Source organism: Noviherbaspirillum soli (assembly GCF_015352955.1).
Lineage (GTDB): Bacteria > Pseudomonadota > Gammaproteobacteria > Burkholderiales > Burkholderiaceae_D > Noviherbaspirillum_A > Noviherbaspirillum_A soli.
This window is the reverse complement of record NZ_JACYOX010000002.1, coordinates 53836-280126: the sequence shown is the minus strand read 5'-3', so window position 1 is coordinate 280126 and position 226291 is coordinate 53836. Positions and strand designations below refer to the sequence as shown.

212 protein-coding genes, 4 tRNA genes, 1 other RNA gene and 1 riboswitch (2 of these 218 running past the window's edge) are annotated in these 226291 nt (G+C 64.4%); of the genes, 81 read left to right on the top strand and 136 right to left on the bottom strand.

Translation table 11 applies throughout. The annotated features are described in order from the left end of the window. Window positions 1-595, bottom strand: partial view of a tripartite tricarboxylate transporter substrate binding protein BugE gene (locus IGW04_RS03600; RefSeq protein ID WP_194711651.1) — the 5' portion only. The gene continues 377 nt to the left of window position 1, outside the view; 595 of the gene's 972 nt are visible here — the first part of the coding sequence; the start codon lies at window positions 593-595; the stop codon falls past the left edge of the window. A 530-nt stretch (window positions 596-1125) separates the two neighbouring features. Between IGW04_RS03600 and IGW04_RS03595 the strand changes: the two genes are divergently transcribed. Further along, entirely contained in the window at window positions 1126-2259 is a 1134-nt protein-coding gene (locus IGW04_RS03595; RefSeq protein ID WP_194711650.1) for a sigma-54 interaction domain-containing protein, read from the top strand. Between the two features lie 255 nt (window positions 2260-2514). Beyond that, window positions 2515-2784: a GlsB/YeaQ/YmgE family stress response membrane protein gene (locus tag IGW04_RS03590; protein ID WP_194711649.1), complete on the top strand. Its 270-nt coding sequence runs from the start codon at window positions 2515-2517 to the stop codon at window positions 2782-2784. 502 nt (window positions 2785-3286) lie between these two features. Here the strand turns inward: IGW04_RS03590 and IGW04_RS03585 are convergent. From IGW04_RS03585 to IGW04_RS03570, 4 genes are all read right to left on the bottom strand, one after another. Beyond that, on the bottom strand, window positions 3287-4990 hold the full coding sequence (locus IGW04_RS03585; protein ID WP_194711648.1) for a long-chain-fatty-acid--CoA ligase: 1704 nt from the start codon (window positions 4988-4990) through the stop codon (window positions 3287-3289). A gap of 182 nt (window positions 4991-5172) precedes the next feature. Beyond that, window positions 5173-6405 carry an acyl-CoA dehydrogenase family protein gene (locus IGW04_RS03580; protein WP_194711647.1) on the bottom strand — a complete coding sequence of 411 codons (1233 nt, stop codon included), beginning with the start codon at window positions 6403-6405 and terminating at the stop codon, window positions 5173-5175. A 63-nt stretch (window positions 6406-6468) separates the two neighbouring features. After that, window positions 6469-7239 carry an SDR family oxidoreductase gene (locus IGW04_RS03575; RefSeq protein WP_194711646.1) on the bottom strand — a complete coding sequence of 257 codons (771 nt, stop codon included), beginning with the start codon at window positions 7237-7239 and terminating at the stop codon, window positions 6469-6471. Between the two features lie 24 nt (window positions 7240-7263). After that, window positions 7264-7968: a histidine phosphatase family protein gene (locus IGW04_RS03570; RefSeq protein ID WP_194711645.1), complete on the bottom strand. Its 705-nt coding sequence runs from the start codon at window positions 7966-7968 to the stop codon at window positions 7264-7266. A 92-nt stretch (window positions 7969-8060) separates the two neighbouring features. On the opposite strand from IGW04_RS03570, the gene IGW04_RS03565 reads away from it, so the two are divergent. The 15 genes from IGW04_RS03565 (at window position 8061) to gloA (ending at window position 23308) form a co-directional block, all read left to right on the top strand. Continuing rightward, window positions 8061-8963: a LysR family transcriptional regulator gene (locus IGW04_RS03565; RefSeq protein WP_194711764.1), complete on the top strand. Its 903-nt coding sequence runs from the start codon at window positions 8061-8063 to the stop codon at window positions 8961-8963. Between the two features lie 233 nt (window positions 8964-9196). Continuing rightward, window positions 9197-10978 (top strand): methanol/ethanol family PQQ-dependent dehydrogenase, encoded by a 1782-nt coding sequence (locus IGW04_RS03560; RefSeq protein WP_194711644.1) that lies wholly within the window; start codon window positions 9197-9199, stop codon window positions 10976-10978. Beyond that, window positions 10959-11792, top strand: coding sequence for a quinoprotein dehydrogenase-associated putative ABC transporter substrate-binding protein (locus IGW04_RS03555; protein WP_194711643.1), 834 nt, complete (start codon window positions 10959-10961; stop codon window positions 11790-11792). The genes IGW04_RS03560 and IGW04_RS03555 overlap by 20 nt, the downstream gene beginning before the upstream one ends. Continuing rightward, window positions 11789-12346 carry a c-type cytochrome gene (locus IGW04_RS03550; RefSeq protein ID WP_194711642.1) on the top strand — a complete coding sequence of 186 codons (558 nt, stop codon included), beginning with the start codon at window positions 11789-11791 and terminating at the stop codon, window positions 12344-12346. Before IGW04_RS03555 ends, IGW04_RS03550 begins: the two co-directional genes overlap by 4 nt. Before the next feature lie 2 nt (window positions 12347-12348). Next, entirely contained in the window at window positions 12349-13365 is a 1017-nt protein-coding gene (gene coxB / locus IGW04_RS03545) for a cytochrome c oxidase subunit II (protein WP_194711641.1), read from the top strand. Further along, a complete protein-coding gene (gene ctaD, locus IGW04_RS03540; RefSeq protein WP_194711640.1) occupies window positions 13362-15284 on the top strand; it encodes a cytochrome c oxidase subunit I in 1923 nt (640 codons plus the stop codon). The genes coxB and ctaD overlap by 4 nt, the downstream gene beginning before the upstream one ends. Next, window positions 15281-15892, top strand: a complete 612-nt coding sequence (locus IGW04_RS03535) for a cytochrome c oxidase subunit 3 (protein WP_194711639.1) — start codon at window positions 15281-15283, stop codon at window positions 15890-15892. The genes ctaD and IGW04_RS03535 overlap by 4 nt, the downstream gene beginning before the upstream one ends. A 10-nt stretch (window positions 15893-15902) precedes the next feature. Continuing rightward, entirely contained in the window at window positions 15903-16232 is a 330-nt protein-coding gene (locus IGW04_RS03530; protein ID WP_194711638.1) for a hypothetical protein, read from the top strand. Continuing rightward, window positions 16220-17110 (top strand): cytochrome c oxidase assembly protein, encoded by an 891-nt coding sequence (locus IGW04_RS03525; protein WP_194711637.1) that lies wholly within the window; start codon window positions 16220-16222, stop codon window positions 17108-17110. The genes IGW04_RS03530 and IGW04_RS03525 overlap by 13 nt, the downstream gene beginning before the upstream one ends. Window positions 17111-17554: 444 nt before the next feature. Further along, a complete protein-coding gene (glyQ, locus tag IGW04_RS03520; protein WP_194711636.1) occupies window positions 17555-18466 on the top strand; it encodes a glycine--tRNA ligase subunit alpha in 912 nt (303 codons plus the stop codon). Between the two features lie 27 nt (window positions 18467-18493). Then, window positions 18494-20590, top strand: a complete 2097-nt coding sequence (gene glyS / locus IGW04_RS03515; RefSeq protein ID WP_194711635.1) for a glycine--tRNA ligase subunit beta — start codon at window positions 18494-18496, stop codon at window positions 20588-20590. A gap of 11 nt (window positions 20591-20601) precedes the next feature. Beyond that, on the top strand, window positions 20602-21198 hold the full coding sequence (gene gmhB / locus IGW04_RS03510; protein ID WP_194711634.1) for a D-glycero-beta-D-manno-heptose 1,7-bisphosphate 7-phosphatase: 597 nt from the start codon (window positions 20602-20604) through the stop codon (window positions 21196-21198). Between the two features lie 39 nt (window positions 21199-21237). Then, window positions 21238-22011 (top strand): lysophospholipid acyltransferase family protein, encoded by a 774-nt coding sequence (locus IGW04_RS03505; protein WP_194711633.1) that lies wholly within the window; start codon window positions 21238-21240, stop codon window positions 22009-22011. Further along, window positions 21965-22828 carry a M48 family metallopeptidase gene (locus tag IGW04_RS03500; RefSeq protein WP_323744804.1) on the top strand — a complete coding sequence of 288 codons (864 nt, stop codon included), beginning with the start codon at window positions 21965-21967 and terminating at the stop codon, window positions 22826-22828. Before IGW04_RS03505 ends, IGW04_RS03500 begins: the two co-directional genes overlap by 47 nt. A gap of 69 nt (window positions 22829-22897) precedes the next feature. Continuing rightward, window positions 22898-23308: a lactoylglutathione lyase gene (gene gloA / locus IGW04_RS03495; protein ID WP_194711632.1), complete on the top strand. Its 411-nt coding sequence runs from the start codon at window positions 22898-22900 to the stop codon at window positions 23306-23308. Between the two features lie 954 nt (window positions 23309-24262). On the opposite strand, the gene IGW04_RS03490 is transcribed toward gloA, so the two are convergent. The 6 genes from IGW04_RS03490 to IGW04_RS03465 form a co-directional block, all read right to left on the bottom strand. Next, on the bottom strand, window positions 24263-27103 hold the full coding sequence (locus IGW04_RS03490) for a ribonucleoside-diphosphate reductase subunit alpha (RefSeq protein WP_228526838.1): 2841 nt from the start codon (window positions 27101-27103) through the stop codon (window positions 24263-24265). Window positions 27104-27475: 372 nt separating this feature from the next. Next, entirely contained in the window at window positions 27476-28099 is a 624-nt protein-coding gene (gene ampD / locus IGW04_RS03485; RefSeq protein WP_228526805.1) for a 1,6-anhydro-N-acetylmuramyl-L-alanine amidase AmpD, read from the bottom strand. Continuing rightward, on the bottom strand, window positions 28092-29531 hold the full coding sequence (locus tag IGW04_RS03480; RefSeq protein ID WP_194711630.1) for a sigma-54-dependent transcriptional regulator: 1440 nt from the start codon (window positions 29529-29531) through the stop codon (window positions 28092-28094). Before IGW04_RS03480 ends, ampD begins: the two co-directional genes overlap by 8 nt. Window positions 29532-29536: 5 nt before the next feature. Next, window positions 29537-31162: a sensor histidine kinase gene (locus IGW04_RS03475; RefSeq protein WP_194711629.1), complete on the bottom strand. Its 1626-nt coding sequence runs from the start codon at window positions 31160-31162 to the stop codon at window positions 29537-29539. A 3-nt stretch (window positions 31163-31165) separates the two neighbouring features. Beyond that, complete coding sequence (locus tag IGW04_RS03470; protein WP_194711628.1) at window positions 31166-31396, bottom strand: PP0621 family protein; 231 nt, start codon at window positions 31394-31396, stop codon at window positions 31166-31168. Continuing rightward, window positions 31393-32199: a cytochrome C assembly family protein gene (locus IGW04_RS03465; RefSeq protein ID WP_194711627.1), complete on the bottom strand. Its 807-nt coding sequence runs from the start codon at window positions 32197-32199 to the stop codon at window positions 31393-31395. Before IGW04_RS03465 ends, IGW04_RS03470 begins: the two co-directional genes overlap by 4 nt. 139 nt (window positions 32200-32338) lie before the next feature. On the opposite strand from IGW04_RS03465, the gene ffh reads away from it, so the two are divergent. Further along, on the top strand, window positions 32339-33706 hold the full coding sequence (gene ffh / locus IGW04_RS03460; protein WP_194711626.1) for a signal recognition particle protein: 1368 nt from the start codon (window positions 32339-32341) through the stop codon (window positions 33704-33706). Window positions 33707-33910: 204 nt separating this feature from the next. Further along, window positions 33911-34345, top strand: a complete 435-nt coding sequence (locus IGW04_RS03455) for an SWIB/MDM2 domain-containing protein (protein WP_194711625.1) — start codon at window positions 33911-33913, stop codon at window positions 34343-34345. Window positions 34346-34425: 80 nt separating this feature from the next. Here the strand turns inward: IGW04_RS03455 and IGW04_RS03450 are convergent, their stop codons facing one another. Together IGW04_RS03450 and IGW04_RS03445 are read right to left on the bottom strand one after the other, a co-directional pair. Further along, window positions 34426-35046: a lytic transglycosylase domain-containing protein gene (locus tag IGW04_RS03450; protein WP_228526803.1), complete on the bottom strand. Its 621-nt coding sequence runs from the start codon at window positions 35044-35046 to the stop codon at window positions 34426-34428. Window positions 35047-35075: 29 nt separating this feature from the next. Continuing rightward, window positions 35076-36806 (bottom strand): proline--tRNA ligase, encoded by a 1731-nt coding sequence (locus IGW04_RS03445; RefSeq protein ID WP_194711624.1) that lies wholly within the window; start codon window positions 36804-36806, stop codon window positions 35076-35078. 187 nt (window positions 36807-36993) lie between these two features. On the opposite strand from IGW04_RS03445, the gene IGW04_RS03440 reads away from it, so the two are divergent. Then, window positions 36994-37614, top strand: coding sequence for an RNA pyrophosphohydrolase (locus IGW04_RS03440; RefSeq protein ID WP_194711623.1), 621 nt, complete (start codon window positions 36994-36996; stop codon window positions 37612-37614). 7 nt (window positions 37615-37621) lie between these two features. Beyond that, a complete protein-coding gene (locus tag IGW04_RS03435; RefSeq protein WP_194711622.1) occupies window positions 37622-38170 on the top strand; it encodes a CNP1-like family protein in 549 nt (182 codons plus the stop codon). A gap of 75 nt (window positions 38171-38245) precedes the next feature. Here the strand turns inward: IGW04_RS03435 and proB are convergent, their stop codons facing one another. The 4 genes from proB to rplU all read right to left on the bottom strand — a co-directional run bounded on the left by proB (window position 38246) and on the right by rplU (window position 41248). Next, entirely contained in the window at window positions 38246-39364 is a 1119-nt protein-coding gene (proB, locus tag IGW04_RS03430; RefSeq protein WP_194711621.1) for a glutamate 5-kinase, read from the bottom strand. A 76-nt stretch (window positions 39365-39440) separates the two neighbouring features. After that, window positions 39441-40550 carry an Obg family GTPase CgtA gene (gene cgtA / locus IGW04_RS03425; RefSeq protein WP_194711620.1) on the bottom strand — a complete coding sequence of 370 codons (1110 nt, stop codon included), beginning with the start codon at window positions 40548-40550 and terminating at the stop codon, window positions 39441-39443. Between the two features lie 91 nt (window positions 40551-40641). Continuing rightward, window positions 40642-40899, bottom strand: coding sequence for a 50S ribosomal protein L27 (rpmA, locus tag IGW04_RS03420; RefSeq protein ID WP_194711619.1), 258 nt, complete (start codon window positions 40897-40899; stop codon window positions 40642-40644). A 37-nt stretch (window positions 40900-40936) separates the two neighbouring features. Further along, window positions 40937-41248 carry a 50S ribosomal protein L21 gene (gene rplU / locus IGW04_RS03415; protein WP_194711618.1) on the bottom strand — a complete coding sequence of 104 codons (312 nt, stop codon included), beginning with the start codon at window positions 41246-41248 and terminating at the stop codon, window positions 40937-40939. A 228-nt stretch (window positions 41249-41476) separates the two neighbouring features. Here rplU and ispB point away from each other — a divergent pair, with 228 nt between their 5' ends. The 4 genes from ispB to IGW04_RS03395 all read left to right on the top strand — a co-directional run bounded on the left by ispB (window position 41477) and on the right by IGW04_RS03395 (window position 45172). Further along, window positions 41477-42466 carry an octaprenyl diphosphate synthase gene (ispB, locus tag IGW04_RS03410; protein WP_194711617.1) on the top strand — a complete coding sequence of 330 codons (990 nt, stop codon included), beginning with the start codon at window positions 41477-41479 and terminating at the stop codon, window positions 42464-42466. A 33-nt stretch (window positions 42467-42499) separates the two neighbouring features. Next, window positions 42500-42576 (top strand) — tRNA-Pro (locus IGW04_RS03405). 219 nt (window positions 42577-42795) lie between these two features. Next, window positions 42796-43857, top strand: a complete 1062-nt coding sequence (locus IGW04_RS03400) for a glycosyltransferase family 9 protein (protein ID WP_194711616.1) — start codon at window positions 42796-42798, stop codon at window positions 43855-43857. A 52-nt stretch (window positions 43858-43909) separates the two neighbouring features. After that, window positions 43910-45172, top strand: coding sequence for an O-antigen ligase family protein (locus IGW04_RS03395; RefSeq protein WP_228526837.1), 1263 nt, complete (start codon window positions 43910-43912; stop codon window positions 45170-45172). Window positions 45173-45187: 15 nt separating this feature from the next. On the opposite strand, the gene IGW04_RS03390 is transcribed toward IGW04_RS03395, so the two are convergent. The 3 genes from IGW04_RS03390 to IGW04_RS03380 form a co-directional block, all read right to left on the bottom strand. After that, the gene (locus IGW04_RS03390) at window positions 45188-46330 is read right to left on the bottom strand and encodes a glycosyltransferase family 9 protein (protein WP_194711614.1); all 1143 of its coding nucleotides are present in this window, start codon (window positions 46328-46330) and stop codon (window positions 45188-45190) included. A gap of 35 nt (window positions 46331-46365) precedes the next feature. After that, a complete protein-coding gene (locus IGW04_RS03385; protein ID WP_194711613.1) occupies window positions 46366-46578 on the bottom strand; it encodes a hypervirulence associated TUDOR domain-containing protein in 213 nt (70 codons plus the stop codon). A gap of 93 nt (window positions 46579-46671) precedes the next feature. Further along, window positions 46672-47220: a hypothetical protein gene (locus IGW04_RS03380; RefSeq protein WP_194711612.1), complete on the bottom strand. Its 549-nt coding sequence runs from the start codon at window positions 47218-47220 to the stop codon at window positions 46672-46674. 97 nt (window positions 47221-47317) lie between these two features. On the opposite strand from IGW04_RS03380, the gene IGW04_RS03375 reads away from it, so the two are divergent. The 4 genes from IGW04_RS03375 (at window position 47318) to IGW04_RS03360 (ending at window position 52214) form a co-directional block, all read left to right on the top strand. Next, a complete protein-coding gene (locus IGW04_RS03375; protein ID WP_194711611.1) occupies window positions 47318-47674 on the top strand; it encodes a winged helix-turn-helix domain-containing protein in 357 nt (118 codons plus the stop codon). A gap of 138 nt (window positions 47675-47812) precedes the next feature. Then, entirely contained in the window at window positions 47813-49093 is a 1281-nt protein-coding gene (locus IGW04_RS03370; RefSeq protein ID WP_194711610.1) for an HlyC/CorC family transporter, read from the top strand. A gap of 155 nt (window positions 49094-49248) precedes the next feature. Further along, entirely contained in the window at window positions 49249-50982 is a 1734-nt protein-coding gene (gene pilB, locus IGW04_RS03365; protein WP_194711609.1) for a type IV-A pilus assembly ATPase PilB, read from the top strand. Window positions 50983-50993: 11 nt separating this feature from the next. Next, complete coding sequence (locus tag IGW04_RS03360; protein ID WP_194711608.1) at window positions 50994-52214, top strand: type II secretion system F family protein; 1221 nt, start codon at window positions 50994-50996, stop codon at window positions 52212-52214. 306 nt (window positions 52215-52520) lie between these two features. On the opposite strand, the gene IGW04_RS03355 is transcribed toward IGW04_RS03360, so the two are convergent. The 11 genes from IGW04_RS03355 to mpl all read right to left on the bottom strand — a co-directional run bounded on the left by IGW04_RS03355 (window position 52521) and on the right by mpl (window position 64396). After that, window positions 52521-53606, bottom strand: coding sequence for an enolase C-terminal domain-like protein (locus IGW04_RS03355; RefSeq protein ID WP_194711607.1), 1086 nt, complete (start codon window positions 53604-53606; stop codon window positions 52521-52523). A gap of 180 nt (window positions 53607-53786) precedes the next feature. Further along, window positions 53787-54950: an extracellular catalytic domain type 1 short-chain-length polyhydroxyalkanoate depolymerase gene (locus IGW04_RS03350; protein ID WP_194711606.1), complete on the bottom strand. Its 1164-nt coding sequence runs from the start codon at window positions 54948-54950 to the stop codon at window positions 53787-53789. Between the two features lie 21 nt (window positions 54951-54971). Further along, the gene (locus tag IGW04_RS03345; RefSeq protein ID WP_194711605.1) at window positions 54972-55397 is read right to left on the bottom strand and encodes a CopG family transcriptional regulator; all 426 of its coding nucleotides are present in this window, start codon (window positions 55395-55397) and stop codon (window positions 54972-54974) included. A 583-nt stretch (window positions 55398-55980) separates the two neighbouring features. Beyond that, the gene (gene corA, locus IGW04_RS03340; protein WP_194711604.1) at window positions 55981-56946 is read right to left on the bottom strand and encodes a magnesium/cobalt transporter CorA; all 966 of its coding nucleotides are present in this window, start codon (window positions 56944-56946) and stop codon (window positions 55981-55983) included. 328 nt (window positions 56947-57274) lie between these two features. After that, entirely contained in the window at window positions 57275-57964 is a 690-nt protein-coding gene (mtgA, locus tag IGW04_RS03335; protein WP_194711603.1) for a monofunctional biosynthetic peptidoglycan transglycosylase, read from the bottom strand. Window positions 57965-57967: 3 nt separating this feature from the next. Next, window positions 57968-58783 carry a shikimate dehydrogenase gene (gene aroE, locus IGW04_RS03330; RefSeq protein ID WP_194711602.1) on the bottom strand — a complete coding sequence of 272 codons (816 nt, stop codon included), beginning with the start codon at window positions 58781-58783 and terminating at the stop codon, window positions 57968-57970. Then, the gene (locus IGW04_RS03325) at window positions 58783-59676 is read right to left on the bottom strand and encodes a TonB family protein (protein WP_194711601.1); all 894 of its coding nucleotides are present in this window, start codon (window positions 59674-59676) and stop codon (window positions 58783-58785) included. The genes aroE and IGW04_RS03325 overlap by 1 nt, the downstream gene beginning before the upstream one ends. Before the next feature lie 95 nt (window positions 59677-59771). Further along, on the bottom strand, window positions 59772-61838 hold the full coding sequence (locus IGW04_RS03320) for a ribonuclease catalytic domain-containing protein (protein WP_194711600.1): 2067 nt from the start codon (window positions 61836-61838) through the stop codon (window positions 59772-59774). Window positions 61839-61871: 33 nt separating this feature from the next. Further along, window positions 61872-62414, bottom strand: a complete 543-nt coding sequence (locus IGW04_RS03315; RefSeq protein ID WP_323744803.1) for a chorismate--pyruvate lyase family protein — start codon at window positions 62412-62414, stop codon at window positions 61872-61874. Further along, entirely contained in the window at window positions 62411-62992 is a 582-nt protein-coding gene (locus IGW04_RS03310; protein ID WP_194711599.1) for a YqiA/YcfP family alpha/beta fold hydrolase, read from the bottom strand. The genes IGW04_RS03315 and IGW04_RS03310 overlap by 4 nt, the downstream gene beginning before the upstream one ends. A 15-nt stretch (window positions 62993-63007) precedes the next feature. Then, a complete protein-coding gene (gene mpl / locus IGW04_RS03305) occupies window positions 63008-64396 on the bottom strand; it encodes a UDP-N-acetylmuramate:L-alanyl-gamma-D-glutamyl-meso-diaminopimelate ligase (RefSeq protein WP_194711598.1) in 1389 nt (462 codons plus the stop codon). A 78-nt stretch (window positions 64397-64474) separates the two neighbouring features. Between mpl and IGW04_RS03300 the strand changes: the two genes are divergently transcribed. The 9 genes from IGW04_RS03300 to IGW04_RS03260 all read left to right on the top strand — a co-directional run bounded on the left by IGW04_RS03300 (window position 64475) and on the right by IGW04_RS03260 (window position 71641). After that, a complete protein-coding gene (locus tag IGW04_RS03300) occupies window positions 64475-65086 on the top strand; it encodes a hypothetical protein (RefSeq protein WP_194711597.1) in 612 nt (203 codons plus the stop codon). Continuing rightward, the gene (locus tag IGW04_RS03295) at window positions 65083-65604 is read left to right on the top strand and encodes a TlpA family protein disulfide reductase (RefSeq protein ID WP_194711596.1); all 522 of its coding nucleotides are present in this window, start codon (window positions 65083-65085) and stop codon (window positions 65602-65604) included. Before IGW04_RS03300 ends, IGW04_RS03295 begins: the two co-directional genes overlap by 4 nt. Before the next feature lie 82 nt (window positions 65605-65686). Continuing rightward, complete coding sequence (aroQ, locus tag IGW04_RS03290; RefSeq protein WP_194711759.1) at window positions 65687-66124, top strand: type II 3-dehydroquinate dehydratase; 438 nt, start codon at window positions 65687-65689, stop codon at window positions 66122-66124. A gap of 69 nt (window positions 66125-66193) precedes the next feature. Next, window positions 66194-66649, top strand: coding sequence for an acetyl-CoA carboxylase biotin carboxyl carrier protein (accB, locus tag IGW04_RS03285; protein ID WP_194711595.1), 456 nt, complete (start codon window positions 66194-66196; stop codon window positions 66647-66649). Window positions 66650-66736: 87 nt separating this feature from the next. Further along, window positions 66737-68104: an acetyl-CoA carboxylase biotin carboxylase subunit gene (gene accC, locus IGW04_RS03280; protein ID WP_194711594.1), complete on the top strand. Its 1368-nt coding sequence runs from the start codon at window positions 66737-66739 to the stop codon at window positions 68102-68104. Window positions 68105-68309: 205 nt separating this feature from the next. Continuing rightward, window positions 68310-69233 carry a 50S ribosomal protein L11 methyltransferase gene (gene prmA / locus IGW04_RS03275; RefSeq protein WP_194711593.1) on the top strand — a complete coding sequence of 308 codons (924 nt, stop codon included), beginning with the start codon at window positions 68310-68312 and terminating at the stop codon, window positions 69231-69233. Next, entirely contained in the window at window positions 69233-70363 is a 1131-nt protein-coding gene (locus IGW04_RS26015; protein ID WP_194711592.1) for a DUF3426 domain-containing protein, read from the top strand. The genes prmA and IGW04_RS26015 overlap by 1 nt, the downstream gene beginning before the upstream one ends. 30 nt (window positions 70364-70393) lie before the next feature. Continuing rightward, entirely contained in the window at window positions 70394-71326 is a 933-nt protein-coding gene (locus IGW04_RS03265; RefSeq protein ID WP_194711591.1) for a carbohydrate kinase family protein, read from the top strand. A 24-nt stretch (window positions 71327-71350) separates the two neighbouring features. Further along, complete coding sequence (locus IGW04_RS03260; protein ID WP_194711590.1) at window positions 71351-71641, top strand: putative periplasmic lipoprotein; 291 nt, start codon at window positions 71351-71353, stop codon at window positions 71639-71641. Between the two features lie 12 nt (window positions 71642-71653). On the opposite strand, the gene IGW04_RS03255 is transcribed toward IGW04_RS03260, so the two are convergent. From IGW04_RS03255 to IGW04_RS03240, 4 genes are all read right to left on the bottom strand, one after another. Beyond that, window positions 71654-72199 carry a YggT family protein gene (locus tag IGW04_RS03255; protein WP_194711589.1) on the bottom strand — a complete coding sequence of 182 codons (546 nt, stop codon included), beginning with the start codon at window positions 72197-72199 and terminating at the stop codon, window positions 71654-71656. A gap of 97 nt (window positions 72200-72296) precedes the next feature. Further along, entirely contained in the window at window positions 72297-73052 is a 756-nt protein-coding gene (locus tag IGW04_RS03250; RefSeq protein ID WP_194711588.1) for a histone H1-like DNA-binding protein, read from the bottom strand. A gap of 167 nt (window positions 73053-73219) precedes the next feature. Beyond that, window positions 73220-73402, bottom strand: coding sequence for a hypothetical protein (locus IGW04_RS03245; protein ID WP_194711587.1), 183 nt, complete (start codon window positions 73400-73402; stop codon window positions 73220-73222). Window positions 73403-73570: 168 nt separating this feature from the next. Beyond that, a complete protein-coding gene (locus IGW04_RS03240) occupies window positions 73571-74746 on the bottom strand; it encodes a ribonucleotide-diphosphate reductase subunit beta (protein ID WP_194711586.1) in 1176 nt (391 codons plus the stop codon). 480 nt (window positions 74747-75226) lie between these two features. On the opposite strand from IGW04_RS03240, the gene IGW04_RS03235 reads away from it, so the two are divergent. Genes IGW04_RS03235 through IGW04_RS03225 form a run of 3 tightly spaced genes read left to right on the top strand, consistent with a single transcriptional unit; the run spans window position 75227 to window position 80001 of the window. Further along, window positions 75227-77008 carry an N-acetylglutaminylglutamine amidotransferase gene (locus IGW04_RS03235; protein ID WP_194711585.1) on the top strand — a complete coding sequence of 594 codons (1782 nt, stop codon included), beginning with the start codon at window positions 75227-75229 and terminating at the stop codon, window positions 77006-77008. Between the two features lie 35 nt (window positions 77009-77043). Continuing rightward, window positions 77044-78762, top strand: a complete 1719-nt coding sequence (gene ngg, locus IGW04_RS03230) for an N-acetylglutaminylglutamine synthetase (RefSeq protein WP_194711584.1) — start codon at window positions 77044-77046, stop codon at window positions 78760-78762. Window positions 78763-78768: 6 nt separating this feature from the next. Further along, on the top strand, window positions 78769-80001 hold the full coding sequence (locus IGW04_RS03225) for an osmoprotectant NAGGN system M42 family peptidase (RefSeq protein ID WP_194711583.1): 1233 nt from the start codon (window positions 78769-78771) through the stop codon (window positions 79999-80001). Between the two features lie 17 nt (window positions 80002-80018). Here the strand turns inward: IGW04_RS03225 and IGW04_RS03220 are convergent, their stop codons facing one another. After that, entirely contained in the window at window positions 80019-82718 is a 2700-nt protein-coding gene (locus IGW04_RS03220) for a bifunctional acetate--CoA ligase family protein/GNAT family N-acetyltransferase (protein ID WP_194711582.1), read from the bottom strand. Window positions 82719-82872: 154 nt separating this feature from the next. On the opposite strand from IGW04_RS03220, the gene IGW04_RS03215 reads away from it, so the two are divergent. Further along, window positions 82873-83712, top strand: coding sequence for a universal stress protein (locus IGW04_RS03215; RefSeq protein WP_194711581.1), 840 nt, complete (start codon window positions 82873-82875; stop codon window positions 83710-83712). 60 nt (window positions 83713-83772) lie between these two features. On the opposite strand, the gene IGW04_RS03210 is transcribed toward IGW04_RS03215, so the two are convergent. From IGW04_RS03210 to IGW04_RS03195, 4 genes are all read right to left on the bottom strand, one after another. Continuing rightward, window positions 83773-84426, bottom strand: coding sequence for a hemerythrin domain-containing protein (locus IGW04_RS03210; protein WP_194711580.1), 654 nt, complete (start codon window positions 84424-84426; stop codon window positions 83773-83775). 10 nt (window positions 84427-84436) lie between these two features. Further along, window positions 84437-84868: a universal stress protein gene (locus IGW04_RS03205; protein ID WP_194711758.1), complete on the bottom strand. Its 432-nt coding sequence runs from the start codon at window positions 84866-84868 to the stop codon at window positions 84437-84439. After that, complete coding sequence (locus IGW04_RS03200) at window positions 84810-85961, bottom strand: NAD(P)H-dependent flavin oxidoreductase (RefSeq protein ID WP_194711757.1); 1152 nt, start codon at window positions 85959-85961, stop codon at window positions 84810-84812. The genes IGW04_RS03205 and IGW04_RS03200 overlap by 59 nt, the downstream gene beginning before the upstream one ends. Window positions 85962-86176: 215 nt before the next feature. Continuing rightward, a complete protein-coding gene (locus tag IGW04_RS03195) occupies window positions 86177-87091 on the bottom strand; it encodes a LysR family transcriptional regulator (protein WP_194711756.1) in 915 nt (304 codons plus the stop codon). Window positions 87092-87252: 161 nt separating this feature from the next. Here IGW04_RS03195 and IGW04_RS03190 point away from each other — a divergent pair, with 161 nt between their 5' ends. The 3 genes from IGW04_RS03190 (at window position 87253) to IGW04_RS03180 (ending at window position 90523) form a co-directional block, all read left to right on the top strand. After that, entirely contained in the window at window positions 87253-88419 is a 1167-nt protein-coding gene (locus tag IGW04_RS03190) for a mandelate racemase/muconate lactonizing enzyme family protein (protein ID WP_194711579.1), read from the top strand. Between the two features lie 498 nt (window positions 88420-88917). Then, window positions 88918-89208, top strand: a complete 291-nt coding sequence (locus IGW04_RS03185; RefSeq protein ID WP_194711578.1) for a hypothetical protein — start codon at window positions 88918-88920, stop codon at window positions 89206-89208. Between the two features lie 112 nt (window positions 89209-89320). Then, the gene (locus IGW04_RS03180) at window positions 89321-90523 is read left to right on the top strand and encodes a dienelactone hydrolase family protein (RefSeq protein WP_228526801.1); all 1203 of its coding nucleotides are present in this window, start codon (window positions 89321-89323) and stop codon (window positions 90521-90523) included. A gap of 3 nt (window positions 90524-90526) precedes the next feature. Here IGW04_RS03180 and IGW04_RS03175 read toward each other — a convergent pair whose 3' ends face one another. Then, window positions 90527-91126: a DUF938 domain-containing protein gene (locus IGW04_RS03175; protein ID WP_194711577.1), complete on the bottom strand. Its 600-nt coding sequence runs from the start codon at window positions 91124-91126 to the stop codon at window positions 90527-90529. A 198-nt stretch (window positions 91127-91324) separates the two neighbouring features. Between IGW04_RS03175 and IGW04_RS03170 the strand changes: the two genes are divergently transcribed. Continuing rightward, on the top strand, window positions 91325-91537 hold the full coding sequence (locus IGW04_RS03170) for a hypothetical protein (RefSeq protein WP_194711576.1): 213 nt from the start codon (window positions 91325-91327) through the stop codon (window positions 91535-91537). Window positions 91538-91585: 48 nt separating this feature from the next. Here the strand turns inward: IGW04_RS03170 and IGW04_RS03165 are convergent, their stop codons facing one another. The 3 genes from IGW04_RS03165 to IGW04_RS03155 form a co-directional block, all read right to left on the bottom strand. Further along, window positions 91586-92830, bottom strand: coding sequence for a branched-chain amino acid ABC transporter substrate-binding protein (locus IGW04_RS03165; RefSeq protein ID WP_194711575.1), 1245 nt, complete (start codon window positions 92828-92830; stop codon window positions 91586-91588). A 106-nt stretch (window positions 92831-92936) separates the two neighbouring features. Then, window positions 92937-93857 (bottom strand): class I SAM-dependent methyltransferase, encoded by a 921-nt coding sequence (locus IGW04_RS03160; RefSeq protein ID WP_194711574.1) that lies wholly within the window; start codon window positions 93855-93857, stop codon window positions 92937-92939. Further along, window positions 93854-94189, bottom strand: coding sequence for a hypothetical protein (locus IGW04_RS03155; RefSeq protein ID WP_194711573.1), 336 nt, complete (start codon window positions 94187-94189; stop codon window positions 93854-93856). The genes IGW04_RS03160 and IGW04_RS03155 overlap by 4 nt, the downstream gene beginning before the upstream one ends. Before the next feature lie 354 nt (window positions 94190-94543). Between IGW04_RS03155 and IGW04_RS03150 the strand changes: the two genes are divergently transcribed. Then, window positions 94544-95344 carry a CsgG/HfaB family protein gene (locus IGW04_RS03150; protein ID WP_194711572.1) on the top strand — a complete coding sequence of 267 codons (801 nt, stop codon included), beginning with the start codon at window positions 94544-94546 and terminating at the stop codon, window positions 95342-95344. A 101-nt stretch (window positions 95345-95445) separates the two neighbouring features. Here IGW04_RS03150 and fumC read toward each other — a convergent pair whose 3' ends face one another. The 15 genes from fumC to rpsP all read right to left on the bottom strand — a co-directional run bounded on the left by fumC (window position 95446) and on the right by rpsP (window position 109293). After that, complete coding sequence (gene fumC / locus IGW04_RS03145) at window positions 95446-96837, bottom strand: class II fumarate hydratase (protein ID WP_194711571.1); 1392 nt, start codon at window positions 96835-96837, stop codon at window positions 95446-95448. A 68-nt stretch (window positions 96838-96905) separates the two neighbouring features. Then, complete coding sequence (locus IGW04_RS03140) at window positions 96906-100394, bottom strand: pilus assembly protein (protein WP_194711570.1); 3489 nt, start codon at window positions 100392-100394, stop codon at window positions 96906-96908. 73 nt (window positions 100395-100467) lie between these two features. After that, the gene (locus tag IGW04_RS03135) at window positions 100468-101043 is read right to left on the bottom strand and encodes a pilus assembly PilX family protein (RefSeq protein ID WP_194711569.1); all 576 of its coding nucleotides are present in this window, start codon (window positions 101041-101043) and stop codon (window positions 100468-100470) included. Window positions 101044-101096: 53 nt separating this feature from the next. Next, window positions 101097-102155: a PilW family protein gene (locus IGW04_RS03130; protein WP_194711568.1), complete on the bottom strand. Its 1059-nt coding sequence runs from the start codon at window positions 102153-102155 to the stop codon at window positions 101097-101099. Further along, on the bottom strand, window positions 102127-102543 hold the full coding sequence (locus tag IGW04_RS03125) for a type IV pilus modification PilV family protein (RefSeq protein ID WP_194711567.1): 417 nt from the start codon (window positions 102541-102543) through the stop codon (window positions 102127-102129). The genes IGW04_RS03130 and IGW04_RS03125 overlap by 29 nt, the downstream gene beginning before the upstream one ends. After that, on the bottom strand, window positions 102540-103109 hold the full coding sequence (locus IGW04_RS03120) for a GspH/FimT family pseudopilin (RefSeq protein ID WP_194711566.1): 570 nt from the start codon (window positions 103107-103109) through the stop codon (window positions 102540-102542). The genes IGW04_RS03125 and IGW04_RS03120 overlap by 4 nt, the downstream gene beginning before the upstream one ends. After that, on the bottom strand, window positions 103103-103543 hold the full coding sequence (locus IGW04_RS03115; protein ID WP_194711565.1) for a type IV pilin protein: 441 nt from the start codon (window positions 103541-103543) through the stop codon (window positions 103103-103105). The genes IGW04_RS03120 and IGW04_RS03115 overlap by 7 nt, the downstream gene beginning before the upstream one ends. A 219-nt stretch (window positions 103544-103762) precedes the next feature. Then, window positions 103763-104710 (bottom strand): cation diffusion facilitator family transporter, encoded by a 948-nt coding sequence (locus IGW04_RS03110; protein WP_194711564.1) that lies wholly within the window; start codon window positions 104708-104710, stop codon window positions 103763-103765. Window positions 104711-104733: 23 nt separating this feature from the next. Next, on the bottom strand, window positions 104734-105078 hold the full coding sequence (locus IGW04_RS03105) for a DUF3579 domain-containing protein (RefSeq protein WP_194711563.1): 345 nt from the start codon (window positions 105076-105078) through the stop codon (window positions 104734-104736). A 198-nt stretch (window positions 105079-105276) separates the two neighbouring features. Continuing rightward, a complete protein-coding gene (locus IGW04_RS03100) occupies window positions 105277-106266 on the bottom strand; it encodes a CobD/CbiB family protein (RefSeq protein ID WP_194711562.1) in 990 nt (329 codons plus the stop codon). An 89-nt stretch (window positions 106267-106355) separates the two neighbouring features. Continuing rightward, window positions 106356-107027 (bottom strand): CoA pyrophosphatase, encoded by a 672-nt coding sequence (locus tag IGW04_RS03095; protein ID WP_194711561.1) that lies wholly within the window; start codon window positions 107025-107027, stop codon window positions 106356-106358. A gap of 145 nt (window positions 107028-107172) precedes the next feature. Continuing rightward, window positions 107173-107562, bottom strand: coding sequence for a 50S ribosomal protein L19 (gene rplS / locus IGW04_RS03090; protein ID WP_194711560.1), 390 nt, complete (start codon window positions 107560-107562; stop codon window positions 107173-107175). A 103-nt stretch (window positions 107563-107665) separates the two neighbouring features. Further along, window positions 107666-108436 (bottom strand): tRNA (guanosine(37)-N1)-methyltransferase TrmD, encoded by a 771-nt coding sequence (gene trmD / locus IGW04_RS03085; protein ID WP_194711559.1) that lies wholly within the window; start codon window positions 108434-108436, stop codon window positions 107666-107668. 33 nt (window positions 108437-108469) lie between these two features. Next, a complete protein-coding gene (rimM, locus tag IGW04_RS03080; protein WP_194711558.1) occupies window positions 108470-109000 on the bottom strand; it encodes a ribosome maturation factor RimM in 531 nt (176 codons plus the stop codon). 38 nt (window positions 109001-109038) lie between these two features. Then, window positions 109039-109293, bottom strand: a complete 255-nt coding sequence (rpsP, locus tag IGW04_RS03075) for a 30S ribosomal protein S16 (RefSeq protein ID WP_194711557.1) — start codon at window positions 109291-109293, stop codon at window positions 109039-109041. A 215-nt stretch (window positions 109294-109508) separates the two neighbouring features. Here rpsP and IGW04_RS03070 point away from each other — a divergent pair, with 215 nt between their 5' ends. After that, the gene (locus IGW04_RS03070; protein ID WP_194711556.1) at window positions 109509-109922 is read left to right on the top strand and encodes an NINE protein; all 414 of its coding nucleotides are present in this window, start codon (window positions 109509-109511) and stop codon (window positions 109920-109922) included. Window positions 109923-109966: 44 nt separating this feature from the next. Here the strand turns inward: IGW04_RS03070 and IGW04_RS03065 are convergent, their stop codons facing one another. The 7 genes from IGW04_RS03065 to dnaX form a co-directional block, all read right to left on the bottom strand. After that, window positions 109967-111757, bottom strand: coding sequence for an acyl-CoA dehydrogenase (locus IGW04_RS03065; protein WP_194711555.1), 1791 nt, complete (start codon window positions 111755-111757; stop codon window positions 109967-109969). Between the two features lie 73 nt (window positions 111758-111830). Further along, a complete protein-coding gene (locus IGW04_RS03060; RefSeq protein WP_194711554.1) occupies window positions 111831-112760 on the bottom strand; it encodes an electron transfer flavoprotein subunit alpha/FixB family protein in 930 nt (309 codons plus the stop codon). Window positions 112761-112780: 20 nt separating this feature from the next. Next, the gene (locus IGW04_RS03055) at window positions 112781-113530 is read right to left on the bottom strand and encodes an electron transfer flavoprotein subunit beta/FixA family protein (protein WP_194711553.1); all 750 of its coding nucleotides are present in this window, start codon (window positions 113528-113530) and stop codon (window positions 112781-112783) included. 136 nt (window positions 113531-113666) lie between these two features. Continuing rightward, entirely contained in the window at window positions 113667-113894 is a 228-nt protein-coding gene (locus tag IGW04_RS03050) for a sulfurtransferase TusA family protein (protein WP_194711754.1), read from the bottom strand. Between the two features lie 169 nt (window positions 113895-114063). After that, the gene (gene recR, locus IGW04_RS03045) at window positions 114064-114660 is read right to left on the bottom strand and encodes a recombination mediator RecR (RefSeq protein WP_194711552.1); all 597 of its coding nucleotides are present in this window, start codon (window positions 114658-114660) and stop codon (window positions 114064-114066) included. Between the two features lie 16 nt (window positions 114661-114676). Beyond that, on the bottom strand, window positions 114677-115003 hold the full coding sequence (locus IGW04_RS03040) for a YbaB/EbfC family nucleoid-associated protein (RefSeq protein WP_194711551.1): 327 nt from the start codon (window positions 115001-115003) through the stop codon (window positions 114677-114679). Between the two features lie 18 nt (window positions 115004-115021). Then, complete coding sequence (gene dnaX, locus IGW04_RS03035; RefSeq protein ID WP_194711550.1) at window positions 115022-117013, bottom strand: DNA polymerase III subunit gamma/tau; 1992 nt, start codon at window positions 117011-117013, stop codon at window positions 115022-115024. A gap of 123 nt (window positions 117014-117136) precedes the next feature. Between dnaX and IGW04_RS03030 the strand changes: the two genes are divergently transcribed. Beyond that, complete coding sequence (locus tag IGW04_RS03030) at window positions 117137-118780, top strand: isovaleryl-CoA dehydrogenase (protein ID WP_194711549.1); 1644 nt, start codon at window positions 117137-117139, stop codon at window positions 118778-118780. Between the two features lie 20 nt (window positions 118781-118800). Here IGW04_RS03030 and IGW04_RS03025 read toward each other — a convergent pair whose 3' ends face one another. Together IGW04_RS03025 and IGW04_RS03020 are read right to left on the bottom strand one after the other, a co-directional pair. Beyond that, window positions 118801-121893, bottom strand: a complete 3093-nt coding sequence (locus IGW04_RS03025) for an efflux RND transporter permease subunit (protein ID WP_194711548.1) — start codon at window positions 121891-121893, stop codon at window positions 118801-118803. A 37-nt stretch (window positions 121894-121930) separates the two neighbouring features. Continuing rightward, window positions 121931-123070, bottom strand: coding sequence for an efflux RND transporter periplasmic adaptor subunit (locus IGW04_RS03020; protein ID WP_194711547.1), 1140 nt, complete (start codon window positions 123068-123070; stop codon window positions 121931-121933). Between the two features lie 128 nt (window positions 123071-123198). Here IGW04_RS03020 and IGW04_RS03015 point away from each other — a divergent pair, with 128 nt between their 5' ends. Further along, entirely contained in the window at window positions 123199-123687 is a 489-nt protein-coding gene (locus IGW04_RS03015; RefSeq protein ID WP_194711546.1) for a MarR family winged helix-turn-helix transcriptional regulator, read from the top strand. Window positions 123688-123714: 27 nt separating this feature from the next. Here the strand turns inward: IGW04_RS03015 and ffs are convergent. Further along, an RNA gene (gene ffs, locus IGW04_RS03010) (signal recognition particle sRNA small type) lies at window positions 123715-123813 on the bottom strand. A 364-nt stretch (window positions 123814-124177) separates the two neighbouring features. Then, window positions 124178-125662 carry a 4-hydroxy-3-polyprenylbenzoate decarboxylase gene (gene ubiD, locus IGW04_RS03005; protein WP_194711545.1) on the bottom strand — a complete coding sequence of 495 codons (1485 nt, stop codon included), beginning with the start codon at window positions 125660-125662 and terminating at the stop codon, window positions 124178-124180. 568 nt (window positions 125663-126230) lie between these two features. Between ubiD and IGW04_RS03000 the strand changes: the two genes are divergently transcribed. Next, window positions 126231-127217, top strand: a complete 987-nt coding sequence (locus IGW04_RS03000) for a transglycosylase SLT domain-containing protein (RefSeq protein WP_228526799.1) — start codon at window positions 126231-126233, stop codon at window positions 127215-127217. 67 nt (window positions 127218-127284) lie between these two features. On the opposite strand, the gene IGW04_RS02995 is transcribed toward IGW04_RS03000, so the two are convergent. The 15 genes from IGW04_RS02995 to glyA form a co-directional block, all read right to left on the bottom strand. Then, on the bottom strand, window positions 127285-128451 hold the full coding sequence (locus IGW04_RS02995) for a pyridoxal phosphate-dependent aminotransferase (RefSeq protein WP_194711543.1): 1167 nt from the start codon (window positions 128449-128451) through the stop codon (window positions 127285-127287). Window positions 128452-128552: 101 nt separating this feature from the next. Further along, window positions 128553-129023, bottom strand: a complete 471-nt coding sequence (gene nusB / locus IGW04_RS02990; RefSeq protein ID WP_194711542.1) for a transcription antitermination factor NusB — start codon at window positions 129021-129023, stop codon at window positions 128553-128555. Window positions 129024-129092: 69 nt separating this feature from the next. Further along, window positions 129093-129578: a 6,7-dimethyl-8-ribityllumazine synthase gene (gene ribH, locus IGW04_RS02985; protein WP_194711541.1), complete on the bottom strand. Its 486-nt coding sequence runs from the start codon at window positions 129576-129578 to the stop codon at window positions 129093-129095. Window positions 129579-129661: 83 nt separating this feature from the next. Further along, a complete protein-coding gene (ribBA, locus tag IGW04_RS02980) occupies window positions 129662-130777 on the bottom strand; it encodes a bifunctional 3,4-dihydroxy-2-butanone-4-phosphate synthase/GTP cyclohydrolase II (protein WP_194711540.1) in 1116 nt (371 codons plus the stop codon). A gap of 70 nt (window positions 130778-130847) precedes the next feature. Further along, entirely contained in the window at window positions 130848-131774 is a 927-nt protein-coding gene (gene epsC / locus IGW04_RS02975) for a serine O-acetyltransferase EpsC (protein WP_194711539.1), read from the bottom strand. Between the two features lie 158 nt (window positions 131775-131932). Beyond that, window positions 131933-132553, bottom strand: coding sequence for a riboflavin synthase (locus IGW04_RS02970; protein ID WP_194711538.1), 621 nt, complete (start codon window positions 132551-132553; stop codon window positions 131933-131935). 13 nt (window positions 132554-132566) lie between these two features. Further along, window positions 132567-133658, bottom strand: a complete 1092-nt coding sequence (ribD, locus tag IGW04_RS02965) for a bifunctional diaminohydroxyphosphoribosylaminopyrimidine deaminase/5-amino-6-(5-phosphoribosylamino)uracil reductase RibD (protein ID WP_323744802.1) — start codon at window positions 133656-133658, stop codon at window positions 132567-132569. 33 nt (window positions 133659-133691) lie between these two features. Further along, window positions 133692-134207 (bottom strand): GspH/FimT family pseudopilin, encoded by a 516-nt coding sequence (locus IGW04_RS02960; protein ID WP_194711537.1) that lies wholly within the window; start codon window positions 134205-134207, stop codon window positions 133692-133694. Continuing rightward, window positions 134204-134671 carry a type IV pilin protein gene (locus tag IGW04_RS02955; RefSeq protein ID WP_194711536.1) on the bottom strand — a complete coding sequence of 156 codons (468 nt, stop codon included), beginning with the start codon at window positions 134669-134671 and terminating at the stop codon, window positions 134204-134206. The genes IGW04_RS02960 and IGW04_RS02955 overlap by 4 nt, the downstream gene beginning before the upstream one ends. Continuing rightward, window positions 134649-136673: a pilus assembly protein gene (locus tag IGW04_RS02950; RefSeq protein ID WP_194711535.1), complete on the bottom strand. Its 2025-nt coding sequence runs from the start codon at window positions 136671-136673 to the stop codon at window positions 134649-134651. The genes IGW04_RS02955 and IGW04_RS02950 overlap by 23 nt, the downstream gene beginning before the upstream one ends. Before the next feature lies 1 nt (window position 136674). Beyond that, window positions 136675-137265, bottom strand: coding sequence for a pilus assembly PilX family protein (locus IGW04_RS02945; protein WP_194711534.1), 591 nt, complete (start codon window positions 137263-137265; stop codon window positions 136675-136677). After that, a complete protein-coding gene (locus tag IGW04_RS02940; RefSeq protein WP_194711533.1) occupies window positions 137262-138131 on the bottom strand; it encodes a PilW family protein in 870 nt (289 codons plus the stop codon). Before IGW04_RS02940 ends, IGW04_RS02945 begins: the two co-directional genes overlap by 4 nt. After that, window positions 138128-138553, bottom strand: a complete 426-nt coding sequence (pilV, locus tag IGW04_RS02935; RefSeq protein WP_194711532.1) for a type IV pilus modification protein PilV — start codon at window positions 138551-138553, stop codon at window positions 138128-138130. Before pilV ends, IGW04_RS02940 begins: the two co-directional genes overlap by 4 nt. 206 nt (window positions 138554-138759) lie before the next feature. Further along, window positions 138760-139230 (bottom strand): transcriptional regulator NrdR, encoded by a 471-nt coding sequence (gene nrdR, locus IGW04_RS02930; RefSeq protein ID WP_194711531.1) that lies wholly within the window; start codon window positions 139228-139230, stop codon window positions 138760-138762. 108 nt (window positions 139231-139338) lie between these two features. After that, window positions 139339-140586, bottom strand: coding sequence for a serine hydroxymethyltransferase (gene glyA, locus IGW04_RS02925; protein WP_194711530.1), 1248 nt, complete (start codon window positions 140584-140586; stop codon window positions 139339-139341). A gap of 99 nt (window positions 140587-140685) precedes the next feature. Then, window positions 140686-140790, bottom strand: a riboswitch (ZMP/ZTP riboswitch). A gap of 128 nt (window positions 140791-140918) precedes the next feature. Between glyA and IGW04_RS02920 the strand changes: the two genes are divergently transcribed. From IGW04_RS02920 to IGW04_RS02875, 10 genes are all read left to right on the top strand, one after another. Next, window positions 140919-141668, top strand: coding sequence for an SDR family NAD(P)-dependent oxidoreductase (locus IGW04_RS02920; RefSeq protein WP_194711529.1), 750 nt, complete (start codon window positions 140919-140921; stop codon window positions 141666-141668). 60 nt (window positions 141669-141728) lie between these two features. Continuing rightward, window positions 141729-142154, top strand: coding sequence for a tol-pal system-associated acyl-CoA thioesterase (gene ybgC / locus IGW04_RS02915; RefSeq protein WP_194711528.1), 426 nt, complete (start codon window positions 141729-141731; stop codon window positions 142152-142154). Window positions 142155-142248: 94 nt separating this feature from the next. Further along, window positions 142249-142947 carry a protein TolQ gene (gene tolQ, locus IGW04_RS02910; RefSeq protein WP_194711527.1) on the top strand — a complete coding sequence of 233 codons (699 nt, stop codon included), beginning with the start codon at window positions 142249-142251 and terminating at the stop codon, window positions 142945-142947. Continuing rightward, complete coding sequence (locus IGW04_RS02905) at window positions 142947-143378, top strand: ExbD/TolR family protein (RefSeq protein WP_194711526.1); 432 nt, start codon at window positions 142947-142949, stop codon at window positions 143376-143378. Before tolQ ends, IGW04_RS02905 begins: the two co-directional genes overlap by 1 nt. 16 nt (window positions 143379-143394) lie before the next feature. Beyond that, window positions 143395-144468 carry a cell envelope integrity protein TolA gene (tolA, locus tag IGW04_RS02900; RefSeq protein WP_194711525.1) on the top strand — a complete coding sequence of 358 codons (1074 nt, stop codon included), beginning with the start codon at window positions 143395-143397 and terminating at the stop codon, window positions 144466-144468. A gap of 3 nt (window positions 144469-144471) precedes the next feature. Beyond that, the gene (gene tolB / locus IGW04_RS02895; RefSeq protein ID WP_194711524.1) at window positions 144472-145749 is read left to right on the top strand and encodes a Tol-Pal system beta propeller repeat protein TolB; all 1278 of its coding nucleotides are present in this window, start codon (window positions 144472-144474) and stop codon (window positions 145747-145749) included. Window positions 145750-145777: 28 nt separating this feature from the next. Next, complete coding sequence (gene pal / locus IGW04_RS02890; protein WP_194711523.1) at window positions 145778-146308, top strand: peptidoglycan-associated lipoprotein Pal; 531 nt, start codon at window positions 145778-145780, stop codon at window positions 146306-146308. Between the two features lie 5 nt (window positions 146309-146313). Continuing rightward, on the top strand, window positions 146314-147063 hold the full coding sequence (gene ybgF / locus IGW04_RS02885) for a tol-pal system protein YbgF (protein ID WP_194711522.1): 750 nt from the start codon (window positions 146314-146316) through the stop codon (window positions 147061-147063). A gap of 86 nt (window positions 147064-147149) precedes the next feature. After that, a tRNA-Lys gene (locus IGW04_RS02880) sits at window positions 147150-147225 on the top strand. 119 nt (window positions 147226-147344) lie between these two features. Then, a tRNA-Lys gene (locus IGW04_RS02875) sits at window positions 147345-147420 on the top strand. Between the two features lie 292 nt (window positions 147421-147712). On the opposite strand, the gene cydB is transcribed toward IGW04_RS02875, so the two are convergent. The 3 genes from cydB to IGW04_RS02860 form a co-directional block, all read right to left on the bottom strand. Next, window positions 147713-148726 (bottom strand): cytochrome d ubiquinol oxidase subunit II, encoded by a 1014-nt coding sequence (gene cydB, locus IGW04_RS02870; RefSeq protein WP_194711521.1) that lies wholly within the window; start codon window positions 148724-148726, stop codon window positions 147713-147715. Then, entirely contained in the window at window positions 148723-150120 is a 1398-nt protein-coding gene (locus tag IGW04_RS02865) for a cytochrome ubiquinol oxidase subunit I (protein ID WP_194711520.1), read from the bottom strand. Before IGW04_RS02865 ends, cydB begins: the two co-directional genes overlap by 4 nt. A gap of 127 nt (window positions 150121-150247) precedes the next feature. Continuing rightward, the gene (locus tag IGW04_RS02860; protein ID WP_194711519.1) at window positions 150248-150400 is read right to left on the bottom strand and encodes a hypothetical protein; all 153 of its coding nucleotides are present in this window, start codon (window positions 150398-150400) and stop codon (window positions 150248-150250) included. A 50-nt stretch (window positions 150401-150450) separates the two neighbouring features. Between IGW04_RS02860 and IGW04_RS02855 the strand changes: the two genes are divergently transcribed. Further along, window positions 150451-151677 carry a PEP-CTERM sorting domain-containing protein gene (locus IGW04_RS02855; protein ID WP_194711518.1) on the top strand — a complete coding sequence of 409 codons (1227 nt, stop codon included), beginning with the start codon at window positions 150451-150453 and terminating at the stop codon, window positions 151675-151677. Between the two features lie 110 nt (window positions 151678-151787). Then, the gene (locus IGW04_RS02850) at window positions 151788-151988 is read left to right on the top strand and encodes a heavy-metal-associated domain-containing protein (RefSeq protein WP_194711517.1); all 201 of its coding nucleotides are present in this window, start codon (window positions 151788-151790) and stop codon (window positions 151986-151988) included. Between the two features lie 91 nt (window positions 151989-152079). On the opposite strand, the gene aspS is transcribed toward IGW04_RS02850, so the two are convergent. From aspS to IGW04_RS02785, 13 genes are all read right to left on the bottom strand, one after another. Beyond that, the gene (aspS, locus tag IGW04_RS02845) at window positions 152080-153879 is read right to left on the bottom strand and encodes an aspartate--tRNA ligase (RefSeq protein ID WP_194711752.1); all 1800 of its coding nucleotides are present in this window, start codon (window positions 153877-153879) and stop codon (window positions 152080-152082) included. Between the two features lie 11 nt (window positions 153880-153890). Further along, the gene (locus IGW04_RS02840) at window positions 153891-154562 is read right to left on the bottom strand and encodes a DUF502 domain-containing protein (RefSeq protein ID WP_194711516.1); all 672 of its coding nucleotides are present in this window, start codon (window positions 154560-154562) and stop codon (window positions 153891-153893) included. Window positions 154563-154601: 39 nt separating this feature from the next. Next, window positions 154602-154895, bottom strand: coding sequence for an FmdB family zinc ribbon protein (locus IGW04_RS02835; protein ID WP_194711515.1), 294 nt, complete (start codon window positions 154893-154895; stop codon window positions 154602-154604). Between the two features lie 66 nt (window positions 154896-154961). After that, on the bottom strand, window positions 154962-156398 hold the full coding sequence (locus IGW04_RS02830) for a sodium:solute symporter family protein (protein ID WP_194711514.1): 1437 nt from the start codon (window positions 156396-156398) through the stop codon (window positions 154962-154964). A 95-nt stretch (window positions 156399-156493) separates the two neighbouring features. Further along, window positions 156494-158065, bottom strand: coding sequence for a ubiquinone biosynthesis regulatory protein kinase UbiB (gene ubiB / locus IGW04_RS02825; protein ID WP_194711513.1), 1572 nt, complete (start codon window positions 158063-158065; stop codon window positions 156494-156496). Continuing rightward, on the bottom strand, window positions 158062-158637 hold the full coding sequence (locus IGW04_RS02820) for a ubiquinone biosynthesis accessory factor UbiJ (RefSeq protein ID WP_194711512.1): 576 nt from the start codon (window positions 158635-158637) through the stop codon (window positions 158062-158064). Before IGW04_RS02820 ends, ubiB begins: the two co-directional genes overlap by 4 nt. Before the next feature lie 78 nt (window positions 158638-158715). Next, window positions 158716-159624 (bottom strand): Tim44 domain-containing protein, encoded by a 909-nt coding sequence (locus tag IGW04_RS02815; protein ID WP_194711511.1) that lies wholly within the window; start codon window positions 159622-159624, stop codon window positions 158716-158718. A 9-nt stretch (window positions 159625-159633) separates the two neighbouring features. Further along, a complete protein-coding gene (gene ubiE, locus IGW04_RS02810) occupies window positions 159634-160365 on the bottom strand; it encodes a bifunctional demethylmenaquinone methyltransferase/2-methoxy-6-polyprenyl-1,4-benzoquinol methylase UbiE (protein WP_194711510.1) in 732 nt (243 codons plus the stop codon). Between the two features lie 136 nt (window positions 160366-160501). Further along, complete coding sequence (locus IGW04_RS02805; RefSeq protein WP_194711509.1) at window positions 160502-161023, bottom strand: GNAT family N-acetyltransferase; 522 nt, start codon at window positions 161021-161023, stop codon at window positions 160502-160504. Between the two features lie 399 nt (window positions 161024-161422). Further along, on the bottom strand, window positions 161423-162868 hold the full coding sequence (locus IGW04_RS02800) for an HDOD domain-containing protein (RefSeq protein ID WP_194711508.1): 1446 nt from the start codon (window positions 162866-162868) through the stop codon (window positions 161423-161425). Between the two features lie 22 nt (window positions 162869-162890). Then, on the bottom strand, window positions 162891-164591 hold the full coding sequence (locus IGW04_RS02795) for a putative bifunctional diguanylate cyclase/phosphodiesterase (RefSeq protein WP_194711507.1): 1701 nt from the start codon (window positions 164589-164591) through the stop codon (window positions 162891-162893). Window positions 164592-164809: 218 nt separating this feature from the next. Continuing rightward, complete coding sequence (locus IGW04_RS02790) at window positions 164810-165841, bottom strand: LLM class flavin-dependent oxidoreductase (RefSeq protein WP_194711506.1); 1032 nt, start codon at window positions 165839-165841, stop codon at window positions 164810-164812. A gap of 114 nt (window positions 165842-165955) precedes the next feature. After that, complete coding sequence (locus IGW04_RS02785) at window positions 165956-166555, bottom strand: hypothetical protein (RefSeq protein WP_194711505.1); 600 nt, start codon at window positions 166553-166555, stop codon at window positions 165956-165958. A 283-nt stretch (window positions 166556-166838) separates the two neighbouring features. Between IGW04_RS02785 and fnr the strand changes: the two genes are divergently transcribed. Continuing rightward, a complete protein-coding gene (gene fnr, locus IGW04_RS02780) occupies window positions 166839-167600 on the top strand; it encodes a fumarate/nitrate reduction transcriptional regulator Fnr (RefSeq protein ID WP_194711504.1) in 762 nt (253 codons plus the stop codon). 17 nt (window positions 167601-167617) lie between these two features. On the opposite strand, the gene IGW04_RS02775 is transcribed toward fnr, so the two are convergent. The 11 genes from IGW04_RS02775 to hemN form a co-directional block, all read right to left on the bottom strand. Beyond that, the gene (locus IGW04_RS02775) at window positions 167618-167857 is read right to left on the bottom strand and encodes a hypothetical protein (RefSeq protein WP_194711503.1); all 240 of its coding nucleotides are present in this window, start codon (window positions 167855-167857) and stop codon (window positions 167618-167620) included. 11 nt (window positions 167858-167868) lie between these two features. Beyond that, entirely contained in the window at window positions 167869-168390 is a 522-nt protein-coding gene (locus tag IGW04_RS02770; protein WP_194711502.1) for a FixH family protein, read from the bottom strand. Window positions 168391-168402: 12 nt separating this feature from the next. Further along, window positions 168403-169815, bottom strand: a complete 1413-nt coding sequence (ccoG, locus tag IGW04_RS02765; protein WP_228526796.1) for a cytochrome c oxidase accessory protein CcoG — start codon at window positions 169813-169815, stop codon at window positions 168403-168405. Window positions 169816-169844: 29 nt separating this feature from the next. After that, a complete protein-coding gene (gene ccoP / locus IGW04_RS02760) occupies window positions 169845-170780 on the bottom strand; it encodes a cytochrome-c oxidase, cbb3-type subunit III (protein WP_194711501.1) in 936 nt (311 codons plus the stop codon). Further along, a complete protein-coding gene (locus IGW04_RS02755; RefSeq protein WP_194711500.1) occupies window positions 170773-170961 on the bottom strand; it encodes a cbb3-type cytochrome oxidase subunit 3 in 189 nt (62 codons plus the stop codon). Before IGW04_RS02755 ends, ccoP begins: the two co-directional genes overlap by 8 nt. A gap of 28 nt (window positions 170962-170989) precedes the next feature. Next, the gene (gene ccoO / locus IGW04_RS02750; protein ID WP_194711499.1) at window positions 170990-171604 is read right to left on the bottom strand and encodes a cytochrome-c oxidase, cbb3-type subunit II; all 615 of its coding nucleotides are present in this window, start codon (window positions 171602-171604) and stop codon (window positions 170990-170992) included. 21 nt (window positions 171605-171625) lie between these two features. Further along, window positions 171626-173053 carry a cytochrome-c oxidase, cbb3-type subunit I gene (gene ccoN, locus IGW04_RS02745; protein ID WP_194711498.1) on the bottom strand — a complete coding sequence of 476 codons (1428 nt, stop codon included), beginning with the start codon at window positions 173051-173053 and terminating at the stop codon, window positions 171626-171628. A gap of 1124 nt (window positions 173054-174177) precedes the next feature. Beyond that, window positions 174178-174330, bottom strand: a complete 153-nt coding sequence (ccoS, locus tag IGW04_RS02740; RefSeq protein ID WP_194711497.1) for a cbb3-type cytochrome oxidase assembly protein CcoS — start codon at window positions 174328-174330, stop codon at window positions 174178-174180. A 3-nt stretch (window positions 174331-174333) separates the two neighbouring features. After that, a complete protein-coding gene (locus IGW04_RS02735) occupies window positions 174334-176781 on the bottom strand; it encodes a heavy metal translocating P-type ATPase (protein WP_194711496.1) in 2448 nt (815 codons plus the stop codon). Next, window positions 176778-177548 carry a sulfite exporter TauE/SafE family protein gene (locus IGW04_RS02730; protein WP_194711495.1) on the bottom strand — a complete coding sequence of 257 codons (771 nt, stop codon included), beginning with the start codon at window positions 177546-177548 and terminating at the stop codon, window positions 176778-176780. Before IGW04_RS02730 ends, IGW04_RS02735 begins: the two co-directional genes overlap by 4 nt. Before the next feature lie 6 nt (window positions 177549-177554). Next, a complete protein-coding gene (gene hemN / locus IGW04_RS02725; RefSeq protein ID WP_194711494.1) occupies window positions 177555-178976 on the bottom strand; it encodes an oxygen-independent coproporphyrinogen III oxidase in 1422 nt (473 codons plus the stop codon). 295 nt (window positions 178977-179271) lie between these two features. Between hemN and IGW04_RS02720 the strand changes: the two genes are divergently transcribed. The 3 genes from IGW04_RS02720 to IGW04_RS02710 all read left to right on the top strand — a co-directional run bounded on the left by IGW04_RS02720 (window position 179272) and on the right by IGW04_RS02710 (window position 181968). Continuing rightward, window positions 179272-180522, top strand: a complete 1251-nt coding sequence (locus IGW04_RS02720) for a multidrug effflux MFS transporter (protein WP_194711493.1) — start codon at window positions 179272-179274, stop codon at window positions 180520-180522. Between the two features lie 157 nt (window positions 180523-180679). After that, window positions 180680-181672, top strand: coding sequence for an SDR family oxidoreductase (locus IGW04_RS02715; protein WP_228526828.1), 993 nt, complete (start codon window positions 180680-180682; stop codon window positions 181670-181672). 41 nt (window positions 181673-181713) lie between these two features. Further along, complete coding sequence (locus IGW04_RS02710) at window positions 181714-181968, top strand: DUF6582 domain-containing protein (protein ID WP_194711491.1); 255 nt, start codon at window positions 181714-181716, stop codon at window positions 181966-181968. Between the two features lie 6 nt (window positions 181969-181974). Here the strand turns inward: IGW04_RS02710 and IGW04_RS02705 are convergent, their stop codons facing one another. Then, window positions 181975-182835, bottom strand: a complete 861-nt coding sequence (locus tag IGW04_RS02705) for a ThiF family adenylyltransferase (protein ID WP_194711490.1) — start codon at window positions 182833-182835, stop codon at window positions 181975-181977. Between the two features lie 241 nt (window positions 182836-183076). On the opposite strand from IGW04_RS02705, the gene IGW04_RS02700 reads away from it, so the two are divergent. Beyond that, a complete protein-coding gene (locus IGW04_RS02700) occupies window positions 183077-183751 on the top strand; it encodes a class I SAM-dependent methyltransferase (RefSeq protein ID WP_194711489.1) in 675 nt (224 codons plus the stop codon). 42 nt (window positions 183752-183793) lie between these two features. On the opposite strand, the gene IGW04_RS02695 is transcribed toward IGW04_RS02700, so the two are convergent. Together IGW04_RS02695 and IGW04_RS02690 are read right to left on the bottom strand one after the other, a co-directional pair. After that, window positions 183794-184558 carry an N-acyl amino acid synthase FeeM domain-containing protein gene (locus IGW04_RS02695; protein ID WP_228526794.1) on the bottom strand — a complete coding sequence of 255 codons (765 nt, stop codon included), beginning with the start codon at window positions 184556-184558 and terminating at the stop codon, window positions 183794-183796. Window positions 184559-184602: 44 nt separating this feature from the next. Next, entirely contained in the window at window positions 184603-185481 is an 879-nt protein-coding gene (locus IGW04_RS02690) for a GNAT family N-acetyltransferase (protein ID WP_323744801.1), read from the bottom strand. Window positions 185482-186545: 1064 nt separating this feature from the next. Here IGW04_RS02690 and pepA point away from each other — a divergent pair. The 3 genes from pepA to trmB all read left to right on the top strand — a co-directional run bounded on the left by pepA (window position 186546) and on the right by trmB (window position 188593). After that, complete coding sequence (gene pepA, locus IGW04_RS02685; RefSeq protein ID WP_194711488.1) at window positions 186546-187373, top strand: flocculation-associated PEP-CTERM protein PepA; 828 nt, start codon at window positions 186546-186548, stop codon at window positions 187371-187373. Window positions 187374-187524: 151 nt separating this feature from the next. Beyond that, window positions 187525-187598 (top strand) — tRNA-Gly (locus tag IGW04_RS02680). 272 nt (window positions 187599-187870) lie between these two features. Continuing rightward, a complete protein-coding gene (trmB, locus tag IGW04_RS02675; RefSeq protein ID WP_194711487.1) occupies window positions 187871-188593 on the top strand; it encodes a tRNA (guanosine(46)-N7)-methyltransferase TrmB in 723 nt (240 codons plus the stop codon). On the opposite strand, the gene pncB is transcribed toward trmB, so the two are convergent. After that, window positions 188580-189776 (bottom strand): nicotinate phosphoribosyltransferase, encoded by a 1197-nt coding sequence (pncB, locus tag IGW04_RS02670; RefSeq protein ID WP_194711486.1) that lies wholly within the window; start codon window positions 189774-189776, stop codon window positions 188580-188582. The two genes, trmB and pncB, sit on opposite strands and share 14 nt — an antisense overlap. Before the next feature lie 328 nt (window positions 189777-190104). Here pncB and IGW04_RS02665 point away from each other — a divergent pair, with 328 nt between their 5' ends. Further along, on the top strand, window positions 190105-190443 hold the full coding sequence (locus IGW04_RS02665) for a hypothetical protein (RefSeq protein WP_194711485.1): 339 nt from the start codon (window positions 190105-190107) through the stop codon (window positions 190441-190443). 195 nt (window positions 190444-190638) lie between these two features. After that, entirely contained in the window at window positions 190639-193092 is a 2454-nt protein-coding gene (rpoD, locus tag IGW04_RS02660) for an RNA polymerase sigma factor RpoD (protein ID WP_194711484.1), read from the top strand. 97 nt (window positions 193093-193189) lie between these two features. Here the strand turns inward: rpoD and IGW04_RS02655 are convergent, their stop codons facing one another. From IGW04_RS02655 to dnaE, 13 genes are all read right to left on the bottom strand, one after another. Then, complete coding sequence (locus IGW04_RS02655) at window positions 193190-194497, bottom strand: vWA domain-containing protein (protein WP_194711483.1); 1308 nt, start codon at window positions 194495-194497, stop codon at window positions 193190-193192. Window positions 194498-194501: 4 nt separating this feature from the next. Next, window positions 194502-195047, bottom strand: coding sequence for a TadE/TadG family type IV pilus assembly protein (locus IGW04_RS02650; protein WP_194711482.1), 546 nt, complete (start codon window positions 195045-195047; stop codon window positions 194502-194504). Continuing rightward, window positions 195044-195517: a TadE/TadG family type IV pilus assembly protein gene (locus IGW04_RS02645; RefSeq protein ID WP_194711481.1), complete on the bottom strand. Its 474-nt coding sequence runs from the start codon at window positions 195515-195517 to the stop codon at window positions 195044-195046. The genes IGW04_RS02650 and IGW04_RS02645 overlap by 4 nt, the downstream gene beginning before the upstream one ends. Further along, window positions 195514-196194 carry a type II secretion system F family protein gene (locus IGW04_RS02640; protein WP_194711480.1) on the bottom strand — a complete coding sequence of 227 codons (681 nt, stop codon included), beginning with the start codon at window positions 196192-196194 and terminating at the stop codon, window positions 195514-195516. Before IGW04_RS02640 ends, IGW04_RS02645 begins: the two co-directional genes overlap by 4 nt. After that, window positions 196191-197093, bottom strand: a complete 903-nt coding sequence (locus IGW04_RS02635) for a type II secretion system F family protein (protein ID WP_194711479.1) — start codon at window positions 197091-197093, stop codon at window positions 196191-196193. The genes IGW04_RS02640 and IGW04_RS02635 overlap by 4 nt, the downstream gene beginning before the upstream one ends. Then, on the bottom strand, window positions 197090-198169 hold the full coding sequence (locus IGW04_RS02630; protein ID WP_407672030.1) for a CpaF family protein: 1080 nt from the start codon (window positions 198167-198169) through the stop codon (window positions 197090-197092). Before IGW04_RS02630 ends, IGW04_RS02635 begins: the two co-directional genes overlap by 4 nt. 343 nt (window positions 198170-198512) lie before the next feature. Continuing rightward, window positions 198513-199661, bottom strand: a complete 1149-nt coding sequence (locus IGW04_RS02625; protein WP_194711478.1) for an AAA family ATPase — start codon at window positions 199659-199661, stop codon at window positions 198513-198515. 7 nt (window positions 199662-199668) lie between these two features. Then, window positions 199669-199944: a hypothetical protein gene (locus IGW04_RS02620; RefSeq protein ID WP_194711477.1), complete on the bottom strand. Its 276-nt coding sequence runs from the start codon at window positions 199942-199944 to the stop codon at window positions 199669-199671. 2 nt (window positions 199945-199946) lie between these two features. Continuing rightward, window positions 199947-201383 carry a type II and III secretion system protein family protein gene (locus tag IGW04_RS02615; RefSeq protein ID WP_194711476.1) on the bottom strand — a complete coding sequence of 479 codons (1437 nt, stop codon included), beginning with the start codon at window positions 201381-201383 and terminating at the stop codon, window positions 199947-199949. Window positions 201384-201988: 605 nt separating this feature from the next. Next, window positions 201989-202813: a Flp pilus assembly protein CpaB gene (gene cpaB, locus IGW04_RS02610; protein WP_194711475.1), complete on the bottom strand. Its 825-nt coding sequence runs from the start codon at window positions 202811-202813 to the stop codon at window positions 201989-201991. Window positions 202814-202865: 52 nt separating this feature from the next. After that, window positions 202866-203408 (bottom strand): A24 family peptidase, encoded by a 543-nt coding sequence (locus tag IGW04_RS02605; RefSeq protein ID WP_194711474.1) that lies wholly within the window; start codon window positions 203406-203408, stop codon window positions 202866-202868. A gap of 50 nt (window positions 203409-203458) precedes the next feature. Beyond that, window positions 203459-203641, bottom strand: a complete 183-nt coding sequence (locus IGW04_RS02600; RefSeq protein WP_194711473.1) for a Flp family type IVb pilin — start codon at window positions 203639-203641, stop codon at window positions 203459-203461. Between the two features lie 614 nt (window positions 203642-204255). Further along, complete coding sequence (gene dnaE / locus IGW04_RS02595; RefSeq protein ID WP_194711472.1) at window positions 204256-207714, bottom strand: DNA polymerase III subunit alpha; 3459 nt, start codon at window positions 207712-207714, stop codon at window positions 204256-204258. 105 nt (window positions 207715-207819) lie between these two features. Here dnaE and IGW04_RS02590 point away from each other — a divergent pair, with 105 nt between their 5' ends. After that, complete coding sequence (locus IGW04_RS02590) at window positions 207820-208704, top strand: sulfurtransferase (RefSeq protein WP_194711471.1); 885 nt, start codon at window positions 207820-207822, stop codon at window positions 208702-208704. Window positions 208705-208770: 66 nt separating this feature from the next. On the opposite strand, the gene IGW04_RS02585 is transcribed toward IGW04_RS02590, so the two are convergent. From IGW04_RS02585 to IGW04_RS02575, 3 genes are read right to left on the bottom strand one after another with little or no spacing between them, the layout of a single operon-like run. Continuing rightward, complete coding sequence (locus IGW04_RS02585; protein WP_194711470.1) at window positions 208771-211317, bottom strand: branched-chain amino acid ABC transporter ATP-binding protein/permease; 2547 nt, start codon at window positions 211315-211317, stop codon at window positions 208771-208773. Then, entirely contained in the window at window positions 211314-212189 is an 876-nt protein-coding gene (locus IGW04_RS02580; RefSeq protein ID WP_194711469.1) for a branched-chain amino acid ABC transporter permease, read from the bottom strand. Before IGW04_RS02580 ends, IGW04_RS02585 begins: the two co-directional genes overlap by 4 nt. A 50-nt stretch (window positions 212190-212239) precedes the next feature. After that, window positions 212240-213424: an ABC transporter substrate-binding protein gene (locus IGW04_RS02575; RefSeq protein WP_194711468.1), complete on the bottom strand. Its 1185-nt coding sequence runs from the start codon at window positions 213422-213424 to the stop codon at window positions 212240-212242. A gap of 194 nt (window positions 213425-213618) precedes the next feature. On the opposite strand from IGW04_RS02575, the gene IGW04_RS02570 reads away from it, so the two are divergent. Genes IGW04_RS02570 through IGW04_RS02555 form a run of 4 tightly spaced genes read left to right on the top strand, consistent with a single transcriptional unit; the run spans window position 213619 to window position 216958 of the window. Then, window positions 213619-214047, top strand: coding sequence for a nuclear transport factor 2 family protein (locus IGW04_RS02570; RefSeq protein ID WP_407672029.1), 429 nt, complete (start codon window positions 213619-213621; stop codon window positions 214045-214047). Window positions 214048-214065: 18 nt separating this feature from the next. Beyond that, complete coding sequence (locus tag IGW04_RS02565) at window positions 214066-215007, top strand: polysaccharide deacetylase family protein (RefSeq protein ID WP_407672020.1); 942 nt, start codon at window positions 214066-214068, stop codon at window positions 215005-215007. Next, window positions 215004-216230, top strand: a complete 1227-nt coding sequence (locus IGW04_RS02560; RefSeq protein WP_194711466.1) for an amidase — start codon at window positions 215004-215006, stop codon at window positions 216228-216230. Before IGW04_RS02565 ends, IGW04_RS02560 begins: the two co-directional genes overlap by 4 nt. Then, the gene (locus IGW04_RS02555) at window positions 216227-216958 is read left to right on the top strand and encodes a GntR family transcriptional regulator (RefSeq protein WP_194711465.1); all 732 of its coding nucleotides are present in this window, start codon (window positions 216227-216229) and stop codon (window positions 216956-216958) included. The genes IGW04_RS02560 and IGW04_RS02555 overlap by 4 nt, the downstream gene beginning before the upstream one ends. A gap of 568 nt (window positions 216959-217526) precedes the next feature. Here IGW04_RS02555 and IGW04_RS02550 read toward each other — a convergent pair. The 4 genes from IGW04_RS02550 to IGW04_RS02535 all read right to left on the bottom strand — a co-directional run bounded on the left by IGW04_RS02550 (window position 217527) and on the right by IGW04_RS02535 (window position 223025). Further along, complete coding sequence (locus tag IGW04_RS02550; RefSeq protein ID WP_194711464.1) at window positions 217527-217970, bottom strand: gamma-butyrobetaine hydroxylase-like domain-containing protein; 444 nt, start codon at window positions 217968-217970, stop codon at window positions 217527-217529. A 16-nt stretch (window positions 217971-217986) separates the two neighbouring features. Then, a complete protein-coding gene (locus IGW04_RS02545; RefSeq protein WP_194711463.1) occupies window positions 217987-218412 on the bottom strand; it encodes an HIT family protein in 426 nt (141 codons plus the stop codon). Further along, entirely contained in the window at window positions 218409-222401 is a 3993-nt protein-coding gene (locus IGW04_RS02540) for a DUF3683 domain-containing protein (RefSeq protein ID WP_194711462.1), read from the bottom strand. Before IGW04_RS02540 ends, IGW04_RS02545 begins: the two co-directional genes overlap by 4 nt. Window positions 222402-222536: 135 nt before the next feature. Further along, window positions 222537-223025 carry a YqaA family protein gene (locus tag IGW04_RS02535; protein WP_194711461.1) on the bottom strand — a complete coding sequence of 163 codons (489 nt, stop codon included), beginning with the start codon at window positions 223023-223025 and terminating at the stop codon, window positions 222537-222539. A 39-nt stretch (window positions 223026-223064) separates the two neighbouring features. Here IGW04_RS02535 and ilvA point away from each other — a divergent pair, with 39 nt between their 5' ends. The 3 genes from ilvA to IGW04_RS02520 all read left to right on the top strand — a co-directional run. Beyond that, window positions 223065-224804, top strand: a complete 1740-nt coding sequence (ilvA, locus tag IGW04_RS02530) for a threonine ammonia-lyase, biosynthetic (protein ID WP_323744800.1) — start codon at window positions 223065-223067, stop codon at window positions 224802-224804. Window positions 224805-224868: 64 nt separating this feature from the next. Further along, window positions 224869-225711 carry an NADPH-dependent 7-cyano-7-deazaguanine reductase QueF gene (gene queF / locus IGW04_RS02525; RefSeq protein WP_194711459.1) on the top strand — a complete coding sequence of 281 codons (843 nt, stop codon included), beginning with the start codon at window positions 224869-224871 and terminating at the stop codon, window positions 225709-225711. A 210-nt stretch (window positions 225712-225921) separates the two neighbouring features. Next, window positions 225922-226291, top strand: partial view of a PTS sugar transporter subunit IIA gene (locus IGW04_RS02520; protein WP_194711458.1) — the 5' portion only. Its footprint extends 104 nt past the window's final position; 370 of the gene's 474 nt are visible here — the first part of the coding sequence; it begins with the start codon at window positions 225922-225924; its stop codon lies off the right edge, out of view.

Genomic DNA, 226291 nt, shown 5'->3' with positions numbered 1-226291 from the left:
TTTCCACCTGGCCGCCGAGCAGGTCGATCAGCGCCGGGCCCGAGCCGCGATACGGCATGTGGGTGATGAAGGTGCCGGTCGAGATCTTGAACTGCTCGCCCATCATGTGCAGCACGCTGCACACGCCGGAAGAAGCGTAGTTGAATTTGCCCGGATTCTTTTTCACCAGGTCGATGAACTGCTTGTAGTCCTGCGCTGGAAACTTGTTGGTCACGGTCAGCACGTTGGGCGTGCGGGCCAGGTTGGACACCGGCGCGAAGCTGGTGACCGGGTCGTATTGCAGGTTCGGATTGCAGGCGGCATTGACCGCATGGGTGGAAATCGTGGAAATGCCCAGGGTGTAGCCATCCGGCGCGGCGCGGGCAACCGCCGTGGCGCCCAGCGCGCCGCCGGCGCCGGCGCGGTTTTCCACCACGACTGTCTGGCCCAGTTCCTTGGTCAGCTTGTCGGCAACGATGCGGGCCACGATATCGGTAGTGCCGCCCGGGGCGAACGGCACGATCAGCGTCACAGGCTTGTTCGGGTAGTTGCTATCGGCGTGGGCGCTGGCGGCGAAAGCCATGGCGCAAGCGAGTACAAGTTTCAAAGGTTTCATAACTGATCTTTCGGCAAGTTGCAATCATTTAACAAACGGACGCCATTCTAAGCCAAGCCCGAAAAAATCCCTATTCGAAAAATGCAATAGTTTCCCGATTCGCGAACTGGCGCATCGACGCGGAAGCTGGCCGCCGGCAGCGCCGGCATTTTCCTGCAACACCTCCCATGCGCCAATCATGAAGCTGGGGATGTCGGTGTCAGATGTTGAATTACCGGGTCGAGCGGATCGAGTCATGGGCATCAAGCCTCTCATATTCATTCTGCGCACCAAATTTCGTTGATAGCACGCTGCAGTCAGGACGCATCGGCCTGCCCTGCGCAGCATTAAGCTGGCGCAAGGCCATGGCTAACCATCGTGGGATAAACAGGAAGCAGTAGGCGCAGCGTCGACGATGCAATGGCGGCCATTCCAGAACTGTCGGTAAGCTCCTACACGAGAATCGGAGAAACACGGGTATTGAAAATTTTGCATTTCAGAGATGATGGGATACGCAAAATTTGCAAAACCGATTACGACGGGAGAATCCCATGAACAATGGACTGAACGTATGCGGTGCAGTACTGGGCGTGCCAGACAGAGAACATCAAAACGTCACCCCATTCCAGGCGCAGAACGATGAGCAGGACTGCATGCGCCATACCGCTGCGTCCGATGCCATGATGCGCTGCGGCGAACTGTACGGCAGTTCCGATTCCATGCAGCACTTGTACAAGCTGATTACCAAGGTCGCGCCCACGCGCGCCAATGTGCTGATTTCCGGGGAAAGCGGCACCGGCAAGGAACTGGTAGCCAGCGAGATACACCGGCTCAGCAGGGAAAGCGACAAGCCTTTCGTCGCCTTGAACTGCGGCGCCATCTCCCCGCAGCTGATCGAGGCAGAACTGTTTGGCCATGAGCGTGGCAGCTTCACCGGCGCGGTCCGCATGCACAAGGGCTGTTTCGAGCGTGCCGCCGGCGGCACCCTGTTTCTCGATGAGCTGACCGAGATGTCGATGGAAATGCAGGTCAAGCTGCTGCGCGTCCTGGAAACCGGCCGCTTCTCCCGTGTCGGCGCCGACGATGAAATCCAGGTGAAGGTCAGGGTGATCGCGGCCACCAACCGCGACCCGCAGCAGGCGGTCGACACCGGCATCCTGCGCAGCGACCTGTTCTACCGGCTCTCGGTATTTCCGATCTCGGTGCCGACCCTGCGCGAGCGCGAACAGGACATCGAATTGCTGGCCAAGGTGTTCCTGGCCAGGCTCAACGAGGAGGACGGCACCCGCAAGATGTTTTCCAAGTCGTCGCGCCGCTTCATGAATGAATACCACTGGCCGGGCAATGTGCGAGAACTGAAGAACATGGTGCATCGCGCCTTCATCCTGGCTGACCAGGACGTGGACCTCGCGGCGGCGATCGGCGCCGCCAAGCCGGTAGTGTCTGGCGTGGAGAGCGATTGCGTCACCTTCCCGCTGGGCAGCAGGCTGGCCGATGCCGAGCAGCGCCTGATCTTCGCCACGCTAGGGTATTGCGGCGGCAACAAGACGCAAACCGCGGAAGTGCTGGGCGTGAGCCTGAAAACCCTCTACAACCGGCTCAATGAATACCAGTCCAAGGTGTTTACGGGCGAGCCGGACGTGCAGGGCCGCGGCATGAGCGTGAACGTGAATTCGGGCGTCTGAAAACTTTTCAAGGCAAGCACTGTATTGTTTTCAAGCCAGCATGGAACATTTACAGAGATATAACAGAATTTATGTAACTCATTGATTTTTAAAGGAGGCAAGAGCTGGCCCACAGATTGCTATATCGTTCATGACCAAGGTCGAATGCGGGCTGGACAGTGTTTCAAGGAAAGACTTTCCATCCCGGATTTTTAAGTCGTCAAACGCCGCGTCTGGCCGGAGACGTTTTTCTTGATGTACTTTTTGGAGATCAAAATGAACTTTATTATCTGGATAGTGGTAGGCGGCCTTCTCGGCTGGGTAGCAAGCATGATCATGCGTACCGACGCACAACAAGGTATGTTCCTGAACGTTGTTGTTGGCATCATCGGCGCGTTGCTGGGCGGCTGGTTGCTCGCCCCTCTGTTTGGCACTGGCACCATTAACCAGAACGACTTCTCCATTAGCTCGCTGCTGGTTTCGCTGCTCGGCGCCGTGATCTTGCTGGCCATCGTCAACCTGTTCCGCCGCGGCAGCCCACGCTAAGTACGGAGGAATCGTTGATCTTCGGAAGAATACCCATCGGCTGGCTGGACCGCCGATGGGTTACCCCTTCCGAATGAGCAGCAAGCCAGCCTGCCGTTTCCTTTTACTTCCTCTCCGCTGTCTAGCGCGTACCGCGCCCCCTCGCCCTACAATGCCTTTCCGGCAACTTCCCATCAGTATTTCAGCAACCTGCCGTAGGGTGTAATACCCCGAAGGGGCATTACACCAGGCCGTCGAACGCAGCGAGAGTCCGCATATGCCCTCTGCTGTACCGCCGGCGCTTGGTTTTAATGACACACGCGACAGGACCGTCCTGCGTCGCCGGTTCCTGCAATGCTATTGCACTGTCGTGATGTCGATGTGGTGGAATGCCTCTTCGGGGTACTCCACCCTGCTGAAGGCTACGAAGGACACCGACAGAGAAAGTCGGCGGCTTCCCTTGATCGACGAAAGGTGTAATGCCCCTTTGGGGTATTACACCCTCCCAGCCGCCAAACATGCACTAGCCCGCGCTGCGCTTCTGCGCTTCCTCCGCATACAGCTCCTTCTTCGACAGCTTGCCCACCGGCGTCTTCGGCAGGGCCTGCCTGATCTCCAGCGCCTGCACCATTTCATGCTTGCCCAGGCGGGACTTCAGGAAAGCCTGCAATTCTTCCAGGGTGAAGCCGGCAGCCCCCTGTTTCAAGGTGACGAAAGCCTTGGGCGACTGGCCGCGGTAGGCGTCGGGCACGCCGATCACGCTGACCTCCGATACCGACGGATGCTCGTAGATGGCTTCCTCCACCACGCGCGGATAGACGTTGTAGCCGCTGCACAGAATCATGTCCTTGGTGCGGTCGACGATGTAGACATAGCCGTCCTGGTCCATGTAGCCGACGTCGCCGGTACGGAAGAAACCGTCTTCAGTCATCGACTCGGCGGTCGCTTCCGGCTTGTTCCAGTAGCCCTTCATCACGTTCGGCCCCTTGATGCACAATTCGCCGCGCTCGCCTTGCGGCACGGTGACCGCGGGATCGTCGACGCTGATGAACTTCATCGTCACGCCCACCGTCGGCAGGCCGCAGGAACCGGCCCGCTGCGGCACGTGGGACGGGGTGAAAGTGCCGGTGGGCGAGGTCTCGGTCATGCCCCAGCCTTCCAGCAGGCTGCAGCCGGTGGCCTGCTGGAAGCGCTGGTTGACTTCCACCGGCAGCGGCGCGCCGCCCGAGCCGCAGAACTTCAGCGCGCTCAGGTCGTACTTGCCGGCGTCGGGATGGTTGAGGATGGCGGTGTACATGGTGGGCACGCCCGGGAACACGGTGATCTTCTTGGCCGCCAGGTCCTTCAGCACCGCGTCGGCATCGAAGCGGGTATGCAGCACGATCTCGGCGCCCAGGCGCAGGCCGAACAGCATGTCCACCGTCAGCGCATAGATATGGAACAGCGGCAGCACCGCCAGCACCCTTTCCTTGCCCTCTTCCAGCACACGCGGCTCGCCGCTGACGATGGCCATGATCTGGGCGACCGCCGAGCTCAGGTTGGCATGGGTCAGCATCGCGCCCTTGGGCAGGCCGGTGGTGCCGCCGGTGTACTGCAGCACGGCGACCGCGTCATGCAGGCTGGCCGGCAGCGCATGGCGCTCATAGCGGCCGTCATTGTCGAGCAGGGCTGAAAACGGCATCTGCATGTCGTCGGCCTCTACCTCGGCCAGCATGCCGGCGCCCTGCAGGTGGGCGCGCACCGCCTGCGGATGGCCGCTCATTTCATCCAGGCTGCCGACCACCAGCTTCTTCAGGCGGCTCCTGCCCATCAGGCCGCGCATCTGCGGATACAGCGCGGCCAGGTCCAGCGTCACCATGATGTCGCTGCGGCTGTCCTCGACCTTGTGCTCCAGCACCTTGGCCGCATCCAGCGGCGAGTAGTTGACCACGGTGCCGCCGGCCTTGAGCACGCCGAAGAAGCCGATCACGTAATGCGGCGTGTTGGGCAGGAACAGGCCGACATGCACGCCGGGCGCAACGCCCAGCTTCTGGAAGCCGGCAGCGGCCCGGTTGGTCAGGTCCTGCAGTTCGCGGTAGCTGGTCTTCTTGCCCATGAATTCCAGCGCGGTCTGCTCCGGCCAGCGCGCGGCGGCGTCGTCGAGGATCTGCTGCACCGGCATTGCCGTCAGCGGCGCATCCCACTGCACGCCGGGGGGATAGGACTTGATCCAGGGGTGTTGATGCATTCTTGAGTCTCCGTATGTTTTCATGGATAGCGGCATTCTTTCCGATGCCGTTGCGCCAGTGGCAAGCTTATATCAAGCCGGCCGGATGCAGAAAGGCAGAATGCCCTGTGCGCCAGAACCTGCCGCGGCAGGCCTGGCGCACAGGGCATCGTTCATGCCTCATGCGTCATCGACAGCGTGTTTCAATGCGCCTTCATCGCCGCCTTGTGCCGGGCCAGTTCCAGCCGGCCGATCTGGTTGCGATGCACCTCGTCCGGGCCGTCGGCGATGCGCAGCGCGCGCGCGCCGGCATAGGCCGGGGCCAGGAAGGGATCGGTCATGCCGCCGCCGCCCTGCGCCTGGATCGCCCAGTCGATCACCCGGCATGCCATGTTCGGCGCGGCCACCTTGATCATCGCGATCTCCTTGGCGGCGGCCTTGTTGCCCACCGTGTCCATCATCTGCGCCGCGTTCAGCACCAGGAAGCGGGCCTGGTCGATGTCGATGCGGGCCTCGGCGATGCGCTCCAGCGTCACGCCCTGCTCCGCCACCGGACGGCCGAAGGCCACCCGCGACAGTGTGCGCTTGCACATCTGGTCCAGCGCGCGCTCGGCCAGGCCGATCAGGCGCATGCAGTGGTGGATGCGGCCCGGCCCGAGGCGGCCCTGGGCGATCTCGAAGCCCCGCCCCTCGCCCAGCAGTATGTTGGAGACCGGCACCCGGACATTCTCGAACACGGTCTCGGCATGGCCATGCGGCGCATCGTCGAAGCCGAACACCGGCAGATGGCGGGCAATGGTCACGCCCGGCGTGTCGCGCGGCACGATGATCATCGACTGCTGCTTGTGGCGGTCGGGATTGTCGGGGTCGGTCTTGCCCATGAAGATGAAGACCTTGCAGCGCGGGTCGTTGGCGCCGGACGACCACCACTTGCGGCCGTTGATCACATATTCGTCGCCGTCGCGCTCGATGCGGGCTTCGATGTTGGTCGCGTCCGACGATGCCACCGCCGGCTCGGTCATGGCGAAGCAGGAGCGGATCTCGCCAGCCAGCAGCGGCGCCAGCCATTGCTTCTGGTGTTCCTCGGTGCCGTAGCGGGCCAGCACTTCCATGTTGCCGGTATCGGGCGCGCTGCAGTTGAAGACTTCGGGCGACCAGATCGCGCGGCCCATGATCTCGCACAGCGGCGCATATTCCAGGTTGGTCAGGCCGGCGCCGTGGCGCGACTCCGGCAGGAACAGGTTCCACAGGCCGGCGTCGCGCGCCTTGTGCTTCAGTTCCTCGATCACGCGGGTCGGCTGCCAGGCATTGCCGTTGCGGCGGTTGGTTTCCACCTCGTCGAAATACCGCTGCTCATTCGGAAACACATGCTCGTCCATGAAGGCCAAAAGACGTGACTGCAGGTCCTTCACCTTGTCGCTGTACTGGAAATCCATCTGGTGCTCCCTTGCGTGATTGGGGGTTTGACTGGTCTGACTGGTTTGACTGGTCTGACTGGTTTAACTGCAGAGATAGCCGCCGTCGACGTTCAGCGCCGCGCCGGTGGTATAGCTGGCCGCGTCGGAGGCCAGGTACAGCACCGCGCCGGCCATTTCGGAAGGCTCGGCGACGCGCCGCATCGGGATGTGCGACAGCGCCTGTTCCAGGATCACCGGGTTGTGGAACAGGGCCGAGGCGAACTTGGTGTCGGTCGCGCCCGGCAGCAGCGCATTGACCCGCACCTTCTGCGGCGCGCATTCGCGGGCGAAGGCCTTGGTCATCGAGATCACGGCCGCCTTGGTGATGGAATAGATGCCCTGCTGCGCGCCGGGCGTGACGCCATTGACCGAGGCCACGTTGACGATGCTGCCGCCGCCATTCCTGGCCATCAGCTTCGCCGCCGCCGACGACATGAAGAAGTAGCCGCGGATGTTCACGTCCACGGTCTTCTGGAAGGCGCCGACATCGGTCTCGGTGATGTGGCCGAAATGCGGGTTGGTGGCGGCATTGTTGATCAGGATGTCGATGCGGCCATGTTTCGCCTCCAGGTCGGCGAACAGCTTGTCGATCTGGGCCATCTCGCCGATGTGGCAGGCATAGGCCTCGGCCTTGCCGCCGTCCTCGCGGATCGATGCCGCCACCGCCTCGCAGGCATCCTGCTTGCGGCTCGACACGATCACATGCGCGCCCTGCGCCGCCAGCAGGCGGGCGATGCCCTCGCCGATGCCGCGCGACGCGCCGGTGACCAGCGCGATCTTGCCGGTCAGGTCGAATGGATTGCCTGGGTTCATGCTTGTCTCCTCGTGGTGTCTGTCTTATCGGTAGGTGATGGACTTCTTCTCGCCCAGCAGCTCCAGGTGGGCATAGCTGTTCATCGTGCTCAGCGTCACATGGCCGGGGCGGTACAGCAGGCGGGTGACGGCGGCGTTGACCAGGGTCCAGTTCAGCTTGGCCATGCGCTCGTCGGACAGGCCCAGCAGATGCTGGCACAGCGTGGCAATGGTGCCGCCGGAGGTGAACACCACGATGCGCTGCGAGGCGCCGGCGCCTTCCAGCAGGCGCTGCAGCGCGGCCAGTACCCGCTGGCGGAACATCGGCCAGGTCTCGGCGTATTCATGGTCGTGGCTGCCGTCCATCCAGCGAGACATCGACTCCTCGAACAGGCGCTGGTAGACCTCCTTGGCATTGTCGGTTTCCAGGAAGAACTGCTTGACCGCGATCGGGTCGACGAAGTCGGGGCGGTGGCGCTGCAGCACCTCGCGGTGGTCATATTCATTGAAACCGGCGTCGGTCAGCCAGCCGGTGGCGGGATAAGGCTGCGGCAGTTGCGCCAGGCAAGCCTCCGCTGTCTGGCGGTGGCGCTCCATGTCGCCCGTGACCACCTGGTCGAACTGCACGCCGCAGTCGGCGAACCATTTGCCCAGCAGCCTGCCCTGTTCCATGCCGAGTTCGGACAGCTGGTCATAGTTTTCCTTGCCGAAGGAAGCCTGACCGTGCCGTACCAGATAAATCTGTCCCATCACTGCCTCTGCTCATGTTGCGATGCAAACCATGGTACAGAGTCGCTTACAATCGATCAAATGAATACGGGTAATCAACTTCCATCAATATGATGCATATATCCAGGGTCGACCTGAACCTCTTCATCGTCTTCGACGCGATCTACACCGAAGGCAGCGTGACCCGCGCCAGCGCCAAGCTGAACCTGACCCAGCCGGCGATCAGCCATGCGCTGGGCCGGCTGCGCACGATGTTCGGCGACCCCCTTTTCGTGCGCAAGGGGCACCTGATGGTGTCGACGCCTCTGGCGCGCAGCATCATCGAGCCGGTGCGGCAGTCCCTGCGCGGCTTCGAGGTGACGCTGAACAAGCTCAACCGCTTCGACGCGGCCACCACCGAGAAGCAGTTCACGCTGGCGCTGCGCGACGTGCTGGAAGCCACCGTGCTGCCGCCGCTGATGACGGCGATGGACCGCGACGCGCCCAGGGCCAGGGTGGCCGCGGTGCAGGTCGACCGGCGCGAACTGGAAAGCGAGCTGCAGGCCGGCACCCTGGACTGCGCGATCGACGTGCTGCTGCCGCTGGGCGACGACATCCGCCATACCCGCATCCTGGCCGACCGCACGCTGGTGGTGGCGCGGCGCGGCCATCCGCGGCTGCAGGGCGGGATCACGCTGGAGCAGTACCTGGCAGAAGACCATGTGCTGGCCAGTTCGCGCCGCAAGGGGCCGGGCATCGAGGACTTCGAACTGAGCCGGCTCGGCATGCAGCGCAATATCCGGCTGCGCTGCCAGCATTATTTCGCCGCCTGCCGCGTGGTCAGCCAGACCGACCTGATCCTGACCATGCCGGAGCGCTATGCCCGCGTGGCCAACCAGCAGTTCGACAACCAGCTGCTGCCGCTGCCGATCGGCATGCCGGCATGGGACGTGTATATGTACTGGCATGCGAATGTCGAGGACGATCCGGCCAACCGCTGGCTGCGCGACAAGCTGATCGCGGCGGTGGCGGGCTGAAACGGGATGGCGGCAGGCGCCGGCAATGCCACCCGCCATGCCGGCGCGAGACGTTTCAGCCGCTGCATGGGACTGCGGCAGCAAACTGTCGAGTAGCAAACAGGACTTTTACATGCAGCTTTTACAACGTGGAGGATTTATCGGGCTGATGCCGTCGGGCATCGGCGGGCACAGGTTTTGCAGATAGAGGTCTCACCAGGTTGTTGTTCATATAACAATAGGTTGACCACCACATGACTCTGCGCAGAACCACCGCCCTGCTTTCCGCCAGCATCCTGGCACTCGCGCTGATGCCCCTTGGCGCCGCTGCCGCCGACCCGGCCGCCGATGACGGCAACTGGCCCATGGCGGCAAGGGACCATGCCAACACCCGCTACAGCGGCCTGAACCAGATCACCGCCGCCAATGTGAAGGACCTGAAGCCGGCCTTCACCTTTTCCACCGGCGTGCTGCGCGGCCATGAAGGCGCGCCCCTGGTGGTGGGCGACACGATGTACATCGTCGCGCCCTACCCCAACTACCTGTATGCGCTGGACCTGAAGCAGCCGGGCGCGCCGATGAAATGGCGCTTCGAGCCCAAGCCCAATGCGAGTTCCCAGGGCGTGGCCTGCTGCGACGTGGTCAATCGCGGCGCCGCCTATGCCGACGGCCGCATCTTTTTCAACACGCTGGACAACCAGACCATCGCGGTCGACGCGAAGAGCGGCAAGGAAGTCTGGCGCGCCAGACTGGGCGACATCAATGCCGGCGAAACCATCACCATGGCGCCGCTGGTGGTGAAGGGCCGTGTCCTGGTCGGCAACAGCGGCGGCGAACTGGGCGTGCGCGGCTGGCTGACGGCGCTCGACGCAGCCACCGGCAAGCAGGTCTGGCGCGCCTACAGCACCGGCCCCGACCGCGACGTGCTGATCGGCGAGAGCTACAAGCCGTATTACGCGCAGGACCGCGGCAAGGACCTGGGCGTCTCCACTTGGCCTGGCGGCGCCTGGAAGATCGGCGGCGGCAATGCCTGGGGCTTCGTCTCCTACGATGCGGAGACCGACCTGATCTATTACGGCACCGGCAATCCCGGCCCGTGGAACCCGGAGCAGCGGCCCGGCGCCAACAAGTTCACCTCCGGCATCTTCGCCCGCAAGCCCGATAGCGGCGAGGCTGCCTGGTTCTACCAGCTGAGCCCGCATGACCTGCATGACTACGACGGCGTGAACGAGAACGTGCTGGTGGACCTGAGCATCGACGGCGCCCAGCGCAAGGTGCTGCTGCATCCGGACCGCAATGGCTACGTGTACGTGATGGACCGGCGCACTGGCCAGGTGCTGTCCGCCACGCCCTACGTGCACATCACCACCAGCGAAGGCGTGGACCTGCAGACCGGCGCCCTGAAGTACGACGCGAAAACCGAGCCGCGGGCCGGCGAGGTGGTGCGCAACATCTGCCCCGCCTCGCCCGGCGGCAAGGACTGGCAGCCATCGGCCTGGTCGCCGCGCACGCAATTGCTGTACCTGCCGCACCAGAACCTGTGCCAGGACGCGGCCACGTCCCAGGCCAGCTACATCGCCGGCACGCCCTACGTCGGCGCGGAGATCAAGATGCACCCCGGCCCGGGCGGCCACCGCGGCGAGTTCAGCGCCTGGGACCCGGTGCGCAACACCAAGGCCTGGAGCATCCAGGAAAATTTCCCGGTCTGGAGCGGCGCGCTGGCAACCGCGGGCGACGTGGTGTTCTACGGCACGCTGGAAGGCTGGTTCAAGGCGGTGGACGCGAAGGACGGCAAGCTGCTGTGGCAGTTCAAGACCGGCTCCGGCATCATCGGCCAGCCGATCAGCTACCGCGGCCCGGATGGCAAACAGTACATCGCCGTGCTGTCGGGCGTGGGCGGCTGGGCCGGCGCCATCGTCGCCGGCGGCCTGGATGCGCGTGACGGCACGGCCGCCAACGGCATGGTCAATGCGACGGCGGATCTTCCGCAGCAAACCGGCATGGGCGGCATGCTCTATGTCTTCGCGCTCCCCTGACCCGCGGGCGCTTGCCCGCTGGCTGGCACTGGCCCTGGCCCTGGCCGCCATGTCGACCGCCGATGCGGCCGATGCGGAACGCGTGCTGCGGGTATGCGCCGACCCGGACAACCTGCCCTATTCGCACCAGGATGAAAGCGGCTTCGAGAACCGCATCGCTGCCATCGTGGCCGACGAGCTCGGCGCATCGCTGCAGTATGAATGGCAGCCGCTGCGCCGCGGCTTCGTCAGGAAGACCATGGGCACGGGCCGCTGCGATGTCTTCATCGGCGTCCCGGCCGGCTTCGAGCGGGTGCTGACCACGCAGCCCTATTACCGTTCCTCCTATGTATTCGTCTGGCGCCGCGGCGACGATGCGCCGCACAGCTTTGCCGACCCAGGCATTGCAACGCGGCCCATCGGCGTGCAACTGGTGGGCAACGACATGGCAGCCACCCCGCCGGGCCATGCGCTGGCCCGCGCGGGCGCGCTGGCCAATGTGGTCGGCTACCCGGTCTATGGTGACGGGCCGGCCGCCCGGCGCATGGTCGATGCGCTGGCCAGCCATGCCATCGACAGCGCGCTGCTGTGGGGGCCGCAGGCAGGCTATTTCGCCAGGCGCGCCGCGGTCCCGATGGAGATTGCGGTAGCCGATGCGCCAGCCGGCCTGCAGGCGCCTTTCGAGTTCGCCATCGCGATGGGCGTGGCCCGTGGCAATGCCGCGATGCGTGACGAACTCGACGCCGTGCTGCGGCGCCGCCGCAACGACATCGACGCGGTGCTGGCGCAATATGCAGTCCCCCGCACCGACCCCGGCCAGGAGAATCCACGATGAATCCGCCCTTCGTCCGCCGCCTGTGCGCCTGCGTCGTGCTGCTGGCCCTGCTGCCGGGCTGCTACCGGGAACAGCGGCCGCTGCCGGGCGCGCCGGCAACCGCTTCACCGACCGATCCCTTGCGCCTGAGCGGACTGCAGCCGGGCCAGCCCAAGGCCAGCGCCACGGCAAGCAACCCGTTTGAAGAGAATGCCTACGCAACTTCGCAGGGCAAGCGCCTGTTCAAGCAGTACAACTGCGCCGGCTGTCACGGCAACGGCGGCGGTGGCGGCATGGGCCCGGCCCTGATGGACGACAAGTGGATCTATGGCGCCGATCCGGCCAACATCTACGCCACCATCGTCCAGGGCCGGCCAAACGGCATGCCGTCATTCGGCGGCCACATACCGGAAGAGCAACTATGGCAGCTGGTTGCCTATGTGCGCTCGCTCAGCGGGCAACTCGGTTCGGCCGTTGCCCCGGCGCGCAGTGACAGCCTCAGCCCCGGCAAGGCCGAGCAGCAGCGGCAGAAGGAAGAGCCCAGGGAGGGAGGGCAGCCGCAGCAGGCGCAATGACCATGAGAGCCCTCCTCTTCCTCCCCTTCCTGCTGCCTGCGGCCACGGTCGCGGCGGCGCCGTCGCAGAACGCGCTGCGGCCGGCCGGCATCCAGGCCGAGCGCATCCACGATTTGTGGCTGCTGACGGTGGCCATCTGCTCGCTGGTGTTCGTCGCCGTGCTGTTGGCGCTGCTGGCGGCGCTATGGCGTTCAGGCCGCAGCGACGCCGCGACCCCGGCCGATGTGGCCGTACTGGCCGCGCCCGAGCCGAAGCTGAAGCGCAATGTGCTGCTGGCGGTCGGCGCCTCGATTGCGCTGCTGTTCGTGCTGATCGTCGCCGACTTCCAGACCGACCGCCTGCTCGGCCGCATGCCGCTGGCCGACGCGGTGCACATCGAGGTCACCGCGCATCAGTGGTGGTGGGAAGCCCGCTACAACGATCCCGAGCCCGGCAGGATCTTCAGCACCGCCAACGAGCTGCATATCCCGGTCGGCCGGCCGGTGATCATGACGTTGAAGAGCAGCGACGTGATCCATACCTTCTGGCTGCCCAACCTGCATGGCAAGAAGGACATGATCCCCGGGCGCACCTCGCTGATCCGGCTGCGCGCCGACCAGGCCGGCACCTATCGCGGCCAGTGCGCCGAGTTCTGCGGCCTGGAGCACGCGATGATGGCCTTCCTCGTCACCGCCGAGCCCAACGACCGCTATGAAGCCTGGGCCGATGCCCAGCGCCGCGAAGCCCCCACTGTGCTGAGCGCGCGGGAAAGCCGCGGCCGCCAGGTGTTCATGGAGCGCAGCTGCGTGATGTGCCACGCGATACAGGGCAGCGGCGCCAATGCCGTGTTCGGCCCCGACCTGACCCATGTGGCCAGCCGCCAGACCCTGGCCTCGGGCGTGCTGCCGAACAACCGGCAGCAGATGGCCGCCTGGATCACCCAGCCGCAGAAGCTCAAGCCCGGCACCAACATGCCGGCCACAGCCCTGTCGGGCGAGGAACTGGATGCACTGCTGGACTACCTGGGCACACTGAAATGACGACCACCATCACCACACCGGCGCAGACCGGCCAGCGCGACAGCGCGCAGCGGCTGGAGGAGACATGGCGCGACCCGCCCGGCCTGTACGGCTGGTTCGCCGCCATCAACCACAAGACCATCGCGGTGCGCTTCATGCTCACCACCTTCGGCTTCTTCGTCGCCGGCGGCGTGCTGGCCCTGATCATGCGGCTGCAGCTGGCGCGCCCGGAAAACACCCTGGTCGGCCCCGACTTCTACAACCAGCTCTTCACGATGCACGGCACCACGATGATGTTCCTGTTCGCGGTGCCGGTGATGCAGGCGGTCGGCTCCTACCTGGTGCCGCTGATGCTGGGCGCGCGCAGCCTGGCCTTCCCGCGCATGAATGCCTTCGCCTACTGGATCTTCCTGTTCGGCGGCCTGATGCTGTATGCCGCCTTCCTGCTCGACATCGGCCCCGACGCCGGCTGGTTCGCCTATGTGCCGCTGGCCGGGCCGGACTACTCGCCCGGCAAGCGGGTCGACTTCTGGGCCCAGCTGGTGACTTTCACCGAGCTGTCAGCCCTGCTGGAAGCAGTGATCCTGATCACCACCATCTTCAAGATGCGCGCGCCCGGCATGACCCTGAACCGCATGCCGCTGTATGTCTGGACCATGCTGGTGACCTCCTTCATGGTGCTGTTCGCGATGCCCTCGGTGATGCTGGCCAGCACCGCGCTCATCACCGACCGCCTGGTCAGCACGCATTTCTACAATCCGGCCGAGGGCGGCGACGCGCTGCTGTGGCAGCACCTGTTCTGGTTCTTCGGCCATCCCGAGGTCTACCTGATCTTCATCCCGCCGCTGGGCTTCATGTCGTCCATCATCGCCACCTTCTCGCGCCGGCCCGTCTATGGCTATCCGGCGATGGTGCTGGCCGTGATCGCCACCGCCTTCCTCGCCTTCGGCCTGTGGGTGCATCACATGTATGCCACCAACATCCCGGAACTGGGCAAGAGCTTCTTCACCGCTTCCAGCGCAATGATCGCGATACCGACCGCGATCCAGATCTTCTGCTGGATCTCCACGCTGTGGACCGGCAAGCTCAACTTCAGGACACCGCTGCTGTTTGCCCTTGGCTTCTTCTTCATCCTGACCCTGGGCGGCCTGACCGGCATCATCCTGGCCTCGGTGGCGCTGGATCTGCAGGTGCATGACACCTATTTCGTGGTGGCGCACCTGCATTACGTACTCATCGGCGGCGCGGTATTTCCGCTGTTTGGCGCCTTCTATTACTGGTTTCCCAAATTCACCGGCAGGCTCTTGGGCGAGACGCTGGGCAAATGGAATTTCTGGCTATTCTTCATCGGCTTCAATGTCAGCTTCTTTCCGATGCACCTGCTGGGCCTGGCCGGCATGCCGCGCCGGGTCTGGACCTATCCGGCCGGCATGGGCTGGGACCGGATGAACCTGGCTGCCACCGTCGGCGGCGTGATGATTGCCGCAAGCGTGCTGCTGTTCATCATCAATGTGAGCAAGAGCCGCCGCCACGGTGTGCCGGCCGGCCCCAATCCATGGGGCGCCGGCACGCTGGAATGGGGCACCGACTCGCCGCCGCCGGCCGGCAACTTCGTCGCGCCGCCGGTGTGCGGCGGCCGCTATCCGCTGTGGGAGCCGGACGGCGTGCCCGCGCATGTCACCGGCCTGGCTGACGACAGGCGCGAGATCCTCGTCACCACGGTGCTGGACGCGGTGCCCGACCTGCGGCCCACCATGCCATCGCCCAGCATCTGGCCGTTCCTGAGCGCGATCGCGGTGACGATCCTGTTCGTCGGCAGCATCTTCACGCCATGGGCCGTGGTCTGGGGCGCGGTGCCGGTGGCCATCGGCTTGACGTTCTGGTTCTGGCCACGGAAGGGGGAAACCGGAAAGAATGTCGAAAGCGAGGTGCATCCATGAAGCCGGGCATGCATGAACCGGGCGAGCTGGACGTAAGCGCCCTGCCCACCTTCGGCTTTGGGCACCGCAGCCTGATGTGGTGGGGCACCTTCGGGCTGATGCTGATCGAGGGCATGATCTTCGCGCTGACCATCGCCGCTTATTTCTACCTGCGCAGCCACTCGGCCACCTGGCCGATGAACGCGGCGCCGCCTGAGCTGTTGTGGGGAACATTGAACACTGCGGTCCTGCTGGCCAGCATGCTGCCCAACCAGCTTGCCAAGAAGGCTGCCGAGAAGATGGACCTGAAAAAGGTGCGCCTCTGGATGGTGGTGTGCCTGCTGTTCTCGCTGGCATTCCTGGGCATACGCGTACTGGAATTCACCAGCCTGAACACCCGATGGGACAGCCAGGCCTATGGCTCGGTGGTCTGGATGCTGATGGCCTTGCACACCACCCACCTGGTCACCGACGCCTATGACAGCGCAGTGCTGACGGTGCTGATGTTCACCGGGCCGCTGGAGGGAAAGCGCTTTGTCGATGTCAGCGAGAACGCGATGTACTGGTACTTCGTGGTGCTGAGCTGGCTGCCGATCTACGCCGTGATCTACTGGGCGCCGCGCTACTGAGAGGTCGAAAATGATGCCGAACTGGCCCGCACTGATCGTTTCCCCCCTGCTGGCGCTGGGCAACCTGACGGCAGTGTATGCGCTGGTGACGCCCTCCTGCAGCCGCCAGAGCACCGGCGCGATGCAATGGCTGAGCGCGGCATCGCTGCTGCTGTCGCTGCTCTTCACGCTGATGGCATGGCGCAACCAGCGCCGGCTGGCTGTGTCCTTGCCGGGGGATGCGGCAGCGGTGCGTCCGCATTTCCTGGCGCAGGTGGCGGTCATGGTGGGGCTGCTGTCGTCGCTGGTGCTGTTTGCGATGTGGATACCGCAGTGGATCGTTTCGCCATGCGTTTCCTGACTCTTCTGATTGCCGCCCTGCTGCTGGCCGCGCCCGGCGCGCAGGCGCATGTGGCGCAGGCGCCCGACGCGTCGCCCGGCTGGGGTGCCGAACCCTGGGTGCTGGTACTGCTGGCCCTGTCTGCGGCGCTTTACCTCGTGGGCGGCGGCCGGGTGTGGCTGCGCGCCCGTGCCGGCCGCCCGCGGCTGCTGCGCCAGGCTGGCCTCTTCGCTGCTGGCTGGCTGACGCTGGTGGCAGCACTTGCATCGCCGCTGGACGGACTGGGCGTGCAGCTGTTCTCGGCCCACATGCTGCAGCATGAGTTGCTGATGATCGTCGCCGCACCGCTGCTGGTGATGGGCCGGCCGCTGGCGGTATGGATATGGGCCCTGCCCTGTCGCGATGCCGTTGGCGCGGCGCTGCATCATCCGGCGGTGCGCCTGCCATGGCAATGGCTGACGCTGCCGCTGGTGTCATGGCTGCTGCATGCGGTGGCGCTGTGGGCCTGGCATGCGCCATTGCTGTTCGAAGGCGCGCTGGCCGACAGCGCCATGCACGGCTGGCAGCACACCAGCTTCCTTGCCTCGGCCCTCCTGTTCTGGTGGGCCGTGCTGGGCGACGGCCGCGACCGTCCGCAGCGCGGCGGCGCGATGCTGTACCTGTTTACCACCATGCTGCACACCGGCGCGCTGGGCGCGCTGCTGACCTGGTCGGCGGTGGTCTGGTATCCGAGCTATATCGCCACTGCCGGGCAGTACGGCTTCGATGCGCTGGAAGACCAGCAGCTGGGCGGGTTGATCATGTGGATTCCGGGTGCGCTGGCCTACCTGATCGCAGGGCTGGCGCTGGCCGGGCATTGGCTGAAGGGACGCAAGCCTGCGCCGCTGAGGATACGGTAGGGCTGCGGCGCTACCTGAAGCGGACAAGGTGCCGCTTTTGTAGGGTGTAATACCCCGCAGGGGCATTACACCATTGTGTCGATCAAGGAAATCGGCTGACAATGCTATCCCGATTTGCGAACGGCGGTGCAATGCCCTTCGGGTATTGCACCCTACGGTTGCGGTTGCGGTTGCGGTTGCGGGTGCGGGTGCGGGTGCGGGTGCGGGTGCGGGTGCGGGTGCGGTGAAATCCCGGTGAGTGCCCGTGTCAGCGGGATTTCACCGCAACGGCAGAAGCAACGGCAACGGCAAAGGCCGCTGCAACAGCAACCGCCGCTGCACCCGCGGCAGCCCGTCAATTGCACCCGCTCACCCCTACCTCCCCCCAAAACCCGCTAGAATCCACGGTTTGTTCCGCGTCACCGCGCCTCTCACCATCGCCTGCTCCCCCAGCAGAAAAACAACATGCTTACATTTCAACAAGTCATCCTCACGCTGCAAGAGTACTGGGACGCGCAAGGCTGCGCGCTGCTGCAACCCTACGACATGGAAGTCGGCGCCGGCACCTCGCATACCGCGACCTTCCTGCGGGCGATAGGCCCCGAGCCGTGGCGGGCTGCCTATGTGCAGCCGTCGCGCCGCCCCAAGGATGGCCGCTATGGCGAGAACCCGAACCGCATGCAGCACTATTACCAGTACCAGGTAGTGTTGAAGCCGGCGCCGGAAAACATTCTCGACCTGTACCTCGGCTCGCTGCAGGCGCTGGGCCTGGACCTGAAGCAGAACGATGTGCGCTTCGTCGAGGATGACTGGGAAAACCCGACCTTGGGCGCCTGGGGACTGGGCTGGGAAGTCTGGTTGAACGGCATGGAAGTGACCCAGTTCACCTATTTCCAGCAGGTCGGCGGCCTCGACTGCAAGCCGGTGCTGGGCGAGATCACCTATGGCATCGAGCGCCTGGCGATGTACCTGCAGGGCGTGGAAAACGTCTATGACCTGGTGTGGACCACCTGGGAAGAAAACGGCGTGACCAAGAAGCTGACCTACGGCGACGTGTTCCACCAGAACGAGGTCGAACAGTCCACCTACAACTTCGAGCACTCCAACACGGAATTCCTGTTTTCCCTGTTCTCCAATTACGAGAGCGAAGCCAAGCGCCTGCTGGCGGTGCCGCTGACGCTGCCGGCCTATGAAATGATCCTGAAGGCAGCCCATACCTTCAACCTGCTCGACGCCCGCGGCGCCATTTCGGTCACGGAGCGCGCCGCCTATATCGGCCGCATCCGCAACCTGTCGCGCGCAGTGGCCCAGGCCTTTTACGAATCGCGCGAAAAGCTGGGCTTCCCGATGTGCGGCGACAGCCGCCAGGCCGCCTGATATCAGCACCGTCCAAGAAATCACAACATGAATCAGACCTTACTCGTCGAACTGCTTACCGAAGAACTGCCGCCGAAAGCGCTGGCCAAGCTGGGCGCGGCCTTTGCCGCCGGCCTCTTCAACGGATTGAAAGCGCGCGCCTTCCTCGAAGCCGACGCCGCCTGCACCGCCTATGCCACGCCGCGCCGCCTGGCCGTCACCATCAGCGGCGTGCGCGCCGGCTCGCCGGACAAGTCGATCCGCGAAAAGGTGCTGCCGGTAACGGTCGCGCTGGACGCCGAAGGCAAGCCCAGCGCGCCGCTGGCCAAGAAACTGGCCGCGCTGGCGCAGACCGCCGGCGTGCCGCAGATCAGCCTGGAGCAGCTCGAACGCGCGCAGGATGGCAAGGCCGAAAGCTTTTTCTTCACCTACACCGCGCCCGGCGCGCCGCTGCAGACCGGCCTGCAGGCCAGCCTGGAAGAAGCGGTCGCCAAGCTGCCGATCCCGAAAGTGATGAGCTACCAGCGTCCGGACGGCGCCACCGTGCAGTTCGTGCGTCCGGTGCACCGCCTGACCGCGCTGCTCGGCGCCGACATCGTGCCGGTGTCGCTGCTGGGCCTGCAGGCATCCAACGTCACCCTCGGCCATCGCTTCCTGGCGCCCGGCGAGATCGTCATCGCCAGCGCCGACAGCTATGCCGCCACGCTGGAAAACCAGGGCCGCGTGATTCCCGGCATCGAGGCGCGCAAGGAGCGCATCCGCGACGCCCTCCAGGCTGCCGCCGGCGGCGACCAGATCCTGATGCCCGAGTCGCTGCTCGACGAAGTCAATGCGCTGGTCGAATGGCCGGTGGTCTATGCCTGCAACTTCGAGAGCGAATTCCTGACGGTGCCGCAGGAATGCCTGATCCTCACCATGCAGACCAACCAGAAATACTTCGCGCTGACCGACGCCGCCGGCAAGCTGCGCTCGCGCTTCCTGATCGTCTCCAACCTGGAAACCGACGACCCGCGCCACATCATCGGCGGCAATGAGCGCGTGGTGCGGCCGCGCCTGTCGGACGCCAAGTTCTTCTTCGAGCAGGACAAGAAGAAAAAGCTGGCCGAGCGCGTGCCGGGCCTGGCCAACGTGGTCTATCACAACAAGCTGGGCAGCCAGGGCGAGCGCACCGGCCGCGTCACCGCGCTGGCGGTGGAAATCGCCGGCATGCTCAAAGCCGACGCCAACCTCGCCGCGCGCGCCGCGCAGCTGGCCAAGACCGATTTGCTGACCGACATGGTCGGCGAGTTTCCCGAACTGCAGGGCATCATGGGCACCTATTACGCCCGCCATGACGGCGAGCCGGAGGAAGTGGCGCAATCGATTTCCGAGCATTACCAGCCACGCTATGCCGGCGACGCCCTGCCCGCCACCGTCACCGGCACCGTGGTGGCCCTGGCCGACAAGCTCGAAACCCTGGTCGGCATCTGGGGCATCGGCCTGGCGCCGACCGGCGACAAGGACCCGTTCGCGCTGCGCCGCCATGCGCTGGGCATCCTGCGCATGCTGGTGGAAAAGCGGCTGCCGCTGGCGATCTCGGCCCTGCTGCAGGCGACTGCCGCGCTGTTTGCCGGCAACGCCAACTTCAAGGACCCCGTGGCCGAAGTCACCGCCTTCCTGTACGACCGCCTGCGCGGCCTGCTGCGCGAGCGCGGCTTCACCCAGAACGAAGTCGAGGCAGTGATCGCCCAGCAGCCGGACGTGCTGGACAACATCGTCGAGCGGCTGGAAGCGGTGCAGGCCTTTGCCGCGCTGCCTGAAGCCGAGGCGCTGGCCGCGGCCAACAAGCGCATCACCAACATCCTGAAGAAGGCCGATACGGCAGGCGCCGCGGTGCAGAGCGGCCTGCTGCAGGAAAGCGCGGAACAGGGCCTGTATGCGGCCATGACCAGCCTGAAGCCCACCGTCGAGCAGGCCTATGCGCAGGGCGACTTCGCCACGACGTTGAAGGGCCTGGCGCATCTGCGCACCGATGTCGACGCCTTCTTCAACGATGTGATGGTGATGGCCGAGGACATCGGCCTGCGCAACAACCGCGTCGCGCTGCTGTCGGAGCTGCACGGCATGATGAACCGCGTGGCCGACATCTCCAAGCTGGCCGCCTGACGGGAACTGGCATGAAGCTCATCATTCTCGACCGTGACGGCGTCATCAACTACGACTCGGACGAGTTCATCAAGTCGCCGGCCGAGTGGATACCGATTCCGGGCTCGCTGGAAGCGATCGCCCGGCTCAACCAGGCCGGCTACCGGGTGGTGGTTGCCACCAACCAGTCCGGCGTGGCGCGCGGCCTGTTCGACGTTTCCACGCTGAACGCGATCCATCAGAAGCTGCACGCCGCGGCGCAGCAGGTCGGCGCCGACGTCGACGCCATCTTCTACTGCCCGCATGCGGCCGACGAGAACTGCGACTGCCGCAAGCCCAAGCCCGGCATGCTGCACACCATCGCCACCCGCTTCAATACCAGCCTGAAGGGCGTGCCCAACGTCGGCGACTCGCTGCGCGATCTGCAGGCTGGCTATGGCGTGGGCTGCGTGCCGTATCTGGTCATGACCGGCAAGGGCGGACGCACGCTGGAAAAGGGCGGCCTGCCGCCCGGCACGCTGATCTTTCCCGACCTCGCCAGCGTGGTCGACAGCCTGCTCAAGGACAGCGCGCCGGCGCCGCTGGAAGAACTGACCCCGCAAAAGGACGGTAAGCGGCGGCTCGCCTGAGCCCCTGCAGCATCCTGCCGCCACCCGATTGGAGATTGAATGTCACGCACGATCCTGTTTCTGCGTTCGCTGCTGTTTGCGTTGCTGATTACCCTGGCCACCGTGGTCTGGGCGCCGATGTGCTTCCTGTTCGCGCCCATGTCCTACCCCAACCGCTACTACTGGACTTCGCGCTGGAATGTATTCGTGATCTGGGCCGCCAAGGTCGTATGCGGCATCCGCTACGAGATTCGCGGTTATGAAAACCTGCCGGACGGCCCGGCGGTGCTGCTGTCGAAGCACCAGTCGGCCTGGGAAACCATCTTCTACCTGTGCGCGATGCCGCATCCGCTGGTGTATGTGTTCAAGAAGGAGATCACCTACATTCCCTTCTTCGGCTGGGGCATCGCGCTGCTGCGCATGATCCCGATCGACCGCAGCAAGGGCAAGGATGCGATGGCCAGGGTGATCTCGATCGGCCGCCAGCGACTGGCCGATGGCCAGTGGATCATCATGTTCCCCGAAGGCACCCGCAGCGCGGTCGGCAGGCAGGGCAAGTACAAGGGCGGCGGCGCCAGGCTGGCGGTGGAAACCAATACGCCGGTGGTGCCGATCGCGATGAATTCCGGCGAATGCTGGCCGCGCAACGCCTTCATCAAGAAGCCGGGCCTGATCACCGTATCGATCGGCAAGCCGATTTCGCCGGAAGGCCTGACACCGGGCGAACTGCTGCAGCAGGTCGAAACCTGGATCGAATCGGAAATGCGGGTGATTTCGCCGGCGGTGTATGCAGGCGAAAAGCAGCCCGTCCCGCAGGCTGCGCCGGCAAAGTGAGATCCATGCAATGAAGGCGGCGCGCAAGCCGGCCACGGCGGAACAGCCGCCACTGGCATTGGCGTCCAGCCCGGCGGCGCTCCCGCCCGGCGCCAGCCTGCGCCGTCTGAAGCTGGCCGCCGGCATGCTGGACTATGTGCTGCTGCGCTCGAAGCGCCGCACCATCGGCTTCCTGATCAGCGACAGCGGCCTGCGGGTCACTGCGCCGCGCTGGGTCACGCTGCGCGACATCGAAGCGGCCATTCTCGGCAAGGAAAGCTGGATCGTGTCCAAGCTGCGGCTGCGCCAGGAACGCGCCAGCCAGCGCAGCGCATGCCGCATGGAATGGCGCGACGGCGCCGCCCTGCCCTACCTGGGCGGCGCGCTGACGCTGCGCCTGCATGCGGCCCCGGTGGCCGCCATCCACCACCATGCGGCCAGCAACGAGCTGGCGGTGCATCTGCCGGACGATGCGCCGGAACAAGCATTGAAGGACATCGTGAAGTACTGGCTCCAGCAGCAGGCGCACCGCCTGTTCGCCGAGCGCCTGCCGCTGTATGCCGAGCGCCTGGGCGTGCAATACCGTGCCTTCACCCTGACCTCGGCCCGTACCCAATGGGGCTCCTGCACCGCGGCCGGCATGATCCGGCTGAACTGGCGCCTGATGCATTTCGCCCACGAGCAGATCGACTACGTCGTGGCGCATGAACTGGCGCACCTGCGCGAGATGAACCATAGCCCGCGCTTCTGGGCCATCGTGGCCTCGGTGTTCCCGGACTATGCGGCGGCCAGGAAGGTGCTGCGGGAGCGCGGCCCGGAGCTGTTGCCGGTGTTTTGATCCACCGCCAGCGAAGCGGACGTCACCCGGTTACAATCCGGCTTTCCCTGTTTTATGCAAAGGACAACCATGCGCTTGCTGCATACCATGCTGCGGGTCGGCGACCTGCAACGCTCCATCGATTTCTATACCAACGTGCTGGGCATGAAACTGCTGCGCACCAGCGACAATCCGGAATACAAATACAAGCTGGCCTTCATGGGCTATGGCACCAATCCGGAACATGCCGAGCTGGAACTGACCTACAACTACGGCGTCGAGAGCTACGAGATGGGCACCGCTTACGGCCACATCGCCATCGGCGTGGACGATGCGAAGAAAGCCTGCGACGCGGCCCGCACTGCCGGCGGCAACGTGACCCGCGAGCCCGGCCCGGTCAAGGGCGGCTCGACCGTAATCGCCTTCCTGACGGATCCGGATGGCTACAAGGTGGAACTGATCGAACGGCCGGAGGCGTCGTCGGGATTGCACAAGAAGTAAGAGCCGGCTGCTGCAAGGCGCCTTGCGGATCGGAAGGATAGACTGACGATCAGGGTATCCGGGCGTTGTTGAACGGGTTGAAGCCGTTGCTTCTGCAGTAGTCGTAGCTATTGTCTTTGACGTCCGCGCAGCGACGGTTGCGGTTGCGGTTGCGGTTGCCGTTGCCGTTGCAGTGAAATCCCGTTGAGCGCGCCGTGTCAGCGGTGCCCGGAGCGGGAAAAGGTGCGGCGTCTGTCTGAGCCAAGCGCAGCTTGGCGAGTTTAGCCGCGCCCCGCTCCGGGCATCGCTGGCACGGGCACCCCGCGCAGCGGGGCGCGATCACCGGGTCGCCTTTTTTTGGTTACTTTTTTTGGCGACGCAAAAAAAGTGACCCGGCCGCCGGGACGGATTCCCGGCTTGTCTCCACGGCAGTGCAGCCGCCTTGCGTCATCCGGCAAGGCACGGGCAGCACTGTCGGTGTTGTCGTTGACGTGTTCGTTGAACATGGCTTAACGTCAACAGCAACTGCTGCTTCGCAGTGACGTCTTTACGCGGGTGAAACAAGCCGACTGCACTGTCGTCATGACCAGGCCGGGTGTTCGCCCCGGCGGGCGAGTCACTTTTTTTCTTCGCCAAAAAAGTAACCAAAAAAGGCGACCCCGACTGTGCCGCCCCGCTGCGCGGGGTTCCCGTGCCGTCGATACCCGGAGCGGGGCGCGGCTAAACTCGCTCCGCTGCGCGGGGCTCAGACAGACGCCGCACCTTTTCCCGCTCCGGACATCGCCGTCACGGCGGTACACAGACGGGGGTCCTAACTGCAACTGCAACTGCAACTGCAACTGCAACTGCGTTCATACCCCATGTCCACAAACCTACAAAAAGAAAACGCCCCCTATTTCATCCAGGCTATGCCTCGGTGAAACAGGGGGCGTGGCAGGCAGGACGAAGGCCCATGTCAGGCCTTCGCTGCAAGTCTTACTGGCAGGCTTCGCATTCCTCGAAACCATCGTCGCCGGGGCGCAGCATGCAGGCCGGGCCTTCCGGTTCCTGCGTTGCCATGGCCGCTGCTGCTGCCGCATGCGACATCAGGCCGCCGCTGGCGCCGCCGTCGCTGTTGACCGCATTCAGCGCGCCGGTGCGGGTGGTCGACTTCTCGGTGTGCGTCGCGCCGATGGTGCGCAGATAGTAGGTGGTTTTCAGGCCACGCAGCCATGCCAGCTTGTAGGTCTCATCCAGCTTCTTGCCCGAGGCGCCTGCCATGTAGATATTGAGCGACTGCGCCTGGTCGATCCACTTCTGGCGACGCGATGCCGCTTCCACCAGCCACTTCGGCTCGACCTCGAACGCGGTGGCATACAGCTCGCGCAGGTCCTGCGGAATGCGGTCGATGCGGGCCAGGCTGCCGTCGAAGTATTTCAGGTCGGAGACCATCACTTCATCCCACAGGCCGCGTGCCTTCAGGTCGCGCACCAGGTGCTCGTTGATCTCGGTGAACTCGCCCGACAGGTTGGACTTCACATACAGGTTCTGGTACGTCGGCTCGATGCATGCCGACACGCCGATGATGTTGGAAATCGTCGCCGTCGGCGCGATCGCCACGCAGTTGGAATTGCGCATGCCGTGCTGGGCGATGCGGCCGCGCAGCGCGCTCCAGTCCATGGTGGAGCTGCCGTCGACTTCCAGGTAGCCGCCGCGCTCTTCCGCCAGCAGCTTCAGCGAATCCTGCGGCAGGATGCCGCGGTCCCACAGCGAGCCCTGGTAAGAGCTGTAGCGGCCGCGCTCCTCGGCCAGTTCGGTCGATGCATAGTAGGCGTAGTAGCAGACCGCTTCCATCGAACGGTCGGCGAAATCCACCGCCGCGTTGGAGGCATACGGCACCCGCATCATGTGCAGGCAGTCCTGGAAGCCCATGATGCCCAGGCCCACCGGACGATGGCGCATGTTGGAGTCGCGCGCCTTGTTCACCGCGTAGTAGTTGATGTCGATCACGTTGTCCAGCATGCGCATCGCGGTGCGGATGGTCTGCTGCAGCTTGGCATGGTCGAGCTGGCCGTTCTTCATGTGCGCCGGCAGGTTGACCGAGCCCAGGTTGCAGACCGCGATCTCGGAATCGTTGGTGTTCAGGGTGATCTCGGTGCAGAGGTTCGAGCTGTGCACCACGCCCACGTGCTGCTGCGGCGAGCGGATGTTGCATGGATCCTTGAAGGTGATCCATGGATGGCCGGTTTCAAACAGCATCGACAGCATCTTGCGCCACAGGTCCAGCGCCTGCACTTTCTTGAACAGGCGCAGTTCGCCGCTGGCGGCCTTGGCTTCGTAGCCGAGGTAAGCCTGTTCGAAAGCGCGGCCGACCTTGTCGTGCAGGTCCGGCACGTCGCTCGGCGAGAACAGCGTCCATTCGCCCTTTTCCATCACGCGCTTCATGAACAGGTCGGGAATCCAGTTCGCGGTGTTCATGTCGTGGGTGCGGCGGCGGTCGTCGCCGGTGTTCTTGCGCAGGTCGAGGAATTCCTCGATGTCCATGTGCCAGGTTTCCAGATAGGCGCAGACCGCGCCCTTGCGCTTGCCGCCCTGGTTCACTGCCACGGCGGTGTCGTTGACCACCTTCAGGAACGGCACCACGCCCTGGCTCTTGCCATTGGTGCCCTTGATGTGGGCGCCCAGCGCGCGCACCGGGGTCCAGTCATTGCCCAGGCCGCCGGCGAACTTGGCCAAGAGCGCATTGTCCTTGATCGCGTCGTAAATGCCTTCGAGATCGTCCGACACCGTGGTCAGGTAGCAGGAAGACAGCTGCGAGCGCAGCGTGCCGGAGTTGAACAGGGTCGGGGTCGAGCTCATGAAGTCGAACGACGACAGCAGGTTGTAGAACTCGATGGCGCGCTCTTCGCGCCTGGCTTCGTTCAGCGACAGGCCCATGGCAACGCGCATGTAGAACGCCTGCGGCATTTCGATGCGCACGTCGCGGATGTGCAGGAAATAGCGGTCATACAGGGTTTGCAGGCCGATGTAGCCGAATTGCAGGTCGCGCTCGGGCTTGATGGCCTTGGCCAGACGGTCGAGGTCGAACTCGGCCAGCTTGGTGTCGAGCAGTTCGGCTTCGATGCCCTTCTGGATGAAGCGCGGGAAGTAATGCAGGTAGTGGGCCGCAGCGTCGGCCTGGGCAACTTCCTGGCCAAACACTTCCTTGCGGATGGTGTGCATCAGCAGGCGCGCGGTAACCAGGCTATAGGCCGGATCCGTTTCCATCAGCGCGCGGGCCGCCAGTATGGCCGACTTGTGCAGTTCTTCGACCGGCACGCCGTCGTACAGGTTCTTTACCGTCTCGGCCAGGATGGCTTCGGCATCGACATGCTTTTCCAGGCCGATGCAGGCGGCGGTGATCAGGGTGCGGACCTGTTCCATGTCCAGCAGGCGGCGCTGGCCGTTTTCGATCACATGCAATTGCGGCACGCCAGGCACGGCGGCCCGGGCGGCCTGCTGCTGCGCGCGCTCTTCCATGCGCTTGGCGCGGTACAGCACGTAGGCGCGGGCGACGTCATGCTCGCCGGAACGCATCAGCGCCAGTTCCACCTGGTCCTGCACATCTTCGATATGGAAGGTGCCGCCGGCCGGCTGGCGGCGCATCAGGGCAGCCACGACGCTGTCGGTCAGCTGCTCGACAAGTTCACGCACGCGGGCGGACGCGGCGCCATGGCCGCCATTGACCGCTAGAAACGCCTTGGTCATGGCGATAGAGATTTTGGAAGGCTCAAAGCCAACGACCGCACCGTTGCGGCGCAGGATCCGGTAATCCGCCGACGCATTGCTGGCAGGCATCACGCCTGCGACGGCGGACAGGGATGGATTGACGGGCGTTTCTGCGCCTGTCTTGCTGGAAATTTCCTGGGATGAGTACACGAGGCCTCCTGAATCGATATTGTTGACTGGGCGTTTTGGTGATCTGTCTGTCGTGCGCGGCATACCTCTGTCGCACGGTTTCCGGAAGATGACGTCGCTGCCGGAAGGGCCACCGCCGGCTTCAGACGCACGATCTCGCATTGGGATCGGCACCATGGCGGCGCACCATCTGCACCAAAGATGAAACACTATATATAGTGATGGTTGACGCAGTAGGCACTAATTCTAGTGCGTTGGGCGCACACATGCAATAGCGTTTTCCCAACGTTCCTGCGTAAAAAAATTTGACTTTCAGGCCAGCATCGCGAAGCGCAAAGCCGGCACATCGCTTGCCCCAGCACATGCCTGCCAGTAACGCGGCCAGTCGAAAAACGGCCCCGGGTCAGTCTTTCGACCCGGGGCGATATGCTCATGCCCCGCTACGGCCCGCAACCCATAGCGCTGCCGCAGCGCCAGGGTCAGCGCCGCCAGGCTGTCATACTGCGCCGCTTCGAACGGCACGAAGTCGCTGCCTTCGAGCTCGATGCCGATCGAAAAATCATTGCACTTCTCCCGCCCTTCGAAGCTGGATAAGCCGGCATGCCAGGCGCGCGCATTGGCCGCGACGAATTGCGTCACCAGTCCATGCCGGTCGATCAGGAAATGGGCAGAGACCCGCAAGGGCCGCAACTGGTCGAAATACGGATGGACCGCATGGTCCAGGGTGTTGGTAAACAGGCCGTCGATATACGGACCGCCAAACTGCTCAGGCGGCAGGCTGATGTTATGAATCACGAGCAACTCCGGCACCACGCCCGGCGAACGTGCATCGAAGTTCGGTGACGGCAGGCGCCGCGCCTGCGGGCACCAGCCGTCCGGGTCGATGGATAGCTTGGACAACTGCTTCATGCCCTCGGATGGCGCGGACTCATTCATCGCCGCCGATCTCCAGTCGCTGCATGCGATACCTTAACTGGCGCAGCGTCAGCCCGAGCAGGCTGGCGGCCTGCGCCGGATCATTCGCCGTGCGCATCAGCGTCTCCTGAATCAGCGCGCGCTCCACCTTGTCGAGGTGATCGGGCAGGGAGCCGGCCAGCGGCGCAGGCGGCGGCCAGCTTTCGGCGAGCACCACCTGCGCCGCCGCGGCTGCTTCTGCAGGCGATGCCTCTACCCGCGGCGCCACGGCAGCAAGCGGAGCGGCTGCAGGCGTCGCCGGCTTCAGGGCCAAATCCTGCGGCTCTATCGTATCGCCGCCGGCAAAGGCAAGCGCACGTTCCAGCACATTTTCCAGTTCGCGCACATTGCCGGGAAAACTGTGTGCCAGCAGCGCATCCAGCGCGGCCGCGGACAGCCTGGTCTGCGTGGAACCGGTCAGGCGCTGCAGCACTGCCCCGGCCAACAGGCCGATATCGTCCTTGCGCTCGCGCAGCGGCGGCAGGCTCAGTTCAATCACGTTGAGCCGGTAATACAGATCCTGCCGGAACTTGCCGGCCTCGACGCAGGCGGCCAGGTTCTGATGGGTTGCGCTGATCAGGCGCACATCAACCGGCTCCTCCACCGTCGAGCCGACCTTGCGCACCCGGCGCTCCTGGATGGCGCGCAGCAGCTTGACCTGCATCGGCAGCGGCAGGTCAGCCACCTCGTCGAGCATCAGCGTGCCGCCATTGGCTGCCTGGAAGAAGCCGTCGCGATCCTCGGCGGCGCCCGTGAACGCGCCCTTGCGGTAGCCGAAGAACTCGGCTTCCATCAGTGCTTCCGGAATGGCGCCGCAGTTGACCGCGACGAACGGCTTGTCGGCCCTCGCGCTCTGCGCATGGATGTCGCGGGCCGCCAGTTCCTTGCCCGACCCGGATTCGCCGGTAATGGCCACCGGCGCCATGCTGCGCGCCAGCCGCACGATCTGGGCGCGCACGTTGCGCAGCGCCTCCGACTCGCCCAGGAGCCGCAATGCCGTCCCCAAAGCGGCAGATGGCGCGGCAGCCGGGGTCAGGCTCGGTGCCGGCGTCAGTTTCAGGGCTGACTGCACCATGACCCGCAACTGGTCCAGCGCAACCGGCTTGGACAGGTAATCGAAGGCGCCCGCCTTCAGGGCCGCCACCGCATTGTCTGCGCTGCCGAAGGCAGTGATCACGGCGATCGGCGTATTGCGGTAGTTGGCCGCGACGTCGCGCACCAGCTCGATGCCCAGGCCATCGGGCAGGCGCATGTCGGTCAGCACCATTGAATAGGCATGGCGCGTCAGATAGGTTCTGGCTTCCGCCAATGTGGCGGCGCAGTCGCTGTCCAGCCCCATTTTCAGGAAAGTGATGTCCAGCAGTTCGCGCAGGTCTGCTTCATCGTCGACGATCAATATGCGGGGTGGTGGCATGGCGTTCAGGCGTCGGGAGTGGCTAGGGTGATCACAAAGCGGCCGCTGGCCTGGGCCAGCGCCTGGTTCCAGGCATCGCTGCGGTATTCATAGTCGAGCATGGCGCCATTGTTCATGCAGAGTTCGCGCGCCACGTACAGGCCCAGGCCGGTCCCCTTGCTCGAGGTAGTGTAGAAAGGCTCGAACAGATGCGCCCGCACCTGTGGCGTGATGGCGGCGCCGTCGTCCTGCACATGCAATTCGCGCCGCTGCGCCGAGCCGGTCACCATGAACAGCCGGATCGACGCATCCTGGCCGCTGGCGTAGCGCAGCGCATTGGAAAGCAGGTTGACAATCACTTCACGCAGATGCAGCGGATCGAACAGGACCTTGCAGTCATCCAGCATGCCGACATGGATCAGGCCGGGCCGCAGCGCCTGCGCATCACGGAATTCCTCCACCATCTGCGGCACCAGCGCCGCCAGCCGCACCGGCTCATTGCCTGGCTGGGCCTTGCGCGAGAGCCGCAAAATGTCCTCGATCATCCGGTTCAGGCGGCTGACATTGTCATTGATGATATTGACCAGGCGCAGCTGCACCGGGTCGACCGCGTCCTCGGCGATCAGGGAATTGGCATGGGAAATCGCCGACAGCGGGTTGCGCACTTCATGGGCAATGCTGGCGGTCAGGCGCCCCATCGACGCCAGCTTCAACTCCTGGGCCCGGTTTTCAATTTCGCCCACATCCTGCAGGAACACCACGATGCGCTCGTTGCCGGTGGCGCCGGTGCTGGCAAAGCGCAGCCGCAGATGCGTCATCCGCTCTTCCGCCGGCTTCAGCATCACGAATGCCAGCGCAGCGGCGCTGTTGCCGGCCCAGGCAAGGTAGGCGTCGGCCACGGGCGCGAGCCAGGCAATGTCAACCAGCCGGCCCCGCGCGGCAGCACTGGACAGGCCCAGCATGCGCTCGGCGGCCGGATTGACGATGAAGATGGTGGTATCCGTGCCCATCACCAGCACGCCATCGCCCATATCGGCAATGACCAGCTGGTTGATCGCCTGCTGCGTCTGCAAGCCCTGGTGGTGTTGCATCGCCAGCTGCTCCTGCCGTATCAGCCTTCCCGCCAGCCGGTTCAGCACATAGACGGCGGAGAAGAATGCGGCGCCATACAGCCCGGCCTGGGAGATGGTCGACTCGGCCGTGGAATTGAGCAGCTGATAGGCGCTTTCCAGCAGCATGGCCAGCGCCGCCAGCGCCGTGAAGAACAGCGCCAGCACCATCGGCGCCAGCACCGCGCTGCCGGCCAGCGGGAACAGGTAGAGGATGGCAAGGCCGCTCCGGGCACCGCCAGCGGCGACATACAGCGTGCTGATGAAAACGATATCGGCCAGTACGCCCGCGGTGAGCTGCAGCAGCAGGCGCTGACGGCGCCATACCGTGACAACGCCTAAACCCACGGCGAGCGCAAGATAGACGCCACAGATCTGCCGGTAGAGAAAGCCCTCCACCATCCAGAAACCCTGCCGGGCATTGATGCTGAGATAGGCCAGCAGCACCACCGCAATGGCGATCCGGGTGACATTGAAGGTTTGCAGCGTGCGCCAGATGGTTTCCCGATTGCCTGGCCGCAGGCTGCCGGCAACAGCACTCATCCTTCAGCGCGACGCATGATGACGCCGGTGCTCTTCGCAGCAGAACACTTCGCCGGTTGCCGCGGGCAGCGCTTCCGAAGAAGGGAAATGCATGCCGCATTCAGCGCACTGCAGCATCGCCTCGGGCGCATCCACGGCGGCCCGCGGCTTGCGCTGCGCCACCGGCTTCGCCTTTGGCCTGAGCAGCCAGAACATTACAAGCGCAAGGATCACGCCCCAGATCAGGAACTTCATGCCAGTCCCCGGTGCAGCACCACTTCCAGCACGAAGCGGCTGCCGACGTAGGCCAGCAGCAGCGTGGCGAAGCCGGAAAGGGTAAAGCTGAGCGCTGTCTTGCCGCGCCATCCGCGCCAGTGGCGCCCGGCGAGAAGCAGCCCGAACAGCAGCCAGGAAAGCAGGGTGAAGATGGTTTTATGATCCCAGCGCATCGCCTGGCCAAACAATTCCTCGGAAAAGACAATGCCCGACAGCACGGTCAGGGTCAGCAATGCAAAGCCGAAACCGATCATCCGGAACAGCAGCCGCTCCATCGTCAGCAGCGCCGGCAGGCGTTCCACCATGGCCGCGAACCAGCCGAGCCGGCCGCCGGGACGGGTATGCAGGCTGGCTTCCTGCACCGCCATCAGCACTGCATGAAACGCCGCCAGCGTCAGCGAGCTGTAGGCCATGATGGCGATGGCGATATGCCAGCCATACAGAACGGGCTTGTCCTGCAACGGCACCAGGCTGCCTGGAAACAGCGCCGGCAGCACCACGGCCACCGCTGCGCTCGGCAATACCAGCACGCGCAGGCTGTCGAGTGAAAAGTTGCGGTTTTCCAGCCAATAGGCCGCGACCGATATCCACAATGTGGCCGATAGTATTACCGCAAAACCCAACCGCAACGAGCCCGGCACCACCATATCGGTCCACAGCGCGCCGCCATGGACCAGCCAGGCCAGAAGCGTACCGGCGGCAATTGCAGTGCGCTGCTGCGCCGGCAATACGGCGCAAACCAGGTAGATCAGGGCAGCCAGGAAGAAAAGGGAATTTTGCATCGCGCAAGTTTACACCATGTGCCGCGGCGGCTGCCTGCCGCTTTACTGCCGTGCCGCCTGATTTTCCGGCCGCCGCATCGGGTAAAATGCGACTCTCTTTAGATGTTCGCCCTCCTCTTTCCTATACAGAATCGTTCCCATGCTTGACAACCTGACTCAACGTCTTGCCAAAGTGGTCAAGACAATGCGCGGCGAAGCCCGCCTGACCGAAGCCAATACCGCAGACATGCTGCGCGAAGTGCGGCTGGCGCTGCTGGAAGCCGACGTCGCGCTGCCGGCGGTACGCGAATTCATCGCTCGCGTGAAGGAAAAAGCGCTGGGCGAGGAAGTGATCGGCTCGCTCACGCCCGGCCAGGCCCTGGTAGGCGTGGTCCAGGACCAGCTGGCCAAATTGATGGGCGCCGATCTCGGCCCCGAAGCCAGCCAGCTCAATTTCGCCACCCAGCCGCCGGCCATCATCCTGATGGCCGGCCTGCAGGGCGCCGGCAAGACCACCACCGTCGGCAAGCTGGCCAAATACCTGCGCGAGCAGAAGAAGAAAAAGGTGCTGACCGTCTCGACCGACGTCTATCGTCCGGCCGCCATCGGGCAGCTGCAAACCGTCACTGCCCAGGTCGGCGCCGATTTCTTCCCTTCGCAGCCGACCGACAAGCCGGTCGACATCGCCCGCGCCGCGCTGGACCATGCAAGACGCCATTTCCATGACGTGCTGATCATCGATACCGCGGGCCGCCTTGGCATCGATGAAGCGATGATGCAGGAAATCAGCGGGTTGCACGCCGCCGTCAAGCCGATCGAAACCCTGTTCGTGGTCGACGCCATGCTGGGCCAGGACGCGATCAATACCGCGCGCGCCTTCAACGAAGCGTTGCCGCTGACCGGCATCGTCCTGACCAAGCTCGACGGCGATGCCCGCGGCGGCGCGGCATTGTCGGTGCGGCACATCACCGGCAAGCCGATCAAGTTCGCCGGCGTGGCCGAGAAGCTCGATGGCCTGGAAGCATTCGACGCGCAGCGCATGGCCAACCGGATTCTTGGCATGGGCGACATCCTGGCGCTGGTGGAAGAGGCCCGCAAGGGCGTCGACGTCGCCGCCGCGCAGGGGCTGGCAGAAAAGATCAAGGGCGGCGGCAAGTTCGACCTCAACGACTTCAAGGCGCAGCTGGGCCAGATGAAGAAAATGGGCGGCCTGTCCAACCTGATGGACAAGCTGCCGGCCCAGTTCCAGCAGGCCGCCAGCGGCGCCAACATGGACCAGGCAGAAAAGCAGGTGCGGCGCATGGAAGGCATCATCAATTCGATGACGGCCCAGGAGCGCAGCAAGCCCGAGCTCATCAAGGCATCGCGCAAGCGCCGCATCGCCGCCGGCGCCGGGGTGCCGGTTCAGGAAGTCAACCGCATGCTGTCGCAGTTCGACCAGATGCAATCGATGATGAAGAAGCTCAAGGGCGGCGGCATGATGAAGATGATGCGCAGCATGAAAGGCATGATGCCCGGCATGCGCTGAAAGGCCGCGCAGAAGCCGGTCGCAAGACCGGCCAAACAGCCGTTCGCAAGCCCCGTTTTCCCTATGAAGAACCGGCTGTGGCCGCAATGCGATTTTGCGGCCATATAGTTGTAAAAAACACTTGCGTACCTTGCAAAAGCCACCCACTATTAGCGATGCGTGACATGGCGCAATTTTTTAACGCTATAGTGAGGAGGTTTGAAGATGGCAACAGCCAAAAAATCAGCAGCCACTAAACCGGCCGCCAAGAAGTCAGCTGCAAAAACCGCAGCTTCCAGCAAGAGCCCGGCAGCAAAAGCAGCACCCGCAAAAAAATCTTCCAGCGCTCCGGTAGCGAAAAAAGCCGCTGGCAAGACCGCCGCCAAGGCAGCTAAATCCGCCAGCCCGCGCACGCCCAATGCAGCATTCATGAAGCCTCTGACGCCGTCCGATACGCTGGCCGCCGTTGTTGGCAATGCCCCGTTGCCGCGCACTGAAGTCACCAAGAAGGTCTGGGACTACATCAAGAAGAACAAGCTGCAGGATGAAGCCAACAAGCGCAACATCAATGCAGATGACAAATTGAAGGCAGTCTTTGGCGGCAAGAAGCAGGTATCGATGTTCGAGATGACGAAACTCATTTCCGGCCACCTGAAATGATCTTTCAGGAGCTAAACAAAAACGCCCGCTAGCGCGGGCGTTTTTGTTTATGCATCAGTGACTGACCATCCGAAGGCGCCCTAGCGTTTCGATTCCTTTAGCTCCTTCAGTTCCCATAGCTTCCACGCGCTTTGCACGGCGTTCGGGTACTCCGGCCTGCCCCGGCTGCCGTTGTACCTGCCCAGCGCAAGGAAAAGGTCGCCGCGCTCCATATCGATGTACAGCCGCAGTATCGAGCAGCCATAACGCAGATTGGTCTGCATGTGAAACAGCTTGGCGGGATCGCCGTCGCCAATGACCCGGGTCCAAAAGGGCATCACCTGCATATAGCCGCGTGCGCCGGCATGAGACACCGCATATTTGCGGAATGCCGATTCCACCTGCACCAGGCCCAGCACCAAGTCTGGCGCCAGCCCGGCACGGGTGGATTCATACCACAAGGTTTCCAGAAATTCGATGCGGACCTGGCGGTCCGGCAGCCGCCGCTTGAGTCGCTCGGACATCTCGGCCAGCCAGTTCAGGTACCTGATGCGCTGATCGATATCCTCGATACGGACCTTGGGCGGCGCTGAATCGGTGATGGCGCGCGACAGCGCCACACGGACCGCATCCGCAAGCGCTTCTTCCTTCTGATTGCCGGCATGACCGTCGGCCGCAAGGCCGAGTCCGGCGCTGAAACCCGACGTCAGAAGCAGCCGCAACAGCAGTCTTCGGCTTTGCGCCGCCTGGTTCACGCCCGCAGCTTGTCCTGGATGAAGGCGGTCATGTCGGCCAGCGCAACCGGCGTGGCGGCGCTATCGCGTCGCCCCTGGTATTCCAGGCTGCTTTCCTTGAGTCCGCGCTCGCCGATCACCACGCGATGCGGCACGCCGATCAGTTCCCAGTCGGCGAACATCACGCCCGGACGCTCGCCGCGGTCATCAACGATCACATCCACGCCGGCAGCCTGCAATGCCGCATACAGCCGGTCGGTCTCGGCCTTGACCGTCTCGCTGCGGTCGTAGCCCATAGGGCACAGAACGACTTCAAACGGCGCGATCGACACCGGCCAGATGATGCCCTTGTCGTCGAAATTCTGCTCGATGGCAGCGCCCAGGATGCGCGTGATACCGATGCCGTAGCATCCCATCTGCATTAGCGCCGGCTTGCCATTGACGTCAAGGAAGGTCGCCTTCATGTCTTCCGAATAGCGGGTGCCGAGCTGGAACACATGGCCGACTTCGATGCCGCGCTGTATCGCCAGCACGCCCTTGCCGTCCGGCGACGCGTCGCCCTCCACCACATTGCGCAGGTCGCAAACAACGGGCTCGGCAATATCGCGCCCCCAGTTGGCGCCGGTGTAGTGAAAACCTTCCTCGTTGGCGCCACAGACGAAGTCGCTCATCTTGGCAACCGTGCTATCCGCCACGACCTTGACCGGCTTGACGGTGCCGATCGGACCAAGGTAGCCGGGCTTGGTGCCAAACCACTCGATGATTTCCGATTCGGAGGCAAAGCGGTAAGCGCCCAGCCCCGGCACCTTGGATGCCTTCACTTCATTCAGTTCATGGTCGCCGCGCAGCAGGAGCAGCCAAATTTCCTTTTCGCCGCCCTCTTGCTCGGCATCGCGCGCCAGCACGATCGATTTCACGGTCTGCGCCAGAGGCAGGCCAAGCAGTTCGGCCACGTCTTCGCAGCGGGCCTTGCCCGGCGTCGCGGTCCTGGCCAGGGACTGGGCAGGCGCATTGCGCTCGTCCAGCAGCGCCGGCGCTTCCGCCGCCTCAATGTTGGCGGCGTAATCCGAACTCGGGCAGTAGACCAGTGCATCTTCTCCGGTATCGGCAATCACATGGAATTCATGCGAGCCGGAACCGCCAATCGCGCCATTGTCGGCCGCCACCGCACGGAACTGCAGCCCGAAACGGTTGAAGATGCTGACATACGCGTCATACATCTGCTGATAGGAGCGCTGCATGCCCTCAACGTCGCGGTCGAAGGAATAGGCGTCCTTCATCGTGAACTCACGTCCGCGCATCAGGCCGAAGCGTGGACGGCGCTCGTCACGGAACTTGGTCTGGATATGATAGAAATTGACAGGCAGTTGGCGATAGGAACGAATCTCGGTGCGCGCCACGTCGGTGATGACTTCTTCCGATGTCGGCTGGATCGCGTAGTCGCGGCCATGGCGGTCTTTCACCCGCATCAACTCCGGGCCCATCTTGTCCCAGCGCCCGGTTTCCTGCCAGAGTTCCGCAGGCTGCACCACCGGCATCAGCAGTTCCACCGCGCCCGCACGGTTCATTTCCTCCCGGACAATCGCTTCCACCTTGCGTATTACCCGCAGGCCCATGGGCATGTAGGTATAGATGCCTGACCCCAGGCGCTTGATCATACCGGCGCGCATCATCAGCTTGTGACTGACGATCTCGGCGTCCGACGGGGCTTCCTTGAGGGTTGATACAAAAAAACGTGAGGCGCGCATAACGGTGAATTCTTTTTAAAAAGAGAGGGTTATAATCAACTCAATTTTAAAGGATTAGCTGGTTGCCTGTGCCTACTCTTTGCCCGATTGCTCGTTGCAGTAACACCCTGTCGCAGCAGAAAGCGACAGTCATGACAATTGACATGCAAATGCAGCACAGGTAGCCGCAGAAAAACTGAGGTGCAACATGCTGGACCGTGAAGGCTTTCGCCCGAACGTCGGCATCATTCTTCTCAACACACATAACGAAGTGTGGTGGGGAAAGCGAGTGCGCGAACATTCGTGGCAATTTCCGCAAGGCGGAATCAAATTTGGAGAAACACCCGAGCAGGCAATGTATCGCGAGCTCGAAGAAGAAGTCGGCCTGAAGGCGTCGCACGTAAAGATCATCGGCCGCACCCGCGACTGGCTGCGCTATGAAGTGCCCGACCATTTCATCAAGCGTGAAATCCGCGGCCACTACCGTGGACAAAAGCAGATCTGGTTTCTGCTGCGCATGACCGGACGCGACTGTGACGTCAACCTGCGCATGACCGATCACCCAGAATTTGACGCATGGCGGTGGCACAACTATTGGGTGCCGCTCGACGTGGTGATTGAATTCAAGCGCGAGGTCTACCAGCGGGCATTGCAGGAATTGTCACGTTTTCTTCATCGCTCCGGTCACGGCGGCCACCGGCATCCGGCACGTTACCTGCGTCAGCCGGCTGACGCAGGCATGCAGGCGCGCGAGCAGCACAAGCTGCCCGAACTTTGCGAAACGCGGGAAAAGGTGACGCTGATCATCACCGAAACCAACAACAAGTGAGTTTTACATGTTCCTGAACCATCGTAGCCCGGCCATTCTGGCTGCGGCTGCGCTGGCGGCTTTCTTCTGCATTCCGCCAGCGTTTTCGCAATCCGAGTTTGAAGAAGACTTCGACGACTCGGGAAAGACATGGCAGGAAATTGCCGTGCAACTCCCGGCGCCGCCAACACCTGAAAATCTGATTCCCTTCTACGTCAGCGCAACGGCCACGCAAACCTTTGCTATCGATGAGAAATCACTCAGCCTTGGCAAGGATGGCGTCATCCGGTTCACGCTGGTGTCGACCAGCGTCAGTGGCGCAAAAAATATCAGTTATGAAGGTATCCGCTGCGCGAGCTTCGAAAAGAAGTCTTACGCCTATGGCCGCGACGACGGCACCTGGTCACGCTCCCGCCGCGACCAATGGGAACCGATCGTCCGGAATTCGGCTAATCGCCAGCACGGCGTTTTGGCAGTAGATTTTTTCTGCGAAAGCAAGGGGGTTGCGGGCAATCGTGAAACCCTGCTGAAAAGACTTCGCAACAATCAACCGATCAATCCGAAAACAGGCGGCTGACAAGGCTGCGCAACAGCGACGCAGCGCTACGGCAGGGAGCAAGCCTTCCGCCTCGCGATGCGCCGAGGCCAGGGGCTACAGCAAGACCATGTTGTCGCGATGAATCAGCTCAGGTTCTTCCACAAAACCCAGGATGGACTCGATTTCGGATGACGGACGGCGCAGGATCCGACGCGCTTCCGAACTGGAATAATTCGTGATGCCACGCGCCAGCGCCCGGCCCTGCCCGTCCAGACAGGTGATCACGTCGCCACGGCCGAAATCGCCGCTGACTTCCACTACGCCGATGGGCAGCAGCGATTTGCCATGCGCGGTCAGTACCTGTACCGCGCCCTCGTCGAGAATCACGCTGCCCGCGGTCTGAAGGTGATCCGCCATCCACTGCTTGCGCGCAGTAAGCTGTGCGGTCTGCGCAGTCAGTTGGGTCCCTATCATCTCGCCGCTGGCCAGGCGCGACAGCACCCGGTCTTCCCTGCCCCAGGCAATCACGGTGTGCGCACCCGATGTCGCGGCGCGCTTGGCTGCCAGGATCTTGGTCAGCATGCCGCCTCGTCCGATGCCGGTGCCGGCGCCGCCTGCCATTGCCTCGAGCGCCGGGTCGCCCGCCTTGGCCTCGTCAACAAAACGGGCCTGTGGATCGCGCCGTGGATCCGCAGTGTACAAGCCGCGCTGGTCGGTGAGGATGATCAAGGCATCGCCTTCGATCAGGTTGGCCACCAGCGCGCCAAGGGTATCGTTGTCGCCAAACTTGATCTCGTCGGTGACCACCGTATCGTTCTCGTTGATGATCGGAATCACTCCGAATTTCAGCAGCGTAAACAAGGTCGAACGCGCATTCAGGTAGCGCTCTCGATCGGCCAGATCGGCATGTGTCAGCAAAACCTGCGCCGTACCCAACCGGTGGGCGCGAAAACTGGTTTCGTAGATCTGCGCCAGCCCCATCTGGCCAACGGCAGCGCACGCCTGCAGCTCATGGATGCCGGTAGGCCGCTTCTCGAATCCCAGGCGCTGCATGCCTTCCGCAATCGCGCCGGAGCTTACCAGCACCACTTCCTTGCCCAGTGCGCGCAGTTGCGCAATCTGCTCCGCCCATTTCGCGATGGCGACATGGTCCAGGCCCTTGCCATCATTGGTGACCAGGGATGAACCTACCTTGATGATCAGGCGCTTTGCATTGTGGATGACGGAATTCATGGAAGCATGGAGGAGTGATAGCCCGGCAATTATAAAGGGCGCCCGAGGCGCCCTGCGAAACAACATGCCTTGCGGCTTAATCGAGAATCTTGAAGCGCGGATCGTCCGGATCGATGGAGTTGATGCCACGCGCCGCTTCTTCCATCTGCGGCGATGCCTCGACGCGCTGCTCCAGCTGCTTTTGCTCGGCCAGGTAGTGATAGATATCCTGGACCAGCTCTTCACAGCCGTCGCGGGTCAGTGCCGAAATTTCATACACCGGCCCCTTCCATCCGAAACGCTTGATGAAGTCCTTGACGCGCTTCTTGCGCTCATCTTCAGGCACCATGTCGAGCTTGTTCAACACCAGCCAGCGCGGTTTTTCATACAGCGACTCGTCGTACTTCTGCAGTTCCTTCACGATCGCCTTGGCTTCCTTGACCGGGTCGACATTATCGAATGGCGCCAGGTCGACGATATGCAGCAGCAGGCGCGTGCGCTGCAGATGACGCAGGAACTGGATGCCCAGGCCGGCGCCTTCGGCGGCGCCTTCGATCAGGCCGGGGATGTCGGCAATCACGAAGCTTTTTTCATGGCTTACCCGCACCATGCCCAGATTGGGATGCAGCGTCGTGAACGGATAGTCGGCAATCTTCGGACGTGCATTCGACACGGCGGTGATGAAGGTCGACTTGCCGGCATTCGGCATGCCCAGCAGGCCCACATCGGCCAGCACCTTCAGCTCCAGCCGCAGCTCGCGGCGCTCGCCTTCCTTGCCTTCAGTCTTCTGGCGCGGCGCACGATTGGTCGAAGTCTTGAAGTGGATATTGCCCCAGCCGCCCTCGCCGCCCTTGGCAAGCAGCACCTGCTGGCCATGCTCGGTCAGGTCCGCCACGATCTCGCCATCGTTCTGGTCGATGATCAGGGTGCCCACGGGCATGCGCAGCATGATGTCGTCAGCGCCCTTGCCGTAACAGTCCGAACCGCGGCCGTTTTCGCCGTTCCTGGCCTTGTGCAGCTTGGAGAAGCGGTAATCCACCAGCGTATTGATATTCCGGTCGGCCACGGCCCAGATACTGCCGCCCTTGCCGCCGTCGCCGCCATCGGGACCGCCGAAGGGACGGAATTTTTCACGGCAAAAGGAAGCCACGCCGTTGCCGCCGTCGCCCGCAATGACCTCGATTTTTGCTTCGTCTATGAACTTCATGATTTGTGCCGCCCAAAAACTAAAAAGGCCCTACCGGAGGCAGAGCCTTTTCGATGAAGGCTTGCGCCTCATTTGATGCGTATTCTGTCGATTACGCAGGTACCACGGTAACCGTATGACGCTGCAGGGCGCCTTTGGTTGCAAACTGCACCTTGCCGTCGATCAGCGCGAACAGGGTGTGGTCCTTGCCCATGCCGACGTTTTCACCAGCGTGCACCTTGGTGCCGCGCTGACGGATGATGATGCCGCCGGCGTTGATCGCCTGGCCGCCGTAGACTTTCACGCCCAGTCGTTTTGACTCGGAATCGCGACCGTTGCGCGTAGTGCCGCCGCCTTTTTTGTGTGCCATTTCAGACTCCTTGGTATCGGGTTGGTCAGGTCAACGATTAGCCGTTGATCGAGACGATTTGCAGTTCGGTGTAGTTTTGGCGATGGCCCTGATGCTTCTGGTAATGCTTACGACGACGCATCTTGAAAATCTTCACCTTATCGTGGCGACCGTGCGCCACAACCGTAGCCAGGACCGTAGCACCTTCGACCAACGGCGCACCAAACTTGATGGTGTCGCCTGCGCCCACTGCGAGGACTTGATCTAACGTGACTTCGGAACCAATGTCTGCCGGTATCTGTTCTACTTTGAATTTTTCGCCAGCGACAACCTTGTATTGCTTGCCACCGGTTTTTATGACCGCGTACATGTGAAACCTCATCAATTGATTAAAGGACTTTTCCCTTGGACTGCCCGCGGGGCTTGAACCCTGCGAAATCAGGAAAACCGCGGATTATACATAAATTTTCGCCGCGCGGCAAAGTCGCTGAGAATTGCGCGTCAATCCATAGCCCGGCCCTCGCATAGAGGGGGCTCATGGCGTGTCCGCCTGCTCATCGTATAATTCGCTCACTCGAAGATTACTAGCAGGTTTACCTTGTCCGCCACGCCAACTACCGTCTCGTCCCGCCTGTTAAGCGATGCCATCGCCGCTGATACCGACGCGGTCAATCGCGTCATACGCCGCGAGCTGCATTCTGAAGTTCCTCTGGTCAACCAGATTGCGGACTACATCATCAGCGCTGGCGGGAAACGGATCAGGCCCACACTGGTATTGCTGTTTGCGAATGCCTGGGGATACCGCGGCATGGAACATCATGCGCTAGCGGCGATTGTCGAGTTCATCCACACAGCCACCCTGCTGCATGACGATGTCGTCGATGAGTCTTCGATGCGGCGCGGGCGCAAGACTGCCAATGCGTTGTTTGGGAATGCCGCCTCTGTTCTGGTTGGCGACTTTCTTTATTCCCGCTCGTTCCAGATGATGGTGGCGCTCCGCAATATGCGGGTCATGCAGATCCTGGCGGACGCAACCAATGTGATTGCCGAAGGCGAGGTACTGCAACTGCTGAACATGCATGATCCCGATGTGTCCGAGGCGCGTTATTTGCAGGTAATCCGCTCCAAGACCGCAAAGCTGTTCGAAGCCGCTGCCCAGCTGGGCGCATTGATTGCCGGCGCTCCCGATGAGCAAATCGAAGCGGCAGCCGAATATGGCCGCTCCCTGGGGACCGCGTTCCAGCTGATCGACGATGTCCTGGACTATTCAGGCAATGCCGACGATATCGGCAAGAATGTCGGCGACGATCTGCGCGAAGGCAAACCCACGCTGCCACTGATCTATCTGATGCAACATGGCACGCCAGAACAAAAAGAACTGGTGCGCACTTGCATAGAAACCGGCGATGAGCAGCATTTCGATGCCGTGCTGGCAGCAGTGACAGAGTCCGGCGCGCTGCAATATACCCGTGAGAAGGCGACTTTGGCAGCCGATGCAGCAAGGGCAACGATTGTTGGCCTGCCTTCTAGCGATTTCAAAAATTCTTTGCTACACTTATGCGCCTTCGCAGTTGACCGCAATCACTAACAGCGGTTGAACAGCAAGCATTGCATTGGTCATCGGGGTGTAGCTTAGCCTGGTAGAGCGCTACGTTCGGGACGTAGAGGCCGGAGGTTCGAATCCTCTCACCCCGACCAGACATTGCAATACATGTCGACAGTCAATCCGGCATTGCAATGCGATCACCTGGCAGCCGGCATCTTCTGGCATCCTGTCTACTTTTCGGATTTTCCTCCCCTCAGCAAGCTCTTCCCTGACTGTTCTGCCGCTGCCCTCCATCATGGCCGTGCGCCGCATTGGCTCGTGCAACACGGCTTGAGCTACAATCCGGTTTCATTTCATCGAAAGCAGCAGCAATGGCAATAAAGAGCTCGCATATCCTGATATGCCGCAACGACAACATCGGGGATGTCGTACTCACACTGCCTATCACCGCCTGGCTGAAGGAGCATTTCCCGTCCGTGAAAATCAGCGTCATGTGCCGCGGCTATGCCGCTGCGGTAGTGCGGCGCTGCAGTACGGTCGACGATGTGGTGGAATGCGAGAGCGTGATAGACGATCCCGTACGCTATTTCAGGCAGTCCGATATCGATACCGTCATTTTTGCCCAGCCGGACCGGCGATTTGCCATTGCGGCCTTCAAGGCAGGCATCAAACACCGGATCGGCAATGCGCGGCAGAAGGTTTACCAGCTTCTTTTCTGCAATCGGCGCGTACGTTTTTCCAAGCGCACCACCGATCTTCATGAAGCCCAGATCAATTTCGAGTTCCTTCGTCCGTTCGGGCTCGGCAGCATCCCGGATCTGGAAACGATCGCCGGGCTTTACCAATTCAAACCGGAGACGGATGCGCAGATCAGCGCATTGCTGGCGCCGCACCGCTTCAATCTGATCATCCATACCAAGTCGAACGGACACGGACGCGAATGGCCGATCGGCCATTTCGCCAGGCTGGCTGACATCCTGAAGACGCAGCCGGACATCCATCTATGGGCGACCGGAAGCGCGGTTGAAGGCCGCTGGCTGGAGGAACATGCCACCGCCCTGCTGGAGTCGCAGAATGTGAGCAATGTATGCGGCAAGCTGACGCTGGCACAACTTGGCGTGATGATCAGTCTGGCCGACGGACTGATTGCGAGCGGCACCGGCCCGCTGCATCTCTCCGCGGCGCTAGGGCAGCGCACGCTGGGCCTGTTTCCGCCGACCAGGCCCATGCATCCGGGCAGATGGGCGCCAGTGGGACCGCGCGCGCAAAGCCTGTTCATGCCCACGTCATGCCCCAATTGCCGCAAAAAGACGGCACCGAGCTGTGAATGCATGGAGAACATCACACCGGAAGCTGTCAGCGAGATCGTGCTGCAATGGACAGAGGAAGCGGGGCGCGAGAAGCACGCCAGGAACGAGGCCTGCAGTACTTGATCAACTACGATGGCAATGCTTGCCCGCAGCACCGGAGAAGAATTTGAATTACATGAAGTGGGTCGTCCTGTCGCTGGTGATTACTTTCCCGGCACTGGCGATTGTGGTACACAGCGCGGCAAATGCTTGCCTGTTTCTCCTGCTTGCATGCGCCATGGTGGCGGCCGGCTTTGGCATGAAGCCGCTCGACATCAGCCTTTCGACGTTTCTACGGCGTTACTGGCCCTTGCATCTGGCCATGGCAGCATGGTTGATCAGCGTATTCCTGAACCAGGCGTCGCTCGGCAGTTTCGCAGTCAAGCATTACGATCGCGCACTGCGGATCGCGGTCTTCGCTCCAGTCATGTGGATCCTGCTGCTGCTGCCGTTTAGTTACCTGAAAAGCCTGCAATGGACCGCGATGGCCGGACTGATCAGCGCGACGGTCAAGGCTTACATCGCCACCAGCGGCGGCGCCGAACGCCCCACCGACATCGGCTTCCTTTCGACCATCGCCTATTCCGACATTGCCCTTCTGCTCGGGATACTGGTGTTTCTTTCACTGGGATGGGAGCAGCGGCGCCGGCCTTCGATGACCGTGTTGAAAAGCGCCGCCCTCCTTGCCGGCATATACACCACTGCACTGACCGCCACGCGCGGCAGTTGGCTTGCCATCCTGGCCGCAATTGCGATCATCTTCTTTAACAGCGACAGCGTTTCCCTCCGTCGCAAGCTTCTGATCGCCTTCAGCGGCCTGCTGCTGGTCGGCGCCATTTTCTCGACCAGCAGCGGGCCGCACCGGCTCAATGAAGCGGTTGCGGAAGTCAGCAATTACCAGAGGGGCATCGACATGGACACCTCGGTGGGCATGCGGCTGCAGATGTGGCACGGCGCCTGGCTGCTGTTTCAGGAGCGCCCCCTGTTTGGCATTGGGAAGGATAACTATAGCCTCGGCATGGAGCGCCTCGCAAAGGCAGGCATCGTTAGCGAGGCAGCGGCGCACTATGCGCATTCCCACAATGAGCTGCTGTTCAATTTGACCATCAACGGCATCGTTGGATTCCTGGCGACCCTGGCGATCTACTTCGCGCCAGCCTTTTACTTTTTCCATGACCGGAGGCATCCCGATCGCCAGATCCGGACCAGCGCCCTGATGGGCATCATGGTGTGTGTCTGCTATTTCCTCTTTGGCCTGACGGATCTGATGTTCTTCTGGACCGGTATAGGCAGTTTTTATACGCTGTGCACTGCGCTGCTGCTCGCCAGCATCATCAGGCGCAAACATGAAAACGCTTTAGCGGCACCGGGGGCGTGGACAAGCGCTGCCTCTCGCTAACCATGTCGCCTCCAGTCATTTAACGCATCTGTCAGCAACCACTGTCAGGCTAGACTGCAGTTGACCCATCACCCGGTTGACCGGGATGGCATCGACCCATTCCCTGCGAGTTGCTGTCGTAATCACCGCGCTGTTTTTCTCGTCGATCGGCGCCCACTCGGGATTTTTCTGGCGCATCAGGGCCAGCACGGGAACACCAACTGCATTTGCCAGATGCATCACTGCGGTTTCAACGGAAATGATGAGATCACATAGCCGCAGCATTGCAGGCAGTTGAAAGAAGTTCTCTTCCGCGCTGAACAATTCGGTCCGCGCCAAATTGTGTTTGCCTATCATGACCCTGGCGCGCTCCAGTTCCTGGGGCACGGCATTGACGATGAAGCAGGCATCGCGCCACGCTTCCTGTGCCTGCATCGCCTTGATCAGCTCGGCCACCTTGTCCAGCGGCCAGCAACGCTTCTTCGTCTTGGCAAACGGATTGATGAAAACAATCTTTCCATTACCTGGATAAAACCCCCAGAGTGCGAGCTGTCGCTGCGCCGCATCCAGCCACTGCTCCGGTATGTCGACAAAGGGATGGCGCGCCGACTCCGGCACATCAAGCCCGAACAACTGTTGAAACCAGCCGGCATAGGTATCCGTAATATGCATTTGCGCTGCGCCTGCCTCTTTCGGCGGGATTGCGACATCAAGCTTGCGATAGGCAGGCTGATGGTGCAGTTCAAAAAGCTTCAGTGGCGGCTTGATGCCGGCAACGAAACCATGGGGACTGATCTCCCGAGCAAGGCCCGCATAAAAATGCGGACGCAATGTGGCGAGCGACACCACGAGCGGGTAATGCTCGGACTGCGCTTCAACGATGGACTCGCGCAACAATTGCGGGCTATAGGTACGGTCGTAGATTTTTTCAAAAAACGGGCATTGTGCTACCCAATCGTAGAGCGAATACTTTTTCAGAAATTTCCACTCTGCGGACTTGCTGGTGCGCCTGACCTCGTCCACCCACAGGTGTACCCTTAGATGCGGGTAGGCCTGCGAAAAACGCTGGAAGAAGTTTTGCAAATAGGTAAAATCGCCGAGTGCGAGGTGCGCGATGAAAAGTATCTTGTCGCTCTTGCGTAAAAGATCGGCGGAAATCTTCGGGGAAGCTGAAGTCATGCTTGTGTTTGTCCTGGCCGCGCATCGCGGGACCGTCAATGCACCTTGGTCAGCGCGTCCGGCTTGTGCGCCGCTTCAGCGCCGGTCTTGTCGCTTTCAACCAGGTATTGCGGCTCCTCCGGAGAAGCTGTCACATGGTGACCCTTGATATCGATGGGCGCCGTCAGTTTTTTCTTGACAGTGCCGGTAATAATGCCCTGCGCCGAATGCCACTGCACCTTGTCGCCTTTCTTGAACGTGGTCGCCATGTCCGCTCCTGTCTGCAAGATGGTTTGCAAAAATGATCGCCATTATAGAGGGCGCAGGCGGTTGCGACGAATGCGAGCCGGGGTCGGCCTTGCTCAGCCCGTACGCTGTCGTGGAAGCAGGCCCAGCATCATCTTGGCGGCATAGACAACCAGCAGGGTGCCGTTCAGGTCGCCCGCCGCCATCACCAGAAAACTCTTCAGCAGCGGACGCGGCGGCTCATAGATTGCAAACCAGATGTGATGCAACAAGGGGCTTGCCAGCGAGCAGGCGATAATACAGATGAGTAAACGCGCTGAAGTCAGGTTGGCGAGGGAGGAGCGCAGGCCATAGGCCTGCTGCGCCACCAGGTAGACGCCATAGGGAGCGACGGTCGCCACGATGCCGCCGGCAAATGCCCGCATGAAGTCATTCGGGAAAAAATAAAAGAAAGACACCAGCCATGAAACGATCAGCAAGCCGAGCGCCCCCGCCCCCCCGAACAGCAGCGTCGACAGCAAACGCACGCCGGCCGGCAGATAGATCCAGTTGATGCCGGGAACGAGTTCGGCGTAACTGAACAGCCATTCATTAATGCAAAGCATTAAAATAAAGAGAAAAATGGTAGCAAGCACCATGGTAAATTGCAGTCGAAATTGTGACATTCGGGAAACGAATTATTAATAGGATAGAATCTGGCCCGGTTTCATGCGCATGATAAACCGCCTGATACCGTCCGCGAATCCACGCATACGAACGCCAATGAAAAGACAGACCCGCCCAGCCGACATCTATCTGCGTTTTCTGCAACTGGCCGATGCAATCCGAGGGCTTCCATCGTTGCCATCGCTGGATCCGCTCGAGGAGCGCATTCTGGCGATGGTTGCCCGTGCCGGCAAGGAACAGCAGCGGCTCTGCGTGCGCGACATGATGGCGAAGGAAGAGCTGGGTTCCCCCGCAACGGTTCACAACCGGCTTAAATCGATGCGCGAGAAAGGGTGGATCATGCTGAGCGACACGGAAGACAGCCGGCGCAAGCAGATCGAACTGACACAGGCCGCGTTGATGCATTTTGACAAGCTGTCAAAATGCCTGGTCGAAGCCGCCAAGGGCAGTTGAGCATGCGGCCATGCCCGAACGGCTTGTAGCGCCGAGCCGACCTGCATTACATTGTTGGCGCCGACTTTTCTTTCCATTACCGTCGCACTGTGCCCGAGACGGCATGCGCAGCAGCGGCCAGATTTCCAGGATCACTGATTGGACGCCGTCCCCCTGTGGGCGCAAATTCTTGCGCTGACTGTACTGATCTGCATTTCCGCATTCTTTGCAATGACCGAGACGGCCCTGATGGCGGCCAACCGGCATCGCCTGCGTCATCTCGCGCAAGGAGGCAACAAGGGGGCGGCATCGGCGATCTGGCTGCTGGAACGCACCGACCGCATGCTGACTGTTGTGCTGATTGCCAGCACGCTGATCAATGCCGTCGCCACCGCGCTGGTGACGCTAATCGCCGTGACCATGTTTGGCAACCAGGAAACCGTGCTTGTCGTTGCGATCGTGCTGGTATCGCTGCTGCTGATCATTTTTGCGCAGATCCTGCCGAAGATCCTCGGCGCAAGCCATCCGGAACGCATTGCCTTGCCTGCCAGCCGCGCGCTGCGTCCGCTGCTGGTCCTGGCCAGCCCCATGATCTGGCTGGTGCATCTGCTCATCAGCGGCCTGTTGCGGCTCATGCACATTCGGGTTGGCGCCGGGGCCAACGAGCAGCGGCTGTCGGCAGACGAGTTGCGGGCGATCGTCATGGAAGGCGGCAATGTGATGCCGAAGAAGCACCGGGCCATCCTGCTCAACCTGTTCGACCTGGAAAAGATTTCGGTGGAAGACGTGATGACGCCGCGCGCCCAGATCGAGTCCCTGGACCTGTCCGCGCCGGTGGAGGAGATCAGGCATCAGCTCACTACCTGCTACCACAACAAGCTGCCGGTTCACCAGGGCGGCATTAACCAGGTGCTTGGCATTCTGCATGTGCGCAAGGCGGTGGCTCTGCTGAACCAGGAGGAAGCACTGACAGCGGACGATTTTCGCCGCCTTCTGACGCCGCCCTATTTCATTCCGCAAGACACCGATGTGTTTGCCCAGATGCAGTATTTTCAGGAAAACCATGAGCGGCTGGGGCTGATCGTGGATGAATACGGCGAGGTGCAGGGCTTGGTGACACTGGATGACCTGATCGAGGAAATCGTCGGTGAATTCACCACTTCCGCGCCGGGCGGATCGCGTTCAGACAGCCACGGCTGGGACGCTCACGGCGAGTGCCTGATCGAAGGCTCGGCCACGCTGCGTGAAATTAACAAGCGGCTGGGGCTTCATTTTCCGCTCGACGGGCCGAAAACCATGAATGGCCTGCTGTTGGAATGGCTGCAGGATATTCCCGAACCCCATGTGGCATTGAAGCTGGCGGGCTGCGTGATTGAAATCGTCCAGGTACAAAATCAGGCGATCAAAGTGGTAAAACTGGTACAGCCGGGAAAGAAATAAGTTTCTTCTGGTAAACTAATGTGCGTTTATCGTCTTGCAGTTCAGCCATACGAACAGCATGACGAAATCAGACTAAATTTCTTTACAGATCAATACCTTATAGGCATCATCTGAGCATTTTTATCCTGCCGGCGTAACTTTCTACACATCCCAACATGGCGGCAAATCCTCCGAATACCGTGTCCAGCATGCCTCTGTCCGGTCTTGCCCGTTCACTGTCCCAGGCCGGGCGCCTGAGCATGACGCAGGCGGAGGCCTGCAGCAGGAAGGCAGCAAGCGAAAAGATATCGCTGATTGATGCGCTGCTCGAGGAAAAGGCAATCGACTCCAGGTCGCTGGCTATTTTCTGCGCCGAGACGTTCGGCTATCCCTTGCTGGAGTTATCCGCCTTCAACCTCGGCAACCTGCCGGAAAAGGCGATTGACCCCAAGCTGATGCAAAGCCAACGGGTAATGGCGCTGGCCAAGCGTGGCAACCGACTGTCAGTGGCGCTTTCCGACCCCACCAATACCCAGGCGCTGGAACAGATCAAGTTCCAGACCGAGATGACGGTCGAACCGGTCATCGTCGATCACCAGCAACTGGTGCGGGCCATCGAGAAGCTGAACCAGAGCGCGGAGCAGAATCTCAACGAACTGATTGGCGACGATCTCGACAACATCGACTTCGCCGACGACGATGCCGCCGCGAATACCGCCGCGGATGGGCTGTCGACCGATATCGACGATGCTCCGGTGGTGCGCTTTTTGCAGAAGATCCTGATCGACGCGATCAACATGGGCGCGTCCGACCTGCATTTCGAGCCTTTTGAAAAGTATTACCAGATCCGTTTCCGGGTGGATGGCGTATTGCGCGAGGTGGCGCAGCCGCCGCTGGCGATCAAGGAAAAGCTGGCTTCGCGCATCAAGGTCATTTCCAAGCTCGACATTTCCGAAAAACGGGTTCCGCAGGACGGGCGCATGAAGCTGGTGCTGTCAAAGACGCGCGCCATCGACTTTCGCGTCAGCACCCTGCCAACGCTGTTCGGCGAAAAGATCGTGATGCGCATCCTGGATGCGACGCAGGCACAGATGGGCATCGAGTCGCTGGGCTATGAACCGTACCAGAAGGACCTGCTGATGGATGCGATCCAGCGTCCCTACGGCATGGTACTGGTGACGGGGCCGACCGGATCCGGCAAGACCGTCTCGCTCTACACATGCCTCAACATCCTGAACCAGCCCGGCATCAACATCTCGACCGCAGAAGATCCGGCCGAAATCAACCTGCCTGGCGTCAACCAGGTCAATGTGAACGACCGCGCCGGCCTGACCTTTCCTGTGGCACTGAAGGCGTTTCTGCGGCAGGACCCTGACATCATCATGGTCGGCGAGATTCGCGACCTCGAAACAGCCGACATTGCGATCAAGGCGGCGCAAACCGGCCACATGGTGTTTTCGACGCTGCATACCAATGATGCGCCGTCGACCCTGACCCGATTGATGAACATGGGCGTGGCGCCGTTCAACATCGCCTCATCGGTGATCATGATCACCGCGCAGCGCCTGGCGCGCCGGCTCTGCTCCTGCAAGCAGCCAACCGTGATTCCCGATGAATCCCTGCTCGAGGCCGGTTACACCGAAGACGAACTGGACGGCACCTGGACGCCTTACAAGGCAGTCGGCTGCGAACGCTGCAACGGCAGCGGCTACAAGGGACGAGTCGGCATTTACCAGATCATGCCGATTTCGGAAGCCATTGAAAAAATCATCCTGGCGCATGGCACCGCGCTGGAAATCGAAGCGCAAGCCAGGCTCGACGGCGTCAAGACGCTGCGCGAGGCGGGACTGGCCAAAGTCAGAAGCGGCCTGACCAGCCTCGAAGAAGTGCTGGGCTGCACCAACATCTAAAGGAAAATCCCATGGCCAGTGGCGCAAGCGTTCACAACATCAAGGAATCGATCTACGCCTGGGAAGGCCGCGACCGCAGCGGCAAGCAGGTACGCGGCGAACTGCGCGCCAGCGGCGAGAACGTGGTCAGCGCCACGCTGCGGCGCCAGGGTATTCTGGTGCACAAGGTCAAGAAGCGCACGCTGCGCAGCGGCCGAAAGGTAACCGAAAAGGACATCACGCTCTTCACCCGGCAGCTGGCGACCATGATGAAGGCTGGCGTGCCGCTGCTGCAGTCCTTCGACATCGTCGCCAAGGGCCATTCCAATCCTTCAGTGTCCAAGCTGGTTCAGGACATTCGCGGCGATGTGGAAACCGGCACCAGCCTGAACCAGGCATTCCGCAAGTTTCCGCTCTATTTCGATCCGCTGTTCTGCAATCTGGTTGCCGCCGGCGAACAGGCCGGCATCCTGGAAGACCTGCTGACCAGGCTGGCGATCTACAAGGAAAAAACCCTGGCCATCAAGGGCAAGATCAAGTCGGCGATGTTCTACCCCGTCTCCATCCTGGCGGTGGCCTTCATCGTCACCGCCGTGATCATGATCTGGGTGGTGCCTGCCTTCAAGGAAGTATTCACCAGCTTTGGCGCCGACCTGCCGGCGCCGACGCTGATGGTCATGGCCATGTCCGACTTTTTCGTGGCCAACTGGTACTTCATCTTCGGCGGCCTGTTCGGCAGCCTCTACCTGTTCTTTCAGGCCTGGCGCCGATCGCCTGCCATGCAGCGCAGGATGGATGCGCTGCTGCTGAAGGCGCCCATCTTCGGTCCGGTGGTGCGCAAGGCCACCATCGCGCGCTGGACACGCACCCTGGCCACGATGTTCGCCGCCGGCGTGCCGCTGGTCGAATCGCTCGACTCGGTCGGCGGCGCGTCCGGCAATGCTGTCTACCAGGATGCCACCCGCAAGATACAGACCGAAGTCAGCACCGGCACCAGCCTGACGATTGCGATGCAGAATGCCGACGTGTTTCCGAATATGGTCACGCAGATGGTCGCCATCGGCGAGGAATCGGGCGCGCTGGACCAGATGCTGGGCAAGGTTGCCGATTTCTATGAGGATGAAGTCGACCAGGCAGTGGAATCCCTGTCCAGCCTGATGGAACCGCTGATCATGGTGATCCTGGGCGTGCTGATCGGCGGCCTTGTGGTGGCGATGTATCTGCCTATCTTCAAGCTGGGTTCGGTGGTTTGAAGACGGTTCGCGGGCAGCCATTCCAGGTTGCCCTGACTTTGCGCTGAAGGTAATCAGTCATACCAATCCCAATCCATAACGTCCCGGACGAAACCGATGGATTTTTTCGTCTGGCAAGACGAGTGGGGAGTCAACAGCCGAGCTATTGACGACGATCCCAGCGCAGCCAGGCGGAACAAGATGCGGTTTCATCGGACGTTATGGCTTGGGTTTGGTATTAGATGCAGCAAGAGCGGTTGATCCGGCTTTTCCCGCCGGGCTGTGCAGTTTGCAGCACCGGCAAGTCCAGTGGTTTTCCAGCGTGGCTCATTGCACTGCATAACGGGAAACCGCATCCTCATTCCAGGCGAGGCCAAGTCCGTCTCCCCTCGCGCAGACGGTGCCGTTCGTTACCTGATAAGGCCTTTCCAGGATCGCCCCGGCAAAATCAAGGTATTCCAGCCAGTCGCAGGTGGGCGTCACCGGCAGCGTATGGGAGCTGGCTTCGACGAAGATATGGCTTGAAAGCGGCAGGGATGCGGCATCCGCCTGCGCGGCGGCGGCCATCCAGCCGGTGATGCCACCGATCTTCATCATGTCCACCATCACGAAGTCGGAGGCGCCGGCGCTGATGGCGCGTTGCATGTCACGGGGGAACCACCAGTTTTCACCGGTCTGGATCGGCACGCTGGCCGATGCCTTTACCCTGGCATGTCCTTGCAGATCCTGCGCCGACACCGGCTCTTCAATCCAGTAGGGATCGAACTCGGCAAGTCTTGCGATGCGATGGCAGGCTTCCATCGGACCGAGGCTCTGGTTGAAGTCGAGCATCAGGGCAATGTCGGGTCCGATCATTTGCCGCACCGCGGCGACGGAGGCGATATCCTGCGCCAGCGTCTCGGCGCCCACCTTGATCTTGATGCCGCGGAAGCCCTGGTCCAGGGAGCGCTGTATCTGTGCGGCGTCGGCAACCGGGTCGACGAATCCATAGCTGTCATAGGCCCGTATCGGCCTTGGCTCGCCGCCCAGCAGCGAGACGACCGGCTTGCCCGCTGCCTTGCCCAGGATGTCCCAGAAAGCCATGTCCAGGCCGGACAGCACCATGCCAAGCAGGCCCTGTGTTCCCAGCAGCCGGAATTGCAGGTCGAGTTCCTTCATTCTTTCGAAAGGAACGACCTGTTTGCCTTTCAGCAGCTCGCCCAGGCTTTCAGCCAGCTTCACAAGAGGAACCAGCGTAAGCGGGGTGTAGCCAAACAGATAGGCGTTTCCTGTGACGCCCTGCTCGGTATGCACGTCCAGCAGCACCAGCGGCGCAGCGGGTATCGTGCCCATGGCGGTGCGCACCGGGCGGCCGATCGGCGCGACCACGGCACGCGCCACGACATTGCGGATGATGGGCGGTGCATCGTGCATTGTTGTGTCTCCTCTGGTTTTAAAGAGTGCTCATTAAGGCAGCGATCGGCATGTGATGCAACAGGCGCTCGCGTTGGAGGAAAATCAGCCGGCTGCCACACGTGGGCTTTGCTGCCCGGCTGATACGCACTCTGTGCCTTGAGTCACTCCTCTGCGAGCCACTGCCGCAATGGATTGCCCTCAGGCGTTCCTGCGGTGCTCCAGGAAAAAGCGCAGCATTTCGCGCGATGCATCCGGCCCCTGCGGATCGGTGTAGGAGCCGCGCCGGCTGCCGCCTGACCAGGCATGGCCGCTGCCATGGACTGTCCAGTGCTCGGCCAGCAGCTTGCCCGTGCTGTCGCGGTGTATTGCCCTGGTATAGCCGCGCCCGTTCGTCGCCTTGCCCTTCTCTACGGAAGCACCGCTGGCACGCCCTGCGGTGCGTTGCGCCAGCACGGCCTGGCCGTTGCGCGGATGGACGGTCTTGTCGGCGTCGCCATGGAACACGATCAGCGGAATGCCGGCGGCGCGTGCCGACTTCACGGTACCGTTCTTCATCGCAGCGAAGGCTGAAGGCACATCGTGCGCCGCGCCGGTCGGCAATCCGGAATGGATGCCGGCGGCTGCGAACAGGTCGGGATATTCGGTTGCCAGGATGGCCGCCATGGCGCCGCCAGCCGATAGCCCGGCGACATAGACCCGCGCCGGATCGGCCTGGTGGTTGCGCAGGATGTCGCGGGCAATGGCGGCGATGATGGCCGGCTCGCCGCGCTCGCGCCGCTGGTCGCCGGCCTGGAACCAGTTCCAGCAATTGGAGCCGTTTGCATTCTTCGACTGCGCCGGGTAGGCGACCAGGCAGCCATGCTCCTCCGCCAGCGCATTCATGCCGGTGCCGGCGGCGAAGTCGTCCGGATGCTGCTTGCAGCCGTGCAGCATGACCACCAGTGCGCCGCCCGGCGCATAGCTCGTCGGTATGTACAGCTTGTAGGTGCGGCTGCCTGCCGGCGTGCTGGCAGTCAGATTCAGGAACTTGCCCTTGAGCGGACCCTGCCCCTCGCCGCCCCCCGGCTGCACGTCCTGCACATCCTGCACTCCTGCATTGGCCATCCTTGCGCGCAGCCGCTGCGCCAGGCCCGAGAACCCGGCGCGCGGCGGCTGGGGCGGCTCTCCGGCGGCGCTGACCGGATTGATGTCGATCAGGACCTCGGGCTGTCCCTGCCCCGATGGCGTGGCAGACGGTGCGGCAGGCGTCGCGCCGCCGTTGAGCGCGCGCTGGATGGCGGCGGTGGCGGCCATCGGGCCTTCCGTTTGCAGCAGCTGCGCGGCTTCCTGCATTTGCGCCAGAAATTGCTGGTTGATGTTCATGTGGTGCTTTCCTGAGTTCGTTTAATGTATCCGCCCGGCCAATGCGGCCTTGACGGCTGGGCTGGCATGCAGCGCGCCCAGTACGGAAATGTCGGTGATGGTGGCCAGCGCCAGTTCCGGCGTCACGTCGTGCGCTATCGTGGCCAAACCCAGCACCTGGATGCGCAGCGTCTGACCGGCGGCCTGCAGGGCTTCCAGGTCGGCGCGGGAAAAATGCTGAAGACCCAGCACCAGGCTCTTGCGCGTGACGGTCTGGCGTATCACGTCGGCATGGGCGACCAGTTGGTTGCGTATGGCCGTGCGTATCAGGTCGGTGCGGTTGGAATAAAAGCCTTCCTGGACCAGCAGGTCGATCTGGCCGAGATCCACCAGGCCCAGGTTGATGGTCACCTTTTCGGTGTCGTTCGCCTTGACTGGCAGGGATGGCTGTACGGTCGGCTGTGTCATTTAAGTTGGCTCCTCCATTGCTTGGGATCTGCGCGGCATCTAAATGGAATCTAAATGGAATCCATATACCATCCAAATGGAGTATATAGACTGTGAAGCCCGTGTCAAACCTTTTTTAACATTGCAAAAATGCATCAACGTATGCCTGTGGACGCTGGGCTGGCCGTCTAACCGAAGCGATGCGGGACGTGGTACGGCATACCGTGGAGATGCGACGGCGTGGCTGCGGGGACGCGCTGGAAAACGGAAGCCGATGAATGGATGGACTTGGGATGGGAACGGGATTGGAACGGGATTGGAACAGGCGGAGCTTAGCTACCGCACAGGCGGAAAAGGAAATTGCGATCGATGCGGAAGTAGCCCCCGCAGTGCGGCGCCCGATAGTTGGCTCGCGCATGCGCGCCGGGCAATGCCGGACATGAATGTTCATGCCGGCGCATCATCAGTGAGCGTCCCGCATTGCGGAGACAGTCAACGACCTGGCCGTCTTATCTTCCACAAGGTTCGAGACTGCATGTCCGGCTGCTTCATGAACGAGGAAACGCCGCGGCCAACCGGTCGCGGCGGGAACGACCTTACCGCCTTACTTCAGCCATCCCCGCTTCCTGAAATACCAGAACGGCGTGATCGCGCTTGCCACCATCAGCACCAGCGCAAAGGGATAACCGAAATCCCAGTTCAGTTCCGGCAGCAGCCGGAAGTTCATGCCGTAAATGCTGGCGATCAGCGTCGGCGGCAGGAAGGCGACCGATGCCACCGAGAAGATCTTGATGATCTTGTTCTGGTTGATGTTGATGAAGCCGACGGTGGCATCCATCAGGAAGTTGATCTTGTCAAACAGGAAGGCGGTGTGGCCATCCAGCGATTCGATGTCGCGCAGGATCTGGCGCGCTTCCTCGAACTGGTCGGCATTGAGCAGGCGGCCGCGCATCAGGAAGCTGACCGCGCGCCGGGTGTCCATCATGTTGCGGCGGATGCGGCCGTTCAAGTCCTCTTCCTGGGCGATCGCGTTGAGCGACTCGGCCGCGTCCTGGTCGGTGAAGTCCTTCTGCAGCACGCTGCGGCTGACTTCCTCCAGGCTCTGGTAGATGCCTTCCAGCGCGTCGGCCGAGTACTCGGCATCGGTGGCGTACAGGTCCAGCAGCACATCCTTGTAGTCGTCGATCGAGCCGGGCCGGGAGCGGGCGCGCATGCGCACCAGGCGAAACACCGGCAGGTCGTCGGTATGCACCGAGAACAGCATGTTGCGCGCCAGGATGAACGCCACCGTCACCACCCGCGCCGGGCCGTCGTCGTCCTCCAGCAGGAAGTCGGTGCGCAGGTGCAGGTCGCCATTCTCGGCTTCGTAATAGCGGGCCGATGCCTCGATGTCCTTGACCTCATCCTCGCCCGGCAGCGTCACGCCATAGATGCTGCGGACCCAGTTGCGCTCTTCATCATTGGGGTCGGTCAGGTCCACCCAGACCGGCACGGCCTGCACCAGGTCGTCGCGGCTGTTGATATTGACCTGGTTCAGCCGGCCGTTTTGCAGCACAAATACATTGATCATCTGACCTCCCGCCCGCAGCGCTCGCGCAAGCGCAGCGCCCCCCGGCATGCGCCAGGGGTGTATAACAAATCAGGGAACGCGGCCGATACGGCCTTTTGGATGCGCCCGCCCACCAAAACTGGCGAGAGGCGACTGGGGAATGCAGCGCGCTATCTCGCCAACCGGCCATGCAAAGATGGCCGCATGTCTGAATAAGGACTACCCAAGTCGGGTCTCCAGGAACAAAAACAGCGCAAGTGTACTGACAAGGCCATGCCTAGGCAAGTCATAACCGGAAGCCTATGCAGACCCGCGCAAGGCCTGTTGCATGCAGCGTCAGATGCGGCTTTCAGGGCAGTTCGGCCGAACCCATGCGGCGCAGGATCAGGCCGGTACGGCGCGCCAGATAGCTCGAATCGCGGTGCAGGTCGTAGTAGCGCGGGTTGGGCAGCATCACCGCCAGTCGCGCGGCCTGGCTGGCCGACAGCCTGGCCGCCGATGTGCCGTAATAATGCCGCGAGGCGGCTTCGGCGCCGAACACGCCATTGCCCCACTCCACCACGTTCAGATAGATCTCGAAGATGCGTTCCTTGTCCATCCAGTATTCGATCATGTAGGCAATCACCACTTCCTGGCCCTTGCGCAGATAGCTGCGTTCGCCGGACAGGAACAGGTTCTTGGCGAGCTGCTGGGTGATGGTGGAACCGCCCAGGACGACCTTGCCGCGCTTGCTGTTCTTTTCATAAGCCTTCTGCAGCGCGTCCCAGTCTATGCCTTCATGGCCGGAGAAGTTGGCATCCTCGGAGGCGATGATGGCGCGCTTCAGGTTGCCCGAGATGCGCTCATAGTCCACCCACTGGAACTGCAGCCTGGCGTTCGGGTTCTTTTGCTGCAGCGCCGCCAGCTGCTGGCGCATGAAGCTGGTGGATGACGGATTGTGTTCCACCCACCACCAGATCTGCGCGAAAAAATACAGCTGCAGCGCCAGCACCAGGACCACTGGGAGCAGCACCAGCCAGAACAGCACCTTTCGCAGCATGAACTACAGCAGCGCGCGCAGCGCCTGGTGCACCGGCGCGGTGTCGGGCCGCACGCCGCGCCAGACAAAGAAGGATTCGGCGGCCTGCTCGACCAGCATGCCCAGGCCATCGCGCGCGGTGGCGCCATGGCTGGCGGCCAGGCGCATGAACGGCGTGGCGTCACGGCCATACATCATGTCGTAGGCCAGCGTGGCCCCGCCGAAGCAGGCAGCGGGCACCGGCGGCAGCGCCTGTTCCAGGCTGGCCGAGGTGGCATTGATGACCACGTCGAACATGCCGTCGAGCGCATCGAAGGCGCTGGCCCGCAGCACGCCATGCGGCGCCGAGAATTCCTGCACCAGCAGGTGCGCCTTCTCCGGCGTGCGGTTGGCTATCACGATTTCCGTCGGCTGCTGGTCCAGAAGCGGCAGCAGCACGCCGCGGGCGGCGCCGCCGGCACCCAGCAGCAGCAGGCGCCTGCCCTGCAACGCCACGCCGGCATTGCGGACGATGTCGGTCACCAGGCCGACGCCATCGGTGTTGTCGCCGTAGATCACGTCGCCGGAAAAGCGCAGCGTGTTGACCGCGCCGGCGGCCTGCGCCCGCACGCTCAGCTCGGTGGCCAGCGCATAGGCTTCCAGCTTGAAGGGCACGGTGACGTTGGCGCCCAGCCCGCCGGCCTGCATGAAGTCGGCCACGGTCTGCGCGAAGCCTTCCAGCGGCGCCAGCAGCCGCTCGTAGCGGATGTCCTCGCCGGTCTGCTGCGCAAAGCGCGCATGGATCTCGGGCGACTTGCTGTGGGCGATCGGGTTGCCGATCACGGCGTATCTGTCAGTCATCAGCTGCTTCCTCCACGCAGTTCGGTCTGCACCGCATCGTCGCGGGTGAACTTGAAGCGGGTGATGATTTCCCACACATCGTCCTTGCCGCTGGTGCGCATATTGTCGGGGAATCGGCCGAAGGGCGCGGCGCGGCGCACGATGCGCAAGGCCGCCTCGTCCAGCGCCGGATTGCCGGAGGAGCGCTCCACGCGCGGGCCGCCTTCCCTGTCATAGATGGTGCCGTCCTGGAACACCGGTATGTACACCACCAGTTCGCCGTACAGTTTCTTGCCGTTCTGCTGCGGAAAGTTCAGGGTGCCGATGTTCTCGATGCGTTTTTGCAGCTGGCTGTAATACATCGCATAGCCCACCTCGCGGGTGCTCGGCGTGATCTGGGTCTTGCGCGGCCGCTTGTTGTAGTCCTCGATCTGGCGGTTGATCTCGGCCTCGGCCCGTGCCAGCGCACGGGCATTTTCATTGTCGTCGGGCGCGGCCGGCGTCGGCGGCGCCGCGCTGGGCGTGTCCTGCGGCGTGGTCTTGGGCGCCTTGGTGCGGGTCTGTTTCGCGTTCTGCGCCAGGATCTTCTGCTGCTCTTCCAGCTCGGCCACGCGCCGCCGCGCCGCCTTGATGTTGTCGCCGTCCTCGCTCTTCTTCAGGTTGGGCAGCGGCGACTTGGCGCGGCCGGCATCGGCATTGCCGCCGCCGTCCAGATTGGCCTGGGCCAGCGCCTCGGCCTTCACGGGCTTCTTCTCGTGCCGGGCATTGACCAGGATGACTTCGAGGCCGGGGTCGACCGGCTTGAAGCGCACCGGCTCGGGCGCGGCGAAGCGCACGGCCAGCAGCAGGGCATGCACCAGCAGGGAAATGACGACCGCGATCACCAGGGTGCGGTCTTGTAGAAAATGCTTCACGCGCAGCTTAGTCAGATTTCATCGGGACGTCGATTTTACGCCAAAGGGCAAAACGGGCGGCCGGGATTTGCCGGCCGGCCACGTTGCCGCCGGTTTCACGCAACAGGCGGCGCCTCATCGGCGCCGGCGCTCGCGCCCGCTTCCACCGATTCCGCGGCCTCGGTCTGCTGCGCCGGATCGGCTTCCAGCGGCGGCATGCCGGCCGCCAGTTCCGCCTCGTCGGCCAGCGCATCCTCGACTTCAGCCAGGGTGTCGTCGCCCGGCCCGGCTTCGACCTCCAGCAGACGCGCCTCGACCGACAGGTCGACCTCGTCCCAGCGCAGCAGGTCCAGCTTGACCTGGGTGCCGCGCGCCAGCTGCGCCATGCCGGACAGCTTCAGCACCAGCGGAATGTCGATCAGGCGCACGATCTCGTCCTTCAGCACCACGGCTTCCACCTGGCGCGCCTGCTCCTGCGCCAGCCAGCGCAGGCACCAGTAGCGTTCCATCGAGGACTGGAACTCGGCATAGGCGGCATAGGCGGCGTCGAAGGCGGAGACGATGGCGAACAGGTCGGCATCCTTGGGCTTGAACGGCGCGGCCAGCGGCGCGGTCACGCCGTGCTGCACGCAGGCCATGATCTGCCACTGGTTGACCAGGTCGGTATAGCGGCGCAGCGGCGAGGTGCTCCATGCATACTGGTCCACGCCCAGGCCCTGGTGCGGCGCCGCGTGGGTGACCATGCGCACCTGCATGCGCGCGGCCCAGCCGCCGCTGCCGCCGCCCTGCGCCCGGTAGATGCCGGGAACGCCATGGTCGTGCATCAGCTTGCCCCAGGTGCTGTTGGCCAGGATCATCAGCTCGGCGACGATCTTGTCGAGCGGCGCGCCGCGCTTCCTGCGGCTGATGGTGACGATGTCGTCCTCGACATAGAAATTGAAGTCGACGCGGTTGTTCTGCTCGGGCTTGAGGCCGAACGACTCGCGCTTGACCTGCCGGCCCTGTTCCAGCACCTGCGCCCATTGCCACAGCAGGGCGATCTCTTCCTTGTAGGGATAGTCGCCGGCGCCCTGTGCCAGGTTGTCCTCGGTGACCAGTTCATCGAGGTCGTTGTGGCGCAGGTTGGCAGCGATCGGCACCGCCTCGCTGCGGGTCTCGCTGGCGACCACGCTCCAGTCAGCAGTGTCGAGCGTCAGGTAGAGCGACAGCGCCGGGCAGGTCTGGCCTTCGGCCAGCGTGAAGGATTCCACCAGCTCGTCCGGCAGCATCGTGATCTTGTCACCCGGCATATAGACGGTGGACATGCGCTGGCGGGCGATGGCATCGATGGCGTCGTTGCGGGAAATGCCCAGGCCCGGCGCCGCGATATGGATGCCGATGCGAACCTTGCCGCCGTCCAGGCGGGTGACGGAAATGGCATCGTCGATTTCGGTGGTCGTGACATCGTCGATCGAAAATGCCTGCACGTCCGCCACCGGCAGCGATGGCCGCGACGGAATCGACACTGGCGGAAAGCCGGTGCCCTTGGGGAAATTCTCCAGCAGGAAGCGGGTGAAATGCAGTTCCTTGGGCGAGGCGATCGCGCCGACCGACAGCATCAGCCGCTGCGGCGTGGTCTGCAGCTCGGCCGCGGCGGCGTCCAGCGCCTTGTATTCGATGCTGTTCTTGTCCGGCTTGAACAGGAGCTGGGTGGTGATCGGCCTCATCGCCTCCGGCAAGCGGCCGGCCTTCAGTTCCTCGACATAACCCGCCTGCACCAGCTGCTGCTGGCGCTTCTTTTCCAGGCCGGCCAACGCCGCCTTCAGGGTCGCCTCTGGCGCCGCCTTGTAACGGCCGCGGCCCTTGCGATGAAAGTAGATCGGCGCCGAATGCAGCTTCAGCACCAGGCCGGCCGCCTCATGCGCCTGCGGCGCGTGACCGAAATATTCCTCTCCCAGCTCGGCGAAACCGAATTCTTCCTGGCCCGCCACTTCCCACAGGAAGTCGAGGTCGACTTCATCGGCGATGCGCTGGGCGTCGGCCAGCATGGCGGCCGGTTCCGGCGCGGCGAACTGCAGCAGCACGTCGCGCGCCCTGACCTTGGTCCGCTTGCCCGTCGGCAGTTCGACCTGATAGGCCTCGCCCTGCTGGGATAACACCGCGCCGGCCTTGAAATCGCCGGACTCTTCAAAAAATAAGTTCATCAGTCACTGCCTGTTTTGTATCGGGTAAGGGAATCAGCGCCGCGGCGCCAGTCGTGCCAGTGTCGGCAGAAATAATTCAGTCACGAGCAGCAGCCCGCGGTGCCGTCGGTAGAGACAGCGGCGGGCATGGAGCACCCGCTGGTCCCTGCACGCGGGCGCCGCGGCGGCGGCACGGCGCGCCAGTGCGTGGCGCGCAGAGAGGCGCGCATGCTGCAGGCAGCCGCGCGCAATCAGGGGATCGGAAAACAGCGCCGTGCCGAGCGAACGATGGCCCAGTCGCTGGAAGAAGGGCCAGTCGGCAGCGCACGACAGCGGCGTCACGGTATGGGCATACACCACCGGTTCGCCATCGCAGCACAGCAGCACTTCACGCTCGCGCACCCGGGCCGTGCGCGCCAGCCCGATCATGCCGGCCTGGTCGGGCTGGCATACGCCATGCGACTGCCGCAGCAGCCTGACTTCAAACTGCATGCAATGCGCTTGCAGCCTGGCGGTCAGGGAGCCGGGTTCGAGCAGCCAGGGCCGCAGCGACGGCGGCGCGCTGCCCGGCGGCAGATGGGCGAGCCAGCGGTTCACGCCGACGGCTCCGCGCCATCGCAGAATGCCAGCACCGCGTCGATCTGGTCGGCAAAGCCCGACAGGCCGTGGTCGCTGCCCTGTATCACCAGCTGCCGCGCGCCGGCATAGTGACGGGTCATGTCGCGCCAGTCCAGCACTTCGTCGCCGGTGGCGGCGACCAGGAAGTAGCGCTCCGGCTGGCTGATTTGCGGCACCGCCAGCGCCTGCAGCTCGGCGATGTATTCCCGCTTGAACTCGAAAGGCTGGCCGTCATGCCAGCCGGTGGTGACGCCAACATACTTTTCCAGGTCGCCCGGCGCCGACACCGCCGGGTTCAGCAGCACCGCGCGGCAGCCGGTCTGCTCGGCCAGCCAGGTCGCGTAGTAGCCGCCCAGCGACGAGCCGATCAGGGTCAGATCATGCGGCGCCTGGCCGGCAATCAGCGACTGCACCAGCGCAATCGCCCCAGTCGGAGACGCGGGCAATTGCGGGCACATATATTCCGTGCCGCGGCCCAGCGCGTGCAGCTTCCGGTCCAGCAGGCGCGCCTTGAAGGACTGCGGCGAGGAGCGGAATCCGTGCAGGTAGACGATCATGGAATGATGTACTTCTCAGCGCCGCGCCAGCGCGTCGAGCAGCTTCTGGTGAACGCCGCCGAAGCCGCCATTGCTCATTGCGAGCACCTGGTCGCCCGGACGGGCGTCGCGCGCGACCGCGGTCACCAGCGCGTCGATGTCGTTGAACGCTTGCGCCCGCGCGCCCAGCGGCGCCAGCGCATCCGCCAGGCTCCAGCCCAGCGCATCCTTGCCGCTGGCAGCGCCATAGCCATACACCAGGTCGGCTTCGGCCAGGCTGTCGGGCAGCGCATCCTTCATCGCGCCCAGCTTCATGGTGTTGGAACGCGGCTCCAGCACCGCCAGGATGCGGGCATTGCCGCCGGCCTGCTTGCGAAGGCCGGCCACGGTGGTGGCGATCGCGGTCGGATGATGGGCGAAGTCGTCGTAGACGGTGACCTCGTTGGCCACGCCGCGCACTTCCATGCGCCGCCGCACGCTCTCGAAGTTGCCGAGCGCGGCGATCGCCTGCGCGGGCGGCACGCCGACATGGCGCGCCGCGGCAATCGCCGCCAGCGCGTTCAGGCGGTTGTGCTCGCCCGACAGCTTCCATTGCACCGTGCCCTGCGGCTCGCCGTCGAGGAAGACGTCAAAGCTGCCGTCATGATGCTCATGCAGGCTCCAGCCGGAAGCGTCGCGCGCGCCGAACAGCTCCCTGTCGCTCCAGCAGCCGCGCGCCAGCACCCGCTGCAGCGCCGGTTCGCGCGCATTGACCACCAGCCGGCCCACGCCCGGCACGATGCGCACCAGGTGATGGAACTGGGTCTCGATGGCGGCCAGGTCGGGGAAGATGTCGGCGTGATCGTATTCCAGGTTGTTCAATATCGCGGTGCGCGCATGGTAGTGCACGAACTTGCTGCGCTTGTCGAAGAAGGCGGTGTCGTATTCATCGGCTTCGATGACGAAGAAGGCGGACTCCCCGTCCCTGCCCTCGCCGCCCAGCCGCGCCGAGATGCCGAAGTTCATCGGCACGCCGCCGATCAGGAAACCCGGCGCATAGCCGGCGTCTTCCAGTATCCAGGCCAGCATCGAGGACGTGGTGGTCTTGCCGTGGGTGCCGGCCACAGCCAGTACCCAGCGATGGCGCAGGATATGCTCGCCTATCCACTGCGGGCCGGAGGTGTAGGGCAGGCCGCGGTTCAGGATCTCTTCCATCAGCGGATTGCCGCGCGACACCACGTTGCCGATCACGTACAGGTCGGGCTGCAGCGCGATCTGCTCGGCGCCGAAGCCTTCGATCAGCGCAATGCCCTGCTGTTCCAGCTGGGTGCTCATCGGCGGATAGACATTGGCGTCGCAGCCGGTGACCTTGTGGCCCGCCTGGCGTGCCAGCACGGCCAGGCCGCCCATGAACGTGCCGCAAATGCCAAGGATATGTATATGCATTGTACAATTTCGGATTGAATTAACCGGGATTCTACCCGACCCGCCGCACCAGGCCCGTCTCGCCACATACCGAAAACCATGAGTAGCCACCCCACGGAAACCGAATTATTGCGCGCCGAAATCGCGGCAGCGGCGGCCCGCATGATCGCGGAAGACGGCGCTGACTATGGCACCGCCAAGCGGCGCGCCGCCCGGCAGATCCTGGGCGACGTCAAGGTCAGGGGCGATATTCTGCCCGACAATGCACAAATAGAGGATGAAGTGCGGATTTATAACGACTTGTTTTTTTCCGCCACCCAGCCTGCTCGTCTGCTGCACCTGCGCAAGCTGGCCTTGCAATTGATGACCGAACTTGCCGAGTTTTCCCCTTACCTGACCGGCGCGGTGCTGAACGGAACTGCCGGCGACCAGTCGGATATCCACCTCCAGCTGTTCGTGGAAAACACCAAGGATGTCGCCGTGTTCCTGATGAACCGTAACATCCAGTTCGACGTGTCGGAATCGCCGCATTTCCACAAGCGCGGCGACCCGGTCGAAACATTGTCCTTCCTGCGCGGCAATGACGGCGTTCACCTGGCGCTGTATGACTACAACGACCTGCGCGCCGCGCGCAAGCCGGCAGACCCGGAACGCCCGGAACGGGCCAATATCGACGCCGTTCGCGCGTTGATCGAGAAAGAAGCCAAATGAGGCGGGGCGTCCTGCCGTTTCTGATCGTTGCACTCGTGTTTAGCCTGGCCGGCGCCTGGTTCGGCAGCAAGCGTTTCGCCGCCCAGCCGGCGCAGCCCGAAGCCAGCGCCAGCTTTTACAGCCGCACGCTGCCTGACGCCAGGGGCGACAACGTGGCGATGGCCAAGTGGAGAGGCCAGCCGCTGGTGCTGAATTTCTGGGCAACCTGGTGCGCGCCCTGTGTCGAGGAAATGCCGGAGCTGACCGCGCTGCAAAAGGAGATTGAGCCCAAAAACATCCAGATTCTCGGCATCGGCATCGATAATCCAGCCAGCATCAATGCATTTGCCGAGAAATACCAGATTGCCTACCCGCTTTATGTTGCCGGCATCGACGGCTCCGAACTGTCGCGACAGTTGGGCAATCAGGCCGGCGGCCTGCCGTTTACCGTACTGCTGGATGCATCGGGCAAGGTCAAAAAGACCTATCTCGGGCGGCTGAAAATGGATGAGCTGCGACGCGATCTGAACGCCTTGTAAGCAGGTTTGGCGCATTTTCCTTGCCAATCTTCAGGATTTACCGGCAAAATGCCGCCAACTTCGTCAATTGGAATCCACCTCGATGGCAAAAAATCTACTCTTGCTCAACGGTCCCAACCTGAATCTGCTGGGAACCCGTGAGCCGGAAGTGTATGGATCGACCACCTTGGCGGACGTTGAACAGGCAGCAAAGGCACAGGCAGGCGCCGCCGATGCCGTCATCGCGACATTCCAGAGCAATCACGAAGGTGCATTGATCGACCGGATCCAGGCGGCACGCCTGGAAAAGGTCGACGCCATCATCATCAATCCCGGTGGACTGACGCATACCAGCGTTGCCTTGCGCGATGCGCTGGCGGGCGTCGCCATTCCGTTCGTGGAAATTCATATCTCCAACATCCACAAGCGTGAACCATTCCGCCACAAATCGTTTCTCTCCGATATCGCCGTCGGCGTGATCTGCGGCCTGGGGGTCGAAGGTTACCGTGCTGCGATCGATTTCGCGCTCAAAAAGCTGTAAATCACAATAATTGCAATCGATCGGCAAGTTTCCTGCCGATTACTACTACGAATATTTTGAGGGGTTCCCATGGATTTACGTAAACTGAAGACCTTGATCGACCTGGTCGCAGAATCAGACATCGCCGAGCTTGAAGTGACTGAAGGCGAAAGCAAGGTCCGCATCGTCAAATCCTCGGCCACTCCGCACAACCAGCTGGTGATGATGCAGCCGCAGGCCATGGCGCAGCAGCCGGCCCAGAGCGCCGCGCCGGCGCCGGCTGCTTCCGCGGCCATCGATGCCGCCCCCACGGGCCATGTGGTGAAGTCGCCGATGGTTGGCACCTTCTATCGCGCCGCCTCGCCCGGATCGGCGCCGTTCGTCGATGTCGGCGCCACCGTCAAGGAAGGCGACACCCTGTGCATCATCGAGGCAATGAAGCTGTTGAACGAGATCGATGCCGATGCCTCCGGCGTGATCCAGCAAATCCTGGTCGAGAACGGCCAGCCAGTCGAGTTCGGCCAGCCGCTGTTCATCATCGGCTAACAGGAAGCGGCCTGCGGCGGCCCGGCCGCCGCGGTCATGCCTGTCCTGTTCCTCCCCTTAACGCCGACACCCTGACACTCCCCAACCATGTTTGAAAAAATCCTCATTGCCAACCGCGGTGAAATTGCGCTGCGCATACAGCGCGCCTGCCGCGAGATGGGCATCAAGACCGTGGTCGTCCACTCGGAAGCGGACCGCGAAGCCAAGTACGTGAAACTGGCCGATGAATCGGTCTGCATCGGCCCGGCCGCCTCTTCCCTGAGCTACCTGAGCATGCCGGCCATTATCAGCGCTGCTGAAGTGACCGATGCCGAGGCCATCCATCCCGGCTACGGCTTCCTGTCCGAGAATGCCGATTTCGCCGAGCGCGTGGAGCAATCCGGCTTCGTCTTCATCGGCCCCCGCTCGGACGCGATCCGCCTGATGGGCGACAAGGTGTCCGCCAAGCAGGCCATGATCAAGGCCGGCGTGCCCTGCGTGCCCGGCTCGGACGGCGCCTTGCCGGAGGACCCGAAGGAAATCGTCCGCATCGCCCGGAAGGTCGGTTATCCGGTCATCATCAAGGCGGCCGGCGGCGGCGGCGGACGCGGCATGCGCGTGGTGCATACCGAGGCGGCGCTGCTGTCGGCGGTGACGATGACCCGCACCGAGGCCGGCACCGCATTCGGCAACCCGGAAGTCTATATGGAGAAGTACCTGGAAAATCCGCGCCACGTGGAAATCCAGGTGCTGGCCGATGAATTCAAGAACGCGGTCTGGCTGGGCGAGCGCGACTGCTCGATGCAGCGCCGCCACCAGAAGGTGATCGAGGAAGCGCCGGCGGTCGGCATTCCCAGGAAGCTGATCGAGAAGATCGGCGACCGCTGCGCCGAAGCCTGCCGCCGCATCGGCTATCGCGGCGCCGGCACCTTCGAGTTCCTGTACGAGAACGGCGAGTTCTACTTCATCGAGATGAACACCCGCATCCAGGTCGAGCATCCGGTGACCGAGATGATCACCGGCATCGACCTGGTGCAGGAACAGATCCGCATCGCCGCCGGCGAGAAGCTGCGTTTCCGCCAGCGCGATGTCGAGCTCAAGGGCCATGCGATCGAGTGCCGCATCAATGCCGAGGACCCGTTCAAGTTCACGCCATCGCCAGGGCGCATCACATCCTGGCATCCGCCCGGCGGCCCCGGCATCCGGGTCGACTCCCATGCGTATGCCGGCTATTACGTGCCGCCGCATTACGACTCCATGGTGGGCAAGGTGATCGCCTACGGCGCCACCCGCGAGCAGGCGATCCGCCGCATGCAGATCGCGCTGTCGGAAATGGTGGTGGAAGGCATCCTGACCAATATCCCGCTGCACCGCGAACTGATGGTGGATGCGCGCTTCATCGAAGGTGGCACCAATATCCATTACCTGGAGCACAAGCTGGCGACCAAGCCGGACTTGCCCAAGGAAGCGGCCTGATCGGATGGTGCAGGGCCGGCAGGCGCCGGCTACCGGGCTTTTGCAAGCGGGCGGCATGCCGCCCGCTTGCATTCGTGATTGCCCATTGCGTATTGCCCATTGCCGATTGCCGATTGCGCGCTACGATTGCGCTTCCCATCCTGAACAAAGCTGTTATATATAGCGGCCAGGCCGGACACCATCCATCCAACCCGACGGAATACTCATGAGCTGGACTGAAATCGTGATCGAAGTACCCCTGCATCAGGCTGAACTGCTGTCGGACGCGCTGATGGAAGCCGGCGCACTGTCGGTGTCGGTGGAAGATGCCGATGCCGGCACCGATGCCGAGCAGCCGGTGTTTGGCGAACCTGGCATGGAGCCGACCCAGCCCGGCTGGGAACGCAGCCGCGTGGTGGCGCTGGCCGATGCCGACGCCGACCACGACGCCATCATCACCGATGCGCTGGCGGCGCTGGGCCTGTCGGCCGGCGAGGTACGGCATCAACTGCGCGCGGTGGCGGACCAGGACTGGGTGCGGCTGACGCAATCGCAGTTCGAGCCCATCCATATCGGCAGGAACATCTGGGTGGTGCCGAGCTGGCATGACGCGCCCGATCCAGGTGCGCTGGTGCTGGAGCTGGACCCTGGCCTGGCCTTCGGCACGGGCAGCCACCCCACCACCCGGCTGTGCATGGAGTGGCTGGAATCCCATCCGCCGCATGGCCTGTCGGTGCTCGACTATGGCTGCGGCTCCGGCATCCTGGCCATGGTGGCCGCGAAGCTGGGCGCAGCGCCGGTGGCCGGCGTCGACATCGACCCGCAGGCAATCGAATCGGCCGACTTCAATGCCCAGCGCAACCATTGCGACATTGCCTATTACCTGCCGGACCAGTTCGGCGCCACCGAAGCGCACACCCGCTACGACGTGGTGGTGGCCAACATCCTGTCGAGTCCCTTGAAGCTGATGGCGCCGATGCTGGCCGGCCGGGTCAAGCAGGGCGGCGCCCTGGTGCTGTCGGGCGTGCTGGCGCGCCAGGCGCAGGAAGTCATCGATGCCTATGCGCCCTACATCGCCCTCTGCGTCTGGGCCGAGCGTGAAGGCTGGGTGGCGCTGGCAGGGGCCGCCAAGACCGACGGCGGCCGGTAATGGCCACGGTGCTGGCGACCCGCTGCCCGCACTGCCGGACCACGTTCCGGGTCGTCCAGGACCAGCTCAAGCTGCGTGGCGGCCTGGTGCGCTGCGGCGCCTGCAAGGAAATCTTCAACGGCACCGACCACCTGCTGCGGCCACTGGAGCCGTCGGCCCCTGCTGCCGCGCCGCAGCCTGAAGTGGACGCGCCGGCTGCTCCGGCCACGCCATCGGCTGCGCCGGCACAGCCACCGGCAGATGCGCCCACGACGCCGGCCATTTCATTGACGCCACCGGCGGCTGCTACCCCGGCGGCCGACCAGCCGTCGCCCGATCCGCTGCTGCGCATGACCCTGATGGACTTCTCCCACTTCGATGAGGAGCCCGAGAAGCCCGACACGCCGCCGCCCGCAACAGCACAGCCACCTGCCCAACCCGCGTTCTCATTGCCGCGCATGGCCGCCGCGCCGGCCGCGGAGCAGACCGCCGCCAGCGCACGCGCCGCCGACAGCAGCGACGAACTCGGACGCGTGATCGACGACTTGAAGAGCAAGCCATGGCGCGGCATGAGCGGCAAGCGGGCCCGGCCCGACGAGGATGCGATCGACGCCCTCGACTCGGCGGAACCGGACTTCGTGATGCAGGCGCGCCGCCAGCAGCGCCTGGCGCGCGGCACCAGGCTGGGCCTGCTGGCCGGATCGGCAGTCCTGTCGCTGCTGCTGGCCTTTCAGGTCGTGTATCACTTCAGGGTGCAGCTGGCGGCCGCTTCGCCCGCCGCCTCCACCATGCTGGCCGGGGTGTGCCGCCTGGCCGGCTGCACGGTTGGCCTGCCGGCCCATATCGAGATGGTGACCATCGAGTCGAGCGAGCTGCAGGCCCTGCCCGGCAACACCGACACCTTCACGCTGCTGGCCCTGCTGCGCAACCGCAGCGCCACCCGCCAGCAATGGCCGCACATCGAGCTGACCCTGAACGACGCCAACGAAGCCGCGGTGGCGCGCCGGGTGATCGCGCCGCGCGACTACCTGCCCGCAGGCCAGGATCCGGCCGAAGGCTTTGCGCCCAATTCCGAGCAACCGGCACGGCTGGTGTTCAATCTCACGCAGGTCAAGGCCGCCGGTTTTCGCGTCTACCTGTTCTATCCCTGATCCTCATCCTCTTTCCTGAACGGACTTTCCATGACTGCCCTCATCTGCGGTTCGCTTGCTTTCGATACCATCATGTCCTTCGGCGGCCGCTTTTCCGAAGCCCTGCTGGCTGATCAGCTGCACAAGATCAATGTGGCCTTCCTGGTGCCCAGCATGCGCCGCGAGTTTGGCGGCTGCGCCGGGAACATTGCCTATAACCTGAAGCTTCTGGGCGGCGATCCGCTGATCATGGCCACCATAGGCCAGGACGGCGGCGCCTATCATGAACGGCTGGACCAGCTGGAAATCTCGCGGCGCTGCATACGCACGATAGACGACGCCTATACCGCGCAGGCCTTCATCACCACCGATGCCGGCAGCAACCAGATCACCGCATTCCATCCGGGCGCGATGTCGGTGTCGTTCGAGAACAAGGTGGCCGACGCCGGCGCCGTCAAGCTGGCCATCATTGCCCCCGATGGCCGCGACGGCATGCTGCAGCATGCGCAGCAATGCGCCGACCTGAAGGTACCCTTCATCTTCGACCCCGGCCAGGGCCTGCCGATGTTCGACGGCGCCGCGCTGACCCGCTTCATTGAACTTGCCACCTGGGTTGCAGTCAACGACTACGAGGCTGAACTGCTGATGGAACGCACCGGCTTGTCCCTCGCCGACATCGCCGGCAAGGTGGATGCGCTGGTAGTGACGCGCGGCGAGCACGGTTCGGAAATCCATACCGGCGGCAGGCGCATCGACATACCTTGTGTGCCGGTAGAGAAAGTGGTGGACCCCACTGGCTGCGGCGACGCTTTCCGCGCCGGCATGATGCATGGCCTGGCTCGTGGCTACGATTGGGAAACCACCGGCCGCATCGCCAGCCTGATGGGCGCGATCAAGATCACCCATCAGGGCGGCCAGAATCATGCGCCGTCGCTGGCCGAAATCGAAGAGCGCTTCGAGCAGGCTTTCGGTTACCGCTTCTGACCACGCACAGAAAGGGAGAACAGCATGCGCAAGATACTGGGCATCAGCCTGGCCCTGGCCGCAATGTCGGGCTGCGCCGGCGACCCCGGCCTGCCTTTCACGTCATCCACGCAGGGAACCACGGTGGTGCGCAACGCCATGGTGATCGGGGTGGAGATGCCGGCCTCGGCGGATGCGATCGCCCGCCTGCAGCTGCGCTACGACAACGGCAGCGTTGCCACCGAAGAAGTGATGACGACGGAAGTGTTCAAGGTGGGCGACAAGGTCAGGGTCACCCACAGCCGCGGCACCGCGCGCATCGAGCGGCTGGAGTAAGCCAGCAGCCCGTCAGAAGGCCAGCGGCAGCAGCAGCGCGCTGCTGACCGACAGCGCAATGCGCAGCAGCAGGAAGGCCACGATGGGGCTCAAGTCAATGCCGCCCATCAGCGGTATGATGCGCCGCAGCGGGCGCATCATGGGCTCGTTCATGGCCCTGACCAGCGGCGCCAGCGGCGCATGCGGATTGACCCAGCTGAAGATCACTTCAATGAGCAGCAGGCCCATCAGGCCGTACAGCATCCACTGCACCAGCCGCAACAGCGACAGCACGATCAGCGCTTGCGGCGTGACGCTGGCGGCGATCAGCAGGTCCAGCGCGACCGATACCATGATCATCAGAAAGGCGCCGATCAGTGAGGCCCAGTCATAGCCGCCCACGCCCGGTAGCAGCCGGCGCAGCGGCTTGACCAGCCAGTCGGTTGCCTGGAACATGAAATGCGCGAAGGCCATCGGTGGGCGCACCCGCACTGCCTGCATCCAGAAACGCAGCAGGAAAAGCGCACCCAGGATGCCGGTAACGGTATCGACGATCAGACCAAAAATACTGTACAGCACGGCGTTGTTCCCCCTGATAAAAAACCCGCTGCATGACGTTCGGTCATGCAGCGGGCATTGTGCCCGAACTTAAGCGGGCGACCAAGCAGCCAGCGTCTTAAGGACGGTTGGTGCCGGTCGGGAACGGCCAGGCTGCAGCCGGGTTGATGACGGTCTTCACAGCGGGCGTTGCCGGTGCGGCGGGCGCTGCTGCTGGCGTGGCTGGTGCCGCGGCCTTGGCGGCCGTGGTGGCCGCACTCTTCCTGGCTGCCGCTTTCTTGGGCGCTGCGGTCTTGGCCGGCGCTGCGGCCTTCTTCGCTGGCGCAGCCTGCGGTGCCTTCTTCGCTACCGCCGTCTTGGCTGGCGCTTTCTTGGCAGCGGCCTTTTTGGCGACCGCTTTCTTGGCTACCGCTTTCTTGGCTACCGCTGTCTTGGCTACGGCCTTCTTGGCGACTGCCTTCTTGGCGACTGCCTTCTTGGCTACGGCCTTCTTGGCGACCGCCTTCTTGGCGACCGCCTTCTTGGCTACGGCCTTCTTGGCGACCGCCTTCTTGGCGACCGCCTTCTTGGCTACGGCCTTCTTGGCGACCGCCTTCTTCGCGACCGCCTTCTTGGCTACGGCCTTCTTGGCGACCGCCTTCTTGGCGACCGCCTTCTTCGCGACTGCCTTCTTGGCTACGGCCTTCTTGGCAACCGCCTTCTTCGCTACGGCCTTCTTGGCGACCGCTTTCTTGGCGACTGCCTTCTTGGCTACGGCCTTTTTAGCGACCGCTTTCTTGGCCGGAGCGGCGGCCTTCTTTGCTACCGGCTTGCCGGTAGCAGCTTTTTTCGCGGCGGTTTTCTTCGCCGCGGTTTTCTTTGCTGCTGTTGCCATTTGTTTCTCCTTCACGTGATAGGAAATCAAGCTAAAGATCGAACCCGCCCGTGGCATCGCGCTGCCCCGGGCGGGTTATTCATCGGCACAAGCAGGCTGCGCTTGCGCTAATGAATTCGGCACCAGCTGAACTGCTGCATCTCCTCGTTCATGCAGCACTTCAGCCATCATTGGCTGTTGCGGCGCGCAAGCGCGCGGCGACCGCCAAAAAAAACGCCGGCCACAAAGCCGGCGTCGGAATACTGTTTCAAAAAGGACAAACCGTTTTTCGAAGAAAACGCCGCCTTGCCCGACAGGATCGGGCGCAGCGGCGTTTGCAGGTCAGAGCGTTCAGATTTTCTACTGTCCATTCAATTCGGTTTTACCCTTTCTTGGCCCACCGTCTTTCTGGTTCCAGTTCATCTTGGGCAGCGGCTCACGCTTTCATCCATGCCACCGATATCGATACTCGGGGACGGATCAACTGCGATGCCGTCCTGATGCTAATGAAGCCAACCGCTGTCATCTGTCGCTTTAACTTAATCCCAGTTAAGCGCTCCACCCGTCTGGTATTCGATGACCCTTGTTTCGAAAAAGTTTCGCTCTTTCTTCAGGTCGATCATCTCGCTCATCCAGGGGAACGGATTTTCTTCTTGCGCGAACATCGCGTCCAGACCAATTTGCTGCGCGCGACGATTTGCGATGAAGCGGAGGTAGCCCTTGAACATGGGTGCATTCAGCCCTAGCACACCACGCGGCATTGTATCCTCTGCGTAGCGATATTCCAACTCTACGGCCTGCAAAAACAACGCTTTGATTTCATCCTTGAACTCGGGTGTCCAGAGGTGCGGATTCTCCATCTTGATCGTGTTGATCAGGTCGATGCCGAAGTTGCAGTGCATGGACTCGTCGCGCAGGATGTACTGGTACTGCTCGGCCGCGCCCATCATCTTGTTCTGCCGGCCCAGCGCAAGGATCTGCGTGAAGCCGACATAGAAGAACAGGCCTTCCATCAGGCACGCAAACACGATCAGCGACTTGAGCAGTTTCTGGTCCGCTTCGGTGGTGCCGGTCGTGAAGGCGGGATCGGTCAGCACGTCGATGAAGGGGATCAGGAACTCATCCTTGTCGCGGATCGATGCGACTTCGTGATAAGCGTTGAAGATCTCGCCTTCATCCAGGCCAAGCGACTCGACGATGTACTGGTAGGCATGGGTGTGGATCGCTTCCTCGAATGCCTGGCGCAGCAGGTACTGGCGGCATTCGGGCGCCGTAATGTGGCGGTAGGTGCCCAGCACGATGTTGTTGGCGGCCAGCGAATCGGCGGTGACGAAGAAGCCGAGGTTGCGCTTGACCAGGCGACGCTCGTCGTCGGTCAGGCCGTTCGGGTTCTTCCACAGCTCGATATCGCGCTGCATGTTGATTTCCTGCGGCATCCAGTGATTGGCGCAGCCGGCGAGGTATTTGTCCCAGGCCCATTTGTACTTGAACGGCACCAGCTGGTTGACATCGGTCTGGCCGTTGATGATGCGCTTGTCGGCGGCATTGACGCGGCGCTCGGCGACCGGCGCGGCATCGGGCTGGGCCATCACCGCAGGGTTGTATGCCACGTCCTGATTCAACGGGCTGGCAGGCACCGCGGCCTGCAGGCGGGCTTGCGGCTCGGGTGCGCGCGGCGCGGGTGTGGAGGTAACTTCATCGTCCCAGGAAAGCATCGTCGTGTCCTTTACATGTCTTTGATTTGCAGCCGCCATGCTGCATCGGGCGGCATTCTTCGGGGCCTCGTGGAGCGCTGGCAACCGCCTCGGAGACCGTCATCCGGCGGCGCTTTCCCTGCATGCTGCACTGCTGGAAAGCACGCGATCGCGGCTCCGAAATGGTGGGCGTATTTTACACCAGTCCGCAAAAATGACCACTACAGATAGGGCCTGAAGAGTAAAAAACGCCATATCTAGTGTTTGCAAAAACGCACACCCGAGTCGGCCTGCTCAAAGCTCCGGCATGGCAGGCACCGCTTGCCGACGCCTGCCGGGCCTTGCTCGCCGGTCTTTGTCACCTCTGTTTGAGGCATTCGTTATACAGGCCAGAAATCCGGCCAGCCGGCGGAACCCACACGGCCGAGCGCCTTCTATCCAACAGGTGCCGGCGCGGCCACGCGCCGGCGTAGTCAATCATCACAGTTATTGGAAACAGTCATGTGCGGCATAGCAGGAGAACTGCGGTTCGATCAACAATTTGCGGACGTCGCTGCGGTCGTCCGGATGGCGGAGTCGCAGGCGCGGCGCGGTCCCGACGGCGAGGGCATCTTCAGCCTCGGCAGCCGCTGCTTCGGCCACCGGCGCCTGTCCATCATGGACCTGAGCCAGCGCGCCCACCAGCCCTTCATCGACAATCTGCTCGGCCTGGGCATCGTCTTCAACGGCGCCATCTACAACCATCACGAGCTGCGCGCCGAGCTGCAGGCGCAAGGCTATCAGTTCGCCTCCACCGGCGACACCGAAGTCATCATCAAGGCCTGGCATGCATGGGGACCGGCCGCCCTGGACCGGCTGTACGGCATGTTTGCGTTTGCCCTGTGGGAACGCGATAGCGGCATCACCTACCTGGCCCGCGACCGGCTCGGCATCAAGCCGCTGTACTACGCGCAGGACAAGGAGCGGCTGCGCTTCGCCTCCACGCTGCCGGCCCTGCTCAAGGGCGGCGGCATCGACACCACGCTGGATACGCAGGCACTGCATCATTACCTGAGCTGGCATGCGGTGGTGCCGGCGCCGCTGACGATGCTGCGCGGCGTGAGGAAGCTCGCGCCCGCGACCTGCATGACAGTGCATCCCGACGGCCGCAGCGAAACCACCACCTGGTGGCGGCTCGACTTCCCCGGCAAGGCCGAAGACCAGGAACGCAGCTTCGGGGAATGGCGCGACATGGTGCTGGAATCGCTGCGCCTGTCGGTCAAGCGGCGCCTGGTGGCCGACGTGCCGGTCGGGGTGCTGCTCTCGGGCGGGCTGGATTCCAGCCTGATCACCGGCCTGCTGGCCGAAGCCGGCACGAAGGACCTGCGCACCTACTCGATCGGCTTCGAGGCGGTGGACCAGGAGGCCGGCGACGAGTACTACTACTCGGACCTGATTGCGAAGCACTACGGCACGGTGCATGAGAAGCTGCACATTCCCGCCGACCATCTGCTGGCCTCGCTGCCGGATGCGATCGCCGCGATGTCCGAGCCCATGGTCAGCCACGACTGCGTGGCTTTCTACCTGCTGTCGCAGGCGGTGTCGAAGCATAGCCGCGTGGTGCAGAGCGGCCAGGGCGCCGACGAGGTGTTCGGCGGCTATCACTGGTATCCGCCGCTGGCCGACATCCATGACGACGAAGCCGGCGTGGCGGCCTATCGCAAGGTGTTCTTCGACCGCGGCCACCAGGACCTGCTGGGACTGCTTCAGGCCGGCAAGGACATGCCCGACTGGAGCGGCGACTTCCTGCGCGGCCATTTCGCGATGCCCGGCGCGAACAGCGCGATCGACCGCGCGCTGCGCCTCGACACCACGGTGATGCTGGTCGACGACCCGGTCAAGCGGGTCGACAACATGACCATGGCCTTCGGCCTGGAAGCGCGGGTGCCCTTCCTCGACCATGAACTGGTGGAGCTGGCGGCGCGCATCCCGGCGCGCCACAAGATCGCCGAGGGCGGCAAGCATGTGCTGAAGGAAGCGGCGCGCCGCGTGATACCGGCCGCGGTGATCGACCGGCCCAAGGGCTATTTCCCGGTGCCGGCGCTGAAGTACCTGCGCGGCGACTTCCTGGAGTATGTGCGCGGCCTGCTCGACTCGCCGCGCGCGCGCGAACGCGGCCTGTTCCGGCGCGACGCGGTGGAACGCATGCTGGCCGACCCCGACAGCGCCATCACGCCGCTGCGCGGTTCCACCCTGTGGCAGCTGGCGCTGCTGGAAGCCTGGCTGCAGACCAACGGCCTGTGACGCGGCCGCCCACCGATGAATATGGAAAGAAGCAAATGAACACTCCGCAACAACAAGGCGCCGCCGGCATCACCTTGCCGCCGTCGCTGGCCACCGACGCTGAAACAAGCATCGCGCCGCACGCCAATGTGATCCTCGATTGCGGCTGGGGCCGCCTGATGTACGCGCCCTCATTCGAATCCACCAGGCTGCTGGCCTCGGAACTGATGCAGGAAGAAGCCGGCAAGCGCGACATCGCGCTGTACGTGCAGGCGCCGCAGCTGTTGCTGGCCGAAGCGCCGGCCAGCCTGTTCCTCGATCCATCATTGATGTTCCGGCGGCCTTTGTCGGCCGATGCGCCGGCGGCCGGCACCGCGCCGGGCGTCGTGATACGTCGCCTCACCACGCGTGCCGACATTGCCGCGATGAACCGGCTCTACAGCATGCGCGGCATGGTGCCGCTGGAGCCGCGCACCGTGTGGCGGCAGCGCGAATCGGATGCCCTGATCTACCTGATCGCCGAGGACGAGCGCACGGGCGAAGTGATCGGCTCGGTGATGGGCGTGGACCATGTGCTGGCCTTCGGCGACCAGGAAGGCGGCAGCAGCTTCTGGTGCCTGGTGGTCGACCCGCAAACCACCATGGCCGGCGTCGGCACGTCGCTGGTGAACCAGCTGATCGATCTCTTCACCAGCCGCGGCCGCGCCTTCCTCGACCTGTCGGTGCTGCACACCAACCAGAATGCGATCGGCCTGTACCAGAAGCTGGGCTTCGAGCAGGCCAGCGGCTTTGCGGTCAAGCACAAGAACTCCATCAACGAGCGGCTGTTCATCGATACCGCCGAGGTGTCGGCGCTCAATCCCTATGCCCGCATCATCGTCGACGAAGCGCGGCGGCGCGGCATCGGCGTGGAAATCGTCGATGCCGAGGCCGGCATCTTCAAGCTGCGCCATGTCGGCCATGAAATGCTGTGCCGGGAATCCCTGACCGAACTGACCGGCGGCGTCGCCATGACCTGGTGCCAGGACAAGGTGCTGACGCTGCGGCGCCTGGCGTCGGTCGGCCTGCGCGTGCCGCAGCAGCGGGTGGCCGGCGACGCCGGGGCCGACGCCGCCTTTCTGCGCGAGCATGGCGAGATCGTGGTCAAGCCGGCGCTGGGCGAACAGGGCAAGGGCATCAGCATGGGCGTGCGCACCGAAGAGGACCTGGCCGATGCGATACAGCGGGCGCAGAAGGAAGGCGGCCACGTGGTGCTGGAGCAATTCTGCAGCGGACAGGACCTGCGCATCGTCGTGATCGGCTACAAGGTCGTGGCCGCGGCCGTACGCCGGCCGGCCGAAGTCACCGGCGATGGCCAGTCCGCGCTGGCGCAGCTGATCGAGCGCCACAGCGCGCGGCGCGCGGCCGCCACCGGCGGTGAAAGCCGCATTCCGATGGATGCCGAGACCGAGCGCTGCCTGGCCGAGCAGGGCCTGACGATGGCATCGGTGCCGCAAGACGGCCAGCGGGTGCAGGTGCGCAAGACCGCGAACCTGCACACCGGCGGCACCATCCACGACGTCACCGCCTCGCTGCATCCGACGCTGCGCGCCGCGGCCGAAAGCGCGGCGCGGGCGCTGCGCATCCCGGTGGTGGGCCTCGACTTCCTGGTGCCTGCGCCGGACCAGGAAGAGTATGTGATCATCGAGGCCAACGAGCGTCCCGGCCTTGCCAACCATGAACCGCAGCCGACCGCGCAGCGCTTCGTCGACCTCCTGTTTCCCTATACCGCCTGAGCCCCCATGCAGAAACTCCCGATTGATGCCGACTACCTCAAGACCACGCTGCTGGAACTGCTGGCCATCCCCAGCCCGACCGGGCTGACCGATGAAATCGTCCACTACACCGGCGCCAAGCTCGAAGCGCTCGGCGTGGCCTATGAACTGACCCGGCGCGGCACGATACGCGCCGTCCTGCGCCGCAACCTGCCGGAGCGGCGGCGCACCAACCCGGCCTGCGCCATCGTCGCCCATCTCGACACGCTGGGCGCGATGGTGCGCGAGATCAAGCCCAGCGGCCGGCTGTCGCTGATGCCGGTGGGCACCTGGTCCAGCCGCTGGGCCGAAGGCGGCCGCGTCACGCTGTTTACCGATACCGGCCGCGAGCGCGGCTCGGTGCTGCCGCTGATGGCCTCGGGCCATGTGTACAACGAGGCGATCGACAGCCAGCCGGTCAACTGGGACCAGCTCGAACTGCGCATCGACGCGCCGATCTCGTCGGCCGCGGACGCAAGGGCGCGCGGCATCCAGATCGGTGACTTCGTCGCCTTCGACGCCGCGCCGGAAGTGCTGGAAAACGGCTACATCGTCTCGCGCCACCTGGACGACAAGGCCGGCGTGGCCGCCGTGCTGGCCGCGTTGAAGGCCGTGGTCGACAGCAAGGCCACGGTGCCGATGAACTGCCACCTGGTGTTTACGCTGACCGAGGAAGTCGGCTCGGGCGCCCGCGCCGTGATCGAGAGCGACGTCAGCGAAGTCATCGGCGTGGACATCGGCCCGGTGGCCACCGGCCAGGGCGCGCATGAGCTGGGCGTCACCATCCCGCTGATGGATTCGGCCGGGCCGCACGACTACCACCTGACGCGGCGCCTGCTGCGGCTGTGCGAGGACCATGGCATCCCCAGCCACCGCGACGTGTTCCGCTTCTACCATTCCGACGCCAGCGCGGCGGTGAATGCGGGCCACGATGTGCGCACTGCCCTGCTGTGCTTCGGCGCCGACGCCTCGCACGGCTATGAGCGCACCCATCTGTCGGGCCTGGTCAACCTGGCGGAGCTGCTGGCGCTGTATATCCAGAGCGGCCCCACCATCGCCAGCGACCGCGAGCGCTGGGTCGATTCGGTGGAAGGCTTTTCCCACCAGCTCGACGCCGACCAGCTGGCGCGCGCCGACACGCCGCTGCCGGACGCGAACGAACTGGTGCGGCCGGGCGAGACGGCCGCGACGGACGAGGAAAAGGGCGGCGCCAAGGCCTGATCAGGCGGCAACGCCCCTCATGCCGGCTGCTGCGGCGCCTGCTGCAGCGGCAGCCGCAGCACCGCCACGCCCTCGCCCACCGCCGGATGCACATCGAAGCCCAGCTTCCTGACCATGTCCAGCAGCGGCCGGTTGTCCAGCAGCGCCTCGCCGATGATTTCCCGGGTGCCGCGGCTCCTGCAATAAGCGATCAGCTTGTGCATCAGCATCATGCCCAGCCCGCGCCCCTTCATGTCGGAACGCACGATGATGGCAAACTCGGCCTTGATGTTGTCGGGGTCGGCAATGGCGCGCGCCACACCCAGGGTTTCCTGGCTGCCATCGGCACGCCGGCGCACCGCAACAAAGGCCATCTCGCGGTCATAGTCGATCTGGGTCAGGCGCGCCAGTTGCGACGGCCGCAGCTCGCGCATGCGGGAGAAGATGCGAAAGCGCACATCCTCGGGGTCGAGCGCATTGAAGAAGTGCAGATGTTCCTCGCCATCCTCGGGCCGGATCGGCCGCAGCAGCAGCGTCCCGCCCTGCCATGGCACCGTTTCCTCCAGTTCGTTCGGATAGGGCCGGATCGCCAGCCTGGCCCGCCCGTCGCCGACCGGACGCGGCGCCAGCTTGACGCGTGCATCCAGCGCGATCACGCCGTTGGCATCGGCCAATAGCGGATTGATGTCGAGCTCGACGATCTCCGGGATATCGGTCACAAGATGCGACAGCTTGACCAGCGTCAGGCAGATGGCGTCGATGTCGGCCGGCGCCTGGTTGCGGTAGCCGCGCAGCAGTTTGGCAACCCGTGTGCGCGCCACCATCGCCTGCGCCAGCGGCATGTTCAGCGGCGGCAACTCCATCGCATGGTCGGCGGTGACTTCCACGGCGATGCCGCCCTGGCCAAACAGCAGCACCGGACCAAAGACGGGGTCGGTGGCAACGCCGACGATCAGCTCGTGCGCGCGCGGACGGCGCGCCATGGCCTGCACGGTGAAGCCCGACAGCGTGGCATCGGGCAGCAGGCCGCGCAGGCGCCGCTGCATCGCGGTGGCGGCGGCCAGCACCGCCGGCGCGTCCTCCAGGTCCAGCACCACGCCGCCGACATCGGACTTGTGGCTGATCTGCGGCGACAGGATCTTCAGCGCCACCGGGAAGCCGATCTCGCTGGCCGCTGCCGCCGCTTCCTCGGCGCCGGCAGCGGTGCGGGTGGCCACCACCGGTATGCCATAGGCGGCCAGCAGGCGATGGGATTCGGGTTCGCTCAGCATGCTGCGGCAGCTGGAGAGCACCTCGCGCACCAGTTCGCGGGCGGCGGCGCGGTCGGCGCCGAAGTCCTGCGGCAGCGACGGCGGCACCTGCATCAGCAGTTCCTGGTTGCGCCGGTACTGCACGATCTGCATGAAGCCGCGCACCGCTTCCTCGGGCGTGTCGTAGGTGGGTATGCCCTGGTCGGCAAACACCTGGCGCGCCGCCGCCAGCCCATCGCCGCCCAGCCAGCAGGCCAGCACATTGCGCGCGCTCCTGGCCAGGAGCGGCGCGACTGCCTCGGCCACGTCCATGCTGGGCACGATGGCGGTCGGCGCATGGATGAACAGCAGCGCATCCGAGCCCGGATCGGCCAGCAGGAGTTCGGCCGCCTGCCGGTAGCGTTCGGCCGGCGCATCGCCGATGATGTCGACCGGATTGCCATGCGACCAGGTCAGCGGCAGCACCGCGTCCAGCGCTTCCAGGGTTTGCGGCGCCAGCGTGGCGAGCTTGCCGCCGTCGGCGATCAGGGCGTCGGTCGCCATCACGCCCGGGCCGCCGCCATTGGTGAGAATGCAGAGCCGCTCGCCCACCAGCGGCCGCGCCCGTCCCAGCGTTTCCACCGCAGAAAACAGGTCTTCGGTGGAATCCACCCGCAGCATGCCGGCCCGGCGTATCGCGGCGTCGTACACATCGTCCGCGCCGGCCATGGCGCCGGTATGCGAGGCCGCCGCACGCGCGCCTTCGGCGGCGCGGCCGGCCTTGATCACCAGCACCGGCTTGCTGCGCGCTGCCGCCCGCGCCGCCGACATGAATTTGCGGGCATCGCGGATGTCCTCTATATAGAGCAGGATGGCGCGGGTGGCGCTGTCGCCGGCCAGATAGTCGAGCAGGTCGCCGAAGTCGATGTCGGCCGCTTCGCCCAGCGACACGAAGCGCGAGAAGCCGATGCCGCGACTGCCGGCCCAGTCCAGCACGCCCGTCACCAGCGCGCCCGACTGCGACACGAAGGCCAGCTTGCCGGGGCGTGCGCCGATATGCGCGAAGCTGGCGTTGAGGCCGATGCCGGGCACCAGCATGCCCACGCAATTGGGGCCGAGGATGCGCAAGAGCGAGGTGCGCGCCGCGTCCAGCATGCGCTGCTTCAGGCTCACGCCATGCCGGTCCACGGCGCTGCCGAGGCCGGCCGTCAGCACGATGGCGGCGCGGGTGCCGCGCGCGCCCAGCTGCGCGATCAGGTCGGGCACCGTGTGCGGCGGCGTGCAGATGACAGCCAGGTCGGGCGCCGCCGGCAGCGCGGCCACGTCGCGGTAGACCGGCCGGCCGGCGAGTTCATCGTACTTGGGATTGACCGCATACAGCTCGCCGCGGAAGCCGCCGGCCAGCAGATTGGCCAGCACGGTGGCGCCCACGCTGTGCGGCCGCGCCGACGCGCCGATCACCGCGACCGACTTCGGCTCGAACAGGTATTGCAGGTTGCGTGTGCTCATGAAGCGCTCCACAAGAGGGGTATCGGAACATTTTGACCTGGGTCAAACGCCGCAGAAACATGGCGCGGCACAGCATCGGAACAGTGGACTGCCGGGTAAGAGAATCTTAGGCTAGACATGCAAACCTTTCCAAAATTCCAATGAGGAGATTGTGATGAGCTACAAGACCATTGTGGTGCATGTCGACCGGTCCAGGCATGCGCCGCAGCGTATCCGCATCGCCGCCGAGCTCGCCCTGCGCGACAATGCCCACCTGACCGGCGTGGCCATGACCGGCATCTCGCGCTATCTGCTGGAAGGCGACGTGGTCAATCAGCATGAGCCGGTTCTGGTCACCCATCTCGACTATCTTCACAAGGAGGCCGAACAGGCGCTGGCACAGTATGAGGAGACCGTGCGCCGCATGGGCGTGCTTTCCTGGGAAAAACGCCTGATCGACGACGAGCCCGCCGGCGGCCTCAGCCTGGAAGCGCGCTATGCCGACCTGGTGGTGATGAGCCAGACCGACACCGGGGAATCGCTGCCGGGCATCATGAGCGACTTCCCGGAATATGTGGTGATGAACGCGGGCCGGCCGGTGCTGCTGGTGCCTTACGCCGGCGAGTTTCCGCATCTCGGCCGCAAGGTCCTGCTGGCCTGGGACGGCAGCATGGAAGCCAGCCGCGCCATCAACGGCGCCATGCCGATGCTGCGCCAGGCGCAGGAGGTGAAGGTGGTGGTATTCAATGCCGAGCGACAGGTCAATGTGCATGGCGAGCAGCCGGGCGCCGACCTGGCGCTTTACCTGGCGCGCCACGGCGTGAAGGTGGATGTGCTGCAGGAAACCACAGAGCAGGACAGCGGCAATGCGCTGCTGTCGCTGGCGGCCGATGTCGGTGCCGACCTGCTGGTGATGGGCTGTTATGCGCATTCGCGGTTCCGCGAAGTGCTGCTGGGCGGCGCCACCCGCACGGTGCTGGAATCGATGACGCTGCCGGTGCTGATGTCGCACTGACGCGGCACGCAGAGCGCCGCATCCGCAAGGGCGGCGCGGCGCTTCCGCTTCATTCATCCATCACAGCGCCGGCCCCAATCCCCATGGCGCCGGCGTGATATTGACAATGCTGGTGTAGAGCCGTTCGAAGTCCTGTTTCAGTTCCAGGCCAGCCAGCGGATCGCGGTTGCCGGCAAATGCCTCGCCAGCCTCCTGCCATTCCTGTTCGGTCAGATGCTCGCGCAGCGCCGGAAAGATCACCTCCTCTTCCAGCCGCATATGCCGGGTATAGAAATCGGCATAACGCTTCACCTGCTGCACGAAATACGCCAGTTCCACCGGCCCGCCGAATTCATGCCGGGCAAGCGCATGGGCCAGCCTGCGCACCATCGCCTCTCCCTGCGCATGCTGCACCTCCAGTTCCACCAGCATTGCATCATGCAGATGGGTATGGTTGCGCAGCGGCGCGAACAGGAAGCGGTCTTCCTTGGGATGATGCAGGCGCTCGGGGTATTCGCTGATATACAGCAGCATTGCGCGCAGCACCTTCAGGTCGGGCCGCAGGCCCTGTTCTTCCATGGCCCGCGCCAGGTGACGCATGCCATGCACCACGGCCGCGAGCCGCTCATGCTCTTCGTGAACGATGCGCAGCGCCAGCGGCTGCCTGCCTGCCGGCGCCGAAGAGGCGGCAGGGCCATGCTGGTCGATACGCTCGGCACTGTCAGTCGATGCCATGCCGCTCTCCTTATCGGTACACCATGACGGGGATGGTCGTGTGGGCCAGCACACGCTGCGTCTCGCTGCCCAGCAGCAGGCGGTCAAGGCCGCGCCGGCCATGCGACGCCATCCAGATGCAGTCGCAGCCGCGCTCCTCGGCCAGCGCAACGATTTCCCGCCACGGGTCGGGTGCATAGCGCACCACCAGTTCACAGCGCACATGCTCGCGCGCCGCGGCTGCCGCGACCGGCTCGATCAGTGCCTGCGCCTCCGCCCGCGCCGCTGCCTCGAAGGCATTGAGGTCGACCATGGCCCCGGCCTCGGGCAGCAGCGGATACATCACCGCGACCGACAGCACGACCAGTTCCGCCCCCGACTCGCGGGCAAAGGCAAGCGCCGCGTCAGCCGCCCTGGCCGACAGCGGCGAGCCGTCGCTGGCCACCAGTATCTTCGAAAACATCATCGTTCTCCCCACCCGGCTTCTCGCCGGTCAACAGATAGTGGACCAACTGGCGCACCGGCCTGATGGCCGCGCCGAATGGCAGGCTTTCCGATCCACGGAAGAACAGCCCGCGCTGCACATCGCCTTTCAACGCATAGGCCAGCCGCGTATCGATGCAGAACTGGCCCGCCCTGGGGTTGCCGTCGCGCAGCCCGCACTGGTGCAGGCAGTCGAAGGCGGCGATGCAGTCGCGCGCATGGGCGCGGCGCTGCAGCTTTTCCTCCTTCATCAGATAGCCTTCCAGCCAGGGCGTCTTGACCGCGCGCGCCGGCAGTCCGGCCGCGCTCATGAAGGTGACGATATCTTCCGGCTTCGCCTCGGCCAGCACGCGCTTGAATTCCGGATGGGCATCGCCCTCCTCGCTGACGGCGAAGGGGGTGCCGAGCTGCACGCCGCTGGCGCCCATCGCGATTAGCGCGCGTACCTGCTCATGGCTGTGGATGCCGCCGGCAACGATCAGCGGGATGCGCTCCGATTCCAGGCCCAGCTCGCGCAGCAGCGCCAGGGTGCCTTCCAGCACCGTGGGAAAGGCGAACTGCGGCGCATCGATGTCGGCGATGCGCGGTGCGCCGAGATGGCCGGCCGCAAAGCGCGGGTTCTCGATCACGATCGCATCCGGCAGGCGCTGGCGGCGCATCCATTTCTTCAGCAGGAGCGCAATGCCGCGCGCATCCGACAGGATGGGGATCAGCGCGGCATCGGGAAAGTCGGCGGTCAGTTCCGGCAGGTCAAGCGGCAGGCCGGCGCCCACCACGATGGCCTCGGCGCCGCTCTCGCAGGCCTGGCGCACATAGGAAGCGTACTCGGCCACGGCCCGCATCACGTTCACCGCGATCATGCCGCGTCCGCCGGCCAGCGCCAGCGCCGCGCGGATCTCGCGGTCCAGCGCCACCAGGTTGGCGGCATCGATGGCCGCCTTGTCGCGCGAGCGGCCGGTCTGCGCCATCAGGTCGGCATGATGGCGGCGCAGATCGACGCTGGAGATCGTGCCCAGCCCGCCCAGCCCGGCCACCGCGCCCGCCAGGCGATGCGCGGAAATCCCCACGCCCATGCCGCCCTGCACCACTGGCAGCAAGGTCTTGTTTCGAATGACGAGGGAAGGCAGATCGGTGGGCAGCACGGCGGGATTCCTGGAACAGTGAAGACCGGCCGACTGTAGCAAACGGTACCGTTTGAAAAATTGACATGGGTCAAAATTGCCCGGACGGTGCGGCGCGCCGGAACCGCGTCAATCGCACGTCGATACCCTTCCCCGACGCATGGCAATCAGGCCGCGCCTTCGCCCTCGCCTTCCTTGAAATGCGCGATCAGGAAGTCGATGAACACCCGCACCTTGGCCGGCAGCTGGCGCCGGCTCGGATAGAACACGTACAGGTCCGCCGGCGCCGGCGCATGGTCTGGCAGCACCACGCGCAGCCGTCCCGAAGCCAGGTATTTCGCCAGGTCCCATTCGGAGCGCAGCAGGATGCCATGCCCGTCGAGCGCCCAGCCCAGCACCACGTCGCCGTCGTTGCTCGACAGCGCGCCGCGCACCTTCACCAGCTGCTCGCGCCGACCGCGGCCGAGGCGCCAGAGGTTGCCCGGATCGTTGTTCTGGCGATGCAGGATGCAGCTGTGCCGCGCCAGTTCGTCGGGCGTCTCCGGCACGCCGGCGCGCTTCAGGTAGCCTGGCGATGCGCACAGGAAGCGCTTGTTGGCAAGGATGCGGCGGGCCGACAGCCGGGTGTCGGGCAGCGCGCCGAAACGGATGCCGAGGTCGAATGCCTCTTCCACCAGGTCGATCGGGCGGTCGGTCAGCTGCAGCTGCAGCTCTATGTCGGGATAGCTGCGGGCAAACGCCGATACCAGCGGCGCGATGGTGGTGCGGCCGAAACCCAGCGTGGCATTGACCCGCAGCAGGCCGCGCGGCTCGGCCCGGTGGCTGCTGACGGCATCCTCCATCTCGCGGATGTCGGCCAGGATGCGCTGCGCCTGCTCAAGATAGAGTTCGCCCTCGCTGGTCAGGCTGACGCGGCGGGTGGTGCGGTTGAGCAGCCGCACGCCGAGCCGCTGTTCCATCTGCGCCAGGCGCTTGGTCGCGGCCGGCGGCGTGATGCCGAGTTCGCGCGCGGCCGCCGACAGGCTGCCCTTTCTGGCCAGCGCGGCAAAGAAGGCCATTTCCGAGATGGCATCGGTTTTCATCATGGAGGCGAATCATAAACCCATCATTGCCCCTTGTGCGGCGAGTGGCGAAGCAGGCGCGCCTTTCACCCAGGGTAAATAATGGAATGAATCACAGCAAATAATCGTGCGTCCGCGGCAGGCTATGCTGTGGCCACTTTCCAACCCTGCCGGAACCCATCATGAGAATCGTAGAAATCCGCGAGAAAACCCTGCCGATCAGTTCGCCCATCCGCAACGCCTATATCGACTTTTCCAAGATGACGCTGTCGCTGGTGGCAGTGATCACCGATGTCATCCGCGATGGCAAGCCAGTGGTCGGCTATGGCTTCAACTCCAACGGCCGCTACGGCCAGGGCATGCTGATGCGGGAGCGCTTCATCCCGCGCATCATGGAAGCCGACCCGGCCTCGCTGGTCAACGACGAGGGCGACAACCTCGATCCGCACAGGATCTGGAACTGCATGTACACCAATGAAAAGCCGGGCGGCCATGGCGAGCGCTCGGTGGCGATCGGCACCATGGACATGGCGATCTGGGACGCGGTCGCCAAGATCGCCGGCAAGCCGCTGTTCCAGCTGCTGGCCGAGCGCTATGGCGACGGCAAGCCGAACCGCGAAGTGTTCGTCTACGCCGCCGGCGGCTACTACTATCCGGGCAAGGGCCTGGAAGCGCTGCAAAATGAAATGCGCAGCTATATCGACCGCGGCTACAGCGTGGTGAAGATGAAGATCGGCGGCGACAGCCTGGCCGAAGACCAGCGCCGCATCGAGGCGGTGCTGTCGGTGCTGAAGGACGGCCAGCGGCTCTGCGTCGACGCCAACGGCCGCTTCGACATGGACACCGCCATCGCCTACGCCAAGGCGCTTGGCCAGTACAACCTGTTCTGGTACGAGGAAGCCGGCGACCCGCTGGACTATGAGCTGCAGTCCATCCTGCGCAGCTATTACAAGAATCCGATGGCCACCGGCGAGAACCTGTTCTCGATGCAGGATGCGCGCAACCTGATCCGCTATGGCGGCATGCGCGCCGACCGCGACTGGCTGCAGTTCGACTGCGCGCTGTCCTACGGCCTGGTCGAGTACCTGCGCACGCTGGACATGCTGCGCGAGCACGGCTGGTCGCCCAGCCGCTGCATCCCGCACGGCGGCCACCAGATGTCGCTCAACATCGCTGCCGGCCTGGGCCTGGGCGGCAATGAATCCTATCCGGACCTGTTCCAGCCCTTCGGCGGCTTCCCGGACGGCGTCGAGGTGAGGGACAGCCGCATCGTGATGCCTGAGCTGCCTGGCATCGGCTTTGAAGGCAAGTCCAACCTGATCAGCGTGATGCAGGAACTGAGCGCCTGATTCACGCTGGCCCGGCAGCCAGACTCCTGGAAGCCTGGCCGTGACGTTCGTGGATGCGTGATGCCCGTAACGCCTCATGCAAGGCCGTGGCGGATGGAAGGGTGGAATACCCCGCACCGCATCCTCTGACTGCAATGCAATCGCCCTTCCGTCCGCAACCTCAACAGCATCTGCTGCTTCGCAGTGACGCCCTTCCCTGTCGCCACAACACGATCGCACTGTCGTCCTGAGCAGATCGGAAATCCGCCCCGGCAGGTGACATGGTGATCGGGTCCACTGCGTTTTCGGCCTTGATCGACCGCTGGCGGAATGCCCCTTCGGGGTATTCCGCCCTACGACGTCTGAGCGCCTGATACCACGGTGACGATCCGTCGAGATACATACGCCGCCAGGCTGCTTTTTGCCCGCAAAACAACAAGTAGCCGAAAGCCGAACACCAGAATTGATACCTGCAAGCAATTCGTGGCAAGATCATGCCAGTTGCTACCAGGAATTATCATGACCAATCTTCTTTTCCGCCTGGAACGACGCGCCCGTTTTGCAATGGGTGGCGTTGCCTGTCTCACCCTGCTCGCGCTGGCGCTGTTCAACAGCCGCCTGATCGAGTCCCAACCTTCCTACGATGCCTACGGCTGGTACACCGTCAACCCCATGCGCCAGGGCATGCTGATTGCGCGCCGCATGGACAGCGAATCCGCCTGCCGTGAATCGGCGGTAGCCCATGCCATCAGTTGCATGCAAGGCAAATCGCTGAATGCCGAACTGGTTGCCTCGTCGCAATCGCATTAACGAAATTGCATCACAGAATTTTTTTCCTGAAATTGTCATTGCGGTATTGAGTTGCAGAAACTTGATTTCTAGAATGGGTTCTTGCTTCCGGTAACCGTTCAGGAGTGCTGCAATGCTTGCCCGCCTCGTCCGTTTCGCATTTTCCGCATGCCTTGCCGCCGGCGCGCTCATGCATGCGCATGCGACCGCGCTCGATGCCCGGCTGAACGAACAGGTAGTCATGGTGCCGACGGCCAATGGCACCGCGCTGGAAACCACGATCTTCCGTCCGCCCGGCGACGGCCCCTTTCCCTTGCTGGTGATGAACCATGGCAAGCAGCCGGGCGACCCGCGCCTGCAGCCGCGCGACCGCTTCTATTACATGAGCAGGGAATTCGTGCGGCGCGGCTATGCGGTGATGGTGCCGATGCGCACCGGCTTTTCCCGCTCCGGCGGCGACTACGTGGATTACGGCTGCAACATGACCGGCAACGGCTATCTGCAGGCGATGGACCTGCGCGCCACGATTGCCTATGCGCGCAGCCAGGGCTGGGTGGATGGCGAGCGCATCCTGGTGGCGGGCCAGTCCTATGGCGGCCTGGCAACGCTGGCGGCGGGCGCCGGCGCCCTGCCCGGCGTGCGCGGCCTGCTCAACTTTGCCGGCGGCCTGCGCGCCGATGGCGGCGACTGCCAGTGGAAGACGGCGCTGGTCGAGGCCTTTGCCGCCTACGGCAGCCGCAGCACCCTGCCCAGCCTGTGGTTCTACGGCGCCAATGACAGCTACTTCAATCATGAACTGGCCGGCCGGCTGCATCAGGCCTATGTCGCCGCCGGCGGCCAGGCGCAGCTGGTCGCTTACGGCGCCTTCAAGCACGATGCCCACGGCATGGTCGGCAGCCGCGACGGTTTCGCAGTGTGGTGGCCGCAGGCGCGCGGCTTCCTGCAGCGCCTGGGCATGCCGACCGAGGAAGCCGTGGCGATCGCCGAAGATGCGCCGATTCCGCGCAGCGACTTCGCCGCCGTGGGCGATATCGATTCCGTGCCCTTCCTGCGCGAGCGCGGCCGCGAAGCCTATCGGGCCTTCCTGGCCAAGTCGACGCCGCGCGCCTTCGCGGTCTCGGCCAGCGGCGCATGGAGCTGGGCCGAGGAAGGCGAGGATCCAGCCGGCCGGGTGCTCAAGGCCTGCCAGGCCAATAGCCAGCAGCCGTGCCGGCTGTATGCGGTGGACGATTATGTGGTCTGGAACAACGATGCGGCCGTGCCGGCCAATGTGGCCGGCGGCGAGCGCCAGGAAACGGTGGATCCGGGACTGACCGCATCGCTGCGCGGCCGCTAACCGTCAGCCGGCGCGGCGCCAGGCCAGCAGATCATTGTTGGCCGGCAGCGCAAGGTCGGCCACCGGCGCGAGGCCTTGCGCATGCGCCAGCGCGTCGATGTCTTCCCGGTTGCGCAGCCCCATGTGCGGCGACTGCGCCCGCAGGCTGGCGTCGAACTGGGCATTGCTGGGCGTGGTGAACTGGCCGTCGCGCCTGAACGGGCCGTAGATGCACAGCATGCCGCCCGGCGCCAGCACCCGGCCTATGCCGCGGAACATGGATTGCACCTCCGGCCACGCCATGATGTGGCAGGTGTTGGCGGTATAGACCGCGTCGAACGGGCCGGCCGGCCAGTCGTCCGACCCGGCGTCGAGCAGCAGCGGCGGCAGCACGTTGGGCAAGGCCGCGCCGTCCAGCCAGGCCCGGATGGCGGCATGGTTGGCGGCAAGGTCGCTGGTCTGCCACAGCAAATGCGGCATGGCGGCGCCGAAATGCACCGCGTGCTGGCCGGTGCCGCTGCCGATTTCCAGCACGGTATGGCAGCCGCGCAGCAGATCACGCAATGCAGCAAGAATGGGTTCGCGGTTGCGGGCGCTGGCGGCGGAAAATGGCTTGCTGATCATCTGGATAGGAACGTTCGGGGGCTGTTGCTGAGGGGTTTGTCATCCAATGCGATGCAACATACGCGGGTGTTTCCTACATGAATTGCCGGCGTTTTCCTACGTGCGGCCAAAGCCGGAAATGCTTTAATTATTTCGCCTGTACATGCATCGCCCATATTGCCGCCAGGCGGCAGATCACCGACCAAGCCGAGGAAGCCCATGAACAGCACTGACGAAGCCATCCTGACCTTTGCCGAAGCCTTTTCCCGGCTCGGCGACCGCAAGTACCGCGACCTGTACGTGGAGGCGCTGGCCTCCATCGTGCGCATGGCCAAGGCGGAGGAACGCTATGCGGCCCAGACTGGCCAGGAAGCGGATGAGCCGCTGTGCTGGCCGGCGGCGCCGTCCGAGGGTGTTCCGCTGCTGCACTGAGGTGCCGCAGCGGGCGCCGAACTCGGACCGCGCCGCTTCAGACCCGGTTTACGCTCCCGGGCGCTTCATCTGGCAGGAGCTGGGCTGCGCCGCCACATAGGTGTCGATCTTCTGGTCGGTGCGCCAGCCGTAACCGGTGTTTTCCTGGTCGTACTTGACGTCCTTGCCATTGGTCTTCACCCAGGTCGCCACCACCAGCGGCTGCTGCACCTGGTGGTCGGTCTTGCGCATCTCCACCTCGCCGTTCAGGCTCTTGACCTTCATGCCCTCCATCGCAAAGGCCACCTTCACCGGGTCGGTCGACTTGCTATCCTTGATTGCCTTGGACAGCATGGACACCACGGTGTAGGTATCCATCACATAGAAGTCATCGTTGAACTTCTGCTTGAAGGCGTCGGCGATGTCGGCGCCCATGAAGGTGTCGTTGTTGACGTTCCAGTAGGAAACCTGCTTGACGCGGTCGGCGCCGGCGGCGCCCATCGCGGTCGGCACGCCGCTGGTGGCGGCGTAGTAGGTGTAGAAGTTGGCCTTCAGGTCGGCATCCTTGGCAGCCTTGATCAGCAGCGCCAGGTCCGCGCCCCAGTTGCCGGTCACGACCGTGTCGGCGCCGGACGCCTTGATCTTGGCGATGTACGGCGAGAAGTCCTTGACCTGCGCGATCGGATGCAGGTCGTCGCCGACGATCTGGATGTCCGGACGCTTGCGCTTCAGGTAATCCTTGGCGGCGCGGGTGACCTGGTGGCCGAAGGAGTAGTTCTGGCCGATGATGTAGACCTTCTTGATGCTCTGGTCCTTGGCCATGTAGCTGGTCAGGCCTTCCATCTTCATGTCGGAATTGGCGTCGAAGCGGAAATGCCAGAAGCTGCACTTGCTGTTGGTCAGGTCGGGGTCGATCGCCGAATAGTTCAGGAACACGACTTCCTTGCCCGGGTTGCGTTCATTGTGCTTGTTGACGGCATCCACCAGCGCCAGCGCCACCGCCGAGCCATTGCCCTGCGCGATATAGCGATAACCCTGGTCGATCGCGCTCTTCAGCTGCGACAGCGACTCCTGCGGGCTGAGCTTGTTGTCGAAGGCGGTGAACTGCAGCGTATGCTCGCCGGCCCATTTTTCCTTGTTGGCCTTGTCGGCGATGAGCTGGAAGCTGTTCAGGATATTGCTGGAAATCGGCGACATCGGGCCGGAGAAGGCATCGATGACGGCAACCTTGACGGTTTCGGCGCTGGCGGTCTGGACGGTGAAGGCAGCGGCGACGGAAAGCGCGCACGCAAGCGTGCGGGTGGGAAATGCCATTGTTCTTGTCTCCTGAGATGAAGCGTGATGCGGCTGCATACGCTCTTATAATCGCGCGCCGGGCAAGCCCGGCGCGCGTCCATCTTCTCCGTCCGGATAACGAAAGTCAAGAAGCCGCGGGCTCGGTATCTTTCGGTTCGGCTGCCCCGGTAAAGAAACGCTCGCCCAGTTCTTCCAGGCCCAGCGACTGCAGCACCGCCTGCAGCCGCTCGGACGGCCGCCGGCGCGGCAGGTTCTGATAGCTGGCCACGATCAGCTCATTCTTCATCGAATGCTCCCAGCCCACCAGTTCGGTCACGGTGACCTGGTAGCCATGCGCCTCCAGCTGCAGGCAGCGCAGCACATTGGTGAGCTGGCTGCCGAATTCCCGGGTATGCACCGGGTGGCGCCAGATCTCGGTCAGCGGGTCGCGCACCAGCGAGCGCGCCTTGTTCTTCTTCAGCACCGACGCCACCTCGGCCTGGCAGCATGGCACCAGCACGATGAAGCGGGCCTTCTTCTTCAGCGCGAAATGGATCGCGTCGTCGGTGGCGGTATTGCAGGCATGCAGCGCGGTCACCACGTCGATCTGTTCCGGCAGCCGGTCGGAAGTGATCGACTCGGCCACCGACAGGTTCAGGAAGGACATGCCGGCAAAGCCCAGGCGCGCCGCCAGTTCCTCGGACTTCTGCACCAGTTCGTCGCGGGTTTCGATGCCGTAGATATGCGAGCCCGGCGCCTGGTCCTTGAAGAACAGGTCGTACAGGATGAAGCCGAGGTAGGACTTGCCGGCGCCATGGTCCACCAGCCGGATCTCGGGCTGGTCCGCCAGCACCTGCCGCAGCAGCGGCTCGATGAACTGCACCAGGTGGTAGACCTGCTTGAGCTTGCGGCGGCTGTCCTGGTTGAGCTTGCCGTCGCGGGTGAGGATGTGCAGTTCCTTGAGCAGCTCCAGCGACTGGCCGGAACGGATCTCGGCGGCCAGCGGATGCGGCTGGTCCTGCCGTTCCGGCGCTTGCGGCGCGCCGGCTTTTCGATGTTTCTTCACGCGTGCAGATTCCAGTGGTCGGGCCCGCCTTCGCCGTGGTGCTCCTCGAACTGCAGCAGCAGGTCGAAGCGCACATGGTCCGGCAGGCTGGGGTATTTCTCGCCGCTGAAGATGGCCTGGTATTCGGCCGCGGCGGCGCGGATGTCGGCCGGCACCGGGTAGTCGTCGAGATAGTCTTCCAGCCAGGCATCGCCGAGCTCATTCTTCAACTGCTCGCGCTGCTCGTCCGACAGCGACGCCAGGTCGCCGTCGCCGATGTCGATATGGCGCATCAGGGCATCGAGCTGCCCGGCGGATGTTGGCGGATCGAAAGTGTGCTTGTGCTTGGTCATAGGGTATGGGCTCCGCGGTTTCCTGTGGTGATCCAGGTGCGCCGGCAGCGCGGCAAGGGCGCCGGCCCCGAGGTCGCCATTCTACACAAGGGCCCTGCTTCGCATGGTGATGCGGCGCACAGGCGGGTTCTTTCAACCCATCGATGGGCCATGGCCTGAACCAGACCAGGCCCGCTGCCACTTAAGGCCGCCCTTTCGCCTGACATGCACGCCGCAAGGCAGTCGGAAGCGCCGATGCGGCCATGTCGCATCGATCCCGGCGCCGAGCATGCCTGTCTGAAGGCAGGCGCCACGCCATCCCGCCCGCATCGGCGCCAGCCCGGTCGCAGGCACCATCCCATCCAAGGAAACTTCATGAAATGCACGATCCTCACCGCCATGCTGGGCATGGCCGTCCTTTCCGGCTGCGAATCGATGCCGGTCAGCATGGGCGCACCGGCCGCCAAGACCGCCGCCACCGGCTCGGCCGGCGGCGCCAATGCGCAGAGCGCCAACAGCCAGCTGGAACGCTGCGACAAGTCGCTGGGCACCATTGCCTTCGTCGAGGACGCCAGCCAGCCATGGATTGCGCAACTGACGCAGCAGTACAACATCCAGTCAACGGTCCCGCTGCTGCGCCTGATGGCGCAGCAGTCCAACTGCTTCGTGATCGTCGAGCGCGGCCGCGCCTTCCACAACATGAACATGGAGCGCGACCTTGCCGCCAGCGGCGAACTGCGTTCCACCAGCAAGATGCAGAAGGGACAGATGGTGGCCGCGGACTACACCGCCACGCCCAGCATCAGCTTCAGCGCGCGCGGCACCGGCGGCATCGGCGCGGCGGTCGGCGGCTGGCTGGGGCCGATCGGCGCGCTGGCCGGGTCGGTGCGTTCCAATGAAGCGTCCACCATGCTGCTGCTGACCGACAACCGGTCCGGCGTGCAGCTGGCCGCCTCCGAGGGCAGCGCCAAGAACTGGGATCTGGGCATTGCCGGCGGCCTGTTCGGCGGCGGCGCATGGGGCGGCGCCGGCGGCTTTACCAATACGCCGCAGGGCAAGGTGCTTGCCGCCGCGTTCATGGATTCCTATAACGGCCTGGTCCGGGCGGTGCGCAATTACAAGGCGCAGGAAGTCGAGGGCGGGCTGGGCAATGGCGGCACGCTGAAGGTCAACTGACAGGGCAGGCCGCGCCGTTCCCGACGCCTTCGGCGAGCGCTGCGGGAACGGCGCAGGGCTTGCAGGCCCAGCCGGCTTGCGAAAGTCCGCGGGCCCGGGCCTCAGCCTCCGGGCCGGATCATGTCTTCCGGCCTGACCCATTGCTCGAACTGCTCCGCCGTCACGTACCCCAGCGCCAGCGCCGTGTCCTTCAGCGTGCCGCCCTGCTTGTGCGCCTGCTTGGCGATCTGCGCCGCCTTGTCATAGCCGATGTGCGGCGCCAGCGCCGTCACCAGCATCAGGGACCGCTCCATCAGGTCGGCGATGCGCTCCTGGTTGGCTTCGATGCCGTGCGCGCAGTGCTCGTCGAAGCTGTGCATGCCGTCGGCCAGCAGCCGCACGCTCTGCAGGAAGTTATGCGCCAGCAGCGGCTTGAACACATTCAGTTCGAAATTGCCCGACGCGCCCCCGAAGTTGATCGCGACATCGTTGCCAAACACCTGGCAGCACAGCATGGTCATGGCTTCGCACTGGGTCGGGTTGACCTTGCCGGGCATGATGGAGCTGCCCGGCTCGTTCTCGGGAATCGTGATCTCGCCCAGGCCGGAGCGCGGGCCGGAGGCCAGCCATCGCACGTCATTGGCAATCTTCATCAGCGCCGCCGCCAGGGTCTTCAATGCGCCGTGCGCCGACACCAGCTCGTCATGCGCGGCCAGCGCGGCGAATTTGTTGGGCGCGCTGACGAAGTCCAGGCCGGTACGCTGGCGCAACTGCGCCGCCAGCCGGTCGCCGAACTCGACGTGGGTGTTCAGGCCGGTTCCCACCGCCGTGCCGCCGGCGGCCAGGCGCAGCAGCGGCGTCAGGGTGGCGCGCACCATCTGGCCCGCATGGTCGAGCTGGGCGACATAGCCGGAAAACTCCTGGCCCAGCGACAGCGGCGTGGCGTCCTGCAGGTGGGTGCGGCCGATCTTGATGATGCCGGCAAAGGCGTCCGCCTTCTGCTGCAGCGTGGCGCGCAGCTGGTCGAGCGCCGGCAGCAGGTGCGCCGACACCGCCCGCGCCGCGGCCACATGCATCGCCGTCGGGAAAATATCGTTGGACGACTGGCCCATGTTCACATCGTCATTCGGATGCACCAGCCGCGCCTGGCCGCGTTCGCCGCCGAGCAGTTCGGAGGCGCGGTTGGCCAGCACCTCGTTCATGTTCATGTTGCTCTGGGTGCCGGAACCGGTCTGCCAGACCGACAGCGGAAATTCCTGCGCATGCGTGCCGGCGATGACTTCATCGGCAGCGCGCACCAGCGCATCCGCGCGGTCGGCCGGCAATAGCGACAGGTCGCGGTTGACCACCGCCGCCGCCCGCTTGACCTCGGCCAGCGCATCGACCAGCTCCGCCGGCATGCGTTCGGAAGAAATGCGGAAGTGTTCCCGCGAACGCTGGGTCTGCGCGCCCCACAGCCGCTCGGCGGGGACGTCGATCGGGCCAAAGGTGTCGCGTTCGGTTCTGGTGCTCATGCGCCGCTCCTGTTGAAAGATAGACATTGGACTTCGAACGCGGCGCAAGTTCCCGGGCGCGGAGTCGCCTAGTCGCCAAGCTCGCGCCAGCCTTTCCGCCTGGCCTGGCGCGACGAGGCTGGTCCGCCGTCGTCAGGCCTGCCGCTGACGATACCTGCGCTGTCGGACGCCAGTGTGCCGCTGACGCCGCTGGTCAGGCGCAAGGTCCGGATGCCGGTCAGCAAGGCAGTCGCGGTGAAGAGGGAACTGACCGAGTCTGCACGCGGCAATGCCAGGCCGCTGCCAAGGTCCATCGCATACAGCCAGGCCGAACCGCCCTGCCCGCAGGCATCGTTCGACGGCACATTGCCCACCGCCTTCAGCATGCCCAGCTGAAGGTCCATGTCGACATTGACGCGTTCGCCGGCGGACGCGTTGCCGGGGTTGAGGTCGACATACCAGCCCTTGTCGCGGCCCCAGTCCAGCGTATCGCCGGCAATGCTCCGGGTGTTGCCGTTGACGGACGCAGTCAGGGTACGCGGCCTGAGCACGCCTTCCGTGCGCACCTTGCCCAGGCCGGTATTGCCCAGTTCATCCTTGACGACATAAATGCTTTGCTGCGACACATCGGCGATGTCGCTCAGGCCAAGATAGCGCCCGGTGCCAACCGCAACCACCGCGTAGCGCTGGCCGCGGCTGCGCACGACCGCCAGTTCGGGCCGGGTAGTCACGGGCTGCGTGCCGACATTGCCGACGTTGCCCAGCTCGGCCAGCTTCAGCACACTGCCGGCGCCGATATCGAACCGCCACAGGTTGCCCAGCAGGTCGCCGCCATAGACATGGCGGGCGGCATTGTCCAATGGGCTTTCGACCCAGGCATTGATGCGGGCCAGGCCGGAAGGGGCGCCGGCGCTGCCTTCGCCCGTGCCTATTTTCCTGATCAGGCTGCCGCTGGCCGCGTTCAGCACATAGAGGTAGCCTTTGCCATCGCCCGGAACGGCATTGTTGTAGCCCGAGGCGAAGATCACCACCCAGGCGCCATCGGGATTCTTGGCGATGACGGGATTGCCAAAACCGAGACCGAGGTCGCTGTCATCGGCGGCGGTGTATTGCCACAGCGCCCTGGGCGCATCCGGGTCGGTGATGTCGAGCGCATAGTAGCCGCGCCCGCCTGCGCCATAGCCGCCGACCAGGATGGTGCGCCAGTCACCGGCCGCGCAGGCCGCGGGCGCGTTCGGACAGATGTCGCCCGCCACCGGAGAAGCGTCGACATAGGGGCGATGCATGGCCGCATAGTTGCGGTCGGCCAGCAGGTAAAGCCGCGGCAGCATCGGGGCGGGCACGTAGGCCCAGGCTTCCTTGCCGGCATCGGCGCCGCTCACATGAAAGGCGTGCAGCATGCCGTCGTTGGCGCCGACATAGACCCTGGCCGCGCGGCTTGCCCCGGCGGCCCGGAATGCGGCATGGCCGGCGTCGGCATAGTTGAACGCAGGCGCGCCGACATACAGCGGCTGGGCATTGACGATGTCGCCCAGCACCCGGTCGCGCGGCCGGAACAGCGCGCCGCTGCCGCCGGCGGCGCTGCTGTCGCCGCGCAGGTAGTTCACCAGCCGTTCGCCTGTCGCCAAAGCCAGTTGCGCGGCATTGAAGTCGCCGCACTGAGTGAGCCTGGCAGCCGGCGCGCAGAGAGAATTGAAATGGGCTTTTTCCGTATCGCTCAGGTTCTGCCAGGTGAAAGGCTTGAGCCGCGTGCCCGGCGATGCCGGCGCGTCGGTATGGATCACCCGGCTGCCGTCCTGCGCCTGGCGCCTGAGTTGCGCCTGGGCCGACCAGAGGACCTGCTGCGACACCGCGCCGCTGGCCGGGTCCACCGTGCGGGCTTCCAGCTCGCCATCCCACTGCACATTGCGGTAACTGGCCGCGAACACCAGGTTGTCGCCCGGCACCGGCTCCAGGTTGCTGCTGGCGGCGGCGGCCGCGCTGCCCAGGCGGGCGCGCAGCGCGGCCAGCGTGCCGGACAATGTCGATGCCAGCATGGCCGGATCGGCGGCGCTGAAGTAAAGGCCGCGGCCGTTCACCGCCGCATGCCACAGGTCGTCGATGCGCGACGGGCCGAAATCATTGGGCGGCGGCCAGTTTTTCACCCCGCCGACGATGTCGGCGAAGTCGCCCGAGGCGGCCGTCGGATAGTCGCTGCGGTAGGCCAGCGTGCCGCTCACGCCCAGGCCGAGCGTGAAGGTGGTCATGTGCTGGTGCGTCGCCGGATCGGCGCTGGTGGCCGGCACCTGGTTGGCGCAGACATCCAGGCCCAGCGCCCCTCTGCAGTTGTTCAGCGCCGGGGTGCGCAGGTCGGTGTCGTAGTAGTAGGCGGCGACGTCGGCCAGGGTATCGGAAGCGCCGCCGGCCACGCCGGCTGCATTCGCCGCTGGCGTGCCGTCATGCAGCGGGCGCGGCAGCGTGCCGTCACGGTTGCCAACTGGCGCGCCGGACAGATCCAGCGGCCCATAGGTCGTGCCTTCATCCACGCCGAGGCCGACATTGCTGTTCCAGTAGCCGTCGGTGGAAAGAATGGCGAAGTTCTGCTGGCATGCGTACTGCACCGGATCGCCGGCGCCGGCAATTTTTGCGCCATACAGCCTGCCAGCCTTGGACAGGGCGCCACGCAAGGGCGTGCCCGACGCGGGCTGCACCAGGACGGCCAGCTTGGCATAGAGCGCGTTCTTCTGCGCGGCATTGAAGTCGCCGATCGGAAGAAACGCGTTATTGCCCGATTCGGTGCCGGCATAGCCTATGGTGCTGTAGCCGATGCGGTAATTGCTGTCCAGGTCGCGCACCGCGCGCGTCAGCGCCGTCTTCATCGCCAGTATCCGGGTCCGGTAATAGCTGTACCAGTTGGCGAAATTGCGGCGCTCGTCGCTGCCGCCCGGGCCGGAAGTCGCGCTCACGGTGACCTTCAGCCAGTTCGCACTGCCGCCGGACGCGGTGTCGAAGGCGGTGTTCCTGCAATCGTCCGATGCGGAGTTGTCGCCCAGGCTGGACAGCCGCGAGCCCCTGTAGACGAAGTAATAGGCCGCTTCGGGCGCGTTCGGAATGATGCCGGCGCCGGTCGCCTCGCACGACGACGTTGCGTCCCAGCAGTCCCATGGCCGCTGCTCGGGATCGGACAAGGAGGAGCGCCAGGCCCGGAAGGACGTGCCGAGATCGACCTTCAGGCTGGTGGCGTCGCGCTGGTAGCCGTCCAGCCAGGCGGCGTCGAATGGGGCGTCCGGCAATGCCGCGCCGTCTGCGCCCGCCGGCGGCGCATACACGGTGTCCGGGTTGTAATAAAGCCTGTTGCACAAGGCGCTGCGGTAGCCGACCGTGTTCTGATAACCCTTGGTCTTGACCCTGTCATCCAGGAAGCTCCATTGCATGGACCCGGAATCATCGAGGATCAGCATCACGTTGGGCTTGGCGCCGGCCGTCTTCAGCGGCGCATTGGCAATGTCAGTCAGCGCCGCCTGCGCCACCGCGCTGGCAAGGCTCCAGACGAACAGCAGCAACAGGCGCAGCAGTCTGCAAGGCGCGGCGTGGGACATGGAGAACTCCTGTAGGAAAGGGGAAATCAGGGAAGGCTCGCCAGGCATGCCAGCCGGCCGCGTTCGGGCGGACTCACCAGCGCACCAGCACCTGCACCAGACCGGCGGTGTCGCGCGGGCCGACCGCGCGGGCGGTGATCCGATAGAACGCCCATGGCTGGCCGGTCAGGCGCTTTTCGCTGCCATAGGCAATGGCGCCGCGGCTGCCGCTTTCGGCTTCGGATTCCAGATACAGCGCGCATTCGCCGGTGGTGACAAGGCTGCCGCTGCCGCTGCACAGCCGCTGTATCAGGTAGCGCACGCTGTGGCCGGCGCTGTCGACGCCCGGCAGCCCCATGGTTGTCAGGCAGGCCGACCGGGCCACGCCGTCGCATCCATTGTTTTTCCAGTCGATTGCCGCGGTGCCGCTGGCGGCGGCGTTGCCGCTGGCGTCGACGGCCTCGGTGGCCGAGGCATAGTAGCCGGAGGCGGCGGCATCGCTTGCCAGCGTGGCGGCGCTTTGCTGCTCGAGCCAGTCGATCGCCGCCTCGACGCCGTTTTCGGCCGCCAGTGTCGCGGCACGCTTGAAAGCCAGGTTGCCGGCCAGCTGGTTGCTGCTCTCGACCATGCGCATCAGCGAAGCTGCGCCCAGCATCAGGGCCACCAGCATGAACAATGCCGTGAGCAGGACCGCGCCTTCCTTCCGGAGCGGCGTCGACGCCTTCAAGGACGGCCCCAGATCACATTACGCAGCGGCACTACGGTTTCATAGCTGCGGTAACGGTAGCAGCGCCAGTCGGGAACATGGGCCAGGCTGATAGCGGCGCTCGCCAGCGTGCCGGCATTGTCCGGCGCCTGCCAGCCTGGCAGGTTCGACGCCGTCGCGGCACAGGCGCTGGTCTCACGGTTGGGGCTGCGCGCCACCACCGCGATGCGCATGCCGGCGATGCGTTGCCAGTCGCCGCTGTCGCCCGCCGTGCCGCTGCCATCGGCATCGATCATCGACGCGCTCCACCGGGTCACCAGCGGCACCGAGGCGATCATGGCTCGCGTATCAAAGCCGTATTGCGCCTTGAGGCTGACGATATTGCCCCCCAGCGTCTGCACCTGCGCACTGTTACCGGCATGGTCGCCGCTGCTGCGGCGCAATTCGCCGCTGACGATGGAATAGGACACCTGGCTCAGGCGGCCCAGGTTGAAGGCGGTTGCCATCGTGCTGTAGTCGACGGTGATGTCCGCTTGCGGCGCCAGCACGGCGTGGCTGACACGCACGGCACTGTCCACGCTGTCGATACGCACCAGAGCGCAAGGCTTGCCGGCCTCCTGCACGCCAAGAATGTCGCCACGGCGCATGCCCTGGGTGCTGGACAGGCCAATGCCGGTGCTGCTTGCCTTCAGTGCGGCGCCCAGGCGGGCCGGCGGCGCCAGCAGGTCGCTGGCGAACACCACCAGCGTGTCGGGCGCGCCATCCAGGCCCGCCTGTATGCGCACCGGCGCAGCGGTGATGGACTGGCTGGCATTGATCGCCACGCTGCAGCCGAGCAGCCTGGCGTCGCCCAGGCCCGGCCCGGCGTGCTGCAGGTCGCGCTCGATGGCGAACAGCGCCCCCATGGCAGCGGTCTGCGCGTCCGACGTGCCGGCCGTGGCGCGGCGGCTGCCGTGAAAGGCGATGTATGCCTGCGACAGCGCCAGCAGGGTCAGCAGGCCCAGCGCCAGGCCCACCATCAGTTCGGCCAGGCTGAACCCGGCACGACTATTCCGTGATGCGGGTAAGCGCGGCATATTGGTGTACTGACGTGTCGCCCGGCTGTTGCCAGCGCACGGTGATGACGAACCGGCCGGCGCCGTCCGCCGTGACCAGCGGCGGATAAGCCGTCGTTCCGGGCAAGGCCCTGGCTGCCGCTTCGCGGAAGACGTCATAGCCGCTGGCTGCGGTGATGGCGGCAAGCGTGGCGGAATCGCGCGAGCCGAGCCTGATCTGCGAAGCCATCTGCACCGCAAGCACGCTGGCGGCGGTACGGTAATGCGCTTCGGCAGCCTGGCGCATCGCGCTGACCGACAGCATCAGCACCGACAGCGCCCCGACCGAGAAGAGCGCCAGCGCCACCAGGCTTTGCAGCATCAGCATGCCGCGCTGGCATGCCCTGATGCGATGGCGCGGGCCGCTCATGCGCATCCCTGCAGCGATGCGTTGCGCGCCAGCGCCGGATTGCACAGGCGGATCAGGCCGCCGCCGCCGATCAGCAGCACCAGCCGGCGCGCGCTGCCCAGGGCCGCATGGCTGATCTCGATGCGGCCGGGGGCTGTGCCGATCACGGCGCCAAGCCCGTTGAAGTCGAGGCTGGCAGGCAGGCCGCTGCCGGGGGCCAGCGGGCTGGCAAGGCTGTCGGCGTTCGCCATTGCGCCAGCCGCCATGCGCGCATTGCGTCCGCCTTCGTTGCGGCTGCGCCGGGCGATGCCGGTCGGGCAGTCCGCGGCGACGGTCACGCAGCCGACTTCCCATTCAACCAGGCCGCCGGCATCGTTCAGCCGCAGCCTGACCGGCCGGTTGCGGCGTATCGCCTCGCTGCGCGCCAGCAGCAGCGCCGACTGCACCGACTCGGCCGCGCCACGGATCTGCAGATCCTGTATCCACTGGCTGAAGGATGGCATGCCAACCAGCAGCAGGCAGGAAATGATGGCCAGGCCGACCATCATTTCAACCAGCGTCATGCCCTGGGCCACCGGCCTCAGCATGTGCCGCCCCTGCTCGCTATCCAGCAATCCTGCGGCACCGCGCCCCAACCCGGAGGCAAGGCGGTGGTGCGGCGCAGGCCGGCATGGTCGACCTGGTAACGCAACCCAGCCACGCTGGTGCCGCTTGTGCCGCTGGCGACGATCGTGAAGGCTTGTGCCTTGCTACTGGTCGCGCAGCTATAGGAAAACTGGCCGGCGGCCGGCATCGCAGTGCCGCACGCGACGGAGCTGGCGTCGCCGTAGTTGCGGTGGTCCTGGTAATACTGTTCCATGGCGACGCGCAGCGTGGCCAGCTGCCCGGTCGCCTCGGCGATCCGGCTGCGCCTGACATGGTCGACATAGGAAGGCCAGGCGAAGCTGCCGAGTATGCCGACGATGGCAACAGTGACGAGCAATTCGATCAGCGTGAATCCGGCTGGAATGACACGATCCATGGTGGTTTTCCGCTAGCGTGGCAGGCATGCGGCACGGACTTGTTTAAATTTCGGCGCAAGAGTCCGTACAGCGAACGGGACTGGGAAACCCGGTGTGCAGCAGGCCTATTGCAGTACCGTTTTTCCCGAAGGCGGAGAGTGCAGAATTGCGCCGGATGACGCATGCATTGTTAGTGCGGATTTAATTGTTTTGGCTGAAGCGGCAATCAATGAAGCCAGTCAACTGACCAGCGCGCAGCGCGGCTGCTGGTCGCGGCCGACCTGCAGGGTGCTGTGCTTGATGCCGAAGCGCTGCGCCAGCTCGGCGGCGATCTCGTCAAAGAAGGCATCGTCCGGATGGCCGGACGGCATGCGCAGATGGGCGGTCAGTGCGGTTTCGGTAGTGCTCATCGCCCAGATATGCAGATCCTGCACCGACGCCACGCCGGGGCGCGACGCCAGGAAAGCCTCCACCTCTTCCAGCGCGATATGCGCCGGCACCGCATTGAGCGACAGCCGCAGCGCTTCGCGCAGCAGGCCGAAACTGCTCAACAGGATCACCGCGACGATGCCCAGCGACAGCAGCGGGTCGACCCAGAACCAGCCGGTGTAATACATCGCCACGCCACCGGCCACCACCGCCAGCGACACCACCGCATCGGCCGCCATGTGCAGATAGGCGCCGCGCAGGTTGATGTCGCCCTTGCTGCCGGCCATGAACAGCCAGGCGGAAAACGCATTGATGGCAATGCCGACGCCCGCCACCACCGACCCCGTCATGCCGCCCACCGGCGCCGGCGCCAGCAGGCGGTGCAGCGCTTCCCAGGCGATGCCGCCGCATGCCACCAGCAGCAGCATGGCATTGCCCAGCGCGGCCAGGATGGAGCTGCCGCGCAGGCCATAGGTATAGCGTCCGGCCGGGCGCTTCTTTGTCAGCACCGCCGCGCCCCATGCCAGCATCAGGCCCAGCACATCGGACAGGTTATGGCCGGCGTCGGCCATCAGCGCGGTGGAATGGGCGATGAAGCCGTAGGCGAATTCGACGACGACGAAACCGATATTGAGAACGATGGCGATCAGGAATGCGCGGCTGTGGTCGCCCGGCTCCGGATGATGATGGCCGTGGTGTCCGTGGTGTCCGTGGTGGGCGTGATGATCGTGATGGTGGTCGGTATGCGCATGCGCCATGGCTGTGGTTTCCGTGCCCAGGATCAGCCGCCCTTGCCCGCCGGCTCCGGCAGCAGGCAGGCCTCGATCACCTGCAGGTCGTTATCCTTGGCAAAATTGAGGACGAAATGATAGGCCAGCGGTTCGATGCTGCGCAATTCCTCGTTGACCACCACCGACTTGACGCCATTGAGCAGCGTCGGCCGTACATAGGGAGAATACTTCAGATGGGCATTGCGTCCGCCCGAGCCTTCCGGCCGGAAATGCGACATCACACCGCACAGCCGCTCGGCCCAGTCGCTGGGACGGAACACCCGTCCATTGCTGGTAATCCCCTGAATGAAAAATTCATTGGCGGGCGCGTTGCTTGTCGGATGGGGATCGGCCATGGCGGATGCGGTTTCTGTGGAAAGGCAATCTGGGAAAGGAGGCAAGGCGCCATTGTGTGGCGGAATGACTTGCGGCTCTCTTAGGTATTATATCTTATAGAAGACTTGCCCCGAAACAGCCCTCCACATTATGAAATTTCCAGGAAAGCCCTTTCCGGCAAAGGCTTTCCTGCGAGAACCTCCATTGCCAACCCTTCCTCAGCCCAGCCAGACGGCAAGCGAAATCAGCAGCAACAGCATCATCCACAGCAGCAGCGCCCGCCACACCAGGCCCACCGTGCTCTGCAGCGAGCGCACGCCCGGCTCCTCGCCCGGCAGGGTTTCGGTTTCGGCCGCGGCGGCTTCCACGCCGGCAGCGTCGATCGTGGCCGCATCTATCGTAGCCGCATCCACGGTCAGCAGCAGGCTGGTGGCATTTTCCTGGGGCGTGCCCAATCGCACGCCCATTGCGCCGCCGCCGGCGGAAAGGATGATGCCGGTGGTCTCGTTCTGCCAGCGCCGGGCAAAGTTGCGCCAGGCATAGACCGCATCCTCGAAATTGCCGACGATTGCGAAGGCCGAAGCGGTCAGGCGCGCCGGCACCCAGTCCATCAGGTAATACGCGCGGATCGCAAAACGGCCGAATGCCTCGCTGCGCATGTGCTCCGGTTCGCTCCAGGCACGCGCCAGGTATTCCGCCACCCTGTACATCACTGCGCCGGCCGGACCGAGCGGCATCAGGAACCAGAAAAACACGCCGAACACATGGCGATGGGTGGTCAGCAGCGCTCTTTCCACCGCCAGACGCGAAATCTCCGGCACTTCCATGCCCGTGGTGTCCTGGCGCAGCCATTGCGCCAGCAGCCGGCGCGCCGTTTCGGTGTCGCCGGCATTGAGGGCGTACTGGATGGCGGTGAAGTAATGGCTGTAATGGCGAAAGCCCAGGGTCAGATAAATGATGACGATGTTCCATCCCAGCGTCAGCAGCGGGCTGATCTGCGCGCACAGCCAGTGGATCAGCAAGGTGGGCAATACCAGCGTGAGCATGACCACGAACCAGCCCAGGCGACCGTGGTCGACATGGCCGGCATTGAACCAGCGCTCGACACGGACCGCATAGGCCTTGATGCCGCCATACACCGGATTGTCGGCGCGCAACGGCTTCAACTGCTCGATCAGAAGCGCGAAAAGAATGGAAAGAAAGGTCATCGGTCGCCCTGGATGTCAGTCAGGCGCTACGATAACGTAGTGCCCTGGAGTAATCAAACTGCGGCCGGCGCGGCCCTTCATGGCCCGGATCAGGCGCGCATGAAGTGAAACAGGTTGCGCAGCATCGCCGCGGTGGCGCCCCAGATGAAGAAACGGTCATAAGGCATCGTGTAGAAGCTGCGCCGCCCGCCCCCGCCCGGTACGTCTATGCTTCTGACCTGGTGGTTCATGCCATCCATCAGGAAAGCCAGCGGCACTTCGAAGATTTCTTCCACTTCGAACGGATCGGCCTGCAGATCGAACGGCGGATGCACCAGACCGACCACGGGCGTCACCCGGTAGCCGGTGCCCGTGAAATGGTCCGGCAAGGTGCCCAGCACCTCGATATGGCGGCGCGCCAGGCCGATTTCCTCTTCGGTCTCGCGCAATGCGGTGTCGATCGCCGATGCATCCTCGGGCTCGGCGCGGCCACCGGGCAGGCTGACCTGGCCGGCATGGTCGGTCAGGTGGGCGGTGCGCTCGGTCAGCAGCATGGTCAGCCCGTTTTCGCGCTGCACCAGCGGCATCAGCACCGAGGCCGGCGTCGGATTGCCGTCGCGCACGCGCAGCAGCCGCTCCTCGATGGTTTCCGCCGCCCATTCGGGCGGATTGGCGAACCGGGCGCGCAGACGTTCGGCGCTCAGTTCCTCGGCCAGCACCGCGGCCTCGCCGGCCAGGGATTCAATCGGAAGGATTTTGGGGTCGAAATGCAGTTTGCTCAAAGCGGAATTCCCGGCCTGTTACGCCATTGCAAGCCTGTGGCTGGCGCAAGGCTGGCTGTCAGTGGTTGAGATCCCATCCAGATGGGTGCGATCGGCCATGAAAAAAGGGCACCAACGGTGCCCTCGCATGATACGTCGCAGCCGATTACGCTGCTGGCGCTGCTTTTGCCGCGACACGGCGTTGCGGCAGCTTTTCCTTGATACGTGCCGACTTGCCCGAACGCTCGCGCAGGTAGTACAGCTTGGCGCGACGGACATCGCCGCGACGCTTGACTTCGATCGATGCGATCAGCGGGGAATACAGCTGAAAGGTACGCTCGACGCCTTCGCCCGACGACATCTTGCGAACGATGAAGTTGGAGTTCAGGCCACGGTTGCGGCGGGAAATCACGACGCCTTCGTAAGCCTGGGCGCGCTTGCGGGTGCCTTCGACCACGTTGACGCTGACGACCACGGTATCGCCCGGCGCGAAGTCGGGGATGTTCTTGCCGAGACGGGAAATCTCTTCTTGCTCGAGTTGCTGGATCAGATCCATTTATTGCTCCTGTAACCATCTTGCCGGCGCATCGATAGTGAATCAGCCCGGTAGAGGATGGGGTTCAACATTATCGCCTGGCCAACATGGCCAGGCGCTCCATTCAGCTGCCTGCAGGTTTTTCAGCCTGCAGGCTGCCTAAAAACTTTTCGTCGGCCGGACTCAGCAGACCGGCGGCGCGGGCGCTGGCGATCAGCGACGGCCGCTTGGCCATCGTTGCCCGCAGCGCCTGCTGGCGCCGCCACTTGACGATTTCGGCATGGTGGCCGCCCATCAGCACCGGCGGCACCGGCACGCCTTCGTACACTTCCGGCCGGGTGTAATGCGGATAGTCCAGCAGGCCGTTGACAAAGCTGTCTTCCACCGCCGAGGCATCGTCATGCAATACGCCCGGCAGCTGCCGGATCACAGCATCCATCAGCGCCATCGCCGGCAGTTCGCCGCCCGAGAGCACGAAGTCGCCGATGCTGATTTCCTCGTCGACGCAGCGGTCCAGCAGGCGCTGGTCCACCGCTTCATACCGCCCGCACAGCAGCACCAGGCCCGGCTCGGCCGCCAGCTGCATCACGCGCTGGTGGTCCAGCACCCGGCCTTGCGGCGACAGGTAGACCACGCGCGGCTTCGGCAAGCCCAGCTGCTGCTGGCGCCCTGCGGCCGCTGTCAGCGCCGAGTCCAGCGGCCTGGCCAGCATCACCATGCCCGGTCCGCCGCCATAAGGCCGGTCGTCCACGGTGCGGTAATTGTCGCTGGTGAAATCGCGTGGATTCCACAGGCCCAGGCCACAGCGGCCCTGCTCGAAAGCGCGCCGCGTGATGCCGGACTGGGTAATGGCGGTAAACATTTCCGGGAACAGGCTTACGACATCAAACTGCATACCGCCGCCCTTCCCGCAGCCAGGCTGCCTGCATCACGAATAATCCGCTTCCCAGTCCACCGTGATCAGGCGCGCCGCCTGGTCCACGGTCTTGACGAACTGGTCGACGAAGGGAATCAGCAGTTCCGGCGCAGGCTTTTCGCCTTCCGCCACCGGCTGTTCCACACGCAGGATCGGATGCGCGCCGTTGTCCATCAGGTCGCCGACCACGCCGAGATGCTCGCCGCGCTCGTTGACCACTGCCAGGCCGATCAGGTCGACCCAGTAGAATTCATCATTGTCCAGTGCAGGGAAGTGGCTGCGGCGTATCTGCACCGTCGCGCCTTTCAGCGCTTCGGCCGCGTCACGGCCGGACACGCCCATCAGGCGCGCCACCACTTCGTCGTTGTGCAGCTTGGACTGCAGCATTTCGACATCATGCAGTTCCGGCTTGTCCAGCCACCAGGTCTTGGCAGATAGCAATGCATCGCCGTCCGACGAATAAGGCCTGATGCGCACCCAGCCCTGAATGCCGTATGCGCCTGTCACATATCCGACCAGCACCAGGTCGTCAGGAATCGGCATTCCCGATGCGGTCATCTGTAAAACCTTGTATCGGACTATTAAGCAGCGGCCTTCTTGCCAGCCTGCTCAACCAGACGGGCAGCGGTCGGCGACAGTTGCGCGCCAACGCCTTGCCAGTAGGTCAGGCGGTCCTGGGCGATGCGAACCGACTCTTCAGCGCCGGAAGCCATCGGATTGTAGAAGCCGATGCGCTCGATGAAACGGCCGTCGCGACGATTGCGGGAATCGGTCACAACCAGGTTGAAGAACGGACGCTTCTTTGCGCCACCACGGGATAAACGAATCACGACCATAATATTTCCAAAAAGTGTACGGAGACGGAAAAAACCAGAGATTATAGCGGGTTTATTCCGGCTACGGCTAAGTTAATCGGTATTTTTGGGAAAGCGCGGCGCAGGAAATGCGGCGAGGCGACAGTATAAGGCGCTTTTCCCGGCCTGCGGAGATTGCCTTGCGTCCAGCGCTGATGCACACTACGCCCGCAATCCCGCCTGCTACCGCCCATTCCATGTCCCGCCACAAGAACAAGACCCTGGCCACCCTGCTCGCACTGCTGTTCGGCGCCGCCGGGCTGCATCGCTTCTACCTGTACGGCCGCAAGGATTTCTGGGGCTGGCTGCACTTCGCGACGCTGCCGCTATCGGCGCTGCTGGTGCTGGGCAACCCGGATGCGCCGGCGATCTTCACCGCGGGGCCGCTGGTGCTGTCGGTGCTGGCGGGCTTCCTGGAAACCCTGGTGATCGGCGTCACGCCGGACGAGAAATGGGATGCGCGCCACAATGCCGGCTCGGGACGGCAGTCCAACACCCGCTGGCCAGTGCCGCTGATGCTGGTGGTGGCGCTGGCATGCGGATCGACGGCGCTGATTGCCGCCATCGCCCGCACCTTCGACATTCTGCTGACCGGCGGCTCCTACGGCTGAGGCGACGACGCGCCAGCGCATCGCCGCCTTCCTGCCTCTCTACCTCAGAACTGGTCTTCCGCCAGCGCCAGCACGCCGGCGCTGCCGCCGACGATGGCCGCGCGGTAGGACGAGGCCTGCGACAGCAGGTGGTCGGCAAAGAAGCGCGCGGTGGCGATCTTGGCCTGATAGAAGCGCGCATCGCCCTCGCCCGCATCCAGCTTTTTCTGCGCGATCAATGCCGCGCGCGCCATCTGCCAGCCGCACAGCACGATGCCGGCCATCTTCAGGTAGGGCACGCTGCCCGCGAACACCGCCTTGATGTCGGACTTCATGTTGGCCACGATGTAGTCCACCACCTCTTCCAGCGCCTTCGATCCGGCGGCCAGCTGGTTGCGGATTGCCGCCAGGTCGCCGCTGGCGGCCGATTCCAGTTCGGCCTCGGTGCGCCGCACCTGGGCCAGGATCGCGCGGGCGGTGGCGCCGCCGTCGCGTACGGTCTTGCGGCCGACCAGGTCGTTGGCCTGGATCGCGGTGGTGCCTTCATAAATGGTCAGGATGCGGGCGTCGCGGTAGAACTGCGCCGCGCCGGTTTCCTCGATGAAGCCCATGCCGCCATGCACCTGCACGCCGGTCGAGGCGACGTCGATCGACATCTCGGTCGACCAGCCCTTGACGATGGGCACCATGAATTCATAGAAGGCCTGGTTGTCGCGCCGCACCGCGGCATCGGCATGGTGATGGGCGGCGTCGTAGGCGGCGGCCGTGACATAGGACAGCGCGCGGGCGCCCTCGGTCTGCGCCCGCATCGCCATCAGCATGCGCCGCACGTCGGGATGGTGGATGATCGCCACCGGGCCGGCCGAACCGGCCAGGTCGCGCGATTGCACGCGGTCGCGGGCATAGGCCACCGCCTTCTGGTAAGCCGTCTCGGCCACCGCCACGCCCTGCATGCCGACGGCGAATCGGGCCGCGTTCATCATGATGAACATGTATTCCAGGCCGCGATTCTCCTCGCCGACCAGGGTGCCGATCGCGCCGCCATGGTCGCCGAACTGCAGCACCGCTGTCGGGCTGGCCTTGATGCCCAGCTTGTGCTCGATCGACACGCAATGCACGTCGTTGCGCGCGCCCAGGCTGCCGTCGGCATTGACCAGGAACTTCGGCACCACGAACAGCGAGATGCCCTTCACCCCTTCCGGCGCATCCGGCGTACGCGCCAGCACCAGGTGGATGATGTTCTCGGCCATGTCATGCTCGCCGTAGGTGATGTAGATCTTGGTGCCGGAAATCCTGTAGGTGCCGTCGCCCTGCGGCACGGCGCGGGTGCGCACCAGTGCCAAGTCCGATCCCGCCTGCGGCTCGGTCAGGTTCATGGTGCCGGTCCACTTGCCCGAGATCAGGTTGGCCAGGTAGGTATTTTTCTGCTCGTCGCTGCCGGCCGTCAGCAGCGCCTCGATCGCGCCATCGGTCAGCAGCGGGCACAGCGCAAACGACAGGTTGGCCGAGTTCAGCATCTCGATGCAGGGCGTGGCCAGCAGCTTGGGCAGGCCCTGTCCGCCGAATTCGACCGGATGCTGCACGCCTTGCCAGCCGGCCTGGCCAAAGGCGTGAAAGGCTTCCTTGAAGCCGGGCGTGGTGGCGACTTCGCCATTCTTCCAGGCGCTGGGCTCGCGGTCGCCGGCCACGTTCAGCGGCGCCACGACCTCACCGCAGAACTTCGCATTTTCCTCCAGCACCGCTTCCACGGTTTCCGGTGTGGCATCCTCGCAGCCGGGCAGGGACTGGACGGCCGGCAGGTTGGCCAGTTCATTGACCACGAACAGCATGTCCTTCAGGGGGGCGACATAGCTCATCTGATTACTCCCAAAAAAATGGGCAGGTCACGCGGTTGGCGCGCCCTGCCCGGATGGATTCAAGCCGGTGTGATTAACCCAGTTCCTTGACCAGTTCCGGCACCAGTTCGAACAGGTCGCCGGTGATGCCGTAGTCAGCCACGCTGAAGATCGGCGCTTCCGGGTCCTTGTTGATGGCGACGATGGTCTTGGAGTCCTTCATGCCGGCCAGATGCTGGATCGCGCCCGAGATGCCGACGGCGATGTACAGCTGGGGCGCCACGATCTTGCCGGTCTGGCCAACCTGCCAGTCGTTGGGCACGTAGCCTGCATCCACTGCGGCGCGCGATGCGCCCATCGCCGCGCCGAGCTTGTCGGCCAGCGGCTCGAGGATCTTGAAGGCTTCGCCCGAACCCATGCCACGGCCGCCGGAAACGATGATCTTGGCGGCGGTCAGTTCAGGACGGTCCGACTTGGCCAGTTCGCGCGAGACGAAGGCGGACTTGCCGGCGTCGCCAGCGGCCTGCACGTTCTCCACCGCTGCCGAGCCATCCTGCGCCGGCGCATCGAAGCCGGTGGTACGCACGGTGATGACCTTGACCGAATCGGCCGACTGCACGGTGGCAATGGCGTTGCCGGCATAGATCGGACGCTCAAAGGTATCCGGCGACACGACCTTGGTGATCTCCGAGATCTGCGCCACGTCGAGAACGGCTGCCACGCGCGGCAGGATGTTCTTGCCGTAGGCGGTGGCCGGGGCCAGGATGTGGCCGTAGTTCGAGGCCAGCGCCAGCACCTGCTCGGCGACGTTCTCGGCCAGGCCGTCGGCGAACTGGGCGCCGTCGGCGACCAGCACCTTGGACACGCCGGCAATCTTCGCGGCGGCTTCGGCGGCGGCGCCGCAATTGGCGCCGGCGACCAGCACATGGACGTCGCCGTCGCACTGGGCGGCGGCGGCTACGGTGTTGAGGGTGCTGCCCTTGAGGCTAGCGTTATCGTGTTCTGCAATGACGAGTGCGGCCATGATGTCTCTTTATCGTGAAATTAGATGACTTTCGCTTCGTTGCGCAGCTTGGCAACCAGCGTCGGGATATCCGGCACCATGATGCCGGCGGAGCGCTTGGGCGGCTCGGACACTTTCAGGGTCTTCAGGCGCGGCGTGACATCGACACCCAGATCGGCCGGCTTGACGTTCTCCAGCGGCTTCTTCTTGGCCTTCATGATGTTGGGCAGCGTCACATAGCGCGGCTCGTTCAGGCGCAGGTCGGTGGTGACCACAGCCGGCAGCGGCAGCGCCACGGTTTCCAGGCCGCCGTCGACTTCGCGGGTCACGGTCGCCTTGCCGTCTTCCAGCACGACCTTGGAGGCGAAGGTTGCCTGGCCCCAGCCCAGCAATGCAGCCAGCATCTGGCCGGTCTGGTTGCTGTCGTCATCGATGGCCTGCTTGCCCAGGATGATCAGCTGCGGCTGTTCCTTGTCGGCCAGAGCCTTCAGCAGCTTGGCCACGGCCAGCGGCTGCAGTTCTTCGGCGGTCTCGACCAAAATGCCGCGGTCGGCGCCGATGGCCATCGCGGTGCGCAGGGTTTCCTGGCATTGGGTCACGCCGCAGGATACGGCAACAACTTCGGTGACCTTGCCGGCTTCCTTCAGGCGCATCGCTTCTTCCACAGCGATCTCGTCGAAGGGGTTCATGGACATCTTCACGTTGGCAATGTCGACGCCAGAGCCGTCGGATTTGACCCGCACCTTGACGTTGTAGTCCACCACGCGCTTGACTGGAACCAGTACTTTCATAGGTCTGCCTTTGAAAAATCGAATTGACGTTAACGTAAACCGAAACGGGATTATAAGAGAGAATCAGCTAACCTGCCGAAATTTAGCACGCTCGTGCTATTAGTGGGTAGAGTGCGGCCACTAAATAATGAAAAAACTATTTCCGGCGCATGTAAAAAGTGAACTCGGCGCCGTCCTGGGACTGCTCCAGCAGCTGGTTGCCGGTCTGGCGGGCAAATGCCTGAAAATCCCGCACCGAACCGGAGTCTGTCGCCACCACGCGCAACACCTCGCCGCTTGCCATCTCGGCCAGGGCCTTTTTCGCTTTCAGGATGGGCAACGGGCAGTTCAGGCCGCGCGCGTCGAGATCCTTGTGGAATTCCATTATTGCTTGCCTCAAAAAAATGTTGCCGAATTCTAGCCCAAATCGATGGCATTGATGCAATGCATCAATGCCAATTTCCGTGGAAGAATACATTTGACGCGCTTATTGCTGCAGATAAGGCAAAAATCTTGCTTATCAAGGGATATCGTCTGGCAACCGGCCTTGCCCGTCAGGTTGCGCGGCGGTCCAGCATGGCGCGGGCAATGGTGCCGGCATCGACATATTCCAGTTCGCCACCGACCGGAACGCCACGCGCCAGTCGGCTGACCTTCAGGCCGCGGGCCTTCAGGGTTTCGCTGATGTAATGGGCGGTCGCTTCGCCCTCGTTGGTGAAGTTGGTTGCCAGCACCACTTCCTGCACCACGCCATCGCTGGCGCGCTGCATCAGCCGCTCCAGGTGGATGTCGCGCGGACCAATGCCGTCCAGCGGCGACAGGCGGCCCATCAGCACGAAGTACAGGCCCTTGTAGGTCAGGGTCTGCTCGATCATCAACTGGTCGGCCGGCGTTTCCACGACGCACAGCAGGGCCGGGTCGCGCTCCGGGTCCAGGCAGGTTTCGCAGACGTCGTTCTCGGTGAAGGTATTGCACATCCTGCAGTGATGAATCCGCTCCACTGCCTGCGTCAACGCCCGGCCCAGCATGGCCGCGCCTTCACGGTCGTGCTGCATCAGGTGGTACGAAATGCGCTGCGCGGACTTGGGGCCGATGCCGGGCAGGCGGCGCAGCGCTTCGGTCAGGAAGTCGAGACTGGACGGGGTCTTCACAAGCTTTCAGCCCGGTTCAGAACGGCATCTTGAAGCCGGGAGGCAGCGGCAGTCCCGCCGAAATGCCGGCCATTTTTTCCTGGGTGGTGGCTTCCGCCTTGCGCACTGCGTCGTTGAAGGCGGCGGCGACCAGGTCTTCCAGCATGTCGCGGTCATCGCCCAGCAGCGACGGGTCGATAGACACCCGCTTGACGTCGTTCTTGCAGGTCATCACCACCTTGACCATGCCGGCGCCGGACTGGCCTTCCACCTCGATGGTGGCGAGCTGGTCCTGCATCTTCTTCATGTTGTCCTGCATTGCCTGGGCTTGTTTCATCAGGCCTGCCAACTGGTTCTTCATCATGTTCCGCTCCTGGTATGGTCAAACTGGTTTGATGGATCCCGGCACGATGCTCGCACCGAACTCGCGCTTCAGCGTCTGGATGAATGGATCGCTGTGCATGGTTTCTTCCGCCTGCAACTGCCGCGCCTCGCGCTCCGCGACCGCCTTCGCATTGGCGGTCTGACGCGCCGCGCCGATTTCCGTGGTGACCCGGGCCGGCTTGCCGAAGCGCTCTTCCAGCGCGGCGGTGAGCTTGTCCACGGTGGCGGTGGAGCACAGGGTTTCGATCGGCACCCGCAGCTTGAACAGGAAGGTATTGCCTTCCTGTACGCATTCCAGCAATTCGCTCTGCTGCGCCAGCTGGTGCACCACGCCGCGCACCGGCAGACCGGCCGCCAGCACCGGCCAGTCGCCATCCCATTCCAGCGCCGGTACCGGCACAGGTGGGGGCGCCGGCGGCAATTCCAAAGCCGGCGGCGCGGCAATGATGGGCGCGGCGGGCTCGGCTAAGGCGATTTCAGTTTTTTTTTGAGCCGGTTCCGTGTAGTCGTCGTCGAACACCGGAATGTCGTCCCATGGCGGCGGCATGTCCGACGTGGCCGACTTGGGCTGCGGCGCTGGCGTTGGTGCGGCGACCGCGGGAGCGGCGACTGGCTGGGCCACGGCCGGCGTCGCGGCCGCCGCGCCGCCGCGCTTCATGTTGCGCGCCGCTTCCAGCGCGGCACGGGCCGGGCTGATCGCGCCGCGTGGCGGTGGCGCTTTCGCCGCCGGTTCGGCCGGGGCGACTGCCGCCCTTGCCGGCGGCTCCGCCACCACAGCGGCGGCGGCGCGTACCGGCGACGGCGCAGGTGCGGCAGGTGCGGCAGGTGCGGCTGGCGCTACTGGCCGGGCGGAAACCGCGGCACGCGCCGGCGCTTCCTCCCGGGGCAGGTTGCCGGGCCGGAAGGCCAGCATGCGCAGCAGCGTCATCGTGAAGCCGGCATATTCGTCCGGCGCCAGCCCCAGCTCATTCCTGCCATGTACGGCGATCTGATAGTAGAGCTGCACTTCTTCCGCATCGAACCGCTGCGCCAGGCGCAGGATGTGCTCGCGCTCCGGCACGTCTTCCGGCAGGGCGGCCGGCACCGACTGCGCCAGCGCCACCCGGTGCAGCAGGGAACCGAGATCCTGCAGGGCGGCGTTATAGGAGAGGCTGCGCGCGGCCATGTCATCGGCAACTGCCAGCAGCGCGGCGCCGTCGTCGGCCGCCAGCGCATCGAGCAGGCGCACCAGGAAGGACTGGTCCAGCGTGCCCAGCATGCCCTGCACCGCGTCCAGCGTGACCCGGCCGGCCGCATAGGCGATGGCCTGATCGGTCAGGGAGAGCGCGTCGCGCATCGAACCATGGGCGCCCTGCGCCAAAAGGCGCAGCGCCGGCAGTTCGAATTCGATCTGCTCCTGGCCCAGGATGTTTTCCAGGTGGCCGACGATATGGCCTGGCGGCATCTGCTTCAGGTTGAACTGCAGGCAGCGCGACAGCACCGTGACCGGGATCTTCTGCGGGTCGGTGGTCGCCAGGATGAATTTCACATGCTCGGGCGGCTCTTCCAGGGTCTTCAGCATCGCGTTGAAGGCCTGGTTGGTCAGCATGTGGACTTCGTCGATCATGTAGACCTTGAAGCGGGCATTGGATGGCGCATACACCGCCTGTTCCAGCAGCTGCGCCATGTCGTCGACGCCGCGGTTGGAGGCCGCGTCCATCTCGATATAGTCGACGAAGCGGCCGGCGTCGATCGCCACGCAGGCTTCGCAGACGCCGCAGGGATGGGCGGTGATGTCGCCATTGCCATCGGGTCCGGTGCAATTGAAGCACTTGGCCAGGATGCGCGACAGCGTGGTCTTGCCCACGCCGCGGGTGCCGGTGAACAGGTAGGCATGGTGCAGGCGCTTCTGTTCCAGCGCATGGCTCAATGCCCGCACCACGTGCTCCTGCCCGACGAGCGTTTCGAAGCTTTTCGGTCGATATTTGCGGGCGAGGACTTGATAGGACATGGCGTTGCGGAAATTGACTGAAGCAGCATTTTACCCGACTGCCGATCAGCGCCTGAAGCCGCTTGAACCGGAATGGCGTCGGGCCCAGAATCGGGAGAACGGAAAATCGGAGGAGACGACATCATGCCATGGCCTACCCACACGGTCACCAATCAGGCGCCGGAATTGCTGGATTACAACCTTTTTGCCACGGATGCCGCATTGGCCGCCGGCCTGCAGCAGGCTGGCGGCGGCTGGCACGCCGGGCAGCTTACCCGGCTGGGCGGCGAACTGGGCAGCGCGGACATCCTGCAACTGGGCGCGCTGGCGAACCGGCACCCGCCGCAACTGCATACCCACGACCGGGTCGGCAACCGCATCGACAGCGTGGAATTCCATCCGAGCTGGCACCGCCTGCTGGGCCTGCTGCGCCGGGAAGGATTGCATGCCCTGCCCTTCAGCGCGCCGCGCCCTGGCGCCCAGGTGGCGCGCGCCGCCGGCTATTTCCTGCATGCGCAGGTGGAATCCGGCTCGCTGTGCCCGACCACGATGACGTTCGCCTCGATCCCGGTGCTGGCCAACGAGCCGGCGCTGTTTGCCCGCCTGCGCGACAAGCTGTTTTCGCCGGAACACGATCCGCGCGACCTGCCGCTGGCGCAAAAGAAATCGATCCTGATCGGCATGGGCATGACCGAGAAGCAGGGCGGCTCGGACGTGCGCAGCAATGCCACGGTGGCCGTGCCGGTGCGCGGCGAAGGCCGTGGCGCCGAATATGCGCTGACCGGCCATAAATGGTTCTTCTCGGCGCCGATGTGCGACGCCCACCTGGTGCTGGCCCGCACCGGCAACGGCCTGTCGTGCTTTTTCGTGCCGCGCTGGCGCGACGACGGCAGCAAGAATCCGGTCGTGATCCAGCGCCTCAAGGACAAGCTGGGCAACCAGTCCAATTCCAGCAGCGAGGTCGAGTTCCAGGAAGCGCTGGGCGTGATGGTGGGCGAGGAAGGCCGAGGCATTCCCACCATCATCGAAATGGCCAACACCACCCGGCTCGACTGCGTGATCGGCAGCGCCGGCCTGATGCGCCAGGCCTTCGTGCAGGCCGCGCACCATGCGCGCCACCGCAGCGCCTTCGGCCGCCTGCTGGCCGAGCAGCCGATCATGCGCAATGTGCTGGCCGACCTGGCACTGGAAAGCGAGGCGGCCACGCTGCTGATGCTGAAGCTGGCCAGCGCCTTCGACGCGCCCGACGATCCGCTGCTGCGCGCCTGGCGCCGCATCGTCACGCCGGCCGCCAAGTTCTGGATCTGCAAGCGGGCCATTGCCTTCACCGGCGAATGCATGGAAGTCTGGGGCGGCAACGGTTATGTCGAGACCGGCCCGATGGCGCGCATGTACCGGGAGGCGCCGGTCAATTCGATCTGGGAAGGCTCGGGCAACGTGATGTGCCTGGACGTGCTGCGGGCGCTGGAGCGCGACCCGGAAGGCGCGCTGCTGCTGCTGGCCGACCTACGGGAAGCGACGGCCGGGCACCCTGCCCTGCTGGCGCTGCTTGATGCGCTGCGGCGCGACATGCGGGCCGCGCCGGAAGAACGGGAGGCATTGGCCCGGCGCTTCGTGCAGCGGCTGGTGCTGGCGGCGCAGGCGGCGCTGATGCTGCGCCATGCGCCGCAGGACATCGCCGAAGCCTTCGTGGCCAGCCGGCTGGATGCCGATGGCGGCCGGGTATACGGCACGATGGGAGAAACCGCGCTGCAGCAGCGGATACTGGATCGCGCCTGGCCGCAATAATGCCGCAGTAGCGCCGCCGTTCAGCCCTGCTGTGGCCGTGGCTGCCGGTGCGGCTCCAGTTCCGCCGTCACCGGCCCCTTGCCGCTGTAGCGGTCCAGGAACAGGTAGATCACCGGCGTGATGAACAGCGTGATCACCTGCGACACGAGCAGGCCGCCGACGATGGCCACGCCCAGCGGCTGGCGCAGTTCGGCGCCGGCGCCCAGGCCCAGCGCGATCGGCAGCGCGCCCATCAAGGCGGCCAGCGTGGTCATCATGATCGGGCGGAAGCGCAGCAGGCAGGCCGAGCGTATCGCCTCGGCCGGCGCCATGCCCTGGTTGCGCTGCGCATCCAGCGCGAAGTCGATCATCATGATCGCGTTCTTCTTCACGATGCCGATCAGCATCAGGATGCCGATGGTGGCGATCAGGGTCAGCTCGAAATTGAACAGCCGCAGCGCCAGCAGCGCGCCCACCACCGCTGACGGCAGTCCGGCCAGGATGGTGACCGGGTGGATATAGCTTTCATACAGCACGCCCAACAGGATGTAGATCACCACCACCGCCAGCACCAGCAGCACCACCTGGCTCGATTGCGAGGACTGGAACACCGCGGCGTCGCCGGCATAGCTGGTGATGATGTTGGCCGGCAGCCGCAACTCGGCCTTGAACTGGTCGATCTTCGCGGTGGCGTCGCCCAGCGGCACGTCCGGCGCCAGGTTGAAGGAGATGGTGACCGCCTGCAGCTGGCCCTGGTGGTTCACCGAGATCGCGCCGGCGGCCCGCTCCACGCTGGCCACGCTGAGCAGCGGCACCAGCGTGCCGGTCTTGCTGCGCACGAAGATATTGTTCAGGTCGCCCTCATCCTGGCCGCCCCAGTTGGCGTCCTGCAGGATCACCTGGTAGCTGTTGCTGCTGGTGAAAATCGTCGACACCTGGCGGTCGCCGAAGGCGCTGTAGAGCGCGGTGCGGATGTCCTGCACCTGCACGCCGGCGGCATTGGCGCGGTCGCGGTTGATGTTGACCATGGCCTGCAGGCCCTTCAGCTGCGAGTCGCTGGTGACATCGCGGAACACCGGGTCGGCGCGCAGCCTGGCCTGCATCTTCTCGGCCCAGGCACTGAGTTCATCGGCCTTCACGCTCTGCAGCACATACTGGAAGCGGCTCTTGCTGATGCGTCCGCCCAGCCGCAGGTTCTGCACCGGCGTCAGGTACACCGACAGGCCGGGCACGTCGCGCACCTTGCGCCGCAGCTGCTCCACCACCGCGTCCATCGCCGCCCGCTCGCTGCGCGGCTTCAGGCCAATGAACATGCGGGCGCCGGTGCCGTCCGACAGGCGCGAGGTCACGCTGTCGACGTTCGGGTCGCTGCCGATGATGTCGGCCGCGGTCTGCGTCAATGCCGACATCGCCTGGTAGGACGCATCCTGCGGGCCTTCCAGCGTCACGCTGATCTGGCCGATGTCTTCATTCGGGAAGAAACCCTTGGGCATGCTGACGAACATCAGCACGGTCAATGCGAAGGTCGCCAGCGCCACCGCCAGCACCAGCAGGTTGTGCTTGAGGCACCAGTCCAGGCTGGCGCGGTAGGCATCGAGCACCGCGTTGAAGCCGCGCTCGAAGCCGCGGCTCAGCCAGTTGTCGCGCTGATGGCCTTCATGCTTCAGGTAGCGGCTGCACAGCATCGGCACCAGGGTCAGCGACACCAGCGCCGAGACGATGATGGCCAGCGACACCACCGCCGCGAACTCGTGGAACATCAAGCCGATCACACCCGGCATGAAGAAGATCGGAATGAAGACCGCAATCAGCGAGATCGAGATCGACAGGATGGTGAAGCCGACTTCGCGCGAGCCGACCAGCGCCGCCTGCATCGGCGCCATGCCCTCCTCGATATGGCGCACGATGTTTTCCAGCATCACGATCGCGTCGTCCACTACCAGGCCGACCGCGATGGTGATGCCCAGCAGCGAGATATTGTCCAGGCTGTAGCCCAGCCAGTACATCAGGCCGCAGCAGCCGATCAGCGAGATCGGCAGCGACACCACCGGAATCGCGGTGGCCGACAGGCGCTTCAGGAACAGGAAGATCACCATCACCACCAGCACCACCGTCAGGGCCAGCGTGAAGTTCACGTCATGGATGGCTTCGCGTATCGACAGCGAGCGGTCGTTCAGTTCCCTGACCTCGATCGAGGCCGGCATCTGCGCGCGAAACTGCGGCAGCGTCGCCTTGACTGCGTCCACGACCGCCACCGTGTTGGCATTTGGCTGGCGCTGCACCGCCAGCACGATGGACGGCTCCTTGTTGACCCAGCTGCCGCTGCGGGTGGACTCGACGCTGTCTTCCACCGTCGCCACGTCCTTCAGGCGGGTAGTAACACCATCGCGGCTGCTGATCACCAGGTCGCTGAAGGCGGCGGCATTGGGCAGCTGGCGGTTGGCCTGCAGCGTCAGGCTCTGGCGCGGACCGTCCAGCACGCCGACCGGGCTGTTGGCATTGGCCGAGCGCACCGCGGCGGCCAGCTCGTCCATGGTCATGTTGCGGGCGGCGAGCTGTTCGGGCCGGGCCTTGATCCGCACCGCATAGCGGCGCTGGCCGTAGACATTGACCTGGGCCACGCCGTCGATGGTCGACAGCGAGGGCGAGATCAGGTTTTCCGCGTAGTCGTTCAGGTCGGCCAGCGAGATCGACGGCGACGTCAGCGCCACCAGCAGCACCGCGGCGTCGGCCGGATTGACCTTGCGGTAGGCCGGCAGGGCCGTCATTTCCACCGGCAGGCTGCGCTGGGCGCGCAGCAGGGCGGCCTGCACGTCCACCGCGGCGGCGTCGATGTCGCGGTTGGGCGCGAATTCCAGCGTGATCGAGGTATTGCCCAGCGTGTTGGTGGAACTGATGGTGGCCAGGCCGGCGATGGTGGAGAACTGCTTCTCCAGCGGCGTGGCGACCGAGGCCGCCATGATTTCGGGACTGGCGCCCGGCAGCACGCCGGTCACGTTGATCACCGGCGTGTCATAGCTGGGCAGCGCGGCGATCGGCAGCCGGGTATAGGCAAAGGCGCCGGCCACCACGATGGCGATGGCCAGGAGCACGGTCATGACCGGGCGGCGTATGCAGAGTTCGGAGATATTCACGGGGTGCCTGGTGGAAGGTTGCGACCGGCCCTGCCGGTCATGCGTCGGCGGCGGTGCGCGGCGTCTGGCCCTGCCCGCTCTGCGCTTCCTTCACCCGCGCGCCGGGCCGCAGGTTCTGAGCGCCCTCGACCACGATGCGCGCGCCCGGCTGCAGGCCGCCGACCGCGGCCTGTCCGCCGTCGATATGCAGCACCGTGACCTTCTGCACCGCCACCGTGTTGTCGGGCTTGACCAGGTAGACGAATTTTTCGGTCGGCCCGGTGACGATGGCCTGCGCCGGCACCACCACCGCCTGCGGCAGCGTGCGCGACACCATGCTGACATTGACGAAGGTGCCCGGCCACATCATGCGCTGCTGGTTGGAAAACAGCGCCTTCATCTTGATGGTGCCGCTTTGCGGGTCGGACGCGCTGTCGATGAAGACCAGCTTGCCTTCCACCCGCCGCTCGCCGGCCAGTTCCGCCGTGACCGGCGCTTCGCCGTTCGGGTAGCTGGCCAGCAGGTTAGCCAGTTCGCGCTCCGGCAGCGCAAAGGTGACGGTGATCGGGTCGAGCTGGGCAATGGTCAGCATCGGCGCGCCGGCGGGCTGGGCCAGGCTGCCGGGATGCACGCTGATGGCGCCGATGCGGCCGTCCATGCTGGCGACGATGCGGTTGTTGCCCAGCGCGATCGCATTGCTGCGGATGGCGGCTTCGTCGGCCTGCAGCGTGCCGCGCAGCGCGTCGACCTTGCTGCGGGCGGTTTCGACCACCGCCTGCGACACGAAATTCTTCGCCGCCAGTTCCTGGTTGCGGCGCAGGGCGCTTTCCGCCTCCACCAGATCGGCCCGGTCGCGCGCCACCTGGGCGCGGGCGCGCTCGACGTTGGAGGTGTCGCTGCGCTGATCCAGCGTAAACAGCAGTTGTCCGGCGCGCACGTCCTGGCCTTCCTGCACATGCACCTCGCGCACGATGTTCTGGGTCTGCGGCCGCACATCCACCACCTTCAGGGCGCTCACGTAGCCATTGGCGCGCACCGTGATCGCCACCGGTTTCTGCTGCGCTGTCGCGCTGCGTATGCTTTGCGCCGGGGCAGCCCTGGGGACGGCTGGCGCCGGGCGGCTCTGGTAATAGTGATAGCCGGCGCCGGCGGCCAGCAGCACGGCGGCGGTCAACAGCAGGGAACGGACAGGACGCATGATGAACGAAAAGTAATTGGGACAGCCAGGCGGGCCGACACGAAAAACGTATCGTAAAAGAAATATGGTAGCAATGCTATTGAATAGCATAGCATACGGCCTGTCGTTGTTTGAAAGCGTGGTTGGGAATGCGAAAAGATCTGGAAAACCTGCCTGATGCCGAAATGTATCCGAAGCTGCTTGCGCGGCTGATCGGCGAAGTATCGCGCGCCTGGCGTTATGAAATGAACCGCGCGCTGCGGCCGCTGGGCCTGAACCTGTCGATGCGTCAGGTGCTGGTGCAGTTGCAGCGCAACCCTGGCGGCCTGATGCAGGCGGAGCTGGCGCGCAACCTGGGCATAGAAGGCCCGACGCTGGTGCGGCTGCTGGACAAGCTGGAGGAAAAAGGCTGGATCGCGCGCGTCGTCTCCACCGACGACCGGCGACGCAAGTATTCGGTGCTCACGCCCAAGGCGGCGGAACAGGTGCGGCTGCTTGAATCGCTCTCCGAGGAACTGCGCGGCAGCATGATGGCCGGTTTGACAACCCAGCAGCTGGACCAGTGCTCGCAGGCGATGACGCGCATCCGCGACAATCTCTATGGATTGCAGGACAACAGGACGGAAAACCAGGAATGAAGCGGTGGGGAGAAGACGATGAAGGAAGGAGGCGAGCCTTGTCTGCGGCACTTATGGTGAACGGCTGTGGCTGCTTCGTTCCCGACCTGACCAGGTTGGCCGTGCCACAATGCGCAGGGGCCCGCCAGCCGGCATTCTAGCAGCAAAGCCGGTGCCGTGTGCCGGATTCTTGGTACTCAGGCGCACGCGACAGCTGCTTGGCGAACTGATTCTCTCTGTTTCCGCTGATCAGATCATCAGCCTCAGTAGCCTCCGTAGGGCGGAATACCCCGCAGGGGCATTCCGCCAAACCGTCGCGGTCTCAATGCAATCGCATTGCGTCATCTGGCAACATGCCGTTCCCTTGGAAAGCGATGGAGCGAAACCATGACACCTGCAGTGCAGCGCCAATTTGCGCCTGGGGTTGCAAGCTGATTGCCCTGTCGTCATGAGCATCGGTGGAATGCCCCTTCGGGGTATTCCACCCTACGACTCCCGCTTTTCCTGCCGGTCAGATCCCCAGTTGCTGCCACAGTGCATCAACCCGGCGCTTCACTTCCTTGCTCATTTCAATCGGCACGCCCCATTCGCGGCTGGTCTCGCCCGGCCATTTATTGGTCGCGTCGATGCCCATCTTGCTGCCCAGGCCGCTGACCGGCGAGGCGAAGTCGAGGTAATCGATTGGCGTGTTGTCCACCAGCGTGGTGTCGCGGGTTGGATCGACCCGGGTGGTGATGGCCCAGATCACTTCCTTCCAGTCACGGATGTTCACATCCTCGTCGACCACCACGATGAACTTGGTATACATGAACTGGCGCAGGAAGCTCCAGACGCCGAACATCACCCGCTTCGCATGCCCGGCATAGGCCTTCTTCATCTGCACCACCGCCATCCGGTAGCTGCAGCCTTCCGGCGGCAGATAGAAGTCGGTGATTTCGGAAAACTGCTTCTGCAGCAGCGGGATGAACACCTCGTTCAGCGCCACGCCCAGGATCGCCGGCTCGTCCGGCGGCTTGCCGGTATAAGTCGAGTGATAGATCGGGTTGCGCCGCATCGTGATGCGGTCGATCGTGAACACCGGGAACATGTCCTGCTCGTTGTAATAGCCGGTATGGTCGCCATACGGGCCTTCCAGCGCATGCTCGTAGCCGCTCGGATGGCTTTCGTCAGGATAGATATTCCCTTCCAGCACGATCTCGGCCGATGCCGGCACCCGCAGTTCGCTGCCGATGGCCTTGGTCAGTTCAGTGCGGCTGCCACGCAGCAGGCCGGCGAACTGGTATTCGGACAGGCTGTCCGGCACCGGCGTCACCGCGCCCAGGATGGTAGCGGGATCGGCGCCCAGCGCCACCGCCACCGGGTAGGGCTTGCCGCGGTTGACGATGCCATGCTCGCGAAAATCCAGCGCGCCGCCGCGATGGGCCAGCCAGCGCATGATCACCTTGTTGCGGCCCAACACCTGCTGGCGGTAGATGCCGAGGTTCTGCCGTTTCTTGTTCGGTCCTTTCGTGATCACCAGGCCCCAGGTGATCAGCGGCGCCACATCGCCCGGCCAGCAATGCTGGATCGGCAGGCGGCCGAGGTCCACGTCATTGCCTTCCCACACCACTTCCTGGCAGCGGGCGCCGCGCACTTCCTTTGGCGCCATGTCCCAGACCGCCTTGACCAGCGAGCCCATGCCCATCATGTCGCGCAGGCCCTTGGGCGGCTCGGGTTCCTTCAGCGTGGCCAGCACATGGCCGATCTTGCGCAGTTCGCCTACATCGTCCGCGCCCATGCCCAGCGCCACCCGGCGCGGCGTGCCGAACAAATTTCCGAGCACCGGAACGTCATGGCCGGTGGGATGGTCAAAAAGTAAAGCCGGGCCACCCGCGCGCAGTACCCGATCGCAGATTTCCGTCATCTCCAGGTGTGGAGAAACCGGGGTCGTCACATGGCGAAGTTCGCCAATTGCATGCAATTGGGCAATAAAGTCGCGCAAATCAGCATATTTCATGTTTATTGATATTTTTCAAAGGTGGGTTTTTTCATGAATAACATGATTTTAAGTCACTGATTTTATTCATTTTTACGGAAACGCACGGCCAAGCTATATATCTATAAGTTATAGAAATAAGTATTTATATTATTGACTCGATATATTCGGGTTTATACAATGCGGCCAACGCGATCGAAATTGTTAACAAAGCAACACTAATTCGGTTGCACTCAGCTTACGGGGTTCGGGGCCCCAACGACATTTTAAGGAGTGTTTTCGCAAGGCGTCAGCCTTATCCCCCGACAACGTTATCGGACACCAACCCGCCACGGCCTGGCCGCGGTCTGTGAAAGATGACTCCGCCGCTTGCCCGTGCGCTCCCAGCGACGGCAGGCGATCGTTCTGATACGCGGCAAGCCAAGCAAACGATTTACCTGTGTGCGTCACCCGCAGGGATGAGCTTTGCCGCGCTGATAGAGGAGTACAAATGTTGACGAGTTCAATAGGGCCAGCGCAGCCAGAGGAGAAAGCGCCCGGGGCGAACGCCCGGACCCGATTGCGGGAATTGCTGACTGCCCCCGGCACAATGCAGCGTGTTCGCGTTGCGGCGCACCGCACCGTTCTGGTGGCGGGTGTCAGCGCGATTGGCGCAATCGGCGTGATGTTCGTCAAGCCCGAACTGACCGACCATATCAAGGCGATGTCGCCGTTTGCCGCGTCCAGCACGCAGCAGGCAGCGGCCTCCCCGGCGTCCAGTCCGAACGTGCTGGCGCCAGCACTGGCAGCACCCGTATCAGCCATGCCGGCCATCCAGCCGGCAGTTGCGCCTTCCCAGGCGCCTGCTCAACTGGTTCAAGCTACGCTGCCGGCGACCCCGGCAGTCGCCGCAGCCGCCCCCGAGCAGGCCAATGCCGTCGAGCATGCCGCCAGCATTCCGGCGACCGAAGGCAAGGAAGTTGCTTCCAAAGAACAGAAATTCGTCACCAACTGGCTGGCCAAGCGTTACCGCGTTGCCGGCGATGCGGCCAACATGCTGGTTGGCGCAACCTATCGCACCGCCAGGGAAGTCAAGATCGACCCTCTCCTGGTGCTGGCGGTAATGGCCATCGAGTCCGGCTTCAATCCCTTTGCCGAAAGCCCGGTGGGCGCACAGGGACTGATGCAGGTGATGTCCAAGGTCCACCATGAAAAGTTTCAGCCGCTCGGCGGCGTCAAGGCGGCGCTGAATCCGGTGGCCAACATCAAGGTCGGCGCCACCATCCTGAAGGAATACGTCAGCCGTGGCGGCTCGGTGGAGTCGGGACTGAAGATGTACGTCGGCGCAGCCGCATTCGAAAACGATGCCGGCTATGGCTACAAGGTGCTGGCCGAGTACAAGCGGCTCAAGGACGTGGCCAGCGGCAAGTCGGTCCCCTGGACCTCGTCGAACGCTGCCACGGTGGCGGCCAAGACGCCGCCGAAGCCGGCGCCGCAGCCTGCCGCCGAAGAAAAGGTGGATGTGCTGACCCAGGCCGAAACGCCTTCGCTGAGCGAGAATGTGCAGGACCGGGACGGCATCGTCGCCGCGCTCTGACAGCCTGGCGGCCTCCCAGCCTGATCGCCTTGCAACCTGAAAGCCGCCGGCAGCCCGGCGGCTTTTTTCATGCCTTGAAAAATACGCGCAGCCGGCTGACCGCTTCCTGCAGGTTTTCCATCGACGTCGCATAGGAAACCCGGATGTACTGGTGAGCGGTGTACGGCCCGAAGTCCAGGCCCGGCACCATCACCACGCCCGCCTCGTTGAGCATCTGCAGCGTCAGCCGGTCGGCATCGTCCGACAGCGCGCTGCAATCGGCATACACGTAGAACGCGCCGTCGGGCGTCACGGGCACCTTCAATCCCAGTTCCCGCAAGGCCGGCACGATATAGTCGCGCCGGCGCCGGAACTCGGCCTTGCGCTCTTCATAGATGGCAATGGCTTCCGGCGTGAAGCAGGCCACGCCCGCATGCTGGGCGATGCTGGAAGCGCAGATGAATAGGTTCTGCGCCAGTTTCTCGATGGCCCGGACCATGTTTTCCGGCACCACCAGCCAGCCCAGGCGCCAGCCCGTCATGTTGAAGTACTTGGAAAAGCTGTTGATCACGATGATGTCCTCGCCCAGCGACAGCGCCGAGAACGGCGCCTCATCGTAGGTCAGCCCCTGGTAGATTTCATCGACGATGGTGAAACCGCCCTTCTCCCGCACCACGTTGGCGATGCGGCCCAATTCGTCATGCGCAATCGAGGTGCCGGTCGGATTCGACGGCGAAGCCAGCAGCACGCCGCGGGTGGCGTCGTTCCAGTGTTCCCGCACCATTGCCTCCGACAGCTGGAAGCGGTGCTCCGGGCCGCTGGGCACCATGCGCGCCCGGCCCTCGAAGGCGGCGACGAAATGCCGGTTGCAGGGATAGGACGGGTCGGGCATCAGCACTTCGCTGCCCGGCTCCACCAGCGCGGCGCAGGCCAGCAGCAGCGCCGCCGAGGCGCCGGCGGTGATGATGATGCGGCCGGGCGCGATATCCAGGCCATACACCTGGCGGTAATGGTCGGAAATCGCATCGCGCAACGCAGGCAGCCCTGTCGCGGCAGTGTACTGCAGCTGGCCGTCGGCCATTGCACGGGTGGCGGCCGCCACCACCGGCGGCGGCGCGGTGAAGTCCGGCTCGCCGATGCCCATGTGGATGATGCTGCGCCCTTCCCGTTCCAGCCGGGTCGCCATCTTGGCCAACTCCATGACATGAAACGGTGCGATATGGTCGAGGCGGGAGGCGAGATGGTTCAGATCCATGAACAGCAATCCTGACGGTCGGGTGTGGAATGGGAAGAAATGCGGCCGGAGCAGGCTCCGGCCGGAAGTGTGATGCTTGCTGCCGGCTTGCCGGGCGCCGTTCAGGCGCCGCGGGCGGCGCCGGTTTCCGCCGTGCGCACCCTGGCGGCCAGCTTGTCGAGCACGCCGTTGACGTACTTGTGGCCGTCGATGCCGCCGAAGGACTTGGTCAGCTCGACCGCCTCGTTGATCACCACCTTGTAAGGAATCTCCAGGTGGTGTTCCAGCTCATAGGCGCCGATCAGCAGCGCCGCATGCTCGATCGGCGAGAGCTGGTCCAGCGGCCTGTCGATCAGCGGCGCGATCTGGGCGCGCAGCTTGGCGACATCGCGGATGGCGCCATGCAGCACAGTGTCGAAATGGGCGGCGTCGGCCTTGTCGAAGCCATGCGCCTGGCGGATATGGGCATCGATCACGCCCGAGTCTTCATTGTTGAGCAGCCACTGGTAGAGGCCCTGGAGCGCGAACTCGCGCGCGCGGTGGCGCGGGGTGCGGTTCTTGCTGGGATTGGCATGCTGGGATTTCTGGTTCATAACGGCCTTGGTCCGCGCTCGGCGGACATACGTTCGGATTAACTAGGTACAGAAAAGCGTCCTTGCGGATCACTCTTCTTCATTGACTTCGGCCAGCTCTTCCAGCGCCATTGCCAGATTGGCCATTTCGACCGCGACGCGGCCGGCATCGGCGCCCTTCTCTGCCATGCGCACTTCCGCCTGCTCGTCGTTTTCGGTGGTGAGTACCGCATTGGCGATCGGGATGCCGTAGTCGAGGCCGACGCGGGTGATGCCGGCGCCGGACTCGTTGGACACCAGTTCGAAGTGATAGGTCTCGCCGCGGATCACCGCGCCGAGCGCGACCAGCGCGTCGAACTGGTGGGTTTCCGCCATTTTCTGCAGCGCCAGCGGGATTTCCAGCGCGCCGGGAACGGTGACATGCAGCACGTCCTCGTCGGCCACGCCCAGGCGCTTCAGTTCGGCCAGGCAGGCGGAGAGCAGGCCATGGCAGACATCCTCGTTGAAACGGGCCTGGACGATACCGATACGCAGGCCCTGGCCGTCCAGGTTGCTTTCATAGATGCCAACTGTCATTTTCTTCCTTCGTGCGCCTAAGCGTCATTCGTTGATCAGCGGAGACGGCAGCCTGCAGGCCCGCCACCTCCCGAGTAGTCTGTTTAATTTTCCGGGCAGGCCCGAAAGCCCATCACTTCCAGGTTGAAGCCTGTCATGGAGGGCATTTTCCGCGGGCTTGCCAGCAGCGTCATCTTGCCCACGCCCAGGTCTTTCAGGATCTGGGCGCCGATGCCGTAGGTGCGCAGGTCCATGCGCGCGCTGCGCGATGGGGCCCGCTCCTGCTGCGGCGCGGCCAGCGCCTCGAACTGGGCAAACATCTGGTCGGCCGATTCCTCGCAGTTGAGCAGCACCACCACGCCGCGCTCGGCGGCCTTGATGGCTTCCAGCGCCGAGGCCATGGTCCATGAGTGAGTGGTCACCTGGTTTTCCAGCAGGTCGAGGATCGACACCGGCTGATGTACCCGCACCAGGCTTTCCAGTTCCGGCGACAGCTCGCCCTGCACCAGCGCCAGGTGCGCGCCGCGGCTGGGCTTGTCGCGATAGGCGATCGCGCGGAAGGTGCCGTGCGCAGTCTGCATGGTGCGCTCGGCCACCCGTTCGACGATGCTCTCGTGCTGGCTGCGGTAATGGATCAGGTCGGCGATGGTGCCGATCTTCAAATTGTGTTCACGGCCGAATTCGATCAGGTCGGGCAGGCGCGCCATGCTGCCGTCGTCCTTCATGATCTCGCAGATCACCGCGGCCGGCGTCAGGCCCGCCAGTTCGGCGAAGTCACAGCCGGCTTCGGTATGGCCGGCGCGCATCAGCACGCCGCCCTTGACCGCCTTCAGCGGAAAGATATGGCCGGGCTGCACGATGTCCGACGGCTTGGCGTTGCGCGCCACCGCGGTCTTGATGGTGGTGGCGCGGTCGGCCGCGGAAATGCCGGTGGTTACGCCCTCGGCGGCTTCGATCGACACGGTGAAGTTGGTGCCGTAGGACGTGCCGTTACGGGAAGTCATCATCGCCAGGTTGAGCTGCTCGCAGCGCTCCTCGGTCAGCGTCAGGCAGATCAGGCCGCGGCCGTATTTGGCCATGAAGTTGATGGCTTCGGGAGTGACGAACTCGGCGGCGAGCACCAGGTCGCCCTCGTTTTCGCGGTCTTCCTCGTCGACCAGGATGACCATGCGGCCGGCGCGCAGCTCGGCAACGATTTCTTGCGTAGTTGAAAGAGACATAAGACAGTTCCAGGGACAGACCGCTATTTTAATGGATTTGCCTTGCGGCCCGGCGCTTATTGCCTCCCGATCATTCCGGGCAATTGCTGCGGGCGTCGGCCTGGGACACATTGCTGCCCGGCGCCACGTCATGGGTCAGCCAGACATTGCCGCCGATGGTCGAGCCGCGGCCGATGGTGATGCGGCCGAGGATGGTGGCGCCGGCATAGATCACCACGTCGTCCTCGACGATGGGATGACGGGCATTGCCCTTGATCAGCGCGCCGGTGGCATCGGCCGGGAAACGGCGCGCGCCCAGGGTGACGGCCTGGTACAGGCGCACATGCTGGCCGATGATCGCGGTCTCCCCAATGACCACGCCGGTGCCATGGTCGATGAAGAAGCTGCCGCCGATCTGCGCCGCCGGATGGATGTCGATGCCGGTGTCGGAATGGGCAATGTCGGAAATCAGGCGCGCCACCAGTTTGGCGTCGAGCCGGTACAGCGCGTGCGCGAGGCGGTAGTAGATCACGGCCACGGTGCCCGGATAGCACAGCAGGATCTCGGAGATGCTGGTCGCCGCCGGGTCGCCCTGGTAGGCAGCCTGCAGGTCGCTGACCAGGAGCGCCCGGATCGCTGGCAACTGGCTGGCGAATTCACGGGTGATCTGCTGCGCCCGCTCGGTGAGCTGGGCGCCGGTGAGCTTGCCGGCATCGGTGCCGAACACCAGCCCGCGGCGCACCTGCTCCGACAGCAGCGACAGCGTGGTGTTGAGGGTATCGCCGACGAAGTAGTCGATGCTTTCGTCGGTCAGCCCGGCGCGGCCGTAATGCGTCGGAAACAGCGCCGCGCACAGGCCCTGCAGTATGCCCACCAGCGCCGTTTTGGAAGGCAGTTCGCGGATATTGCCCTGGTACCGGATCTTGTGCGTGACCTCGCGCGAATCGCGCAGCTGCGCGACTACCGTGTCGAGGTTCCAGTGTGCCGGGGCGGAAGCGCCGGGAAGGGTGTCAGCCATAGTGTGTCCTGTCGGTCTGGTGCCCGTCGATGTAGCTCGACGGCCTTGGATTGCAATGTCCCCGGATTATAGAAGCGCATTGCAAAACGCACAGGAAGCGCCAGCGCGACGAGGCCGCACCAGGAGCGTGACGGCCGGGCGCCGCGCCCCGATGCGGGTCAGGCCGCGCCCTTGGCGCTCAGCATCCGCTCGACATAACGCGCAATCAGGTCGATTTCCAGGTTCACCTTGCTGCCGGCCTGCAGGTGCTTCAGGGTGGTGACCTGTATCGTGTGCGGAATCAGGTTGATCGAGAATTCGCAGCCGCCGGCGGTATCTGCCACCCGGTTCACGGTCAGCGACACGCCGTTGACCACGATGGAGCCCTTATAGGCCAGGTACTTGCCCAGTTCGCGCGGCGCTTCCACCACCAGTTCCCAGGACTCGCCCACCGGATCGAAACGGCGCACCGTGCCCAGGCCGTCGACATGGCCCGACACCAGGTGGCCGCCCAAGCGGTCGGCCAGGGTCAGCGCCTTTTCCAGGTTGACTTCGCCTGGCCGGTCCAGCCCGGCGGTGCGGTTCAGGCTTTCGCGCGAGACATCGACGTCGAACTGGCTGTCGGTCTTGGCGACCACGGTCATGCAGGCGCCGTTGATGGCGATCGAATCGCCGATGGCGACGTCGGCCAGCGGCAGGCCGCCGGCAGCGATCGTCAGGCGCACGCCGGCATCGGCGGCGCTGCCCAGGGGCGTCAGGGTCTGTATGCTGCCGACGGCAGCGACGATTCCGGTAAACATAAGCAGATTCAGTTCAGGGAAAACGGGCAAGGATACGCAAATCCGGGCCGAGTTGCTTGACTTCATGAAAGGCCAGCCGTGGCTGGCCGCCCAGTTCCTGCAGTGCTGGCAGGTCGAACATGCCCTGCGCATCGCCCAGCAGCGTCGGCGCCAGGTACAGCAGCAGTTCGTCGACGCAGCCCTCGCGCAGCAGCGAGCCGTTGAGCCTGAAGCCAGCCTCGACATGCAGCTCGTTGATCTGGCGCCGGCCGAGTTCCTTCAACAGTTGCGGCAGGTCGACCTTGCCGCGCGCATTCGGCAGCAGCAGCACTTCGGCGCCGCGCTCGCGCAGCCGGGCCTGTTTTTCGGCATCCGGCTGCGCGGCCACGATCCAGGTGCCGCCGCCTTCCAGGATGCGGGCGTCCGGGCTGACCTGCAGGCGGCTGTCGATCACGATGCGCTGCGGCTGGCGCGGCGTGTCGACGGCGCGCACCGTCATCTGCGGATCGTCCTCGAGCACGGTGCCGATGCCGGTCAGCACGGCGCAGGCGCGCGCCCGCCACCAGTGGCCGTCGTCGCGCGCCTGTTGCGAGGTGATCCACTGGCTCACGCCGTTATGCAGCGCGGTACGGCCGTCCAGGCTGGCCGCCGCCTTCATCCGGACCCAGGGACTGCCGCGCTCCATCCGCGAAAAGAAACCGATGTTCAGTTCCCGCGCCTGCTGCGCCAGAAGCCCGCTTTCGGTGGCGATGCCGGCGGCGCGCAGCTTTGCCATGCCCTGCCCGGCCACCAGCGGATTGGGGTCCTGCATCGCCGCCACCACGCGCGCCAGGCCGGCCGCCACCAGCGCGTCGGCGCAGGGCGGCGTGCGGCCGTGGTGGCTGCACGGCTCCAGCGTGACGTAGGCGGTGGCGCCGCGCACATCGTGGCCTCTGGCGGCGGCGTCGCGCAGCGCCTGGACTTCGGCATGGGGGCCGCCGGCGGCCTGGGTATGGCCGGCGCCCAGCAGCAGGCCGTCGCGCACGATGACGCAGCCCACGCGCGGGTTCGGGGAAGTGATGAACATGCCTTTTTCAGCCCAGTCCAGGGCCAGCTGCATGGCTTGCAGGTCGGAAGTGATATGCACGACGGTGTGTTTTGCAGGGAAGAGGCGGCTATTCTAGCAATTCGACTTGTCGCGTTCCGGGTTGCAGGCGCGCGGACGGCCGAGCAGGTTGACAATGATCCTGCGCCGGAGATCGCCGGCGCTGAAGTCCCAGGCGCCGGCCTGCGTGCCGCCGGCGCTGGTGCGGCTGCGGCCATTGGCGCCATAGGCCAGATAAGGCAGGCGGTCGTCGTTGAAGTTGCTGCTGATGGCAATGCCGGCCGGCGGCGGACCGTGGCTGGCGACGATATCCTCGCCCGCATCGGGCCGCAGGTTGCCATTGCGGTCGACCAGCACCATCCAGCCGCTGTCCCAGCCAGTGCCCGTAGCCAGCAGCACCACCGGAGCGCCGCGACGCAGGGCTTCGGAGCGGGTCAGCGTCACGGCGGCGAAGAAATCATTGACGGTGGTCGTGAGCCTTAGCCGCTGCAGCAGCGCCTGCAGCGCGGGCGCCGCCATGCCCAGCAACAGCGCCGCGACCGCCAGCACGCAGAGCATCTCCAGCAGCGTATGGCCGGCGCGCCGGTTCATGGCCAGCAGGCGGGCAGCCTGCCATCGGCCAGTCGCCGGCCACGGCTATCGAGCCGCAGCACGCCGCAGTCGGGGTCGGCATGGTTGGCGCGCGCGCCGGGGCCGCCCGGACGGGCGGCGACGCTCACGCAGCGCTCAAGGCTTTCGCCTTCGCAGGCAGTGGCGCTGAGGGTATAGGCGCTGTCGGCCGGGCTGGCGCCAGAGTGAAATTTGAAGGAGCCGGGCGCCGCGGCGTCGAAGGCGTGGTAGCGGCCATGGCGCGAAAAATGGCGCTCCTGCTGCTGCATCAGCATCAGCAATGCCGCCCTGGCCTCGGCCCGGCGCTGGCTGCGCGCCAGGCTCTGCCAGCTCGCGGCGCCGACAGCCGCGAGCGCCGCGCAAATCGCCAGCGTCACCAGCACTTCCAGCAGCGTATGGCCTAGCAGGGCGTGAACGTCAGCCCTATTGTCTTTGCGATGCCGCATTGCGCATGGCCTCCCAGTCCACGACCTCGCGCCAGCCCAGGCGACCGGCGCGCGACCTGCGCACGATGGACGGCGCCGGCTGGCCGCCGGCTTTGCCTCCGATGACCGTATGGCGCGTTTCCACTGTGCCGGTGCCACTGCCGCCCCCTTCCGCCTGCCCCGGCAATGCCGGCCGGCGTTCGGCGACGACGTTCAGCGTCCGTGCCGCCTGCATCGGCACGGCCAGCCAGGGCGCCGGGATGCCGGGCGGCGACAGGCCGTTCTGCGCATTCAGCAGATACAGGCTGGCGCTGGACCCGCACGCGGAAGCGCCGGGCAGCATGGTGGCGATGGTCGCCACGCCGTCTTCGATCAAGGGGCTGACAAGCATGCGCTCGCCGGGAACCGGAAAATCGAGCAGCCAGCCGGCAGCAGTGCTGGTGCCGCCATCGAGGCGGTAGGCTCCTGCCTTGTCCGTAACCAGCTTGCGCACGGCCAGGTCGGCACGCGTCAGGGTCGATGCGGCTGGAGCCTGCGCGTCCGCCACACCGTAAAGCGACTGCACCGACTTGTCCCGCGCATCGTCGGCTTCCAGCAACCGGCCGGTGCCGAACAGCAGCAGCAAGCCGCCGTCGCCACGATAAAGGGCACGCGGCGCGCTGGTGATCGGCTGATGCCGGCCGCTCGCATCGGCGGCGACGAACAGCGGCTGGCCGGAAGCGGTGGCCTGTGGCCAGGGCGGTTGGCCGGCGCTGAAATCGAGCCGCCACAGCCTGCCCTGCAAATCGCCCGCATAGGCCAGCCGCACGATGCCATCGACGTCCGGAATCAGTGCCGGCTGCGCCAGGCCATTGGGCAGCGCGGCGCTGCCGGCGGGCAGCAGGAACTTGAAGTAGTTGCGGTTCTGCTGCCATGGCGCGACGGGGTCCTTGTCGAGCGAAAGCAGGAACAGCGCGCCCGGCCCGGCCTGATTCGAACGCCCATCGCCGTCGGCGCGTTGGCTGTTGTAGCCGGACGCGGCCACGATGAAGTCGCCATATTGCCCGGCGCCGGTGCGAAAGCGCGCTAGTGCCGGCGGCTGAAAGACATTGCCGATATCGGGATCGTCGCTGTCGGTGAACTCCAACAGCACGCCATCGCCGCCGGCAAAGCGCGCCGGATTGCTGACATCAAGCGCGAACACGCCCTGCGCACCGCCGCCGAGGCCGCCGGCCAGCACGGTTTTCCAGGCGCCTCGCACCAGCGCATTGCCGGCGGCCAGGCCGCCTTCGGCATACGGACTGGCGGCGTGGGCCGACGTGGGCAAGCGCGGCCATTGCGGCCGCAGCGCCAGCGGCAGGTAGGCAAACAGTTCATTGCCGCTGGCCGCGTCGAAGCCGTGCAGCATGCCGTCGTTGGCCTGCAGATAGACCGCGGCCGGCCGGCTTGCGTACGCTGCCAGGAATGCCGGATAGCGCGGATCGGCGCCTGCCGGCGGCGGCGCCCCCACGAACAGCGGCGCGCCGACCACCGTCGCGCCCAGGAGGCTCGCGCGGCGCCGGAATGGGCCTTGCCGGGAACCGGCTTCCAGTGCCCGCTCGCCGCGCAGGTAGGCCACCCGGCTGGCGCCCCCGTCGTCGGCCACGCCGTCGGCGCCGGTTGACAGCAGCGACTGGCCGGCCGGGTCCAGCATGGTCCAGTCAAGGGCAATGGTGCGCAAGCGGTTACCGTCACGCTGGCCGGTGTAGAGCGCGCGCATCGCAGGATCGCGGCCTTCCAGCAGGGCGGCGGCATCCCATGCCGGCACGTCGGCGGCCATGGGCCGTCCGGCCTGGTCACGCGCCAGCGCATATTTTTTCAGGCTGCCGTCCATGCCCGAGTCGCGGGCGATCGCCTGATAGAGCGCGGTCGCGGCCGGATCGATGCCGCTGGCAGCGCAGGCGCCGGCCCGTGCCAGTTGCGCGGCATTGGCCAGGTCGAGCGAGGGCGCGGCTGCCGCCAGTCCGGGCAGCAGCAACAGGATGACCGGCAATGCGCATCGCATGTCAGCCTCCCCCTGCACGCCGGTACCAGGCCTGCAGCAGCACCCGGGTATCCTCCTGGGCGCCGAAACCGACGGCGCTGATGCGATAAAGCGTGCCGGCGCCGGCCAGGTCGGCGCTGCTGCCGGCGCGGCGGTCGGGATAGGCTTCGATCAGGTAGCGCGGCCGGCGGGCCGGCAGTGCGCCACCGCCGGCCGGCATGGCCTGGCCGGTGAAGCGTCCATACGCAATGCTGCGCATCGTGGCTTCGCCCTCATCGCGGAAGTCGACGGCAAGCCAGGCCGGCGCGATGTCCTGCCCGGCGCACAAGCCCAGTAGCGGATTGGCGGCGCCGGTGCCGCAGCCAGCCGGGAAGGCTGGCGCGGCCGAAGCCAGCAGCGCGGCGCGCGGACTGGCGCCGGCTGGCTGTTCGATATCGCGCTGAGCGTCGAGCAAGGCGGCTTCGGCTGCCTGGAAGGCCGTCTTGCGGTCTCGGTCGTTGCGCGCCGCCCGCTCTTCCTGCAGCGCAATGCGGGCGCCAGACAGGCCCAGCATCAGCGCCACCACCATCACCAGGAGGCACATCAGCAGCGCGCTGCCGGCAGCACGGCTCATGGCGCCTCCTGGCCGCGATTGCGCAGGTACACGGTGGCGCCGTAGATCCGGCGCAACAATCTGCGGCTGGCGGCGGGAAGCCGGGACACCTGGATCACCGTGCCGGGATCGGCGCTGCCGTCATAGGCCGCACCGAAGAGCGCGTAGCTGCCGGCGCCGCCCGCGTCGGCCTGCGTGCCACGCGCCAGCAATGCGATCCTGACCGCGCCCACAGCCTGCCAGGCGCCGGCCTGCGCCTGCACGGCGGTGGCGCTGACGAAGCGGTCCGGGGCAGCGCCGGCCTGCGTCTCCATGCCGTACAGCACCTGGAAGCCCTCGATGCCGCGCACCAGCGCGTCGGACTTCCAGCCGCCGGGACCGCGGTATTTGCAGCGCAGCTCCGGTTCGCCGCCGGCGTCATTGGCGATGTAGAAAATGCTCCAGCCGCCTTGCCCGCCATCGGCGCCGACGGCCGCGCCGGCGCAGTTCTGGATCGCGCCATCGCCGCTGCCCTCCCCGCTGCCCTCGAAGCGCAAGGCCAGCACGTCGCTGCCATTGACGGTGCTGCCGTACGGACCGGCTATGCCGTCTGCGGCATCCCTGAGCGACCTTGCGTCCAGCCCGGTGACGGGCTGCAGCGCCGTCGCACCGCTGCCGGCCGCGCCCCAGTCGCGGTAGCCGGCCTGCCGCACCGCCCGGCTGATCAGTTCCAGCGCGAAGCGGCCGTTCTCTTCCAGCCGGGCCCGGTCGTCATGCAGCAGGTAGGCACTGCGCACGGCCAGCAACAGGGAAATGGAAGCCAGCACCAGCATCATGCCGATGGCCAGCGCCACCATCAGTTCAGGCAGGGACAGGCCGGCCGCATGCCGGCGCAGCGCGCGCTTCATGGCTGCGCCGGCGCGACGACGATCACCACGCCTGGATACGGCGCAGCGCCGTCGGCTCCACTGCGCCAGCCCAGCTTGACCACCTGCGGGCTGCTCGGCTCGCCGCCGCAGGCCCATCGATAGGCGCCGGCCGCCTCGTCCCAGGGCGCGGCATCCTGGCAGATCAGTGCCCGGCCGGCAGGAAGCGCCGCGGCAACCTGGGCCTGCCAGGCCGCCTGTTCGGCCGCATCGGGCGCTGCGCCGGCGCGCAGGCGTTCAGCCATGTCGACCGCCAGCTGCATTGCCACGCCATGCAGCGCCGACTGCCGGGTAGCGTGCAGCGAGCGCCATTGCAGTTCAAGCAGGCTCAACGCACCCAGCGACAGCAGGCACAGCACGATCAGCACTTCGATCAGGGTAAAGCCGCGCGCAGTATTTCCCATGGTCGCAAACTCCGGCAATAGCCCGCCAGCCGCAGGGCGGCGGGATGGGACATGCGAGACGAAAGGCGTGGGCAGTGTTCTTGCGACCGTCCGGCTCAGGCTGGAAAGGTCAGGCAAACACCGTTCCGGACTGCGACCCGATGGGCACGCGCAGCGAGACAGGCGGATAAACAGCGACTTCTGTGAACGGACTTCCGGGCTACGGACTATTTCTGGGGCTTCTTGCGGTCGGGGTCGATTTCCGCGATCACATCGCGAAATTCGGCGACATCCTGAAAACTGCGGTACACCGAAGCGAAGCGTATGTAGGCAATCTTGTCCAAACGCTGCAATTCGGCCATGACGAGTTCGCCGACCTGGCCGGACGGAATTTCGCGCTGGCCGCTGGAACGCAGCTTCTCTTCAATGTGCTGGATGGCCGTGTCCACCGCGTCGGCGGGCACCGGCCGCTTGCGCAAGGCCAGCATCATGGAAGCGCGCAGCTTGGCGGGTTCGAAATCGGTACGGCTGCCGTTTTTCTTGACGATGACCGGCATTGCCAGTTCCACCCGTTCATAGGTGGTGAAGCGCTTTTCGCAGTAATTGCAGCGCCGCCTGCGGCGGATGCTGTCGCCTTCCTCGGACACCCTGGTGTCGAGGACTTGCGTGTCTTCGTGCTGGCAGAAAGGACATTTCATGAGCGGGCACCGGAAGCGACAGCCATTGGAGAATTGGCAACGAGTATAAGGGCCGCCTGTCGGCTCGTGCAACCGGCAGGCGGAATGCGCCGCGATGGCGCCCCGCGATCAGGCCGCGTAGACCGGGAAGGCGTCGGTCAGCTTCTTCACCTCGGCCTTGACGCGCTCGATGGTGGCGGCGTCATGCGGATTGTCGAGCACGTCGGCGATCAGGTTGCCGACCTTGACTGCCTCGGCCTCGCCGAAACCGCGGGTGGTCATCGCCGGGCTGCCCAGGCGGATGCCGGAAGTGACGAATGGCTTCTCCGGATCGTTCGGAATCGCGTTCTTGTTGCAGGTGATGTGAGCCGAACCGAGGATGGCTTCGGCTTCCTTGCCGGTGATCTTCTTGGCGCGCAAGTCGACCAGCATCACGTGCGACTCGGTGCGTCCGGAGACGATGCGCAGGCCGCGCTCGATCAGCGTGTTGGCCAGCGCCGCGGCATTCTTCACCACCTGCTGCTGGTAAGCCTTGAATTCCGGGCTCAGCGCTTCCTTGAACGCCACCGCCTTGCCGGCGATGACATGCATCAGCGGGCCGCCCTGGATGCCGGGGAAGATCGCCGAATTGATGGCCTTCTCGTGCTCGGCCTTCATCAGGATCACGCCGCCGCGCGGGCCGCGCAGCGACTTGTGGGTGGTGGAGGTCACGAAGTCGGCATGCGGCACCGGGTTCGGGTACACGCCGGCGGCGATCAGGCCGGCATAGTGGGCCATGTCGACCATGAAGTAGGCGCCGACTTCCCTGGCGATCTTGGCGAAGCGCTCGAAATCGATGCGCAGCGCGTAGGCGGAAGCGCCGGCGATGATCATCTTCGGCTTGTGCTCGCGGGCCAGCCGCTCCATCGCCTCGTAATCGATCTCTTCCTTCTCGTTCAGGCCGTAGGACACGACGTTGAACCATTTGCCGGACATGTTCAGCGCCATGCCGTGGGTCAGGTGGCCGCCTTCGGCCAGCGACATGCCCATGATGGTGTCGCCGGGCTTCAGCATCGCGAAGAACACGCCCTGGTTGGCCTGGGAGCCGGAATTGGGCTGCACGTTGGCGGCTTCGGCGCCGAACAGTTCCTTCAGGCGGTTGATGGCCAGGGTCTCGGCCACGTCGACGTACTCGCAGCCGCCGTAGTAGCGCTTGCCGGGATAGCCTTCCGCGTACTTGTTGGTGAGCTGGCTGCCCTGGGCTTCCATCACCGCGGGCGAGGTATAGTTTTCGGAGGCGATCAGCTCGATGTGTTCCTGCTGGCGGGTGTTTTCGAGCTGGATGGCGGACCAGAGTTCAGGATCGACTTTGGCGATGGTGTGGTCTTTGGCAAACATGGAGTACTCCAATCGATGGGGGCGGACAGCAACGATGCGATGGGATGAAGGCCGGCCGGAATGCAGGGGGAATGACGGCAGCCTCAATCTACTTACCATCTTGGCTGCCCAGGCGCACGGCTATTGAAATCTCACGCTTCCCGGTGGATGCCCACCTTGCGCCGGATGCAGAGTTCCGGCTTTTCGCCAGTCACGTGAGACGAAATGGTCCGCGCATTGTAGATTAATGGCTCATTTTGAGCAAGATTGGTGCGGCGCCGCACCTGCGGCTGCCAGACCTTTCAGCTACAATTTCCGCTTTTCGCCTTGTTCATCCACCATTTGGGATCTCCATGATTGTTCTGGTTACTGGCGCAACCGCCGGCTTTGGCGCGGAAATGGCGCGTAAATTCGTTGCACATGGCCACAGGGTGATTGCGGCCGGCCGCCGCAGGGAACGACTGGACGCGCTCGCCGGCGAACTCGGCGCCGCTCTGCTGCCGGTTGAAATGGATGTGACCAGCAAGGATTCCATCGATGCCGCGCTGGCCGCGCTGCCGGCGGACTGGAAGGAGATCGATGTACTGGTCAACAATGCCGGCCTCGCGCTGGGCGTGGAACTGGCGCACAACGCCTCGCTGGACGAGTGGGAAACCATGATAGACACCAACTGCAAGGGCCTGGTGAGGATGACGCGGCGCGTGCTGCCGCAGATGGTGGCGCGCGGCAGCGGCCTGATCATCAACATCGGTTCGCTGGCCGGCGCCTATCCTTACCCGGGCGGCAATGTCTACGGCGCCACCAAGGCCTTCGTCGACCAGTTCACGCTGAACTTGCGCGCCGACCTGGTCGGCACCGGCGTACGCGCAACCAATATCGCGCCCGGCCTGGGCGGCGGCACCGAGTTTTCCAATGTGCGTTTCCGCGGCGACGATGCCGCCGCCGCCAAGGTGTACGAAGGCACCGAGCCGCTCACCGCCGCCGACATCGCTGAAACCGCCTACTGGATCGCAAACCTGCCCAGGCATGTCAATATCAACGTGATCGAGATGATGCCGACTTGCCAAGGCTTTTCGGCACTTACCGTCAAACGCAAGCAGTAGTAGAATGTTTGCGCCGCAACATAGGCGCATTTCACAAAGGAAAGTTCCGAAAGTCGTTCGATGACCGCAGCACAGTTCACCTGGACGATACGCGTCTATTACGAAGATACCGACACGGGCGGCATTGTTTTCTATGCCAATTACCTGAAGTTCTTTGAACGGGCGCGCACCGAATGGCTGCGCGCGGCTGGTGTGGAACAGCAACAACTGGCGCAGGCCCATGGCGTGATGTTTGTTGTGCGCAGCACCGCGGTGGACTACCATGCGCCGGCGCGGCTGGATGATGAATTGACGGTCAGCGTGAAGGTGGAGCGGCTGGGCCGCGCGTCGGTGCAGTTTTTCCAGGAAGCCTGGCGCGCCACGCCGGCCGGGCCCGAACTGCTCAGCACCGGCCGGATCAAGGTCGGTTGCGTTGACACCAATACCCTGCGCCCCGGCGCGATACCGGCGCAAGTATATGACCGGATCACGGACGGTGCCGCATGACCGACTCCGCCAGTGCCGCCTTCAACGCCATGTGCCGTGTTGAACGCCGCCGCGCCTAACCAGACTGAATTCGTTTTACCGACAAGCCGATTCCATGACCCCCACCGCAGACCTGTCTTTTCTCCACCTGATTTCCAACGCATCGATTCTGGTGCAGCTCGTGATGGCGCTGCTGCTGGCCGTCTCGGCAATGAGCTGGACCTACATCTTCCGCAAGATGTTCGCGATCCGCAACGCACGCGCCCAGACCGATGAATTCGAGCGGCTGTTCTGGTCGGGCGGCAACCTGGACGCGCTGTACCAGGACGCCACCTCGTCGCGCCGGCAGTACAAGAACGACAGCGGCGCGCTGGAGCGCATCTTCGAATCCGGCATGAGCGAGTTCAACAAGGCGCGCGCGATCGGCTCGCGGGCCGATGCACAGGGCGCCGGCCCGCTGGAAGGCGCCCGCCGCGCGATGCGCGCAGCCTACCAGCGCGAGATGGATGCACTGGAGTCGCACCTGGCCTTCCTGGCCTCGGTCGGTTCGGTCTCGCCCTACGTTGGCCTGTTCGGCACGGTGTGGGGCATCATGAATGCCTTTCGCGGCCTGGGCAATGTGCAGCAGGCTACGCTGGCAACGGTGGCGCCGGGCATTGCCGAAGCGCTGATCGCGACTGCGATCGGCCTGTTCGCGGCGATTCCGGCGGTGGTGGCCTACAACCGCTATTCCCATGACATCGACCGCCTGGCGATCCGCTTCGAAACCTTCATCGAAGAGTTTTCCAACATACTGCAGAGGCAGGCGCGCTGATGGCCAACTCAAGCATGCGCGGCGGCCGTTCGCGCAAGTTCAAGTCCGAGATCAACGTCGTGCCGTATATCGACGTGATGCTGGTGCTGCTGGTGATCTTCATGGCCGCCGCGCCCATGGTCAACCCGAGCATCATCAACCTGCCCACCGCCGGCAAGTCGGCGCTGCCGCCGCCGGAGTACATCCAGATCTCGCTGAAGCCGGACGAGGCGGCCAGCATCGGCATCACCGGAGGAAAGAGCGCGGGCTCGCAGCAGACCGTGTCGAGCCGGGCCGAACTGGTGCGGCGCCTGAAGGCGATGCATGCCGAGAACGACCAGATGGCGATCATGATCGCCGCCGACAAGAACATCAAATACGATGAAGTGATCCAGATGGTGTCCGAGGCCAAGAAGATCGGCTTCGAGCGCGTCGGCCTGGCCACCCGCTAACACTGTCAACACGTCCATGAACGACAAGGCAACACCCTACACCATACCCAAGGAACCCGGCGGCGGCCGCGCATTCGCGCTGGCGGTGCTGGTGCATCTGGCGCTGGTTGCGCTGTTATGGATAGGCGTGCGCTGGCAAAACGAGACGCCGGTGGCGGTCGAGGCGGAGATCTGGAACCCGCAGGCGCAGCAGGCCGCGCCCAAGCCGCAACCGGAGCCGGAACCCGAGCAGCCACCGCCACCTCCGCCGCCGCAACCGGCGCCGCGCGTGGCGGAAGCGCCCAAGCCGCCGCCGGCGCCGGTGGTTGAAAAGCCGGTGGAGAAACCGGTGCCCAACCCGGACATTGCGCTGGAACAGGAAAAGAAGAAGCGCCTGGAGAAGGAGCGCGAGCGTCGTCTGGAAGAGGAGCGCGAGGAACGCGAACGTGAACGCGAAGAACAGAAGAAGCTGGCACTGAAGAAGGAAAAGGAACAGGAACAGGCCCGCAAGAAGGAGCTTGCCAAGGCCGAAGCCGAAAAGGAAAAACGCCTGGAAGCGGAAAAGGAACGCCGCGCCGAAGCCGAGCGCGAGCGCAAGCTGCAGGCCGAAGCCGAGAAGAAGCGCGCCGCCGAGGAAGAGAAGAAGCGCGAACTGGCCGAAGCTGATAAGAAGCGCAAGCTGGCCGAAGCCGAGAAGAAGAAGCGTGCCGAAGCCGCAGCGGAAGCGGCCGCGGCGGAACAGCGCCGCCTGGAAGACCTGTCGCGCATGACGGCGCAGGCAACCGGTTCCGGCGGCAGCGGCCAGGCGGCGAAGTCGCAGGGCGCATCGCGGGCCGATGCCGGCTATGCGGCCAAGGTTGGCGGCAAGATCCGCTCCAACACCGTGTTCAATGTGCCGGACGAACTGACCAACAACCCGGCTGTCGAGTACTCGGTCGACCTGCTGCCGGACGGCTCGGTGCGCAGCATCCGCAAGGTCAAGAGCTCGGGCGTGCCCGGCTTCGACGAGGCGGTCAAGCGCGCCATCGAGAAGTCGCAGCCCTTCCCGCCCGACAGTTCCGGACGCGCACCGTCGGGCTTTACCGTCTCCCACAAACCGAAGGACCAGTAAGCCATGATCAAGAAATTACTCGTACACGCGGTCGCTGTGGCTGCCCTGCTTACCGGCGCGACGACTCAGGTGCATGCCCAGTTGCGGGTGGAAATCGCCGGCGTCGGCGCGCAGCAGATCCCGATCGCCGTGGCCGGCTTCGCCGATGAAGGCATCGCGCCGCAGCAGGTCAGCGCCATCATCAAGGCCGATCTCGAACGCAGCGGCATGTTCAAGGTGATGGATGCCGGCGTGATGTCGGATGCCGCCCAGATCAACTACGGCGAATGGAAGTCGCGCGGCGCCGAGGCACTGGTGGTGGGCAGTGTGCAGCGCCTGGCCGACGGCCGCTTCGATGTGCGCTATCGCCTGCTCGACACCCTGAAGTCCAGCCAGCTCTCCGCGCTGGCCCTGGCCGCGCAGCCGCAGTTCACCCGCGTGACCGGCCACAAGATCGCCGACGACATATATGAAAAGCTGGTCGGCGTGCGCGGCGCCTTCGCCACCCGGGTCGCCTATGTGACCAAGGTCGGCAATGAATACCGGCTCGAAGTGGCCGACGCCGACGGCGAAGGCGTGAACGTGGCGCTGCGCTCGAACGAGCCCATCATCTCGCCGGCCTGGTCGCCGGACGGCACCCGGGTTGCCTATGTCTCGTTCGAGAACAAGAAGCCGGTGGTCTACGTGCAGAACCTGGTGACCCGCCAGCGCACCGTGGTGGCCAACTTCAAGGGCAGCAACTCGGCGCCTTCCTGGTCGCCGGACGGCAGCAAGATCGCGATCGCGCTGGCGCGCAACGGACTGACCCAGGTCTATACCGTCAATGCCGACGGCAGCAACCTGCAGCGCCTGACCAATACCGACGGCATCGACACCGAGCCGCAATTCTCGGCCGACGGCAAGTCGATCTATTTCACCAGCGACCGCAGCGGCGGTCCGCAGATCTACCGCATGCCTGCCACTGGCGGCAATGCGCAGCGGGTAACCTTCACCGGCAGTTACAACATCAGTCCGCGCATCTCGCCGGACGGCAAGTCGCTGGCCTATATCTCGCGCCGCGACGGCCGCTTCCAGCTGTACGTGCTGGACCTGACCAACAACCAGGAACTGCGCCTGTCGGATACCACCAAGGATGAATCGCCCAGCTTCTCGCCCAACGGCAAATACATCATGTATGCCACCGAATCGGGCGGACGGCGCGGCACGCTGGCGGTGGTTTCGGTCGATGGCCGAATCAAGCAACGTGTTACCACCCAGGCAGGCGATATCCGGGAGCCCAACTGGGGCCCCTTCATGAATTAATCCGATCACCCAAACAGGAGAACTACCCATGCGCAGCCCAAAAATCCTCGCCCTCATGCTGACCAGCGCCATGCTGGTCGCAGCCTGCTCGTCGCCCGTCAAGCTCGACGACAAGGCCGCCGTTGAAGACCGCACCGGCAGCACCACTGGCCAAAACGCCGATCCGCGCAGCGTCGGCACCGTCAACGCCACCCGTTCCGGCATGGACCCGCTGAACGACCCGCAAGGCGTGCTGGCCAAGCGCAGCATCTACTTCGACCTCGACAGCTACAGCGTCAAGGACGAGTTCAAGCCGGTGCTGGATGCCCACGCCCGCTACCTCAACGCCAACAAATCGCGCCAGATCGTCATCCAGGGCAACACCGACGAGCGCGGTGGCCGCGAGTACAACCTGGCGCTGGGCCAGAAGCGCGCCGAAGCCGTGCGTCGCGCACTGGCGCTGTTGGGCGTGCAGGAAAGCCAGATGGAAGCCGTCTCCTTCGGCAAGGAAAAGCCGAAGGCACTGGGCAGCGACGAAGCCGCATGGGCTGAGAATCGCCGCGCTGACATCGCCTACTGATCGCCATGCGCACCCTGATCAGATCCGCACTGGCGCTGGCTGTCACCGCGGCTGCGCTCACTGCGCCGCTGCGGGCGCATGCCGGCCTGTTTGACGACGATGAAGCACGCCGCGCCATCCTCGACATTCGCGCCCGCATCGACGCGGTCAATGCCCGCGTCGACGGCAAGGCCGACAAGACCACCAGTCTCGACCTGGCAAGCCAGAACGAACAGCTGCGCGGCGAGATCGCGCGGCTGCGCGGACAGATCGAGGTGCTCACCAACGAGCTGGCCAACGAGCAGCGGCGGCAGAAGGATTTCTACGCCGACCTCGACGGCCGGCTGCGCAAGGTCGAGCCGCAGCGCATGACGGTGGATGGCCGCGAGGTCGATGTGCAGCAGTCCGAGCAGCAGTCCTACGACGCCGCGCTGGCCCAGTTCAAGGGCGGCGACTACAAGGGCGCCGGCCAGTCCTTCTCCACCTTCCTGCGCAGCTATCCGCAGTCCGGCTATGCGGCTTCGGCCCAGTACTGGCTGGGCAATGCGCTGTATGCCGAGCGCGACTACCGCGGCGCGATCGCGGCGCAGCAGGTGGTGGTAAGCCGTTATGCCGACAACCCGAAAGCGCCTGACGCGATGCTCAACATCGCCAGCTGCCACACCGAGTTGAAGGACAAGGCGGCCGCCAGGAAGACGTTGGAAACCCTGATTGCGCAGTATCCGGACTCGAACGCGGCGCAAACAGCGCGTCAGCGTCTGGCTGCGTTGAAATAGATGTTGTAAGGGCTTGGCCGGCCAGCTGTTAAATCAGTGCAACGATTTGACAGTCCAGGGTCGGCTCCCTATAATGGCGGTCTTTCGGGTCGTTAGCTCAGCTGGTAGAGCAGCGGACTTTTAATCCGTTGGTCGCAGGTTCGAATCCCGCACGGCCTACCACGAATACCGCAGCATGTTGTATTCAAGGACTACCGCGAGGCAGTCCTTTTTTAATGCGGTGGTTCAGCATGAATGCAGCATCGTTGCATGCAGTACTGAAGTTGCAGTAAGAAGTTTTTGGGTCGTTAGCTCAGCTGGTAGAGCAGCGGACTTTTAATCCGTTGGTCGCAGGTTCGAATCCCGCACGGCCTACCAAATACGAAGGGCTTGCATGGCAACATGCAAGCCCTTTTTGTATTGCGGCTGGCAGTTGGCACCCCTCTCTTCCGGCAGATATTGCTTTTGCGGTAGCGATTCACCTCGCCGTTGAGAGTGCCGTGCCGGCGCTCCGTGAAGCAGACAAGGTGCGGCATCGTAGGGTGTAATGCCCGCAGGGGCATTACACCGATGGCCAATCGGGGAAGTCGACTGGGAATATCATCCCGGTCTGCAACCCGGTACAATGCCCTTCGGGTATTGCACCCTACGGAAGCAAGCGCCCCGCTCCCTAGTGATACCCCTCCCCCGGCTTCACCTTCCCCCGAAACAGCCAGAACACCAGCACCGTATAAACAAGAATCATCGGCATCAGAATCGATGCACCAATCAGGTAGAACACCTGCGATGACGGATGCGACGCCGCCTGCCAGATCGTCATCGAGGGCGGCACGATATACGGTGCATTGGATGCCACCAGGCCGAGATAGGCCAGCAAAAACAGGCCGACCGAGGTGGCGAACGGCAGGATCGGACGACCCTTTTTAATGCCGTAGTAGCAGAGCCAGGCCACCAGCAGCGTGGCCACCGGGATCTGGCTCAGGAAGAAGATGTTGGGCGTGCTGAACCAGCGCTCGGCGATGCGCCCGATCTGCAGCGGGGTCCAGACGCTGACGATGGCGATGAAGGCCATCAGAGCCGCCAGCAGCGGCAAGGCCAGCTTGCGCGAGCGCTGCTCCACGCCGTCGACGGTCTTCATCATCAGCCAGGTCGCGCCCAGCAGCGCATAGCCCACCACCACGGCCACGCCGCACATCAGGCTGAACGGCGTGAGCCAATCCAGCGGGCCGCCGGCGAACTGGTTGCCCTGGATGCGGATCTCCTGCAGCAGCGCGCCCAGGATCAGGCCCTGCGCGAAGGCGGCGACGATGGAGCCGACCGCGAACGAGACATCCCACTTGCGGTGATGCGGCTTGGCCACCCAGCGGAATTCGAAGGCCACGCCGCGGAAGATCAGCGCCAGCAACAGGAACATCACCGGCATGTAGACCGCCGGCAGGATCACCGCGAAGGCCTTCGGAAAACCGGCCCACAGGCTCACGCCGCCCAGCACCAGCCAGGTCTCGTTGCCATCCCAGAACGGCGCCACCGAATTCATGATCTGGTCGCGCTCGTCTTCCCTGCTGAAGAAGGGAAAGAGGATGCCGATGCCGAGGTCGAAGCCGTCCAGCACCACATACATCGCCACGGTGAAGCCCAGCAGGAGCGCCAGGATGACCGGAATGGTTTCGGATACTTCACTCATGTGGCCGCCTCCCGGGTGGTTTCCTGCGCGGCCGACAGCGGCCGGTTGGGCAGCGCTTCCGGGTCCGCCGGAATCTGCTGCGGCCCCTTGCCGATCAGCCGGCTGATGTACCAGATGCCGATGGAGAACACGACGAAATAGACCAGCACGAACAGCACCAGCGAGATCAAAACCGAGCCGAAGGTCACCGGCGACACCGCATCGGCGGTGCGTAGCACACCGTAGGCAATCCAGGGCTGGCGGCCGATCTCGGTCACCATCCATCCCGCCAGCAAGGCGATGAAGCCGACCGGCCAGGCATGCGACAGCGGCCGCAGGAACCAGCTTGCCCGGTGCAGGCGTTTGCGCCACCAGAGAAAGACGCCGATGAAGCCGATGGCCATCATCAGCAGACCCAGCCCGACCATCAGCCGGAACATGAAGAAGACCGGCGCTACCGGCGGCCTGTCTTCCCGCTTGAAGTCGCGCAGGCCCTTGAAGCGGCCATTCCAGTCGTGGGTGATGATCAGGCTGCCCAGATTCGGGATCGCAATCTCCGCATGATTGCGCTCGGCCTCCTTGTCGGGCCAGGCGAACAGCACCAGGGCGGCCGGCTCGCTGCCGTCCCAGTGCGCCTCGATGGCGGCGATCTTGGCCGGCTGGTGCTTCAGGGTGTTGAGGCCATGGAAGTCGCCCACCACCGCCTGCAGCGGCGCCAGGACGGCCAGCATGCCCAGCCCCATGTGGACCATGGTGCGCGCCTCGACCTCGAAGCGGCCCTGCACCATGTAGCGCGCGCCCGCGGCCAGCACCACCAGCGAGGTGGTGAGGTAGGTCGCGATCATCATGTGGGTGAAGCGGTAGGGAAAGCTGGGATTGAAGATGATGTCGGACCAGTCGACCGGATAGGTAATGCCGTTTTCGATGGCGAAGCCGGCCGGCGTATGCATCCAGCTGTTGGCCGACAGGATCCAGAAGCCCGAGAGCATGGTGCCGAAGGCCACGATCACCGATGCCAGCGTATGCAGCCAGGGCGGGAAACGGTTCCAGCCGAACAGCATGATGCCAAGGAAGCTGGCCTCCAGAAAGAAGGCGGTCAGTACTTCATAGCTGAACAGCGGGCCCAGCGTGTTGCCGATGATTTCCGCGAAGCGGCTCCAGTTGGTGCCGATCTGGTATTCCATCACGATGCCCGACACCACGCCCATCGCGAACGAGACCGCGAAGATCTTGGTCCAGAACCGGGCCAGCGTATGGAAATGCTGCTTGCCGCTGTAGAACCAGCGCAACTCCAGCGTGGCGATGAAGGCGGAAAGGCCGATGGTAAAGGAGGGAAAGATGATGTGAAACGCGATCGTGAAGGCGAACTGCACCCGCGCAAGCAAGGTGGTATCGACGCCGGCCAGTGTTTCCATCAAGGACTCCGAATCCAGGCTCATGGGTGTGGGAAAGCCGCTCATGGCGGAAACGGCGGAGCTTTCGCGCCGTCCATCCAGCGGGATCGTCAGTTGTGGCCGGAATCCGAAGATGAAGTTCCAGCCATCATGACAATCCTTTAGCCCGATCAAGCTCTCGCAGCGCCCACGACAGCGCGAGGCCGCCCAGTGTTGCGTCGAAGCCGCCATGGCGGGTGTAGATGGCCGACCTCTGATCTAGCGCAGGGTTGCCTGCGGTCTGGCTGAAATAGTCATCCATGCAATCACCGCGCAGCCAGCGCAACACGGTAACCGTCACACGGAGGAGTCATGCCCTTCATCAAGCAAACCATGCCGCCCGCCCTTGTTTCCCTGGTCCTGGGACTGGCCAGCCACACCGCAATTGCCGCCGGCCCCTATGTCCTGACCGATCTCGGCACGCTAGGCGGGCCGGTCAGCACCGGCTATGGGCTCAACAATGCGGGAACGGTCGTCGGCAGCAGCGACACCGCCAACGGCGCATCGCATGCGGCCGCCTGGCGCGGCGGTGCGCGGCGCGACCTCGGCACCCTGGGCGGCAGTTACAGTGTTGCCCACGACATCAACAATGCCGGCGTGATTGCCGGCTGGGCTGGCCTGACGGGCGACACGACCAGCCGGGCCACGCTGTGGCAGGGCGGCATGCCGACGCCGCTTGGCACCCTGGGCGGCAGCTACGCCGCGGCCTATGGCATCAACAACCGCAACCAGGCGGTGGGCATGAGCAGTACTGCCGGCAACGCCGCCAGCCGCGCCACGCTATGGAACGGCCGGCGCGCGCAGGATCTTGGCACCCTGGGCGGCACCTACGGCAGCGCCTACGATATCAATGACCGCGGCAGCGTGGTCGGCTACAGCAGCGTCGCGGGCAATGCCGCAAACCATGCAACGCTGTGGGAACGCGGCCGTGCGATCGACCTTGGCACACTGGGCGGCAGCGGCAGCAGCGCGCAAGCCGTGAATAACGCCGGCCTGGTGGCCGGCAGCAGCGACCTCGCCGGCGACCGGACGCAGCATGCGACGCTGTGGCGCAATGGCGTCATCACCGATCTCGGCGCACTGTCCAGCGGTGGCATGAGCGGCGCGCTGGGCATCAATGTGCGCGGGCAGATCGTTGGCTACAGCGGCTCGCCGTTTGGCGGCAGGCCGAATGCCACCCTGTGGGAGGATGGCCGGATCATCGACCTCAACACCCTGGTCAAGAGCAGCGACCCGAATTTCCTGCTGTACCAGGCCAGTGACATCAACGACTTCGGCCAGATCGCCGCCGTTGGCGTGACCAGCGACTTCCAGACCCATGCCTATCTGCTCACGCCGACCTTTACCACCCGCAGCGCGGACGAGCTGCTGACGGCGGCGGCGCTGGTCAAGGATGTGGCCGGCGACGACGCCGGCATGCCGACGGACGACGTTTTCGCGGCCGATGCCGGCGCCGTTCCCGAGCCGGCCAGCCTGAGCCTGCTTGCCATGGGCTTGCTGGCGCTGCTCGGCGGCCGGCGCCAGGCGCTGCGGCAATGAGGTCGAGCGCATCGGCCCGGCGGCGCAGGGCTTGCGCAGCGCTTGACCCTGCCATCGCGAGAAGGTTTAGAGTGGCTGCCTCGACATCACTGAAAGCGAAAGGAAGCACCATGCTGCAATATACGGTCAACGACATGAGCTGCCAGCATTGCGCCAAGGCCATCACCGAGGCGGTGACGCAGGCCGCGCCGGGCGCCAGGGTGGAAGTGGACCTGGAGCGTCACCTGGTGCGGGTGGACCAGACCGGCGACGATGCCGCCGTCAGCGACGCGATCCGCGAAGCGGGTTATACGCCGGTGGCGCAGCAGTAGCGGAATCAGGCATGCCCAAACAAAAAGCCGGTCGGCTCGCGCCGACCGGCTTTTTGCATCGCGCCCGCAAAAGCGGGACGCGACGGCAGCATCAGGACTTGACCGACGGCTCGGCGTTGCGCAGGCGGATGTGCAGCTCGCGCAGCTGCTTCTCGTCGACTTCGGACGGCGCCTGGGTCAGCAGGCACTGGGCGCGCTGGGTCTTGGGGAAGGCGATCACGTCGCGGATCGATTCGGCGCCGGTCATCATGGTGACGATGCGGTCCAGGCCGAACGCCAGGCCGCCGTGCGGCGGCGCGCCGTATTGCAGCGCGTCCAGCAGGAAGCCGAACTTAAGCTGCGCTTCCTCGGCATTGATCTTCAGCGCGCGGAACACCTTGCTCTGCACGTCGGCGCGGTGGATACGCACCGAGCCGCCGCCCAGTTCCCAGCCGTTCAACACCATGTCGTAGGCCTGCGCGATCGCGCGGCCCGGATCGGTCTCGATGAAGTCCTCATGGCCTTCCTTGGGCGCGGTGAACGGGTGATGCAGCGCCACCCAGCGGTCGCCCTCCTCGTCGTGCTCGAACATCGGGAAGTCGACCACCCACAGCGGACGCCAGGTGTCCTCGAACAGGCCGGCCTTGCGGCCGAAGTCGCTGTGGCCGATCTTCACGCGCAGCGCGCCGATGGCGTCATTGACCACCTTGGCCTTGTCGGCGCCGAAGAAGATCAGGTCGCCGTCCTCGGCGCCGGTCTGCTCGATGATCTGGGCCAGCGCCGCGTCATGCAGGTTCTTGACGATAGGCGACTGCAGGCCATCGCGGCCCTTGGCCTTTTCATTGACCTTGATGTAGGCCAGGCCCTTGGCGCCGTAGATGCCGACGAACTGGGTGTAGGCGTCGATCTCGGAACGCGGCATCGCGCCGCCGCCCGGCACGCGCAGGCCGACCACGCGCCCGCCGTCCATGTTGGCCGCGCCGGAGAAGACCTTGAAGTCCACGTCCTTCATCACCGCGGTCAGGTCGGTGAACTGCAGCTTGACGCGCATGTCGGGCTTGTCGGAGCCGTACAGCGCCATCGCGGTGGCGAAGTCCATTACCGGGAACGGGTTGGGCAAATCGACATCCAGCGCGTTCTTGAACACCAGGCGGATCATGTTCTCGAACAGGTCACGGATGTCCTGTTCCTTCATGAACGAGGTTTCGCAGTCGATCTGGGTGAATTCCGGCTGGCGGTCGGCGCGCAGGTCCTCGTCGCGGAAGCACTTGGTGATCTGGTAATAGCGGTCGAAGTTGGCCACCATCAGCAGCTGCTTGAACAGCTGCGGCGACTGCGGCAGCGCGAAGAAGTGGCCGGGGTTCACGCGCGACGGCACCAGGTAGTCGCGCGCGCCTTCCGGAGTGGACTTGGTCAGCATCGGGGTCTCGATGTCGATGAAGCCGTTGGCATCGAGGAATTTGCGCACTTCCATCGTGACCTTGTAGCGCAGGCGCAGGTTGTTCTGCATCTGCGGACGGCGCAGGTCGAGCACGCGATGGGTCAGGCGGGTGGTTTCCGACAGGTTGTCGTCGTCGAGCTGGAACGGCGGCGTCACCGACGCATTCAGCACTTCGAGTTCGTGGCACAGCACCTCGATCGCGCCCGACTTCAGGTTGGCGTTGCCGGTGCCCTCGGGGCGGCTGCGCACGATGCCGGTGATGCGCAGGCAGTACTCATTACGCACCGATTCGGCGGCCTTGAAGACCTCGGCGCGGTCCGGATCGCACACCACCTGCACCAGGCCCTCGCGATCGCGCAGGTCGATGAAGATCACGCCGCCGTGGTCGCGCCGGCGATGCACCCAGCCGCACAGGCTGACGGTTTGGCCCAGCAACGCCTCGGTGGTGAGGCCGCAGTAATGAGTTCGCATAGAAGACATAGTCAGTTTCCAGTTTCAGTTTGCTTTGCTTGATGCCGGTCGGTCGCTTCAACCTTGGCCGGATCGATGATCAGTTTCTTTTCGAAGTGCTCGGGCGATACCACGCCCATGGACACGATGTATTTCAGCGCCTCGTCGACATTCATGTCGAGCTCGATGGTGTCGGCCCGCGGCACCATCAGGAAAAACCCGGAGGTCGGGTTGGGCGTGGTTGGTATGTAGATGCTGACATAGTCGCCCTTCAGGTGATTGCGCACGTCGCCGCCCGGCACGCCGGTCAGGAAGGCGATGGTCCAGCTGCCCTGGCGCGGATACTGCACCAGGAGCGCCTTGCGAAACGCATTGCCCGACGACGAGAACAGTGTGTCGGACACCTGCTTGACGCTGGAATAGATCGAGCGCACCACGGGAATCCGGGTCAGCAGCCCTTCCCACGCCCAGACGATGCGCTTGCCGATGAAGTTGCGGGTGGCAAGGCCGGTCAGGAAGATGAACAGCAGCGTCAGGATGGTGCCGAGGCCGGGAATGTGAAACCCGACCACCGCTTCCGGCCGCCAGCGTTCCGGCAGCAGCAGCAGCGACTGGTCCATGGTGCTGATGATCAGGTTGAGCACCCAGATCGTGATGGCCAGGGGCACCAGGATCAGCAGGCCTGTGACGAAATATTTGCGCATGGAGGACGGCTCAGCGGGCGGTTGCGCAGGCGGCACGCATCAGTCCGGCGAGCCGCTGCTGGCGGCCGGCGCCGGCGCGGCGGCGGCCGGCTCGGACTTCGCTTCGCTCTTTCCCGGCCCGGACGTGGCCGGCGCGGCCGTGCCGCCCGAGCCGCCTCGGAAATCGGTCACGTACCAGCCCGAGCCCTTGAGCTGGAAACCGGCGGCGGTCACCTGCTTCTTGAACTCGGCCTTGCCGCATGACGGGCATTGGGTCAGCGGCGCGTCGGACATCTTCTGAAGAACATCCTTGGCAAAACCACACGCTTCACAGCGATATGCATAAATCGGCATGAAAATTCCCTGCAAAAATCATCCAAAACCCTGAATTATAGAGGGTTTCACAGTGACACCGCAGGTTTATCGCGGCACGGTTGCCCCGGCCGTCGCGCGCGTGTATTGCGGCAGCAGCGAACCCAGCAGCATGCCGGCGAAACTGACCAGCAGGCCCGCCAGTTGCGGCGGCCAGATCGAGTCGCCGCCGAAGCGTTCCATCAACAGCCAGGTTGCCAGGCCGCCAATGACGGCGCACAGCGCGCCCTGGTTGCTTGCGCCCTTCCAGTACAGCCCCATTACCAGAGGCACGAAGGCGGTCACCAGCGTGACCTTGTAGGCATTGCCCACCATGTCGTAGATCGGCGTGCCCTGCGACACCAGCGCGAAAATCGTCACCACCACGGCGAAGCAGACCACCACCAGCCGCGTTGCCAGCAGCATCTGCCTGTCATTCATCGGAAAGATCTCGCGCAGCACGTTCTCGGTCAGGGTGATGCTGGGCGCCAGCAGCGTGCCGCTGGCAGTCGACATGATGGCCGACAGCAGCGCGCCGAAGAACATCACCTGGGCAAACACCGGCGTGTTGTTCAGGATCAGCGTCGGCAGGATCATCTGGGCATCGCTCTCGATCAAGGCGTCCACCATCTTCGGGTCGATCACATAGGCGGAATAGGCCAGGAACATCGGCACGAAGGCGAACAGGAAATACAGCGCGCCGCCGGAGATCGAGCCGGCCGCGCCCACGCTTTCCGAGCGCGCCGACATCACCCGCTGGAAGACGTCCTGCTGCGGGATCGAGCCGAACATCATGGTCACCAGCGCGCCGGCGAAGGCCAGCAACTCCCTGGCGGTGAGCGCCGGCGCGAGCTGGAACTTGCCGGCCGCGGCCGCATGCGCCACCACCTGCTGCGCGCCGCCGGCCATGCCCGAGACCAGGTAGGCGATATAAAGCAGGCCGACCACGATGATGGTCATCTGGAAGAAATCGGTCAGGGCAACCGACCACATGCCGCCAAATAGGGTATACAGCAGCACGATCGCCGCGCCGATGCACATGCCGACCGACATGGACACGGCGCCCTGCGACAGCACGTTGAACACCAGGCCGAGCGCGGTGATCTGGGCCGACACCCAGCCCAGATAGGACGCGACGATGCAAAACGACACCATCACTTCGACGGTGCGGCTGTAGCGCTGCCGGTAATAGTCGCCAATCGTCAGCAGATTCATCCGGTACAGCTTGCGGGCGAAGAACAGGCCAACCAGCACCAGGCACATCGATGCGCCGAACGGGTCTTCGATCACGCCGCGCAGGCCGTCCTTGACGAACTTGGCCGGGATGCCGAGCACGGTTTCCGAGCCGAACCAGGTCGCGAACACGGTTGCGATCACGATGTACAGCGGCAGCGAGCGGCCGGCCACCGCATAGTCGCCGGATGTCTTGACCCGGCGCGCCGCGAACAGGCCGATCGCAATCGAGACGGCCAGGTAAAGAGTGACGAAAGCAGTCAGCGTGGTCATGTCATGAACGCTTTGAATGAAAAATCCCGAATTATAGCTTCAGGGCAACGCCCTCAATTCCGGGGCATGGCGGAAGCGCCTGCGGCGCACTGCCGCTACTCGATCAGGTAATACCAGCGCATCAGGAACTGCACCAGCACCACGCCCGCCGCCAGGCCGCCACCGAAATACACGGCCACGCCCAGCAGCATATTGGTGCGCCTCTGTTCCGCCAGCACCCGCTTGAGCAATTCCGCGTTTTCCTGCGTCGAATGGCCCTTGCTTTCCTGCAGCGCCTGCACCGCCAGCCGCGGCAGCTGCGGCAGCAGCTGGCTATAGCGCGGCGCTTCCTCGCGCAGCTTTTCCAGCAGTCCGCGCCAGCCTATCTGCTCGCTCATCCAGCGCTCCAGATAGGGACGCGCGGTTTTCCAGAGGTCGAGATCGGGGTCGAGCTGGCGGCCGAGGCCCTCGATATTGAGCAGGGTCTTCTGCAGCAGCACCAGTTGCGGCTGCACTTCCACATTGAAGCGGCGCGAGGTCTGGAACAGGCGCAGCAGCACCTGGCCAAAGGAAATGTCGCGCAGCGGACGGTCGAAGATGGGTTCGCAGCAGGCGCGCACGGCGGCCTCCAGCTCGTCGACCCGGGTGTCCTTCGGCGCCCAGCCGGACTCGATATGCGCCTCGGCCACCCGCTTGTAATCGCGCCGGAAGAAGGCCAGGAAATTCTGCGACAGGTAGTCCTTGTCGAAATCGGTCAGGGTGCCGACGATGCCGAAGTCCAGCGCGATATAGCTGCCGAAGGTATCCGGCTCGACCGACACCAGGATATTGCCGGGGTGCATGTCGGCATGGAAGAAGCCGTCGCGGAACACCTGGGTGAAGAAGATTTCCACGCCGTCGCTGGAGAGCTTCTTCAGGTCCACGCCCTCGGCCAGCAGCCGGTCGATCTGGGAAATCGGGATGCCGCGCATGCGCTCCATCGTGATCACCGATTCCGAGCAGAAGTCCCAGTACATTTCCGGCACCAGCAGCATTTTCGATTCGGCGAAGTTGCGCCGCAGCTGGCTGCCGTTGGCGGCCTCGCGCATCAGGTCCAGCTCGTCATGCAGGTATTTGTCGAACTCTGCCACCACCTGGCGCGGCTTGAGGCGGCGGCCATCGGCCCAGAAGCGCTCGACCCAGCCGGCCACGATCTGCATCAGCGCCACGTCCTCGTCGATGGTCTTCTTCATGTTCGGGCGCAGCACCTTGACCGCGACTTCGGTGCCGTTGCGCAGCCGCGCAAAATGCACCTGGGCGATCGAGGCCGAGGCCACCGGCTTGCGGTCGAACCAGGCAAACAGCTGGTCCGGATGCGCGCCCAGAGAGCGCACGATCTGGGCGATGGCCAGGTCGGAGTCGAAGGGCGGCACCCGGTCCTGCAGCAGGGCCAGCTCGTTGGCAATGTCGGGCGGCATCAGGTCGCGCCGGGTCGACAGCACCTGGCCGAACTTCACGAAGATCGGGCCGAGTTCCTCCAGCGCCTGCCGCAGCCTTTCGCCGCGCGGCGCGCTGATGTCGCGCCAGAACAGCAGCCGGTTGGTCAGGAGCGCGATGCGCGGGGTGACGCCCGACATCGCGATATTGTCCAGGCCATAGCGCAGCGCTACCGACAGAATCTTGAAAACCCGCAGCAGCCGCCGGATCATGCCAGCCCTCCGCGCAGGCGCTCGATGCGCTTGGCAAGGCGCTCGACATCGTCACGCAGCTCGGCCACGTCGGCGCTGAATCCGGCCACGGCTTCCGGCCGCACCAGCAGCGGCTGCTCTTCCAGAAAATACTCGGCGACGTTTTCCTCGATGCGACGGCGGGTGGACTGGGCGGCGCCGAAAACGGCGCGGCCGCCGGCGACGATGCGGCGGGCCGCGATGTCGCCCACCAGCCGCGCCAGGTCGTCCTCGGCTTCCCAGCGCACGCCCTGCGCGACCTGCGACACCGCGTTGGCAAACTCGGCATCTCCCTCGACCTGTACATAGGAAAAGGCGCGCTCGCGGTTTTGCATCATCAGCGGCAGGTCGGAAAGCTTCATGCGGATGGTGACATTGGCCGATGCATCGGGCGCGTCTTCCACCAGGCCGTCGGCGGCCACCCGCAGCTGCAAGGCCACCAGGCCGGTATCGATGCGGGCGACCTTGCCGGCATGCAGGGCAAGTTTTTTGCCGGCCCAGGCTTCCTGCACGAGCAGATGATTGATGATGGCGGGAAAGGGAGAGGGAATCATGAGCGGTCAAAAAGAAACCGCCCGTGAAATGTCACGGGCGGTTTGGAGTTTAGCAGTTGCTGTAGGAGACGTGTTTGCTCACGACAAGGAGAGTTGCTGAATGCCGGCCAGCACCCAGCCGCCCTGCCCCGACTTCGGCTTGGACAGGTTCCAGACTTCGGCGAACTCGGCGGCCGACGCATCCGGCGCTTCCTTGATCAGGCCGGAAAACTTCACGCTGGCCAGGTAGTCATGGCTGGAAGCCTCGATGCCCAGCAACTCGGCATTGAGCTGCACCACGTCGGTGACATTGAGCGCCGCGCCGCGTTCCTCGATCTGCATGCGCAGTTCGGCAAACATCTCAGGGTTGGTGAATTCGCGGATGTCGTTCACGTCGCCCTTGTCCCAGGCATCCTGCAGGCGCAGGAAGTAGCTCTTGGCATGGCGCAGGAAGGCCGGCACGTCGAAGTCGGCCGGCACGCCCCAGGGCGCGGCCGCATTGGCGGCAGTGGCGGCAGCAGCGCCGGCCGCCGGCACCGACTGCGGATAGGACTGCACGCCGGAACCGATCTCGGGCGTGGTATTGCGGGCATAGCCGCCGGCCATGGCCGGGCTGACGCTGTCCTTGCGGCGGAACAGGCGCAGGATGAACATCAGCGCCATGGCCAGCAGCGCCACCGTCAGCACGGTGCCGATCACGCTGGCCAGCGCGCCGCCGATGCCCAGATGCGACAGCAGCGCGCCCAGGCCCAGGCCCAGCAATGCGCCGCCCAGCATGCCGCGCCACGGGCTGGCCGGACGGGTAGCCGGCGCGGCCGGCGGCGTGGCCGGGCGCGGCGCGGCCTGCTGCATCGGCGCGCTTTGCGGCGAAGAGGGAACGGAACGGCTTACGCCCTGTGACTGCCGACCGAAGGAACCGCCGCCGCCGAGGCGCTTGGCATCGGCCTCGACCGCCACCATCGACAGCGTGCTGGCGACCAGCATCATCATGACCAGATACTTTTTCATTTGAGGCTCCTAGAGTTTGATGCCGGTATGCAGCGCAGCCACGCCGGCAGTCAGGTTGTAGTACTCGACACGTTCCAAACCTGCGTCCTGCATCATCTTTTTCAAGGTGTCCTGGTCCGGATGCATGCGGATCGACTCGGCCAGGTAGCGGTAGCTTTCGGCATCGTTGGCGATGCGCTTGCCCAGCCAGGGCAGGACGGAAAACGAATACACGTCGTACGGCTTCTTCAGCGGCTCCCAGACCTTGGAAAACTCCAGCACCAGCAGCTTGCCGCCGGGTTTCAATACGCGCCGCATCTCGGCCAGCGCCGCGTCCTTGTGGGTCATGTTGCGCAGGCCGAAGGCGACGCTGACGCGATCGAAGTAATTGTCGGGAAACGGCAGGCGCTCGGCGTCGCACAGCAGCACCGGGTTGGTCAGGCCGTTGTTGATCAGCCGGTCGCGGCCCACGCGCAGCATCGATTCATTGATGTCGGTCAGCCAGACTTCGCCGGTCGGGCCGGCCTGCCTGGCAAATGCCTTGGCCAGGTCGCCGGTGCCGCCAGCGATGTCGAGCACCTTGAAGCCCGGCCGCACGCCCGCCTGGGCAATGGTGAACGCCTTCCAGATGCGATGCAGGCCGGCCGACATCAGGTCATTCATCACGTCGTACTTGGCGGCGACCGAGTGGAAAACCTCGGCGACCTTGTGCACCTTTTCTTCTTCCTGGACGGTCTGATAGCCGAAATGGGTCTGGGTCATGGCGGGGAAGGCTTGATTGAACGATTGCGCATTATACAAGTGAGCAGACCGGCTGGCGCCAGCGCTGGTTCCCGTCAGCCTTGGCGCAGGCGCAAGGCTTTGCGCTGTCGCCGGCCGGACACGCCGCGGCGCCGGCTCAGCCGTCGACCGGCTGCAGCGGCGTGTCCAGCGTGAGCTGGTAGAAACCCAGGTCGAGCCAGCGCCCGAACTTGAAGCCGGCCTGGCGGATGGTGCCGGCATGCACGAAACCCAGCCGGGTGTGCAGCGCGATGCTGGCCTGGTTCTCCATGTCGATGCCGCCGATCAGCACATGGTATTGCTGGTCGCGGGCAGCGGCGATGAGTTGCTGCATCAGCGCCAGCCCGATGCCCTGCCCGCGCTGCGACGGGTGCACATAGACCGAATGCTCGACCGTGTACTTGTAGGCCGGCCAGGCGCGGAACGTGCCGTAGCTGCCGAACCCGGCCAGGCTGCCGTCCTCGTTTTCCAGGCCCAGAACCGGGAAATTGCCGCGCGCCTTGGCGGCGAACCAGTCGTCCATGTTCCGCTCGGTGCGCGGCTTGTAGTCGTAGAGCGCGGTGGAATGCAGGATGGCATCGTTGAAGATGGCCAGGATGGCGTCGCCATGGCGTTCGCGGGTGCACTGCACTGCTCGCATGTTGTTGTCCCGAAAAGAATCAGGCTGGCATTGTAGCGGGCGAAAAAAAACCCGGCGCGGGGCCGGGGGAAAAGTCGTCGCTTGGGCAACCACTGGAGGTATATTCCTTCGAGCAATTGCCATGCCAGCTTTTCCGCCGTTTGACGCACCAGCGCGGTGCAAGGAGGGATGACAAAGGTAGATGACAAAAAAGCAGGGCTAAAAAAAACCCGCTGACCTTGTGGCAGCGGGTTAATCCATCCTTGGGAGGGTGGAGGAGACGGTTCAACTATAGTCCGGGAAATTGTGCAGCGCAATAGAAAAATGGCATTCCGGACGACTTTCTTGATTTTTCTCGTCTCACCCTCTGAATTTTGCAGCGCAAAAACCACGTTCTTGCATGGCTGTCATCAAGACGCCCTAATTCGACCCCTGCTTGCCCATCACCAGCGCGCGCAGTTCGTTCAGCGCCGTGATTTCCCCCTGTTCAAGCGCCACCGGCAGGGCGTCGTCCCAGTCGCCGTAAATGAAGCCCACCGGATGGCGATTGACCGTCAGCGGCAGCACGATGAAGCTGCGCACGGTTGGAAAGGCATCCTTCCACCAGCGCGGCAACTTGGCGCGGAAAGCCGGGTCGCAGGCGTCCTTGACGCAGACCATCTTGTCGTTGGCCAGCGCGGCATGGAACACGTCGGGCTGATAGGCGTCATTGAACACCAGCCGCGGCGCCAGGTGCTCGATGTCGTCGCCAAAGCACATCCCGGCCAGATACTTGCCTTCCTTCCGGTTGCGCAGGAACGCCACCGCGCGCTTCAGGTGCAGCCCCTTGTAGATGGTTTCCAGCGCCATGGTCATCAGCTGGCCGGTGTTGATGGTGCTGATCACATCGCGCATGTCAGCTACGCCGCGCACCAGCGCCGGCGTCGCGTCGCGGCGCCGCTCGTCGCTTGCCGGCGCTTCCGGGGCTGCCTGCGCCGGGGCGGCGCGGGCCAGCGCCGGGTCGTCGCGCGCGGTTTCGCGGGCGGCGCTCACGGCGGCCAGCACGGTCTCGCTTTCCATGCCCAGCATGTCGGCATAACCGTCGACGATGGCCGCCAGCGCCTCGTCGTTGTCGTCCTTCTCGCACAGCACGCGCGCGCAGGACGAGGACATGGTCGACAGCGCGGCCAGCCAGCCGGCATGGTCGAGCGGCTCGCCGGTTTGCGGCATCACGTCATGCAGGCTCTCGATCAGGTCGCGTGGCAGGCCCCAGCGGCGGGCGATCAGCCGTCCGATGTCCACCATGGTCATGCCCAGCACCTTGACCACCGCCACCGCCTCGTCATTGCCTTCGGCCGTGAGCGTCTGGATCGCTTCCCAGTAGTGCGGCAGGTAGAACGCCACCACCATGCGGCCCAGGCCGTGCAGCAGCGAGCAGACCACGGCTTCCTCGGCGTCGCGGGTGCTGGCCTGGGCCGTGACCTGGCGCGCGATATGGCCGGCCAGCACCGCCTTTTCCATCTCGGTGCGCACGCCGACCGAGGTGCTGGATACGGTGGCCAGGCTGTCGACCAGCTTCAGGCCCAGCGCCAGATGGCCGATCGACTCGGTGCCGAGCACCATCACGGCGCGCGACACGGTATTGATCTCGCCAAACATCGCATACATGGCGCTGTTGGCCAGGCGCAGCACCCGGTGCGTCAGCGCCGGGTCCGACAGCACCGTGCGCGTCATGCTGAATTCGCGCTCGTTCTCGCTCTGCATCGCGCCGACGATCTGCTGGACGACATTGGAAAAGCCGGGCAGATGGCCCTGCTCCTTGATCTGCTTCCACAGCAATTCCTGCGTCTTGCGCGAGTCGCCCAGTTCAGGCGGCATGGTGGTCATGGTCTGCATTCCTCGTTGATTGTCATGTCAGCGCCAGTTCGGCCGCGCCCGCGCCCAGCACGTTCATGGCGTCGTCGAACATCATCGGGCGGCCGGTGTGGTAGCCCTGTATCAGGCTGCAGCCCTGATGGGACAGGAACTGCAGCTGCTCTTCGTTTTCGACGCCTTCGGCGACCGTGGTCAGGTTCAGGTGCTGGGCCAGGCTCAGCACCACGTTGCAGATCGCCGCGTCCTTGACCGATTGCGGCAGGTCCTTGATGAAGGCGCGGTCGATCTTGAGGGTGCTGATCGGGAAGCGCTTCAGATAGGCCAGCGAGGAATAGCCGGTGCCGAAGTCGTCGATGGCGATGCGCACGTCGCGCGCGGCGATCTGCAGCAGCAGCGCTTCCGCATGCGCCGGGTCCGACATCAGGATGCCCTCGGTGATCTCCAGCAACAGCTGCCGGCCATGCAGGCCCGACAGCTTCAGCGCATCTTCCATCAGGCCGAGGAACTGGTCATTGCGGAACTGGCGCGGGCTGACGTTGACCGACACGTACAGTTCGCGCCCGGCGACTTCCTGCAGGCGCTTCAGCTGGACGCAGGCTGCCTTCAGCACCCAGGCGCCCAGCAGGTTGATCAGGCCATTGCTTTCCGCCATCTGGATGAACTGGCTGGGCGCGATCAGCCCGAGTTCCGGATGCATCCAGCGCATCAGCGCCTCGAAGCCGACGATTTCCCGGGTGACGGCATTGACGATGGGCTGGTAGTGCAGGAAGAACTCGCCATTGCGCACTGCCTCGAACAGCGCCGCTTCCATCGACACATCATGGTCGGGCGCGCTGAAGGTGGCGCGGCTGTAGATGACGCAGCGGGCGCGGCCGGTTTCCTTGGCGCGCGCCATCGCGGTGTCGGCATGGGCCAGCAGCCGCACTTCATTGTCGCCGTGCTCGGGATAGACGGCGGCGCCGATCGAGGTGGACAGATACAGCGACTGGCCTTCGATCTCGAACGGCAGCTGCACCGCGCTGATCATGCGGCGCGCGATCGGGTTGATTTCATCGGCGTGGGCCGCGCCCGGCAGCACCGCCATGAATTCATCGCCGCCGATGCGGGCCAGGGTATCGTTGTCGCGCAGCGCCTTCTGCAGGCGGCCGGCGGCCTCGCGCAGCAAAGCGTCGCCGGCGCCGTAGCCAAGGGCATCATTGACTTTCTTGAAACCGTCGAGGTCGAGCGCCAGCACGGTGAAGCCACGGCCGGTACGGCGGGCGTGGGAAATCGCCATGCGCAGCCGATCAGACAACAGTGCGCGGTTGGGCAGGCCGGTCAGCGCATCATGGGTGGCCAGGTGCAGCAGCCGCTCCTTGGTTTCCTGCTGGCCCGAAATATTGCGCCCCACCACCAGGACTTCCGTCTGTCCCTCCAGATCGCGGTGGGAAGACAATTCCAGTTCGAACCAGTGCAGGCCGGTGCTGGTATGCACCCGCACATTGACCCTGTCGTGCAGGCCGCTGGCGACCACCTGGGCCATGACCGATGCCAGGCCGGCCCGGTCCGGCGTATCCACGCGCTCGTACAGCATGCTGCCGCACAGCACGGCGCCCGGCGCGATGATGCCGATGGCGCGCTGGCTGGCGTGCAGAATCTCGCCGTTCTCGGTGAGCGTGAAAACCAGGTCGCCAGCCGACTCCGTCAACCGCGTCAGCTGGCCTTTCAGGTGTTCTATCAAAACGTCATTTGGCATCGAAAACATGTTCGGTGATGGTTATTGGCTGAATTTCCAAACGCTCGTTCCTGAAGCCACCAGGGCAAAGTTCGTACGGCGCACCGTGCAAAAAAGCAATCAACCGCTCTACTCGGCGCTGCCGCCCTTCCCCGGAGGCGCCTGAGCGCATCCACGGTACCGAAAGCCTATCTTCGGGTGAAACCCCAAACTTATTTACGGCAGGAAATAATCTAACTTTAACCGAGAGCTTGCCCGGAAGGAAGCCCTGTCAGGCCGAATGCTTGCGCCAGCAGGGTATAGGAGTGACGCCGCGCCGCCGGGTCATGGGTCCAGGTATTGACCACAATTTCATCCAGGTCCAGCTCGGCGCCCAGGGCATGCAGCCGGGCTGCCACCTGCCCGGCCGTCCCGACGATGGCGCGTCGGCGCAGCGCGGCGATACGGGCCTGGTCGGCCTCGTCATACTCGGTGGCCGCCGCTTCTTCCGGGGAAACCAGCGGCAGGCGCAGGCCGCGTTCGAAGCCGATACGCCAGTGCTCGCGGGTCTTGAGCAGGCGCCGCGCCTCGTCCTCGGTATCGGCCGCCAGCGCCCAGACGCAGATCGTGGCCTGTGGCTTCGGATGCCGTTCGCTGGGCTGGTACAGGCGGCGGTACAGGGCCAGCGCCTCTTCCACGCCCTCGCCCTCGCTGAAAAAATAGGCATAGGCATAGGGCAGGCCGAAATGCGCCGCCAGTTGGGCGCCATAATTCGAGCTTCCCAGAATCCAGATCTCCGGCGCGGTAGGGCCCTGCGGATGGGCGCGGATCGCGCCGAACGGATGGCCGGGCGCCAGCGGCATGCCGCTGACCCAGGCCTGCAGATCCTGCACCTGCTGCGGAAAGCGCTCGGCGGCCTGGCCGGCGTCCGGATTGAGCGCGTAGGCGGTGAGCCGGTCCGAACCGGGCGCCCGGCCCACGCCGAGGTCGATGCGGCCGGGCGCGATGCCTTCCAGCACCCGGAACTGTTCCGCCACCTTCAGGGCCGAGTAATGCGGCAGCATCACGCCGGCGCTGCCGACCCTGATGCGCGACGTGGTCGCGGCGATTGCCGCCATCAGCACCTCCGGCGCGCTGCCGACGATGCTGCCGCTGTGATGGTGTTCGGAAACCCAGTACCGGTGGTAGCCCAGCCCGTCGCAATGCCGGGCCAGCGCGAGCGACTCGGCGATGGCGTCGGTCTGGGGCCGGCCGCTGACGGCGGTGGACTGATCAAGGACGGAAAGTTTCATCGTGTGTCCGCAAGCTGCCGGAAGAAAAACCGATACTGTAATGCAACACGGCGCGTCATGCGCGCCGTATCGTTTCTGCAAGCCGTGCCGGGAAAAACCCGGCGGCGGAGCGAGTTACTTGCCTGGAGCCGGATTGCCGGCGCCAGCGCCGCCATCGGCCGGCATGGTGCGGGTACCTGCGCTGCCAGCCGGCTTGGTGCTGGCTGCCGCGCGGCTTTCGGCGCGTTTGGCACGGCGTTCCGCGGCACGCTGCTTGCGCGCCTCGCGACGGGCGGCACGCTCTTCGGGCGTCAGAGCCTTCGGATTATTCAGGTTCGGCTGCGACGAGGTGCCCGGTGTCGGCACTTCGGTATTGGCGCGCAGCTGGCCGGCGCCGGCATTGCGTTCAGCCTTGACCTCCGCACGGCTCTTGTTGCCTGCAGGCATACCCGCGGTCGGCTTGTCCTGGAACTGGTTGACCTTGTCGATCTCGGCGGCGCTGGCGCCGGACTTGACTTCGGCGCGGCTGGTGCCGCTGCCCTTCACGGCTGCGCCGGGGCGGTCATTGAACTGATTGACACGATCTGCATTCGCCGCGCTGGCGCCCGACTTGACTTCGGCGCGGGATTGGCTGGCCGATGGGTCGGTGGAAGTGGCGGCAGGCGCTTGCGCGAAAGCCGATACCATTGCAGCCTGAGCCAGGGGAAGTGCCAACAGCGTGAACATTTTTTTCATTTTGCGCATCCAGTCGTTGAGGGTAAAGAAAGAGGGAACACCAGCACAGCCATGTCGTGTCAAAAAGATACCTATTTTTCCGCCGACGAACTGTGCGCTGGCGAACACAACAGACATTTCGCCCAACATTTTGACAAATAGCTAATATCTGTTGTATCCCCGTTACGATGTGTTTGCTACACTTCGCCGTACCGACCGTTCTAATCCGCAGATCAGTGTTGCGGCACGTTTCATACCGTAGCGTTTCGCGTTTCCAACGGCTTGAGATATATCATTTGCGACCATGATCCAGTCCATTCCAGTCAACAGCCAGCCCACGCCCATCAACGTCAATGCCCTGAAGGCAAGTTGCGCGGCTTGCAGCATGCACCAGCTCTGCCTGCCCATGGGCCTGGACGATGCCGATATGTCACGTCTCGACGCCATCATCGGACGCCGGCGCAAGGTTCCGCGCGACACCCATCTCTACCGCATGGGCGATCCGTTCACCAACCTGTACGCAATCCGGCTCGGGCATTTCAAGACCTTCCAGATCAATGTCAGCGGCGAGCAGCAGATCACCGGCTTCCAGATGGCCGGCGAGCTTCTCGGCATGGATGCCATCGGCACCGAGCGCCACCATTGCTCGGCGGTGGCGCTCGAAGACAGCGAAGTCTGCGACATTCCATTCAGCCGGCTGGAAGAACTGTTCGGCCACATTCCCACGCTGCTGCACCATTTCCACCGGATGATGAGCCAGGAAATCACGCGCGAGCAAAGCGTCATGCTGTTGCTGGGCAATATGCGCGCCGGCCAGCGCTTCGCCGCCTTTCTGGTCAATCTCACGTCGCGCTATGCTGCCCGCGGCTATTCCTCGACCGCCTTCCAGCTGCGCATGTCGCGCGAGGAAATCGGCAATTATCTTGGGCTGACCATCGAGAGCATCAGCCGCCTGCTGTCACGCTTCAAGAAGCTGGGCGTGCTGCAGGTAAGCAACCGCGAAATCGTGATTCTCGATCCGCCCCGCCTGAAAGCCATGGCGGCCGGCACCGAGAAATGCGACTAGGCGCGATGCCCTCGCTGTCATAACGGCGGCTGGCGGTCGGCCGGCACATTGGCCAGGTAATAGCTGAGCATCGCGGCCAGCGCGCAGAACAGCCAGAACAGGAAAAACCCCACCGTGTAAGCCGCCAGCGGCGACAGCGTGAACTCGACGCCGCCCAGGTGCAGATCCTGCGGATCGAGCAGGGAAAAGAAGAAACCTTCCGCCATTGCCGCCACCAGGAAGGACGGCCACAGTATCACCATTGCCAGACGCCGCATCTGAACCTCCTTCAGGATTGGTCGGCCGACAGCGTCGCCGTTGCCTGCTGCGGCCAGGGCCACACGCCATTGATGCGCCAGGTGCGGCCCTGGTCTTCCAGCATCACCTGCCAGCGCGCCATTTCCAGCATCGGCAGGCTCACGCCGAAGTGGCCTTCCGCATCCGCCACCACCGGCAGCACGATATCCTTTTCCGGGCGGGTCGAATGGACCAGGCGCAGCGTCATCGCGCCCTGCGGAATGCCCTGCGCGCCACGCATCGCGCCCGTCAGCCGGCCCGCGGCGGCATCGTAGCGCAGGGCCAGCGACAGTCCCAGCCGGCTGGCGGCCTGATCGCGCCGGAGGTCCTGGTTGATGGCCTTGCCCTGCCGGTAATAGTCGCCCACCACCAGCGCATCCTGCTGCGAGTAGGAGAGCCAGATCGTGTAGCTGCCCGCCAGCACAACCAGGAAAGGGCCCAGCATGATCAGCCATGGCCAGCGGTGCTTGTACCACGGGGTGGACGGACGTTCGAGCGTATTCATTGACTGCATTTGCATTCTCCTTCAGCGCGGCACATAAAAGACCGCTTCTTCCCTGACCTTCAGCCCGGATTCATCCAGCGCCTGCAGGCCGATATGTATCTTGTTGGACCCCTTGGCAGCCTGTCCGCCATCGATGCGCAGCCGCACCGGCACGGAGCGGGTCTCGGTGCCATTGAGCGTGACCTCGTCGGCGCCGGCAAGCCGCAGCGACGGCAGGCCATCCACCACGATCCGGTAGCGGTGCGCGCTCTCGGACGTGTTCATGATCTGCAGGCGGTAGACATTCTCTATCATGCCGTCCTCGATTTCACGGCCCATTGCGCCGCGGTCGCGCAGCACGTCCATCTTCAGCGGCGTGCGCATCGCCAGCGACATGCCGAACGCGACAACGATGGCCAGCAGGATGGCCAGATAAATCAGCACCCTGGGCCGCAGCGCCCGGCGCCGGATGTCGGCGCTGGACAGGCCCTGCTTCATCGCATGGTCGGTGCTGTAGCGGATCAGGCCGCGCGGCGCGCCGACCTTGTCCATCACGCCGTTGCAGGCATCGACGCAGGCGGCGCAGCCTATGCACTCGTATTGCAGGCCGCGGCGGATGTCGATGCCGGTCGGGCATACCTGCACGCACATGCTGCAGTCGATGCAGTCACCCAGCTTTTCCTTCTGCGCGGCACTGGCCCTGGCGCTCTTGGCGCGCGCGCCGCGCGGCTCGCCGCGCTTTTCATCGTAGGTGATGATCAGCGTGTCCTTGTCGAACATCGAGCTTTGAAAACGTGCGTACGGGCACATGTACTTGCAGACCTGCTCCCGCATCCAGCCGGCATTGCCATAGGTTGCAAAGGAATAGAACAGGACCCAGAACCACTCCCACGGACCCAGTCCAAGGGTGACGACTTCGCGCGCCAGCGTATGGATAGGCGTGAAATAGCCGACGAAGGTAAAGCCGGTCCACAGCGCCACCGCGCCCCAGGCGGCATGCTTGCCGGACTTGCGGGCAAACTTCCCCAGCGAAGCCGGCTGGCGGTCCAGGCGCATGCGGGCGCTGCGGCTGCCTTCGATCTTGCGCTCTATCCACATGAAGATCTCGGTATAGACCGTCTGCGGACAGGCGAAGCCGCACCAGACGCGGCCGGCGATGGCCGTGGCCAGGAACAGCAGGTAGGCCGAAATGATGAGCAGCGCGGCCAGGTAGATGAAGTCCTGCGGCCACAGCACGATGCCGAAAATATAGAACTTGCGCGCCAGCAGGTCGAACAGCACCGCCTGGCGGCCATTCCAGTTGATCCACGGCAGACCGTAGAACAGGATCTGCGTCAGCCACACACAGACCCAGCGCAGGCTGGCATAGCGCCCCTGCACTTCTCGCGCGTAGATTTCCTCGCGCGCCGCATACATCTTGACGACCGCCACTTCGGGCGTGGTATTGCTACTCATTTCAATGCTCTTTAACTGTAGCCGGGGCCTTACTGCGGCGCCGCTCCCTTGACATTGGACAGGCCCCATACATAAGCGGCCAGCACATGCACCTTCGCCTCGCCGAGAAAATCCTTGAACGCCGGCATGGTGTTGGTGCGGCCCTTGCGGATGGTTTCCATGATGGTGTCGGCGCTGCCGCCATACAGCCAGGTCTTGTCCGACAGATTAGGCGCGCCCAGCATCTGGTTGCCATGGCCATCGGCGCCATGGCAGGCGGCGCAGGCAGCGGCGAACTTGGGCTTGCCCAGCACCGACTTGATCGGGTCGGAGGTCGAACCCGACAGGCTCAGCACATAGTGCGCGACATTCTCCACGTCCTTCTCCGAGCCGACCGCGGCGGCCATCGGCGGCATCATGCCGTTGCGGCCGTTCATGATGGTGGTCTTGATCACATCGGGCTCGCCGCCGTGCAGCCAGTCATTGTCAGCCAGGTTGGGAAAGCCCTTGCTGCCGCGGGCGTCGGAACCGTGGCACTGCGCGCAATAAGTCAGGAACAGCCGCTCGCCGATGGCGCGGGCCTGCGGGTCGGCGGCCACTGCCTTCAGGTCCTGCTGCTGATACTTTGCAAACAGCGGGCCATACTCTGCCTCGGCCTGCTTGAGTTCCTGCTGGTAGGCGCCGGTCGACTTCCAGCCCAGCTTGCCCGCGTACTCGCCCAGGCCCGGATACAGCACCAGGTAAGCCAGGCTGAACACGATGGTGATATAGAACAGCCACATCCACCAGCGCGGCATCGGCGTGTTCAGCTCGGTCAGGTCCTCATCCCACACATGGCCCGTGGTCTGGGTCTGCACCTTGGAGCCGGGCGGCAGCGTGATCTTGTGCTTGGACTGCGACCACAGCAGCAGGCCGCAGCCGACGATGCCGATCAGTGTCAGCACCACGATATAGATATTCCAGAAACCGCTGGTGAAGTCAGACATGGCCCTGCTCCTGCTGTGCTTGATCGGATGCGTCTTCGTCAGCGAAAGGCAGCTGCGCAGCGGCGTGGAAATCCTGGTCCTTGTGATGAATGAAGGTCCACCACAGGATGCCGATGAAGGTGACGAAACTCACCACGGTCATGGCGCTGCTGGCCTGGTCGAATAATGTATGGATATTCATGATGACAATGTCGATGGATTAAGCTGGCCTAGTTGCGGGCCTTGATCTGCGTGCCCAGGCCCTGCAGGTAGGCGACCAATGCGTCCTGCTCGGTCTTGCCGGCCAGCTCGGCAGGCGCGGCGGCGATTTCCTCATCGCTGTAGGGCACCGACAGGCGGCGCAGCGCGCGCATCTTGGGCTGCACTTCCTGCGGGTCCAGCCTGGTCTTTGCCAGCCACGGATAACCGGGCATGTTGGACTCGGGCACCAGGTCGCGCGGGTTGTCCAGGTGAGCGCGGTGCCACTCGTCGCTGTAGCGGCCGCCAACGCGGGCCAGGTCGGGGCCGGTGCGCTTGGAACCCCACTGGAAAGGCCGGTCGTACACGAATTCACCCGCCACGGAATAGTGGCCATAGCGCTCGGTCTCGGCCCGGAACGGGCGGATCATCTGCGAATGGCAGCCGTAGCAGCCTTCACGCACATAGATGTCGCGTCCCACCAGGCGCAGCGGTGAGTAAGGCTTCAGGCCCGCGACCGGCTCGGTGGTGGATTTCTGGAAGAACAGCGGAATGATCTCCACCGCGCCACCGATGCTGACCACCAGAACCACCAGAGCGATCAGCAGCCAGGGGTTCTTTTCTATCGACTCATGCGAAAAATTCATATCGTGCTCCGTCTTTCTTGATCAAGCGTGCGCGGCATGGATAGCCGGGATACGCGCGGCAACCGGCTTGGCGTCACGCACCGTCATGTAGGTGTTGTAGGCCATCAGCAGCATGCCGGTCAGGTACAGCGTGCCGCCGGTGAAGCGGATCACGTAATACGGGTAGGTTGCCTTGACGCCTTCCACGAAGCTGTAGGTCAGGGTGCCGTCGGCATTGACCGCGCGCCACATCAGGCCCTGCATCACGCCGGCGATCCACATCGATGCGATGTACAGCACGATGCCGATGGTGGCGACCCAGAAATGCAGGTCGATCAGGCGGGTGCTCCACATCGCCTGCTTGCCCGACAGGCGCGGCAGCAGGTAGTACAGCGAGCCCATGGTGATGAAGCCGACCCAGCCCAGCGCGCCGGCATGGACGTGGGCGATGCCCCAGTCGGTGTAGTGCGACAGCGAGTTGACGGTCTTGATCGACATCATCGGGCCTTCGAAGGTGGCCATGCCGTAGAACGACAGCGAAACGATCAGGAACTTCAGGATCGGATCGGAGCGCAGCTTGTGCCAGGCGCCCGACAGGGTCATCACGCCGTTGATCATGCCGCCCCAGGAAGGCGCCAGCAGGATCAGCGAGAACACCATGCCGATCGACTGGGTCCAGTCAGGCAGTGCGGTGTAGTGCAGGTGGTGCGGGCCGGCCCACATGTAGGTGAAGATCAGCGCCCAGAAGTGGACGATGGATAGACGATAGGAATACACAGGACGCTCGGCCTGCTTGGGAATGAAGTAGTAGACCATGCCCAGGTAGCCCGCGGTCAGGATGAAGCCCACCGCGTTATGGCCGTACCACCACTGGATCATTGCATCCTGCACGCCCGAATAGGCCGAATAGGACTTGGTCAGCGAAGCCGGCATGCTCATGCCATTGACCACATGCAGCAGGGTCACGGCCAGGATGAAGCCGCCGAAGAACCAGTTGGCCACATAGATATGCGCGACCTTGCGCTTGACGATGGTGCCGAAGAACACCACGGCATAGGCAACCCACACCACTGCGATCAGCAGCGTGATCGGCCATTCCAGCTCGGCGTATTCCTTGCCGCGGGTCAGGCCCATGGGCAGCGTGATGGCTGCGGACACCAGCACCAGTTGCCATCCCCAGAAGGTGAATGCCGCCAGCTTGTCCGAGAACAGCCTTACCTGGCAGGTACGCTGCACGACGTAATAGGACGTGGCAAACAGGCCGCAGATACCGAATGCAAAGATCACCGCATTGGTATGCAGCGGGCGCAGCCGGCCATAGGTCAGCCAGGGGATATCGAAGTTCAGGGCTGGCCATGCCAGCTGGGCGGCGATGAATACGCCGGCCAGCATGCCAATGACGCCCCACACCACAGTCGCGATCGCGAATTGCTTCACGATCCGATAGTTATAGTTCAGTGCAGTGTCCACGCAAACGCTCCAGAAGAAACAAGTAATGTCATTGCTGGAGGGTACGTTTCGGGTGTTCGAAAATCCTTGATATGAGTCAAAAATGACCGGGTTGTGAAGAAGCGGTGCGAGTACGATGCATCGATGATCTCAAAACATGACAATGAGGCCATGCTTGTGGATGAAATGCGTCAGCAATAGAAGGGATGCCGTTTTGGCCTTTGTTTAAAGGCCTTTTCCATTTTTCCCACTGTGATGCATGGCGCGCCTTGTCTTGTGGCAGGAATGGCAAGTGGGATGCGTGATGTCTGGCTGCGCCTTTGCAAGGTGACATGCCGGCAGGGGCATCGGGGCCATACAAAACGGGTGAAAGCCCTTCCAACTGTGCAGTTGCGGTTGACGTTGCCGTTGCCGTTGCTGTTGCTGTTGCAGTGAAGTCCCGTTGAGCGCGCCGTGTCAGCGGTGCCCGGAGCGGAAAAAGGTGCGGCGTCTGTCTGAGCGCCGCGCAGCGCAGCGAGTTTAGCCGCGCCCCGCTCCGGGTACCGCTGACACGGGAACCCCCGCGCAGCGGGGGCGCGATCACCGGGTCGCCTTTTTTTGGTAACTTTTTTTGGCGAAGCAAAAAAAGTGACCCGGCTGCCGGGACGGATCCCCGGCTTGTCTCCACGGCAGTGCAACCGTGTTGCGTCACCCGGCAACGCACGGGCAGCACTGTCGCTGTTGTCTTTGACGTGTTTGTTGAACATGGCTTAACGTCAAAAGCTAACTGCTGCTTCGCAGTGACGTCTTTACGGCTGGTGAAGCAACACGATCACACTGTCGTCATGACCAGGCCGGGTGTTCGCCCCGGCGGGCGACCTACTTCTTTTGCTTCGCCAAAAGAAGTAGGCAAGAAAAGGCGACCCGGTGATCGCGCCCTCGCTGCGCGAGGGTCCCCGTGCCGTCGATGCATGGAGCGGGGCGCGGCTAAACTCGCCAAGCTGCGCTTGGCTCAGACAGACGCCGCACCTTTTCCCGCTCCACGCACCGACGTCACGGCGCGCTCAACGGGACTTAAAAGCAACGGCAACGGCAAAAGCAACGGCAACGGCAACTGTCGCTACGCGTACGTCAAAAGCAACTGCAACGGCAACTGCTTCCGCTGCCTAACCCTCTCCCTTGTCATCATCCTGCAGCACCCGCAGCGCCGGCCCCACCATATCCTCGAACTGCCCACTATCAGACATCCGAAAAAACACCCAGATCGCCGCAAATACAATCACGATACTGAGCGGCACCAGCAGATATAAGGCATCCATTTCCTAACTTCCTTTCCGTCCGCCACGCAGACGCAGCGCGTTGGCAATCACCAGCATCGAACTGACCGACATGCCTATGCCCGACATCCACGGACTGATCAGTCCCGCCGCCGCCGCGGGGATGGCGGTCATGTTGTAGATCATGGCCCATGCCAGGTTCTGCCGCACCACCGCCATTGCGGCGCCGGCGCTTTCCGCGGCATCGGCAAGCGCTTCCAGCCTGCCTGTGAGCAGCACCGCGTCCGCATGGCTTTGCGCCAGCGCGGCGCCGCTTCCCATGGCGAAGGAGACATCCGCCGCGCCCAGCACCGCGCAGTCGTTGATGCCGTCTCCCACCATCGCCACCACCGCGCCTTCACGCTGCAGGCGCTGGACGTAAGCCAGTTTCTGTTCCGGCAACTGGTTGCCCAGCGCGTCGGCAATGCCGAGCTTCTGCGCCACTTCCTGCGCCATTGCCTGCTGGTCGCCGCTCAGAAGGATGACCTGCTTGCCTGCCTTCCTGAACCGCTCGACCACGTCATGCGCATCGTCACGCAAGCCATCCGCCAGATCGAAGCGGGCCAGCAGGCGACCCTCGCGGCCAAGCCATACGGCGCTGACACCCGGCATGTCGGCCGATGTCAGGAAACGCCCGCTCAGCTGCGCGACGAAATCAGCGCGGCCGAGCCGGTATTGGATGCCGTCGACCGAGCCGGCGATACCCTGTCCCGGAAACTGCGTCAACTCGCTGGCGCCGAGCCGTTTCCCTCCTGCGGCGCCCGTCAGCGCCTGCGCCAGCGGATGCGCGCTGCAGGCTTCGAGCGCGGCGGCGATGTCGAGGCAGGCTTCGCGCTCGACGCCGCCATACAGGCAGACATCACGCAATACCGGCTTGCCCGCTGTCAGCGTGCCGGTCTTGTCGAAGACCACATGGGTGGCGCGGTGCAGGGTTTCCAGCACATGCGGACGCAGGATCAGCACGCCGCGGCGCAGCAGGCTGTCGGTAGCGGCGGCCAGCGCGCTCGGCGTGGCCAATGACAGCGCGCACGGACACGACACCACCAGCACCGCGATCGCCACCGGCCAGGCGCGGGCGGCATCGTGCCACTGCCAGAACAGGAACACGGCAGCGGCCAGCAGCAGCAAGCCCGCAACGAACCAGGCCGCAACCCGGTCGGCCCATTGCGACAGGGCCGGCTTGCCCTGGCCGGCGCTTTCCGCCATGCGCACCAGCGAGGCCAGCGTGCTGGCGCCGGCACGGCGGCTCACCTGCAGCAGCGCCGCCTGGCCCGCATTGACGGCGCCACCGGGAATGGCATCACCCGCCACTTTCTTCTGCGGCGCGCTTTCGCCGGTCAGCAGCGAGACGTCGATGCTGGTCTGGCCTTCCAGCAGCATGGCGTCGGCGGCGACAGGTTCGCCGGGCCGCACCAGAATCACGTCGCCCGGCTCCAGGTCTGCCGCCGCCACCGTCACCGTGTCGCGGCTGGCCGGATAGGCCGGCAGCCTCTGCGCGGCATCGGGCAAGCCATGCTGCAGCCGCTCCAGCGCATGGGCGGCACGACGGCGCGCGGTCAGCTCCAGCAGCCGGCTGCATAGCAGCAGGAAGATGAACATCGTCACCGAGTCGTAGTAGACCTCGCCGCTGCCGCGCACGGTGGCGGCCACGCTGGCAATGAAGGCGGCGCCTATGCCGAGCGCCACCGGCACATCCATGGTCAGCGCGCGCTGGCGCAATGCCGCCCAGGCACCGCGGAAGAAGGGCTGCGCGGAATAGACGACGGCAGGCAGCGTCAGCAGCAGGCTGGCCCATTGCATGAGAGCTGCCATGTCCGATTCGAGCGTGCCGTCGGTGGCGAGATAGGCCGGCACCGCATACATCATCACCTGCATCATCGACAGGCCGGCGACGAACAGTTGCCGGCCCAGCGTCCTGCCGCTGCGGCGCAGCTGCGCCTCATGCCGGGCCGGATCGAAGGGATAGGCGGGATAACCGATTTCCCGCATCGCGCCCAGGATGCCGCTGAGCTTGCATTGCGCCGGATCCCAGCGCACGAACAGGCGTCCGGTGGCGACATTCATGTTGGCCGCCGCCACGCCGGGCAACTGGCCGAGACGCCGCTCGATCAGCCAGACACAGGCGGCGCAGCGCAGGCCGTCGACCGACAGCGTGGCTTCCAGCATGCCGTCGGGATTGCGCGCCACATCGTTCGACGCGGCCTGGTCATACAGCCGCAGCTGCGCCGGCAATACAGCGCCCTGCTCCGCCGTGACCGCGAAGTCGGTACGGTTGCGGTAGTAATCCGTCATGCCGTTCTGCACGATGGCCTGCGCCACCGCTTCACAGCCCGGGCAGCACATGCTGCGGGTCAGGCCATCGATCTCCACTGCCCAGTGACTGTTGGCCGGGACCGGAAGGCCGCAATGGAAGCAGCCGTCGGCAGCCCTGATTTCCCTTGGCTGCGCGCTCACAGCCCCACTCCCATGGCCGATGGCGTCAGGCACAGCGCATCCAGCCAGCCGGCGCTGACGCCATGGCTGGCGCGCGCCAGGCCGAGCAGGCCGAAGGCCAGCACCAGCAGCCCGGCGCCCAGCCGCACTTCACGCTTGCGGGTCCATGCCTGCAAGCGGTTGCCAAGCAGGCCCATGGTCACCAGCGCGGGCATGGTGCCGAGCCCGAAGGCCAGCATCACGGCCGCGCCGCTGGATGCCGACCCGGTCAGCATCGCTGTCAGCAGCATGCTGTAGACCATGCCGCATGGCAGCCAGCCCCACAGCGCGCCCAGCGCCAGCGCCTGGCCGGGATGCCGGATCGGCAGCAGGTGCCGTGTCAGCGGCTGCAGCCGTTGCCACAGGAAGCGCCCGCCCGCCTCCAGTTTGGCCAGGCCACGCCAGGCATCCATCAGATACAGGCCCAGCGCCACCAGCATCAGGTTGGCCAGCCAGTAGGCAGCCATCTGCAGGGGCGCTGCGCCGGCGAGTTGACGCACGCCGCCCAGCATGCCGCCGGCCAGCGCGCCGGCCGCCATGTAGCTGCCGAGCCGGCCGGCGTTGTAGGCCAGCACGCGCAGGCCGCCGTCGACCACGGCCGTTGCAGGAATGGTAGTGACGGCAACGGGAAATGCCGGCCGCGGCGCGGCCATCGAAAAGGCGCTGACGATGCCGCCGCACATGCCCACGCAATGGACGCTGCCCACCAGTCCGGCGACAAAGAAGGGAAACAGGGACAGCGCGTTCATGTACGTTCAGATGGTGCGTGAATAGCGCGGCGCTTCCGCCTGGCGCGACTGGAGATAGCGGTCGAACACCATGCAGATATTGCGTATCAGCAGACGGCCGCGCGGGCTCACCGAGATCCATTCGGCATCGATCGCCAGCAGGCCATCCTGTTCCAGCTTTCTCAGCTGGGCCAGTTCGGATGCGAAGTAGGCGGCGAAGGTGATCGGATATGCCTGCTCGACCGATGCGATGGACAGCTCGAAATTACACATCAGCATCTGGATGATGAGCCGGCGCAGCACGTCATCCATGGAGAGCCGGATGCCGCGCGCAATCGGCAGCTCGTTGCGGTCGAGATGGCTGTAATAGGCATCCAGCGTCTTGACGTTCTGGCTGTAGGTCAGGCCGACCGCGCTGATGGCCGACACGCCGCATGACACCAGGTCGGCGTCGGCATGGGTCGAATAGCCCTGGAAGTTGCGATGCAGCCGGCCCTGGCGCTGCGCCACGGCGAGCTCGTCGTCCGGCTTGGCGAAATGATCCATGCCGATGTACACATAGCCGGCGGCGCGCAGCTTGTCGATGCACAGCTGCAGCATGCGCAGCTTCTCGTCGGGCGCAGGCAGTTCGGCATCGAGAATGCGGCGCTGCGGCTTGAACAGGTGCGGCAGGTGGGCATAGTTGTAGATGGAAAGCCGGTCCGGGCTGGCGGCGACCACGCGCTCGATCGTGTCTTCCATGGTGGCCTGCGATTGCCGCGGCAAGCCATAGATCAGGTCGATGCTGACCGAGCGGAAGCCGGCGTCGCGCGCAGCCTGGATGATGGCGCGGGTTTCCGGTTCGGGCTGGATGCGGTTGACCGCCTTCTGCACATCGGCATTGAAATCCTGCACACCCAGGCTGATGCGATTGAAACCTTGCTGCCGCAGCGCATGCACACGCTCGACGCTGACCGTGCGCGGGTCCACTTCGATCGAATATTCACCAACGGCGTCGGGGGCGAAATGGAAACAGCGGCGCAGATGCGCCATCAGGTCGCCCATCTGCTCATTGGACAGATAGGTTGGCGTGCCGCCGCCCAGGTGCAATTGCTCGACGTGGTTGAACCCGGCAAACAGCTGCCCCTGCAGTTCGATCTCGCGCTTCAGGTAGCTCAGATAAGTCACCGCCTTCTCGCGGTTCCTGGTGATGATCTTGTTGCAGGCGCAGTAGTAGCACACCGTGTCGCAGAACGGGATATGCAGATACAGCGACAGGGGATGCAGGCCGCCGCGGTTACGCACATTGGCGACCGCCTGCAGGTAATCGCCATAATCGAATGCTTCGGAAAACCGGTCGGCGGTGGGATATGAGGTATAGCGTGGACCAAGCTGGCTTTGTCGCTTGATCAATGCGGCATCGAACTCTACAACCGGAGCAGCGCACACGGCTGCATGAGGGCCCAACATAATCTTTCTCCTGCGGCCTGACGGGTGCGGACTGCATCATCGATTCAGGCGAGTGCAGTGTAAGAACCGGGGGGCCCGATTTCCTTGATGTAAGTCAAAATGGTCCGAGCCCCTTGTTTTAGCGGTCTTTTTTGCCTTGGCGAATCTGCAAGACATGGGCATTTAGGCTATCCTTGTCGCCTTTCGCAGACCGCCATCCTCTCGCCTTGCCCATCCGGAGCGACGCCCTTGTTCCATGCCCCGCCGGGCGTGGACTGCATCGTGCGTCGCGCTGCGGCAGCATCGCCAAAAAACAATGCATAAACCCGATCAGACCGACCAGGCCATTCCAGCGGCACCAGTGCCGGCGCTCCACCCCGGCATCAGTTCCTCGGCGCTCGCCATCATGCTGGCCGCGCTGGCCATGCTGGGACCATTCGCAGTCGATACTTACCTGCCCGCCTTCCCCGACATCCAGGCCACGCTCAATGCCAGCGCCATCCAGGTGCAGCAAACGCTGACTGCCTACATGCTTTCCTTCGGCATCATGACCTTGTGGCATGGCGCGCTGTCCGATGCCTACGGCAGGCGCAACATCATCCTGATCTCGCTGGCCGCGTTCGCGGTCGCCACGCTGGCCTGCGCGTCGGTGCACAGCGTCGAGTACCTGTGGATCTTCCGCGTGATGCAGGGCATGTCGGCCGGCGCCGGCGTGGTCATTGGCCGCGCCATCATCCGCGACCTGTATGCCGGCGCGCCGGCGGCGCGGCTGCTGTCGCTTGTGACGATGATCTTCTCGGTGGCGCCGGCGATCGCGCCCATCATCGGCGGCTGGATCGTCAAGCTGGCCAACTGGCGGTCCATCTTCATCGCGCTGTTTTTCTACACGGCGCTGCTGTTGTGGTACTGCTATCGGCGGCTGCCCGAAAGCCTGCCGCCGGAAAAGCGCCAGCCATTCAACCCGAACCACCTGTGGCAAAGCTATCGCTCGGTGTTTCGCTCGCAGCTGTTCCATCTGGAGGCCGGCGCCATTGCATTCAATTTCGCCGGACTGTTCCTGTATGTGTCGGCGGCGCCGGTATTCATTACCCAGCATCTGAAACTGGGCGCGGACCAGTTCGCCTGGCAGTTCGTGCCGTCGGTGGCCGGCATCTTCTTCGGCGCGCTGGCGGTCAACCGCATGGCCGGGCGCTACTCCATCCAGCGCCAGGCGCGCATCGGCTTCACGCTGCTGCTGGGCGCGGCCGGCGCCAACCTGCTCTATCACCTGCTGCTGCCGCCTGCGCTGCCATGGTCGGTGCTGCCCCTGTTCTTCTACACCTTTGGCATGTCGATGGTGGCGCCCGGCGCCACCCTGCTGGTGCTCGACCTGTTCCCCAACATCCGCGGCATCGTGGCTTCCTGCCAGTCCTGCGCGATGACGGTGCTGGCATCGGCGGTATCGGGCCTGGTGGCGCCGCTGCTGTGGGACTCGGTGCCCAAGCTGGCCGCGGGCCAGCTGGCGCTGACCGGGATTGCGCTGGCATTGTGGCTGCGCGCAGGACGGGTGCGACAGCGCATCGGATAAGCGGCTTTCCGATCTTCCCTTGCCGCCAGGCAGAAAGCGGCGCAGGCATTGCGCCGCCCTGCCGTTTTTGATGGCACGCAACCGGCCGCGGCGGCTCGCCGGTCATGCCCGCCGCTCCTGCCTACACTGTCTGTTTTGACATGCACCGGAGCAGATGATGGCCAAAGGCAAGGACAGCGAAGTCGACCGGGTAGCGGCGCAGCAGCGCAAGATCCAGCAGGAAACCGACCGGCGCGACGCCAGCAAGCCAGCCGAGCCGGAGCAGGAAGGCGCGGTGCAGGCAGGCGAGCGCAAGCAGCCCGAGCCGCCATTGCCGCAACAGCACCTGGTCAAGCCCGGCCTGGAATCGGACCTGAAGCCCCGGCCGCAGTTCGAGGCGCCCGGCTACAAGGGCAGCGGCAAGCTGGCCGGCATGGCCGCCATCATCACCGGCGGCGATTCCGGCATCGGCCGCGCAGTGGCCGTGCTGTTTGCGCGGGAAGGCGCGTACGTGGCCATCGTCTACCTGAATGAGCACAGCGATGCCGAGGAAACCCGCCGGCATGTGGAAAAGGAGGGACGTCGCTGCCTGCTGATCCCGGGCGACGTGAAGGATGCGGCCTTCTGCCGCGACGCGGTGGGACGCACGGTGCGGGAATTCGGCAAGCTCGACGTGCTGGTCAACAACGCCGCCTTCCAGGAACATGCGGATGGCCTGGCCGACCTGACCGAAGAGCATTTCGACCAGACCCTGCGCACCAATGTCTATGGCTACTTCCACATGGCCAAGGCGGCCCTGCCGCATCTGAACAATGGCGCATCCATCATCAACACCGGTTCCGAGACCGGCCTGTTCGGCAGCGCCAAGCTGCTCGACTATTCCGCGACCAAGGGCGCGATCCATGCCTTCACCAAGGCGCTGGCGAGCAATCTGGTGTCACGCGGCATCCGGGTCAACGCGGTCGCGCCGGGGCCGGTATGGACGCCGCTGAATCCGGCCGACCGTCCGGCTGATGAAGTAGCCCAGTTCGGCGCCAGCACCGACATGAAACGTCCGGCGCAGCCCGAGGAGATATCGCCGGCCTATGTGTTCCTGGCTTCGCCCGTCTGCTCGAGCTTCATCACCGGCGTGGTGGTGCCCGTGATGGGCGGCGTGACCGGCGGACAATAGGACAATAGGTCAATAGGCAGCGCGAAAAGGAAAAGCCCATCATGAGCAAACTGGACCAGGAAGACCGCGATGACCTGCCGAAGCGGGAATTCGCCTTTCCCAAACAGCGCAAGGAGCCGCTGGAAGATGCGGGCCACGTGCGTAATGCAATAGCCCGCTTCAATCAGGTCAAGGATGTCAGCGACGATGAGCGCGACGAAGCATGGCAACGCATCATTGCCGCTGCCCGCAAGTTCGGCGTCGAGGTCGCCGAAGGCAGCTGGCGCGAACTCAAGGGCGGCGGCAACGGCAAGTAGGCCCGGTCAGTCCTTGAACTGGGCGCGGATGATCTTCAGCAGCAGCTTCTGCATCGGATTGGCATTGCCGCCCGGCCGCCAGGTGAAGCGCAGCTTCTGCTCGTAGGCATCGAACTGCATGCTCCATGGCGCCGGCCTGACCTTGCCGCGATCCAGCAATATCTTCAGCACCTGGGCGCCGGTAAAGCCCGCGCACAGCTCGCAGGACATGATGGTGGACGGCCCGCGCTCCTCGGCGAAATGCACTGCCTCGGGCGCCACCAGGTAGTGGCGGTGCAGCGCCTTGGGTGCCAGGCCGGCCATGAAGCGCAGCAGTTGCTCGCGACGGGTCTGGCCTTCCAGCAAAAAGTAATCCTCGAAGCTCATCCTGCCCGGCTTGAAGTACAGGAATCCCACGCCCATGCCCAGCGGCGCCGCGGTCACCGCTGGGATATTGCGCTGGTAGCATTCGGCAAACAGCAGGCGGCGCGACTCCACCGAGAAATAATCGATGCTGTCGATGTAGATATCGACGTCCTTCAGGAAGGCATCGACGTTCTCGGGCGTCACGCCCTCGCCGAAGACCCGGATGTCAGCCGTGGGATTGATGTCCCTTGCCATGCGCGCCAGCGTGTCCGACTTGGGCTGCCCCACCGTGGACATCATTGCGCCTGCCTGGCGGTTGAAGTTATGCACCTCGAAATGGTCGAAGTCGGCGATCGTGAAGTTGCCTACGCCCAGCCGCGCCAGCGTCAGCAGATGCCCGCCGCCTACGCCGCCCAGCCCTGCGATCGCGGCACGCGCGTTGCGCAGCCGGTTCTGCTCATCGACAGTGACCCAACCGATATTGCGTGAGAAGGCCTGCGAATAATTGAATTCAGTTTGCATGATGAACGACAGCGGAACTGTGAAACGGTGAATGGCCTGAACGACCTTTCCGCATGCGTCGAAAACGTGAAAGGAGGAAACTGTACCAGAAAAAAAGCGTCTATCAGTTGAGGCTTTGACTTAGTCCCACCCTAACCCGGCGGTTCTCGGCGAAGATTCTTGATAGTTGTCAAATGTCATCTTATAGTCGGACACCCATTCCCGGCATCCAACCCTGCAACAGCAAGAACAGGAAGGCTTAATGAGCACAGGCAAAACCCGCGACGAAATCGCAGAAGCATATTCATCCGAGCCATGGTGGTATGACCTGCGCGGCTTCTTCATTCTCACATTCGCCTATAACAGCACCATCAATACCCAGCTGCGCTTCTTTGGCCCGCACTTCGGGCCGAATCACCTGGAGGTCGCCTGCGGCACCGGCACGCTGCTGGAACTGGTGCTCAAATGGCGGCGCTGGAAAAAGATGAAGCCGGTCAAGGTCACCGGCATCGACTACGCGCCCTCGATGCTGGCTGGCGCCAAGAAGCGTTTTGCCAATGACCCGAATGTGAAGATCCAGCATGCCGACGCCGCGGACCTTCCGTTCCCCGATGCTTCCTTCGACACGGCCAACATCGCCAATTCCATCCACTGCTTCCCGACCGTGGACGGCGCGCTGCGCGACATACACAGGGTATTGAAGCCGGGCGGCACCCTGGCGGCCAATGTGCTGCTCTACCCTGACGGCTTGCCGCCATTGCGCTGGGCGGCGCAGCGCATCAATGACTGGGGCATCAGGAAGGGCATCCTGTACAGCCCCTTCCAGGAACATGACATACGCCAGCGCCTGATTGCCGCCGGCTATGAAATCTCGCGTGAGTTCAAGTCCGGCAACACCTGGAATGTGGTGGCCCGCAAGCCGGTGAAACCGGTTTAAGGACAGTGATGATTCCGGGAGGGGGCCATCCCCTCCAGACACTCAGCCCAGCGACACCAGGCGGCCGTGGATGCCGGCCTCTTCGCGGGGCGAGAAGAAATAGGGATAGAGCGAGCGGGTGGTGTCCGGATTGTCGCTGGTGCCGCCGTACTTGTGGATCTGCTCCTCCACATAGCCGATGTCCACCCACAGCAGCACCGCCGGCGCGTTCACGCGCGGATTGGTGCGTATCTCGCATTGCCGCTTGAAGCCCAGCATGGTCTCGTAGAAGCGGCGATGGCGCGGATTGACTTCGATGAAGACGTCGGTGCAGTTATGCATGCGCCGTCCATAGATGAAGACGATATGAAACAGGGAGGCCAGCGCGAATTTGGAGCGGATATCCGGGTCGAATGCCAGCTTGGTCAGCTCGCATACCTTGCCGCCGGCGTTGCGGCGCGCATCGATTTCCGGCTTGAATATCTCGTCGGCCAGCAGGCCTTCCTCGGAATCGATGCCGAGCGTGACGGTCCCGATCACCTTTTCCTTGTCGGAAGCGGTCAGCGTGATGCGGGACGGGCTGGCCTTGACCTGGTGCGCGCTGCCATAGCCGCGCCACGCATACATCTTGTTGATCAGCATCGAGGCTGAATTGCGGCCGCTCTCGGTATCGGCCAGGCGGATGCGGAAGTTCTTTTGCTCGATGACGAGGTCGTCGGCATCGGCGGGAAGCGCGGCGCCATCCAGGCCGAGCGCATGACCGTCGCCGATCAGTCCATTACTGTCGGGAGCTTCCAGCGATTTGTTCGGTCCGATCTTGCCGGACATCAGATGGGTAATCTAGTAAATGATCGCCGGAGTTCCATGTTTCCCTAATGCGATAGTGTCAAACTTTCCACCGAAGTGGCGCCTCTGCTTGCCTGGTAAATTGCCGCCAGCGCATTGACTGCGTTGGCATTGCCCTGGTCAGTATGCAGCACTGCCAGTTGCCTATCAATTGCTGCCTTGTTTTGCTTTTCGCTAATCGGGCAGAAGAAATAGGGATAAAGCGATTTTTCAGCGTTGTCATGGCCGCTGGTGCCACCCATCTTCTGAATCTGTTCCTCGACGTAATCGGTTTCAACGCACAGCAGATAAGCCGGTGCATTGACCCGTGGATTCATCTTCTTGGGGCCATGCTTCTTGAAGCCCAGCATGCGCTCATAAAAACGACGATGCCGCGGATTGACTTCAATGAAGATGTCGGTGCATTTTTGCACGCGCCGCAAATAAATGAAAATGATATGGAACAAAGATGCTAATGCAGTTTTCGAACGCGTTGTAGGATCAAACGCAAGCTTCGTTAATTCACACACCCTGCGGCCGCGCGCCCGGTATGCGTCGACTTCATCCTTGAAGATTTCATCGGCCAGCAGGCCGGAGGGCGAATCGATGCCAAGGGTAATGGTGCCGATCACCTTGTCCTCTTCCGAGATGGTCATGGTGACGCGATGAGGATTTTCCTGCAGGGGATTGTTTACTGTGTAACCACGCGACGCATACATCCTGTGGATCAGGGAACTGGCATGGCTGCGCACCATTTCGGTGTTGGCAAGACGGATCTGGAAGGTTCTTTCGTCAACATCAAGTTCATGAGCATCTGTCTCGTCGGGCTGCTCGACGCGTACTTGCCTGATCGTTACTTCCGGCTTCGCATCCTGGCCGTTCAGCTCGGGCTCCAGATAGGTCTTGCTTTCTTGATAGTCAAACACTGTACAGGCTCCTCGTCACAAATATTACTCAGTAGAAAATAGTTGCTGAATTAAAAAATTACCCTGCGAACAAGGTTTTGACTAAATGCAACACGCGAGATTAGAAGGGGGTGTCGCGAATAGGTTCGCGAAGTGCAAAATTAGGCGACGAACGGCAGGTTTTCCCCTGAATAAACTATTTAAATGACATCAAACCTAGGGAAAAAGGTCGTTTGGACATCGCCAAGCTGATATGCACGACAAGACGAAATGCATGTCAAATCCGCATATCTGACAGATTTACAATGTCCTGTAGGAGGCATCTTGTTAGCGGCTTGCCAACAGCCATTAGCAAAAACACTACAAGGTTCAACTGACATTCAGAAAAATCGTACATATTTGTCATGCATTTTCGAGCCTGATGCCCAGTCGCACGTCAACCGAGAAACAGAAGAAACCACTCCTGGTGTGGAAAAAGAATCAAACCGCAAGGCGCGCCTGAATTCGTTAAGGCAACGGCACTAATAAGAGAGCCTTTTTTCCGTCCCTGCTTGTTCAGTTGCTCCGCCTTCTTTGGCGGTACTCCCGCCCCGCCCCCGCTCGCCTTGCCCTGCCAGAAATGCCGCGTTTCCCTCACTCGCCAGCTACTGCGATGAACAGCCATTTAATGCCCTGATGAAATCGGCGTTGAGAATAATCAATCCCTCATTGATTTTCTTTGCGATTAAACAATATTCCTGTTTTTCACCGCATATGCTTACACGCATCAAATGTTTCATTATGGAAAAAAATTTTTCTTGAGAAATAATTTAATTTTGTAACTATTACAAGAAAACATTTCCATCAAGCATATTAATTTTTGAACTTTGTCGATTATTTTTACACAGCTCAATTTCATTTAGGAAAAATATCCTATAAGTCATTGAATATAATATCTTTTATTTAGTTGGCACATTTAATGCTATTTCCTATTCGTCGGACCATAAGTTAAAAATAAAAAATGAAAACACCACGACTTTAGGAGCTAATCCAAAGCAGGGGAGGCTCGGAAAGTTGATTATATTTAACACTCTCGGAGAAACAAAATGAAAAAAATGGTTAGCAAGACTCTGGTAGCAGTTGCAGTTACCGCAGCTCTGGGCGTTTTCAGTTCCGGCGCAATGGCGCAAGCAGCATTCCCTGACTTCGTTGTCAATGAAACCATCGCCGGCGGCACCTTTACCGGTATCACCGCCGACAAGATCACCGGCAACTACACCGAGGTAATCACCTTCTCCGGCAACACCTTCCAGGCTTCGCTGCTCTGGAATGCCGGCCAGTTTGTCGCCAACAACGGCACGTCGCCTGTTGCATCCAACCTGAGCCCAACCGGCGGCACCGCTGCCCAGTACGGCCTGTATGCGCTGTACCAGGCTTCGGGCACCTTTACCCAGTCCGGCAGCGTTACCACTTTCAACTTCCTGCCTAGCGCCAGCAGCAGCCTGCGCCTGTTCCTGGATCCGAACTCGAACACCACGTTCAGCGCTCCTGGAACCGGCACGACGGCATGGACCACGGTCAGCGCCGGAGACGATATCCTGATCGCAAACGGTCTCCCGACCACCGGCCAGGGCACGCTGGACCCGACCCTGAGCACCTGCACCAACGGCATCAACTGCGGCAGCTTCGGCGCCACCTCGACCTTCGGCCTGACCGCCGCCGGCAGCCAGTACTTCACCTCGCCGAACCCGTTCTACAACGTGTCGTTCCAGTCCGGTCAGCTGAACAACTTCACGCCAGCCGGTACGCAGACGATCAACGGCTCCCTGGACGTGGTGTTCAACAACGCCGTGCCTGAGCCAGCCAGCGTTGCACTGATCGGTCTGGGCCTGATGGGTCTGGGTCTGAGCCGTCGCCGCAGCAAGAAGGCTTAAGACGCAGGAAAAGACTGCTTGCCCGCGCAGTAAGGCGGCAAGCCGGCAACTGGAATCCATGACTGGCAACAGTCATGGATTTTTTTTGGACGAGGATAATGGCAAGGCAGTTTGCCTGCCATTTCGGAAGTTGCGTAAAATGCCGGTTTCCGCGGGTGTAGTTCAATGGTAGAACGAAAGCTTCCCAAGCTCTAGACGAGGGTTCGATCCCCTTCACCCGCTCCATCTGGCTTGTTTCAGACTTGCCTTTCGCCGCACTGCCTCATCCGCGCGGGCCGAGGATGCAAGGGCCGATCAGGGCAACACCACGGAGATGGACCGAAGCCGCCTTACAGGCAATGCTTTTCCACGGTTTGCTCCTGTGACATAATCGCGCCGCCCGCCGGGCCTTTGTGCATGCCGGCGCACCAGCCGCCCTTCCCGGCGGCCTGCTCGACTGCCCTCTTCCCTGACGCGCCATGGCCTGGCGCACGTTCCCTTACCTACACGATTTCCGCATGTCCGATCATCTCCCCGCCAACGAAGCCGGCAAGCCCCTGTTCTACGACCCGACCGAGCGACGCATCCGAAGCTTCGTGACCCGCGCCGGCCGCCTTTCCCCGGCGCAGGCGCGCGCGCTCGACACACTGGGGCCGCGCTTTTGCCTGCCCTATCAGAAAACGCCGCTGGATCTCGACGCCGCCTACGGCAGGGCCGCGCCCACCGTGCTGGAAATTGGCTTTGGCATGGGCGGCACCACGGCGACGATTGCCGCCGGCATGCCGGAAAAGAATTTTCTGGGCGTGGAAGTCCACACGCCGGGTGTCGGCAGCCTGCTCAAGCTGATCGGCGAACAGCAACTCGAGAATCTGCGGCTGATCCAGCATGACGCCGTCGAAGTGGTCAATCACATGCTGGCGCCAGGGTCGCTGGCCGGCGTGCATATCTTCTTCCCGGACCCCTGGCACAAGGCGCGCCATAACAAGCGACGCCTGGTGCAGCCGGACTTCGTGGCGCTGCTGGCTTCCCGGCTGGCGCCGGGCGCCTACCTGCATTGCGCAACCGACTGGGAAGACTATGCGCACCAGATGCTGGAGGTGCTGGGCGCCGAGCCGTCGCTGGAGAACACGGCGTCCGGATTTGCGCCGCGGCCGGACTACCGGCCCGTCACCAAGTTCGAGAACCGCGGACTGAAGCTGGGCCACGGCGTCTGGGACCTGGTGTTCGTCAAGCGCGGCTAGGATGGTGGAATACCTGGCGCAGATAGGCCAGGAAGGTCTCGTCGGTGCACATCGTGCCCTTGCCCGGCGAGTCCGACAGCTTGGCCACCGGCTGGCCATTGCACGACGTGAGCTTCATCACGATGTTCAGCGGCTGTATGCCGAGGTCGTTGGTCAGGTTGGTGCCGATGCCGAAGCCGGTCTGGGTGCGACCGGCGAAATGGCGGTACAGCTGAAACGCCCTCGGAATGTCCAGGCCGTCGGAAAATACCAGGCGCTTGGTATTGGCGTCGACCCGCAGCTTCGCATAATGGGCCAGCGCCTTCTCGCCCCAGACGATGGGATCGCCGGAATCATGCCGCAGGCCATCGAACAGCTTCGAGAAGTACAGGTCGAAGTCGTTCAGGAAAGCATCCATGCCGACCACGTCGGTCAGCGCGGTGCCGAGGTCGCCGCGGAATTCCTGCACCCAGCCTTCCAGCGCCGCCTTCTGGAAATCGCGCAGGCGCACGCCGAATGACTGATACGACTGCAGGTATTCATGGGCCATGGTGCCGATCGGCACCAGGTTATGCTTGCGCGCCAGGTAGACATTGGAAGTGCCCTTGAAATACATCGGCACTTCGCGCGCCAGCGTTGCCAGCACTTCGTCATGCCACTCGCCCGAAAAGCGACGGCGGGTGCCGAAATCGAAGAAGGAAAAGCTGTGCTTTTCCGGCAACTCCTTGCTGAAGCGGCGCAGCAGCTCGATCTTTTCCGTCAGGCGCCGCCGGCCTTCCTCGATGGCCGGCTCCCTGGCGAAACGCCGGAAATACAGCTCATTGACGATGTACAGCACGAAGATCTCAAAGCCCATCACGTGGACCTGCGGGCCGACAGCCTTGATGCGCAATGCATCTCCCTCGGTGGTGACCTCGATGAACTTGCGCTGGAAGCGGAATACGGTCAAAAAATCAACGAAGTCGCTTTTCATGAAGCGCAGCCCGCGCAGGTAGGCCAGCTCCTCGTCCCGGAAGGTCAGCCGGCACAGATGGTCCAGCTCGCGGTCGACTTCTTCCTTCAGCTCAGCCAGCGGAAAGGCTGGCGTATTGCGCAGTGCGAAGGTGTATTCGGTCTGGGCGCCAGGATGGCTGTGCAGCAGCGCCTGCCACATCGTGAATTTATAGAGATCGGTCTCCAGGAGACTGCGTACTACTGCCGTCATTGCTTGTCCTTGGCTGTGATGGATGCGCGTTGCGAAACAGGATATTAAAGGAACAATCAAGCTGCCACCGTGCTTTTGCGCGCGTCGCATTTCATCGGCAATGGAACGGCATCAAAAAAAACTGCCATTCATGAATCGCATGTCTGATATGCGCACAATCAATTGGCTATATTTTCCGTTAGCCAACATACTCCGTCCCGTCTCCTCTATCTCCTTCAGGAAATAGATTCAAGCCCGCTTTTTACAGCGGGCTTTTTTTCCATTCCGGCACGGTTTGCAATGCTCTGCGACGTGCCTTCAAGCATGTTTGACAACCGGACCGTTGACCTTGAACCTGCCGACCTGCCATGTCCATTCCTTTACCCACGACAGCAAGGCGGTCATTCATGGCCAGTGCATGGTCTTTCGCACCGTTGCCGGTTATGCGCGCGGCAATGACGAAGCGATGAAGGCATTGATGGAGTTTTTCCGCTGTTCCGCCTCGCATGCTTTCCTGCTGCCGGCATCGAGCGTCTACGGCGAGGAAGCCATCGATCTGAAGGCGTGGCGGCAGGCGCCGGTGCTGGAAGTCGGCGATCAGGTCTGCGACGAGCTCGGCCGACTGTATGAAATCGAGCTGTCGTCCGAGCGCAACCTCAACCTGAGGCAAATCACATACTTACACTGAATATGGATGCATTTGCTGACGCAGCATGCCTGAAGGTCTATCATGCGGGTCGACTACGGAACCTGCCGGTTGAATTCCTACCTAACGACCTTACCTGCTACCCCTTACCGCATGACCCGCATGTGTTCAAGCGCAATGCCGGGCGCTGATGCAATTACGTAAATCGCAAGTCTTGTCCGACCTGATATCGACGCAATGAAAAATACCCCGAAAACACTTACCCTGTCCGCCAAAACCGTCAAGCCGGCCGCGACCACCGCGGCGCAACCCAAAGCCACGCTGGTAGAACCACTCGATCCCGCGCAGACCGCGGCGCCGGTGACGGTGGTCAGGAAGCGTTCGCGCCTGGTGTCCCAGCCGGAAGCCGCGGCGCCCGCGCCGGTGGCGCAGGGTAATGAGGCGCCGGCGGCTGCAGCCGCGGCTGGCGCCGCACGTCCGGCCACCGTGAAGAAAGTGTCGGCCAAGACGGTGTCGAAGGTGGAAGCGGCCAAGCCGCAGCAGCCGGCCGCCGAGCCGCGCAGCACCGCGCCCGTGGTCAGCCAGACCACTGACGCCGCCGCGCTGGCCGCGATCGACACCTCCGGCTATGTGCTGCCTTCGGTGAAGGTGCCGGGCCGCCGCGGCCGCAAGCCGTCCGAGTTCACGCCCGAAAACGATGAAGTCGCGGCGCTGAACGCGGTCGAGCGTGCCGAACTGAAGGCGGCCAGCAAGGCCAAGGACCGCAAGAAGGCGGGCAAGGACGACGACGGCGCGACCGAAGAGGAAATCCAGCACCGGCTGCAGCAGATCCGCACCCTGATCAACCTGGGCAAGGAGCGCGGCTTCCTGACCTACGCCGAGATCAACGACCATCTGCCGACCAACGTCGGTGACGCTGAAGCGATCGAAACCATGATCGGCACCTTCAACGACATGGGCATCGCGATCTACGAGCAGGCGCCGGATGCGGAAACCCTGCTGCTGTCGGATAACGTGGCCACCGTCGCCAGCGACGATGAAGCCGAGGCCGCCGCCGCCACCGCGCTGTCGACCGTCGATTCCGACTTCGGCCGCACCACCGACCCGGTGCGCATGTACATGCGCGAGATGGGCGCGGTGCCCCTGTTGACGCGCGACGGCGAGATCGAAATCGCCAAGCGCATCGAAGGCGGCCTGCGCGACATGATCCAGGCCATCTCCGCCTGCCCGACCACGATTTCGGAAATCATCGCCGCTGCCGAGCGCCTGGAAAAGGATGAGATCAAGGTCGACGACATCGTCGACGACCTGGTCGACCTGTCCACCGGCGCAGATGCGGCGCCGGCCGCCGCAGTCGCAGCCGCCAGCGATGAGGAGTCGGACGACGAGGACGACGAACTGGAAGACGACGAAGAAGAGGAAAGCGGCGGCGCCGCCAACGCCGGCGGCGCCTCGACCTTCTCCGGCGAACAGCTGGTCCAGTTGCGCAAGAGCGTGCTGGAGAAATTCGCCACGATCCGCACCCAGTTCGACAAGTTGAACCGCGCCGCCGCCAAGGAAGGCTACGGCTCGCCGGCCTATGCCAAGGCGCAGGAAGTGATCTCGCATGAACTGCTGGGCATGCGCTTCACCGCCAAGACCGTGGAAGCGCTGTGCGATACGCTGCGCGCCCAGGTCGATGAAGTGCGCCATATCGAGAAGCAGATCCTGGCCCTGGCCGTGGACCGCTGCAACATGCCGCGCACCCACTTCATCAAGGTCTTCCCGGGCAATGAGACCAACCTGGAATGGGTGGACGGCGAAGTCGCCGGCAACCATCCGTACAGCGTGGTCCTGGCCCGCAACGTGCCGGCCATCAAGGAACTGCAGACCAAGCTGGTGGCGCTGCAGGAGCGCGTCGCGCTGCCGCTGCCGGAACTGCGCCGCATCAACAAGCAGATGGCGGCCGGCGAAATGCGCACCCGTCAGGCCAAGCGTGAAATGACGGTGGCCAACCTGCGTCTGGTGATCTCGATTGCGAAGAAATATGTGAACCGCGGCCTGCAGTTCCTGGACCTGATCCAGGAAGGCAATATCGGCCTGCTGAAGGCGGTGGACAAGTTTGAATACCGTCGCGGCTTCAAGTTCTCGACCTATGCGACCTGGTGGATCCGCCAGGCCATCACCCGCGCCATCGCCGACCAGGCGCGCACGATCCGGGTGCCGGTGCACATGATCGAGACCATCAACAAGATGAACCGCATCTCTCGCCAGATCATGCAGGAGACCGGCAGCGAGCCGGACCTGGCGACGCTGGCCGAGAAGATGGACATGCCCGAGCACAAGATCCGCGAAGTGATGAAGATCGCCAAGGAGCCGATCTCGATGGAAACCCCGATGGGCGAGGATGGCGACACCCAGCTGGGCGACTTCATCGAGGACAACAACACGCTGGCCCCGGTGGACGCGGCGCTGCATGCCTCGATGCGCAATGCGGTGAAGGAGGTGCTGGACTCGCTCACGCCGCGCGAAGCCAAGGTGCTGCGCATGCGCTATGGCGTGGAAATGTCGACCGACTACACGCTGGAAGAAGTGGGCAAGCAGTTCGACGTGACCCGCGAGCGCATCCGCCAGATCGAGGCCAAGGCGATGAACAAGCTGCGCCATCCGTCGCGTTCCGACACGCTGAAGACCTTCCTGGAAAACATCTGACCGGATTCAGGCACCAACAGGAAAGCCGCCGCAAGGCGGCTTTTTTTCATCCCGCTTCCTGGCGCGTCAGGCCGGCCGTATCGGGGCCAGGCCAGCCCTACTTCGTCAGCCGCAATATCTCCGCGCCAAGAATGGCGAAACAGGGCTTGAGTTCGGCAGCATCGCGCGCATGGCAATGCACGCCGGCCGGCTGCGACGGTGCCCGGCAGCGCAGCGGCGCATCGGCGCTGTTGGCCATGCACTTGAGCATGTCGCTGCCGCTTTCGCCGTCGGCGCCGCCGTACTGCAGCAATTCCGGCCCCAGGCCGACGGTATAGACATGGATGCCGTCGGCCCGCGCCCGCGCGGCCATCGCTTCGGCCAGGTTGCGCGCGGCGCGGTTGACATTGATCCAGCTTGGCCTCGCCCCGACGCTGCGCGGCGCGCCGCCCGCCACCGGCAGGTCGGCGCGCTCGCCATGGGCGTTGTAGAACGGTGGCAGCGCCTGCGGCGACAGGGTCACCGCGGCGCAGCCGGGGACCGGCTCTTCCTGCCGGTCCATGCGCCACAGGCCGCGCACGCTGACGCCATCGATATCACTGACCAGCACGCCGGCGACGTCGCAGCCGGCAGGCGCCGCCACACCGAAGCGGGAGGCGAAAGCAGTCGGCACGCCGTCCGAGAAAAACACCATCACGCGCAGGCTGGAGCGCTGCGTGGCAAGCACGCTGTTCAACTGCGCATGCCCTTGCCACAGGCCCTCCGCCGAATTGGTATAGCCCGAGAACTGCGCCGCCTGCAGTTGCCGGCGCATGGCGGGCCGGTCGAATCCGCGTTGACCCGTACGGATCGGCATGTCCACCACGGCGCCATAGGCGAAGCGAACCAGCGCCACGCGGTCGGTGTCGGGACTGAAGCGCTCCAGAAACAGGACGGCGGCATCCCTTACCTGCTGCGCCACGGGCGCCAGCGAGGTTGACACATCCAGCACCAGCGCCAGGTCGAGGTCGCGCCGCATTGCCTGCGCGCTGGCCTCGACATCGATACCGGTAAAGCCCATGACCGCTGTGAGCCCAAGCGGCAGGGACGCACTGGCGCTGGTGTCCACCAGCACCCTGCCCTGCTCGAAGGACAGCTGCGGCGTGCGCAGCTGCGGCGTGGAACTGAGATAGCCGTCGGGATAGTTGGCCCGGAATGCGCGCCCTGCCGCCGCCACTGCGCTGGCCTTGCGGCTGGCCGCGTCCTCGCCGCGGGTCACGGCGCGCGCCGCGGCCAGCCCGGCCGCATCGACCGCCGCCGCCAGCCGCGCGCGAACCAGATAGGCGCGCCCGGAGTCGAGCGCCATGCCGACGGCCCCAACCAGCAGCACCAGCAACAGCGCGGTCATGGGCAGCACTTGCGCCGACTGGCGGATGAGGTGGCGCATGGCGTCAGAACAGGGTCAGTGCATGCATCTCGGTTTCCAGGCCAGGCAGCAGCGGGAACCAGGGCCGGAAGCGGTAGCGCACTTCGAATGCATGCACCACTTCGCCATCGTCCGGCGCGCCGTCGCCAGGCAGCAGCGCCATGCCCATCGGCACCGCACAGCCGCCATCGGCATCCCAGCCAGCGCAACGCGCAACTTCGGCGCGCGTGTCCAGTCCACCGGCCAGCCAGCGGTACTGCTCCAGCGCCAGCGGCACGCCGGCGCTTCCCATCACGCGGGTGACGAACAACATGCCGTCACGCCGCAGGTCCAGTGGCGGCGCGCTTGCGGCCAGGATGTTCATCATGGCCTGGCTGCTCGCCCCCAGCGCCCCGGTGCCGCGCGAGGCCATGCTGGCGCCCTCGCGGCTGATCGCCACCAGAACCAGATGGGCCTGCAGCGCCCGTGCCAGGTCGGCCACCGGGAGCGCCAGCAGCACCAGAAAGGGCAGCAGCAATGCCGCTTCGATGGCCGCGGCGCCGCGCTGCAGGCAGGCGGGCCGGCGCCTCATTCGAAGGCCTCGTTGCGCATGCTGGCGGCCACGCTGAATCGAAATGCATCGCCCAGCATGGGCCTGAGCAGCGGCGTGGCGACCGGCCAGCTGCAATCAAGGCGCAGCAGAAGCATGCCGCCGCCTGCGCCGAAGATACCGGCTGGCGGATTGGTGCCATCAACCGGCGCCGCCATGCCATTGACATGCAGCACCGGATGAACAAGGACATGCAGCCCCATCGATTGTTCGGCAACGCGCTGCATGACCAGCGTTTCGCGCATCGCGCCGCCGGCGCCGGTGACGGCCAGGCGCGCGCCTTCGCGCACCGCATGCTGCATGGTCAGGCTGACCCAGAACAGGATCGCCAGTTCCAGTATCGCGAAGAACAGCAGCAGGACCACGGGCGCCACCAGCGCGAACTCGACCAGTGTGCCGCCGCGGCTGCATGGCGTCTGGCGCACAGCCGGCGCAAGGGCAGCACGCCTCATGATGCCGGCCCCGACAGCAGCGCCTGGCGCACCTGGATCGACGCCGGGCCAAGCAGCACCAGCAGCAGTGAGGGGAAGATGCAGAAGATCAGCGGGAACAGCAGCTTCAGGGCCAGCCTGGCCGCCCTTTCCTCGGCAAGCTGGCGGCGACGCAGCCGCAGCTCGGCCGCATGCTGGCGCAGGGATGCGGCCACGCCGGTGCCAAAGCGTTCGGCCTGCGCCAGCACCGCGGCCAGCGCCTGCAGCTCATGCAGACCGGTGCGCTGCGCCATCGCGCGCAATGCCGCCTGACGGCCGGCGCCGGCCCGCAGTTCGAGCGAGACCTGCTCCAGTTCCGCCGCCAGCTCGGGCGCATGCACCACGATGTCGGTGCTGACCCGGGCAATTGCCGCATCGATGCCCAGGCCCGCTTCCAGGCACACCACCAGCAGGTCCAGCAGGTCCGGAAAGGCTTGCGCCAATGCCCGTCGGCGCCGCCGGTCGCGCAGGCGCCGCCATGGGCTTGGGCCAGGCTCCTTGCGACGGATCAGCGCCGTGCCGCCCGGCGCGGCCGAACGCATGCGCCGCAGCCGGCAAGCCGCGGGACCGGGCAGCATGCGTCTCGCCAGCAGCCAGATGACGGCGAACACCGCCGCAAACAGCGCCAGCATGGCGCCTGCATGGCCAGCGCCGGTCATGACGCGCTCCTCACCAGCGCACGCATCCAGCACATGCCGGCCACCAGCATGGCCAGTGCAATCATCAGCAGGGCGCGGCCGGCGTCATCGGTCCAGAGCAGGCTCATGAACTGCGGATGCGCCAGATGCAGTCCGGCCGCCAGCACGAAAGGCAGCAGCCCCAGTATCCATGCCGACAACCTGGCTTCGGCCGTATGCACGCGGATCTGGCCACGCAGCTTCTGGCGCTCCCGCACCAGGGCGGCAATGCCGGCAAGCAGCCCGGTGAGATTGCCCCCGGTGTCGCGCTGGATCAGCACCGCCACCACGAAGCAGCCGATATCGCCGCCCGGATTGCGCAGCGCCATGCGACGCAGCGAGTCGGCCAGCGATGCGCCGTATCCCACCTCGTCAACCAGGATGCGAAACTCGTCCGCCAGTGGCGCCTCGCTGTCGTCGGCCACCAGCCGCAGGGCCGAAGGCAGCGCATGGCCAGCGCGCAGCGCACCGCACAGCAGGTCCAGCGCGTCGGGCAACTGCGCTTCCATCCGCGCCAGGCGCCTGCGCCGGCGGTGCAGCGCAAGCAGCGAAGGCAGCCCCGCCAGGCCCAGCGTCAGCAGCAGAAAGGGCGCAACCTTGATGCGCATGCCGGCCTGCGCCAGCAGCCTCTCGACCGCGCCGGCAAAGGCAAAGCGCGACAGCCACTGGCGCAGCAGGCGCGCGTCCGCCAGCATGCCCGGCCTGACGATGGAGCCGCCCGGCTGCCGGCCCGGCGGGCCGGCATCGCGCAGCCGCTCGCGCAGGCGGGCCGATGGCGGCATGGCGTCGTCCAGCATCGCCAGGCTGGTGCGCAGCCCTTCAATCAGCATCAGCACCACGATGAAGACCGTCAGGCCCAATACCAGATCGTCATTGCTCATGCGCCCTCCCGTGACGCGGCGGCGAACAGCGCGGCCGGCAAGGCCACGCCACGGGCCTGCAGACGTTCGCAGAAGCGGGGATAGATCCCGGCCGCCGCAAAGCTGCCTTCGACCGCGCCGCAAGCGGCCACGCCGGTTTGCCGGAACCCGAACACTTCCTGCATGGTCACCATGTCGCCTTCCATGCCGGTGATTTCCTGCATGCTGACCACGCGCCTGCGGCCATCCGACAGCCGCGCGACCTGTACCACCACCGTCAGCGCCGACGCCACCTGCTGCCGCGCCGCACGCGGCGACAGCTGCATGCCGGCCATGCCCAGCATGTTTTCCAGGCGCGTCAGCGCATCGCGCGGACCGTTGGCATGGATAGTGGCCATGGAGCCGTCATGCCCGGTATTCATCGCCTGCAGCATGTCCACCGCTTCGGCGCCGCGCACTTCGCCCATGATGATGCGGTCCGGCCGCATGCGCAGCGCATTTCGCATCAGCGCGCGCGGCGTGACCTCGCCGCATCCTTCCACGCTGGGCGGGCGGGTTTCCAGCCGCACCACATGCGGCTGCCGCAACTGCAGCTCGGCGGCATCTTCGATGGTGACGATGCGTTCGCCTTCATCGATGAAGCCGGACAGGATGTTGAGCAGCGTGGTCTTGCCGCTGCCGGTGCCGCCCGACACCAGCAGATTGATGCGCGCCCTGGCCAGGCCTTCCAGCACCTGCGCCATGGCCGCCGTCAGGCTGCCGCTACGGCACAGATCGACCATGGTCAGCGGCATCGCCGCGAAGCGCCGTATCGACAGGCAGGGGCCGTCGATGGCCAGCGGCGGGATCACCACATTGACCCGCGAGCCATCGGCCATGCGGGCATCCACCATCGGGCTGGCCTCGTCGACGCGGCGGCCCACACGCGAGACGATCTTGTCGATGATCTTCATCAGGTGCGCATCATCCTGGAAACGCGCAGCGGTGCGCTCCAGCCGGCCATGCCGCTCGACATAGATGCGGCTGCTGCCATTGACCAGAATGTCCGACACCGACGGGTCGGCCATCAGCGGCTCCAGCGGCCCGAGGCCGAACATCTCATGCTGGATGTCACGCAGAAGGAGGCGCCGCTCGGCCTCGTTCAGGCCGGCATGGCCGGCTGTGAGCATGTCATCGAGCAGCGAGCGCAATTGCGCCGACACCTCGGCCTGCGGCAGCGCCTCCAGCGCCCGCAGGTCTATCCGCTCCAGCAACTGGCGATGCAGGCCGGCCCTGAGCTCATCATTGGCGTGCGAGACGGTGGCCGGCCCCTGCGCAAGCGGCAGGCCCGATTCAAGACGGTGACGCAATGACATCATGGCTCTCCTTTTCTTTCATTGACGACGCTGCTGCCTGACCATGCTCGCGGCAGAGAATGCTGATCGCAGGACAACGCCCCGCTCAGCCGAAGCTGCGCTTCCATCCCGGCATCCAGCGCCTGCGCGCAACCGGCACTTCGATGAAGCCGGCGCTCCATTGCCTGAGCGCCCGGCTGACCGGGCTCCTGCCCGCCAGCCTGATGATGGGCACGCCCTGGTTCACCGACGCCGCGGCAGCTGCATAGTGATTCGGTATCGTTCGCGCCACCGCCATGCCCAGCGTCTGCTCGACTTCGGCAATGCCAATGTCGCCGCGCCTTTCATGGCGGTTTACAACCGGGCTGATCCTCTCGGCGCCATAACCAAGCCCGCCGAAGACTTCCAGCAGGCGCCGGCCATCGCGAATGAAGGGCAAGGTGATCTGCAGCACTGGATAGATCAGGTCGGCCTGGTCGAGCGCCCGCAGGCTGCGCGCATCCAGGTTGCGGCCCACGTCCACCACCACATGGTCATAGCGGCTGCGCGCCAGCGCCAGCACCGACGCCAGATGATCGGGCAGGATGTCGGCGGCCTGTGCCGGGTCCTGCGCCGCCGCCAGCACCGAGAGCGGCCCCACCTCGGTCATGCTGGCAGCCAGGAAGGTGGCGTCCAGCCGCTCATGCGCATGCGCCAGGTCGGCCAGCGTGCGCACCGGCGCACGGTCGGACAGGAACAGCAGGGCATCGCCAAACTGCAGGTTGAAATCCAGCAGAGCCGTGCGGCTCCCCGCCGCCGCCAGTGCATAAGCCAGGTTGGCGGCGAGGAAGGTGGCGCCGCTGCCGCCCTTGCAGGAAACGAAGGCCAGCAGCTTGCCCCGCGCGTTGTGCCGGACGCGGCGCATGCCGGCCACCCGTTCCAGCGCAGCGCGCAGTTGCTGGCCATCGGGCGGCAGCGGCAGCACCTCGCGCACGCCGGCGCGCATGGCCGCCAGCAGGAATTCGGCATCCTGCCGCAGCGACAATGCCAGCACCGGCACCCCGGCGCAGGCCTGCAGCGGCAGCAGCGCATCGGATGCGGCGCCATCGGCCAGATCCGCCACCAGCAGATCTGGCGCCCCAAGGGCTGCATGCGCGGCCTGGCTGGCCAGCGTACCGTGATAGGCGCTGGCGTGGATGCCGGCCGGCAGCAGCGCGAGCAGGCTTTCCATCTGCCGCGCACTGGGGGAAATGATGGCAATGCGCAATCCGTTCATCGCGTCCTCACCTGGCATTGCCGCCACCAACGGATTGGAAGAACACTGGTGGCGAAGGCGCGGGAGCCTGGCTCTGGAATGACTGCCGATAGCGTGACAACGCGCCGCGGGCCGCCGCGCCATCGATGCCGATATCGGCAGCGGAATCCGCCGGCGTCGGCGGCAGCGCCTGCTGCGCCATCAGGCCGCGCACGCTGCTGCCGAAGCGGCTGTCAAGTTGCGGCGCCACCGGCGCGCAGGCAGCGCAGCACAGCAGCACGGGGGCGAGGAAGCGCTTGTGCATGATTACTCCCTGGCGGACGTGGCAGCCGGCGCGGCTTCCATCTTCCCGCCCAAAAAGAACTCGGCCCGGCTCGGCATGCGCAGGCCATCGGTCGGCAGCGGCGCATCGGCCTGCAGCGGCTGCACCAGCCGTGGCGTGACGATGAAGACCAGCTCGCTGCGGTCGTTCTGGAAATCGCTGCTGCGAAACAGCGCCCCTAGCACCGGCACCTCCCCCAGCACTGGCAAGGCCCTGATGTTTTGCGTGAGGTTGTCGCGGATCAGTCCGCCTATGGCCAGGCTCTGTCCGTCCTGGAGTTGCACCGTGGTGCTGGCGCGGCGGGTCGTGAGCAGCGGCAGCACCGCATTGCCGCCGGTGCCGCGGGCCGACAGGCCGACACCTTCGCGCGAGAGCTCGGAAACCTCGGGCGCCACCCGGATATTGATGCGGCCGCCGCCCAGCACGGTCGGCGTGAAGCGCAGGCCGACGCCGAATTCCTTTTCTTCCAGGGTGACAGTGCCATTGATGCTGTTTTGCGCCACCGGGATGAAGATGCGGCCGCCTGCCAGGAAGCTGCCTTCCTGGCCGCTGACAGCCATGATGGTGGGCTCGGCCAGGATGCGCACCAGGCCGTCGCCTTTCTCCGCATCGAGGCTGATGAACTCGCCACTGTTCTTCACGATGCCCAGCGTGCCATTGGCGCCCGTGACGAACTGCGCCGCCAGCCTGGTGGACCAGTTCCCGCGGCCGCGTCCCAGCGCCACATCCACGCCCAGCTTCTCCAGCAGACTGCGCGAGACCTCGGCCACCTTCACCTCCAGCATCACCTGCTGCGGCGAAGCGATGGACAGCAGGTTGATCACGCGGGCATTGCCTGTGCCGCTACCCGATGATGCAGCCGCATTGCCGCGCTGCGCATAGGCTTCCGCGACAAGCAGCGCCTGCTCGGCCGCGGCAGCGTCGCTTGCCAGGCCCGATAGCACCAGGGAGTCGGCAGCCGCGCCGACACGGATGCCGGCTTCATGCGGCAGCAGCTGGCGCAGCCTGGCTTCCACCGCGCCGGCATCGATGCCAACGGCCACTTCAACCCAGCCGCATTTGCCATCCCCGTTCTGGAACAGCAGGTTGGTGGCGCCCACCTTTTTACCGAACAGGAAGAACATGGCCCGCGGCGCTGCCGACGCAGTCGGCTCCAGTTGCAGCACGTCGGTATCGCCCACGGCGCGCAGCCAGGCCGGCGACGGCATGCCATGGCGCCGCAGGTCGAGCATCAGCGACTTGCCCTGCGCCACGCTGAGCGGGGCAGCCGTATCCATCTCGCCGATGCAGGGTGGCGCAGCCTGCACGCGGGGTGCCGGCTGCTGGGCCTGTCCCGGCGCGGCTGGCGCGGCCAGCACCCAGGGCGGCGCCAGCAGCAGGGCCAGAACAGGCAGGCGACAACATGACGGTCGACGTTGCATCAATATCCTTTCTTCAGGCTGGGAGACAACGCACTTGAACGACGGCAGGCGCCAGTGTGTGCATCCCCCATGGCGCAGGCTTGATAAAGAACAAGGCCTTCCGGGAGCTTGATTTGCCGCTAGGTCAGGTGATCGATAGGCAGTAAAGCCAGCCTGTCAGCGATGTAAAAATCGCCGTACTGGCTCATGAAGGAAGACTGCAAAGGACGATCGCATGCGACATTGGCATTGCTCAGTCGCTGCTGAACGACATGGCAGCGGGCCGGCGGCATGACGGACAGATGGCAGGCCTGCCGGCCTTCATGCGGAGCCGGCAAAGCCATGCGGCATCACGGCAAAGTCACTGGAACGTCTTTCGCGCAAAGGGAGTTTGATGCCAACAGGGTGACGGCAAGGTAGGTCACCTATTGAATTCAGCGGCGCAACGATGCCCGGGAAACAGCGGCGGGCAGCCAGTCGTCCAGGCGTTATTGCTGCGCGCGGCCGGCGCCACAGCCTGCTGTAGGCATCGCCTGCTTGTCTCACGCCGCAGACAGGCAGGCTGGCGATCGGACCGGCATGTTCCACATCGCTTCAGCCAGTGGGCCGGCAGGTTGACCGCTGCATCAAAAGCACTGCACCAGCGGCCCCGCTCCGGTAAACACCTGCTGGCATTGCTGCGCCGGCGCAGGCCGTTCGGGCCTCGGCGCGACAACAGTAGTCTTGACCACGGGCGCAGGCGCTGCCGTTTTCAGCAGGGTCTGCTTGGTGGCGCCCAGGGTGCGCGCCGGCGCCAGATCCACCTGGTTGCGCAGCACCAGCGACAGCTGCCCCACGCTGCGCGCCAGGTCCAGCTGCTCGGCCTCTGCCGGCGTGACTTCCAGCGTGACGGCGTTGACCACCTTGGGCCGGGTATCCCCCTGCCCCGCTTCCTGCGCCACTGCCAGCACCAGGATGCGCTCCAGCACCAGCTTGGAAATCGCCAGCTCACGCTCGGCCGGGGCGCGCCGCTCATCCTGCGTGCTGACCAGGATATCGACGAAATTGCCCGGCAAGGCAAAGCCCGCGACGCCCACCACGTCGTTGACCCTGACCGTCATCGCGCGCTTGCCGTGCGCCACCAGCGCCGACAGGCCTCCCGTGGCGCCGGGCTGGGCCAGCCTCGTTTCCTGCACCGGTTCGCCGCGCGCCAGCGCAACACGCGTCACGCGTCCGTCCAGCGCCGACAGCGCCGTGTAAGTGCCCGGCGGCAGGCTGCCGGCCGGCCATGGCAGCAGTTGCAGCATGTCCGGCCGCAGGCGGGTGCCCGGCTGGATTTCCGCTGTCGCCACCGCGATCTGACGCATGTCGATCGCGGACCGGGCGCTCCAGCGTGCCGCCAGCAGCACCGCGGCCAATGCCGCAAGCAAGGCAATGCCAACGGAAAGCAGGCTGCGTAAGGTTGTGCTCATGATGCTGTTCCCTTCAGATCGGCTTGCGCCGCGGCTTCGGTACAAGGCCAGCTCAATACAGGGCCAGCCGGGCCGCCAGGCTGCTGTCGGCCAGCATCCACTGCAGCCATGCGCCGCTGGCGATGGCGAGTGCATAAGGCATCCTGCCGGCGGAGGCCGGCACCGGGTCTATCCTGGGCATCTGGCGGCATGCCAGTCGCCACCAGGCACTGCACAGCATGTCGCGCACGTTATGCAGCATCCGCCGTGTCGTTCCCCGGCGCAGCGTCACTGCCAGCGTCAGCACACCGCCGGCAATCAAGGTAGCCAGCAGTGTTAGGGGCATTGCCTGCGGGCCGATGAAAGCGCCGACCATGGCCATGAGCTTCACATCGCCGGCGCCCAGCCCGCCCAGCGCATACAGGGGAAGCAATGACAGCAGCCCAAAGGCCATGCCGGCCAGCGCCAATTGCAGCCCGATGCCATCAGGCGCGCCAGCGCAGGCCATTGCTGCCAGCATGCCGGCGGCGACCAGGCTGTTTGGTATGCGGCGATGCCGGAAGTCGTGGCCCACTGCGATCAGCAGCAGGCCGGAAAGCAGCAGAAAAGCAGTCATGTCCGTTTCCCTTGTTCGGACCGGGTCCGGCATGCCGGACCCATGCGTGTTCAGGTGCAGGCGCCTGATCCGCCGGTCAGCGCATTACACACTGTGGTGAAGCCGGCCTTGACCCGCGTGCCCAGTGTCGCCACCACCGTCACGATCACGGCCGCGATCAGCGCGACGAGCAAGCCGTATTCGACAGCGGCGGCGCCGTCCTCTTCCTTCAGAAATTGCATGATTGCGTTCATCGAATTGCTCCTGATGTAGTTGATGTGGAATGCGACTGCATGTGGCTTGTTGTGCCCGTCGCAGGCGCTAGTGTCGCGGCGTGGGCAAGCCGGTGTTTGACAGATCGCAACCGGTTCAGGCGGTTTGATCTGGCGCTATTTCGACTAAGCGATCAGCAGTATTGATGGACGATCAGCGAGGAAATGAAGACCCAGTGCTGCGTATGGGCGGTGATGGCCTTGCGGAATTTCATGTGATTGTTGGCGATGCATGGTGTGGCAGACCGTCGTAGGGTGCAATACCCCGCAGGGGCATTGCACCGATCGTGATCGCCAAGCCCATCCCCGTTGGCCGCCAGCACGGACTCCCGGCTTGCTTTCAATGCAGTGCAACCGTGTTGCGTCACCGACCAAGGCTTGGGTAGCACTGGCGCTTAGTCTTTGCCTTCAGAAGGACGGGTAAATTCAAATACCTTGCTTGATCGACCAATGGTGGAATGCCCCTTCGGGGGATTCCACCCTACGACGGGCTCGGTCTACATGACGGACTTTGCACTGAGCCATCGCTACCACGCTGCGCCTTCAAACCTGCACTGCCATCATGACGCCAGCCTGGTCAGATACAGCAGCGCGACTCAGTACTCCACTGCCGCGCTGCGCGCGCCCAGCCGGTCAAACAGCGACTGCTTCAGCGCATCGGCCGGCGCCACCCGCCATTCATCCGGCCACTGCACCTCGCAATCGATGCCATGCCGGGTATAGCGCATTGCCAGCGGCAGGCCCTGCTCCGAGCGGAACTGCGACAGGATGGCCTTGATCTGCGCGGGGTCGGTGCTGTCGGTCATCGAGAACGCAAACTTCTTGCCGAACTGGATGCGCGCGGTGGCAATGTCCATCGCCTTTTCAGCGGTGATGCGCAGGCCGCCGGAGAAGCGGTCTTCCGACACCTTGCCCTGCACCGCCAGGAACTCGTCTTCCTTGAAGAGATGCCGGTTGGCGTCGAACACTTCGTTGTAGACCGTGACTTCCACCGCCGCGCTGCCATCGTCGAGCAGCACGATGACCATCTTGCCTCGCTGTGTCATCTGCACCCGCAGGCCGGCGATGATGCCGGCCATCAGCCGCGGCTCGCGCGATGGCGACAGGTCGGACAGCCGGGTGCGGGCGAACTTGCGCGCTTCCTCGGCATAGGCATTGAACAGGTGGCCCGACAGGTAAAAGCCGAGCGCGGTCTTTTCCTCGGTCAGCTTCTGCTTCTCGGTCCAGGGCGGCGCCTTCACATACTCGGGCGGCGCGACCATGTCGCTGTGGTCGCCGCCAAACAGGCTGACCTGGTTGGCCGAGGCTTCCGCCTGTTCCGCGCATTCCATCGCAAAGCCGACCGAGGCCAGCAGGATGCCGCGGTCGACCTCGAAACCGTCGAAGGCGCCGGCGCGGATCAGCGACTCGATGGTGCGGCGGTTGATCTGCTTCTTGTCCACCCGCTTGCAGAAGTCGAACAGGTCGGTGAAGGGGCCGTCGCGGCGGGCCGCGAGGATGGCCTCGATCGCGCCCTGGCCCGAACCCTTGACCGCGCCCAGGCCATAGCGAATTTCCCTGACCTTCTTCTTGGTCACGCTGGGCGGCTCGCCGACCGGCATGAAGCGGTAGTCCGACTGGTTGATGTCGGGCGGCAGCAGCGTCAGGCCGCAGATGTCCACCGCGTCTTCCACCAGGATCTTGATCTTGTCGGTGTCATCCATGGCCAGCGACAAGTTGGCGGCCATGAAGGCGGCCGGGTGATGGGCCTTCAGGTAGGCGGTGTAGTACGACAGCAGCGCATAGGCCGCCGCATGCGACTTGTTGAAGCCGTAGCCGGCGAACTTCTCCATCAGGTCGAAGATCTCGTCGGCCTTTTCCTGGGTCAGGCCGTTCCTGGCCGCGCCCTCGCGGAAGATCTGGCGATGCTGCGCCATTTCCTCGGCCTTCTTCTTGCCCATCGCGCGCCGCAGCAGGTCGGCGCCGCCGAGCGAATAGCCGCCGATCACCTGGGCCATCTGCATCACCTGCTCCTGATACACCATGATGCCGTAGGTCTCGGACAGGATGCCCTCGGTGCGCGGGTCGGGATAGTCGAAGCGCTCGCCGTGCTTCCTCTTGCAGAAGTCGGGGATCAGGTCCATCGGGCCGGGCCGGTACAGCGCCACCAGCGCGATGATGTCCTCGAAGCGGTCGGGCCTTGCATCCTTCAGCATGCCCTGCATGCCGCGGCTTTCAAGCTGGAACACGGCCACCGTTTTGGCCTTGGTCAGCAGCTCGTAGGAAGCGCGGTCATTCAGTGGCAGCTTGTCCAGGCTGAACTCGGCCATCGCCGGGTCGAGCTGGCGGATGTAGCGCACCGCGCGGTCGAGGATGGTCAGCGTGGTCAGGCCCAGGAAGTCGAACTTCACCAGGCCCACGGCTTCGACGTCATCCTTGTCGTATTGCGATACCACGCCGGCGTCGCCGCCCTGGGTGTAAAGCGGGCAGAAGTCGGTCAATTTACCGGGCGCGATCAGCACGCCGCCGGCATGCATGCCGATGTTGCGGGCAATGCCCTCGACCTGCTGCGCCAGGTCCAGCAGCTGCTTGACCTCCTCTTCCTTCTCCATCCGCTCCTTCAGGAGCGGCTCTTCCTCGATGGCGTCGGCGATGGTGACCAGCTTGCCGGGCTTGAATGGAATCAGCTTGGAGATGCCGTCGCAGAAGTTGTAGCCCATGTCGAGCACGCGGCCGACGTCGCGCACCGCGCCCTTGGCGGCCATGGTGCCGAAGGTGGCGATCTGCGACACCGCTTCGCGGCCGTAGCGATCCTTCACGTATTGAATGACGCGGTCGCGGCCTTCCTGGCAGAAGTCGATGTCGAAGTCGGGCATCGATACCCGCTCCGGGTTCAGGAAGCGCTCGAACAGCAGGTTGTAGGCCAGCGGGTCGAGGTCGGTGATGGACAGCGCATAAGCCACCAGCGAACCGGCGCCCGAGCCGCGGCCCGGCCCCACCGGCACGCCATTGTTCTTGGCCCACTGGATGAAGTCGGCCACGATCAGGAAGTAGCCGGGGAAGCCCATCTTGATGATGGTGTCGGTCTCGAACTTCAGGCGCTCCTCGTAGCGCGGCCGCTTCTGCTCGCGCACCGCCTCGTCGGGAAACAGGTGCAGCAGGCGATCTTCCAGACCGCGCCTGGCCTCGGCCACCAGGAAGTCGTCGATGGTCATGCCGTCCGGCGTCGGGAAGTTGGGCAGCTTGGGCTTGCCCAGTTCCAGCACCAGATTGCAGCGGCGCGCGATCTCGATGCTGTTGGCCAGCGCGCCCGGCAGGTCGGCGAACAGCTCGGCCATCTCGGCCTGGGTCTTGAACGCCTGCTGCTCGTTGAAGCGCTTGGCCCGGCGCGGGTTGGCCAGGATCTCGCCTTCGGCGATGCAGGTGCGCGCTTCGTGCGCGACGAACTCTTCCGCCGACAGGAACTGCACCGGATGCGTCGCCACCACCGGCAGCTGCAGCCTGGCCGCCAACGCCACCGACTGCCGCACCTGCTGCTCCATGTTGGGCTGGCCGGCGCGCTGTATCTCGATATAGAAATGACCGGGGAAAGCGGCGGCCCAGCGCTGCGCGCAACGCTCGGCCAGCTGCGGATTGCCGCGCTCGAAGGCGCAGCCGATGTCGCCGAAATGGGCGCCCGACAGCGCGATCAGGCCGCCCGGCGCCAGCGCCTCCAGCCATTCGCCGCGGATCTCGGCGCGTCCGCGGTAGAGGTTGGTCAGCCAGGCCCTGGACAGCAGCTCGCACAGCTGCAGATAGCCCTCTTTGTTCTTGACCAGCAGCAGCAGGCGCGACGGCTTCTCGCGGTCGTCATTGTTGGTGATCCACACATCGCAGCCGGCAATGGGCTTGATGCCCTTGCCGCGCGCGGCCTTGTAGAACTTCACCATGCCGAACAGGTTGGCAAGGTCGGTGATGGCAAGCGCTGGCTGCGCGTCTTTCGCGGCCGCTTTCACCGCGTCGTCGATGCGGACCAGGCCGTCGGCGATGGAGAATTCGGAATGGAGGCGAAGGTGGATGAATTGCGGGGAGGTCATCCGGCTATTTTACCCGCAGCCCTGTCCGCGCCAAACCGGGTTTTTGGCGCGGACGCCACACCGCGGTTTATAATGCCGACGAATCAATGACTTACCTTATCTGGCATGCAACCCTCCTCACCATTCGTCAACATCGCCGCCTACAAATTCGTCACATTCGTCGATACCGTTGAAAAGCGGCCCGCGTTCCAGGCCATCTGCGCCGAACTGGGCCTGATGGGCACCATCCTGCTGAGCCCGGAAGGCATCAACCTGTTCCTGGCCGGCAGCCGCGCCGGCATCGACCGCTTCCTGCAATGGCTGCGCGCCGATGCCCGCTTCGCCGACCTCGATGTCAAGGAAAGCCATTCCGACGAGCAGCCGTTCAAGCGCATGCTGGTCAAGCTGAAGCGCGAGATCATCACGATGAATCACCCGCTGATCAAGCCCGAGCTGGGCCGCGCGCCGGCGGTGACGGCGCCGGACCTGAAGCGCTGGCTCGACCAGGGCCACGACGACGAAGGCCGGCCGGTGGTGATGATGGACACCCGCAATGCCTTCGAAGTCGATGTCGGCACCTTCAACGACACGCTGGATTACCGCATCGAGAAGTTCAGCGAATTCCCCGAGGTGGTGGCGCGGCATCGCGACGAGCTGGCCGGCAGGACCGTGGTGACCTTCTGCACCGGCGGCATACGCTGCGAGAAGGCCGCCATCCACATGCAGAACATCGGCTACGACCATGTCTACCAGCTCGAAGGCGGCATCCTGAAGTACTTCGAGGAAGTCGGCGGCGACCACTACACCGGCGACTGCTTCGTCTTCGACCGCCGCACCGCGTTGAACCCGAAGCTCGAAGCCACGCCCACCGTGCAGTGCTATGCCTGCCGCGCCGTGGTCACGCCGCGCGAGCAGCTGTCGCCCTCGTATGTGTACGGCGAGTCCTGCCCGCATTGCGCAAAGCATGAAGGCAAGGCCGAGACTGCCGGGGCGGGCGGCCTGACCGCCTGAGTCGGCTTGCGGGGCAGCATCGGGAGGCGCCGCCCGCCTCGCTGCACCGCTCCCGTCGCATTCCTTTCAGTGCCCGCCGAGATAGGCCTGCGTCAGCGCCTCGTCCGCCGCGATCTCGGCCGCGCTGCCCTGCGCCACCACGCGCCCGCCTTCGATCACATAGGCGCGGTCCGCCAGCGACAGGGCCAGCGCAGCCATCTGGTCCACCAGCAGGATGGTCATGTCTTCCTGCCGCAGGCGGTCCAGCGCATCGAACAGTTCGGCAATCACCTTGGGCGCCAGGCCCAGCGACGGCTCGTCCAGCAGCAGGATGCGCGGCCGCGACATCAGGCCGCGCGCCACCGCCAGCATCTGCTGCTCGCCGCCGGACAACAGGCCGGCGCGCTGATGCAGCCGCTCGCGCAGGCGCGGAAAGCGTTGCAGCATCTGCTCGACCCTGGCCTCCATGTCGCGTGGATCGAGAAAGGCGCCAAGCCGGATATTGTCAAGCACCGACAGCTCGCCGAAGACCTGGCGGCCTTCCGGCACCAGCACCAGGCCGCGCGCGACGATGGCCTCGGCCGGCAGCCGCGTCAGGTCGGCGCCTTCGAAGTGTATGCCGCCCTGCACCGGACGCTGCAGGCCGGCCAGCGCGCGCATCAGCGTGGACTTGCCGGCGCCGTTGGCGCCCAGCAGCGCCACCATCTCGCCGCGCCTGACCTGCAGGTCGATGCCGTGCAGCACCGGCTCGGCGCCATAGCCCGTCACGAGTTGGCCCACTCCCAGCACCTCGGGCGCATCCGGCAAACCGCGCACCCGCGCCGTGCCGCCGTCGAGCAGGGCCGCCTCGCCCAGATAAGCTTGGCGCACCGCGGCATTGTCCTGGATTTCCGCCGGCGTGCCGACCGCCAGCCGCTGGCCCGCGTCCAGCACCACCAGCCGGTCCGAAATGCCCATCACCAGCGCCATGTCGTGCTCGACCAGCACCACGCTGATGCCGGCGTCGGCGATGCGGCGCAGGAGCCGTCCCAGCTTGTGCTTGTCGTCGCTGGAGAGGCCGGCGGCCGGTTCGTCCAGCAGCAGCACGTCCGGATCGGCCGCCAGCGCGCGGGCAATCTCGACCAGGCGCCGGTCGACGTGGGCCAGGCCGGATGCCGGCAGGTCGAGCGCGCCGAGATAGCCGCAGTAAGCCAGCAGGCGGCGGGTGAAGGCGCGCACCTCGGGCGCCGCGTAGCGCCTGGCGCCCAGCAGCGAGCCCAGCCGGCCGCGGCACACCGCCAGCGCGACGTTGTCTTCCACGCTCAGGCTGCCGAACAGCTGCGAGGTCTGGTACGTGCGGGCAATGCCGCTGCGCGCCACGCGGAAGGAAGCCTGGCCTTGCAGCGCGCGGCCGCCCAGCGTGAAGCCGCCCGCGCTCGGCTTGTAGAAGCCGCTCAGCATGTTGAGCGCGGTGGTCTTGCCGGCGCCGTTCGGACCGATCAGGCTGGTCACGGCCGCGGCCGGCACATCGAAGCTCAGGCCCGACACCGCGCGCACGCCGCCGAACACCATGCCGAGCTCACGCGCCGCCAGCGTCTGCCGCGGGCGCGCCGGCAAGGCCAGGTCCGCGCTCACCGGCTGGAAGGCCGGCGCCGCCGTCGCCGGCCGCAGCCGCCGCAGCAGGCCGCGCAACGCGCCGACCACGCCATCCGGCGCCAGCCACAGCACCAGCAGCAGCAGGCCGCCGAAGAACAGCAGGCGATACTCCGCCAGCGCCGACAGCATTTCCGGCAGCAGGCCGACTACCAGCGCGCCCACCAGCGGCCCGGCCACCGAGCCGGCGCCGCCGACCACGACCACCAGCATGAACAGGATGGACTGCATGAAGCCGAAGCTGTCCGGCGTGACAAAGCCCGACAGCGGCGCGAACAGGCCGCCGGCCAGGCCGGCCAGCAGGGCCGAGAGCGCAAAGGCCACGGTCTTGATCACCAGCGGATTGATGCCTATCGATTCGGAAGCGGTCTCGCTGTCCTTGACCGCGCGCATCGCCGCGCCCCAGGTGCCGCGCGCCAGCCAGGCATAGCCCGCAAACAGCAGCGCGGCGCTGACCAGGGCCAGCAGGGCCACCGCCTGCTCGCCGCCCAGGCCCAGGCCGAGCGATGGCGCGCCCACGCCCATGATGCCATTCTGGCCGCCGGTGACGGCGCGCATCTCGACGATCGCATGCTGGACGATGAAGGAAAAGGCAATCGTGATCATCGCCAGATAGGGTCCCTTCACGCGCAGCGCCGGCAATGCCAGCAGCACGCCGAAGGCGCCTGAGATCAGCGCCGCCGCCGGCCAGGCCAGCCAGAAGCTCCAGCCCAGTTTCGTCGTGAGGATGGCGACCGCATAGGCGCCGATGGCATAGAAGCCGACATGGCCGAACGACACTTGCCCGGTCAGCCCGAGCAGCACATTGAGGCCGATGCCGACGATGGCGGTCAGCGCGATGCTGGCGGCAACGAAGACGTAGTAGCTGTTGAGGTTCAGCGCCAGGGCGCAGGCCAGCCCCAGCGCCAGCAGCGCGCAGGCCAGCTGCCAAGGGCGGGCCAGGCCGAAAGCCAGGGGCGCGGCCGGCCTGGCGGCGGCGACTGCAATCGATGGATTCTTCATACTTTCCTTACCTCCGCCCGTCCGAACAGGCCGTTGGGCCGCAGCGACAGCACGGCAATGACCAGCGCGAACGTGATGATCTGGGTGTAGCCCGAGCCCATGGTGGCCGTGATCAGCGCCTCGGCCACGCCGAACAGCAGCCCCGCCAGCATCACGCCCCAGGCGCTGGTGATGCCGCCCAGGATGGCCACTGCGAACGCCTTGATGCCGAACAGCGTGCCCATGTCGGCATTCACATTGAACAGCGGCGCAATCAGCACGCCGGCGATGCCGGCCAGCAGCGCCGAAAGGCCGAACGCAACCGCCACCACCCGCCGTATCGGTATGCCCATCAACTGCGCGGCGCCGCGGTTCTGCACCACCGCCAGCATGGCCGTGCCCCAGCGGGTACGACGCGACACCATGTGCAGCAGCGCCGCCAGCGCCAGGCCCAGCACCGGGATCAGCAGGTGCAGCGGATAGATGCCCAGGCTGGCGCCGTTGAATTCCACTGGCGCCACCGCCAGCGGCGAAGGCAGGCTGCGCGGCTCCTTGCCAAAGGTATGCATCACCAGGTTGTCGAGCACGATGCCCAGCGCCACGGTAGACATCAGCCAGGCGTTCGAGCCGCGGCTGGCGAACGGCCGCACCGCGATGCGCTCGACCAGCAGACCATAGGCGGCGCACAGCAGCAGCGCCAGCAGCACAGCCAGCGCCATCGGCAGGCCCAGCGTCTGGGCGAAGGCGAAGCACAGCACCGCGCCCAGCATCATCGAACTGCCCTGCGCGAAGTTGACCGTGGCCGACACCGCGTAAGTAATGTAAAAACCCAGCGCCATCAGGCCGTACATGCTACCCAGCCCTATGCCGCTGATCAGCGCCGACATCAGCATGGTCAGCTCCTTTCAATAACGATGCGTTGGCCGCCACGCGGCCGTCGCATCTAGTTGGAAACGCCTACCGGCAGAATGCGGTTGTCGATGAACTGCGCCCACACATAGTCGTTCTCGCTGAGCGCGTCATGCACCGTCGGGCTGAACGGCTGGGTATAGGTCTTGATCAGGCCCTCGTAGCGGTCGATCTTGTAGAAGCCTTCGCGCACCGCCGGGCCATTGGTCGAGCCCGCCTTCGCGATCGCCAGCGCCGCCAGGTGCATGCCGTCGTAGCCATTGGCCACGCCCACCGCCGGCGTGATGTCGTCCGGTCCCTTGATGGACGGGTACTTGGCCTTCAATGCCGCGATCACCTTTTCGCCCACCGGCGACTGCTTGCCGAAGAAGCTGTAGGTCTGCACGAAATGCACATGCTTCGCATTCGGCCCGGCCAGCTCGGTGAAGCGGCCGCCCGCCGGCCCCCAGTGCGACACCACCGGCACCCGCCAGCCCATGCGGTCGAGCGACTTCACGACCTGGGACGACGGCCCGACATTGCCCACCATGAAAAGCGCGTCGGCGCCGGCCGCCTTGAGGCGGTTCAGCTGCGGCACCACGTCCACGTCGCTGCCCTCGAACTTCTCGATGCCGGCCGGCTTCATGCCTTTTTCATTCAGCGCCGCAACCAGCCCTTTCTCGTTCGACTCGCCCCAGGCATTGTTAACCAGGATCATTCCGGGCCTGGTCGCCTTGAAGGCCTTCTGGGCATAGGCCAGCATGCCCTTGTCGACGATCTCGTCGACGGCCGAGACCCGGAAGGCGAAGTTCGGATTCGCGCCGTTCTTGGTGATGCCGGTGCCTGCCGCCCAAGGACCCATGAACGGCACCTTTTCCTGGTTGGCGATGGGCACGATGGCCATCGACACCGGCGTATCCAGGCCGCCGAACAGCACCGCCACCTTTTCCTTGAAAATCAGTTCGCGCGCGGCCACCACGCCCTTGGCGGGATTGCCTTCGTCGTCGCGGCTGACCAGTTCCACCTTGCGGCCGCCGAGCAGGCCGCCCTTCGCATTGATCTCGTCGATGGCCACGGACAGGCCGCGCGTGATGGCCTCGCCGGCCTGCGCCGACTGGCCCGACAAGGCCGTGACCAGGCCGATCTTGATGCTGTCTGCAGCCTGCGCGCCTGCCATGGATACGCCGCCCAATGCCGCGATGCATGCGGCGATGACGGTCCGACGCTTGAATGAAATCATGGTGCCATCCTTTATGAATGTGAATGAAACGAAGCCGGCATGAGTTATGCAAGGGCTATGCCATCGCAGCAAAATCGCAGAAATTTTGCCGACAATCCGGTCCTTCCATCAGCGGCAATCGGTTTTCAGCCACGGTGGAAAGGGTAAATAGAAGAAAGGCAGGCACGATGAAAGTGCAGGACATGGAGAAAATGATGCAGCACGCACCAACATTGAACACGAGCGGCAACCATGCGGCGGCGGTGGTGGATGAATACCTGCGCCGGCTGATGATCCCCGATCCCGACGCGGCGCGCGAACTGGTCTCGCCAGAACTGCGGATCCGCTTCACCGGCGGGCGCGAGATGCGCGACCCGGCGCAATGCGCCGCCTTCAATGCCGGCCGTTATGCCTGGGTGAAGAAGCGCATCGAGGCGACCGAGGTGGTCAGCGGCGCAAGCGACGAGCACGCGGTGGTCTACAGCCGCGGCACGCTGCACGGCGCCTGGCCCGACGGCACGCCGTTCGAGGGCAACCGCTACGTCGACCGCTATGTGGTCAGCCATGGCCTGATCACGCAAATGGATGTCTGGAACGACAGCGCGGAATGGCTGCTGACCCGGGCCGGCCTGGCCGCGGACTGAGGAAGGGAAACGATGAGCATGAACGACTTCCCCGCCCTTCCCGGCCACGGCCGCTTCCCCTACTCCGGCATCCGCGACCGGCCGCGCTACCGCTGGCCCAACGGCGCCGGGCTGGCGGTCTACCTGGGCTTCAACCTCGAGCACTTCGCCTTTGGCGAAGGCCTGGGCGCGCGGCTGGGGCCGGTCTGCCCCGAACCCGACGTGCTCAACTATGCCTGGCGCGAATACGGCAACCGGGTCGGCGCCTGGCGCTGCCTGGACCTGTTCGACACGCTGGGCATGCCTGCCGGCGCACTGATCAATACCGCGCTGTATGACCACTGCCCGGAACTGGTGGCAGCATTGGCCGCGCGGGGCGACGAGCTGATCGGCCATGGCCACACCAATGCGCGCCAGCAGGGCACGCTGGCCGAAGCCGACGAACTGGCGCTGCTTGTGCATTGCCGCGAGCGCATGCAGGCCGGCAGCGGCCGTGCCCCGGCAGGCTGGCTCTCGCCATGGATATCGGAAAGCCGCGTCACGCCCGACCTGCTGGCCGAAAGCGGTTACCGCTATACCCTGAACTGGTGCCACGACGACCAGCCGGTGCGCATGGCCACCCGCAGCGGCAAGCCCTTGTGGTCCATACCCTATCCGCAGGAAGTCAACGACATCCCGATGCTGGTGGCGCGCCAGATGGACGCCAAGGACTTCGCCCAGCTCATCGTCGACAACTTCGACGAGATGCTGGAGCAGTCGCGCAGGGAGCCGCTGGTGATGGGCATCGCGCTGCATCCCTACCTGGTGGGCCAGCCATACCGCCTGCGCCACCTGCGTCGCGCGCTGGAGCACATCGCCCAGGCGCGCGACCAGGGCCGGATCTGGTTCGCCACGCCGGGCGCGATCTGCGACTACGTCGACCAGCTCGATCTGCCGCACGCGGCGTCCCTCCCTACCTCTTACAGCGAAAGGCTTGCATGAGCGCGCAACACGACAATATGTTTCCGATTCAGGACCACGTCGGCGCCTGGGCGCCGCATGGCCGCTTCCTCATCGATGGCGCGGCTTGCGGCCCGCTGAAGGGCTTGCGGTTCGCGGTCAAGGACTTGTTCGACGTCGCCGGCCACCCGACCGGCGCCGGCAACCCGGCCTGGCTGGCAAGCCATGCCCGGCCCGTGCGCAGCAGCCCGCTGGTCGAGCAGTTGCTGGCCGCCGGCGCAACGCTGGCCGGCAAGACCCTGACCGACGAGCTGGCCTACAGCATCAATGGCGACAATGCGCATTACGGCACGCCCGTCAACAGTGCCGCGCCGGACCGGGTGCCGGGCGGATCGTCTTCCGGCTCGGCGGCGGCGGTGGCGGCGCGCCTGTGCGACTTCGCCCTCGGCACCGACACTGGCGGCTCCACGCGGGTGCCGGCCAGCTATTGCGGCGTCTGGGGCTTGCGCACGACGCATGGCCTGCTGTCGCGCGACGGCCTGGTGCCGCTGGCGCCCGGCTTCGACACGCCGACCTGGCTGGCGCATGACGCCGCCACATTCCTGGAGGTCGCCCGGGTGCTGCTGCCGGCCACGTCCATCCGCTTCGGGCGCGCGCTGCTGCTGGAGGATGCGCTGGCCCAGGCGGACGACGCGTTCCATGCGCCGGCGCTGCAGGTGTTCAAGGCGCTGTCGCAGGGCCGCGCCGCGCTGCGCACACTGGCCGCCAGCGGCGGCGCCGACCAGCTGGAGAGCTGGCGCCAAGCCTATATCACCGCATCGGCATGGGAAGCCTGGCAGACCCATGGCGACTGGATCGCCTCGCATGAACCGCGTTTCAGCCCTGCCGTGGCAGCGCGTTTCGCCGCTGCCAGCGACATCAGCGCAGACACCGGGGCGCAGGCAGCCGAGCGCCAGGCGGCGATCCGCGCTTCGGTGCGCGCCCTGCTGGGCGAGGATGGCGTCGCGGTGCTGCCGTCGGCAGCCAGCATCGCGCCGCGGCTGGACGCCTCCGGCGCCGAGGTCGACGCGGTACGCGCCCGCACCTTCCGCATCACCTGCGTGGCTGGACTGGCCGGGTTGCCGCAGGTAAGCCTGCCCTTCATTTCCGCTGCCGGCATGCCGGTCGGGATCTCGCTGCTGGGCCCGGCCGGCAGCGACCTGGCACTGGTGGAACTGGCCACGTCGATATGGCAGCAGTTGCACGGGCATAGCGGGCAAGCATGAGCAAATCCCCTCCCGTGATCGCATCGTCCCTACCGCATCCGGACGACCACTCCAGCGCTTCGGACGCGATGGTGCGCCACATCTACCAGACCGTGTTCGAGCGGGTGATGAGCCAGCAGCTTGCGCCCGGCACCAAACTGCCCGAAGCGGCCCTGTGCCAGCTGTTCAACGTCGGCCGCACCACGGTGCAGAAGGCGCTGCAGAAGCTGGCCCACGACCACATCGTCGAGCTGCGGCCCAACCGCGGCGCAATCGTGGCCATGCCCACGCCGCAGGAGATGCAGGAGATCTTCGAGGCGCGCCGCACGCTGGAAGCATCGATGCTGGCGCTGGCTGTCAGGCGCGCGACGAAGAAGGACATCGCGGCGCTGCGCCGGCATCTGAAGGAAGAGCATGCAGTGATGCATACTTGGAAGCAGACCGACTGGGCCAGGCTGGCCAGCAGCTTTCATCTGCGGGTGGCGGAACTGGCGCGCAATCCCATCCTGCATCGTTACCTGGCAGAGTTGCTGTCGCGCTGCTCGCTGATCGTGGCGCTGCATGAGCCCGACGGCCATGCCAGCTGCGAGCACGAAGAGCATGCGCGCGTCGTCGACTGCATCGCCAACGGCGACGAAGCCGGCGCGGTGCGTGCCATGGACAAGCATCTCCACGAACTGGAGCAACGCATCCGGCTGGTGGCGCAGCAGCCCGGCAACAGCCTGGCGCGGATGCTGGGAGTGGAATGACGATGGTGTGTGTGCCGCATCCGCATGCAACCGGGCTGTTCTGACACGGCATACTGCAAGCTGTCGCAGCTGTCGTAGGGCGCAATACCCCGCAGGGGCATTGCGCCGGACCGTCGATCGTGGCAGCCCGACGCATCACCGTGGCTCCCAACGGTGCAATGCCTTTCGGGTATCGCATCCTGCGACAGGCGCTGTTGAAGTTGCTTTTGACGTACGCGCAGCGACAGTTGCCGTTGCCTTTGAAGTGGCCGTTGCCGTTCAGTCCCGTCGAGCGCGCCGTGGCAGCGGTGCCCGGAGCGGGGCGGACACCCGGCTTGTCTCCACGGCAGTGCAGCCGTGTTGCGTCACCCGGCAACGCACGGGCAGCACGGGCGCTTTGCCACCAAAGATAAAACGACAGGCAGATCCAACGCCTCAGCCTGATCGACCGCTTGGCGGAATGCCCCTGCGGGGTATTCCGCCCTACGACAGACGTCGCACCGTAACCGCTTCAGGCATCGCCGGCACGGCGCTCAACGGGAGTTCAAAGGCAACGGCAGCCGCTGCAGAACGCCACCCGCAATCCCCGTCAATGCCCGCCGCACCCATGCCCATGGCCGCCCGCCTTGGCCGGCGCCATCGACAGATCCCGTCCCGCCTCGCGGCCGTGGCCGGCCGCATCCAGCCGCGCCAGGTAGTCTTCCCACAATTCGGCCTGGTTGTTGCCCAGCCAGTACAGGTATTCCCAGGAATACATGCCAGTGTTGTGGCCATCGTCGAAATGCGGCTGCACCGCGTAATTGCCGACCGGCTCCAGCGCGGTCAGGTCGACATTGCGCTTGCCGGTCTGCAGGGTTTCCTGGCCGGGACCGTGGCCGCGCACCTCGGCCGAGGGTGAATACACCCGCAGCAGTTCAAAGGGCAGCGAAAACTTCGCGCCATCGTCAAAGGCGATATCGAGCAGGCGCGACTGCCTGCGCACTGCGAGCTCGGTCGGCGTTGGCGCCGGTGCTGTCTGTTTCGAACCAGCCATGTTGTCAGTCTCCAGGTTATTGCGCGGTCTGCCGCGCCAGCGCGGCGCGCAGCGCGGCCAGTTGCGCGGTGCGCGCCGCCAGCGTGGCGGCGTCGGTGGCACGCTGCGCGTTGGCCCACACCGGCGAAGGGAAATGCGCATCGTCGGCAAAGCGCGGTATCACATGCCAGTGCAGGTGCGGCGTCATGTTGCCCAGGCTGGCCAGGTTGACCTTGTCCGGGTTCATCGCCTCGCGCAGCGCGGTTTCCACCTTCATCACCATCTGCATCATCGCGCTGCGCTCGGTCGGCGCGAGATCGGTCATTTCCTTCACATGCGTATGCCAGATCACCCGGCAAAAGCCGGGATACTGCGCATCATCGACCAGCACCACGCGCAACTGGTGGTCGCGGTACAGCTCCTCGCCGCCGCTGCCCTCGCACAGCTCGCAGGCCGCCGTCATACCAGCACCCGCTCGATGCCGCCGCTGTTGGCGCGGCCGACATAGTCTTCCAGCCAGGACGGTCCCAGCAGGTGGCGCGCCATCTCGACCACGATGTAGTCGGCGGTGGTGCCCGAGTCCTCGTTGTAGCGCGACAGGCCCTGCAGGCAGGACGGGCAGGAAGTCAGCACCTTCACATCGCCGGCAAAGCCATCGGCGCGCAGCTTGTCGGCGCCTTTCTCCATCTCGGTTTCCTTCCTGAAGCGGATCTGGGTCGAGATATCCGGCCGCGACACGGCCAGCGTGCCGGACTCGCCGCAGCAGCGATCATTCTTCTCGATCTTCTGCGCATCCACCGTCGTGATCAGGGAATTGACCGTCTTCAGCGGGTCCTGCAGCTTCATCGGCGTATGGCAGGGGTCGTGGTACATGTAGCGCACGCCATTGACGCCTTCGAGCTTGACGCCCTTCTCCATCAGGTATTCATGGATGTCGACGATGCGGCAGCCAGGGAAGATCTTCTCGAATTCATAGCCCTGCAACTGGTCATAGCAGGTGCCGCAGGAGACGATCACGGTCTTGATGTCGAGATAGTTCAGCGTGTTGGCCATGCGGTGGAACAGCACCCGGTTGTCGGTGATGATTTTTTCCGCCTTGTCGTAGTTGCCCGAGCCGCGCTGCGGATAGCCGCAGCACAGATAGCCCGGCGGCAACACGGTCTGCACGCCGACATTCCACAGCATCGCCTGCGTTGCCAGCCCCACCTGCGAGAACAGCCGCTCCGAGCCGCAGCCGGGGAAATAGAACACGGCCTCGGTGTCGGCGCTGGTGGTCTTGGGATCGCGGATGATGGGGACGATCTTGTCGTCCTCGATGTCGAGCAGCGCCCGCGCGGTCTTCTTGGGCAGGTTGCCCGGCATCTTCTTGTTGATGAAGTGGATCACCTGCTCGCGCACCGGCGGCTTGCCGTGCGTGGCCGGCGGCGCCTTGGTCTGCTTCTTCGCAAGCTTCTTCAGCACCTCGTTGCCCAGGCGCTGCGCCTTGTAGCCCCAGCCCATCATCACCTGCCGGGTGGCGTTGATGGTGGCCGGGTCGGTGGCGTTCAGGAAGAACATCGAGGCCGCGGTGCCGGGGTTGAAGGACTTCTTGTCCATCTTGCGCAGCAGGTTGCGCATGTTCATCGACACGTCGCCGAAGTCGATATTGACCGGGCAAGGCGTGACGCACTTGTGGCATACCGTGCAGTGGTCGGCCACGTCCTCGAACTCTTCCCAGTGCTTGATCGACACGCCGCGCCGGGTCTGTTCCTCGTACAGGAAGGCTTCCACCAGCAGCGAGGTGGCGAGGATCTTGTTGCGCGGCGAATAGAGCAGGTTGGCGCGCGGCACATGGGTGGCGCATACCGGCTTGCACTTGCCGCAGCGCAGGCAGTCCTTGACGCTGTTGGCGATGGCGCCGATATCGCTCTGCTGCATGATCAGCGACTCATGGCCCATCAGGCCGAACGATGGCGTGTAGGCATTGCGCAGGTCCGAATGCATCGCCGGGTCGTTCAGCAGCTTGCCCTTGTTGAAACGGCCTTCCGGATCGACCCGGCGCTTGTAGGCGCGGAACTCGACGATCTCGTCCTCGGTCAGGAATTCCAGCTTGGTGATGCCGATGCCATGCTCGCCGGAGATCACGCCGTTGAGCGAGCGCGCCAGCGCCATGATGCGCGCCACCGCCGCATGGGCGTCCTGCAGCATCTCGTAGTGGTCGGAATTGACCGGCAGGTTGGTATGCACATTGCCGTCGCCGGCATGCATGTGCAGCGCGACGAACACGCGGCCGCGCAGCACCTTCTTGTGGATGGCGCTGCATTCCTCGAGGATGGGCTTGAAGGCGCCGCCATTGAAGATCTGGCGCAGGCCGGCGCGCACTTCGCTCTTCCACGAAACCCGCACCGTGCGGTCCTGGGTGACGTCGAAGACGGTCGCCTCCGGCTGCTGCGCCAGGCGCTCGTCGAAGGCGGCCGACAGCTTCTCCAGGCCCAGCACCGCGAGGTCGGCCCTGGCCGCGGCCAGCGGCTTGTCCATGTTGGCCAGCAGGTAGGTCCAGCGCGCATGCACGCCGGCCAGCAGATGCTCGGCCTGGCTGACCCGGTCTTCCAGCAGTTCGGCCGGCGGAATGCCGCTGCCTTCGGCATCGTCGCTCTTGCCCAGCGGCAGATTGCCCCTGGCGAAGAAGGCGCGCAATTCATCGACCAGCTGCAGCTTGTTCTTGATCGACAGCTCGATGTTGATGCGCTCGATGCCGTCGGTGTACTCGCCCATGCGGTTCAGCGGGATCACCACGTCCTCGTTGATCTTGAAGGCGTTGGTGTGCTTGGCGATTGCCGCGGTGCGGGCGCGGTCCAGCCAGAACTTCTTGCGGGTTTCCGGGCTGACCGCGACAAAGCCTTCGCCGACGCGGGTATTGGCGATGCGCACCACTTCCGAGGCGGCGCGCGCCACCGCGTCCTCGTCGTCGCCGACGATGTCGCCGAACAGCGCCATCTTGGGCAGCACGCCGCGCTTGGACTTGGTGGCATAGCCGACCGCGCGCAGATAGCGCTCGTCCAGGTGCTCCAGGCCGGCCAGGATGGCGCCGCCCTTGGCGGTCTCGCTGTCGAGGTAGTTCTTGATCTCGACGATCGATGGAATCGCGTCGCGCGCCTGGCCGAAGAATTCCAGGCAGACGGTGCGGGCATGCTTAGGCATGCGATGCAGTATCCAGCGCGCCGACGTGATCAGGCCGTCGCAGCCTTCCTTCTGGATGCCGGGCAGGCCGGAGAGGAACTTGTCGGTCACGTCCTTGCCCAGGCCTTCCTTCCGGAACACCTTGCCGGCAACCTCGATCACTTCCGAGCGGAACGGCTGGTTGCTGCGGCCGCGCACCGCCGGCTTGGTCCAGTCCAGCCGGAACTTGACCACCGGCGCGTCGTGGATCTTGCCGAGGTTGTGCTCCAGGCGGGTGACTTCCAGCCAGTCGCCGTTCGGGTCGACCATGCGCCAGCTCGCCAGGTTGTCCAGCGCGGTGCCCCACAGCACGGCCTTCTTGCCGCCGGCGTTCATCGCGATATTGCCGCCAATGCAGGATGCCTCGGCCGAAGTCGGGTCGACCGCGAACACCAGGCCGGCCTTGTCGGCCGCGTCGGACACCCGCTTGGTGACCACGCCGGCGCCGGTGTAGATGGTGGCGTACTCGCGGTCCACGCCGGGAAGCGTCATCATTTCGACTTCGCCCAGCTGCTCCAGCTTCTCGGTGTTGATCACGGCCGACATCGGCGTCAGCGGAATCGCGCCGCCGGTGTAGCCGGTGCCGCCTCCGCGCGGAATGATGGTCAGCCCCAGTTCGATGCAGCCCTTGACCAGGCCGGCCATTTCCTCTTCGCTGTCGGGCGTGAGCACCAGGAACGGGTATTCCACCCGCCAGTCGGTGGCGTCGGTGACATGCGACACGCGCGACAGGCCGTCGAACTTGATGTTGTCCTTTTCGGTGTAGCGTCCCAGCACCTTGACCGCGCGCTTGCGCAGGTCGTAGGTCTGGCGGAATTCCTCGCCGAAGTCGGCCACGGCCTTGCGCGCCGCCCTGAGCAGGATTTCGACGCTGTCGCTGCGCTGCTGCGCATCCATCTCGGCGCCGTCGCTGCCGTCGGCGGCAAGGCGGCGCTTGTCGACCTCGCCCAGCCTGTGGTTCAAGGCGTCGATCAGGGCCTGGCGCCGCTTCGGATTGTCCAGCAGGTCGTCCTGGAGGTAGGGATTGCGCCGCACCACCCAGATATCGCCCAGCACCTCGTAGAGCATGCGCGCCGAGCGGCCGGTCTGGCGCGCGCCGCGCAGCGCGTCCAGCAGGCGCCAGGACTCTTCTCCCAGCAGGCGGATCACGATTTCGCGGTCGGAAAACGAGGTGTAGTTATAGGGAATTTCGCGCAGCCGGGTCGGGGCCGGCACGTCGGACAATAAAGCCTGGATTTGAGCTGGAGCGTTCATCAGAGGGGAATTGAGGAGGGACTGACGCCAAACGCGCATTCTAGCGTATTGCGTCGCATCAGGCTGACGGCATCGCCATTCGGAAACCGCCCCGATCCGCCACTTCTGCCGGGCAGCGCCGCCGTGCGAAAACGATCAGAACAATTCCGCGATGCGCCGCCAGAAACCGTCAGGCACATACAGCAGCGCGGCCGTCATCATGAAATAGCGCAGGAACTTGCCGATGGCCATGTAGCCCACGCTCGGCCAGAACGGCAGGCGCAGCCAGCCGGCCACGGTGCAGATCGGGTCGCCCACGCCGGGCAGCCAGGACAGGAGCAGGGTCTTGGCGCCATAGCGCTCCAGCCAGTGGAACCAGCGGGTCTTGCGCTCATGGGCAAATACCTGCTTGGCGCCATAGCCCAGCGCATAGTTGAGCATGCCGCCCAGCGTATTGCCGACGGTGCCGACCAGAATCGCCGGCCAGAACATCGCGGCATTGGCCTTGACCACCGCGAACACCGCCGGTTCCGATCCCAGCGGCACCAGCGTCGCCGACACCAGGCTGATGAAAAACACCGAGGTCAGGCCGACGGCCGGCGCGGCCAGGACGTTGAGCAGCCATTCGATTGCGGAAAGTATCATGCGAAGTCGGACCCGCCTTTTTGGTTGAACTGGTGATCCATGCGGCTCCGGCCTGTGCCGGGGAACGGGTTCCGCCGAGGGGCGTCCATTATAATGTGTTGCCAAGCCGCACGCGTAGAGCCTGTCATGGATCTCGGAAGGCGTTTGGGAGCTGCCATAACTCTTCCTGATGTCCATGACAAGCTCTATACCGCATGCCTGCCCCGCCCCCGCGCCGCCACGGCGCACAGCAATTGCCTCATCAGCCAGGAAGCCATGACCATCGATTACCTGAAGAAAGTGTTGACCGCCCGCGTCTATGACGTCGCCATCGAATCGCCGCTGGAATTCGCGCCCGGCCTGTCCGAGCGCACCGGCAACCGCATTTACTACAAGCGCGAAGACATGCAGAGCGTGTTCAGCTTCAAGCTGCGCGGCGCCTACAACAAGATGGCCAACCTGACCCCGGCGCAACTCAAGCGCGGCGTGATCTGCGCCTCGGCCGGCAACCATGCCCAGGGCGTGGCGCTGTCGGCCTCGCGCCTGGGCTGCAAGGCCCTGATCGTGATGCCCACCACCACGCCGCAGGTGAAGATCGACGCGGTGCGCGCGCGCGGCGGCGAGGTGGTGCTGTACGGCGACTCCTACAGCGACGCCTACGGCCATGCGCTGACGCTGGAGAAGAAGCAGAAGCTGACCTTCGTCCACCCCTTCGACGATCCGGACGTGATCGCCGGCCAGGGCACCATCGCGATGGAAATCCTGCACCAGCATTCCGGCCCGATCCATGCGATCTTCGTGGCCATCGGCGGCGGCGGACTGATTGCCGGCATCGCCGCCTACGTCAAGGCGGTGCGACCCGACATCAAGGTGATCGGCGTGCAGACCACCGATTCCGACGCGATGGCGCAAAGCCTGGCAGCCGGACGCCGCATCGCGCTGCCGGATGTCGGCCTGTTCTCCGACGGCACCGCGGTCAAGCTGGTCGGCGAGGAAACCTTCCGGCTGGCGAAGATGTATGTCGACGACATCATCGTGGTCGACACCGACGCCGTCTGCGCGGCGATCAAGGATGTGTTCCAGGACACCCGCAGCATCCTGGAGCCGGCCGGCGCGCTGTCTGTCGCCGGCGCCAAGGCCTACATCGAACGCGAGCGCCTGGCCAAGCGGCCGCTGAAGAACGAGACCCTGGTGACGATCGCCTGCGGCGCCAACATGAACTTCGACCGCCTGCGCCTGGTGGCGGAACGGGCCGAGGTGGGCGAATCGCGGGAAGCGGTGTTCGCCGTCACCATTCCCGAGGAGCGTGGCAGCTTCCGGCGCTTCTGCGAACTGGTCGGCGGGCGCAGCGTCACCGAATTCAATTACCGCATCAGCGACGAACGCGAGGCCCATGTGTTCGTCGGCCTGCAGATCGCCAACCGTGACGAGCCCGGCAAGATCGCCAGGAGTTTCGAAAAGCATGGCTACCGCACGCTGGACCTGACGCACGACGAGCTGGCCAAGATGCATATCCGCCACCTGGTCGGCGGCAAGAGCGCACTGGCGCAGGACGAGTTGCTGTACCGCTTCGAATTCCCTGAACGTCCTGGCGCGCTGCTGCGCTTTCTGGCCAGCATGGCGCCGAACTGGAATATCAGCCTGTTCCACTACCGCAACCAGGGCGGCGACGTCGGCCGCATCCTGGTCGGCCTGCAGGTGCCAAAAAAGGAAATGAAGGCCTTCCGCGCTTCGCTCTCCAGCCTGGGCTACCGCTACTGGGACGAGAACGACAATCCGGCCTACAAGCTCTTCCTCTGAAACCCTGCGGAACCCCGCCCGGCGGAATCTGGCAAAATGCCGGTTTCCGCCGGATTCCGTCACCATGACCACGCCTGACACGCCGCAAGATTCCCCGCTCGGCAAGCCCGCCACCTACAAGAGCGAATACGATGCCTCCCTGCTGTTCCCGATTGCCCGCCAGGGCAAGCGCAATGAACTGGGGCTGTCGTCTGGCACGCTGCCCTTCTTCGGCATCGACATCTGGAATGCCTACGAGGTGTCGTGGCTGAACCTGCGCGGCAAGCCGCAGATCGCGGTGGTCAGCTTCACGATCCCGGCCGACTCGCCCAACATCGTCGAGTCGAAGTCCTTCAAGCTCTATCTCAATTCCTTCAACCAGACCCGGCTGGCCGGCGCCGACGCGCTGCTGGAACTGCTGCGCGCCGACCTGTCTGCCGCCACCGGCGCGCCGGTGCAGGCGGCGCTGACGGCGCCCGAGGATTTCGGCAAGCTGAAGATGGGCGAACTCGAAGGCCTGCTGCTGGACCGGCTGGACATCGAGGTCGACAACTACAGCCCCGATACTGCGCTGCTCAGGAGCGCTCGCGAGGAATCGCCGGTCGAGGAAGTGCTGGTATCCCACCTGCTCAAGTCCAACTGCCTGGTCACCGGGCAGCCCGACTGGGGCAGCGTGCAGATCCGCTATGTCGGCCCCGCCATCGATCAGGAAGGCTTGCTGAAGTACCTGATCGGCTACCGCAATCACAATGAATTCCATGAACAATGCGTGGAACGCATCTTCATGGATCTGCTGCGCCATTGCCAGCCACAGAAGCTGGCGGTCTACGCCCGCTTTACACGCCGCGGCGGGCTGGACATCAATCCATGGCGGAGCAATTTCACGACTGGCCAGCGTCCTTCGAACCTGCGATTGCCACGTCAGTAATTGTCATTCCTTTTTTACCGGAATGTTTCTTAAATACATTGCCCCGCTGGGATATCGCGTATAAAGTGCGACTGGAAACAGGGACAGCCGCACCCATATACAGCATCAGCGGCCCCAACACGGCCGCCACGGCATAGGCAATCGGGATCTTCTTTCTTGCAATGCGCCTATAATCCGCAGCGACAAGCCACTTTTATTGTGCATCGCATCATGACCCACTTCAGCCAGATCCTCCCCATAGAGAATGTCGTGCTCGACCTTGACGTATCCAGCAAGAAGCGCGCATTCGAACAGGCGGGATTGATCTTCGAGAATAATTTTGGCATCGCCCGCTCAACGGTCTCGGACAATCTGTTTGCCCGTGAGCGCCTCGGCTCCACTGGCCTGGGCCATGCCGTTGCCGTGCCGCATGGCCGCATCAAGGGCCTGAAGGCGCCGATCGCTGCATTTGTGCGCCTTGCCGCGCCGATTCCGTTCGAGTCGCCGGACGGCCAGCCGGTCAGCCTGTTGATCTTCCTGCTGATTCCCGACAACGTCACCCAGCAGCATCTGGAAATCCTGTCGGAAATCGCCGAGATGT

Excerpts from the sequence above, each read along its gene's own strand:
- IGW04_RS03390 (WP_194711614.1), bottom strand. The coding sequence starts at position 46,330 with ATGACTTCAGCTTCCCCGAAGATTTCCGCCGATCTTTTACGCAAGAGC.
- IGW04_RS03320 (WP_194711600.1), bottom strand. The coding sequence starts at position 61,838 with ATGAACTTATTTTTTGAAGAGTCCGGCGATTTCAAGGCCGGCGCGGTG.
- IGW04_RS03380 (WP_194711612.1), bottom strand. The coding sequence starts at position 47,220 with ATGTCACAATTTCGACTGCAATTTACCATGGTGCTTGCTACCATTTTT.
- IGW04_RS02695 (WP_228526794.1), bottom strand. The coding sequence starts at position 184,558 with ATGTCCGGCAAGATCGGACCGAACAAATCGCTGGAAGCTCCCGACAGT.
- IGW04_RS03060 (WP_194711554.1), bottom strand. The coding sequence starts at position 112,760 with ATGGCCGCACTCGTCATTGCAGAACACGATAACGCTAGCCTCAAGGGC.
- IGW04_RS02630 (WP_407672030.1), bottom strand. The coding sequence starts at position 198,169 with ATGTTCGGCCTCGGGCCGCTGGAGCCGCTGATGGCCGACCCGTCGGTG.
- IGW04_RS03030 (WP_194711549.1), top strand. The coding sequence starts at position 117,137 with ATGCCATGGCCTACCCACACGGTCACCAATCAGGCGCCGGAATTGCTG.
- IGW04_RS03175 (WP_194711577.1), bottom strand. The coding sequence starts at position 91,126 with ATGATCAGCAAGCCATTTTCCGCCGCCAGCGCCCGCAACCGCGAACCC.
- ccoS (WP_194711497.1), bottom strand. The coding sequence starts at position 174,330 with ATGGATGCCTTATATCTGCTGGTGCCGCTCAGTATCGTGATTGTATTT.
- IGW04_RS03125 (WP_194711567.1), bottom strand. The coding sequence starts at position 102,543 with ATGAGCGGCCCGCGCCATCGCATCAGGGCATGCCAGCGCGGCATGCTG.
- IGW04_RS03020 (WP_194711547.1), bottom strand. The coding sequence starts at position 123,070 with ATGCGTCCTGTCCGTTCCCTGCTGTTGACCGCCGCCGTGCTGCTGGCC.
- cgtA (WP_194711620.1), bottom strand. The coding sequence starts at position 40,550 with ATGAAGTTCATAGACGAAGCAAAAATCGAGGTCATTGCGGGCGACGGC.
- accC (WP_194711594.1), top strand. The coding sequence starts at position 66,737 with ATGTTTGAAAAAATCCTCATTGCCAACCGCGGTGAAATTGCGCTGCGC.
- trmB (WP_194711487.1), top strand. The coding sequence starts at position 187,871 with ATGTCCGATCATCTCCCCGCCAACGAAGCCGGCAAGCCCCTGTTCTAC.
- ampD (WP_228526805.1), bottom strand. The coding sequence starts at position 28,099 with ATGAATGAGTCCGCGCCATCCGAGGGCATGAAGCAGTTGTCCAAGCTA.
- IGW04_RS03470 (WP_194711628.1), bottom strand. The coding sequence starts at position 31,396 with ATGAAGTTCCTGATCTGGGGCGTGATCCTTGCGCTTGTAATGTTCTGG.
- IGW04_RS03350 (WP_194711606.1), bottom strand. The coding sequence starts at position 54,950 with ATGAACATCAACCAGCAATTTCTGGCGCAAATGCAGGAAGCCGCGCAG.
- IGW04_RS02920 (WP_194711529.1), top strand. The coding sequence starts at position 140,919 with ATGATTGTTCTGGTTACTGGCGCAACCGCCGGCTTTGGCGCGGAAATG.
- aroE (WP_194711602.1), bottom strand. The coding sequence starts at position 58,783 with ATGACTGACAGATACGCCGTGATCGGCAACCCGATCGCCCACAGCAAG.
- IGW04_RS02565 (WP_407672020.1), top strand. The coding sequence starts at position 214,066 with ATGAACGACTTCCCCGCCCTTCCCGGCCACGGCCGCTTCCCCTACTCC.
- pal (WP_194711523.1), top strand. The coding sequence starts at position 145,778 with ATGCGCAGCCCAAAAATCCTCGCCCTCATGCTGACCAGCGCCATGCTG.
- IGW04_RS03110 (WP_194711564.1), bottom strand. The coding sequence starts at position 104,710 with ATGGCGCATGCGCATACCGACCACCATCACGATCATCACGCCCACCAC.
- IGW04_RS03155 (WP_194711573.1), bottom strand. The coding sequence starts at position 94,189 with ATGACCAAGCACAAGCACACTTTCGATCCGCCAACATCCGCCGGGCAG.
- IGW04_RS02700 (WP_194711489.1), top strand. The coding sequence starts at position 183,077 with ATGAGCACAGGCAAAACCCGCGACGAAATCGCAGAAGCATATTCATCC.
- IGW04_RS03310 (WP_194711599.1), bottom strand. The coding sequence starts at position 62,992 with ATGATCGTCTACCTGCACGGATTCCGCTCCTCGCCGCAGTCCTTCAAG.
- IGW04_RS03100 (WP_194711562.1), bottom strand. The coding sequence starts at position 106,266 with ATGACCTTTCTTTCCATTCTTTTCGCGCTTCTGATCGAGCAGTTGAAG.
- IGW04_RS02950 (WP_194711535.1), bottom strand. The coding sequence starts at position 136,673 with ATGCGATGCGCATTGCCGGTCATCCTGTTGCTGCTGCCCGGACTGGCG.
- ribH (WP_194711541.1), bottom strand. The coding sequence starts at position 129,578 with ATGACAGTTGGCATCTATGAAAGCAACCTGGACGGCCAGGGCCTGCGT.
- IGW04_RS03040 (WP_194711551.1), bottom strand. The coding sequence starts at position 115,003 with ATGATGAAGAACCAGTTGGCAGGCCTGATGAAACAAGCCCAGGCAATG.
- IGW04_RS02785 (WP_194711505.1), bottom strand. The coding sequence starts at position 166,555 with ATGAAAAAAATGTTCACGCTGTTGGCACTTCCCCTGGCTCAGGCTGCA.
- dnaE (WP_194711472.1), bottom strand. The coding sequence starts at position 207,714 with ATGACCTCCCCGCAATTCATCCACCTTCGCCTCCATTCCGAATTCTCC.
- IGW04_RS02640 (WP_194711480.1), bottom strand. The coding sequence starts at position 196,194 with ATGACCGGCGCTGGCCATGCAGGCGCCATGCTGGCGCTGTTTGCGGCG.
- trmD (WP_194711559.1), bottom strand. The coding sequence starts at position 108,436 with ATGCAGTTTGATGTCGTAAGCCTGTTCCCGGAAATGTTTACCGCCATT.
- IGW04_RS02705 (WP_194711490.1), bottom strand. The coding sequence starts at position 182,835 with ATGCAAACTGAATTCAATTATTCGCAGGCCTTCTCACGCAATATCGGT.
- IGW04_RS03295 (WP_194711596.1), top strand. The coding sequence starts at position 65,083 with ATGAGGCGGGGCGTCCTGCCGTTTCTGATCGTTGCACTCGTGTTTAGC.
- IGW04_RS02635 (WP_194711479.1), bottom strand. The coding sequence starts at position 197,093 with ATGAGCAATGACGATCTGGTATTGGGCCTGACGGTCTTCATCGTGGTG.
- IGW04_RS02560 (WP_194711466.1), top strand. The coding sequence starts at position 215,004 with ATGAGCGCGCAACACGACAATATGTTTCCGATTCAGGACCACGTCGGC.
- IGW04_RS02955 (WP_194711536.1), bottom strand. The coding sequence starts at position 134,671 with ATGCGGCATCGCAAAGACAATAGGGCTGACGTTCACGCCCTGCTAGGC.
- IGW04_RS03385 (WP_194711613.1), bottom strand. The coding sequence starts at position 46,578 with ATGGCGACCACGTTCAAGAAAGGCGACAAGGTGCAGTGGCATTCGGCG.
- nusB (WP_194711542.1), bottom strand. The coding sequence starts at position 129,023 with ATGAACCAGAAATCCCAGCATGCCAATCCCAGCAAGAACCGCACCCCG.
- IGW04_RS03480 (WP_194711630.1), bottom strand. The coding sequence starts at position 29,531 with ATGCCACCACCCCGCATATTGATCGTCGACGATGAAGCAGACCTGCGC.
- IGW04_RS03445 (WP_194711624.1), bottom strand. The coding sequence starts at position 36,806 with ATGCGCGCCTCACGTTTTTTTGTATCAACCCTCAAGGAAGCCCCGTCG.
- IGW04_RS03105 (WP_194711563.1), bottom strand. The coding sequence starts at position 105,078 with ATGGCCGATCCCCATCCGACAAGCAACGCGCCCGCCAATGAATTTTTC.
- IGW04_RS03250 (WP_194711588.1), bottom strand. The coding sequence starts at position 73,052 with ATGGCAACAGCAGCAAAGAAAACCGCGGCGAAGAAAACCGCCGCGAAA.
- rpoD (WP_194711484.1), top strand. The coding sequence starts at position 190,639 with ATGAAAAATACCCCGAAAACACTTACCCTGTCCGCCAAAACCGTCAAG.
- IGW04_RS03130 (WP_194711568.1), bottom strand. The coding sequence starts at position 102,155 with ATGCCGCGCTTACCCGCATCACGGAATAGTCGTGCCGGGTTCAGCCTG.
- glyA (WP_194711530.1), bottom strand. The coding sequence starts at position 140,586 with ATGTTTGCCAAAGACCACACCATCGCCAAAGTCGATCCTGAACTCTGG.
- IGW04_RS03360 (WP_194711608.1), top strand. The coding sequence starts at position 50,994 with ATGGCCAGTGGCGCAAGCGTTCACAACATCAAGGAATCGATCTACGCC.
- IGW04_RS03560 (WP_194711644.1), top strand. The coding sequence starts at position 9,197 with ATGACTCTGCGCAGAACCACCGCCCTGCTTTCCGCCAGCATCCTGGCA.
- IGW04_RS02970 (WP_194711538.1), bottom strand. The coding sequence starts at position 132,553 with ATGTTTACCGGAATCGTCGCTGCCGTCGGCAGCATACAGACCCTGACG.
- IGW04_RS03345 (WP_194711605.1), bottom strand. The coding sequence starts at position 55,397 with ATGACACAGCCGACCGTACAGCCATCCCTGCCAGTCAAGGCGAACGAC.
- IGW04_RS03165 (WP_194711575.1), bottom strand. The coding sequence starts at position 92,830 with ATGGCATTTCCCACCCGCACGCTTGCGTGCGCGCTTTCCGTCGCCGCT.
- IGW04_RS02755 (WP_194711500.1), bottom strand. The coding sequence starts at position 170,961 with ATGAATATCCATACATTATTCGACCAGGCCAGCAGCGCCATGACCGTG.
- IGW04_RS02710 (WP_194711491.1), top strand. The coding sequence starts at position 181,714 with ATGAGCAAACTGGACCAGGAAGACCGCGATGACCTGCCGAAGCGGGAA.
- IGW04_RS02650 (WP_194711482.1), bottom strand. The coding sequence starts at position 195,047 with ATGAGGCGCCGGCCCGCCTGCCTGCAGCGCGGCGCCGCGGCCATCGAA.
- ccoO (WP_194711499.1), bottom strand. The coding sequence starts at position 171,604 with ATGAATTTTTCGCATGAGTCGATAGAAAAGAACCCCTGGCTGCTGATC.
- ubiE (WP_194711510.1), bottom strand. The coding sequence starts at position 160,365 with ATGACCCAGACCCATTTCGGCTATCAGACCGTCCAGGAAGAAGAAAAG.
- IGW04_RS03570 (WP_194711645.1), bottom strand. The coding sequence starts at position 7,968 with ATGGGACAGATTTATCTGGTACGGCACGGTCAGGCTTCCTTCGGCAAG.
- IGW04_RS03500 (WP_323744804.1), top strand. The coding sequence starts at position 21,965 with ATGCAGGCGAAAAGCAGCCCGTCCCGCAGGCTGCGCCGGCAAAGTGAG.
- IGW04_RS02580 (WP_194711469.1), bottom strand. The coding sequence starts at position 212,189 with ATGCTGATGTCGGCGCTGATCAGCGGCATAGGGCTGGGTAGCATGTAC.
- ilvA (WP_323744800.1), top strand. The coding sequence starts at position 223,065 with ATGCGGCTCCGGCCTGTGCCGGGGAACGGGTTCCGCCGAGGGGCGTCC.
- IGW04_RS02615 (WP_194711476.1), bottom strand. The coding sequence starts at position 201,383 with ATGCAACGTCGACCGTCATGTTGTCGCCTGCCTGTTCTGGCCCTGCTG.
- ccoP (WP_194711501.1), bottom strand. The coding sequence starts at position 170,780 with ATGTCTGACTTCACCAGCGGTTTCTGGAATATCTATATCGTGGTGCTG.
- IGW04_RS03220 (WP_194711582.1), bottom strand. The coding sequence starts at position 82,718 with ATGAGCACACGCAACCTGCAATACCTGTTCGAGCCGAAGTCGGTCGCG.
- gloA (WP_194711632.1), top strand. The coding sequence starts at position 22,898 with ATGCGCTTGCTGCATACCATGCTGCGGGTCGGCGACCTGCAACGCTCC.
- ccoG (WP_228526796.1), bottom strand. The coding sequence starts at position 169,815 with ATGAGTAGCAATACCACGCCCGAAGTGGCGGTCGTCAAGATGTATGCG.
- ybgF (WP_194711522.1), top strand. The coding sequence starts at position 146,314 with ATGCGCACCCTGATCAGATCCGCACTGGCGCTGGCTGTCACCGCGGCT.
- rplU (WP_194711618.1), bottom strand. The coding sequence starts at position 41,248 with ATGTACGCGGTCATAAAAACCGGTGGCAAGCAATACAAGGTTGTCGCT.
- IGW04_RS02535 (WP_194711461.1), bottom strand. The coding sequence starts at position 223,025 with ATGATACTTTCCGCAATCGAATGGCTGCTCAACGTCCTGGCCGCGCCG.
- IGW04_RS03580 (WP_194711647.1), bottom strand. The coding sequence starts at position 6,405 with ATGGATTTCCAGTACAGCGACAAGGTGAAGGACCTGCAGTCACGTCTT.
- IGW04_RS03530 (WP_194711638.1), top strand. The coding sequence starts at position 15,903 with ATGATGCCGAACTGGCCCGCACTGATCGTTTCCCCCCTGCTGGCGCTG.
- IGW04_RS03185 (WP_194711578.1), top strand. The coding sequence starts at position 88,918 with ATGACCAATCTTCTTTTCCGCCTGGAACGACGCGCCCGTTTTGCAATG.
- IGW04_RS03590 (WP_194711649.1), top strand. The coding sequence starts at position 2,515 with ATGAACTTTATTATCTGGATAGTGGTAGGCGGCCTTCTCGGCTGGGTA.
- IGW04_RS03065 (WP_194711555.1), bottom strand. The coding sequence starts at position 111,757 with ATGAGCTATGTCGCCCCCCTGAAGGACATGCTGTTCGTGGTCAATGAA.
- IGW04_RS03505 (WP_194711633.1), top strand. The coding sequence starts at position 21,238 with ATGTCACGCACGATCCTGTTTCTGCGTTCGCTGCTGTTTGCGTTGCTG.
- IGW04_RS02655 (WP_194711483.1), bottom strand. The coding sequence starts at position 194,497 with ATGCGCCACCTCATCCGCCAGTCGGCGCAAGTGCTGCCCATGACCGCG.
- IGW04_RS03225 (WP_194711583.1), top strand. The coding sequence starts at position 78,769 with ATGCAGAAACTCCCGATTGATGCCGACTACCTCAAGACCACGCTGCTG.
- aroQ (WP_194711759.1), top strand. The coding sequence starts at position 65,687 with ATGGCAAAAAATCTACTCTTGCTCAACGGTCCCAACCTGAATCTGCTG.
- IGW04_RS02800 (WP_194711508.1), bottom strand. The coding sequence starts at position 162,868 with ATGACCACCATGCCGCCTGAACTGGGCGACTCGCGCAAGACGCAGGAA.
- IGW04_RS02770 (WP_194711502.1), bottom strand. The coding sequence starts at position 168,390 with ATGCAGTCAATGAATACGCTCGAACGTCCGTCCACCCCGTGGTACAAG.
- IGW04_RS02850 (WP_194711517.1), top strand. The coding sequence starts at position 151,788 with ATGCTGCAATATACGGTCAACGACATGAGCTGCCAGCATTGCGCCAAG.
- IGW04_RS02860 (WP_194711519.1), bottom strand. The coding sequence starts at position 150,400 with ATGGATGACTATTTCAGCCAGACCGCAGGCAACCCTGCGCTAGATCAG.
- IGW04_RS02840 (WP_194711516.1), bottom strand. The coding sequence starts at position 154,562 with ATGCGCAAATATTTCGTCACAGGCCTGCTGATCCTGGTGCCCCTGGCC.
- IGW04_RS03240 (WP_194711586.1), bottom strand. The coding sequence starts at position 74,746 with ATGCTTTCCTGGGACGATGAAGTTACCTCCACACCCGCGCCGCGCGCA.
- IGW04_RS02590 (WP_194711471.1), top strand. The coding sequence starts at position 207,820 with ATGCAACCCTCCTCACCATTCGTCAACATCGCCGCCTACAAATTCGTC.
- IGW04_RS03215 (WP_194711581.1), top strand. The coding sequence starts at position 82,873 with ATGAGCTACAAGACCATTGTGGTGCATGTCGACCGGTCCAGGCATGCG.
- IGW04_RS03355 (WP_194711607.1), bottom strand. The coding sequence starts at position 53,606 with ATGCACGATGCACCGCCCATCATCCGCAATGTCGTGGCGCGTGCCGTG.
- IGW04_RS02550 (WP_194711464.1), bottom strand. The coding sequence starts at position 217,970 with ATGGCTGGTTCGAAACAGACAGCACCGGCGCCAACGCCGACCGAGCTC.
- pilB (WP_194711609.1), top strand. The coding sequence starts at position 49,249 with ATGGCGGCAAATCCTCCGAATACCGTGTCCAGCATGCCTCTGTCCGGT.
- rplS (WP_194711560.1), bottom strand. The coding sequence starts at position 107,562 with ATGGATCTGATCCAGCAACTCGAGCAAGAAGAGATTTCCCGTCTCGGC.
- IGW04_RS02730 (WP_194711495.1), bottom strand. The coding sequence starts at position 177,548 with ATGAACGCGCTGTCCCTGTTTCCCTTCTTTGTCGCCGGACTGGTGGGC.
- IGW04_RS03395 (WP_228526837.1), top strand. The coding sequence starts at position 43,910 with ATGAAGTGGGTCGTCCTGTCGCTGGTGATTACTTTCCCGGCACTGGCG.
- mtgA (WP_194711603.1), bottom strand. The coding sequence starts at position 57,964 with ATGCTGCGAAAGGTGCTGTTCTGGCTGGTGCTGCTCCCAGTGGTCCTG.
- IGW04_RS02855 (WP_194711518.1), top strand. The coding sequence starts at position 150,451 with ATGCCCTTCATCAAGCAAACCATGCCGCCCGCCCTTGTTTCCCTGGTC.
- IGW04_RS03575 (WP_194711646.1), bottom strand. The coding sequence starts at position 7,239 with ATGAACCCAGGCAATCCATTCGACCTGACCGGCAAGATCGCGCTGGTC.
- IGW04_RS02940 (WP_194711533.1), bottom strand. The coding sequence starts at position 138,131 with ATGAAGCGCGCGCTGCGCCGGCATGCGGCCGGCCTGTCCCTGCCTGAA.
- IGW04_RS03465 (WP_194711627.1), bottom strand. The coding sequence starts at position 32,199 with ATGCAAAATTCCCTTTTCTTCCTGGCTGCCCTGATCTACCTGGTTTGC.
- IGW04_RS03050 (WP_194711754.1), bottom strand. The coding sequence starts at position 113,894 with ATGGAATTCCACAAGGATCTCGACGCGCGCGGCCTGAACTGCCCGTTG.
- IGW04_RS02815 (WP_194711511.1), bottom strand. The coding sequence starts at position 159,624 with ATGAAAAAGTATCTGGTCATGATGATGCTGGTCGCCAGCACGCTGTCG.
- IGW04_RS03055 (WP_194711553.1), bottom strand. The coding sequence starts at position 113,530 with ATGAAAGTACTGGTTCCAGTCAAGCGCGTGGTGGACTACAACGTCAAG.
- IGW04_RS03585 (WP_194711648.1), bottom strand. The coding sequence starts at position 4,990 with ATGCATCAACACCCCTGGATCAAGTCCTATCCCCCCGGCGTGCAGTGG.
- IGW04_RS03260 (WP_194711590.1), top strand. The coding sequence starts at position 71,351 with ATGCGCAAGATACTGGGCATCAGCCTGGCCCTGGCCGCAATGTCGGGC.
- IGW04_RS03265 (WP_194711591.1), top strand. The coding sequence starts at position 70,394 with ATGACTGCCCTCATCTGCGGTTCGCTTGCTTTCGATACCATCATGTCC.
- prmA (WP_194711593.1), top strand. The coding sequence starts at position 68,310 with ATGAGCTGGACTGAAATCGTGATCGAAGTACCCCTGCATCAGGCTGAA.
- IGW04_RS02865 (WP_194711520.1), bottom strand. The coding sequence starts at position 150,120 with ATGGAAACACTGGCCGGCGTCGATACCACCTTGCTTGCGCGGGTGCAG.
- IGW04_RS02715 (WP_228526828.1), top strand. The coding sequence starts at position 180,680 with ATGGCCAAAGGCAAGGACAGCGAAGTCGACCGGGTAGCGGCGCAGCAG.
- IGW04_RS02585 (WP_194711470.1), bottom strand. The coding sequence starts at position 211,317 with ATGAAGAATCCATCGATTGCAGTCGCCGCCGCCAGGCCGGCCGCGCCC.
- IGW04_RS02805 (WP_194711509.1), bottom strand. The coding sequence starts at position 161,023 with ATGCGAGCAGTGCAGTGCACCCGCGAACGCCATGGCGACGCCATCCTG.
- IGW04_RS03195 (WP_194711756.1), bottom strand. The coding sequence starts at position 87,091 with ATGAAAACCGATGCCATCTCGGAAATGGCCTTCTTTGCCGCGCTGGCC.
- IGW04_RS03190 (WP_194711579.1), top strand. The coding sequence starts at position 87,253 with ATGAGAATCGTAGAAATCCGCGAGAAAACCCTGCCGATCAGTTCGCCC.
- ngg (WP_194711584.1), top strand. The coding sequence starts at position 77,044 with ATGAACACTCCGCAACAACAAGGCGCCGCCGGCATCACCTTGCCGCCG.
- IGW04_RS03555 (WP_194711643.1), top strand. The coding sequence starts at position 10,959 with ATGTCTTCGCGCTCCCCTGACCCGCGGGCGCTTGCCCGCTGGCTGGCA.
- rpmA (WP_194711619.1), bottom strand. The coding sequence starts at position 40,899 with ATGGCACACAAAAAAGGCGGCGGCACTACGCGCAACGGTCGCGATTCC.
- IGW04_RS26015 (WP_194711592.1), top strand. The coding sequence starts at position 69,233 with ATGGCCACGGTGCTGGCGACCCGCTGCCCGCACTGCCGGACCACGTTC.
- IGW04_RS03535 (WP_194711639.1), top strand. The coding sequence starts at position 15,281 with ATGAAGCCGGGCATGCATGAACCGGGCGAGCTGGACGTAAGCGCCCTG.
- IGW04_RS03015 (WP_194711546.1), top strand. The coding sequence starts at position 123,199 with ATGCGAAAAGATCTGGAAAACCTGCCTGATGCCGAAATGTATCCGAAG.
- IGW04_RS03525 (WP_194711637.1), top strand. The coding sequence starts at position 16,220 with ATGCGTTTCCTGACTCTTCTGATTGCCGCCCTGCTGCTGGCCGCGCCC.
- IGW04_RS02995 (WP_194711543.1), bottom strand. The coding sequence starts at position 128,451 with ATGGATCTGAACCATCTCGCCTCCCGCCTCGACCATATCGCACCGTTT.
- IGW04_RS02830 (WP_194711514.1), bottom strand. The coding sequence starts at position 156,398 with ATGACCACGCTGACTGCTTTCGTCACTCTTTACCTGGCCGTCTCGATT.
- IGW04_RS02795 (WP_194711507.1), bottom strand. The coding sequence starts at position 164,591 with ATGCCAAATGACGTTTTGATAGAACACCTGAAAGGCCAGCTGACGCGG.
- proB (WP_194711621.1), bottom strand. The coding sequence starts at position 39,364 with ATGAATTCCGTCATCCACAATGCAAAGCGCCTGATCATCAAGGTAGGT.
- epsC (WP_194711539.1), bottom strand. The coding sequence starts at position 131,774 with ATGGCTGACACCCTTCCCGGCGCTTCCGCCCCGGCACACTGGAACCTC.
- IGW04_RS02600 (WP_194711473.1), bottom strand. The coding sequence starts at position 203,641 with ATGAACGCAATCATGCAATTTCTGAAGGAAGAGGACGGCGCCGCCGCT.
- IGW04_RS02790 (WP_194711506.1), bottom strand. The coding sequence starts at position 165,841 with ATGAAACTTTCCGTCCTTGATCAGTCCACCGCCGTCAGCGGCCGGCCC.
- IGW04_RS02945 (WP_194711534.1), bottom strand. The coding sequence starts at position 137,265 with ATGAGCCGTGCTGCCGGCAGCGCGCTGCTGATGTGCCTCCTGGTGATG.
- fnr (WP_194711504.1), top strand. The coding sequence starts at position 166,839 with ATGATCCAGTCCATTCCAGTCAACAGCCAGCCCACGCCCATCAACGTC.
- IGW04_RS03070 (WP_194711556.1), top strand. The coding sequence starts at position 109,509 with ATGTCCCGCCACAAGAACAAGACCCTGGCCACCCTGCTCGCACTGCTG.
- IGW04_RS03565 (WP_194711764.1), top strand. The coding sequence starts at position 8,061 with ATGCATATATCCAGGGTCGACCTGAACCTCTTCATCGTCTTCGACGCG.
- IGW04_RS02775 (WP_194711503.1), bottom strand. The coding sequence starts at position 167,857 with ATGCGGCGTCTGGCAATGGTGATACTGTGGCCGTCCTTCCTGGTGGCG.
- pilV (WP_194711532.1), bottom strand. The coding sequence starts at position 138,553 with ATGGGAAATACTGCGCGCGGCTTTACCCTGATCGAAGTGCTGATCGTG.
- IGW04_RS03595 (WP_194711650.1), top strand. The coding sequence starts at position 1,126 with ATGAACAATGGACTGAACGTATGCGGTGCAGTACTGGGCGTGCCAGAC.
- IGW04_RS02545 (WP_194711463.1), bottom strand. The coding sequence starts at position 218,412 with ATGACGGCGGCCTGCGAGCTGTGCGAGGGCAGCGGCGGCGAGGAGCTG.
- IGW04_RS02605 (WP_194711474.1), bottom strand. The coding sequence starts at position 203,408 with ATGACTGCTTTTCTGCTGCTTTCCGGCCTGCTGCTGATCGCAGTGGGC.
- IGW04_RS02905 (WP_194711526.1), top strand. The coding sequence starts at position 142,947 with ATGGCCAACTCAAGCATGCGCGGCGGCCGTTCGCGCAAGTTCAAGTCC.
- IGW04_RS03170 (WP_194711576.1), top strand. The coding sequence starts at position 91,325 with ATGAACAGCACTGACGAAGCCATCCTGACCTTTGCCGAAGCCTTTTCC.
- hemN (WP_194711494.1), bottom strand. The coding sequence starts at position 178,976 with ATGTTGGGCCCTCATGCAGCCGTGTGCGCTGCTCCGGTTGTAGAGTTC.
- IGW04_RS03120 (WP_194711566.1), bottom strand. The coding sequence starts at position 103,109 with ATGCTGAGGCCGGTGGCCCAGGGCATGACGCTGGTTGAAATGATGGTC.
- queF (WP_194711459.1), top strand. The coding sequence starts at position 224,869 with ATGACCACGCCTGACACGCCGCAAGATTCCCCGCTCGGCAAGCCCGCC.
- IGW04_RS03435 (WP_194711622.1), top strand. The coding sequence starts at position 37,622 with ATGTTCCTGAACCATCGTAGCCCGGCCATTCTGGCTGCGGCTGCGCTG.
- accB (WP_194711595.1), top strand. The coding sequence starts at position 66,194 with ATGGATTTACGTAAACTGAAGACCTTGATCGACCTGGTCGCAGAATCA.
- rpsP (WP_194711557.1), bottom strand. The coding sequence starts at position 109,293 with ATGGTCGTGATTCGTTTATCCCGTGGTGGCGCAAAGAAGCGTCCGTTC.
- IGW04_RS02575 (WP_194711468.1), bottom strand. The coding sequence starts at position 213,424 with ATGATTTCATTCAAGCGTCGGACCGTCATCGCCGCATGCATCGCGGCA.
- glyS (WP_194711635.1), top strand. The coding sequence starts at position 18,494 with ATGAATCAGACCTTACTCGTCGAACTGCTTACCGAAGAACTGCCGCCG.
- IGW04_RS03490 (WP_228526838.1), bottom strand. The coding sequence starts at position 27,103 with ATGCCTGCCAGCAATGCGTCGGCGGATTACCGGATCCTGCGCCGCAAC.
- nrdR (WP_194711531.1), bottom strand. The coding sequence starts at position 139,230 with ATGAAATGTCCTTTCTGCCAGCACGAAGACACGCAAGTCCTCGACACC.
- IGW04_RS03440 (WP_194711623.1), top strand. The coding sequence starts at position 36,994 with ATGCTGGACCGTGAAGGCTTTCGCCCGAACGTCGGCATCATTCTTCTC.
- IGW04_RS03475 (WP_194711629.1), bottom strand. The coding sequence starts at position 31,162 with ATGAGTGCTGTTGCCGGCAGCCTGCGGCCAGGCAATCGGGAAACCATC.
- ribBA (WP_194711540.1), bottom strand. The coding sequence starts at position 130,777 with ATGTCTCTTTCAACTACGCAAGAAATCGTTGCCGAGCTGCGCGCCGGC.
- fumC (WP_194711571.1), bottom strand. The coding sequence starts at position 96,837 with ATGAGCACCAGAACCGAACGCGACACCTTTGGCCCGATCGACGTCCCC.
- IGW04_RS03150 (WP_194711572.1), top strand. The coding sequence starts at position 94,544 with ATGAAATGCACGATCCTCACCGCCATGCTGGGCATGGCCGTCCTTTCC.
- IGW04_RS03180 (WP_228526801.1), top strand. The coding sequence starts at position 89,321 with ATGCTTGCCCGCCTCGTCCGTTTCGCATTTTCCGCATGCCTTGCCGCC.
- IGW04_RS03245 (WP_194711587.1), bottom strand. The coding sequence starts at position 73,402 with ATGGACAGTAGAAAATCTGAACGCTCTGACCTGCAAACGCCGCTGCGC.
- ubiD (WP_194711545.1), bottom strand. The coding sequence starts at position 125,662 with ATGAAATATGCTGATTTGCGCGACTTTATTGCCCAATTGCATGCAATT.
- mpl (WP_194711598.1), bottom strand. The coding sequence starts at position 64,396 with ATGCATATACATATCCTTGGCATTTGCGGCACGTTCATGGGCGGCCTG.
- IGW04_RS03205 (WP_194711758.1), bottom strand. The coding sequence starts at position 84,868 with ATGTTTTCGAAGATACTGGTGGCCAGCGACGGCTCGCCGCTGTCGGCC.
- IGW04_RS03115 (WP_194711565.1), bottom strand. The coding sequence starts at position 103,543 with ATGGATCGTGTCATTCCAGCCGGATTCACGCTGATCGAATTGCTCGTC.
- IGW04_RS02645 (WP_194711481.1), bottom strand. The coding sequence starts at position 195,517 with ATGAGGCGTGCTGCCCTTGCGCCGGCTGTGCGCCAGACGCCATGCAGC.
- ybgC (WP_194711528.1), top strand. The coding sequence starts at position 141,729 with ATGACCGCAGCACAGTTCACCTGGACGATACGCGTCTATTACGAAGAT.
- tolA (WP_194711525.1), top strand. The coding sequence starts at position 143,395 with ATGAACGACAAGGCAACACCCTACACCATACCCAAGGAACCCGGCGGC.
- aspS (WP_194711752.1), bottom strand. The coding sequence starts at position 153,879 with ATGCGAACTCATTACTGCGGCCTCACCACCGAGGCGTTGCTGGGCCAA.
- IGW04_RS03140 (WP_194711570.1), bottom strand. The coding sequence starts at position 100,394 with ATGTCCCACGCCGCGCCTTGCAGACTGCTGCGCCTGTTGCTGCTGTTC.
- IGW04_RS02720 (WP_194711493.1), top strand. The coding sequence starts at position 179,272 with ATGCATAAACCCGATCAGACCGACCAGGCCATTCCAGCGGCACCAGTG.
- ctaD (WP_194711640.1), top strand. The coding sequence starts at position 13,362 with ATGACGACCACCATCACCACACCGGCGCAGACCGGCCAGCGCGACAGC.
- IGW04_RS02570 (WP_407672029.1), top strand. The coding sequence starts at position 213,619 with ATGCAGCACGCACCAACATTGAACACGAGCGGCAACCATGCGGCGGCG.
- IGW04_RS02620 (WP_194711477.1), bottom strand. The coding sequence starts at position 199,944 with ATGCACAAGCGCTTCCTCGCCCCCGTGCTGCTGTGCTGCGCTGCCTGC.
- IGW04_RS03400 (WP_194711616.1), top strand. The coding sequence starts at position 42,796 with ATGGCAATAAAGAGCTCGCATATCCTGATATGCCGCAACGACAACATC.
- dnaX (WP_194711550.1), bottom strand. The coding sequence starts at position 117,013 with ATGTCCTATCAAGTCCTCGCCCGCAAATATCGACCGAAAAGCTTCGAA.
- glyQ (WP_194711636.1), top strand. The coding sequence starts at position 17,555 with ATGCTTACATTTCAACAAGTCATCCTCACGCTGCAAGAGTACTGGGAC.
- IGW04_RS03135 (WP_194711569.1), bottom strand. The coding sequence starts at position 101,043 with ATGCTGGTGGCCCTGATGCTGGGCGCAGCTTCGCTGATGCGCATGGTC.
- IGW04_RS03235 (WP_194711585.1), top strand. The coding sequence starts at position 75,227 with ATGTGCGGCATAGCAGGAGAACTGCGGTTCGATCAACAATTTGCGGAC.
- IGW04_RS03200 (WP_194711757.1), bottom strand. The coding sequence starts at position 85,961 with ATGGGCGTGGGGATTTCCGCGCATCGCCTGGCGGGCGCGGTGGCCGGG.
- ubiB (WP_194711513.1), bottom strand. The coding sequence starts at position 158,065 with ATGATCCGGCGGCTGCTGCGGGTTTTCAAGATTCTGTCGGTAGCGCTG.
- IGW04_RS02625 (WP_194711478.1), bottom strand. The coding sequence starts at position 199,661 with ATGAACGGATTGCGCATTGCCATCATTTCCCCCAGTGCGCGGCAGATG.
- IGW04_RS03375 (WP_194711611.1), top strand. The coding sequence starts at position 47,318 with ATGAAAAGACAGACCCGCCCAGCCGACATCTATCTGCGTTTTCTGCAA.
- pepA (WP_194711488.1), top strand. The coding sequence starts at position 186,546 with ATGAAAAAAATGGTTAGCAAGACTCTGGTAGCAGTTGCAGTTACCGCA.
- cydB (WP_194711521.1), bottom strand. The coding sequence starts at position 148,726 with ATGAGTGAAGTATCCGAAACCATTCCGGTCATCCTGGCGCTCCTGCTG.
- IGW04_RS02960 (WP_194711537.1), bottom strand. The coding sequence starts at position 134,207 with ATGAACCGGCGCGCCGGCCATACGCTGCTGGAGATGCTCTGCGTGCTG.
- IGW04_RS02820 (WP_194711512.1), bottom strand. The coding sequence starts at position 158,637 with ATGATTCCCTCTCCCTTTCCCGCCATCATCAATCATCTGCTCGTGCAG.
- IGW04_RS03455 (WP_194711625.1), top strand. The coding sequence starts at position 33,911 with ATGGCAACAGCCAAAAAATCAGCAGCCACTAAACCGGCCGCCAAGAAG.
- IGW04_RS02835 (WP_194711515.1), bottom strand. The coding sequence starts at position 154,895 with ATGCCGATTTATGCATATCGCTGTGAAGCGTGTGGTTTTGCCAAGGAT.
- IGW04_RS03210 (WP_194711580.1), bottom strand. The coding sequence starts at position 84,426 with ATGGCATCGACTGACAGTGCCGAGCGTATCGACCAGCATGGCCCTGCC.
- pncB (WP_194711486.1), bottom strand. The coding sequence starts at position 189,776 with ATGACGGCAGTAGTACGCAGTCTCCTGGAGACCGATCTCTATAAATTC.
- ffh (WP_194711626.1), top strand. The coding sequence starts at position 32,339 with ATGCTTGACAACCTGACTCAACGTCTTGCCAAAGTGGTCAAGACAATG.
- corA (WP_194711604.1), bottom strand. The coding sequence starts at position 56,946 with ATGATCAATGTATTTGTGCTGCAAAACGGCCGGCTGAACCAGGTCAAT.
- rimM (WP_194711558.1), bottom strand. The coding sequence starts at position 109,000 with ATGCCGATTCCTGACGACCTGGTGCTGGTCGGATATGTGACAGGCGCA.
- gmhB (WP_194711634.1), top strand. The coding sequence starts at position 20,602 with ATGAAGCTCATCATTCTCGACCGTGACGGCGTCATCAACTACGACTCG.
- cpaB (WP_194711475.1), bottom strand. The coding sequence starts at position 202,813 with ATGAGCACAACCTTACGCAGCCTGCTTTCCGTTGGCATTGCCTTGCTT.
- tolB (WP_194711524.1), top strand. The coding sequence starts at position 144,472 with ATGATCAAGAAATTACTCGTACACGCGGTCGCTGTGGCTGCCCTGCTT.
- IGW04_RS02555 (WP_194711465.1), top strand. The coding sequence starts at position 216,227 with ATGAGCAAATCCCCTCCCGTGATCGCATCGTCCCTACCGCATCCGGAC.
- IGW04_RS03300 (WP_194711597.1), top strand. The coding sequence starts at position 64,475 with ATGAGTAGCCACCCCACGGAAACCGAATTATTGCGCGCCGAAATCGCG.
- IGW04_RS03550 (WP_194711642.1), top strand. The coding sequence starts at position 11,789 with ATGAATCCGCCCTTCGTCCGCCGCCTGTGCGCCTGCGTCGTGCTGCTG.
- coxB (WP_194711641.1), top strand. The coding sequence starts at position 12,349 with ATGAGAGCCCTCCTCTTCCTCCCCTTCCTGCTGCCTGCGGCCACGGTC.
- tolQ (WP_194711527.1), top strand. The coding sequence starts at position 142,249 with ATGACCCCCACCGCAGACCTGTCTTTTCTCCACCTGATTTCCAACGCA.
- IGW04_RS02540 (WP_194711462.1), bottom strand. The coding sequence starts at position 222,401 with ATGAACGCTCCAGCTCAAATCCAGGCTTTATTGTCCGACGTGCCGGCC.
- IGW04_RS03000 (WP_228526799.1), top strand. The coding sequence starts at position 126,231 with ATGCAGCGTGTTCGCGTTGCGGCGCACCGCACCGTTCTGGTGGCGGGT.